Source organism: Wolbachia endosymbiont (group B) of Limnophora tigrina (genome assembly GCF_964263235.1).
Taxonomy (GTDB): domain Bacteria; phylum Pseudomonadota; class Alphaproteobacteria; order Rickettsiales; family Anaplasmataceae; genus Wolbachia.
Genome location: NZ_OZ181655.1, coordinates 173,015 through 403,700 on the forward strand (window position 1 = coordinate 173,015; position 230,686 = coordinate 403,700).

At 35.3% G+C, this 230,686-nt stretch carries 216 protein-coding genes, 8 tRNA genes, 2 rRNA genes and 15 pseudogenes (1 of these 241 only partly in view); 111 read left to right on the forward strand and 130 right to left on the reverse strand.

Annotated elements, in window-relative coordinates; all coding sequences use genetic code 11:
- Together ACE38O_RS00745 and ACE38O_RS00750 are read right to left on the reverse strand one after the other, a co-directional pair.
- Nucleotides 1-753, reverse strand: partial view of a hypothetical protein gene (locus tag ACE38O_RS00745; protein ID WP_374698732.1) — the start only. The gene continues 1,332 nt to the left of window position 1, outside the view; 753 of the gene's 2,085 nt are visible here — the first part of the coding sequence; the start codon lies at nt 751-753; its stop codon lies off the left edge, out of view.
- Nucleotides 754-826: 73 nt separating this feature from the next.
- Nucleotides 827-1,915, reverse strand: a pseudogene (locus ACE38O_RS00750) (IS481 family transposase).
- Nucleotides 1,916-1,961: 46 nt separating this feature from the next.
- Here ACE38O_RS00750 and ACE38O_RS00755 point away from each other — a divergent pair.
- From ACE38O_RS00755 to ACE38O_RS00765, 3 genes are all read left to right on the forward strand, one after another.
- A complete protein-coding gene (locus ACE38O_RS00755; protein ID WP_374698733.1) occupies nt 1,962-2,378 on the forward strand; it encodes a hypothetical protein in 417 nt (138 codons plus the stop codon).
- A 62-nt stretch (nt 2,379-2,440) separates the two neighbouring features.
- The gene (locus ACE38O_RS00760) at nt 2,441-2,755 is read left to right on the forward strand and encodes a hypothetical protein (protein WP_096560623.1); all 315 of its coding nucleotides are present in this window, start codon (nt 2,441-2,443) and stop codon (nt 2,753-2,755) included.
- A gap of 121 nt (nt 2,756-2,876) precedes the next feature.
- Nucleotides 2,877-3,275 (forward strand): hypothetical protein, encoded by a 399-nt coding sequence (locus ACE38O_RS00765; RefSeq protein ID WP_374698734.1) that lies wholly within the window; start codon nt 2,877-2,879, stop codon nt 3,273-3,275.
- A 69-nt stretch (nt 3,276-3,344) separates the two neighbouring features.
- Here ACE38O_RS00765 and ccmE read toward each other — a convergent pair whose 3' ends face one another.
- The 7 genes from ccmE to ACE38O_RS00800 all read right to left on the reverse strand — a co-directional run bounded on the left by ccmE (nt 3,345) and on the right by ACE38O_RS00800 (nt 10,427).
- A complete protein-coding gene (ccmE, locus tag ACE38O_RS00770; RefSeq protein WP_374698735.1) occupies nt 3,345-3,746 on the reverse strand; it encodes a cytochrome c maturation protein CcmE in 402 nt (133 codons plus the stop codon).
- Between the two features lie 117 nt (nt 3,747-3,863).
- Nucleotides 3,864-4,856, reverse strand: a complete 993-nt coding sequence (locus ACE38O_RS00775) for a biotin--[acetyl-CoA-carboxylase] ligase (protein WP_374698736.1) — start codon at nt 4,854-4,856, stop codon at nt 3,864-3,866.
- Nucleotides 4,857-4,860: 4 nt separating this feature from the next.
- Nucleotides 4,861-6,246 (reverse strand): NADH-quinone oxidoreductase subunit N, encoded by a 1,386-nt coding sequence (locus tag ACE38O_RS00780; protein ID WP_374698737.1) that lies wholly within the window; start codon nt 6,244-6,246, stop codon nt 4,861-4,863.
- Nucleotides 6,243-7,685, reverse strand: coding sequence for a NuoM family protein (locus ACE38O_RS00785; RefSeq protein ID WP_374698738.1), 1,443 nt, complete (start codon nt 7,683-7,685; stop codon nt 6,243-6,245). Before ACE38O_RS00785 ends, ACE38O_RS00780 begins: the two co-directional genes overlap by 4 nt.
- 3 nt (nt 7,686-7,688) lie before the next feature.
- Complete coding sequence (nuoL, locus tag ACE38O_RS00790) at nt 7,689-9,536, reverse strand: NADH-quinone oxidoreductase subunit L (protein WP_374698739.1); 1,848 nt, start codon at nt 9,534-9,536, stop codon at nt 7,689-7,691.
- 4 nt (nt 9,537-9,540) lie between these two features.
- Nucleotides 9,541-9,849 carry an NADH-quinone oxidoreductase subunit NuoK gene (gene nuoK, locus ACE38O_RS00795; protein ID WP_019236815.1) on the reverse strand — a complete coding sequence of 103 codons (309 nt, stop codon included), beginning with the start codon at nt 9,847-9,849 and terminating at the stop codon, nt 9,541-9,543.
- Nucleotides 9,840-10,427, reverse strand: a complete 588-nt coding sequence (locus ACE38O_RS00800; RefSeq protein WP_374698740.1) for an NADH-quinone oxidoreductase subunit J — start codon at nt 10,425-10,427, stop codon at nt 9,840-9,842. The genes nuoK and ACE38O_RS00800 overlap by 10 nt, the downstream gene beginning before the upstream one ends.
- A gap of 232 nt (nt 10,428-10,659) precedes the next feature.
- Here ACE38O_RS00800 and ACE38O_RS00805 point away from each other — a divergent pair, with 232 nt between their 5' ends.
- The 10 genes and pseudogenes from ACE38O_RS00805 (at nt 10,660) to ACE38O_RS00850 (ending at nt 22,572) form a co-directional block, all read left to right on the forward strand.
- On the forward strand, nt 10,660-11,088 hold the full coding sequence (locus tag ACE38O_RS00805; protein ID WP_374699108.1) for a hypothetical protein: 429 nt from the start codon (nt 10,660-10,662) through the stop codon (nt 11,086-11,088).
- A 128-nt stretch (nt 11,089-11,216) separates the two neighbouring features.
- Nucleotides 11,217-13,130 (forward strand): ATP-dependent helicase, encoded by a 1,914-nt coding sequence (locus ACE38O_RS00810; protein ID WP_374698741.1) that lies wholly within the window; start codon nt 11,217-11,219, stop codon nt 13,128-13,130.
- Between the two features lie 302 nt (nt 13,131-13,432).
- Nucleotides 13,433-13,678, forward strand: a pseudogene (locus ACE38O_RS00815) (PD-(D/E)XK nuclease family transposase); the annotation flags it as partial.
- A gap of 437 nt (nt 13,679-14,115) precedes the next feature.
- The gene (locus tag ACE38O_RS00820; protein WP_374698303.1) at nt 14,116-14,259 is read left to right on the forward strand and encodes a hypothetical protein; all 144 of its coding nucleotides are present in this window, start codon (nt 14,116-14,118) and stop codon (nt 14,257-14,259) included.
- Between the two features lie 37 nt (nt 14,260-14,296).
- Nucleotides 14,297-14,572 (forward strand): reverse transcriptase N-terminal domain-containing protein, encoded by a 276-nt coding sequence (locus ACE38O_RS00825; RefSeq protein ID WP_374698302.1) that lies wholly within the window; start codon nt 14,297-14,299, stop codon nt 14,570-14,572.
- A 124-nt stretch (nt 14,573-14,696) separates the two neighbouring features.
- Nucleotides 14,697-15,785 (forward strand): annotated as a pseudogene (locus ACE38O_RS00830) (IS481 family transposase).
- Between the two features lie 73 nt (nt 15,786-15,858).
- Complete coding sequence (locus ACE38O_RS00835) at nt 15,859-17,196, forward strand: hypothetical protein (RefSeq protein WP_374698742.1); 1,338 nt, start codon at nt 15,859-15,861, stop codon at nt 17,194-17,196.
- 496 nt (nt 17,197-17,692) lie between these two features.
- On the forward strand, nt 17,693-19,150 hold the full coding sequence (locus ACE38O_RS00840) for a hypothetical protein (RefSeq protein WP_374698743.1): 1,458 nt from the start codon (nt 17,693-17,695) through the stop codon (nt 19,148-19,150).
- Between the two features lie 542 nt (nt 19,151-19,692).
- On the forward strand, nt 19,693-19,887 hold the full coding sequence (locus tag ACE38O_RS00845; RefSeq protein ID WP_374698744.1) for a hypothetical protein: 195 nt from the start codon (nt 19,693-19,695) through the stop codon (nt 19,885-19,887).
- A gap of 33 nt (nt 19,888-19,920) precedes the next feature.
- Nucleotides 19,921-22,572, forward strand: coding sequence for a hypothetical protein (locus ACE38O_RS00850; protein ID WP_374698745.1), 2,652 nt, complete (start codon nt 19,921-19,923; stop codon nt 22,570-22,572).
- A gap of 1 nt (nt 22,573) precedes the next feature.
- Here ACE38O_RS00850 and terL read toward each other — a convergent pair.
- The 21 genes and pseudogenes from terL to ACE38O_RS00955 all read right to left on the reverse strand — a co-directional run.
- Nucleotides 22,574-23,464: pseudogene (terL, locus tag ACE38O_RS00855) on the reverse strand (phage terminase large subunit); the annotation flags it as partial.
- Nucleotides 23,443-23,823, reverse strand: coding sequence for a hypothetical protein (locus ACE38O_RS00860; protein WP_374698746.1), 381 nt, complete (start codon nt 23,821-23,823; stop codon nt 23,443-23,445). The gene ACE38O_RS00860 and the pseudogene terL, both read right to left, overlap by 22 nt.
- Nucleotides 23,748-23,939 (reverse strand): ankyrin repeat domain-containing protein, encoded by a 192-nt coding sequence (locus ACE38O_RS00865; protein WP_374698747.1) that lies wholly within the window; start codon nt 23,937-23,939, stop codon nt 23,748-23,750. Before ACE38O_RS00865 ends, ACE38O_RS00860 begins: the two co-directional genes overlap by 76 nt.
- On the reverse strand, nt 23,893-24,081 hold the full coding sequence (locus ACE38O_RS00870; protein WP_374698748.1) for a hypothetical protein: 189 nt from the start codon (nt 24,079-24,081) through the stop codon (nt 23,893-23,895). The genes ACE38O_RS00865 and ACE38O_RS00870 overlap by 47 nt, the downstream gene beginning before the upstream one ends.
- 250 nt (nt 24,082-24,331) lie before the next feature.
- Nucleotides 24,332-25,312 (reverse strand): hypothetical protein, encoded by a 981-nt coding sequence (locus ACE38O_RS00875; RefSeq protein WP_374698749.1) that lies wholly within the window; start codon nt 25,310-25,312, stop codon nt 24,332-24,334.
- Nucleotides 25,313-25,663: 351 nt separating this feature from the next.
- A pseudogene (locus ACE38O_RS00880) lies at nt 25,664-26,284 on the reverse strand (hypothetical protein); the annotation flags it as partial.
- A 578-nt stretch (nt 26,285-26,862) separates the two neighbouring features.
- Nucleotides 26,863-28,890, reverse strand: coding sequence for an ankyrin repeat domain-containing protein (locus tag ACE38O_RS00885; RefSeq protein WP_374698750.1), 2,028 nt, complete (start codon nt 28,888-28,890; stop codon nt 26,863-26,865).
- 189 nt (nt 28,891-29,079) lie between these two features.
- Nucleotides 29,080-30,993, reverse strand: coding sequence for an excinuclease ABC subunit UvrB (uvrB, locus tag ACE38O_RS00890; RefSeq protein ID WP_374698751.1), 1,914 nt, complete (start codon nt 30,991-30,993; stop codon nt 29,080-29,082).
- Nucleotides 30,994-31,062: 69 nt separating this feature from the next.
- The gene (locus ACE38O_RS00895) at nt 31,063-31,551 is read right to left on the reverse strand and encodes a hypothetical protein (RefSeq protein WP_374698752.1); all 489 of its coding nucleotides are present in this window, start codon (nt 31,549-31,551) and stop codon (nt 31,063-31,065) included.
- Between the two features lie 136 nt (nt 31,552-31,687).
- Nucleotides 31,688-32,958: pseudogene (locus ACE38O_RS00900) on the reverse strand (IS4 family transposase).
- A 94-nt stretch (nt 32,959-33,052) separates the two neighbouring features.
- Nucleotides 33,053-33,193: a hypothetical protein gene (locus tag ACE38O_RS00905; RefSeq protein ID WP_374698753.1), complete on the reverse strand. Its 141-nt coding sequence runs from the start codon at nt 33,191-33,193 to the stop codon at nt 33,053-33,055.
- Between the two features lie 87 nt (nt 33,194-33,280).
- Complete coding sequence (locus tag ACE38O_RS00910) at nt 33,281-33,847, reverse strand: PQQ-binding-like beta-propeller repeat protein (RefSeq protein ID WP_374698754.1); 567 nt, start codon at nt 33,845-33,847, stop codon at nt 33,281-33,283.
- Nucleotides 33,848-33,874: 27 nt separating this feature from the next.
- Nucleotides 33,875-34,459 (reverse strand): PQQ-binding-like beta-propeller repeat protein, encoded by a 585-nt coding sequence (locus ACE38O_RS00915; RefSeq protein WP_374698755.1) that lies wholly within the window; start codon nt 34,457-34,459, stop codon nt 33,875-33,877.
- Nucleotides 34,460-34,558: 99 nt separating this feature from the next.
- Nucleotides 34,559-34,856, reverse strand: a pseudogene (locus ACE38O_RS00920) (hypothetical protein).
- A gap of 102 nt (nt 34,857-34,958) precedes the next feature.
- A pseudogene (locus ACE38O_RS00925) lies at nt 34,959-35,198 on the reverse strand (major capsid protein); the annotation flags it as partial.
- 89 nt (nt 35,199-35,287) lie between these two features.
- Nucleotides 35,288-35,731, reverse strand: coding sequence for a hypothetical protein (locus ACE38O_RS00930; protein ID WP_374698756.1), 444 nt, complete (start codon nt 35,729-35,731; stop codon nt 35,288-35,290).
- Nucleotides 35,732-35,877: 146 nt separating this feature from the next.
- Nucleotides 35,878-36,057 carry a hypothetical protein gene (locus tag ACE38O_RS00935; protein WP_374698757.1) on the reverse strand — a complete coding sequence of 60 codons (180 nt, stop codon included), beginning with the start codon at nt 36,055-36,057 and terminating at the stop codon, nt 35,878-35,880.
- Nucleotides 36,039-36,215 carry a hypothetical protein gene (locus ACE38O_RS00940; RefSeq protein ID WP_374698758.1) on the reverse strand — a complete coding sequence of 59 codons (177 nt, stop codon included), beginning with the start codon at nt 36,213-36,215 and terminating at the stop codon, nt 36,039-36,041. The genes ACE38O_RS00935 and ACE38O_RS00940 overlap by 19 nt, the downstream gene beginning before the upstream one ends.
- Before the next feature lie 567 nt (nt 36,216-36,782).
- Nucleotides 36,783-37,544 carry a cytochrome c1 gene (locus tag ACE38O_RS00945; protein ID WP_374698759.1) on the reverse strand — a complete coding sequence of 254 codons (762 nt, stop codon included), beginning with the start codon at nt 37,542-37,544 and terminating at the stop codon, nt 36,783-36,785.
- A complete protein-coding gene (locus tag ACE38O_RS00950) occupies nt 37,544-38,773 on the reverse strand; it encodes a cytochrome b (protein WP_374698760.1) in 1,230 nt (409 codons plus the stop codon). Before ACE38O_RS00950 ends, ACE38O_RS00945 begins: the two co-directional genes overlap by 1 nt.
- Before the next feature lie 376 nt (nt 38,774-39,149).
- Nucleotides 39,150-39,290, reverse strand: a complete 141-nt coding sequence (locus tag ACE38O_RS00955; protein WP_182365798.1) for a hypothetical protein — start codon at nt 39,288-39,290, stop codon at nt 39,150-39,152.
- Nucleotides 39,291-39,358: 68 nt separating this feature from the next.
- Between ACE38O_RS00955 and ACE38O_RS00960 the strand changes: the two genes are divergently transcribed.
- A complete protein-coding gene (locus ACE38O_RS00960; RefSeq protein WP_374698761.1) occupies nt 39,359-40,888 on the forward strand; it encodes an N-acetylmuramoyl-L-alanine amidase in 1,530 nt (509 codons plus the stop codon).
- Nucleotides 40,889-40,907: 19 nt separating this feature from the next.
- Here the strand turns inward: ACE38O_RS00960 and ACE38O_RS00965 are convergent, their stop codons facing one another.
- Entirely contained in the window at nt 40,908-41,159 is a 252-nt protein-coding gene (locus ACE38O_RS00965; RefSeq protein WP_264719019.1) for a J domain-containing protein, read from the reverse strand.
- A 169-nt stretch (nt 41,160-41,328) separates the two neighbouring features.
- Here ACE38O_RS00965 and ACE38O_RS00970 point away from each other — a divergent pair, with 169 nt between their 5' ends.
- Nucleotides 41,329-41,892: a NifU family protein gene (locus ACE38O_RS00970; protein WP_182319735.1), complete on the forward strand. Its 564-nt coding sequence runs from the start codon at nt 41,329-41,331 to the stop codon at nt 41,890-41,892.
- A complete protein-coding gene (gene hisS / locus ACE38O_RS00975) occupies nt 41,889-43,115 on the forward strand; it encodes a histidine--tRNA ligase (RefSeq protein ID WP_374698762.1) in 1,227 nt (408 codons plus the stop codon). Before ACE38O_RS00970 ends, hisS begins: the two co-directional genes overlap by 4 nt.
- Nucleotides 43,116-43,135: 20 nt before the next feature.
- Here the strand turns inward: hisS and surE are convergent, their stop codons facing one another.
- From surE to rseP, 8 genes are all read right to left on the reverse strand, one after another.
- On the reverse strand, nt 43,136-43,888 hold the full coding sequence (gene surE, locus ACE38O_RS00980; protein WP_374698763.1) for a 5'/3'-nucleotidase SurE: 753 nt from the start codon (nt 43,886-43,888) through the stop codon (nt 43,136-43,138).
- Between the two features lie 407 nt (nt 43,889-44,295).
- The gene (ffh, locus tag ACE38O_RS00985; RefSeq protein ID WP_374698764.1) at nt 44,296-45,639 is read right to left on the reverse strand and encodes a signal recognition particle protein; all 1,344 of its coding nucleotides are present in this window, start codon (nt 45,637-45,639) and stop codon (nt 44,296-44,298) included.
- Entirely contained in the window at nt 45,624-47,183 is a 1,560-nt protein-coding gene (locus ACE38O_RS00990) for a proton-conducting transporter membrane subunit (protein WP_374698765.1), read from the reverse strand. The genes ffh and ACE38O_RS00990 overlap by 16 nt, the downstream gene beginning before the upstream one ends.
- Nucleotides 47,184-47,486: 303 nt before the next feature.
- On the reverse strand, nt 47,487-50,525 hold the full coding sequence (locus ACE38O_RS00995; protein ID WP_374699109.1) for a WPE palindromic element domain-containing protein: 3,039 nt from the start codon (nt 50,523-50,525) through the stop codon (nt 47,487-47,489).
- Between the two features lie 43 nt (nt 50,526-50,568).
- A complete protein-coding gene (fabZ, locus tag ACE38O_RS01000; protein WP_374698766.1) occupies nt 50,569-51,018 on the reverse strand; it encodes a 3-hydroxyacyl-ACP dehydratase FabZ in 450 nt (149 codons plus the stop codon).
- Between the two features lie 4 nt (nt 51,019-51,022).
- Entirely contained in the window at nt 51,023-51,574 is a 552-nt protein-coding gene (locus ACE38O_RS01005; protein ID WP_374698767.1) for an OmpH family outer membrane protein, read from the reverse strand.
- Nucleotides 51,575-53,929, reverse strand: coding sequence for an outer membrane protein assembly factor BamA (bamA, locus tag ACE38O_RS01010; protein WP_374699110.1), 2,355 nt, complete (start codon nt 53,927-53,929; stop codon nt 51,575-51,577).
- Between the two features lie 7 nt (nt 53,930-53,936).
- A complete protein-coding gene (gene rseP, locus ACE38O_RS01015) occupies nt 53,937-55,046 on the reverse strand; it encodes an RIP metalloprotease RseP (RefSeq protein WP_374698768.1) in 1,110 nt (369 codons plus the stop codon).
- Between the two features lie 99 nt (nt 55,047-55,145).
- Here rseP and ACE38O_RS01020 point away from each other — a divergent pair, with 99 nt between their 5' ends.
- Nucleotides 55,146-55,415 carry a succinate dehydrogenase assembly factor 2 gene (locus tag ACE38O_RS01020; RefSeq protein WP_374698769.1) on the forward strand — a complete coding sequence of 90 codons (270 nt, stop codon included), beginning with the start codon at nt 55,146-55,148 and terminating at the stop codon, nt 55,413-55,415.
- On the opposite strand, the gene ACE38O_RS01025 is transcribed toward ACE38O_RS01020, so the two are convergent.
- The 3 genes from ACE38O_RS01025 to ACE38O_RS01035 all read right to left on the reverse strand — a co-directional run bounded on the left by ACE38O_RS01025 (nt 55,390) and on the right by ACE38O_RS01035 (nt 57,749).
- Complete coding sequence (locus ACE38O_RS01025; RefSeq protein WP_374698770.1) at nt 55,390-55,716, reverse strand: cell division protein ZapA; 327 nt, start codon at nt 55,714-55,716, stop codon at nt 55,390-55,392. The two genes, ACE38O_RS01020 and ACE38O_RS01025, sit on opposite strands and share 26 nt — an antisense overlap.
- A gap of 72 nt (nt 55,717-55,788) precedes the next feature.
- A complete protein-coding gene (locus ACE38O_RS01030; protein WP_010963035.1) occupies nt 55,789-56,067 on the reverse strand; it encodes an HU family DNA-binding protein in 279 nt (92 codons plus the stop codon).
- A 29-nt stretch (nt 56,068-56,096) separates the two neighbouring features.
- The gene (locus ACE38O_RS01035) at nt 56,097-57,749 is read right to left on the reverse strand and encodes a 30S ribosomal protein S1 (RefSeq protein WP_374698771.1); all 1,653 of its coding nucleotides are present in this window, start codon (nt 57,747-57,749) and stop codon (nt 56,097-56,099) included.
- A 147-nt stretch (nt 57,750-57,896) separates the two neighbouring features.
- Here ACE38O_RS01035 and trmB point away from each other — a divergent pair, with 147 nt between their 5' ends.
- Entirely contained in the window at nt 57,897-58,562 is a 666-nt protein-coding gene (gene trmB / locus ACE38O_RS01040) for a tRNA (guanosine(46)-N7)-methyltransferase TrmB (RefSeq protein WP_374698772.1), read from the forward strand.
- 80 nt (nt 58,563-58,642) lie between these two features.
- Here trmB and ACE38O_RS01045 read toward each other — a convergent pair whose 3' ends face one another.
- From ACE38O_RS01045 to ACE38O_RS01080, 8 genes are all read right to left on the reverse strand, one after another.
- Nucleotides 58,643-59,407: a putative folate metabolism gamma-glutamate ligase gene (locus ACE38O_RS01045; protein ID WP_374698773.1), complete on the reverse strand. Its 765-nt coding sequence runs from the start codon at nt 59,405-59,407 to the stop codon at nt 58,643-58,645.
- Between the two features lies 1 nt (nt 59,408).
- Nucleotides 59,409-59,879 carry a dihydrofolate reductase gene (locus ACE38O_RS01050; protein WP_374698774.1) on the reverse strand — a complete coding sequence of 157 codons (471 nt, stop codon included), beginning with the start codon at nt 59,877-59,879 and terminating at the stop codon, nt 59,409-59,411.
- Nucleotides 59,876-61,165 carry a dihydropteroate synthase gene (gene folP / locus ACE38O_RS01055; RefSeq protein WP_374698775.1) on the reverse strand — a complete coding sequence of 430 codons (1,290 nt, stop codon included), beginning with the start codon at nt 61,163-61,165 and terminating at the stop codon, nt 59,876-59,878. Before folP ends, ACE38O_RS01050 begins: the two co-directional genes overlap by 4 nt.
- A complete protein-coding gene (locus ACE38O_RS01060) occupies nt 61,162-61,587 on the reverse strand; it encodes a dihydroneopterin aldolase (RefSeq protein ID WP_374698776.1) in 426 nt (141 codons plus the stop codon). Before ACE38O_RS01060 ends, folP begins: the two co-directional genes overlap by 4 nt.
- On the reverse strand, nt 61,578-62,228 hold the full coding sequence (locus ACE38O_RS01065) for a CADD family putative folate metabolism protein (RefSeq protein WP_374698777.1): 651 nt from the start codon (nt 62,226-62,228) through the stop codon (nt 61,578-61,580). Before ACE38O_RS01065 ends, ACE38O_RS01060 begins: the two co-directional genes overlap by 10 nt.
- 70 nt (nt 62,229-62,298) lie before the next feature.
- Nucleotides 62,299-62,375, reverse strand: a tRNA-Ile gene (locus tag ACE38O_RS01070).
- 42 nt (nt 62,376-62,417) lie between these two features.
- Nucleotides 62,418-62,741: a thioredoxin gene (gene trxA, locus ACE38O_RS01075; protein WP_374698778.1), complete on the reverse strand. Its 324-nt coding sequence runs from the start codon at nt 62,739-62,741 to the stop codon at nt 62,418-62,420.
- 113 nt (nt 62,742-62,854) lie between these two features.
- Complete coding sequence (locus ACE38O_RS01080; protein WP_374698779.1) at nt 62,855-63,475, reverse strand: ribonuclease D; 621 nt, start codon at nt 63,473-63,475, stop codon at nt 62,855-62,857.
- Between the two features lie 180 nt (nt 63,476-63,655).
- Between ACE38O_RS01080 and ACE38O_RS01085 the strand changes: the two genes are divergently transcribed.
- Together ACE38O_RS01085 and ACE38O_RS01090 are read left to right on the forward strand one after the other, a co-directional pair.
- Nucleotides 63,656-63,728, forward strand: a tRNA-Gly gene (locus ACE38O_RS01085).
- A gap of 525 nt (nt 63,729-64,253) precedes the next feature.
- Nucleotides 64,254-64,367 (forward strand): annotated as a pseudogene (locus ACE38O_RS01090) (WPE palindromic element domain-containing protein); the annotation flags it as partial.
- A gap of 14 nt (nt 64,368-64,381) precedes the next feature.
- Here ACE38O_RS01090 and ACE38O_RS06085 read toward each other — a convergent pair.
- Nucleotides 64,382-64,507: a hypothetical protein gene (locus tag ACE38O_RS06085; protein ID WP_410542005.1), complete on the reverse strand. Its 126-nt coding sequence runs from the start codon at nt 64,505-64,507 to the stop codon at nt 64,382-64,384.
- Nucleotides 64,508-64,882: 375 nt separating this feature from the next.
- Between ACE38O_RS06085 and era the strand changes: the two genes are divergently transcribed.
- Nucleotides 64,883-65,767 (forward strand): GTPase Era, encoded by an 885-nt coding sequence (era, locus tag ACE38O_RS01100; RefSeq protein WP_374698780.1) that lies wholly within the window; start codon nt 64,883-64,885, stop codon nt 65,765-65,767.
- A complete protein-coding gene (locus tag ACE38O_RS01105; RefSeq protein ID WP_374698781.1) occupies nt 65,760-66,569 on the forward strand; it encodes a 3'-5' exonuclease in 810 nt (269 codons plus the stop codon). The genes era and ACE38O_RS01105 overlap by 8 nt, the downstream gene beginning before the upstream one ends.
- Nucleotides 66,570-66,613: 44 nt before the next feature.
- On the opposite strand, the gene ACE38O_RS01110 is transcribed toward ACE38O_RS01105, so the two are convergent.
- On the reverse strand, nt 66,614-67,957 hold the full coding sequence (locus ACE38O_RS01110) for a lipase family protein (protein ID WP_374698782.1): 1,344 nt from the start codon (nt 67,955-67,957) through the stop codon (nt 66,614-66,616).
- Nucleotides 67,958-68,333: 376 nt separating this feature from the next.
- Between ACE38O_RS01110 and ACE38O_RS01115 the strand changes: the two genes are divergently transcribed.
- The 5 genes from ACE38O_RS01115 to ACE38O_RS01135 all read left to right on the forward strand — a co-directional run bounded on the left by ACE38O_RS01115 (nt 68,334) and on the right by ACE38O_RS01135 (nt 72,049).
- The gene (locus tag ACE38O_RS01115) at nt 68,334-70,313 is read left to right on the forward strand and encodes a porin (RefSeq protein WP_374698783.1); all 1,980 of its coding nucleotides are present in this window, start codon (nt 68,334-68,336) and stop codon (nt 70,311-70,313) included.
- Between the two features lie 113 nt (nt 70,314-70,426).
- Entirely contained in the window at nt 70,427-70,651 is a 225-nt protein-coding gene (locus tag ACE38O_RS01120) for a TA system antitoxin ParD family protein (protein WP_374698784.1), read from the forward strand.
- Nucleotides 70,652-70,683: 32 nt separating this feature from the next.
- The gene (locus ACE38O_RS01125) at nt 70,684-70,926 is read left to right on the forward strand and encodes a type II toxin-antitoxin system RelE/ParE family toxin (protein ID WP_374698785.1); all 243 of its coding nucleotides are present in this window, start codon (nt 70,684-70,686) and stop codon (nt 70,924-70,926) included.
- Nucleotides 70,927-71,124: 198 nt separating this feature from the next.
- Nucleotides 71,125-71,931 (forward strand): DUF2163 domain-containing protein, encoded by an 807-nt coding sequence (locus ACE38O_RS01130; protein WP_374698786.1) that lies wholly within the window; start codon nt 71,125-71,127, stop codon nt 71,929-71,931.
- A 31-nt stretch (nt 71,932-71,962) separates the two neighbouring features.
- Nucleotides 71,963-72,049, forward strand: a tRNA-Ser gene (locus ACE38O_RS01135).
- A gap of 117 nt (nt 72,050-72,166) precedes the next feature.
- Here the strand turns inward: ACE38O_RS01135 and ACE38O_RS01140 are convergent.
- On the reverse strand, nt 72,167-73,366 hold the full coding sequence (locus tag ACE38O_RS01140) for a class I SAM-dependent methyltransferase (RefSeq protein ID WP_374698787.1): 1,200 nt from the start codon (nt 73,364-73,366) through the stop codon (nt 72,167-72,169).
- Nucleotides 73,367-73,467: 101 nt separating this feature from the next.
- Between ACE38O_RS01140 and ACE38O_RS01145 the strand changes: the two genes are divergently transcribed.
- Together ACE38O_RS01145 and ACE38O_RS01150 are read left to right on the forward strand one after the other, a co-directional pair.
- Nucleotides 73,468-73,839: a hypothetical protein gene (locus ACE38O_RS01145; RefSeq protein WP_374698788.1), complete on the forward strand. Its 372-nt coding sequence runs from the start codon at nt 73,468-73,470 to the stop codon at nt 73,837-73,839.
- Complete coding sequence (locus tag ACE38O_RS01150; protein WP_374698789.1) at nt 73,840-74,124, forward strand: DUF2610 domain-containing protein; 285 nt, start codon at nt 73,840-73,842, stop codon at nt 74,122-74,124.
- Between the two features lie 6 nt (nt 74,125-74,130).
- On the opposite strand, the gene dapD is transcribed toward ACE38O_RS01150, so the two are convergent.
- Entirely contained in the window at nt 74,131-74,961 is an 831-nt protein-coding gene (gene dapD / locus ACE38O_RS01155; RefSeq protein WP_374698790.1) for a 2,3,4,5-tetrahydropyridine-2,6-dicarboxylate N-succinyltransferase, read from the reverse strand.
- Nucleotides 74,962-75,036: 75 nt separating this feature from the next.
- On the opposite strand from dapD, the gene ACE38O_RS01160 reads away from it, so the two are divergent.
- Both ACE38O_RS01160 and rpe read left to right on the forward strand, forming a co-directional pair.
- On the forward strand, nt 75,037-75,465 hold the full coding sequence (locus ACE38O_RS01160) for an MJ0042-type zinc finger domain-containing protein (RefSeq protein WP_374698791.1): 429 nt from the start codon (nt 75,037-75,039) through the stop codon (nt 75,463-75,465).
- A 117-nt stretch (nt 75,466-75,582) separates the two neighbouring features.
- Complete coding sequence (gene rpe / locus ACE38O_RS01165) at nt 75,583-76,263, forward strand: ribulose-phosphate 3-epimerase (protein WP_374698792.1); 681 nt, start codon at nt 75,583-75,585, stop codon at nt 76,261-76,263.
- Nucleotides 76,264-76,457: 194 nt separating this feature from the next.
- On the opposite strand, the gene pnp is transcribed toward rpe, so the two are convergent.
- The 3 genes from pnp to truB are packed head-to-tail and all read right to left on the reverse strand — an operon-like array spanning nt 76,458 to nt 80,113.
- Nucleotides 76,458-78,731 (reverse strand): polyribonucleotide nucleotidyltransferase, encoded by a 2,274-nt coding sequence (pnp, locus tag ACE38O_RS01170; RefSeq protein ID WP_374698793.1) that lies wholly within the window; start codon nt 78,729-78,731, stop codon nt 76,458-76,460.
- Between the two features lie 14 nt (nt 78,732-78,745).
- Entirely contained in the window at nt 78,746-79,018 is a 273-nt protein-coding gene (rpsO, locus tag ACE38O_RS01175; protein ID WP_006279944.1) for a 30S ribosomal protein S15, read from the reverse strand.
- 12 nt (nt 79,019-79,030) lie between these two features.
- Nucleotides 79,031-80,113 (reverse strand): tRNA pseudouridine(55) synthase TruB, encoded by a 1,083-nt coding sequence (truB, locus tag ACE38O_RS01180; protein WP_374698794.1) that lies wholly within the window; start codon nt 80,111-80,113, stop codon nt 79,031-79,033.
- 144 nt (nt 80,114-80,257) lie between these two features.
- On the opposite strand from truB, the gene ACE38O_RS01185 reads away from it, so the two are divergent.
- Entirely contained in the window at nt 80,258-81,004 is a 747-nt protein-coding gene (locus ACE38O_RS01185; RefSeq protein ID WP_374698795.1) for a hypothetical protein, read from the forward strand.
- Nucleotides 81,005-81,066: 62 nt separating this feature from the next.
- Here the strand turns inward: ACE38O_RS01185 and ribD are convergent, their stop codons facing one another.
- Nucleotides 81,067-82,323, reverse strand: coding sequence for a bifunctional diaminohydroxyphosphoribosylaminopyrimidine deaminase/5-amino-6-(5-phosphoribosylamino)uracil reductase RibD (ribD, locus tag ACE38O_RS01190; protein ID WP_374698796.1), 1,257 nt, complete (start codon nt 82,321-82,323; stop codon nt 81,067-81,069).
- Nucleotides 82,323-83,522, reverse strand: coding sequence for a deoxyguanosinetriphosphate triphosphohydrolase (locus tag ACE38O_RS01195; protein ID WP_374698797.1), 1,200 nt, complete (start codon nt 83,520-83,522; stop codon nt 82,323-82,325). The genes ribD and ACE38O_RS01195 overlap by 1 nt, the downstream gene beginning before the upstream one ends.
- Nucleotides 83,523-83,569: 47 nt before the next feature.
- On the opposite strand from ACE38O_RS01195, the gene ACE38O_RS01200 reads away from it, so the two are divergent.
- Together ACE38O_RS01200 and ACE38O_RS01205 are read left to right on the forward strand one after the other, a co-directional pair.
- Entirely contained in the window at nt 83,570-84,031 is a 462-nt protein-coding gene (locus ACE38O_RS01200; protein WP_374698798.1) for a HesB/IscA family protein, read from the forward strand.
- A gap of 314 nt (nt 84,032-84,345) precedes the next feature.
- Nucleotides 84,346-85,020: an ABC transporter ATP-binding protein gene (locus tag ACE38O_RS01205; RefSeq protein WP_253309781.1), complete on the forward strand. Its 675-nt coding sequence runs from the start codon at nt 84,346-84,348 to the stop codon at nt 85,018-85,020.
- 246 nt (nt 85,021-85,266) lie between these two features.
- Here ACE38O_RS01205 and ACE38O_RS01210 read toward each other — a convergent pair whose 3' ends face one another.
- Entirely contained in the window at nt 85,267-85,965 is a 699-nt protein-coding gene (locus ACE38O_RS01210; RefSeq protein ID WP_374698799.1) for an alpha/beta hydrolase, read from the reverse strand.
- 155 nt (nt 85,966-86,120) lie between these two features.
- Here ACE38O_RS01210 and ACE38O_RS01215 point away from each other — a divergent pair, with 155 nt between their 5' ends.
- The 4 genes and pseudogenes from ACE38O_RS01215 to ACE38O_RS01230 all read left to right on the forward strand — a co-directional run bounded on the left by ACE38O_RS01215 (nt 86,121) and on the right by ACE38O_RS01230 (nt 90,962).
- Nucleotides 86,121-87,257 carry a cysteine desulfurase family protein gene (locus ACE38O_RS01215; protein ID WP_374698800.1) on the forward strand — a complete coding sequence of 379 codons (1,137 nt, stop codon included), beginning with the start codon at nt 86,121-86,123 and terminating at the stop codon, nt 87,255-87,257.
- 1,068 nt (nt 87,258-88,325) lie between these two features.
- Nucleotides 88,326-89,030, forward strand: a pseudogene (locus tag ACE38O_RS01220) (IS5 family transposase).
- 601 nt (nt 89,031-89,631) lie between these two features.
- On the forward strand, nt 89,632-89,709 hold the full coding sequence (locus tag ACE38O_RS01225; RefSeq protein WP_353278122.1) for a hypothetical protein: 78 nt from the start codon (nt 89,632-89,634) through the stop codon (nt 89,707-89,709).
- Between the two features lie 74 nt (nt 89,710-89,783).
- On the forward strand, nt 89,784-90,962 hold the full coding sequence (locus ACE38O_RS01230) for a ribonuclease D (RefSeq protein WP_374698801.1): 1,179 nt from the start codon (nt 89,784-89,786) through the stop codon (nt 90,960-90,962).
- A 282-nt stretch (nt 90,963-91,244) separates the two neighbouring features.
- Here ACE38O_RS01230 and coaE read toward each other — a convergent pair whose 3' ends face one another.
- Nucleotides 91,245-91,832 carry a dephospho-CoA kinase gene (coaE, locus tag ACE38O_RS01240; RefSeq protein ID WP_374698802.1) on the reverse strand — a complete coding sequence of 196 codons (588 nt, stop codon included), beginning with the start codon at nt 91,830-91,832 and terminating at the stop codon, nt 91,245-91,247.
- A gap of 176 nt (nt 91,833-92,008) precedes the next feature.
- On the opposite strand from coaE, the gene ACE38O_RS01245 reads away from it, so the two are divergent.
- The 7 genes from ACE38O_RS01245 to ACE38O_RS01280 all read left to right on the forward strand — a co-directional run bounded on the left by ACE38O_RS01245 (nt 92,009) and on the right by ACE38O_RS01280 (nt 95,835).
- Complete coding sequence (locus ACE38O_RS01245) at nt 92,009-93,412, forward strand: NAD(P)H-dependent flavin oxidoreductase (RefSeq protein WP_374698803.1); 1,404 nt, start codon at nt 92,009-92,011, stop codon at nt 93,410-93,412.
- Nucleotides 93,413-93,492: 80 nt separating this feature from the next.
- Nucleotides 93,493-93,723, forward strand: coding sequence for a hypothetical protein (locus ACE38O_RS01250; protein ID WP_374698804.1), 231 nt, complete (start codon nt 93,493-93,495; stop codon nt 93,721-93,723).
- 81 nt (nt 93,724-93,804) lie between these two features.
- A complete protein-coding gene (locus ACE38O_RS01255) occupies nt 93,805-94,413 on the forward strand; it encodes a hypothetical protein (protein WP_374698805.1) in 609 nt (202 codons plus the stop codon).
- Nucleotides 94,414-94,497: 84 nt separating this feature from the next.
- Nucleotides 94,498-94,635: a hypothetical protein gene (locus ACE38O_RS01265; RefSeq protein WP_374699116.1), complete on the forward strand. Its 138-nt coding sequence runs from the start codon at nt 94,498-94,500 to the stop codon at nt 94,633-94,635.
- Between the two features lie 235 nt (nt 94,636-94,870).
- Nucleotides 94,871-95,185, forward strand: a complete 315-nt coding sequence (gene cutA / locus ACE38O_RS01270; RefSeq protein WP_374699114.1) for a divalent-cation tolerance protein CutA — start codon at nt 94,871-94,873, stop codon at nt 95,183-95,185.
- A tRNA-Gln gene (locus tag ACE38O_RS01275) sits at nt 95,176-95,250 on the forward strand. Before cutA ends, ACE38O_RS01275 begins: the two co-directional genes overlap by 10 nt.
- Nucleotides 95,251-95,268: 18 nt before the next feature.
- A complete protein-coding gene (locus tag ACE38O_RS01280; protein ID WP_374698806.1) occupies nt 95,269-95,835 on the forward strand; it encodes a hypothetical protein in 567 nt (188 codons plus the stop codon).
- Between the two features lie 7 nt (nt 95,836-95,842).
- On the opposite strand, the gene ACE38O_RS01285 is transcribed toward ACE38O_RS01280, so the two are convergent.
- The gene (locus ACE38O_RS01285) at nt 95,843-96,130 is read right to left on the reverse strand and encodes a hypothetical protein (protein WP_182158640.1); all 288 of its coding nucleotides are present in this window, start codon (nt 96,128-96,130) and stop codon (nt 95,843-95,845) included.
- 765 nt (nt 96,131-96,895) lie between these two features.
- A complete protein-coding gene (locus tag ACE38O_RS01290) occupies nt 96,896-97,543 on the reverse strand; it encodes a heme exporter protein CcmB (protein WP_374698807.1) in 648 nt (215 codons plus the stop codon).
- Between the two features lie 106 nt (nt 97,544-97,649).
- Between ACE38O_RS01290 and ACE38O_RS01295 the strand changes: the two genes are divergently transcribed.
- Nucleotides 97,650-98,042 (forward strand): TraR/DksA family transcriptional regulator, encoded by a 393-nt coding sequence (locus ACE38O_RS01295; RefSeq protein ID WP_374698808.1) that lies wholly within the window; start codon nt 97,650-97,652, stop codon nt 98,040-98,042.
- Between the two features lie 172 nt (nt 98,043-98,214).
- On the opposite strand, the gene ubiB is transcribed toward ACE38O_RS01295, so the two are convergent.
- Entirely contained in the window at nt 98,215-99,645 is a 1,431-nt protein-coding gene (gene ubiB, locus ACE38O_RS01300) for a 2-polyprenylphenol 6-hydroxylase (RefSeq protein ID WP_374698809.1), read from the reverse strand.
- The gene (locus ACE38O_RS01305) at nt 99,642-100,382 is read right to left on the reverse strand and encodes a metal ABC transporter ATP-binding protein (protein ID WP_374698810.1); all 741 of its coding nucleotides are present in this window, start codon (nt 100,380-100,382) and stop codon (nt 99,642-99,644) included. The genes ubiB and ACE38O_RS01305 overlap by 4 nt, the downstream gene beginning before the upstream one ends.
- Here ACE38O_RS01305 and ACE38O_RS01310 point away from each other — a divergent pair.
- Complete coding sequence (locus ACE38O_RS01310) at nt 100,374-101,255, forward strand: zinc ABC transporter substrate-binding protein (RefSeq protein ID WP_374698811.1); 882 nt, start codon at nt 100,374-100,376, stop codon at nt 101,253-101,255. The genes ACE38O_RS01305 and ACE38O_RS01310 overlap by 9 nt on opposite strands.
- A 74-nt stretch (nt 101,256-101,329) precedes the next feature.
- Here ACE38O_RS01310 and ACE38O_RS01315 read toward each other — a convergent pair whose 3' ends face one another.
- Nucleotides 101,330-101,605, reverse strand: a complete 276-nt coding sequence (locus tag ACE38O_RS01315) for a helix-turn-helix domain-containing protein (protein WP_374698812.1) — start codon at nt 101,603-101,605, stop codon at nt 101,330-101,332.
- Between the two features lie 25 nt (nt 101,606-101,630).
- Complete coding sequence (rpmG, locus tag ACE38O_RS01320) at nt 101,631-101,831, reverse strand: 50S ribosomal protein L33 (protein ID WP_064124823.1); 201 nt, start codon at nt 101,829-101,831, stop codon at nt 101,631-101,633.
- Nucleotides 101,832-101,980: 149 nt separating this feature from the next.
- Between rpmG and ACE38O_RS01325 the strand changes: the two genes are divergently transcribed.
- From ACE38O_RS01325 to ACE38O_RS01345, 5 genes are all read left to right on the forward strand, one after another.
- Complete coding sequence (locus tag ACE38O_RS01325) at nt 101,981-103,744, forward strand: ribonuclease E/G (RefSeq protein WP_374698813.1); 1,764 nt, start codon at nt 101,981-101,983, stop codon at nt 103,742-103,744.
- Between the two features lie 87 nt (nt 103,745-103,831).
- Nucleotides 103,832-105,754: a molecular chaperone DnaK gene (gene dnaK, locus ACE38O_RS01330; protein ID WP_374698814.1), complete on the forward strand. Its 1,923-nt coding sequence runs from the start codon at nt 103,832-103,834 to the stop codon at nt 105,752-105,754.
- A 311-nt stretch (nt 105,755-106,065) separates the two neighbouring features.
- Entirely contained in the window at nt 106,066-106,350 is a 285-nt protein-coding gene (locus ACE38O_RS01335) for a BolA family protein (RefSeq protein WP_374698815.1), read from the forward strand.
- A 7-nt stretch (nt 106,351-106,357) separates the two neighbouring features.
- Complete coding sequence (gene metC, locus ACE38O_RS01340; protein WP_374698816.1) at nt 106,358-107,599, forward strand: cystathionine beta-lyase; 1,242 nt, start codon at nt 106,358-106,360, stop codon at nt 107,597-107,599.
- On the forward strand, nt 107,574-109,004 hold the full coding sequence (locus ACE38O_RS01345; protein WP_374698817.1) for a UDP-N-acetylmuramoyl-L-alanyl-D-glutamate--2,6-diaminopimelate ligase: 1,431 nt from the start codon (nt 107,574-107,576) through the stop codon (nt 109,002-109,004). Before metC ends, ACE38O_RS01345 begins: the two co-directional genes overlap by 26 nt.
- A 1-nt stretch (nt 109,005) precedes the next feature.
- Here ACE38O_RS01345 and ACE38O_RS01350 read toward each other — a convergent pair whose 3' ends face one another.
- From ACE38O_RS01350 to ACE38O_RS01370, 5 genes are all read right to left on the reverse strand, one after another.
- The gene (locus ACE38O_RS01350; protein ID WP_374698818.1) at nt 109,006-109,899 is read right to left on the reverse strand and encodes an ankyrin repeat domain-containing protein; all 894 of its coding nucleotides are present in this window, start codon (nt 109,897-109,899) and stop codon (nt 109,006-109,008) included.
- A gap of 64 nt (nt 109,900-109,963) precedes the next feature.
- The gene (locus ACE38O_RS01355) at nt 109,964-110,689 is read right to left on the reverse strand and encodes a double zinc ribbon domain-containing protein (RefSeq protein WP_374698819.1); all 726 of its coding nucleotides are present in this window, start codon (nt 110,687-110,689) and stop codon (nt 109,964-109,966) included.
- A 121-nt stretch (nt 110,690-110,810) separates the two neighbouring features.
- On the reverse strand, nt 110,811-111,452 hold the full coding sequence (locus tag ACE38O_RS01360; protein ID WP_374698820.1) for a hypothetical protein: 642 nt from the start codon (nt 111,450-111,452) through the stop codon (nt 110,811-110,813).
- 42 nt (nt 111,453-111,494) lie between these two features.
- Nucleotides 111,495-114,311 carry an excinuclease ABC subunit UvrA gene (uvrA, locus tag ACE38O_RS01365; RefSeq protein ID WP_374698821.1) on the reverse strand — a complete coding sequence of 939 codons (2,817 nt, stop codon included), beginning with the start codon at nt 114,309-114,311 and terminating at the stop codon, nt 111,495-111,497.
- 308 nt (nt 114,312-114,619) lie between these two features.
- Nucleotides 114,620-115,132 carry a hypothetical protein gene (locus ACE38O_RS01370; protein ID WP_374698822.1) on the reverse strand — a complete coding sequence of 171 codons (513 nt, stop codon included), beginning with the start codon at nt 115,130-115,132 and terminating at the stop codon, nt 114,620-114,622.
- Between the two features lie 219 nt (nt 115,133-115,351).
- Between ACE38O_RS01370 and ACE38O_RS01375 the strand changes: the two genes are divergently transcribed.
- The gene (locus tag ACE38O_RS01375) at nt 115,352-115,510 is read left to right on the forward strand and encodes a hypothetical protein (RefSeq protein ID WP_374698823.1); all 159 of its coding nucleotides are present in this window, start codon (nt 115,352-115,354) and stop codon (nt 115,508-115,510) included.
- A 24-nt stretch (nt 115,511-115,534) separates the two neighbouring features.
- Entirely contained in the window at nt 115,535-115,753 is a 219-nt protein-coding gene (locus tag ACE38O_RS01380; protein WP_374698824.1) for a hypothetical protein, read from the forward strand.
- Between the two features lie 101 nt (nt 115,754-115,854).
- Here the strand turns inward: ACE38O_RS01380 and ACE38O_RS01385 are convergent, their stop codons facing one another.
- Nucleotides 115,855-118,893 (reverse strand): phosphoribosylformylglycinamidine synthase subunit PurL, encoded by a 3,039-nt coding sequence (locus ACE38O_RS01385; protein WP_374698825.1) that lies wholly within the window; start codon nt 118,891-118,893, stop codon nt 115,855-115,857.
- A 99-nt stretch (nt 118,894-118,992) separates the two neighbouring features.
- Here ACE38O_RS01385 and ACE38O_RS01390 point away from each other — a divergent pair, with 99 nt between their 5' ends.
- Nucleotides 118,993-121,806 carry a WPE palindromic element domain-containing protein gene (locus tag ACE38O_RS01390; protein ID WP_374698826.1) on the forward strand — a complete coding sequence of 938 codons (2,814 nt, stop codon included), beginning with the start codon at nt 118,993-118,995 and terminating at the stop codon, nt 121,804-121,806.
- 888 nt (nt 121,807-122,694) lie between these two features.
- On the opposite strand, the gene ACE38O_RS01395 is transcribed toward ACE38O_RS01390, so the two are convergent.
- Both ACE38O_RS01395 and ACE38O_RS01400 read right to left on the reverse strand, forming a co-directional pair.
- Nucleotides 122,695-124,479, reverse strand: coding sequence for a ribonucleoside-diphosphate reductase subunit alpha (locus ACE38O_RS01395; protein ID WP_265033379.1), 1,785 nt, complete (start codon nt 124,477-124,479; stop codon nt 122,695-122,697).
- Between the two features lie 58 nt (nt 124,480-124,537).
- Entirely contained in the window at nt 124,538-125,614 is a 1,077-nt protein-coding gene (locus ACE38O_RS01400) for a methyltransferase domain-containing protein (RefSeq protein WP_374698827.1), read from the reverse strand.
- Nucleotides 125,615-125,949: 335 nt separating this feature from the next.
- On the opposite strand from ACE38O_RS01400, the gene ACE38O_RS01405 reads away from it, so the two are divergent.
- Together ACE38O_RS01405 and rrf are read left to right on the forward strand one after the other, a co-directional pair.
- A 23S ribosomal RNA gene (locus ACE38O_RS01405) occupies nt 125,950-128,715 on the forward strand.
- 66 nt (nt 128,716-128,781) lie between these two features.
- Nucleotides 128,782-128,888: ribosomal RNA gene (gene rrf / locus ACE38O_RS01410) — 5S ribosomal RNA — on the forward strand.
- A gap of 16 nt (nt 128,889-128,904) precedes the next feature.
- Here the strand turns inward: rrf and ACE38O_RS01415 are convergent.
- The 3 genes and pseudogenes from ACE38O_RS01415 to rpmH all read right to left on the reverse strand — a co-directional run bounded on the left by ACE38O_RS01415 (nt 128,905) and on the right by rpmH (nt 129,697).
- Nucleotides 128,905-129,129 carry a hypothetical protein gene (locus ACE38O_RS01415; RefSeq protein ID WP_374698828.1) on the reverse strand — a complete coding sequence of 75 codons (225 nt, stop codon included), beginning with the start codon at nt 129,127-129,129 and terminating at the stop codon, nt 128,905-128,907.
- 90 nt (nt 129,130-129,219) lie between these two features.
- Nucleotides 129,220-129,495, reverse strand: a pseudogene (gene rnpA, locus ACE38O_RS01420) (ribonuclease P protein component); the annotation flags it as partial.
- Nucleotides 129,496-129,562: 67 nt separating this feature from the next.
- Nucleotides 129,563-129,697: a 50S ribosomal protein L34 gene (gene rpmH, locus ACE38O_RS01425; RefSeq protein WP_006279898.1), complete on the reverse strand. Its 135-nt coding sequence runs from the start codon at nt 129,695-129,697 to the stop codon at nt 129,563-129,565.
- A 107-nt stretch (nt 129,698-129,804) separates the two neighbouring features.
- Between rpmH and pstC the strand changes: the two genes are divergently transcribed.
- The 5 genes from pstC to fsa all read left to right on the forward strand — a co-directional run bounded on the left by pstC (nt 129,805) and on the right by fsa (nt 133,898).
- Nucleotides 129,805-130,893 carry a phosphate ABC transporter permease subunit PstC gene (gene pstC / locus ACE38O_RS01430; protein ID WP_374699054.1) on the forward strand — a complete coding sequence of 363 codons (1,089 nt, stop codon included), beginning with the start codon at nt 129,805-129,807 and terminating at the stop codon, nt 130,891-130,893.
- Between the two features lie 101 nt (nt 130,894-130,994).
- Nucleotides 130,995-132,422 (forward strand): F0F1 ATP synthase subunit beta, encoded by a 1,428-nt coding sequence (gene atpD / locus ACE38O_RS01435; RefSeq protein WP_374699055.1) that lies wholly within the window; start codon nt 130,995-130,997, stop codon nt 132,420-132,422.
- 12 nt (nt 132,423-132,434) lie between these two features.
- A complete protein-coding gene (locus ACE38O_RS01440) occupies nt 132,435-132,779 on the forward strand; it encodes a F0F1 ATP synthase subunit epsilon (protein ID WP_374698829.1) in 345 nt (114 codons plus the stop codon).
- Complete coding sequence (locus tag ACE38O_RS01445; RefSeq protein WP_374698830.1) at nt 132,760-133,224, forward strand: hypothetical protein; 465 nt, start codon at nt 132,760-132,762, stop codon at nt 133,222-133,224. Before ACE38O_RS01440 ends, ACE38O_RS01445 begins: the two co-directional genes overlap by 20 nt.
- A gap of 32 nt (nt 133,225-133,256) precedes the next feature.
- Entirely contained in the window at nt 133,257-133,898 is a 642-nt protein-coding gene (gene fsa / locus ACE38O_RS01450) for a fructose-6-phosphate aldolase (RefSeq protein WP_374698831.1), read from the forward strand.
- Nucleotides 133,899-133,908: 10 nt separating this feature from the next.
- Here the strand turns inward: fsa and guaB are convergent, their stop codons facing one another.
- Both guaB and rsmA read right to left on the reverse strand, forming a co-directional pair.
- The gene (gene guaB, locus ACE38O_RS01455) at nt 133,909-135,402 is read right to left on the reverse strand and encodes an IMP dehydrogenase (RefSeq protein WP_374698832.1); all 1,494 of its coding nucleotides are present in this window, start codon (nt 135,400-135,402) and stop codon (nt 133,909-133,911) included.
- A gap of 31 nt (nt 135,403-135,433) precedes the next feature.
- Nucleotides 135,434-136,252 carry a 16S rRNA (adenine(1518)-N(6)/adenine(1519)-N(6))-dimethyltransferase RsmA gene (rsmA, locus tag ACE38O_RS01460; protein WP_374698833.1) on the reverse strand — a complete coding sequence of 273 codons (819 nt, stop codon included), beginning with the start codon at nt 136,250-136,252 and terminating at the stop codon, nt 135,434-135,436.
- A 78-nt stretch (nt 136,253-136,330) separates the two neighbouring features.
- Here rsmA and ACE38O_RS01465 point away from each other — a divergent pair.
- Together ACE38O_RS01465 and ACE38O_RS01470 are read left to right on the forward strand one after the other, a co-directional pair.
- Nucleotides 136,331-136,403 (forward strand) — tRNA-Thr (locus ACE38O_RS01465).
- Nucleotides 136,404-136,427: 24 nt separating this feature from the next.
- Nucleotides 136,428-137,153, forward strand: a complete 726-nt coding sequence (locus tag ACE38O_RS01470) for a triosephosphate isomerase (protein WP_374698834.1) — start codon at nt 136,428-136,430, stop codon at nt 137,151-137,153.
- Between the two features lie 118 nt (nt 137,154-137,271).
- Here ACE38O_RS01470 and ACE38O_RS01475 read toward each other — a convergent pair whose 3' ends face one another.
- Both ACE38O_RS01475 and dprA read right to left on the reverse strand, forming a co-directional pair.
- Complete coding sequence (locus tag ACE38O_RS01475) at nt 137,272-137,454, reverse strand: hypothetical protein (RefSeq protein WP_374698835.1); 183 nt, start codon at nt 137,452-137,454, stop codon at nt 137,272-137,274.
- Nucleotides 137,455-137,496: 42 nt separating this feature from the next.
- Nucleotides 137,497-138,587: pseudogene (dprA, locus tag ACE38O_RS01480) on the reverse strand (DNA-processing protein DprA).
- Between the two features lie 61 nt (nt 138,588-138,648).
- Here dprA and ACE38O_RS01485 point away from each other — a divergent pair.
- From ACE38O_RS01485 to ACE38O_RS01500, 4 genes are all read left to right on the forward strand, one after another.
- Nucleotides 138,649-139,023 carry a ferredoxin family protein gene (locus tag ACE38O_RS01485; protein WP_010082601.1) on the forward strand — a complete coding sequence of 125 codons (375 nt, stop codon included), beginning with the start codon at nt 138,649-138,651 and terminating at the stop codon, nt 139,021-139,023.
- A 114-nt stretch (nt 139,024-139,137) separates the two neighbouring features.
- Complete coding sequence (locus ACE38O_RS01490; protein WP_374698836.1) at nt 139,138-139,266, forward strand: hypothetical protein; 129 nt, start codon at nt 139,138-139,140, stop codon at nt 139,264-139,266.
- A gap of 221 nt (nt 139,267-139,487) precedes the next feature.
- Entirely contained in the window at nt 139,488-140,531 is a 1,044-nt protein-coding gene (locus ACE38O_RS01495) for a D-alanine--D-alanine ligase (RefSeq protein WP_374698837.1), read from the forward strand.
- Complete coding sequence (locus ACE38O_RS01500) at nt 140,512-141,270, forward strand: cell division protein FtsQ/DivIB (RefSeq protein WP_374698838.1); 759 nt, start codon at nt 140,512-140,514, stop codon at nt 141,268-141,270. The genes ACE38O_RS01495 and ACE38O_RS01500 overlap by 20 nt, the downstream gene beginning before the upstream one ends.
- A gap of 725 nt (nt 141,271-141,995) precedes the next feature.
- Here ACE38O_RS01500 and murB read toward each other — a convergent pair.
- The 4 genes and pseudogenes from murB to ACE38O_RS01520 form a co-directional block, all read right to left on the reverse strand.
- Nucleotides 141,996-142,883, reverse strand: coding sequence for a UDP-N-acetylmuramate dehydrogenase (murB, locus tag ACE38O_RS01505; protein ID WP_374698839.1), 888 nt, complete (start codon nt 142,881-142,883; stop codon nt 141,996-141,998).
- On the reverse strand, nt 142,874-143,752 hold the full coding sequence (hemC, locus tag ACE38O_RS01510) for a hydroxymethylbilane synthase (RefSeq protein WP_374698840.1): 879 nt from the start codon (nt 143,750-143,752) through the stop codon (nt 142,874-142,876). Before hemC ends, murB begins: the two co-directional genes overlap by 10 nt.
- A 316-nt stretch (nt 143,753-144,068) precedes the next feature.
- Nucleotides 144,069-144,224, reverse strand: coding sequence for a hypothetical protein (locus ACE38O_RS01515; protein WP_374698841.1), 156 nt, complete (start codon nt 144,222-144,224; stop codon nt 144,069-144,071).
- Nucleotides 144,225-144,402: 178 nt separating this feature from the next.
- Nucleotides 144,403-144,504 (reverse strand): annotated as a pseudogene (locus tag ACE38O_RS01520) (WPE palindromic element domain-containing protein); the annotation flags it as partial.
- Nucleotides 144,505-145,125: 621 nt separating this feature from the next.
- Between ACE38O_RS01520 and secD the strand changes: the two are divergent.
- The gene (secD, locus tag ACE38O_RS01525) at nt 145,126-146,643 is read left to right on the forward strand and encodes a protein translocase subunit SecD (protein ID WP_374698842.1); all 1,518 of its coding nucleotides are present in this window, start codon (nt 145,126-145,128) and stop codon (nt 146,641-146,643) included.
- Here secD and ACE38O_RS01530 read toward each other — a convergent pair.
- The 4 genes from ACE38O_RS01530 to ACE38O_RS01545 all read right to left on the reverse strand — a co-directional run bounded on the left by ACE38O_RS01530 (nt 146,640) and on the right by ACE38O_RS01545 (nt 149,820).
- Nucleotides 146,640-147,425, reverse strand: coding sequence for an enoyl-ACP reductase (locus ACE38O_RS01530; RefSeq protein WP_374698843.1), 786 nt, complete (start codon nt 147,423-147,425; stop codon nt 146,640-146,642). The genes secD and ACE38O_RS01530 overlap by 4 nt on opposite strands.
- Nucleotides 147,426-147,927: 502 nt before the next feature.
- The gene (locus ACE38O_RS01535; protein ID WP_353273681.1) at nt 147,928-148,029 is read right to left on the reverse strand and encodes an IS3 family transposase; all 102 of its coding nucleotides are present in this window, start codon (nt 148,027-148,029) and stop codon (nt 147,928-147,930) included.
- A gap of 29 nt (nt 148,030-148,058) precedes the next feature.
- Nucleotides 148,059-148,292: a DDE-type integrase/transposase/recombinase gene (locus ACE38O_RS01540; RefSeq protein WP_374698462.1), complete on the reverse strand. Its 234-nt coding sequence runs from the start codon at nt 148,290-148,292 to the stop codon at nt 148,059-148,061.
- An 817-nt stretch (nt 148,293-149,109) separates the two neighbouring features.
- Entirely contained in the window at nt 149,110-149,820 is a 711-nt protein-coding gene (locus ACE38O_RS01545; protein WP_374698844.1) for a class II aldolase/adducin family protein, read from the reverse strand.
- A gap of 280 nt (nt 149,821-150,100) precedes the next feature.
- Between ACE38O_RS01545 and ACE38O_RS01550 the strand changes: the two genes are divergently transcribed.
- The gene (locus tag ACE38O_RS01550; protein ID WP_374698845.1) at nt 150,101-150,724 is read left to right on the forward strand and encodes a hypothetical protein; all 624 of its coding nucleotides are present in this window, start codon (nt 150,101-150,103) and stop codon (nt 150,722-150,724) included.
- Here the strand turns inward: ACE38O_RS01550 and tsaB are convergent.
- Entirely contained in the window at nt 150,719-151,321 is a 603-nt protein-coding gene (gene tsaB / locus ACE38O_RS01555; protein WP_374698846.1) for a tRNA (adenosine(37)-N6)-threonylcarbamoyltransferase complex dimerization subunit type 1 TsaB, read from the reverse strand. The two genes, ACE38O_RS01550 and tsaB, sit on opposite strands and share 6 nt — an antisense overlap.
- Entirely contained in the window at nt 151,321-152,451 is a 1,131-nt protein-coding gene (locus tag ACE38O_RS01560) for a cation:dicarboxylate symporter family transporter (protein ID WP_374698847.1), read from the reverse strand. The genes tsaB and ACE38O_RS01560 overlap by 1 nt, the downstream gene beginning before the upstream one ends.
- Nucleotides 152,452-152,496: 45 nt before the next feature.
- On the opposite strand from ACE38O_RS01560, the gene ACE38O_RS01565 reads away from it, so the two are divergent.
- Nucleotides 152,497-152,766: a hypothetical protein gene (locus ACE38O_RS01565; protein ID WP_374698848.1), complete on the forward strand. Its 270-nt coding sequence runs from the start codon at nt 152,497-152,499 to the stop codon at nt 152,764-152,766.
- Here ACE38O_RS01565 and ACE38O_RS01570 read toward each other — a convergent pair.
- The gene (locus ACE38O_RS01570) at nt 152,715-153,704 is read right to left on the reverse strand and encodes a ribonucleotide-diphosphate reductase subunit beta (RefSeq protein WP_374698849.1); all 990 of its coding nucleotides are present in this window, start codon (nt 153,702-153,704) and stop codon (nt 152,715-152,717) included. The genes ACE38O_RS01565 and ACE38O_RS01570 overlap by 52 nt on opposite strands.
- Before the next feature lie 131 nt (nt 153,705-153,835).
- Between ACE38O_RS01570 and ACE38O_RS01575 the strand changes: the two genes are divergently transcribed.
- Nucleotides 153,836-154,174 carry an outer membrane protein assembly factor BamE gene (locus ACE38O_RS01575; protein WP_374698850.1) on the forward strand — a complete coding sequence of 113 codons (339 nt, stop codon included), beginning with the start codon at nt 153,836-153,838 and terminating at the stop codon, nt 154,172-154,174.
- Nucleotides 154,175-154,278: 104 nt separating this feature from the next.
- On the opposite strand, the gene ACE38O_RS01580 is transcribed toward ACE38O_RS01575, so the two are convergent.
- Entirely contained in the window at nt 154,279-154,899 is a 621-nt protein-coding gene (locus ACE38O_RS01580; protein ID WP_374698851.1) for a hypothetical protein, read from the reverse strand.
- Nucleotides 154,900-155,071: 172 nt separating this feature from the next.
- On the opposite strand from ACE38O_RS01580, the pseudogene ACE38O_RS01585 reads away from it, so the two are divergent.
- A pseudogene (locus tag ACE38O_RS01585) lies at nt 155,072-156,102 on the forward strand (PDDEXK nuclease domain-containing protein).
- Nucleotides 156,103-156,309: 207 nt separating this feature from the next.
- On the forward strand, nt 156,310-157,032 hold the full coding sequence (recO, locus tag ACE38O_RS01590; RefSeq protein ID WP_374698852.1) for a DNA repair protein RecO: 723 nt from the start codon (nt 156,310-156,312) through the stop codon (nt 157,030-157,032).
- Nucleotides 157,033-157,168: 136 nt separating this feature from the next.
- On the opposite strand, the gene ACE38O_RS01595 is transcribed toward recO, so the two are convergent.
- The 5 genes and pseudogenes from ACE38O_RS01595 to ACE38O_RS01615 form a co-directional block, all read right to left on the reverse strand.
- Nucleotides 157,169-158,551, reverse strand: a complete 1,383-nt coding sequence (locus ACE38O_RS01595) for a PleD family two-component system response regulator (RefSeq protein ID WP_374698853.1) — start codon at nt 158,549-158,551, stop codon at nt 157,169-157,171.
- Nucleotides 158,523-158,819: a hypothetical protein gene (locus ACE38O_RS01600; RefSeq protein ID WP_374698854.1), complete on the reverse strand. Its 297-nt coding sequence runs from the start codon at nt 158,817-158,819 to the stop codon at nt 158,523-158,525. Before ACE38O_RS01600 ends, ACE38O_RS01595 begins: the two co-directional genes overlap by 29 nt.
- Before the next feature lie 5 nt (nt 158,820-158,824).
- Nucleotides 158,825-163,522 (reverse strand): NAD-glutamate dehydrogenase, encoded by a 4,698-nt coding sequence (locus ACE38O_RS01605; RefSeq protein ID WP_374698855.1) that lies wholly within the window; start codon nt 163,520-163,522, stop codon nt 158,825-158,827.
- A gap of 27 nt (nt 163,523-163,549) precedes the next feature.
- The gene (gene clpB / locus ACE38O_RS01610; protein WP_374699056.1) at nt 163,550-166,213 is read right to left on the reverse strand and encodes an ATP-dependent chaperone ClpB; all 2,664 of its coding nucleotides are present in this window, start codon (nt 166,211-166,213) and stop codon (nt 163,550-163,552) included.
- A 119-nt stretch (nt 166,214-166,332) separates the two neighbouring features.
- Nucleotides 166,333-166,488, reverse strand: a pseudogene (locus ACE38O_RS01615) (transposase); the annotation flags it as partial.
- Nucleotides 166,489-166,691: 203 nt separating this feature from the next.
- Here ACE38O_RS01615 and ACE38O_RS01620 point away from each other — a divergent pair.
- Entirely contained in the window at nt 166,692-166,817 is a 126-nt protein-coding gene (locus ACE38O_RS01620; RefSeq protein WP_374698856.1) for a hypothetical protein, read from the forward strand.
- A gap of 610 nt (nt 166,818-167,427) precedes the next feature.
- A tRNA-Arg gene (locus ACE38O_RS01625) sits at nt 167,428-167,501 on the forward strand.
- An 8-nt stretch (nt 167,502-167,509) separates the two neighbouring features.
- On the opposite strand, the gene ACE38O_RS01630 is transcribed toward ACE38O_RS01625, so the two are convergent.
- Nucleotides 167,510-168,460 carry a complex I NDUFA9 subunit family protein gene (locus ACE38O_RS01630; RefSeq protein ID WP_374698857.1) on the reverse strand — a complete coding sequence of 317 codons (951 nt, stop codon included), beginning with the start codon at nt 168,458-168,460 and terminating at the stop codon, nt 167,510-167,512.
- A 50-nt stretch (nt 168,461-168,510) separates the two neighbouring features.
- A complete protein-coding gene (locus ACE38O_RS01635; RefSeq protein ID WP_374698858.1) occupies nt 168,511-170,040 on the reverse strand; it encodes a Mur ligase family protein in 1,530 nt (509 codons plus the stop codon).
- Nucleotides 170,041-170,219: 179 nt separating this feature from the next.
- Here ACE38O_RS01635 and ACE38O_RS01640 point away from each other — a divergent pair, with 179 nt between their 5' ends.
- The 6 genes from ACE38O_RS01640 to mdh are packed head-to-tail and all read left to right on the forward strand — an operon-like array spanning nt 170,220 to nt 173,961.
- Nucleotides 170,220-171,167, forward strand: a complete 948-nt coding sequence (locus tag ACE38O_RS01640; RefSeq protein ID WP_374698859.1) for a hypothetical protein — start codon at nt 170,220-170,222, stop codon at nt 171,165-171,167.
- Between the two features lie 3 nt (nt 171,168-171,170).
- A complete protein-coding gene (locus ACE38O_RS01645; RefSeq protein ID WP_374698860.1) occupies nt 171,171-171,539 on the forward strand; it encodes an HIT domain-containing protein in 369 nt (122 codons plus the stop codon).
- Between the two features lie 18 nt (nt 171,540-171,557).
- Complete coding sequence (ndhC, locus tag ACE38O_RS01650) at nt 171,558-171,911, forward strand: NADH-quinone oxidoreductase subunit A (RefSeq protein ID WP_374698861.1); 354 nt, start codon at nt 171,558-171,560, stop codon at nt 171,909-171,911.
- A 3-nt stretch (nt 171,912-171,914) separates the two neighbouring features.
- Nucleotides 171,915-172,430, forward strand: coding sequence for a NuoB/complex I 20 kDa subunit family protein (locus ACE38O_RS01655; protein WP_164224545.1), 516 nt, complete (start codon nt 171,915-171,917; stop codon nt 172,428-172,430).
- The gene (locus ACE38O_RS01660; RefSeq protein WP_253307178.1) at nt 172,423-172,995 is read left to right on the forward strand and encodes an NADH-quinone oxidoreductase subunit C; all 573 of its coding nucleotides are present in this window, start codon (nt 172,423-172,425) and stop codon (nt 172,993-172,995) included. The genes ACE38O_RS01655 and ACE38O_RS01660 overlap by 8 nt, the downstream gene beginning before the upstream one ends.
- A 3-nt stretch (nt 172,996-172,998) precedes the next feature.
- Nucleotides 172,999-173,961 (forward strand): malate dehydrogenase, encoded by a 963-nt coding sequence (mdh, locus tag ACE38O_RS01665; protein WP_374698862.1) that lies wholly within the window; start codon nt 172,999-173,001, stop codon nt 173,959-173,961.
- Here mdh and ACE38O_RS01670 read toward each other — a convergent pair.
- The 3 genes from ACE38O_RS01670 to ACE38O_RS01680 are packed head-to-tail and all read right to left on the reverse strand — an operon-like array spanning nt 173,936 to nt 175,857.
- A complete protein-coding gene (locus tag ACE38O_RS01670; RefSeq protein WP_374698863.1) occupies nt 173,936-174,745 on the reverse strand; it encodes a TatD family hydrolase in 810 nt (269 codons plus the stop codon). The two genes, mdh and ACE38O_RS01670, sit on opposite strands and share 26 nt — an antisense overlap.
- A gap of 16 nt (nt 174,746-174,761) precedes the next feature.
- Nucleotides 174,762-175,205 carry an RNA pyrophosphohydrolase gene (locus tag ACE38O_RS01675; RefSeq protein WP_374699057.1) on the reverse strand — a complete coding sequence of 148 codons (444 nt, stop codon included), beginning with the start codon at nt 175,203-175,205 and terminating at the stop codon, nt 174,762-174,764.
- Nucleotides 175,206-175,239: 34 nt separating this feature from the next.
- Nucleotides 175,240-175,857 carry an AAA family ATPase gene (locus tag ACE38O_RS01680; protein WP_374698864.1) on the reverse strand — a complete coding sequence of 206 codons (618 nt, stop codon included), beginning with the start codon at nt 175,855-175,857 and terminating at the stop codon, nt 175,240-175,242.
- 171 nt (nt 175,858-176,028) lie between these two features.
- Here ACE38O_RS01680 and rsfS point away from each other — a divergent pair, with 171 nt between their 5' ends.
- The 5 genes from rsfS to ACE38O_RS01705 all read left to right on the forward strand — a co-directional run bounded on the left by rsfS (nt 176,029) and on the right by ACE38O_RS01705 (nt 179,041).
- The gene (rsfS, locus tag ACE38O_RS01685; RefSeq protein ID WP_374699058.1) at nt 176,029-176,355 is read left to right on the forward strand and encodes a ribosome silencing factor; all 327 of its coding nucleotides are present in this window, start codon (nt 176,029-176,031) and stop codon (nt 176,353-176,355) included.
- A complete protein-coding gene (locus tag ACE38O_RS01690) occupies nt 176,346-176,552 on the forward strand; it encodes a hypothetical protein (protein ID WP_374698865.1) in 207 nt (68 codons plus the stop codon). Before rsfS ends, ACE38O_RS01690 begins: the two co-directional genes overlap by 10 nt.
- Before the next feature lie 36 nt (nt 176,553-176,588).
- Nucleotides 176,589-177,839, forward strand: coding sequence for a tyrosine--tRNA ligase (tyrS, locus tag ACE38O_RS01695; protein WP_374698866.1), 1,251 nt, complete (start codon nt 176,589-176,591; stop codon nt 177,837-177,839).
- Between the two features lie 30 nt (nt 177,840-177,869).
- Nucleotides 177,870-178,478: a hypothetical protein gene (locus ACE38O_RS01700; protein ID WP_374698867.1), complete on the forward strand. Its 609-nt coding sequence runs from the start codon at nt 177,870-177,872 to the stop codon at nt 178,476-178,478.
- Nucleotides 178,479-178,699: 221 nt separating this feature from the next.
- Nucleotides 178,700-179,041, forward strand: coding sequence for an SWIM zinc finger domain-containing protein (locus ACE38O_RS01705; protein WP_374698868.1), 342 nt, complete (start codon nt 178,700-178,702; stop codon nt 179,039-179,041).
- A 1,079-nt stretch (nt 179,042-180,120) separates the two neighbouring features.
- On the opposite strand, the gene ACE38O_RS01710 is transcribed toward ACE38O_RS01705, so the two are convergent.
- Both ACE38O_RS01710 and ACE38O_RS01715 read right to left on the reverse strand, forming a co-directional pair.
- The gene (locus tag ACE38O_RS01710; protein WP_374698869.1) at nt 180,121-180,993 is read right to left on the reverse strand and encodes a hypothetical protein; all 873 of its coding nucleotides are present in this window, start codon (nt 180,991-180,993) and stop codon (nt 180,121-180,123) included.
- A gap of 115 nt (nt 180,994-181,108) precedes the next feature.
- Nucleotides 181,109-181,477, reverse strand: a complete 369-nt coding sequence (locus ACE38O_RS01715; RefSeq protein ID WP_374698870.1) for a glutaredoxin domain-containing protein — start codon at nt 181,475-181,477, stop codon at nt 181,109-181,111.
- A 69-nt stretch (nt 181,478-181,546) separates the two neighbouring features.
- Here ACE38O_RS01715 and ribF point away from each other — a divergent pair, with 69 nt between their 5' ends.
- From ribF to ACE38O_RS01735, 4 genes are read left to right on the forward strand one after another with little or no spacing between them, the layout of a single operon-like run.
- Complete coding sequence (ribF, locus tag ACE38O_RS01720; protein WP_374698871.1) at nt 181,547-182,479, forward strand: riboflavin biosynthesis protein RibF; 933 nt, start codon at nt 181,547-181,549, stop codon at nt 182,477-182,479.
- Complete coding sequence (gene lspA / locus ACE38O_RS01725) at nt 182,476-182,952, forward strand: signal peptidase II (protein WP_374698872.1); 477 nt, start codon at nt 182,476-182,478, stop codon at nt 182,950-182,952. Before ribF ends, lspA begins: the two co-directional genes overlap by 4 nt.
- Nucleotides 182,953-182,981: 29 nt before the next feature.
- The gene (locus tag ACE38O_RS01730) at nt 182,982-184,322 is read left to right on the forward strand and encodes a M16 family metallopeptidase (protein ID WP_374698873.1); all 1,341 of its coding nucleotides are present in this window, start codon (nt 182,982-182,984) and stop codon (nt 184,320-184,322) included.
- Nucleotides 184,309-185,628, forward strand: a complete 1,320-nt coding sequence (locus ACE38O_RS01735) for a M16 family metallopeptidase (RefSeq protein ID WP_374698874.1) — start codon at nt 184,309-184,311, stop codon at nt 185,626-185,628. The genes ACE38O_RS01730 and ACE38O_RS01735 overlap by 14 nt, the downstream gene beginning before the upstream one ends.
- On the opposite strand, the gene purN is transcribed toward ACE38O_RS01735, so the two are convergent.
- A complete protein-coding gene (gene purN, locus ACE38O_RS01740; protein ID WP_374698875.1) occupies nt 185,622-186,188 on the reverse strand; it encodes a phosphoribosylglycinamide formyltransferase in 567 nt (188 codons plus the stop codon). The genes ACE38O_RS01735 and purN overlap by 7 nt on opposite strands.
- A gap of 298 nt (nt 186,189-186,486) precedes the next feature.
- Between purN and ACE38O_RS01745 the strand changes: the two genes are divergently transcribed.
- Entirely contained in the window at nt 186,487-186,903 is a 417-nt protein-coding gene (locus ACE38O_RS01745) for a hypothetical protein (RefSeq protein WP_374698876.1), read from the forward strand.
- Here the strand turns inward: ACE38O_RS01745 and ACE38O_RS01750 are convergent.
- Nucleotides 186,896-187,417: a Na+/H+ antiporter subunit E gene (locus ACE38O_RS01750; RefSeq protein WP_374698877.1), complete on the reverse strand. Its 522-nt coding sequence runs from the start codon at nt 187,415-187,417 to the stop codon at nt 186,896-186,898. The genes ACE38O_RS01745 and ACE38O_RS01750 overlap by 8 nt on opposite strands.
- Before the next feature lie 98 nt (nt 187,418-187,515).
- On the opposite strand from ACE38O_RS01750, the gene smpB reads away from it, so the two are divergent.
- Together smpB and lgt are read left to right on the forward strand one after the other, a co-directional pair.
- On the forward strand, nt 187,516-187,965 hold the full coding sequence (gene smpB / locus ACE38O_RS01755; protein WP_374698878.1) for an SsrA-binding protein SmpB: 450 nt from the start codon (nt 187,516-187,518) through the stop codon (nt 187,963-187,965).
- 6 nt (nt 187,966-187,971) lie between these two features.
- On the forward strand, nt 187,972-188,763 hold the full coding sequence (lgt, locus tag ACE38O_RS01760; RefSeq protein ID WP_374698879.1) for a prolipoprotein diacylglyceryl transferase: 792 nt from the start codon (nt 187,972-187,974) through the stop codon (nt 188,761-188,763).
- A gap of 786 nt (nt 188,764-189,549) precedes the next feature.
- Here lgt and ACE38O_RS06090 read toward each other — a convergent pair.
- Nucleotides 189,550-189,684 carry a hypothetical protein gene (locus ACE38O_RS06090; protein ID WP_410542007.1) on the reverse strand — a complete coding sequence of 45 codons (135 nt, stop codon included), beginning with the start codon at nt 189,682-189,684 and terminating at the stop codon, nt 189,550-189,552.
- A 485-nt stretch (nt 189,685-190,169) separates the two neighbouring features.
- Here ACE38O_RS06090 and ruvA point away from each other — a divergent pair, with 485 nt between their 5' ends.
- The 3 genes from ruvA to ACE38O_RS01780 all read left to right on the forward strand — a co-directional run bounded on the left by ruvA (nt 190,170) and on the right by ACE38O_RS01780 (nt 192,634).
- Complete coding sequence (gene ruvA, locus ACE38O_RS01770) at nt 190,170-190,751, forward strand: Holliday junction branch migration protein RuvA (RefSeq protein ID WP_374698880.1); 582 nt, start codon at nt 190,170-190,172, stop codon at nt 190,749-190,751.
- Complete coding sequence (gene ruvB, locus ACE38O_RS01775) at nt 190,748-191,722, forward strand: Holliday junction branch migration DNA helicase RuvB (RefSeq protein WP_374698881.1); 975 nt, start codon at nt 190,748-190,750, stop codon at nt 191,720-191,722. The genes ruvA and ruvB overlap by 4 nt, the downstream gene beginning before the upstream one ends.
- Nucleotides 191,723-192,124: 402 nt before the next feature.
- Nucleotides 192,125-192,634, forward strand: a complete 510-nt coding sequence (locus tag ACE38O_RS01780) for a DNA-3-methyladenine glycosylase (protein WP_374698882.1) — start codon at nt 192,125-192,127, stop codon at nt 192,632-192,634.
- 19 nt (nt 192,635-192,653) lie between these two features.
- Here ACE38O_RS01780 and purF read toward each other — a convergent pair whose 3' ends face one another.
- From purF to ACE38O_RS01795, 3 genes are read right to left on the reverse strand one after another with little or no spacing between them, the layout of a single operon-like run.
- On the reverse strand, nt 192,654-194,039 hold the full coding sequence (gene purF, locus ACE38O_RS01785; protein ID WP_374698883.1) for an amidophosphoribosyltransferase: 1,386 nt from the start codon (nt 194,037-194,039) through the stop codon (nt 192,654-192,656).
- Nucleotides 194,040-194,064: 25 nt separating this feature from the next.
- Nucleotides 194,065-195,168, reverse strand: coding sequence for a rod shape-determining protein RodA (rodA, locus tag ACE38O_RS01790; RefSeq protein ID WP_374698884.1), 1,104 nt, complete (start codon nt 195,166-195,168; stop codon nt 194,065-194,067).
- Nucleotides 195,169-195,213: 45 nt separating this feature from the next.
- On the reverse strand, nt 195,214-196,680 hold the full coding sequence (locus ACE38O_RS01795) for a proton-conducting transporter membrane subunit (RefSeq protein WP_341822693.1): 1,467 nt from the start codon (nt 196,678-196,680) through the stop codon (nt 195,214-195,216).
- 64 nt (nt 196,681-196,744) lie between these two features.
- Here ACE38O_RS01795 and ACE38O_RS01800 point away from each other — a divergent pair, with 64 nt between their 5' ends.
- The 3 genes from ACE38O_RS01800 (at nt 196,745) to virB9 (ending at nt 198,490) form a co-directional block, all read left to right on the forward strand.
- On the forward strand, nt 196,745-197,059 hold the full coding sequence (locus tag ACE38O_RS01800) for an NADH-ubiquinone oxidoreductase subunit NDUFA12 family protein (RefSeq protein WP_064125427.1): 315 nt from the start codon (nt 196,745-196,747) through the stop codon (nt 197,057-197,059).
- A 2-nt stretch (nt 197,060-197,061) separates the two neighbouring features.
- Nucleotides 197,062-197,517, forward strand: coding sequence for an outer membrane lipid asymmetry maintenance protein MlaD (locus ACE38O_RS01805; protein WP_374698885.1), 456 nt, complete (start codon nt 197,062-197,064; stop codon nt 197,515-197,517).
- A gap of 187 nt (nt 197,518-197,704) precedes the next feature.
- Nucleotides 197,705-198,490, forward strand: coding sequence for a P-type conjugative transfer protein VirB9 (gene virB9 / locus ACE38O_RS01810; RefSeq protein WP_374698886.1), 786 nt, complete (start codon nt 197,705-197,707; stop codon nt 198,488-198,490).
- A gap of 14 nt (nt 198,491-198,504) precedes the next feature.
- On the opposite strand, the gene ACE38O_RS01815 is transcribed toward virB9, so the two are convergent.
- From ACE38O_RS01815 to der, 8 genes are all read right to left on the reverse strand, one after another.
- On the reverse strand, nt 198,505-199,101 hold the full coding sequence (locus ACE38O_RS01815; RefSeq protein WP_010082329.1) for a ribonuclease HII: 597 nt from the start codon (nt 199,099-199,101) through the stop codon (nt 198,505-198,507).
- Between the two features lie 6 nt (nt 199,102-199,107).
- Nucleotides 199,108-200,088 (reverse strand): phospho-N-acetylmuramoyl-pentapeptide-transferase, encoded by a 981-nt coding sequence (gene mraY, locus ACE38O_RS01820; protein ID WP_374698887.1) that lies wholly within the window; start codon nt 200,086-200,088, stop codon nt 199,108-199,110.
- Nucleotides 200,089-200,211: 123 nt separating this feature from the next.
- Nucleotides 200,212-201,513 (reverse strand): hypothetical protein, encoded by a 1,302-nt coding sequence (locus ACE38O_RS01825; RefSeq protein ID WP_374698888.1) that lies wholly within the window; start codon nt 201,511-201,513, stop codon nt 200,212-200,214.
- 4 nt (nt 201,514-201,517) lie between these two features.
- Complete coding sequence (locus ACE38O_RS01830; RefSeq protein WP_374698889.1) at nt 201,518-204,526, reverse strand: hypothetical protein; 3,009 nt, start codon at nt 204,524-204,526, stop codon at nt 201,518-201,520.
- Between the two features lie 447 nt (nt 204,527-204,973).
- Nucleotides 204,974-205,567: a hypothetical protein gene (locus tag ACE38O_RS01835; RefSeq protein ID WP_374698890.1), complete on the reverse strand. Its 594-nt coding sequence runs from the start codon at nt 205,565-205,567 to the stop codon at nt 204,974-204,976.
- A gap of 211 nt (nt 205,568-205,778) precedes the next feature.
- The gene (locus tag ACE38O_RS01840) at nt 205,779-206,321 is read right to left on the reverse strand and encodes a demethoxyubiquinone hydroxylase family protein (RefSeq protein WP_374698891.1); all 543 of its coding nucleotides are present in this window, start codon (nt 206,319-206,321) and stop codon (nt 205,779-205,781) included.
- Complete coding sequence (locus ACE38O_RS01845; RefSeq protein ID WP_374698892.1) at nt 206,296-206,826, reverse strand: disulfide bond formation protein B; 531 nt, start codon at nt 206,824-206,826, stop codon at nt 206,296-206,298. Before ACE38O_RS01845 ends, ACE38O_RS01840 begins: the two co-directional genes overlap by 26 nt.
- Nucleotides 206,823-208,148: a ribosome biogenesis GTPase Der gene (gene der / locus ACE38O_RS01850; protein ID WP_374698893.1), complete on the reverse strand. Its 1,326-nt coding sequence runs from the start codon at nt 208,146-208,148 to the stop codon at nt 206,823-206,825. Before der ends, ACE38O_RS01845 begins: the two co-directional genes overlap by 4 nt.
- 129 nt (nt 208,149-208,277) lie before the next feature.
- On the opposite strand from der, the gene ACE38O_RS01855 reads away from it, so the two are divergent.
- Nucleotides 208,278-209,666: a hypothetical protein gene (locus tag ACE38O_RS01855; RefSeq protein ID WP_374698894.1), complete on the forward strand. Its 1,389-nt coding sequence runs from the start codon at nt 208,278-208,280 to the stop codon at nt 209,664-209,666.
- A 117-nt stretch (nt 209,667-209,783) separates the two neighbouring features.
- Nucleotides 209,784-211,310 (forward strand): acyl-CoA carboxylase subunit beta, encoded by a 1,527-nt coding sequence (locus ACE38O_RS01860; protein WP_374698895.1) that lies wholly within the window; start codon nt 209,784-209,786, stop codon nt 211,308-211,310.
- A gap of 53 nt (nt 211,311-211,363) precedes the next feature.
- Here ACE38O_RS01860 and ACE38O_RS01865 read toward each other — a convergent pair.
- Nucleotides 211,364-211,436, reverse strand: a tRNA-Thr gene (locus ACE38O_RS01865).
- Between the two features lie 19 nt (nt 211,437-211,455).
- Here ACE38O_RS01865 and ACE38O_RS01870 point away from each other — a divergent pair.
- Genes ACE38O_RS01870 through pdxH form a run of 3 tightly spaced genes read left to right on the forward strand, consistent with a single transcriptional unit; the run spans nt 211,456 to nt 213,108 of the window.
- The gene (locus ACE38O_RS01870) at nt 211,456-211,674 is read left to right on the forward strand and encodes a hypothetical protein (protein ID WP_374698896.1); all 219 of its coding nucleotides are present in this window, start codon (nt 211,456-211,458) and stop codon (nt 211,672-211,674) included.
- 17 nt (nt 211,675-211,691) lie between these two features.
- Nucleotides 211,692-212,507, forward strand: coding sequence for a bifunctional DNA-formamidopyrimidine glycosylase/DNA-(apurinic or apyrimidinic site) lyase (gene mutM, locus ACE38O_RS01875; protein WP_374698897.1), 816 nt, complete (start codon nt 211,692-211,694; stop codon nt 212,505-212,507).
- A gap of 16 nt (nt 212,508-212,523) precedes the next feature.
- Nucleotides 212,524-213,108 (forward strand): pyridoxamine 5'-phosphate oxidase, encoded by a 585-nt coding sequence (gene pdxH / locus ACE38O_RS01880; RefSeq protein WP_374698898.1) that lies wholly within the window; start codon nt 212,524-212,526, stop codon nt 213,106-213,108.
- Between the two features lie 393 nt (nt 213,109-213,501).
- Here pdxH and ACE38O_RS01885 read toward each other — a convergent pair whose 3' ends face one another.
- The gene (locus tag ACE38O_RS01885) at nt 213,502-214,221 is read right to left on the reverse strand and encodes a helix-turn-helix domain-containing protein (RefSeq protein WP_374698899.1); all 720 of its coding nucleotides are present in this window, start codon (nt 214,219-214,221) and stop codon (nt 213,502-213,504) included.
- A gap of 55 nt (nt 214,222-214,276) precedes the next feature.
- Between ACE38O_RS01885 and ACE38O_RS01890 the strand changes: the two genes are divergently transcribed.
- Nucleotides 214,277-215,299, forward strand: coding sequence for a DNA-methyltransferase (locus ACE38O_RS01890; protein ID WP_374698900.1), 1,023 nt, complete (start codon nt 214,277-214,279; stop codon nt 215,297-215,299).
- A gap of 632 nt (nt 215,300-215,931) precedes the next feature.
- On the opposite strand, the gene ACE38O_RS01895 is transcribed toward ACE38O_RS01890, so the two are convergent.
- A tRNA-Met gene (locus ACE38O_RS01895) sits at nt 215,932-216,008 on the reverse strand.
- Between the two features lie 59 nt (nt 216,009-216,067).
- On the opposite strand from ACE38O_RS01895, the gene ACE38O_RS01900 reads away from it, so the two are divergent.
- The 3 genes from ACE38O_RS01900 to ACE38O_RS01910 all read left to right on the forward strand — a co-directional run bounded on the left by ACE38O_RS01900 (nt 216,068) and on the right by ACE38O_RS01910 (nt 221,171).
- Nucleotides 216,068-218,260: a ComEC/Rec2 family competence protein gene (locus ACE38O_RS01900; RefSeq protein WP_374698901.1), complete on the forward strand. Its 2,193-nt coding sequence runs from the start codon at nt 216,068-216,070 to the stop codon at nt 218,258-218,260.
- Between the two features lie 35 nt (nt 218,261-218,295).
- Nucleotides 218,296-220,188 carry a hypothetical protein gene (locus ACE38O_RS01905; RefSeq protein ID WP_374698902.1) on the forward strand — a complete coding sequence of 631 codons (1,893 nt, stop codon included), beginning with the start codon at nt 218,296-218,298 and terminating at the stop codon, nt 220,186-220,188.
- Nucleotides 220,189-220,259: 71 nt separating this feature from the next.
- Nucleotides 220,260-221,171, forward strand: a complete 912-nt coding sequence (locus tag ACE38O_RS01910; protein ID WP_374699060.1) for an RluA family pseudouridine synthase — start codon at nt 220,260-220,262, stop codon at nt 221,169-221,171.
- 131 nt (nt 221,172-221,302) lie between these two features.
- Here the strand turns inward: ACE38O_RS01910 and ACE38O_RS01915 are convergent, their stop codons facing one another.
- Both ACE38O_RS01915 and ACE38O_RS01920 read right to left on the reverse strand, forming a co-directional pair.
- Nucleotides 221,303-222,130, reverse strand: a complete 828-nt coding sequence (locus ACE38O_RS01915; protein ID WP_374698903.1) for an EndoU domain-containing protein — start codon at nt 222,128-222,130, stop codon at nt 221,303-221,305.
- Between the two features lie 54 nt (nt 222,131-222,184).
- Entirely contained in the window at nt 222,185-223,384 is a 1,200-nt protein-coding gene (locus ACE38O_RS01920; RefSeq protein ID WP_374698904.1) for a phosphoglycerate kinase, read from the reverse strand.
- A gap of 329 nt (nt 223,385-223,713) precedes the next feature.
- Here ACE38O_RS01920 and lepB point away from each other — a divergent pair, with 329 nt between their 5' ends.
- Complete coding sequence (gene lepB, locus ACE38O_RS01925; protein ID WP_374699061.1) at nt 223,714-224,436, forward strand: signal peptidase I; 723 nt, start codon at nt 223,714-223,716, stop codon at nt 224,434-224,436.
- A gap of 7 nt (nt 224,437-224,443) precedes the next feature.
- Here the strand turns inward: lepB and hscA are convergent, their stop codons facing one another.
- Genes hscA through iscU form a run of 4 tightly spaced genes read right to left on the reverse strand, consistent with a single transcriptional unit; the run spans nt 224,444 to nt 227,437 of the window.
- Nucleotides 224,444-226,201 carry a Fe-S protein assembly chaperone HscA gene (gene hscA / locus ACE38O_RS01930; protein WP_374698905.1) on the reverse strand — a complete coding sequence of 586 codons (1,758 nt, stop codon included), beginning with the start codon at nt 226,199-226,201 and terminating at the stop codon, nt 224,444-224,446.
- Nucleotides 226,179-226,637 (reverse strand): iron-sulfur cluster co-chaperone HscB C-terminal domain-containing protein, encoded by a 459-nt coding sequence (locus ACE38O_RS01935; protein WP_164224977.1) that lies wholly within the window; start codon nt 226,635-226,637, stop codon nt 226,179-226,181. The genes hscA and ACE38O_RS01935 overlap by 23 nt, the downstream gene beginning before the upstream one ends.
- Complete coding sequence (locus ACE38O_RS01940) at nt 226,630-227,034, reverse strand: HesB/IscA family protein (RefSeq protein ID WP_374698906.1); 405 nt, start codon at nt 227,032-227,034, stop codon at nt 226,630-226,632. The genes ACE38O_RS01935 and ACE38O_RS01940 overlap by 8 nt, the downstream gene beginning before the upstream one ends.
- 10 nt (nt 227,035-227,044) lie before the next feature.
- Nucleotides 227,045-227,437, reverse strand: a complete 393-nt coding sequence (gene iscU / locus ACE38O_RS01945; RefSeq protein ID WP_374698907.1) for a Fe-S cluster assembly scaffold IscU — start codon at nt 227,435-227,437, stop codon at nt 227,045-227,047.
- A gap of 203 nt (nt 227,438-227,640) precedes the next feature.
- Here iscU and ftsY point away from each other — a divergent pair, with 203 nt between their 5' ends.
- Nucleotides 227,641-228,552, forward strand: coding sequence for a signal recognition particle-docking protein FtsY (gene ftsY, locus ACE38O_RS01950; protein WP_374698908.1), 912 nt, complete (start codon nt 227,641-227,643; stop codon nt 228,550-228,552).
- Here ftsY and radA read toward each other — a convergent pair.
- Entirely contained in the window at nt 228,539-229,882 is a 1,344-nt protein-coding gene (radA, locus tag ACE38O_RS01955) for a DNA repair protein RadA (RefSeq protein WP_374699062.1), read from the reverse strand. The genes ftsY and radA overlap by 14 nt on opposite strands.
- Nucleotides 229,883-230,686 lie beyond the last annotated feature (804 nt).

A 230,686-nucleotide genomic window follows, 5' to 3' on the forward strand; every position in this document is an offset into this window, starting at 1 on the left:
AGACTCCAATTGTGCCTCACTTAGATATCCATTAGGCACTCTCACTTGCGACTGTGCAACAGAATCCTTAGGTTTCGGAGGTGACCCACCAATACCACTATCTCTGTCTCTTTGGTTGGGCGGTGTTCTTGAAGGCAACAATGCTTGCAAACGAAGCTCAGGGTCAATGGCCAGTTCATGGTCTTTGTTGATTACAGAGTTTTCTATTATTTTGGTTATCACACAGTGAGAAATTTCTTTATTAGAAAAGTCTATGCTATATATTCCATTACTTCCATTTAATGATAATTCTCCCTGAGTTCTACCATAAAGATCATTAAATACAGCATAATTAAATGCATAATTTAGTTCAAGAGCTTCTTCGTTTGTCAATACCCGCTTTCTTCCGCTATCTAATACAAGAGGTATAAGAATTGAGGCTTCTTTTCTATCTAAAGGGGAAGCACATACAAAGCCATATATTGTTACTCCTGTCGATTGACCAATAGATTCTACTATCATATCTTTAAATAACTTCACTCTATGATTAGTGCTACTGTCAACTCCAAGATACATACCTTCAAGCCATGTCTTATACCTTATTACACTATCAATAAAACGAGCGTCATCAAAAACGTCCTTGATATATACACTATTGCCTTCAACCTTCAGAGGCTTCTTAGGAGCATCCTCATATCTTTCTCTCATCTTTAATAAAAACTCACTCTCAAATTTCTTGCGTAATCCTTTATTATCAAATTCACCACGCCACAAATAACCTTTCCTGTCAGATGCACTAATGTTACAAGTTGGTGTAAAAGACAAGATTTAATGTGACAGACAAGAATTAACTGACAGAAGAATTGAGGTAGTCAAAACTAATATCAGGCTCTTGTTTAATGCTACCAATGTTTTTCTGAAAAGCAATATATTTACTATCAAAAAACGTTTGCATAGGTGTTTTGCCATAGCAATACTTACCCGAGTGAGGCCTTGTCTCATTATAAGAACGCAACCAATAATCAACATCAATCTGTAGATCTTCCAAAGAATTGTAGATTTTCTTTCTAAAGATAATATTGTAACACTCATCTTGCATGGTTCTATGAAATCTTTCACATATGCCATTGGTTTGTGGAGAGTTGGCTTTGGTTCTAGAATGATCGATATTTTCGATTCCCAAATATAACTGATAAGCGTGATTTTCTGGCTTGCCACAATACTCTGTACCCCTATCAGTTAGAATGCGTAATAATGGAATTTTCTGCTCATCAAAAAATGGAATAACTCTATCGTTGAGGAGGTCTGCAGCTGTAATAGCTGTTCTGTCCGTGTAAAGTTTAACCATTGCAACTCTCGAATAAGTATCAACAAAAGTCTGCTGATAAATTAGCCCTATACCTTTGATATTGCCCACATAATAGGTATCTTGAGAACCCAAATAACCTGGATGTTGTGTCTCAATTTCACCATGAGCTTCCCTTTGTTCTTTAACTTTTTCTAAAGCTGTAAGTTGTTCTTCAGTTAAAATGATTCCTTCTTAAGCTACTTTTGTCTCTAGCGCTTTAAGTCTCTTTTTGAGAGTTTCAAGGTCATTTCTTAGCCATACAGACCTTACTCCTCCCTGAGAAATTATTATACCTCTTTTTCTCAGTTCATTTGCAGCTCTTTCTTGCCCATATGCTGGAAATTCTGTTGCTATACCAATCACTGCTCTTTCTATATCGTCGGAAACTCTGTTCGCTAATAGCGGTTTTTTCTTACTTATTTCATGTAATGCTTCCTCTCCTCCATTTTCATATAACTCCTTAAACCGATAAAATGTATCTCTTGAGTATCCCATCACTTTGCATGCTTGAGATACATTTCCTAGTTGTTTTGCTAGCTCTAATAACCCTAGCTTTGGTTTTAGTATTTTTGTTTGTATTGTACTCATTTCTAACACTCCTTTCTTTTATTATTTTATAACTTACTTATTTTAAGTGTCAGATCAAGTACTATTTAATACACTAGTTGACAACCCAGAGAAACTTCAAGCTTTTGCTCGCAATATCTCTAATGAGCAGTTTAAAGAACTTTTGGATAATATAGGTGCAGAAGAGCTTAAAGACATCATTCACAAACTGCCTTACGAAAAAGTAACAGCTGTGATTAGTGATCTTGGCAATAAAGATCAGTCTAATGCTGTCATTGAGATGTTGAAAAAGAAATTTGAGGAACAAAATAAGAAACAAGAGGAAATGAAAGAAAAACTTGAAGAACTTAAGGAATTGCTGGAAGGTGATGATATAGTTAACCCCAATCAATTTAGCTATCAACATTCTTCTGTAGTAAATGAAGAGTATTACCTTAACAGTAATGATGCTTATACTGTTCAGGATTACTCCATATCTGTTTAGCAGATTACAGAAGATAATGAATAACATTATTTTTAATATTATTATTTAAGGAGTTAATAAATATGAGTAATTCAACAGAAGATAAAAAATTTAATGTGGAGTTAATTGAGACACCATTAAAAGAGATATCAGGAACTAAAGGGATGGTACAAACTTCAACATTTGTAGGATCAGTCAATTCCATAATAAAACATATCAATAATGTAGTAAGCCAAACCACACAGCACTTATCTACAATAAAGAAGGAAATTGGTGATAAAGATTCAGGTTTAATTGAGAAAATCGATAAATTGAGAGATGAAGTAGATTCATTCACGGATTCTGACATAACAAATCCCAACACCTTTTTTTCTCCAGAGTTAAATCCACTAGGATAGAAAATAGCTAATAATTAGCAAAAATAAGAAAAAGTAATAGTCTCTAGGCTGTTACTTTCTCCACATACCATTTCAATGTAGCTAGTTGATTTTAAAATTTTAATTTTTTATAGGAATTAATATGAGTAATTACAGTATAAAAGAAAGCGAAGACAACTTTGAAGTGACAAGCGGAATGAGCGGTACCAACCGTAGAATAATAAAGGACATAGAGGTTAAAATTAAGCCTAAATCTTTTGAAGGTGATAAACAAAAGAATGCATCGGTCGATTACGTCCACAAAATTCTAGACAAACTAGTCAAAGATTTAAACGACACATTTGTTCTTAATTTGGATAACATATTAATTAAGACTTTTACAAATTATACCGAGAAAATTAGCACAAATAGTCGAGATTATATAACTTTAAAAGAAAACGTTAATAATCTAAGAGAAGAAGTTGAAAAATTAAAAATAGGAACTAGTGGTGGTGATAACATAGATGAATGGGAAGCACCAACTCACTCTGATATATTGTAAAGTGTAAAAAAAGTAACAGCCTGCTAGCAGGCTGTTACTCTTTCCACATACCATTTCAATACAGCTGGGTTAAGGAATCTGTTTTAAAACTTTCGGCATATAGTTCTCATCATGTTTTGCAAACACTGTATCTGCAAGAAAAGTACTATTATCAAACATTTTACCTTGCACAACAACACCACTTTTTTCTGAAAACATTGGTGGAAGTATTCCCTGATATTTCACCATAACGCTCTTATTAAAATCTGTCATTTGAAAAATCACTTCACTTTCGCTCCGTATCACGCTATTTTCAACGACCATTCCACCAACACGGATTGGCTTTTGATGACTTGGCAAAACTATGGCTTCACTTACTGTATAGAAAAATGAGATATTTTCTTTGAGCGTTGTTAAAACAAAAAAGACTATGCAGCTTAAAAAGCAGAAAATTCCTGAAGTTATAAGTAATCGCTTATGTTTCTTCTTCATTATTATCTCTCAGGCTTTCTAAGATTTTTTTACTTTTGATATAGCAAGAAATGGTAAAAATCAGCTCTCCGGTAATCAACGTAAAACTAATAAGGTAAGCAAAAATCACATACGTGTTCATAATATATCATTAATAAATAACTCACCTGCATCAAAATAGATTAAGCTTCCATCTCTTTGCTGCAATACCAATTTACCACTCTCATTTATATTAGCAAAAATTCCCTCATACAATTTGTCAGCTAGCTTTACACTGATTTGCTTGTTCATTTTGAATGCTCTTGTGAGCCACATTTCTCTTATAGCATAAAACCCATCAAATAGCCATTGCTTTCTTAGCTTATTAAAATTTATTATTAATTCCTTTAACAGATCCATGTTAGACACAGATTCACCGTAATTGCTAATGCACGTTGTTCCTGGAAGTGGTGCATGATTGACATTAATTCCAATTCCTATAATGAGCCAATTCGAATTGGACTTTCTTTCAAGCAATATTCCACTGATTTTTTTACTATCAACTAGGACATCATTTGGCCATTTATATTGAAGATTGAGACCGTTTATGAATGGATCTCTTGTCATCCCAGTGCTTTGACACTGGGATCCAGAAGAAAAAGTATGGATTCCAGTGTCACGCACTGGAATGACACCGCAGTGGGTTTGATTATTCAAGAAATTTAACGATAATAAAGTATTCCCTACAGCAAGAGCAGTAACAAAAGTCAATTCTGTTAATTTGCTGATGTCTTTAACTTGACTCGTTAAGCCTACTGTTATCCCAGTATCATCCGATGTCATCCCAGTGCTTGACACTGGGATCCATGCTTCTTGATTCCTAGATTCCAGCATCACACGCTGGAATGACACCGAAAGCGGGCTTTTATCGAGATAATTGTTAAAGAGGTTTACTACCAAACTTGCATAAAAATTATCCTCGGGAGAAATCCAGCTTTTTCCAGTGCGCCCTCTACCCTCTGTTTGTTTATCGGCAATAATAATAGTTTCATTAGATATTCCTTTATCAATTAAATCTAATGCTTCTTTATTAGTGCTTGAAACTTCTTTGTAGTGATGAATATGAAAGCCCTCAAATACTTCAGGGATCACCTTGTCAGCCCTTTAGTTCAATGAGTGAGTAAAGATCTTCTACATACAAGAAAAGAACGAGGTTGATCAGTGAAGCCACTGAAGTGATAATGAATAGACCCTTAGAATAAGCAACCTTATTACCACTAGCTTTATCAAAATACATAACTTTCATGATATTTAAATAATAGTAGCATGATATCACACTCGCTATTACAAGGATCAAAGACAGGCTGATAAAGCCAGAATTTATTAAACTTTTAAATATAAAAAACTTAGCGACAAAACCCGCAAGTGGAGGTATTCCCGACATCGAGAGTAATAGTATAGAAAGATGGAATGCTAAAATTGGTTGCTTTTTTCCTATACCAGATAAATTTGCAATATCACAATCGTCATCGTCAATTTGTACGAGATATGAGAATAGCCCTATGCTTGTGATGATATATATCACCAGATACATTAAGGCACTATCTGTTCCGGCTTGTGTAAAAATAGAAAGTGAAGCAAATATAAAACCAATGTGACCAATTGAACTGTAAGCAAGCAGCCTTTTTAAGTTTTGCTGACGCAAGGCCCCAAAAGCTGAGATAAGCACAGACAATGCTGAAACGTATAAGAAAATAGGCTGAACATAACTTTTTATATTTACTAACTCTTCATTCATCAATCGAATTAAAAATGTTACAAGTGCAGCTTTTGGAGCTGTAGAAAAAAACGCAGTTACTATGGTAGGTGCACCTTGATAGACATCTGGAGCCCACATATGAAAAGGAGCAATAGCAAGCTTAAAACACAAACCAATAAGAATAAAAACTAGTCCAAAAACTATTCCATAAGTTATCTGATGGTTTTGCAGAAATGAACCAAGCTCAGAGAAATTGACTTCTCCTGTATATCCATAAAGCAGCGACATTCCATATAGCATAATGCAGGAAGATAATGCACTGAGTGTAAAATATTTCACTCCTGCTTCACATGAATAAGCTGAATCTTTATTAAAGCTCGCAAGAACATACAAAGATATACTCATCAACTCAAAAGCTAAATAAAAAGAAATCAGACTATTTGCTGAAACCAAAGTTATCATGCCAAATAGCGCAAAAAGAATCAGTATTGAAAATTCATATTTATAGTCATATTTTGATAAATTCAGCATCAAAAGTATTAAAATTCCTGTGCTGAGAATTAACCCTTGGGCTGACCTGATGTATAAATTGAGTTTTAACAACGAATTAAAGAGAAAAATTTCATTGTTTTCTGCCGAAATAATTAAAACAATCAAAGTTACCACTGTGCAGCCAAGTGCTAATAAGTTGATAGTTCGGCGGTTAAATATAATTCCAAGCAGTAGCAACACTAACGAGGAGATAATAGAGAACGTTTCCGGCAATATCTGTATATAATTCATAGCGCATTATATTTGACTAACAAATTTGCCATACATGGCTTCAAATAATTCAGTGCAAGCGTTGGGTAGAATCCAAGCAAAATAACAAACACTGCAAGCAGAATTAAGACAGAAAATTCTATGCTATCCAAGCGATTATTTAATAATTTAGAATAGCTAACCCCCCATATTATTTGCTTACATAAATTCAGCATATAAACTGCGCTTAAAATAGTGCCAAGTGCGATAAATCCTGTAAAAAACCCTATGCTCTTAAACATTCCAACCATAGCCAAAAACTCACCTATGAATCCAGATGTTCCAGGTAGCCCTATTGAAGCCATTGAAAATAAAATGAACATAAAACCAAATTTTGGCATTGTGTTTACTATGCCAAAATACTTTGCAATCTCCAAAGTTCCAGTTCGAGTATATAGCATTCCAACACACAAAAATAAAGCAGCAGAAATAAGGCCATGACTAATCATTTGAAATATGCTACCCAGTACTCCTTCCTCACAAAATGAAAAGAGGCCAGCGGTAACGATCCCCATATGTGCTATTGAAGAATAAGCTATTAATTTCTTTATATCATCTTGAGCAAACGCAACTAGAGAAGCATATATCACCGCAATAATGCTCAGCACAACAACGAAATTTGAAAAATACAAACTTGCCTGAGGAAGCATTGGAATAGAAAACCTTAAAAATCCATATCCCCCCATTTTAATAAGCAAGCCAGCTAAAATCACAGATCCAGAAGTTGGTGATTGCACATGCGCATCAGGAAGCCAAGTGTGAAATGGAAACATTGGAACTTTTATTGCAAAAGAAATAAAAAATGCAATCCACAGCAATGACTGTACTTCAAGATCAAGGCTTGGCACTAATGTAGCTAATTTTTGTATACTAAACGTTCCAAAAACACTATAGATGTATACCAACCCAAGTAGAAATAATAATGAGCCAGTTAATGTATAAAGAAATAACTTAAACGTCGCATATATCCTTTGCTTCCCTCCCCAAATGCCAATAATAAAGAACATTGGTATTAAGACAGCTTCAAAAAACACATAAAAGCTTATAGCATTCAGTGAAACGAAAAAACCGACTACAAAACTCTCAAGCAGTAGAAATAATGCCATATATGGCTTGAGGGTCGTATAACTCATTTTGCAATTATAGAGCATACAAATAACAAACAAGAAGGTCGTAAGTAGAAGGAAAAGCAACGATATTCCATCCACCCCTATTCCAATATCTCTTACTGGATAGCTGACAAACTGAAAGTCCGCATTGTTATAATCAAATTCTATACAAGCTACAATGCTAAGGAAGAATGGAAGTACAGCAAAAAATAGGGCAAGGAATCTTAGGTGTATAGATTGATGATTAATCCTGATCGAGGATAAAATCAACGCTCCTATCAGTGGAAGCAAGAATATACTAAGTAACAACACCTTCTATTTAATTCCAATAATATATAAAGCACCGATTATTAAAGTAACAAACATAATAAATGCATAATCAAATATATAACCAGTTTGTAACTTTATAGAACTTTTTGAACATTCATTAACCAACCTTACAACACCATTTGGTCCAAATGAATCAATAGCCTTAACATCAAACTTCCATAGAAGCCTAGATATAAACCTTATCGGTGCAATTATAACAAACTCATACACCTCATCAAAGTACCATTTATTCTGCAAAAACTTAAGTAAAAATTTACTCTTAATTTGCCTAATTACTTGATATTGGTAAATTAGGTACGCAAGTGCTATTCCACTTAGGCTTGCCAAGGTTGGTAGTAATTTTATAAAGAAATTATGAACTCCATGCTCATCAATCACCATTAAACTTGATTTCCAAAACGCATTACTAGTTATGTTCAAAATATTTGCTCCCCACACTCCAGAAAATACCGATCCAAAAGCAAGTATCAGTAATGGTATAAGCATAATCTTCGGTGCTTCATGTATATTAATTTTACTTTGTTTTTGGCTATGGAACACAAGAAGCAATAACCTCCAAGAGTAAAACGCTGTGAAGAATGCAACAACTAAGCTTATTACAAAAGCAAAGCTATCCGTGCTATAAGCATGTTCAATTATCAAATCTTTTGAGTAAAAACCTGCAAATGGAAATATTCCAGAAAGCGCAAGAGATCCAATCCACATAAGAGCGTAAGTGTAAGGGATTTTCTTCCAGCAATTTCCCATTTTCTGAATATTTTGCTCATGATGCATTGCATGAATCACATTACCTGCACCAAGGAATAATAGAGCCTTAAAAAAAGCGTGGGTCATTAAATGAAAAATAGCAACATTGTAAGCAGAAAGCCCACATGCCATGAACATATAACCAAGTTGGCTGCAGGTTGAATAAGCAATTATTTTTTTTATATCGTTCTGAGTAATCGCAACCGTAGCTGCAAAAAAAGCAGTAAGTGCCCCAACAATAACTATTAATTCTCGTGCCACATTTGATAGCTCAAACAATGGAGAACATTTTGCTACTAAAAATATACCTGCTGTTACCATCGTTGCTGCGTGAATGAGTGCAGAAACAGGGGTTGGCCCTTCCATTGCATCTGGCAACCAAACATGTAAACCAAGCTGTGCAGATTTACCCATACAGCCAATAAAAAGTAATATGCATATTATATGAATTATTTTAAATTCACAGCAGAATGCCTTAATGTTCTGCGTGCCAAGAAGATCGGCTGTATCAAAAACTTCAGTAAATTTCAAAGAGTGAAATGTATAATAAATGAGAAAGATCCCAATCAATAGTGCAAAGTCTCCTACCCTATTCACAACAAATGCTTTAATTGCTGCATTATTTGCAGAATATTTTTGGAACCAAAATCCTATGAGTAAATAAGAACATAGGCCAACCCCTTCCCAGCCAAAAAAAAGCTGCACGAAATTATCGCTTACAACCAGCACAATCATGCAAAACGTAAATAGCGATAGGTAAGAAAAAAACCTCGACTTCCCTTTGTCATGCTCCATATAACCGATAGAATAGAGGTGGACTACTAGTGAAACGGTGGTAATAACAATAAGCATTAAGGATGAGAGAGCATCCACACTAATTGCCCAATTTACTTTTAATACACTTAATGAAAATAGAGGAAATAAACTCAAGTGATAATTTTCAGAGAAGGTGAGAAAAACATACCAAGATAAAACTGCAGATATTCCAATCCCTGCCGTTGTAACTAACTGACTTTTTCTAAAAAGTGCTGCAAATAGCGAACCAAAGAGTGGCAAAAATACTATTAATTTCAGTATATCCATCATACTTTCATTCTTTCATTAAGTTCGCTTGTTCAACATCTATATTGCCACGGCTTCTATAATATACAACCAATATTGCAAGCCCAACTCCTGACTCTGCTGCCGCAACAGTCAACACAAACATCACAAAAATTTGCCCAACTATATCATTCATAAAGGCAGAAAAAGCAACTAGATTGATATTAATTGCCAGCAATAATATTTCTATTGATAACAGTATATTGATTATGCTCTTACGGTTAATGAAAATACCGCACACCCCAATAGTGAACAAAATAGCAGCAACTATCAAAAAATGATTTAATCCTATTTCCATTCTACTCCTTTTCCAAATTTAGCCTTAATCAATTTTACAGATGAAGATTGTGTCAATTGCTTTAATACATTCTGTTTTTTAACTCCTTTTTTCTTGTCCTGCAAAGTAAGAGCAATTGCACCAACAATTGCAACAAGCAGCAGAATACCAGAAAGATGAAAAGCGTACATGTAGTCAGTGTAGAGCAAATTACCAATAGCTTTCACGTTATTGGCATTATAGTTTATAACATTACTTATATTCAGCGTTGAGCTGCGGATTACAAAACTGATAATCAGAAAAAATACAACACATAATATAGCACCAAGAGTGAAATGCTTCGCAAAACCCTGGTGCAACCTTATGTAGTCAATATCAAGCATCATAACTACAAAGAGGAATAACACTGCAACTGCACCGATGTATACTATCAGCACCATCATAGCAATGAATTCAGCTCCAAGGAGAATGAAAAGCACTGCAGAGTTAACGAAGGTGAAAATTAAAAATAACACTGCATGCACAGGATTTCTTACGCTAATCACACAAACAGCAGACAAAATGCTCAAAATCGAAAAAAAATAAAAGAAAAAAGGCATTGATACTTTAACTGCAACAATAGTTACTAATTTAAAGTAACTATCGATATAAAGTCAATATTATATTAAACGTTTGAAAACATTGTACTATAAAACCCTAGCTCCATTTTAAGTTGTTATATAGAGTGTTTCCTAAGCGTTTCATCAATACAATAAACACTTAACTTACTCTTGACTATTTTAATTTATTAACATATAATATATGTATATTAATAGTCAATGGCAGCTCAAAATGTATAACATATTTGGTTATTTTCAAAGCAATAACACTTGTAACACACAAAGTAACAAATTAGATGGAGAAAGTTATCAATACACCACAAGAGACTATATGACAATTTACTTCAATAACACACTAGCCAGTTTAGATAGATCATGGAGAGAATTTAAAGAAAAAGCGTATGGATTTGTGTATGATATCGGAGCTTGGTTGAAAGAAACATATGAAGATCTCACTGAACGACCTGCAACGCATAATCACTATACCCCAAAAGAAAAACCTCTTGTTGAAGTTGAAGAAATAGAGATGAAGGAACTAAACCGTACATATAAGCCATTCCAAACTCCACCTATCCACCCAACAAGCAGAAGTTCTGGTGCCAACACCTCAAATCAAGTTGTTGTTACTCAGCATACACCTGAAACTACTAAAACAAAATAGATGTAAAACCTTACATTTAAATATGTAGTACTTGAGTGAAGTATTCTTTAACTGTTCTATTCAATAAAACCTTTACAATATTTCAATCATAGGTTTAACTTTACAAAGTTATAATCTATAGGGCTGCAATGAACGATTATCTCTCACTGCTAAATCCAGAACAACAATTAGCTGTAACTAACATAGATGGGCCGGTTTTGATATTGGCAGGAGCCGGAACCGGAAAAACAAGAACGATTACTTCAAGAATAGCGCACATAATTAGAAACGGTCATGCTTATTCTGATGAAATATTAGCTGTTACATTCACAAACAAAGCAGCAAATGAGATGGTATCAAGGGTACTTGAGCTAACGGGCACAAACATACCATGGCTTGGCACTTTCCATGCAATTGCAGCGAAAATTTTGCGCCAGCATGCAGAAATTGTAGGATTAAACTCCAATTTTACAATCATTGGTGTGGATGACCAATTACAGGTAATAAAAAATATTATTAACGAAATAAGTCCTGATTACTTATCAGAGAAGTGTAAGACCATTATGAATATTATTCAGCAATGGAAAGAGAAATGCTTGTTGCCATCTGAAGTGGAAGACGTTCAATCATTTAGGTCAGTATACGTAACTGCACTAAAAGTCTATCACCAATATCAGGAAAGGTTGAAATTCCTTAACTCTGTCGATTTCGGTGATTTACTACTATATAATGTACAACTCTTTAATCAAAAAACTGAAATTCTCTCTTATTACCAAAACAAGTTTAAGTATGTCATGGTAGATGAGTATCAAGATACAAATGCAATACAATATCTTTGGCTAAAATACCTTGCAAAAGAGCATTCAAATATTTGCTGTGTGGGAGATGACGATCAATCAATATACAGTTGGCGTGGCGCAGAAGTTGAAAACATTTTAAAGTTTTCTGATGATTTTAAAAATGCAAAAACTGTTAAACTAGAGTGTAACTACAGGTCAACATCCCACATACTTGCAACTGCGTCATATGTTATCAATCACAATAAGACTCGCTTAGAAAAAAAATTGTGGACAACAAACGTTGAAGGGGAAAAGGTAAATCTAATAAAATTATGGGACGGAAAAGCTGAAGCAAGGTTCATAAGCGAACAGATATTAAAGCTCAATAAATACAGATTTAGTGACATTGCAGTGCTGGTAAGGGCCACTTTTCAAACTAGAGTTCTCGAAGAGTATTTTATAAAATATTCAATTCCCTACAAGATTATAAGTGGCGTAAAATTCTACGAACGTCAGGAAGTCAGGGATATAATTGCATATTTAAGACTCGTTACAAACAATAACGATGACTTAGCTTTCGAAAGGATCGTAAATCGGCCAAAAAGAAGCATAGGAGCTACAACTCTAAAGAAAATATACACGACTGCTCAGGATAACAAAATTTCTTTTTTTGAGGCAGCAAAAATATTAGTTAATAGTAATCAAGTAACCGAAAGAATTAAACTCTCACTAAATGATTTTTTAAATAAAATTAAAGCTTGGGAAGAAATAGTAAGCGTAAAACCACTGCATGAATTCGTTAAAATCGTAGCAAACCAATCAGGGTATATTGAAATGCTTGAAAATGAGGAGGTAACAGGCTTAGCACGAATAGAAAATGTCAAGGAGCTCATCTCATCTTTAAAAAATTTCGATAATGCCACAACTTTCTTGGAGCATATAAGTCTGGTGATGGAAGTGGATAATATGAATAACGATGACACCGTATATGTTATGACTCTTCATGCAGCCAAAGGACTTGAATTCCCGTGCGTGTTTCTACCTGGTTGGGAAGAGGGATTATTTCCTCATCAAAGATCTTTTGAAGATAAAAGTGGTAAAGCTTTAGAAGAAGAAAGGAGACTTGCATATGTTGGCATAACCAGGGCAAAGGAAAGGTTAATCATTTCATGTGCAGATAGGAGGGAAATTAACAACCAGTGGCAACCGATGCACACTTCTCGGTTCATTAAAGAATTGCCAAGAGAAAATGTTGAAGTAATCAAGAGTAACGCCTACTGTTGAAGCTATAACTGCAGATAAACATATCTTACAAATCTGAATTACTTCAACTATATGTGTAACCAGACTGCATTCTGTGATTTTTAGCAAAGCACGATCTTTCATTTGAGCTTTCTTCAATTTAAAATAAATACAGAAAATTGCTGCCTATAGCTAAACTGACTTAGATTTACCGACAATTTGAAAAACCGTCATTCCGCTACTAGTTAGCGCCGCGGCGGCATAGCTATAGCTATCTTCAAAAATATGGTTGAATAATTGTTAATAATAGTGTATAGTTATTAATATTTTCAAGCATTTTTGCCATGGCTCTTTCAAAATTTCTCGATCCTCGCAATGATTTGTGTTTCAAAAAAATCTTTGGAACGGAAAAAAATAAGAATATCCTGATCCACTTTTTGAACGATATTTTAGGGTTTACTGAGATAAATGCAATACAAGAAGTTGAGTTTCTTAGCACTATTATGGATCCCGAAGTTGCCTCTGATAAACAAAGTATTGTTGATGTTCTCTGCAAGGATTCTCACGGAAATAGATATATAGCAGAAATGGTGCGACCTGAAAGTCTTCGGTCATATTGTTTAAAAGGAGAGGAATTCATTCAGAAAGAAACTGAAAGGATTCTAAAACTTATTAAACCAGATGTTTTGCCATCTGAGTCTATGCATCAGTGCGAATCGGGTAACCAGTTGGTGCCGAGCGATGCGGACAATGAACCTCCTCTTGAAAAAGAAGATGCGTAATCGTAAGAGGAGCATAAACTACAAGCATCATGTGGTTGGAGGGCTAGGCTAAGTGGTATGGTGAACTTAAGTGAAGCTTCATAAGTATCGTAACGATTAAGGAGCTAAAGATGCTGATAAGCTCCGACCAAAAGGTAATGTGACATTTTTCATTTCTGGATGTACGCAAATAATCGGTATAGAGAAGTCACCTAACCCACTATTGTATGACAGAAGGAACAGGGTAAGCCTGTATTTTCGCCTATATGGCAGGCAAACCGCAAGGAATGCTGATGGATGTGCAGGTAAAGGATAATGGAGAAAGCGAATGCCATTTTGTAACGAAATGGATAGAATTTGTAACATTAATTCGCGTGAAAACGAGCAGACTTCCATTTGGTCCTTCGTGACAAGAAACTTTGTTAACCACTTAAGGTAGGAAAGCAGATGATTACAAGTAAAACTGTAAGTGCACCTACCAACAACTCCGAAGTATGGAACCAGTTATCCTGGAAGAAATGCCAAAAAGTTGTTATGAGGCTACAAAGACGTATTGTTAAGGCTGTCCAACAAGGAAGATGGGGTAAGGTGAAAACTTTACAACATCTTCTCACACGCTCTTTTAGCGGCAAAGCCTTGGCTGTTAAGAGAGTAACTGAAAACCAAGGAAAAACCACAGCAGGTGTGGATGGTCAACTTGCAATGCTAAATTTCAAGGAATAAAGCTGTTAAAACAAAGAGGATATAAACCTTCTCCGCTCAAACGAATTTATATGTATTAAATAGGACTTGATCTGACACTTAAAATAAGTAAGTTATAAAATAATAAAAGAAAGGAGTGTTAGAAATGAGTACAATACAAACAAAAATACTAAAACCAAAGCTAGGGTTATTAGAGCTAGCAAAACAACTAGGAAATGTATCTCAAGCATGCAAAGTGATGGGATACTCAAGAGATACATTTTATCGGTTTAAGGAGTTATATGAAAATGGAGGAGAGGAAGCATTACATGAAATAAGTAAGAAAAAACCGCTATTAGCGAACAGAGTTTCCGACGATATAGAAAGAGCAGTGATTGGTATAGCAACAGAATTTCCAGCATATGGGCAAGAAAGAGCTGCAAATGAACTGAGAAAAAGAGGTATAATAATTTCTCAGGGAGGAGTAAGGTCTGTATGGCTAAGAAATGACCTTGAAACTCTCAAAAAGAGACTTAAAGCGCTAGAGACAAAAGTAGCTTAAGAAGGAATCATTTTAACTGAAGAACAACTTACAGCTTTAGAAAAAGTTAAAGAACAAAGGGAAGCTCATGGTGAAATTGAGACACAACATCCAGGTTATTTGGGTTCTCAAGATACCTATTATGTGGGCAATATCAAAGGTATAGGGCTAATTTATCAGCAGACTTTTGTTGATACTTATTCGAGAGTTGCAATGGTTAAACTTTACACGGACAGAACAGCTATTACAGCTGCAGACCTCCTCAACGATAGAGTTATTCCATTTTTTGATGAGCAGAAAATTCCATTATTACACATTCTAACTGATAGGGGTACAGAGTATTGTGGCAAGCCAGAAAATCACGCTTATCAGTTATATTTGGGAATCGAAAATATCGATCATTCTAGAACCAAAGCCAACTCTCCACAAACCAATGGCATATGTGAAAGATTTCATAGAACCATGCAAGATGAGTGTTACAATATTATCTTTAGAAAGAAAATCTACAATTCTTTGGAAGATCTACAGATTGATGTTGATTATTGGTTGCGTTCTTATAATGAGACAAGGCCTCACTCGGGTAAGTATTGCTATGGCAAAACACCTATGCAAACGTTTTTTGATAGTAAATATATTGCTTTTCAGAAAAACATTAGTAGCATTAAACAAGAGCCTGATATTAGTTTTGACTACCTCAATTCTTCTGTCAGTTAATTCTTGTCTGTCACATTAAATCTTGTCTTTTACACCATTTGAATATGTTACTGAACCTGACTGCCTTCAAGCTTTGAAGGATTTAGGTTATATTTCTAACGATAAAACAACTTGTACTAAATTAAGTGATTCAGAAGAGGATTCGGACTATTATTCAGATGATTCTCGTGAAAATGAAGAGAGTCTGGCAAAGAGCCCTAACAACGAAAACTGGACTTCTACAGATCAACAGACAAGCTCAGAATTGCTAGGAGTTAGTAATTCGTCAGATAGTGAGGACTCAGAAGACAGTTCGGACTGTGATGATATTGATCATTATGATACAAGTTGTGGTACACGCCACAGTCATTTAAGATATGATAAAAACATAAACATAATACGGAAAAAAGATTCTTTTTCTTTAGCTAAAATAAAACTGAATAAAGTAGAAATAGAAAAGTACGAGAGTATTTGGGAAGAAATAGGTGAAATCCATGAAGACTTGAAGGTTTTGGGTAATTATGGTAGTGATGATGATTATGAAAAATGTGACAAGAAACTTGATGAAGTTATAAGACAAGCACTAGAACAAGAAATAATGTTCACTTTTCCATATGAAGACAATAAGTCCTTTATAGATCTTATAATTGATACATTGCAAAAACTATATTTCTCATCTGATACTACTAAAATTTATGAATTCCTAGATAAGACAAAGATATTAAAGATAATTTCAGAAGGCGCAACTTTAAATGAATTCACTCAAGAAAATCATGATGATTTTGTAAATATAATTTGCAAGGATGAAGATATTTTAAACCAAAGGGATAAAAATATTTCAAGGCTTAATAATTTAGCATATGAAAGTATTGTAAACAAAAGTAAGCAAACTCATGAGTATGACTTTAAAGCAGAAATAGATAACCGATGCTCTTGTATAGAATGTCCACAAGATAGTATTATTGAACCTGCAAAAATCTTTAACAAAGCTAAAGCTTTAAAAGATGAAGCTTTAGATTTAAAAGTCGTCATAATTAAAATTGGGGAAAATATAGTGAGAGTTGAAGGTACAAAAGATGGAAAAACAAATTACACAGATATCTTAAAAGGTAGCATTAAAATGTCTTTTACCACTGAGGTAGGAAAGATTATTATTTATCTAAGTCCTAGTAAGAAAGATGGTAATAAAATAGAAGTAGAGATTGATGAGGAAAACAAAGCAAGGCTTAACAAGTTAAAAGCTGAGAAGAAAAGTTTAGGAGAAAACTGTCTTTTGGAAGGAAAAAGTGTTCTGGAAGCTATAGAAGCTAAAGGTTTTAAGAAAAATGGTAATCTACCTACAGAGTCAATCAAGACTATTAAGGATGATCTATCTACTAATCTTACGCAAGTTCATTTGCAGCAGAATAGAGAAGTAGCTTTAGGGGGTTAAGTTATTCAGGTAAGATTTTAAGAAATTAGTTATAGCAGTATGGCTCAATGATTTTGAGTATGAGATTTTAATCTTTCCGGAAGCTCGCCACAGTGCAGTATTTACAATGGATGTGCTTTCAGGGTCAGCTACTTAAGTGGCTAAGGTATATCTAACGTAGCTTTATCTTTGCTTTCTGACAGCCTTTGTTGATACTCGTTTATCAGCCTTTCAGGCTCGTTCAATACACTCTGAATACAATATGTTGCACAATGTTATGCCAAAGAGTATAATAAACAAATACTTTAAAAGTGGTAGTAGAGGCAAAAGTGAACATTAATAAGAAGGAAAGCGCATGCTAGAGCTTGAAAAAGCAGCAAGAATAAAAAATATTATTGAAAGGTTAAAAAGCGTATGATATAATATATATAGCGTAAAGATGTAAATAATTTTATTGACATCTTTACCTTAATACTTCTTAAATGTTTAGTACTGTAGAATTAAATTACTAAGTTTTATGAGTGGAGTAAAAATGGTAGAAAGCTTTTTAGTTCAAAATAAAGACAATAATTTAATTGAGGAGGAAAAAATAATAGAAGATTTTTTAAATAATAACGGAAACGGTAGCTCAATCTTCCAAGGAAAAATCAGAGAGCAAGATTTCTCTGCGGAGCAGAAGCTAAACGAACTAAAAGCAGCCATAGAGGAGCTCAGAAGAACCGAGTGTGAGCGTCAGGCTTCTAGTTGTATCGATGAAATATCATCTCAAGCAGAACTACATATCGAAGATGGTGATGAGGATTACTTCAATGGTGAAAGAGAAAGAGTACTCGGAGATTTCTGGAGTCTCTTTGAACCTCTCTTCAACCTCTTTGAAGTAAATGTAGATGATCCGAAAATCTACCAAATGCTCAAGGAGAAGAAAGAAAAGAACCTGATTGCTGCGATAATGAAGTTCTTGCGTGACAAGCTTAAGGAGTTAATCAAGAAGATCTTCACAAGTAATTTAGATTTGAGTTGGGACAAGAGGTTGGACAAAGAGATAAAAGAATTGCAGGAGAAATTAGGCAGTGGTGAGTTGTCAGAAGAAGAGTTTGCAAGGGTGTTCGAAAGGCTTAGTTTGTTGCAGGATCTTAAACTAAAGTTACAGCTCGCCGTTACCGGATGGATTATTACAATGTTTGCAGAGATGTTTGGAGTTGAGCTAGCAGCTATAGTAGAGGCATCTACAGAAAAAGAAGGTAAAAAAGCAGAAAAAACATCATTAAAGGAAGAAGCAAATAAAGAAGTTCATAAAGACGTAGAAATAAAGGTAAATGAAAGAGAAAAGCCCGCTGTGCCAGTTTCCCTTTTTAAAGTTTCACCCGGATTTGTAAGGCCGGTTGTTCTGAGCAAACCGGAACTTGATCTTTTACCAAAACCTATGAAAGAACTAATGCCTAAAGAGGTTATAAAGGAGGAGATCCGCGAGATAAAAGAAACAAAACCAAAAGTGGAAGAAAAGAAAGAAGCGAAGCCTGAACCGAAGGTGGCTGTGTGTCCACCGAAAGTTCCGGAGAAGAAGCCTGTGGCAAGTGGGATAAAATTTGATTCTGATATATCAGAGTGTGCTAGTTCCCAAGACAGGCGTTCAAATGCTGATGTTAATGGAGGAATCACGCTTAATAATGGGGAGGAAAACAAGTCTGCTATGCCGCCCACTAGCAGACAAGGAAACAAGCTTAATAATGAGAAGAAAAACGGGTCTGCTAATTGCGTAGAAAGCCGTCTGAATGGTAGTGTTAACAAGAAATCTACTAATAAGCAAGATGACTTTGACGCTAAGCTTGCAAAAAAAGTTGCTAATTTTAAAATTGGCGTTTGGAATGGTGCTGAGAATGAAGGTTCTGTGAATGATGCTCAACCACCAAAAGGATTGACTAATGATGTAAAAGTTGAGAAATGTGTAGAAGGTCAGTCAGTAGGGAAGACATAATCATGAAAATACCAGTGTCTGGGCACTGGGATGACACCCATAACCTTGTCATTAAAGTAGCTGACACTGGAATCCAGGATGTACATTAGGTTTGATAAGTGTAGGGTTTTATGTTAGAAGGGAGTGTTTTTGATGGAAAAAAGACTAGATCCCAGTGTCTGGGCACTGGGATGACACCCATAACCTTGTCATTCCAGTGCGTGACACTGGAATCCAGGAGCATATAGATAGATGTCGACAGTTCGTCATTCCGCTACGTGTTAGCGGAATCTATGCTTGAGATACCGCGAATGAATCGCGGTATGACGTAGGGAACTTAGGGTTGCCAATGACTTGTCATTCCAGTGCGTGACACTGGAATCCAGGGGCATATAGATAGATGTCGACAGTTCGTCATTCCGCTACGTGTTAGCAGAATCTAGAAAATTGAATTTTATGAAAAAGAGTGAATAAAATTTATGCTAAAAAATATAAAAAAAGTGCTTGCATTACAATTTATTTTTAGTATATTAGTTACATAATATTTTTACTTAGGGATCAATATGCATGGTAATAACGATAAAGAAAATAGGGGTAATAGGGTGATTCCAAGCAACAGGTTTGAGAAATACACTGGTCCTAATAAGGAAATACGTGAGCAATATAGGAAAGAAATGCAGGAACGTAGCAAGCCTAGCTCGCAATTGGGTAGTAGCAGCACTACTAGTGCTGGCAGTAGTAAAGACAAAAGTAAGTAATGTTGTTTCATCATAATTTTAATGGGGGGAGTTATGGGTAATTCTACAAAAGAGCTGGTTAATGCATTTAATTTAAATAATTATTTTTCTGATAAGATCAATACTAATTTTACTGTAGAAGGTAAAAAGATTGTTGGTTTATTTGCTAGTAGTACTAATACAAAAGAATATCTGCGAGAAATAGGAGAGGAGATAATAAAGCAACAGTATGGTACTAAAGAGGTAGCAAGTAGATATTATAACTTAAACTGTTTCCCATTTGTTCTAGGTGCTAATCCTGATAAAGAGTATGTAAGTAATAGCATAGTGAAAGTGAAGCTTGCAGACTCTACAAATAATGAAGTGATTCGTAACTTGAAGGTTCATTTTGCTAATGAGTTTAAGAGGGCTGTAAAATCCAAAGTGGTTGCACGTCTACAAAAAGCAGGGATAACTAAGGAAGGAGCATCTGAATGGGTAATAGGAACTGTTAAAATAGGAGTAATAGGTAGTCCTTATCTATACTGTATAGCTTTTAGCGATGAATACCTTAAGAGGGAATGTGATTCAGAGACTTTTGAAGTGCTTAAAGGGGTGTATATTCAAGAATTTAACTCAAGGTTAAAAGAGTGTGGTCTTAAGAGCTCGGGCTTTTACGAATATAAAGATGATATGTTATATATTAAAGATGTGAGTGATAAGGTAGTCAAGAGTGTAGCAGAGTATGTTAAAAAAGAAGTAGCATTTGATTTTAGAACTCCAGGCAGCGTAGAGTATAAAGTTGAAAATTGTAAGAATATTCTTAGTGACTTAATTTTAAGATTCGCAGGGAGATTCGTTGATGCCTATGATTATGATACTTTTATAGACGAAAACAAAATAAAGAATGGGCATAGTTTTGCTCTTATACCTTTTATAGAAATGGATGATGGTCAGTTTGAAACTTTAAGTTCTAGGGATGCATCAAAAATTAATAAAGTATTTAATGGTTTTCATTGTATAAGTGATATTAGAGGCAAAACTGCAAATCCACAATTTGCTAATTGTAAAGAGCCAGTTTATGCTTTCTCTAATAAGCAGATTGCTCTTTTACTTCCTATAATCATGCAGTCTTCAATTGCATATAATGAAATAAGCGGAAGTTTTGAATTTGCAATTGATCTTGAGAATTTTAAGAGACGTGGCTCGAGTCGATCCTCCTCAACAGTAACTTCTCCATTCAATTCTCTTACACATGCAGGCCCGAGTGGGCTAGAAACACCGCCCAACCCAAGAAAAGGAAACAGAGATAGTGGTATTGGTGAGTCACCTCTGAAACTCGAGGATTTTGGTGTGCAGTCGCAAGTGAGAGTGCCTAATGGTCCAAGTTCTAGCTTAACTAAATCATTAACGACACAGGAGTTTCCCGCGCGGAGTCAGGGTGAAGAATTAGGAGGGTCTCCCAGGAAAGGGTCAGAAAAAGAAGAGTTGCTGTTCAATCCTGTAAATTTAGCTGGAACGAGTAAAGGATTTTCGCCACGGTCACATCTGAATTCTATTGCAGTTAGTTATGGTGTTTCAGGGCCATCTTCATCATTGCAATCTGTAGGTGCTGCTCAAAATGTGCGAGCAGGGACTAGTGCTTGGGATCAGCCAATAGGCGCTTGGTCATCACCGGCTCCAAGTGCAGAACCCTCGTTATGGCAACCGAGTAGACCTTCATCATGGAAAGGTGCTAATCCAGTAGAGGTTAACCCTTGGGTTCAGCAAACGAACTATTGGTCATTACAAAGCAGTAATTTAAAGGAGGATTGTAAAGAGGCTTATGAAAAAATTGTAAGTGATTCATCACTTTCAAAGGAAGAGCAAGAGTTGTTTGAAGCATTGCTTTATTGGTTTAACTTAAATAATTATGCTTTGGATCCTCCTCATACTAACTTTATTGTAAAAAATGGGAAGATTGCTAGTTTAATTGGTGATAGTGTTGATGTAAAAGAATATTTACAGGAGGTAACAGATAAAACGAAAGAAGAGTATTGTGTCAATAAGAAAGAGGCCTATGATCTCAATGAGTTTCCATTTAAATTTCTTTCTAATTGTGAGAAAAACCAAGAAACAACAGTTGTTGCTAATATAAGTCGTGGTGCCTTACTTAACTTAAAAGAACTTTTTAGTCAGGAGTATGAGGGAAAAGTAGAAATAAAAGATATCGACATTAACATCGTCAAAAAGGCAGTGAAATCTGAAAAGGACGAATGGGTAAATTTTCAGGTGCGAGAACATAGGTTATCCCCTAAAGCAGCAATTAAAACCTGTTGTCCCGACGAAAGCGCATTAGAATATATTTCAATTACAAAAGGCGAAGGTGGACACTGGATTGACCGTGATTATGATGCTTCGGAAGTAAAGTCGTTTTCGAAAGAGCGATGGCCTGCTAAAGGTACGTCAAAAGCTGAAAAGATGAAGTCCGAAGATAATAAAGACAGCGGTTACTCTTCCAGGTTCGTAACTGATGCTGAAAGCGTAAGCTCTAAAGCTGAGGCAACAACAAGTGGATTAAGTGGTTATGAGTCTATGGATTGTGAGAATACTAGAGGAGGATCGCCAAAACGTACTCTAGAGTTGAGTATGGGAATGGAAGAATTGGCAATATCCACAATATCCACAGACCTGGATGCCACTAAGGTCGAGCAGCACTCTTCCATAAAAAAATTTAGAAGAAATTGATCTAATTCACTGCTCTTAGCCACCTAAGCGTTTTATTAGGGTTGGGGCCAAAGCCCCTGACCCTGAAAGCGCTGGTGTTAATTTTTCTCATCCATTGTAAATATTGTACCGTACTATCCACTTGATCATCGTGGCGAGCTTCTGGGAACATTAAAATCTCATACTCAAAATCATTGAGCCATACTGCTTGCTGTGGCAGAAAAACCCTACCAGACTCTATCACCGGAACAATTTGATAAAATCGAGTGAGTTTGTCATTGTGTGGCACAATTTCAATAATTGGTAGATCGCTATTTGCCTTTAGCTCTTGTATTAATTGTTGACCACTCGTTTTTGCTTCAATCAAAATTGCATGTGGTGCCCATCTTGCAGCTAGTGACAGAACTTGCTCTTTAAGCTTTGGATACTCAAGCTTTGCCCGATATACATCAAGTAAATAGAATTTATTATCTATTTTTGCCCAGGTGGTACAGACGCTAAAGTCGCTGGAATCGTTTATTGAAACTGCAGTGTCCCAGCTTTGAGTTACATGTGAGGGATTATCAGGGAAATTTTTATAGCGCTTTAGCCACTCTTGTTTTATTATACCACTTGAAAGCGGCAGGGGGTTTTGTTGATATTGAGCCGCAAAAGCATAACTCCCGAGTTCAACTTTTATCATCTCAACTTCTTCTCTTCCTCCCTCCAGGGGATATAATAACTCATTCTCTTCTCTTGAGTATAAACCCTTTTCTTGTGTCGTAATTGAGTCGATTATCTCCACTTTTTCAGAAATCATTGGCAAACAAATGTGATGCCATATGTTTTTTGGCTTGGATAAGAGGTGCCCAGTTAAGTCCTCCTGGTGTAGCCTGTGCATCACAAGCACAATTACTCCTTTGATGGTATTGTTTTCTCATATTTTATCATACCATCACACTCTGGAACTGTACATCTAAGAACACCTTCTATTTCTTCAAGTATTAATTTTGTTACAGTTTCTTTATCATCTTTTTCATTGTCATTTTTATCATCATTACAAAGATTATCACTTGAACTACAGTTTGAATCTTCTTCTGTGTTACAATCACTCAATTTAACAGACTCTATCTGACTATCATCACCAGAGCTATTTGAACAATCATCTACCGAACCATCAGGTGTCGTCGGATTCCCTTCATTTTCATGAGAATCATCTAAATCATAACCCAAATCCTTAATAGCTTGACGGCACTCACGTTCAGTAACATATTCAAATGGAGTCTTTTCCACTTTGATCTTGCTACATCTTGATTAGCTTTTGCTTTTAAAAGAAGTTCTATAGCTTGAAGGCAGTTATTTTCAGCAGCATAATGTAACGGAGTCTTTCCACTGTGATCTTGGCACATTTGGATCAGCTCCTGCTTTTAGACGCCTCTTTATACGTTTAATAAAATCGGAATCATCTAATAGATTGCTATTGCTTTTTAACTGATCTAAAATCTTAAGTAATTTTTTATTTAATTCCTTGCTTGATACCCCACCATTCATATTGCATAACCATTACTCACTAATTCTTCAGTGATTACCGTAATACATAGGTAAGTCAATAAAAAAATAACCTTTTCCTTCTTCAGTTCTAAAACATTGTTAAAAGTCTCAAAAAGATGAGTTAAAAAGGGTTCTGCTTCCAACTTTTTGCTGTAAATTTTTGCAAAATTTTAAAACTCACATCTACTCTATTGTGGTATTTTTGGCAACCAATTTTATATCGACATTAAAAATAGTGAAGAAGGTTCTACTAAGCAGTTAACCCTTTTGAATCGGAAAAGGGTTTGACGTCAAATTGTTCTATCTTTTTTACTTCTTCAAGCTTGGTACCGGGTTTTAGCACATTATACAATGCAAAACTTATACACGCTAATCCAATAATTCCCCCGACTACCGCTATAGTGTACATTTTCAAGGCATAAGATATAACGCTACTCACTAACAACACTGCACCAACACTACCAGCCATGACTGCTCGTCTTTGTTGCATTGCCTTTGTTAATGGTCCTTCTTTTTCGTTTACAGCGCTTTCTTTTTCAGATTTACTATAAGAACATGATAGTGTTTGATCTTCTATTATAATTTCAATAGAAGGCAAAAGCTCTTGCATAGCAGCTTCTGTTGAAGCAGTGATATTCTTTAAAGCTTCTTTGTTGTTTTTGCATATCAGTTGGTGCTTTTCTATATTATAAAGATCCTCACTGCTTTCATTGATATTCTCACATAATTTAGCATTAGTTGATATAGTTTCAGTATCATCAATTTCAGGGGCAGTGTTTTGATACTCTATAGCTGTTGTATTTAGATTTAGAATTTTTTCACTATTTTCTTCTTCAGCTATAGTAGTTCCAGTATCTATAGCAGTCTCTATTGTGACAGTGGAAGGTAGGGTTTGCTGCTTTATAGGTGGTTGTTTCCATGCTAATTCTGAAAGCTTTTGTTTTTTGGCTTCTTGTAAGATATCATTTACAGCTTGATCATTCTTATACAGTTTTGCATGATCTAGTAGTGTAAACGTCTCATTTCCGTAAGTTATTTTTGTCGCAAGAATTTTCTTTATATTGTAATGAGATTTTCGTAATACTCCATTTTTGAACTTTTCTGCAATACCTTTCCCTTCTTCTATTTTTCTTGCCAGCTTAAGAAGCTTTTCTTTATCTTTACTTGTTAATTCACCATATGCCAGCTCATAAATTATATCCTTTTCATTAGCATTTCTTAATGTTTTCATATAATGTTTCTCCTATGATAGTTATGCAGTAAAAAACTTAAATCTTGTAAAATCTGTGAATATTTTGAAGAATATAAAAATTCTTCCAATTTGATTGGATTGAGGAGCTCGCGATACAACTCTGAAATAAGCGGTGAGTTTTTGGGTTTACGAAAATATCTACAATTGTTGCAATAAAAATAGCTGAGAAATTGGGCCGACTCCTTTTTATGTATAAGATCCGAAAATAAGTTTTTGAGGCTTTTCGTATAGCTTCTAGGTTCAATCTTTCAATTTGTCTTTGAGCACAGAACCCCCTAGAAATCACGCTTTTGAACTCTATATTATTTTTTGTAACATTGTCGTAGGCGTTAGATCTTGCAATGCAGTTAACCTTTCTAACGCCCTTGCAAACTCTTCTTCTGATAACTCACCACTGCCCAATTTCTCCTGCAATTCTTTTATCTCTTTGTCCAACCTCTTGTCCCAACTCAAATCTAAATTACTTGTGAAGATCTTCTTGATTAACTCCTTAAGCTTGTTACTCAAGAACTTCATTATCGCAGCAATCAGGTTCTTTTCTTTCTTCTCCTTGAGCATTTGGTAGATTTTCGGATCATCTACATTTACTTCAAAGAGGTTGAAGAGAGGTTCAAAGAGACTCCAGAAATCTCCGAGTACTCTTTCTCTTTCACCATTGAAGTAATCCTCATCACCATCTTCGATATGTAGTTCTGCTTGAGATGATATTTCATCGACACAACTAGAAGCCTGACGCTCACACTCGAGCCTTCTGAGCAAATCTTGTCTGTCAAGCTTCTCTACGGCTGCTTTCAGTTCATTTAACTTCTGCTCCGCAGAGAAATCTTGCTCCCTGATTTTTCCTTGGAAGATTGAGCTACCGTTTTCGTTATTACCTGAAAAATTTTCCATTATTTTTGTCCCCTCAATAAAATTACTGTCTTTATTGTTACCTGAAAAGCTTTCCACCATTTTTACTCCCTTCACAAAACTCAATAATTTAATTGTACAGTACTAAACATTTAAGAAGTGTTAACGTAAAGGTGTCAATAAAATTATTTACATTTTTACACTATATATATTATATCATACGCTTTTTAACCTTTCAATAATATTTTTTATTCTTGCTGCTTTTTCAAGCTCTAGCATGCGCTTTCCTTCTTATTAATGTTCACTTTTGCCTCTACCACCACTTTTTCTTGTAAAGTATTTGATATAAGTTTTATTATACTCTTTGGCATAACATTGTGCAACATATTGTATTCAGAGTGTATTGAACGAGCCTGAAAGGCTGATAAACGAGTATCAACAAAGACTGTCAGAAAGCAAAGATAAAGCTACGTTAGATATATCTTAGCCACTTAAGTAGGGTTGGGGCCCGACCCTGAAAGCACGCCCATTGTAAATACTGTACTATCTACTGTGGCGAGCTTCCGGAAAGATTAAAATCTCATACTCAAAGCCATACCGCTTGGTGCGGCAAAACAACCCTGTCAAATCGGAACAATTTTGAGTGAGCTTATTATTGTGTGGCACTATTCCAATAATCACTATCTGCTTTTAACACTTGTGTTAATTTGCTGCGAACAAGCTTGCGTAAAATCAGTAAATGGAACATCCTTAGTAATCTCGGTTGGCTCTGTAGGTACATTACCATTTTTCTTAAAACCTTTAGCTTCTATAGCTTCCAGAACACTTTCTCCTCCCAAAAGACAGTTTTCTCCTAAACTTTTCTTCTCAGCTTTTAACTTGTTAAGCCTTGCTTCGCTCTCATCATCAATCTCTACCTCTATTTTATTACCATCTTTCTTACTAGGACTCAGATAAATACTAATCTCTCCTACCTCAGTGGTAAAAGACATTTTAATGCTACCTTTTAAGATATCTTTATAATTTCTTTTTCCTTCTGCGTCTTTTTCAACTTTCACTATACTTTCCCCAATTTGAAGTATGCCGACTTTTAAATTTAACTCTTTAGCTTTTTCATGGTTTAAGATTTTCGCAGGTTCAATAATACTATCTTGTGGATATTCTATACAAAAGTGTCCGTTATCTATTTCTGCTTTAAAGTCATACTCATGAGTTTGCTTATTATTTTTGTCTACAATACTTTCATACGCTAAATTATTAAGTCTTGAAATATTTTTATCCCTTTGGCTTAAAATATCTTCATCCTTGCAAATTATATTTACAAAATCATCATGATTTTCTTGAGTGAATTCATTTAAAGTTGCACCTCCTGATATTATGTGTGACATCTTTGTCCGTTCTATGAATTCAGGAATCCGAGTAGTATCATATGAAGAAAATAGTTTTTGCAATGTACTAATCATAAGGTCCACAAAGGACTTGTCGTTTTTATATTGAAAAGTGAACATTACTCCTTGCTCTAGCGCTTGGCTTATAACTTCATCAAATTCTTCTTCACATTTTTTATAATAATCTTCATCTTTATCGCAAGTTTTATCTAGATCATCATGAATCTTGTATATTTTTTGCCAAACACTTTCATACTTTTCTATTTCTATTGCATTCAGTTTTATTTTAGCTAAAGAAAAAGAATCTTTTTTCCGTATTACGTCTATGTTTCGATCATATCTTAAATGACTGTGGCGTGTACCACAACTTGTATCATAATGATCAATATCATCACAGTCCGAACTGTCTTCTGAGTCCTCACTATCTGACGAATTACTAACTCCTAGCAATTCTGAGCTTGTCTGTTGATCTGTAGGAGTCCAGTTTTCGTTGTTAGGGCTCTTTGCCGGACTCTCTTCATTTTCACGAGAATCATCTGAATGATAGTCCGAATCCTCTTCTGTGTTACAATCACTCAATTTAACAGACTCTATCTGACTATCATCACCAGAGCTATTTGAACAATCATTACTTTCACCTACCGAACCATCAGGTGTTGTCGGATTCCCTTCATTTTCATGAGCATCATCTAAATCATAACCCAAATCCTTCAAAGCTTGAAGGCAGTTACGTTCAGTAACATATTCAAATGGAGTCTTTCCACTTTGATCTTGCACATTTGGATCAGCTTCTGCTTTTAAAAGAAATCCTATACCGCCAATATCGTTACGTTCAGCAACGTAATGTAACAGAGTTTTTCCATCTTGGCCTTTTGTATTTTGATTAGCTCCTGCTTCTAGAAGAAACATTATACATTGAATACGATCAGGATATTCATCTCTCTTCATTGCTAACTCATTTAAAATGTCACGTAATTTTTCATCTAAGTAATATGACAGAGTTTTTCCAGCTTGGCCTTTTGTATTTGGATCAGCTCCTGCTTGTAGAAGAAGCATTATATGTTGAGTACAATTGTGATTACCTAATAGAGCTCTATTGCTTTCTAACTCATTTAAAATGTCAGATAATTTTTCATTTAAGTAATCTGACAGAATTTTTCCAGCTTGGCCTTTTGTATTTGGATTAGCTTCTGCTTGTAGAAGAGACATTATATATTGAGTATAATTGTAATTGCCTAATGCATTGCTATTACTTGCTGACTGATCTAAAATATCATGTAATTGTTCATTTAATCCCTTGTTTGGTACCCCACCATTCATATTCTATAACCATTACTCACTAATTCTTCAGTGATTACCTTAATACATAGGTAAGTCAATAAAAAAATGCACCTTTCCTTCTTCAGTTCTAAAACATTGTCAAAAGTCCTCAAAAAGATGAGCTAAAATAAGAAGGGGAATAGCAGGTTGTTTACACTTTCATACTATGCCCATAGCATCATATATTACTTAACCTTGCAATAATTTTTTTATTCTTGCTGCTTCTTCAAACTCTAAATTTTCAGCATGCTCTATCATTTGCTTTCTCAAGTCATCCTTATTAGTATTTACTTTTGGTTCTGCTATTGCCCTCTCCTGTAAGGTGTTTGATATAGGTTTTATTATAGTCTTCGGGACAATATTGTGCAATATATTATGTTCTTCTTGTTTTTTTCTTCTTCTTTCAGTCTCTCTTAATGCACGATCTAAAGAACCAGTGATTTTATCTGCATACAAAATTACTCTACCTTCAGCATTACGCGCAGCACGACCGATCGTTTGAATGAGCGATGTTTCTGATCGCAAAAATCCTTCTTTATCAGCATCTAAAATTGCAACCAAACCACACTCTGGAATATCAAGACCTTCCCTAAGCAAGTTAACACCTACTAAAACGTCAATTTCTTTAGATCTTAATTTACATATAATTTCTATTCTCTCCAGCGCACCAATATCAGAATGCAAATAACTCACTCTCATATTTAATTCACTCATATATTCAGCTAAATTTTCAGCCATTTTTTTTGTCAGTGTAGTGATTAAAACACAAAATCCCTTTCCTATTGTCACTTGTGCCTCATGAATTACATCATCAATTTGACTCTCTATTGGTTTCACAATGCAGATTGGGTCTGTAAGCCCTGTTGGACGGATAACTTGCTCTATAAATACATTATTGGTCTTTGCCAACTCATACTTTCCAGGAGTAGCTGAAATGTAAATAGTCTGCGGCCTAACTTCCTCCCATTCTTCAAATTTTAATGGACGATTATCAAAAGCGGAAGGGAGCCTGAAGCCATAGTCAATCAATTTCTTTTTACGCGCCTCATTACCACTGTACATTGCACCAATCTGAGGAACGGTTACATGACTCTCATCAACAAATAAAATTACGTCTTTGGGTAAATATTCAAACAAAGTAGGCGGTGGATCCCCAGCTTCCATTCCATAGAGATAACGCGAATAATTTTCAATACCTTTACATATTCCTGTTGTCCTCATCATTTCGATATCAAAATTAGTGCGTTGCTCGAGGCGCTTTGCTTCAACAATCTTGTTTTGCAAGTAGTAATAATCCAAGCATTCATGCAGCTCTTTTTTGATTAGCTCAACTGTCTGCAACAGAGTCTCACGTGATGTAATGTGATAGCTGTTTGGAAAAATGGTGATTGTATTTAGGCTTTTGGTAATATTACTCGTTATAGCATCAATTTCAGAAATTTCTTCTATTTCATCACCAAGCAGCGATAAACGCCAAGCTTTATTTTCATAATAGGCAGGAAATATATCGATAATATCGCCACGCACTCTGAAATATCCTCTCTCAAACCTGGTATCAGAGCGCTTGTATTGGAGATCAGCTAAGTTACTCAAGAAATCATTAACATGAATTTTATCTCCAACACTTAAAGATATAGTCATGCTGCGGTAGCTTTCAGGCGAACCAAGACCGTATATGCAAGAAACACTGGCAACTACGATCGTGTCCCTGCGCTCCAAGAGGGAGCAGACGGCAGAATAACGCAGCATGTCAATTCTGTCGTTGATTGCAGAGTCTTTTTCGATATAAGTATCAGTTTGCGGCAAATAAGCTTCGGGCTGATAGTAATCATAATAAGAAATGAAATATCCAACAGCATTATTGGGAAATAATCCTTTCATTTCCTCATAAAGTTGTGCTGCTAAGGTTTTATTGTGTGCCATGATCAGCGCAGGTCTGTTTGTCCTTGCTATAACATTTGCCATAGTGAAAGTTTTCCCAGAACCAGTAACCCCAAGTAAAACTTGGTCTCTTTTATTGCTATTTAGCCCCGCAATTAAACTATCGATTGCCTGCGGTTGATCTCCAGCGGGTTGAAAATGTGTAGTGATTTGAAATTTCATAGACTTTACTTACTATCTTTGATTCATTGCATAGTGAACACTATATTGCTTTTAAGATAAGTTGTATAGCTATAAACTTTCCGTAAAGCCATAAAACATTAACCAACAATAGACTTCTTGCATAACCATATAACAAACTTTTATTGGGAATAGAAACGAAAAACTTCCTTGACAAACTCCGCCAGCCCCCTTATCATGGTGTGTAGTACAATGATACAAATTAAGAATTCCCCCATCCTGCGCTGGTTCTTCGATATAAAATCCTACTTCTACCTGATCACAACCAATGTTAATTTGTTCTATTAATGCTTTAATAATGCCGCGCTTAGTTTGCCAATCTAGCTGTTTCAGGTTCGATTTTACACTAGAATAAAAATTCTTTATGCTATTTATAATAAGACTTATTCCTTTTTCTACTGCCTTCTGATCAACTACCTTTTTTTTCTCTTCTTCTATCCCTTGTAAGCGTTCTTTCATTTTTCTCATTGTCTGTTTAAATTCTCCCTCGCTTATATATCCTTTCTCTCCTGCATTTTCTTGACTATAATAATCTTCCATTAATTTTTCGATACCTTCTTTATTTGATTTTCTCTTCTTGCAAACTTTTTCTCTGATGATTCATCATTTTTATTTTCTAATACTCTACGTTGGTATTCCTTTTTATGGGAGTGTTAAATAAACCATACGCGTCAAGTTAAGAGATTGTGAGCAAATTTAGGGAAGTTAAGGTAGATACTCTAGTCCTTCTGCACTTGTCTTTTAATGAAAATCGCGACCAAGTTATGGTAAGTTTCTTAAGAAAAGTCTTTAAGCCACTAATTTTATTGTTTAGTGCTAAAAATAACTCTCTAATCCGCCTTTTTAGCTCAATAAATGCCTTTGTTAAGCTAAGCTCTGTATTTTTTTTCAGTTCTGTGCAACCAACTATTCCATGGAATATAAGAATTGCACATAATTTAGCATATAACTCGCATAGTACTCTGTATGGCTTTCCTTTCAGTTTATCAAGCCTTATGTGGCTCTTGTACACTTTAAATAATAATTCAATTTGCCATCTTACCCTGTAAATTGTTAATATTTGTTCAGCACTAATTTGATTTTCTGGAACATTAGTTATGAATATTGACCAGTTCAACAATTCTTGATTTCTTTTAGAGGATCCTGCGATCTTGCTAACCTATTAGCTTTCCTTCTTCTGGCCATATTCAGTTAGTTTCTGACATATAATTCTTACTCTAATTTTTGCTTCTTTTCCTAACAATACCTCGTTTTCTAAAAATAACTTATCCTCTAAACATTCTAATAACTCCATTTTTTGATTTATCATATATGTTGGTATCGACGACTAATAAAATAAGCTCCTATTTCATTAATCTGTTTAAAAGAGCTAGGCACAAAGTAGCCCAAATCAAATATTAGCAAATCATTACCTGATATATTGTTCAAATGTTCCCTATACCCTTCTTATTCCCTCCGTTAAATTAAGTTGGTCTATTATCTGATTCATGTAGTCGAAAACTAATTGTAACTTTATTCCAGACTTAGTATTGCTTTCATAGCCACTGTAGCTAGTACCATAACCTTTATACATCTCTTCCATACTGTTAGGTAGAGTAATATAGCTACTGTCCAATAGTTTAACACTATTAAATTGCTGTAAGATTTTGCAATCAACTTGCAAGATATTTTTAAAGAGAATCACAGATTCATTATACATCCTTTTCATAAATTCTACTGCTTCTTCAGTAAATCCAAACCTTGTTTTGTATCGAGTCCTCGTTTAGTAATTGACACATTGTTTCTACGCTACACCCCTATATTACCCAAGACCATGGCTTTTACGAACGATAGCTTTCTCTTTCTTTTTATAAACCTTGTTGTAATTGAGATTTTATCTGCTTTTTCATTAAAAAATTCTTTGAGCTTTTTTAATAAACAAGTTATTTTATTCATTGGTTCTCTCACTAAAAATATATCTGAGAGAACTTATACCTTATTATTCTATCTCCTTCATACCTTTATTTCCTTAACTTGACGCGTATGGTTTATTTAACACTCCCTATTTGACAGTTTGCGATCTTACCCATAGTGCTGTTTTGTTTAATGCCCTCACCGTCGCTTTTTCCACTTTCGCTTTCTCTGCATCTATGCTTTGCATAACTTTTTTGATGCTACCGCTAACTTCAACGTTAATACGCATTCGACGCTTGAATTTTCCACAATACTCCTGAATTGTCCCTGAGTGGTGCTACCTATGGCACATCTCTTCCTTATTACCTGCAATATTTCATCTGCTGATATTTGGATCAATGCAGCTATACACACCTTTTTTCTCAGTTGTAAAGTAGTAATCCCCAACTGCAAGATCAGTTACAGGCGTATGATACACACCTTCTGGAATGCTGACTATCTCTTCTATCATGCCTGACTTCTCATCTAATAGAAACATGATTCCCTTATTGCCCACAATAAATAATTTCCCATCTAGCATCGGTCTAGCATAATATGCGTCTTTTAGTTTATCATTTAGTTCATCATTCACCACTAAGTTAGTACTCCAAATTATTTGACCATCAGGTATTGCAACTTTCATAACTTCATTCTTTGTGTTTACTACAAAAAATTCGTTACCATTTATATCATCGGGGTACAGCCATGGCATAATCCCACCACCACTGATATTTTTTGCTTCCATGGCCTTTAACCACAAAAGATCTCCTGATCCTATATCAATCGCAACAATGGTAGAATTGTTTGTAGCTATTAATGTGTTATTCTTTACTACTGGAGTAGTTGTGATATCTGTAAGCTGAGTGTCTAAAATATTTGTAGAAGGTAACTTATAAGACCACAACTTTTTCCCATCTTTGTCAAAAGCTACTCACTCTCCATTTGAAAATGGAACTATTAGCTTATCGTGTATAACCACAGGAGATATGTAATTTGATCTTGTCATTTGATTACTACCATTAGACATATGATAGAACCAGCTTGTATTACCATTCTCTATGTTCAGCATGTACAAATAGTTATCCATAGTTAAAATTGCTAGTCTGTCATTAAAAACTGTCGGGTTTCCTTTTACTGGAGACTTTAATTCCTTTTTCCACATAACTGTGGTTCTATTTATTGCATATAGCACATTATCTATTACTAAGTAAATTTCTCTACAATATTTACTGCAAGCAGCACTCATTCTACCAATTGTTTTATGACTATCAGATAAATCTAGTTTTTCCGGGTACATTGCTCTGTAATACAATACCCCACCGCCACCAATGACTAGATCGTAAGCTTCGGATAAGGGAATTGGTTTTATATAACCTTGAGAAAACTCCTTACTTGGGTTATTCCACAGGTGACACCTATATTTATCTTTTATTTTTAAGCTAAGCTCTACCTCATCTTTTGCAATAGCACAACTTGTGCTTAACAAGGAAGCAATTAAAAAGACGACTAATTTCATAAAACTTTTCTAGAAAGATCACTTTATATACACATTAAAGATACAACATATTGAACAATTTCACTATCGTTAGTTTTGATTTTAATACGAAAAACCATTTTACATTCTCACTGCGTTTATTTTCCACAATATTCCTGAATTATCCCTGAGCGGCGGTGAATATACTTTGTATTTACGCTTACCAATAATAAAGATATCTCCTACTACTGGCTGCAATACATCGAATATACTCACCTCAAGAAAAACCATCTCCCCGACAAATTGCCCTTCCGTATAATTTATCTGGCTGTTGCTTTAATATCTCCACCAGGTATGACTTATCCTTTGATTCATACAACGCTTGCTGCCCCAGATGTGTAAAACAATCTTTCAATAATCTTTTTATTTTTCCTTGCATACTTCACCTTTATGCACTAACCTTTACGTGTACGCTAAGAAGGGACATACAGGTAGAGCATTTCCATGCCTCACCACTTTTGTAGTTGCTCTACCTGTATTGTTATGCTGCAACGACTTTGATTAATGTCCCTGGGCGATGGCACATTGGCAGGGGATTTGACTGAGTATGTAAATCGGTCCCTCTATCAAACCTTCTTGGCTCTTGTTTTGCATATAATTGCTGTCCAAGGGTATTCACTGTTTCATTAAAGTCCGCTGGAGCAAAGTATGTCGTAAATGTGCTTGCTGTTCCTAGTGGAAAACAGTGCCCCGTATCTTTTTCTATAAATCTTCTTACTATTTTGTGTTGCTCTACGAATTGTCTCTGTTGTTCTGGCGCACCCATGTAACCATAATTCCTCCCTTGATGGTATTTTTTCTCACATTTTATCATACCATCACACTCTGGAACTGTGCAACTACTCTCATAATGTCATTGTCTCTACGTGATATAGCATCTGTAAGTATTGTATGAGTTTCTTCCCGACCATCTGAATATTTTGTGGTCATTTCTTCATTCAGAACTTCCTTTAATAGTTTTTGCTTTTTGGCTTCTTCCAAAAGATCTTTTACAGCTTGATTATTCTTATGACTTATAGCATAATGTAGTAGTGACAACGTCTCCTCTCTACCCTGATACTTGCGAGTTATTTTTGCTAAAAGAATCGTGCTTGCGTTATAGCTGGACCTTTTGAATATTCTATTTCTGAACCTTCCAGCAATACTTTTCCCTTCCTCTATTTCTCTTGCTAGCTTTTGAATATTCTTTCCATCTTTATTTGTTAACTCATATATATCACATACTAATTCACCAGTCAGTTTTGACGTTTCCATAGTGCTTGTTCCTCCTATTATAGATTTATTGATTTAGTTGTAGTAGTTGCAGTTACTCACCCCATAAATTTGGTGCTCTCTTTCGATCAAAGGTGTCTTGCTGCTTGAAATGTTTTCTTTGTAAAAATTTAGCTTATCTTTTACATCTAAACAGCATTAACACGATTTGGCTTTTTGTAGATGAGTAATTCTCTAGGGATTGTCTTCTTGAATTCTATGGTATTTTGTTTAACATTGAAACAAGATTCCAGTGCCAAGCACTGAAATGACATCCTTTTTTGGTCCTCTAAGTAGCCTTCTTCTCCTGTCATCCGAGTAGCTGACACTGGGATCCAGGAATTTTAATTGTAAGTAATGCATTGGGTTTGGTAAGTATGGGTTTTGCGTTATAAAATGAAGCACTTTTGGTGAATTTGTAAAGAAAACTGGATCCCAGACTGGGATGACATCCTCCTAGTAGAGATCGCTTTTGTAATTGCAACATTCGTGCAATCTTTAGCTATAAATATTTAAGAAATTTACCAAACGAAAAAAAAGGCAAAAGAAGCCCTGGTCATTGTCTATTTTCAGTATTTGGCGTTTTTTAAGTCTTAAACACTGCAATTTAGCTGCTTTTAAGTGCAACTCACCTTAGTTCAAATATTTAAGAAATTTACTAAGCAGAAAAAAAGGCAAAAGAAATCCCGTGTTAGCTAGTTGTCACTCTCTAATCCTGCAAATTGGCGTACTATACTGTCTTAAACGCTTTATAAGCGCGTTTCAGCTTATATAGGTAAAAACCTAGAAATGTTGTGAAGACATAAGGTGCACATAGTGCAAAAAATTAAAAATAAGACGCCAACTACGTTGTTTTCTTGCTGTTTAATCTGCACAGATGAAGATAACTGAATACCTTCAGTTTCATGATAAGGGGGCTGGTGGAGTTTGTCAAGGAAGTTTTTCGTTTCTATGTTGTCAGCTACTTGCATGACACCTCTGGGCACTGCCGTCATAAAGGAACCAGTGTTAGCTACTTGGATGACAACCATTGTATTTGAGGCAAAATTGACTATCACTTCTTTTTATAGAGCTTGCTCCAAATTCTATTGTTAGTTAATACGAAAAACACTGTTAAAATTATAAAATACGCCATTACTTTTAATCCAAATTTATGCCGGCGCTCTAATTCTGGCTCTGCTGCCCATTGTAAAAAATTTATCACATCATACGCCATATTTTCAACTGTGGCTTGTCTTGCACCATCATATTCCACCATTCCTTCAGAAAGTGGTGGCGCCATAGCTAATCTGCCTGTTGGAAAATACGGGTTGAAGTATAAATCATTTTCATCGTGCTCGCCGTTTTGATAGCCTGTCAGCAGTGAATAGACATAATTTGCACCATCATGCCTTGCTTTAATAATTAATGATAAGTCTGGTGGAACTGCACCATTATTGCTTGCTGCAGCTGCTTCTTTTGTATCAAAAGGTGCAATAAAATAATCCGAAGGTACTCCAGGTCTATCGAACATTTCACCCAAATCATTCGGACCATCTTTAACTTGATAAGAAGCTGCAATCTGTTTTATATCTTCTTCAGAAAAACCAACATCTTGCAAATTACGAAATGCTATCCTATTCATTGAATGACAAGCAGCACAGACTTCTTTATACACTTTATAGCCTCGTTGAATTGACTCTCTATCGAAAGATCCGTTAATTCCATCAAATTTCCAGTCCATTTTTTTATTTGGTGATGGTTTAAACTCTTCTGCAGATATAAAATTAGATAGAAGTAATATACAAAATATAGCTAATATATTTCTAACCAGCATTATTTTATCTCCGGCACAGAATCACTCAGAGTTTTTGGTGGTTCTTTTGGCTTTTCATACTTACTAAGAAGCGGTAAAATTATTACAAAATATGCAAAATAATAAAGAGTGGATAGCCTACTCATAGTGATATAAGGCTCTTTCACCTCTTGTCCTCCAAGCCAGGCAAGAAGTGCAAAATTTATTGCAAAAACCCAAAAAAATTTCTTGAATACCGGGCGATAAGCACCACTTTTAACTTTTGATTTATCAAGCCAAGGTAACAAAAACCAAACTAAAATAGACGCAAACATGGTAAGCACACCTGTCAGTTTATCCGGAATTGAACGTAGCATCGCATAAAAAGGTAAAAAATACCATTCTGGTACTATATGTACCGGAGTTACCATAGAATCAGCTTCTATATAATTATCTGGATGACCAAGATAATTGGGAGCATAGAAAACAAATGCAAACAAAACTATAAAAAACAGAACAAAAGTTATGCAATCCTTGACTATATAATAAGGATAGAGAGGAATGGTATCCTTATCTGATTTTACCTCCACTCCACTTGGGTTACTAGAGCCAAACCTATGCAGAGCTATCACATGAAGCATAGCTAAAGCAATAATAACAAAAGGCAGAAGATAATGCAGAGCGAAAAAACGGTTAAGTGTTGGGTTATCCACTGAAAAACCACCCCATAACCATATAACTATTTTATTGCCAATTAAAGGTATAGCAGAAAATAAGTTGGTTATAACTGTTGCACCCCAGAAACTCATTTGTCCCCAGGGAAGAACATATCCCATAAAGGCAGTTGCCATCATTGCAAAAAATATAAATATTCCAATAAACCACACCATCTCTCTCGGTCTTTTATAAGATCCGTAATATAATCCACGCATTATATGAACATAGACTACCATAAAGAAGAGCGATGCTCCAACAGCGTGAGTGTAGCGTATTAACCACCCGTAATTCACATCTCGCATTATGCGCTCTACACTATTAAACGCATAATCAACATGCGGAGTGTAGTGCATAGCAAGAAATATACCTGTTATTATTTGTAAAATCAGCGCTATACCAGCCAAAGAGCCAAAGTTCCAAGCATAATTTAAGTTTTTTGGCACTTGGTAAGAAGCAGTGTGTCTTAGAAAAGAAAATATAGGCAATCTATATTCTATCCATCCTAATATGCCTTTTTCTTCTTTTATTGTTTCTTTTTTGTTATCTTCCTGCATAACTTAAACCTTTCTGAACACATGTCCATTGCTACTTTTATCTTATTTTTTTATTGTAGCAACTTATCCTTTACGCACAAATAAAAACTTTAAAGCAATATTAATTACCTCTTCAGCAACCTATCACGTGCTGCGTTTAATTTCTGTGCAAAATACTCTGAGCCTCCTTATATCTGGGTGAACTAATTTCATTAAATTTTGATATGCTTTATTGACTTCATTTTGACTTGCTTCAGGATTTAATCCACAACTGTACGAACATTCATTCTTGAAGGTAAACTGCACAGCAAATGGTGTCATTCCAGTCTGGAATCCAGCCTTGCCGTAATCTCATCAAGAACATTGTGTTTTAACATAAGATCAGCCACTTTTATGCTTACCAACTTAGTGCCCAATCAAAATTCCTGGATCCCAGTGTCTGGGCACTGGGATGACATCCTTCTGGTAGGCTCAAATTGTAATGTTCGTACAGTTGTGGATTTAATCCCAGTATTTTAAATGCTTTATCTTTGGACATGTTACTATTACTGGACTAGTATGATTTTGTCTTGTAAATTTATTCAACAACACTACTCTAACTATATAATGAAAAGTTATCTACAAAGTGTTTATGAAGATGGTATGAAAATCCAACTATCTAAAATCAACAAATATTTATTAGTTTTACTGATTACTGTCTCAGCATTTCTCATATCTGGGCAAGTATCCAGTTCAAGCAGTATCGAGAATGATTTCCAAGATTTACAAGAAAAATTACCATTATTGAAAGATCAGGATTTGTTATTTTTAGATCCAACTTCAGCTTTAAATTATGGTGATAGAGCCGGTGAAAAAGTGCTAATGGTTATAGTTCACCATACTGAAACATCAACATTAAAAGGTACAAAAGATGCGCTGAATGCTAGAGGATTGTCAGTTCATTTTATTGTCGATAGGGACGGCAGCGTTACCTTAATGGTTCCATTAGAGAAAGAAGCATGGCATGCTGGCATTAGTTATGCAAGAGTTAAGATAGATAACAAGCTTGAAGAGCTACGGAAGCTTAACAACTATTCTGTAGGTATTGAAATTGTAAACACAGGACTTGAGCCTTTTCCGGAAGAGCAAATGAGGTCCGTTAAAGAGCTGATTTTATATCTTATGGAGCGTTTTAAAATTAAAAGGGATATGATATTTAGTCATTCTGAAATAGGAACTATAGTGCATGATCCAGAGCTTGGCTATACAATGCGTAAACCAGATCCACACAAATTGTTTGATTGGGAGTTATTAGAGAAAAATGGAATTGGATTGCACATAAGTGACAGAATAAACCCTAAAGATGCTAAACAGCAAATGGGCGAAATATTGTATAAAGCAGGTGATAGAAATGAAGGTATTTTGAAATTAAAACAAAGGCTGAACAGATTTTTCTATAAGATATTACCTTGGAATGATAAGAAAGGTAATGTAATTTTTTCTGATAATAATGCTGATTACTCAGATGAGTTTGATGAGAATTTTGTATGGGTTATTTATCAGTTTTCAATACATAATTTACCAAGAGAAATTAGAAAAGATTTACCTCTTAAATTAGAACAAGCAGATATATTTCCTGAATTCTTTAGTAAATATAGTCATGGCATTTCTTCTAGTTATCTAACCTTTAGTGAAAAAATTAAATCGACTCTACAACCATGTTTAAGCAAAGTAGATTATGAGAATTTATTATCTTCTCTTGCACAATATGAGAATAACATTTCTCCTGATGCATCTACCACTTTAATGCACAAAATTAAGTTATACTATGATTCTTATTTAAGATATCGCATATGGTCTTCACTCTATGGACCATTTAAGCTTAATGTATTGGAAGAGTTAGACATTTTAAAGAGTGGAGTGTTATCTTTAAAATCACTAGATAGCTCTAAAGCTGCAGAAGTTTCCAGTTTAATTGATAGCTTTAAAGTAGATATTTCTTTAGAATTTCAGGATTTTGAAAAACAGTGGTTTCAGGAGTTTAAGAATGCTTGGAGACAAGAATTTATACCTTCCCTGGAAGAACAGATAACATGGACTGCGCTACATGAAGCAATATTGGAGTATTTAGAAAAAGCAAAGGAAGAAATTTGTTAAACGAAAACTTTTTTTAAGATCATTTTTTCAGCAACCTATCACGTGCTGCGTTTAATTTTTGTGCAAAATATTCCGAGCCTCCCTTATCTGGGTGAACTAATTTCATTAAATTTTGATATGCTTTATTGATTTCATTTTGACTTGCTTCAGGATTCAGCCCCAGTATCTTTAATGCTTCATCTTTGGATATGTTGTCACCAGTGTAATTTTCAGTATAACTTCTACTGCTATTAAATTCGTTCAAAAACTTACTCAATATAGAGTTCATCATGAAACTTATGTTATTTTTTTTTGTCAGGAAAAGAAAAAATACAACAACGCTAGGCAAAATAAATATAATTACTATGAATACTAAAAAAAGAAAAAAGATGAATGACATGTATATTTTTTTATCATTTTATGATTAAATAGTAACAATTATAATTGTCATGGTAAATAACATGTTCATCCAGATTGAAGAAACACCAAATCCAAATACACTGAAATTTCTCCCTGGATTTGCAATTCTAAACGAAGGAGAAACGGCTGATTTTTCAAATGCAGATGAAATAAAAAACTCCAAGTTAGCAGCAAATCTTTTTCAAATAGAACATGTGGTAAGAGTGTTTTTTGGTCATGATTTTATTTCAGTAACAAAATTGGGTGGAATTAATTGGGATACATTAAAAGTAGAAATTTTAACTACAATCATGGATCACTTTACTTCAGGTGGAAAAGCGCTAGATAAAGAAGAAGTGAATGATCCAGATGAAGAATTTTTTGATAAAAATGATATAGAAATTGTAAATAGAATAAAAGAATTGATGGAAAGTCATATCAAACCTGCAGTTGCTCAAGATGGTGGCGATATCAAATTTCGTGGCTATAAAGATGGAATAGTTTATGTTGAGTTGCAAGGAGCTTGCTCTGGATGCCCAAGTGCTGCAATTACTTTAAAGCAAGGAGTGCAGAATATGCTGAGCTATCACATACCAGAGGTTGCGGGTATAGAGACTACGCTATGACTAATCAAACAGTTAGAGGAACGAAAGATCTTCTATTTGATGAATGGTACAAGTTTAAATACATAGAGCAAACAGCAAATAGAATCTCAAGTCTTTACGGCTTTTTGCCCGTTGAAACTCCAATATTTGAATACACAGAAGTCTTCACAAAAACTTTGGGTGATAGCTCAGACATCATCACTAAAGAGATGTATAGTTTCAATGATAAAGGGGGAAAGAGCATAACTTTACGTCCTGAATTCACTGCAGCAATTGTCAGGCTACTTATTGAAAAAAAACTGCAAACACCGATAAAATTATTCTCAACAGGCCCTGTATTTCGCTATGAAAGACCGCAAAAGGGAAGACAAAGGCAATTTCATCAGATAAATTTTGAGGTTTTTGGCATAGAAGATCCAAAAGCTGATATTGAATTGATATCACTCGCTCAGCACTTACTAACTGAATTTGGCATCAATAAAAATGTAAAGCTGGAGATCAACTCTTTAGGTGATGGTGAAACAATAACTAAGTATAGAGAAGCTTTGATCTTATACTTTACAAAGTATCAAAATGATCTATCAGAAGATAGCAAAAATAGGTTGATCAAAAATCCACTCAGAATACTGGATTCCAAGGATGAGAAAGATAAATCAATAATTTCTGATGCGCCTAAAATCAGCAATTATTATACGAAAGAGTCCTCAGATTTCTTTGAACAAATACTAAATGGATTAACAATTCTTGATATACCTTATACCGTAAACAATAAACTAGTTCGAGGTTTGGATTATTATTGCCACACAGTGTTTGAATTTGTTACAGAGGATTTAGGTGCACAAGGGGCAGTTTTTGCCGGTGGAAGATACGATAATCTAGTATCTTCAGTGGGTAGAAAACACACTCCAGCGATAGGATTTGCAGGAGGTATTGAACGCATAATGGAGTTAATCAATTATTCTCCGAAAGAAGAGCGACCTATTTACCTAATTCCGATCGGCAGAGAGGCTGATGAACATGCTCTAACACTTGCGAATGAATTGCGCAGAAATGGTTTATATGTAGTCTACGAATATAGCGGAGCACTTAAAAACCGAATGAAAAAAGCAAATCAAGCAAATGCTAAAGCTGCTTTAATCTTTGGCGATGAAGAATTGAGTAGTAAAACTTTAAAGATTAAAAAAATGGATACAGGTGAAGAAAAAATAATTGCTCGCGATAACACAATAGAAAACATCAATTAGGAGCAATGCAAATGTTTTTCTTAGTCAGCTATAGAAGAAAATTCGTCTGCACAAGAATTTTTCATAGCATTCAATGTATCATAATCTGTAAAATCTAATTTTACTGGTGTGATAGTAATAAATCCTTCTTTTATTTTATTTACACTACCACTGCCTGAGTGCTCTCGAGACCAATTTAAGCTAAAAGAGCCATTCGAATTTTCAGTAAAAGTTAAATCCCCATCAATGTTATATTCACCTTGTTCAGCAAATTCTACTCCTTTTACTTTTTCCGTAGCAGGAAAATTTACACTCATCACTATGTTTTTAGGCCAACCAACCTTAACTAGCTTGGCAATAACCTTTGGTGCAAAAACCTTTGTATTGTGCCAGTCTATTTTATCATGATAAACTTGGCTCAGCGCAATAGAAGGTATAGACCTTGCAGCACCTTCCATTACAGCACCAATTGTTCCTGAATAACAAATATCGTCTCCGACATTTGATCCAACATTTACTCCGGACAATATTAAGTCTGGTTTTTTATTTATAACTTTATTTAGCGCAATAATGACACAATCTGCAGGAGTACCAGACACACTAAATTCCCTTTCACTATGTTGGTTTATTCCAATAGATTGTTTCACTGGATAATCAAGAGATCTTGCAGCCCCGCTTCTATCAGTATCTGGTGCCACTATCCATATTTCTGACGCAAAATTCCGTGCAATCTCTTTGAGTAATTTTATTCCTTCACTTCCAAAGCCATCATCGTTTGTTATCAATATTATCATATACAATACTCAGCTATACAGTTCCAAATTATGTAAATCACTGAGTGTAAATAAACTCATAAGGCTTTAGGTTTCTTTGCATAACTACGGACTGTAACAAAGAACCTGCTGTAAATCAATAAGAAAAGATTAGGAGTGAAAACAGGTTGGAAAGTATATAGCTAAAGTGGCTTAGGTTTACCTACAATTTGAAAAACAACAAATTCGTCATTCCGCTACTCGTTAGCGGAATCTATCCGCGGCGGTATGACATAGGGAAACCTTTTTTGGGTTAGCTATAGTATTTCCTAAAATTAATAATAAATTTCTTGGCTAGCAAGAAGCTGTAAATTTTTTTGCGAGACCTAAGCCACTTTTGATATAGCTAAAGGTTTACTGACAATCGTCTCATTCCACTACCTGCTGACTTACTTTCTGCTTAGCATATCCATCAAATCAGATTCTTTGAGTTTACTATGGTCAACTTTACTGAACTTATTTACCACAGAGCTCATTTGATTATACTGCTTAATCAGAAGATTAACTTCAGTTACACTTGTTCCGGACCCCTTAGAAATTCTAAGTCTTCTTTTGCCATTTAAAATATCTGGATTTTGCCTTTCTTTTTCAGTCATTGAGTTTATGATAGCTATATATTTTTTCACTTTATTGTCATCTGGCACACTGCTACTTAGCTTTTTTGTGAATGAACTAGGAATGAATTTCATTATGTTGCTAATACCATCCATTTTATTGAGAGTTTTTAACATTCCCACTAGGTCGTTTAGGTCGAATTTACCCTTTTTTACTTTCTTTTGTAACTTATCAATTTCTTCCTGACCAACAATCTCAGCAGCTTTTTCAACCAATGAGACAACATCACCCATGCTAAGTATCCTTTTTGCAATCCTATCAGGGTAAAAATCATCGAGGTCACTTAATTTTTCACCACAAGCAATAAATTTAATTGGACAATCGGCGATCATTTTCATAGAAAGAGCAGCACCACCACGTGCATCACCATCAACACGGGTAAGAATAATGCCGGTTACACCTATTGCCTCATTGAATGATTTGGCAATGTTGACCGCATCCTGGCCTATCATTGCGTCGGCTACTAAAATAACTTCTGCAGGTGAAGCTATTTCCTTTACGGCTTTCAACTCATTCATCATATTATTGTCAATATGAAGCCTGCCTGCGGTATCTAGTATTAATACATCACAATTATCGTTCTTTGCTGTTGCCAGTGCCCTTTTTGTAATTGCAATAGGCCCCTCATTTATTACTATAGATAAAGTTTGTACGTCTATTTGTTTACCCAGCACCTCAAGTTGTTTCTGGGCAGCCGGCCTATAAATGTCTAAAGAGGCAAGCATCACTTTTTTCTTTTGCTTTTTTAGCTTTAAAGCAAGCTTTCCTGAGGTAGTTGTTTTACCTGCACCTTGTAAGCCCACCATCATAATCACAGCAGGGGGTTTAACTGCTAGATTTAAGTCACTTTTCTCTGATCCGAGAACTGCAACTAAATTATCCTGCACAATTTTAATTATCATTTGTGCTGGAGAAACACTTTTTATGACTTTTTCCCCAATCACTTTATCTTTAATGTCATTGATGAATTTTTTTGCAACTTCAAGTGAAACGTCAGCTTCAATTAAAGCTATACGTATTTCACGCATGGCAAGATTAAAATCATCTTCAGAAATGATGGACTTTCCTCTCAGTTTACTAAATACAGAATTTAAACTTTCAGTTAACGATTTAAACATAATAGCGTTAGTAGAATACTCATTAAAAAGAGAGAAGAAGCTGAAACAAAACTCACTGAGTTATAATCCAGCACTTCTTTAAGTTTAGTAATATTATTAAAGTATAAACCAGCAAGTGAATTAGTCAAGTTTTGCACTATGCTGGCAAATATTTCTCTAGTTTTAGAGACTAACTGATTGAACAGCAAGACAATATAGGGTATGAAAGCTCTAAAAGTCCAATCAACATCCATTTTAAAATTTATTCTCGGGTAAAATAACTTGCGTAAAGGAATAAACAATAAAGTGGTACATAATAACAAATTAAATTGCGACAAAATATTTTTTGTGTTGTACACAAAATCGAAAATCGAAGATTTATTGTAAATAGGTAAGTAAGGATTGCCAGTGATTACGCATATAAATGCTAAAATGATCATAGTCATTTTGCCCCCTCTCTCTGCTAAAGGTTTTGACTTACTTTTTGCAATAAATAAGTAATAAAGAAACTTTAGCCCCACGCTTAAATGAAGCAGCAAATTTAGAAGCTTATATAAATTTTTATACCCTTTTAAGGCAACAGTGTTCATTTCAATTTCAGCTGTGATATATGATTTACTGATAAATCCAGCGGTTCCAGGAAATGCAGCCATTGTAAGTATTGCGATTATAGCACACATGCCTTCCACTGACATCAGTTTACCTACTCCATTAAAACTAATTGTGTTTGTTCGTGAAATAATCGAATTGCTGACCACAAACAATAATGATTGATAAACAAGAGAGAAGATTATATGCAGTATCAAAATTGGTATTGCTTTTTCCGAAGGACTGAGCAAACTTCCTGCAATAATCAGCAAGCCCATTTGTCCTACAATATTATAGCATAAAAATCTACGAATATTTTGCTCAAGAGAAGCAAATATAATGCTGTAAATTGCAGTGATGGCGCCTACAAGCGCTAGTATTTCAGTACAATCTTGCCATAGGTTATAAGTGTGTAAAAGCATCACTAAAAAAGAGACTTTAGTGGTAAATAAAGAGAGATATGTGGTGCCATGTAGCGATGCAGCAGGATATGCATCAACAACCCAAAATGAAAAAGGAAAACAAGCGCAGTTTATCAATAAACCCAAAATTATCAGGTTAGTGCTTTGAAGTGCCAATCCTGCTATTAATATAACTCCAACGAAAAAGTGTACACAAGCGTACCTTATTGCAGGTTCACTATCTCTACAGCCAGCTGCGATAGTAAAAAATGCACTGACGGTCATTAATTCACAGAATATTATAACCAATATCATATGTTCAGATAAAACTGCATAAAGTGAACTAATAGTGTAAGCAGCAAAAGATAGCATCTCTGAAAAAGTCAAATTTTGTGCTGGTAGAACAGCTAAAAATGCAACTGATAAAAAAGATATTAGTATGGTACGAAAAGATAAATCAAAATCTAGAATTGGGAGAGACCAATTTACTGCAATGCTCAAATTTTCAGGTAATTTTAGGACTATAACTATTAATACAGTCAGTAGAAGTAACAGTGAAGATTTATAAAGTTGCACAATAATTAAAACCAATATGGTTTATGCTATCTCAATATATGAATAAAATCAATTTGCATATTAACCACTAATTAAACTAATTATCATATAATTATATCAGGGTTTAGAGGGTTATAGAGAAACCGGTCAGATTAGGTTTTTAATCTAATCTGACCGATAGCTTTAATAGTGAGGTAAGCTTTAATATAGCACTCCTAATTCATAACGCTACACTCGTGCATAATTCATTTTTAATTTGTGCACGAGCGTTAGTAAATTATTTACTTTTTGAAATAAAATTTGGCATCACTTTAATATTGAGACTTAGTAAACCTCAGTAGGTCTGCCAGTTGGGCCCATAAGAATTATTTGCTCGCCTTCTCTTAAGTGTCTGCATAAATTAGTGGAGCCGCCGATTTCAAGCACAATAGTGGAAATAAATCCTTTTTTTTTGTCTACTTCAGTGCCGGTTACGGCTATACCTTCCATAGCAAGGTTTTTATTATTGGCTTTTCTGCTATTGGTTTCAAAATTTTGCAACCTAAAGAATTGTCCAGGTTTAAAATTCTTTGCCGCAAGTGGTGCTTTGATCACTATTTCCACAACTTTGTCTGTTAAATATTGAACTTTTATAACCTTTGCAGTGAATTGCTCTTTGATTTTATTGAAAAATTCTTTGTTAGCCAGGTGTTCTGATATTATTCCAGCGCGTGACGCTTTAGTGTACAAATGCTGCAATTTGTAGGTAATTCGCATAGCAGGTGGTGTCATGCAAGTAGCTGACACTGGAATCCAGTTCTGACTATACAACCATCTGGTGTACTCATTCAAAATTAAGTTTTCTGGATCCCAGTGTCTGGGCACTGGAATGACATCTTTTTTGGTGAAAGTTACTCTTACATTACAACATTCATACAATTGTGCATATGACTCCGAGATTCTAGCTGGAGTGGCAGAAATGAAGCTATTAACTCTATTCAAAAGCTGAGAAATGATAGGGTAACCATTCTTAGCGCTTGCCATAGCTTTCACGACGCTGCCGCTATACGAAGGATGAAGATCACCAAAAAAGCTAATTGTTTTATTGCCTTGCTTATATACTAATATTCTGTCTTTATTCTGCATCTTAGGAGAAAATATTGGATCTATTTCTTTTCCTGATGAATTCAAATGAGTAAAATACCCATTGCTTAATTTAAAATGCTTTTTATCTTCTGTTGCAATAACTGTATTTGGCTCAGTACCTGCTGCTATAAAAATAGAACGTGCTTTCATGCATTTGATTTCGCCGGATTTTGTGTCTATTAGTTTTATTGATTCAGCATGATTATATTTATCCGTCATAACTTCAACTGGCTCTAAGTTTTCAATAAAGTAAATCCCTTCTGACAGTGCATTTTGTACCTCTTCGCTATTTAATCGATAACTTGGCGCATCTTTTAGCTCTTTTCTATATACAACTTTCACTCCTCCCAAGCTCTGCATTAACTCCAATATTTTTGCTTCTCTATTTTCTTTTTTTGCTAACTCTTGCTTTTCTCGGATCAATTGTGCGTGCAGTATAAACTCATTCGCAATTTCGCGCTCTTCTTCTGTCCAACCTTTTTCAACACAGTCCTTTCCATACTTATCAACTAATATCTCATAACGAAGAAGAAATTTTTCTACTTGAATCGGGTAATATGCTAAAGCTTCAGTAGCGGTATCAATTGCAGTGAGTCCCGCACCTATGACAACTACCGGCATGCGAACTTGTAGGTTCGCTATAGAGTCAAATTTAAGAGCACCAGTCAGTTGTAACGACATAAGAAAGTCAGATGCCATACGCACTCCACGAGCTAGTATATTCTTTATTTTGATCATTCGTGACTTGCCAGAGCCAAGTGCTAGTGCGATGTGATCAAAACCCAAGTTGAAAGCATCATCAACATTAATCGTGCCACCAAAACGAATGCCCCCATAAAGTGCGAAATTCTCACGTCTTTCCAGCAGTAATCTAATAATCTTTAAGTAATTTTTATCCCACCTAGAAGTAATGCCATATTCTGCCACTCCACCAAACCCACCTGCCGTGCGTTCACTCAATTTTTCGTGTTCAAAATCTTTAATTAGCTGGAAATTATCGATTAAAGGTTCAATCTTTAGTCCATCAATGGCGATAACGTTATGCCCATCATTCAACAAATGATGAGCTAAATTAAAACCAGCAGGACCAAGGCCTACAACTAGGACGTTTTTTCCAGTGTTTCTTTTTGGCAATGGACGCTGAAAATTTAAAGGATTCCAACGGCTGAGCAGAGAATATATTTCAAATCCGTACGGTAAACTAAGCACATCATCCAAAATCCTTGTTTCAATCATTGGCACATTCACGGGTTCTTGTTTCTGATATATGCACGAGTTCATGCAGTCATTGCATATTCTGTGCCCAGTAGCCGCACATAATGGGTTATCTATCATCACAATTGCAAGACTTGCTATGCTGTACCCTTCGCTTTTCACCAGATTCATTTCTGATATTTTCTGTTCTAGTGGACAGCCATGCAGCTCAACTTTTAGTGGGGACTGTTTAAAAGTATTGTCGTTATTAATTAGCCCCTTTGAGCAGCTGTCCTTATTTTGCTTATGACAGAATATGCAGTAGTGAGCGTTATCTAATGCTTTGTTCAAACTCACCTTTTTGCTTGTTAGATCAAAACCATATCGTCTTTTTACTTCATTTGAATACAGCACTTCAACTTTGTCCACTTCTTTTTTAGAAAATGGCATGAGGTTTTCGTGGTCGATTTTTTTATGAATACTGAATAATATACTCTGTTTATTTTTTACTCTCCACACTGCATATTGTGCCGCAAGTTCTATTTCTTCTTTGTGATTTTCTTTATCTTCAAACCAATGCATCACCTGCTCGGCAAAATTTTTTTCTGTTGTTGGCAAAGTGAGAAAATGACTTAGTTTGTTAGTAATATCTATATTCGCCACATTAATGTATTTCTTCAATGCGTAGCGTTGGACAAATAACCTTTTGCATTTATATATTACAGCAAAGTCGTTGTGTTTTTTCTTTAGCTCCTCTATTTCTTTTTCAATGTTGAAAAGTTTTGCAATGAACTCGTCAAATAAATATGAGAGGTCTATTATTAGCTGACTATCTGCCATCCAAGGTCCTTCTTGTTTTCCAGATCCCAGTGTCAAGCACTGGGATGACACCGGAGAGGAGACTGTTTTTTCTCTCACCTCAATCAATGAACGAAATAAATTTTCATCTTGGGATTTGACATAATTTAAGAACGTCTCATCTAATTTTATTAATCCATTGCGAGTATATAGATTCGAAAATGAGATGTTAAAATTTAGCTGCATTGCTATATCATACAGCGCATACACTGTTTTTTACAGATGAAAATTACCGAATTTGCGTGTTTTGCAACATAGCTAAAATCGTTGCTTCTGCAACCTTTTCTTCACCAACACACGCAATACACTCAAATTTACATACACTTAAACGTGTGTTTTTAACATTAGCTTGCAGAATCAGTGTGTCCCCTGGAGTGACTGGCTTTCTGAATTTTGCATTTTCAATAGACATAAAGTAAATAGCTTTGTTTTCTATTGTACCTTGACTTTCCTTACCAAGAACACATATAGCAGATGCTTGAGCTAGAGATTCAATTATCAAGACTCCTGGCATTATTGGATGACCAGGGAAATGACCAATAAAAAATGGCTCATTGAAAGTCACATTTTTGATTGCTTTTATACTTTTACCAGGATCACACTCTATAACCCTATCTACTAAGAGAAACGGATAAGAATGTGGTAGTATTTTTATAATATCACTGATATTAAATTGCATAAGCCTACTCGATGCCTTTTAAAGCAAATTCAGGTATTTCCTTGTTTATATTGTTTAATACCATATCCGATAAATCAACTTCATCCATAGAGTATAAAACTTGGTTCTTTTTTGAAATAAATAGTACCAAATCTATGTTGTCTTTTTCTGCCGTTTTTTTAGCAACTTCTTTTATCTTGTTAAAAACACTCTCTACTGCATCTCTATAACTTTCTTCTAAATACAACATTTTTTTAGCGTAATTATCTCTAGCACTTACAGTGTACTTATTAAATTGTTCTGTCTTTTCCTTTTTTGCTTCTTCTGACAAAAGGTCAAATTCCTCTTTTGATGGTTTGAATTTTTCTAACTCACTTTCGAACTCTTGCTGCAGCTTAGAGTTTTGCTCTTTTATTTGTTGCTGTATGTTTTGCAGAGCAAGGGATTCATTGATAATTTTATCGCTGTCGATAATAGCAGCTTTTGTGTTCTGAGGTTGATATTCCATAGACTTATATCCCACAAATAAAGAAATAACTAAGGCTATAACTGATATAAATGATTGTATATATTGCATTCAAATCCCCACTTCAATAGAAAATTTAACATTTGATGATGGTATTATATCATAAGATTCCTTTACTAAAGGAAACCCGAAATCTAATCTAAGCCTACCAAAAGGAGAAGGCATTGAAAATCCAAAACCTGGCGATACTCTTATAAGCTTACTATCGGTGTATTCCCCTTTATACCGCTCACCTATATCATCTAAACCAAAAAGTGTTGCATAGTCAACAAATAACGAACCTTTAATGCCAGCATAATCATATAATTTCGGTAATGGAAAATCCACTTGCTGTGTTAAATTAAAATAAGTTTTGCCTCCTAACGAGCTTTTATTGTTGTCTATTGCTCTTGGTCCGATACCAGAAAGATCAAACCCTCTAATCTCGTTACCGCCTTTAAAAAAGTGCTGGCCAATGTTTAGCTCTTCATCGGTATAAGAAAAAATATGACCTGCTGCTATCTTAAAGCGCAGTGTTATGTCATCGTCAATTTTACTTAATATAGGATGCGCATAAAAAGATAGAAATTCAGATTTTAGGAAATTCACGTTTCCTCCAAGTCCTGAAATATCCTGACTTAAGCGTAATAAATACCCCTCTCTTGGAGCGTATAGATTATCCAATTTATTATATGCCAATGTGTATCCCACTGATGAAATCATCTTTTCACCTTCTTGTGTCCTTATTATAGGAGATATATCCTCATCTTTCTTATACTTCTTACCTTTCTCATCCGTCTCATCTATAGTTATACGATTATACTTATAAGAGTAGCGAAGAGAGTTAGTTAGGTTCTCTATTATTTTATATGATAATTTTACTGAAAATCCCATATTACAACTGTCAAAACTACTATTTGGCTGATATTGAGTTTCATAAAATATGCTTGCACCTAATGATGTATCAGAATCGTTAAAGTTGTTTTCAACAACCTCTACATCAGTAGAAAATGAGTATCGATTTTTCTCAAGGTTAAAAGAAAGCTCTTTACCACTACCAAATAAATTACGATTTGTGAAATCAGTTTTTACAAATGCTCCGCCAGGAAAGGACATACCTCCTGCTAAAGATAATGAGGCAGTTCTTTTTTCTTTAATATTTAAGTCAAGATTTACTGCATTGTCATTAACTGCGTAACTATTTACTTTCACTGTTTCAAAAAAATCACTACTCATTAGTTTTTTACGTGATTTTTGAATCTCAGATATATTGTACGCATCACCTTCTGCTATACTTAGCTTACTTCTGATCACCTTATCTAAAGTGCGATCGTTACCATCAATTGTAATTTGATTTATATAAATCTTTTTACCCGGCAGCACTCTGTAGGTCACATCTACAACATTGTCACGTTGTGCATACTCTGGATTAACTTTTGCAAATATATATCCTTTCTCATTTAAATACTTGTTTATTTTTTCTACTGTATTATTAATTTTAACTCTATTAAATATCTTATCGTTTTCCTCTGTTATAAAGTCCAATATTTCCTCTTTTAGGCTTAAATCCTGAATTTCAGTTTCAATATTAACCTCATTATTTCCAAACAAATATTGCTGTCCTTCGTCAATCAAAAAAGTCAATTCTATCTGATTGTTATTATCAACCTCAACAATCGGTTGAATATTATTTTGAATATATCCCTTAGATGAATAAAAACGATCGAGCAATTCTGTGTTAATCAATAAATATTGTGGTGAATAACGAGTTCCGCCCTTAAACATGGCTCTAAATAACTTACTAAATATGTCATTACTATGCACTTTAATGGCTTGCTCTAGCTCGTTTTCAGAAAAGTTTTTATTGCCTATAAATCTTATATCCTTAATTCTAGAAGTTTTACCTTCTTGTATTTTAAAAATTAGATTGACCCTATTACCATCAAGCCTATTCAGCTCATATTCAACTTTAACACCAATCTTACCGTTATTTCTATAAGTAGTGACTAAATTCATTAAATCGTTTTGCAACTTTATTTCAGTCAAAATAGTTAGTGACTTTGACTGAATTACGTTATTTAGCAGCTCTTTGCTGTTAAATAACTTATTGCCTTTTAACATTACCTTGTTAATCAGTGGATTTTCTTGAATTTTTACTACTAAATTTTTTTTATCATCGATATAAGCGTTAACACTAGCAAACAACTTTGTTTTATATAAACCTTTTATAATCGAATCTATATCATCGTCGTCTACATAGCTACCAGGTTCTAACTTTATATAAAACCCTATTGTTTGATTGCTTACTCGCTCATTGCCAATGCATTTGATATCTTTTATCTGTACTTTTTCCTTATTTTCTAAAGCAACAAGTAGAGCGGGAAAGGAGATAAAAATTACTATTAGTATGTAAAATAGCTTTTTCATATTTATTTTAAAAAAGACTCCTAATATCATTCGAAATTGCAATTGCCATCAGCAAGAACAAAATGAAAGCACCAAAGGTAGCCTCATATTTTTGATATTTCAAACTTAAATCTCTACGTATAACTGCTTCTATAATATAACGAAATAAATGCCCACCATCCAGTAGCGGAATTGGCAGCAAATTGATCGCAGCTAAATTAGCTGAAATAATTGCCATGAAATACAAAACCATAATAAATCCCTTTTTAGCTGATTGCCCTGAATATTTTGCGATTTTTATCGGTCCACCTATTTCATTGACACTCCTTTTACCAACGATAATTTGAAAGATAGCTTTGATTGTTAAACACATAGTATGGTAAGTTTCACTTGCTGATAAGCTCACAGCCCCAAGAAAAGACGACTGCTTTAATGTATCAACTGAAATAATCCCTATAGTTTCTCTTTCTATTGTGTTGCCAAAAACGTCTTTGTCCTTGATTGTTAATGGAGTTAAACTGGTCCTGTGCTTCTCATTATTTCTGCTATACTCAATCTCCATTCTTGTTTTAGGATTCGACATTATCACACGCGAAATATCTTCAAAGTATTTTATTTTATGCTTATTGATTTGTGTAATAGCGTCGCCTGGCAACAAACCGGCTTGCTTAGCTGCACTTCCTTCAATTACATCTCTAATCACCGGTGGAGTGCGATAATAACCTGCTGTGCTAAAAAATATTGCAAAAGTTATAACAGCAAATATCATGTTTGCAAAAGGCCCTGCAAAAACTACTGCTGCTTTTTTATATCGCGGCTTTGTATGAAATGAATACAACTTTTCTTCTTCAGTTAATTCTTGTTGATTAGCTGGGACGCTTGCTGCATTAGTATCCCCTAGCATTTTAACATAACCGCCCAGTGGAACAGCACTTAATTTCCATCTAGTTCCAGACTTATCATTAAAACCAAAAATTTCAGGGCCAAAGCCTATAGAAAAAGATTCAACTTTAACTTTGCATGCTTTGGCAATAATATAATGTCCATATTCATGCACAAACACTATAACAGAAATGATTAAAGAAAATGACAAAAAATAATATATTCCATCACTAAATTGATGAGAAATTAATTCCACCTGTATGTTTAGATCTTAACCAAATGTTAAGTATATTAAAACATGCCTTACTTGACAAGCATTTAATTTGATTTTTAAATTAAAAAAAGTTTAATGACAATGATAGATACTTGCTTTTTAAGAAGAAAATTGATGTATAGAAGCTGGCACAGAGGTTGCAAAGAAACCGATATACTTTTAGGGTATTTCGCATTGAAATATCTTGATAAATTTTCCTTAAGCGAACTAATCGACTATGAAAAAATAGTTGATCTTGATGATTACGAATTATATTGTTACATAACTCGCAAAACAAACCTTCCTCCCAACTTAAATAGTGAGATAGTCAATTTAATTGCTTGCTTTAATCCTTTATGCACTCAAGATTAGTGATAATCTTATTTACCTTACCTAGTACCTCAGTATATTCTATACTTTTCTCGTTTCTATACTTTTCACGCTCTTGATTTACTTCATCCAACTGTTTTGTTAATTCCAAAATTTTATCCTCAAGAATTAGTGCTGCAAGTAAGAAATTTAATGCATCCGAGCCCTTACCTCCAGTTTTTTGAGACACAGAACTAACTAGCTTGTCAAAATTATTAGCAAGACGTAGTAAATGGTTCTTCTTTCCACTTTCGCAAGATATTTTGTATGTGTTATTACGTATAACTATTTCTACTACTTGCATATGGTGCTAAAAATTTCTATCGTACAGTATAAACTCAAACCCCTACTTTCATCTTGTTTATGGTATAAATTTTTATTCATTTATCAAATCAGATAATTTTTTACTGCTACGAAAATATGTTTTAAAGTATTGATTCTTTGTAAACTTCTGTAACATTAAATGGCTTGTTTCTTTCAAGTTATAACTTCTAACTGAAAAAGAACCAAACCCCCTAATTTCAACTCTATTATGATGCTTCAATGTGCTTGAAAGTATCCCAAAAAATCTATCAACTATAGCTGCTATAACAATCTTATCTAAAAAAGGATGTCTTTTTGCTACCCTCGCTATTATATCAGACTTTGTTGCCATTTATATGAAGCCAAAATAAGTAAACCTTATCACTTAGCAGATAATACTATGTTATATTCTTCAACACCCAATACTTCAACTTCTATTTTTTCTGATATAGAGAACTTTTTATTTTCCGGTAAATGCTCTTGATCTATTAGAAGGGTTACATCGTTCTCAACTTCAACGACTAATCCATTATCTTCTCTCTTACCTACAATAACCTGTATTTTATCGCCTACCTTAACTTTCTTTATCAGTTCTTCAAGAGGATCATACTCTATTTGTTTTATTCCAAGATAAATTCTTGCCCGATTCACGTTAGCCCTTATTACTTTTGCTTCTATTTTATCACCTACATTATACTTCTTTACCTCATCTGAGCTATTTTTAGACCAACTTAAATCTTTCACATATATTGTCCCTTCTACGTTCTCATCTATTTCAGAATCATTGAAAGCAACAGATACATATGAGCCGGTATTATTCTTCACTTCACCAGAAACAATAGAACCAGGAGGATATTTATTGATAAATACTTGCCAAGGGTTGTCTACACACCTTTTCATACTTAAACTCATCCTACTCTTAACAATGTCAATACTAAGAATTTTTATATATACTTCTTGTCCCCTTTTTACGAGACTACTAACTGGTAAATTACTCTTAACCCAAGTTATTTCTGACGAGTGCACTAAACCTTCAATTCCAGGTCTAAGCTCAACAAACAATCCATAATCTTCTATGCTTGTTACATAACCCTTATGCACACTATCAACTGGATGTTTTGACTCTGCATCTTGCCAAGGGCTATCTTCTAGCTGCTTCACACCCAAGGAAATTTTAGCATTTTCCTTATCTATTTTTATAATTTTAACTTTTATAGTCTGGCCATAAGCAAAAACTGCAGATGGATGACTCACTCTACTCCAAGAGATATCTGTAATATGTAGCAATCCATCTATAACTCCCACTACATCTGATTCATGAATACCGACAAATACACCGTAATGAGTGATGCTTTTTACTTTTCCTTCTATTATATCGCCTTCATTTAAAGATTCTAAAAATTTAATTTTTTCACCAGCGTGCAATTTTTCTAACACCAGCTTTCTTGATACTACAATATTACCTTGCTTCTTATCCATTTTAAGCACGATGAACTTTTGTTCAGTTTCAATAAGGTGCTTCGCGTCTTTTACTTGCTTCAAATCCACATGACTCAGCGGTAAAAAAGCGCTTATTCCGTCACCAAGATCAACAATAAAACCACATTTAATTGAGCGTTTAATAACTCCGCTTACTTCAGCTCTTGTAACTGTATCTTCTTCCAACTTATTCCATTTCTCGTCTCTAATTGCTTTTTCACGGCTAAGAACAACATTACCATGATAATCTTCAATTCTTTCCACATAAACTCTAATTTTCAAGCCAATAATGATCTCATCATTACAACCGAGTTCCTTGATCAGAATCCTCCCGTCAGACTTTAAACCAATATCAACCACAACGTCGTTAGGGTTTATTCTTGTAATTACACCTTCTACCACATCTCCTTCTTTAATTTTGTTAACAAAAGAATCTTCAAACAAGGCATTATCTTGATCCTCAAATTGGCCTTGACATATCTCTTCTATAAACTTGTTTGATGATAGCTTTCTGATAGTAACCGGTAGATTTACAACTGGATCATTATTATTCATGCAATGTGACCTTTAATTTAAACTTTATTAGAACTCATATATTATATAATATTAATAATTATTGACAAGTAATTTTTCGTTAATTCATTTCGAGAATTGTTTAAGCTATATAAAATATAGTGAGAAAATTATATATGTATCAAGAATATGCTATTTAAGAATAGCAAGTGGATTAGATCGTTCTCCAGAAGGTCTAGGTTAAAATCTGATGTTGATGAAATATTGGAGAAATATTCTATTCAAAATAGCAAGGAATCTATAGAGAAGATCGTAAACTCACAGAAAAGAATATGGGTAGAAATAGGCTTTGGCAACGGTGAAAATATGCTTCATCAGATGCTCAATGAAACTGATCTATTATTTATAGGATGTGAGCCCTATTTAAAGGGGGTTTCTCGCTTGCTAATAAACATAGAAGCATACAACATAAAAAATATTTTGATATGGACAGAGGATGCAAGAGAATTGATTGCCAATTTTCCTGACAACAGTGTTGAAAGATTCTTTATTCTCTTTCCAGATCCATGGCCAAAAAGAAGTCACAATAAAAGACGATTAATTAATACGGAATTTTTAAATTTATTAGCAAAAAAAATACTTATAACAGGGGAAATATTCATTTCAACCGATCATCAGGACTATGCAGAGTGGATAGCATCACATATAAAGCAGTGTAACTCTTTAATCTATAGGGAAGACGATTTCACAAGTTATACTCTTACAAAATACCACAAAAGAGCGCTCAAAGATCAGCGTAAAGTAAGGTTCTTTAAAGTAAGTGTTATTAATAATTTGCAGACTATGGATCAATAGAGTTTTTGCATATCTCTTTTACGTTAACTATAGATTAAAAATAATAAAAAAAGAGGGAGAAATAGAGTAAATTCCTTTAACTACTTCTCCTTATGAAGAAATAGCAAATTTTTTAAGTTTCTCTTTAACCAACGGGCTCCCATGAGGAGAGGAGAGTAAAGATCTTTTTTCATAGATATCTTAACACTTTTTTCTTCTTCTACAGTTGGTGGACGAGTAAGAAAGCGAACCTTTGGTGCATCACTAATTATTGCCATTGGTGTTTGCTCTGCCCCTTCTCCCATAACTAAAACAGCAGATGTTGCCAGTGCATCAAGAAGATTGACTTGTGTTACTTTAAGTGGCTCGCTATAAAGATCTGGTTTGCCTATATAAGAATAAAGTGGCTCAAATCCACACCAACCAAGAGCAATGCCTGTAACCCCACGACGCATAGGTGTTACATTACTATCTGTGATCAAAATACCAAGATGTTTTATGTAGTGTTTTGTCTTGAGATAGTTCCATATTGACAGAGCCGTTTTCTGAACATCCTTTGGGTATAAAATATACATTTCATTACCATTTGATTCATCAATACCAGCAGATGGAATTAAGATATTATCTTTAATCGTTAAACAGATACTGTGAGCCACATCAACAATTGCATCAGCTTCTCTTTTGATTAGCTCTTCTTTAGAACAAGCAGTTTTGCAAACCACTTGTTTTTGACAAATGGAAATGATTTTCGATGTAATAGCAAGAACAACTTCCTCTCTGAGCAACTCTGAAACATAGCAATCAAGAACTTGCTCTAATACTTCTCCACATTCAATGCGGTGGGTATAAATTGCTTCAATATGCATATTAACGTGTTAGCTTGCATATAGTATAGTCTTTTGTTTTGGTAAGAATAGTTTTATTCCATCTATCAAGAAGTGTTAAGTTGAAATATACATCACCTTCATAAGGTCTGTGAATTTCTGTTATGATAAACTCTGAGATTAGATCATACTTCAAAAAAAGGTGCGCTATTTGTGCTCCACCAATCATGAAGACTTTAGAACTACCTTGGATTGACAAAAACTCTTGCATAGAAGAAACAATAGTGCATTCTATGCCTTTATTAAAACAAGGACTTAATTTGTTACGAGAAAAAACAATAGGCTTTAATATGTTTTGGGGTATTATCTCAAATGTTTTTCTTCCCATCACCATAACTTGTTTGTCGGTCACCTGACGAAAATGATCTAACTCACTTGGATAATGCCAGGGCAATCTATTATTTATTCCAATTACTCCCTTGGGATCAACAGCCATAATTCCGATAATCTTCATTCCTGTTGAGCTACAAAAAATCGCATGTGATCACGCACATTATGCACTCGAAGGAAATCAACTTTGTTGTGCAATGCAGACGATAAAGCAATTGTTTCTAAATCTCGGTTAAAGACAAGTTCTGTGGAAAAAGAAGAAATAAATGACTTTCTAGAATGACCCACTAAAACTTTGCAGCCAAAACTTTGTAATGCCTCTATATTGCGTAAAATCCAGATATTCTGATATAGAGATTTTCCAAAACCAATACCAGGATCAATAATTATTGAACTTTCGTTAAAACCCAGGTTTAGTAGTCTATTAATGCTCTTCTCTGTCCAATGATTTATGGTATCGATGAGGTCAGTGTTACCTGGAATAACGTTATCCTTACGTGGTGGTATGGAGAGTGAATGCATAATAACGATACTACACCCACTACCTGCAATTGCCTTTAAGGTATTATTATCTAGAGCTCCCTTCTGATTGTTTACCCAGGCAATGTTGTAGTGTTCCAAAACATTTAAAATAACGTCTGGCCAGAAGCTATCAATGCTGACTTTAATATCACCAACTTTCATATGCTGATTGAGATTGTCAAGCACTGGTTTTAAGCGTGCATATTCTGCTTTTGGAGTTTGTATTAAGGAGCCAGGTCTTGTTGATTGAGCACCAAGATCAACTATACTTGCACCGTCTGATACTAGTTGCAGTGCTTGCTTGGTTGCTTGATCTGCATCATAATAAAGACCACCATCTGAAAATGAATCAGAAGTAATATTGACAATACCCACAAGCTCTGGCGAAAGCGTAAAACTCTTTAAAAAACAATCTTGAACATTAGGGATATCATAAGCAACGGTACCGAACGTTTTGTTGATTATTGGAGTATTATCCATAGGGTTCAGCATTGCCATCAAGTGAAGCAAGAATGGTCTGTTTATCAATTCTGGGTGAGGAATTCTAAGGTAGGGTGTATCGAGCGTTAGATCATCCCATAACAAAATATCCAAATCAATAACGCGAGGTGCCCACTTTTCATAGACCTGTGGACGGCCAATATTACACTCAATTTGTTTTAGACCTTTTAATAGCTCTTCGGGAGAAGAAGAACAACTTCCATAGACAATCATGTTGAGAAATGGCTTATCCCACTCAGGTGGAGCACCGTTTGGTAAAATGGCCTTAGTTTCTAGAATGATCGAAGACTTTAAATCTTTAAAATAGCGTTCCTTTAGTAACTGAGCAGCCCTTTGTAAATGGGAAAAGCGATTTCCTATATTTGAGCCAACAGAGATGTAAATCATTCTTGCAACGCATTACGATAAGTAAAGAAAACACCTCCATGCACACTGGGGACAGGTGGTGCAACTTTGTGAATAGTTACGCCTATAGAAGAAATAATATGCTTTTTTTGCATCACAAGGTTATTAATGGTCCTGTATATATCATGAGTTAAATGCTCGATTAAGTTGAATTGCTTGCTTTGAACGAGAGATTGAACATTTTGTACTACCTCTAGATAGCAGACTGTATCTTCAAGCCGGTCAGTTGTAAGTCCTAAAGGGGGGGATTTAAAGGTAAAATCAATATTAACACTAACTAATTGAGAATGAAACTTCTCTTCTACACTACATCCTAAATGAACCCAAAGCCGCAGGTCAGATATAAGAAGATTACATTGCATTTTAACATCACTGAGTTTAAATCTACTTACAATTAATGACATACACTAGCGTTCATCATCCCGTCAAGAAAACCCCACAAGAGTTTTGCTCCTTTTTTAGCGCCTTGCATGGCTTTCTCTTGCTCTTCTTCGCTTAAGTCTGCAATAAGATTTGCACATTCCTCAGAATGCCATTCATCAGCATGCATATGAACCGTAAAAAATTGAAGAGAACGCTCATCACTTATTGAATAGTGTTTTTTTAAACCTTCAATTTTAGACTTAGAAACCTCTGGAGTTTGACGTTCGTAAGCGTACAAGGCTCCAAGACCTGCTGCAAAACCTGATCGTACAATATCAAAGTAACCATCAACTAACTCCTGTGTCTCTTTAATCTGTGCATCTTCATGGAGATCAACGCCAAGCCCTTCAGCAAAACGTTTCCATAGCTCTGGATGATTTTCATCACCTTGTTCTTCTTCTATTAAATTACCAAGCAAAACTTGCCGCATCTTTAGGTTTGGGCACAAGAAATGTATACCGCTGATATAACGAGGAAATGCTGCAACATGATGATAATATTCTTTAGCATAGGTTTGTAAAGTTTGCAAGCTTAAGCTTCCTGTATTCCATGATTGGTAGAATGGATGATTTAGTAAGTGCAACTCATCTAACTTATTATTCAAAGATTTAGTAAATTCCATTATTTCCTCTATTATATCAACATATAATTCATATACTATAGTTTTCTCATTGTTACGATCATGCTAACAATGGTGGGATTGGCAGGACTCGAACCTACGACCAATTCGTTATGAGCGAACTGCTCTAACCGACTGAGCTACAATCCCTTTTATCAATATTTATAATATACACAAAAGCAAATTTGTCTATCAGCTTATTTCACTATCAACCCAACTTGGCAAATCATTTGTTGCACCAATTTTGCGTGCAATTTCCTTACCATCTTGAAATATGATCAAAGTAGGTATAGATTGAACCCCATACTTACTTGGCACTTCAGTTCCTTCATCTATGTTGAATTTGCAGATCTTAATCTTGCCTTTTCTGTCTTTAGCCAATTGTTCGATACGTGGCATTAGACTTTTACATGGCCCACACCATTCTGCCCAAAAGTCTATCAGAACAAACCCTTTATAGTCAGTGACTTCAGATTTGAAATTTTGATCATTTACCGGTGTAATATCATCACTCATAAAATACCTAAATTTTTGTAAGTATAGCGCATCAATTAGCAGTTAATCAACTAAATTCTTCTGAAAAATTGCCCTAAAGTGTTTTGCACAAACAAAAAACTTCTCACAAATGATTATATTTGATGATTAAAGATATCCACGTTTTCCCAACCCATTAAGTCTAACTCAATACGAGTCGGAAGAAATTCAAAGCACTTTTGGGCCAATTCTTTTCTATTTTCACGTTCCAACATTAAATCTAGCTTTTCCTTTATCTTATGGAGATACAAAACATCAGATGCAGCATAATTTTTTTGTTTGTCTGTCAAATTTTCATTTCCCCAATCAGAAGATTGCTGCTGCTTATTTAGTTTTGTATCAAGCAGCTCTAAGCACAACTCTTTTAAGCTGTGATTATCTGTGTAAGTGCGAACTAACCGTGAAGCTATTTTCGTGCAATAGCACGGAAGTGCCCAAGTTTCCAAGTAATAACGTATTATGCTTACATCAAATCGTGCAAAGTGAAATATTTTAGTTATATTTTTATCCTCTAATATTTTTCTCAAATTTGGCGCTGTGTAATCGTTCTTGAGTTGAACTAAGTGAGCGTTGCCATCATTAAAAGAGAGCTGCACAAGGCATAATCTATCTCTGCTATGAAGTAGCCCCATTGCCTCTGTATCAATAGCTATAGACCTTACATCATCTGGTATTGAACTAGCTGGCAAGTCGTCTTTATATAAAAATATTCCCATAAAATTAATACATTTTTTGGCACAATTAAAAACCTATGATAATCAAAAATGAGCCTTAAGTATACGAAAAGATCATAGAAGGAACCACGCAAATTTATGGGCTCTCACATTTTTCGTGTACACGGGGTTTACAAATCGCTGTATATGCCTATAATTAAGTAAATTTAGGTTAATTTAATTGCGGGAGTAGCTCAGTTGGTAGAGCGCAACCTTGCCAAGGTTGAGGTCGAGGGTTCGAACCCCTTCTCCCGCTCTTTACTTTCAAAATCATTTCGTCAAAAATCACTTGACATCCTCCGCCAGTTCTCTTATCATGATGGTGAAGGTATTCAGTTATCTTCATCTGTGCAGATTAAACAGCAAGAAAACAACTTAGTTGGCGTCTTATTTTTAATTTTTTGCACTATGTGCACTCTATGTCTTCACAACATTTCTAGGTTTTTGCCTATATAAGCTGAAACGCGCTTATAAGTCGTTTAAGACAGTATAGTACGCCAATTTGCAGGATTAGAGGGTGAACACTAATTACCACGGGGTTTCTTTTGCCTTTTTTTCTGCTTAGTAAATTTCTTAACGTTTACAATTTAGGTTAGTTGCATTTAAAAGCGGCTGAATCGTAGCGTTTAGAATAAAAAACGCCAATATTTTGAAGTACATATAAATAACTAGTTAACCATGGGGCTTCTTTTGCCTTTTTTCTTTATTTGGTAAATTTCTTAATGTTTGTAGCTAACATAAACAAACATTGCAGTTTGAGAGTAACCTCCACTAGTAGGGTGTCATCCCAGTGCCCAGACACTGGGATCCAGAAAATTCAACCGCAAATGAGCACATTAGGCAGTTGTATAATAAAGGCTGGATCCCAGTGTCAAGCACTGGGATGACATCGTCATAAAGGAACCAGCGTCAGCTACTTGGATGACACCCTATGGTTATTGAGACTGCGTTTATATACTCTACCTTGTCATGCAAGTAGCTGACACTGGAATCCAGCCTTTCCGCAATCCCATCAAAAACATTATGTTTTAACATAACACTTCTATGCTCACCAACTTAGTAAAATTCCTGGATCCCAGTGTCTGGGCACTGGGATGACATCATAGGGGCGCTGGGATGACACCCTGACAATCGTCATCCCGCTACGTGTTAGCGGGATCTATGCTAAGAGATACCGCGGCGGTATGACGTAGGATTGCTGTCATCCCGCTGCTTGTTAGCGGGATCTATGTGAGATACCGTGAATAAATCACGGTATGAAGGTTCACGGCGGTATGACGTAGGATTGCTGTCATTCCGCTACGTGTTAGCGGGATCTAGAGATACCGTGACGGTATGACGTAGGGGTTGCCAAGAACTTGTCATTCCAGTGCTTGACACTGTCATCCAGTTTTCTTTATAATTTCCTTTGTGAAAGAACAAGAGTGCTTATTTGTAACCATAGCTGGCTTGCCAAATGCTGGGAAGTCTACATTAATTAATAGCATCATAGGCAAGAAAATTGCAATTGTTACCCCTAAAGTGCAAACAACAAGGACGCAGATAAGGGGTATTGCAATATGCAACAATACACAAATTGTCTTTACTGACTCCCCAGGAATTTTCTCAGCAGAAACAAAACTTGAAAAAGCTTTAGTCAAATCTGCATGGTCAGCAATCAAGGGTGATGACATCACTTTGTTACTTGTTGATGTAAGCAATTATTTGAAAAATATAGAAAGAATTAAGACTATATTTGCACGACTGCAGCGCACAAAAGGCAGATGTATTTTGATTATTAATAAGACTGATTTAGTAAAAAGGCCAGAACTCAAGATGGCTCATGAGCATCTGAATTTGCTTTATAAATTTGAAAAGGTGTTTACGATATCAGCATTAAAGAATGATGGACTTTCTGATTTGATGAATTACTTGTCTGAAGTTGCACCGGTGAGCCCTTGGTTTTATGAAGAAGATCAAATAACCGATTCCTCGACAAATTTTTTATCAGCAGAAATTACGAGAGAAAAATTATTCTTGAACTTGCGTGAAGAATTGCCATACTCTACAGCTGTTATAACTGAACAATTTGAGGAAAAAAAAGATAAGAGTTTAGTCATAAAACAGATCATATTCGTGTTGAAAGATAGTCATAAAAAAATAGTGCTAGGGAAAGATGGCAGTAATATTAAAAAAATTAATATCGAAGCACGTGCTGAACTAGAAAAATTATTTGAGTGCAAGGTTCACCTCTTTTTGTTCGTAAAAGTGCGACCTTGGATCGACCGTCCGGAGGAGTATATAGGCAATGCTTAATTCTTTGTTAGTATTTGATATTGAAACTATACCGGATATAAATTCCTGCAAGAATTTGCTGGATATTGATGACAATAGCAGTGTGGAAGAGAAAAGGGATGCATTAACAAAATACCACCTGGAAATAACAAACGGGCAGAACTCTTTTCTGCGTCAGCCCTTCCACCAAATTATAGTTATCAGTTTTTTACTTTGCAATATAAGCCACCAGAGCGGTTACGAGGTGTTCACACTGCAAGAAATTAGATCTGGAGGCACACCAAATTCCAGCGAAAAGGAGCTAGTGAAAGGATTTTTTAACTACATATCAGAGAAAAAGCCAAGATTAGTTTCGTTCAACGGACGCACTTTTGATATACCAGTACTGAAGTATCGTGCTATGGTCCATGGCATTCAAGCAGAATATTTTCATAAAGCTGGCGATAAGTGGAATAGTTACAATCAGAGATATAGTAGTGATTGGCATTGTGACTTACTTGAAACCCTCTCTGATTTTGGAGCCTCTGCAAGAGTAAAAATGAACGAAGTTTGTGCAGCATTTAATCTTCCTGGTAAGATTGGAGTTGATGGGTCACAAGTTATGGGCTTATACGATAGCGGCAAAATACAAGAGATTCGAGATTATTGCGAAACGGATGTAATTAATACTTATTTGATTTACTTAAGGTTCATGCATCATCAGGGAAGGATTACTACTGAAAGCTACAATAAAAGTGTAGAAGAGCTGCTTTTAGAGTGCGAAAAAAAAGAACATCTAAAAAAATTTAAAGAGGAATGGTTGTGGTGGAAACTTTTATATTGAATTTAAATGATAATGGAGCAATATTGACTGCTCCATAACAATAGTTATAAGCCCCTTGCACGTACCTCTCTTTGCATAACTTGTACCTGCTCAATCTGAAAAGAATTTTCAAATTTATCTTCTGATTGTTCAACCTGAGAAGAATTTTTTAATTTATTATCTTGATATTCCTTTTTTACTTCCTCAAAAAAATTTGTTCCACCGAGAATATAACTTCCTAATTTTGCAGCATAATGTTGAGCATTACCTAAAACTGCAGAGTTAATTTGACTTAATGCCCTAACGGGATAGTAAAAGAGAGATACGTTATTATTTGACTTGAAATCACTTTCATCCATTACTTTAACAGCTTCATGATAACCATCTATTTTATGAAAAGAATATCCTTCCGGTGCTGATATTCTTAATTGTGCACCTACATGAGCATAACCAAAAAGACCAGGTGATACTGCTGGCACTGGATCTTGTCTATGTTGAGTTACTCTAATGGTTTTTTCTTGAAGAACGTCATTATAAAATTTACTAGCAGTAAGGTCAAAAACTCTTGGATCACCAAAAGTTGCAACATGAATATCTTCAGCTCTTTCTGTTTTATTAAGACATAAAGCAGCTATCTTAGCAATCGCCCCTCCCATGCTGTGACCTGTAAGATTAATTCTAAAATCTTTGATTTCTGATCCTTGTTTCTCAGCGTGAGATTTTAAAATGCCATAAAGATTAGGCCATGAAACCGTAAATGAGTTATAAAAACCACGATGAATTCTTCCACCTTTAGATAAAAGTTCCGAGGTAGTAAAAGATGCATTTAGATCAGTGATTAGATCATTTAAGCCCCATAAACCATGTTTTAAGCGAGTACCATGGTAAGCTATTGTTATTTCTTTACCTTTTATGAAAACATGACCAGCATCTTTTTCAAAGCTATTACCAAATGGAATGATTTCATAACCTTCTTTAGTAAGTTCAGCTCTAGTTTTATACATTTTTTCAGGTGATGGAATAATTTCATAACCTTCCGTAGTAACTTCAAATCCAGTTTTGTATACTTCTTCAGCTAAGGTGTTGCATCTTTTTTCACTTAACTTATTGTCGTCATCACCATAGCTTATTTTAGAGAAATTACTCATTTCTAATAATTTCTCTTTATTAAACCCTGCAATTTCTGCAATACTTTCATCTATTTGGTAATCAGAAGGTAAAGAATGTAGTTCATTTGGATCAGCAGAATTTATAAATTCATAATCTTCAATGATCTCAAATGCATCGTCTTTTTCTATGTTGTCCCCTATTAAAGAAGAGTTTGATTGTTCAGCATTGTCTAACTTTGAGCTTACATCACCTACACTAGTATTTATAGTAAACCAATTGCGTAAAAAACTAAAATCCATAACTACCTCAATCTATTATCAGCTAAACAATTTATTTAACTATAATGTAGATTGATATTATTGTCAATAGTATTTTTCATAGTTTATTTTTTTAACATAGCTATAGTTTCTTTTCCTTTCAATTACTATTGTTAGAATAAAAAAAATTTACTTCCATAGAATAAATAGTAGAGTTATAATGCACTAGCAGGCAAAAAATATTAACCTCTGTGCTAAATTTTAGTTAATATACACGTTAGGCATATTAAAAAAGTTGTCTTTAAGGTGTTGCATTTTACTTTTGTTTTTGCTATAAGGTTGCTTTAAGTTGAATTTTCAACATTTTTATATATTTACATTTAAGACAATGATTTCGAAATTTTTTGGGGGCACTTCTATGAAAAAATCTATGTATACTAGAACTGCTCTAGTTTCTTTATTAACTTTATGTTCTTTCGGCAGCTTTGCAGCTGACTTTTCTGATGAGAGTATGAAGGAAATAAAAAAGCAAGAGAGCATAAAAACTTCTGGAAAAATGGAAGTTATGAAAACATCAAATAAAAAACTAAAAGAAAAGATGGACAGAATATGTAATGCTGATCCAAGAAAAAAAGCTGAAGAGCTTAAGAAAAAAGAGGAGCTGAAATTAGCAGCCGAGCAGAAGAAAAAAGAGGAGATCAGGCTAGCAAATGAGAAAAAAGCAAAGCTTATAGAGGATTCAAAAGCGAAAGCTCTAAATGCTAAGAATTCCAATATAGAAAAAGGTAAAGTTTCAAAAACTAAGGCTTCTAAAACTAAGAATGCTAAAATTAAAGCTAAAGATGTAAAAGTTGTTAACAAAAATACAGAGGAAAAAGGTAAGGCAAGTCCTGTTGTTTCAGTTGGTGGAGTTGATATTATCGACACTAACCAAGGAAAAGATGGTTTAAGAATAACTTTTGGCGGTGTTGTTGACTCTCAAGGTTATGGTAAGCCTGGAATCATTGGTGATGAGCGTTATAACATTATGCCAGGGAAATCTACAGATTATTTTAACAATGTTCCAAATAACATAAAGAGAGAAAATCCAGTATTTCCTGAAGGAATAGGAAATATTGGTGATTACAGCGAAAGCATGGGCATGATTTCGGATGCAATATTGCACTTAAGAGCTGAAAACAAAAATGAAGATTTAGGACTTCTTTATGGTGCTGATGTGCAATTTCATGTCCCAGTTACTGAAGGTAAGGGAGCATCACAAGGTGTGAATGCTGCAAGGAGCAGAAGTGCACATGTGTTTTTGAATTCAAAATATGGTGACGTGAAGCTTGGTTACCAATTTGGTCCTGAGGCTCTGATGAGACTTGATGCAACAAGAATTGCAACTGTCGATGGTGCTGCAGATAGCGACTGGTTCAGAAAAGTGAATTTGGAAGGAAGTGATGCAAATTTTCCATTTTACGTAACACCACGTCTTTACACTGAAAGCTTCTCGAGCGAGAGTGAAAAACTCTCCTTCCGTATGGCAGGGAAATACAACAAAGATATTATGACTACACTGCCGTTTAAAGTTGCTTACTACTCACCAAATTATATGGGTGCAAGGTTTGGTGTTAGCTATTCACCTCGCTATGATAGTGGTTTATCCGTTGTAAAAGAAATAGCTCCAAATCTTCTCAAAGATTTAAGTGATAAGGTAACGGAGGTAAAACATGAGGAGACGCTAAGACATGTTGGGCCAGACTATGAGCACATAGTAAGCGCTGGTGCATCATATGAATATGACTTTAGTAAACATAACATAAAAGTTAAAACTTCTGTGGTTGGTGAGTATGGTCAAGCAAAAGAACCAAATAAAGGTAAGCATCTTTATAAGGAGTTTGTAGAGTACAATGATCTTATGGGCATTAATTTGGGTGTAAGCGCTGATTATAAGGTCAATGAAGATCAAGGCGTAAAATTTGCTGCCTCTTTTGCATATTTGGGCAAATCTGGTCAACCGAAGGATATTAAAACGTTGATAAAAGGTACTGGTGGTAACCCTGATAAATATGAGTCGCTTCTTGATACTGACGAAAGAATTAAAGGACTGCAAGCTCAATTTGGTAAAGATAGTATAGATACCATGTATTGGACTGTAGGTGCTGGCTATCAATATGAGAATGTCTATACAAGCTTGACATACTTTGGCAGTAGAATGAATGATGGAGATATGCTTCACGATGGTGCACTTGGTGTTCAGTATGATCTGTCTCCTACTTGCAGTAAGAGCAAATTTGTTCCTTATGCAGCTCTCCATTATTTTATGACTAACGAAAAAGGTGCACTGAAAGAGAATCAGGTTATACCTTCTAACCAAGGAGTTCTTCTGCTCACTGGTGTGAAGTTTTCTTTCTAACCAACCAGTACACACCACAATTTAATGTGGTGTGTATTTTTAGATGAAAATTATTTACATTGAAAAATTTTTCAATATATGGTATAATAGCTTAAAGTAAAAATAAAAATATCATGGATATAACAGTGAATTTTGATGGAGAATTTGAAAAAGTAGTACAATCTCGTTCCATGTTACAAAATCGTTCTATGCCGCAGCAAATTGAGCATTGGGCTAAAGTTGGTCAAATTGTTGAGGATAACCCTGAGCTCAGCTATAACATCATTAAAGAAATTCTATCAGGCATTGAGGATGCTAAATCAGGTAATGTTGAAGAGTATAAACCTATAAAACTTTGAAAATTCTTCTTACCAATACTTTTAAGCGGTCAATGAAGAAGCTACATAATAATCAGCTATCTAGACTTGAAGAAGTTATCAAGCAAATTCAAAATAATCCACATGTCGGGGAGCTAAAGTTAGGCGACCTTGCAGGTGTTCGTGTGTATAAATTTTCCATTTTTAATCAACTTACTTTATTGGCTTATTTTTATAATGAGCAAAATAACGAATTAACACTTCTTGCCCTTGCTCCGCATGAGAATTTTTATAGGGATTTGAAGAAGCGAGTATAGACGAGATTTATTAGCGATTATTGTAGCTATAGCTAAAGTGACTTAGGTTTACCGATAATTTGAAAAACAAAAATTCGTCATTCCGCTACTTGTTAGCGGCTGAGATACCGCGAATGAATCGCGGTATGACGTAGGAAAACCTTTCTTGGATTAGCTATACTGCTTATTTTTCTCTACCATTACTTATAGGAGGCAATTATGCAAACCATATTAAAAAATCACTTAGCTGGAGAATTACTTACTATCGCTACGTGCTGGAAATTAAAGCTCGCAGGTGGAGAAGTAATGGGATTCACTGACTATGATGAAGATTTAAATATTAATAATATACTCTATAAATCTTCAAGTGGATTTACAGCCAGTAGTATAATATTAAACAGCGATTTAAAAACTGATAATCTAGAAATTGAAGGGATATTAAATAGTGTTGATATTAAAGAAAAAGATGTTTTATCAGGAAAGTACGACTTTGCAAATATTGAAATATTTCTTGTGAATTATAAAGACTTGACCCAGGGAACAATGAATCTACATTCAGGAACTTTTGGTAAAGTGACATTAAGTAGTGGAAGATTTATTGTTGAAATTAGAGGGCTTGCGACAAAGCTTGAGAGAAGCATAGCAGAATTATACTCTCCTGCATGCAGAGCACAATTTTGCGATGATAAATGTAAAGCCGATACTAAAAAATTTAGTAAAATAAGTACAATCACTAAAGTAATAGATGAAAGAAGATTTGAAGACACGAATTTAACTGAGAGTGATGAATATTATAAGCACGGAGTAGTGAAATTCTTTGGCTCAACAGCGTTTGAAGGTATAGTAAAAGAATATAAAAATAGAGTAGTTACATTGTTTACTTCGCCTTCATACCAAATTTTTGCTGGAGATAAATATTCAATACTCGCAGGTTGCGATAAAACATTTCCAACTTGCAGAAGCAAATTTAACAATACTGTGAATTTTCGTGGTGAACCCTATATACCTGGTTTTTATATTGTTTAGCAGTACAATTTTCAATATTATGAATATGCATGGAAAGGTGGCTGAGTGGTCTAAAGCACACGCTTGGAAAGCGTGCACATATGAAAATATGTCGGGGGTTCGAATCCCCCCTTTTCCGCATATTACTTCTAGAATAGTATAAAACCCGCTATGTCAGCCTCCTTTTACCCCACTTAGGTATGTACCAATATACCTAATTTTGTTACAACATTCCCAATAACATAAATTATTTTAGCTATGCTATCAATAGCATTGCTTTAAAAAGAGTGCCCATATTTTCAGTCAACCTTAAGAATTCACTAAAGATCCTATTCTTTTGTTCATCACTTGCGCTTTTCATTAAAGCCTGGGTTCTTTCTTTTATGCCAAAAAGATATAAAAATTCTCTTTGGGTTAAAATCTCGCAATCTACGTGTTTTAATGAATCTTTTAATGCTTGAAAGTTCACAAGTGCAGTAATATCACTATTACCAACATTCTCAAGAAAATTAGCATACTTATGTTGTTTTATCGATTGCAAAGTGCTCTTATATGCGGGGTATACATAACCGTAATCTATAATCAAAGCAGCTCCTTTATTATTAACTATCTTCTTCTCAAGTTTTTTCAGTATTTCAATTCCAGTTGAACATACTTCCACTACAGCGCCATTAAAACTCTCTGTCATTCCAGCGCGTGGCGCTGGAATCCAGGAATTCTGATTGTAAGTAAGTACACTGAGTTGATAAGCATAAAAGTAAGCTGGCTTTACTTGAAATAAACATTTTTGATAAGACTGCATGGAAAGCTGGATCCCAGTGTCTGGGCACTGGGATGACACCCTCCTTTTTTCTGGATCCAAGTAGTTAGCTACTTGGATGACATCATTCTGTTTTCCTGTCATGCACTGGGATGACACCCCATCATCTTGTTTTGTTACCCTATTTTCATACCACCCCTCATCACGATATACAAACTGATCTATCGGAAGAGCGTCAAAGAACTCATTTGCTAAAAAAATGGTTGGTTGTTCTGGTAGGTTGTCAATATCTTTGTGCCAATTAACACCTAAGCCTTTTAATTTTTCCTTTTGTATCTTCCGTAAAGTAGGGCTTATTTCAACTAAGTGGATCAACATTGAATTAAAAAAGCTGCTGTATTTTTTAGTGACTCTTATTATATCGTGAATGAGTGTTCCTTTGCCTGGCCCAAGTTCAACTAGAGAAAATTTTGATGGCTTTCCTAATTTTTCCCATGTATGCATTATCCAAACTGCAATTACTTCACCAAATAATTGGCTGATCTCAGGTGCAGTAGTAAAATCACCATCCTTACCAAGTGGTAATCTACTCGTATAATAGCCGTATTTTTCATGGTACAAAACGGCATTCATGAAATCACTGATGGATATTGATCCTTGACTTTTGTCAATTAATTCGTGTATATAAGTGAGCATGTTATTAATAAATGTTTAACTATAGCGTACCATAATATAAAATAGTAGAGTATTTATATATATAGTATAAACTTAAGTTTGTGAGTAATAGTGCTTCAGCTATGGACGACAAAAACACCGATTATGTTGCCCTTATACCTCAAGATGATAGTATTGAATACAAATTTGAAGAAGCTGTCAATTTTATAGAAAACAAGGTTATAAATGCTGATGGACTAACTTTAGCGGAAGTGTTTCAAGTGCTAGTTCAAATGCTAGATGGTGATCTAGAATTGGTAAAAAAAGTGCTAGCATATGCTAATATTATGGCAAAGCATGGAATGAAGGTAGCAAAAGAGTCGCAATTAAGCAGAGCTGATGTTCGCCGAGCTTTAGAAGGCAAAGAAAGTGTTATCAATAGGCAAGATTTTATAAAGAAACCACCTCTTCCACCTGCTATAAAATCAACCAAAAAGAAAAGTAGAGGTCTTTAGATGGCTGAATCTATAAAAAAATTTACTGTACAATGTGACTTCAACGGGCAAAGTTCACCTTTTGCAATATACATAGGAAATCCAAAAGGTGATGCTCATCCAATTCATCATCAAGATTCCTGGCTTGTAAAAGAACGTGGAGGGAATATCCCTAATAAAGTAAAAGAAAGTCTGCAGAAATTATATAAATTATCTCAAGAAAATGGAGTCTCTTTCTCAGAGTTATGTGCGTATGCCATTACTGTGGTTAGTAATAATGATAAACAAAGTGACGACAAGCAGTGAGATAGTTTAATCTCTCAATATTTCATTTATAGAGGTTTTCAACCTTGTCTTTTCATCCACTTTTTTTACTATGACTGCACAATAGGTTGAAATGTTATTTTTAGATGGAATAGACCCTGGTACTACTACAGAATAAGGCGGCACTTCGCCATAAAATACCTTGCTAGTTTCTCTATCGATAATCTTTGTTGATGCTCCAATAAACACACCCATGCCAAGGACTGATCCTTCTCTCACTACCACACCCTCGGCTACCTCGCTACGTGCTCCAATAAAGCAATTATCTTCTATAATGACAGGTGAAGCTTGAATAGGCTCAAGGACTCCACCTATTCCCACTCCACCGGAAATATGGCAGTTTTTTCCTATTTGCGCACAGCTACCAATCGTTGACCAGGTATCTATCATTGTTCCTGAATCAACATATGCACCAACGTTGATAAAACTTGGCATTAGAACAACATTTTTACCTATATAAGCAGATCGGCGGACAAAACACCCAGGAACTGCTCTAATTTTTAACTGGCAAAATTTCTCCTCATTCCATTCACTAAATTTGTTACCGATCTTGTCAAACCAGCAATTGGTATTGTCTATTATTTTGTTTTCTTCAGTGAAAAAATGTAATAATATTGCCTGCTTTATCCACTTATGTACTACCCATTCTCCACTTGATAGCTTTTCTGCTACTCTAATTTTGCCACTATCAAGGAGCTCAACTACCTCTTTAATTGCTATTCTTGCTGTTTCCTTTAGGTTACAGTCGTTAAATTTCTCTCTATTTTTCCAAATATTTTCTATCTCACTCTGTATTTTTTTTAGTTGCAAACTTTCCATTTATTATATATATGTTGATATTAAATTTATAGCTTTGTATCGTTTAAGCTTGTTACTATTTTATACGTAAGTGCTATGAAAATACAATGTAATAGTTGTACTAAAACTTACTTAGCATCTTCTGAGCAAATTGGTGCATTTGGAAGAAAGGTAAAGTGTACAAACTGCAATCACACATGGCATGAATATCTAAAAGAAACGTCAAGCAAATTGCACTCTGCTGACATGCAAGAAAAAAAAGTTAGCGGAAGGAATTTTTTACAAAATCTAGCATTTACCACTCTAGCTTTTGCAACAGCTACAGGGTTATGCGTCGTAATTGCTAATGGCATCTTTCCTAGAGAGATGAACAAAGCATACAAAACGATCAGTTCATATAAGGATTCAATAAGCTATAAATTAGGGTACAAAAAAGAACAAACAGAAAATCCAAATGTAAAAAAACTTGTTGTAAATAAGTTTTATCAAGACTACCTTTTTTTATCTAATTTAAGATCTAGTTAAATAGGCATAAACCATCGCCGATATCGGTATCCAGTTCCTATAGCTACTCAGATGATGCAAATAGTATTAGGGTGACAGAGTTTTAAAAATAAGTTATTTTTTAGTAAAAAACAGCTCATGAGTATTAAAATTGCACCTTCTATACTTTCAGCAGACTTTGCAAAATTAGGAGAAGAAGTAAGAAAAATTAGCGATTTAGGTGCAGATTACATACACATAGACGTTATGGATGGGAATTTTGTTCCAAATATTACAATTGGTCCTAGCGTTGTCTCTGCAATACGTAAATATAGCAATCTTCCTTTTGATGTGCATTTAATGGTCAAATCTCCTGGTAACCATATTGAAAGCTTTATAAATGCTGGTGCTGATATTATCACTGTACATGCAGAAGCAGAGATACACCTTGAGAGGTTGATAAGAAAGATAAAGTCATACAAAAATGTAAACGACGCAAAAAAAACGATTCAAGCTGGAGTCTCAATTGTTCCTTCAACTTCCCCAAGTGTGCTTGAATACATAATACATGAGCTAGATATTGTGCTGATTATGACAGTCAACCCTGGCTTTGGAGGGCAGGAATTTATTCATTCACAGTTGAACAAGGTATCTACTATAAAAAAAATGATACAGGAGCGTAATCTTAAAACACAAATTTCAGTAGATGGTGGAATTAACTTTTCTAACGCAGCTGATATAATAAAAGCAGGTGCTGATATTTTAGTTGCGGGATCGGCGATATTCAAGGCTGAAAATATTAAGAAGGCCGTAAATGATCTTAAAAATCCATCGTGGTAATCCTATATAACTAGTGCAGCCCTACGTCATACCGCCACGGTATCTCAGCCGCTAACACGTAGCGGAATGTTGGCAAACCTAAGATCTTTAGCTAGTTAACACAAATTATTTCTATTATCTACCAATTTGAAAAAGCCTCTGGTCCAAGTAGTCAAGCTACTTGGATGACAAGAGGTAACGCAAGAAGTTTACTCTTAATAAAAGCCTGATGATGAATCATTATTACCAAATTTCGGCCTATTTCTGTTGCTGAAACCAGAACGAGGACGAGAAGGCTTCTTATGGTAACTTCCTCCAGGTTTTCTATTAAATGAATTATTGTAATAATTATCCCTGTCATTTGGACCATCTTTCCTTTCCTCGTTGTAAAGCTCACCTTCAAAAAACTCTCCCGTCTCTTGATCAACTCGACGTCTTGACAACTTTGGACATCCACCTTTTTCGAAGTCAATTACTAGTGCTTTGAAAGTATCATCTTGTTTAAGTATGCTCTCTATAGAATCTATGTGTTCATTAGCTACTTCACTTATGTGCATTTTTCCTTTTCTGCCATTAAGAAATTCAAGCTCTACAATAGACTTCTCTATTTTTACAACTTTGACACCAACTATAGAACCTTGTTCTAGTTCTGTTATTGAATCAATCATCATACTCTTTGCAATTTCAGCTTCAGTGCCACTCGTGGCAAAAACAGAAACTTTACCATCATCTCCTATTTCAATTTTTGCATTACTTCTTTCACACACACTGCGTATATTTTTTCCTTTAGCACCAATAGCTGCAGAAATTTTGTCTTTATCTATGTAAAATGATAACATCCTTGGTGCATGATCTTTGACGTCATCACTGTGTTCTGAAATCACTGCATTCATTTTTTCTAAAATATGTAATCTTCCAGCTTTTGCCTGTTCTAAAGATTTTTCAACAATTTCAAAGCTTATACCAGAAATTTTCATGTCCATTTGCAGTGCCGTAATTCCTTCACTAGTTCCTGCTACTTTAAAGTCCATATCACCAAGATAATCTTCATCACCCAATATATCGGAAAGTATTACATACTCGTCTTTATCTTTAATAAGGCCCATAGCAATTCCAGCAACAGGGGCCTTTATTGGTATACCCGTATCCATTAAAGCAAGAGAAGTCCCGCAAACTGTTGCCATAGAAGAAGAACCATCAGATTCCATAATTTCAGATACTACTCTTATTGTATAAGGGAATTCAGATTTATCAGGTAAAACAGGGTGAATTGCTTTCCAAGCAAGTTTACCATGACCGATTTCTCTCCTTCCTGGTGCACGTATAGCAGAAGCCTCTCCAACAGCAAATGGAGGGAAATTATAATGCAGCATGAAATGCTCACGTCTATCTCCTTCAATATCATCCACAATTTGCTCATCTTGAGTAGTACCAAGAGCAGTAACAACCAATGCCTGAGTGTTGCCTCTTGTAAACAGCGCAGAACCGTGAGTTCTGGACAGAATATCAACTTCAACTTCTATCTGGCGTATCTCATCATGCTTACGACCGTCTATCCTTACACTTTTCTTCCTAATTATTTCACGTACTAAAGATCTTTCAAAGTTTTTTACTGCATACGCAATTAACTTTTCGTCTTTTCCAGTTTCTTTAAGAGTATTCAATATATTCTCTCTGATCGCTTCTAGAGCTTGAACTCGTTCTTGTTTTACTGTTTGCGAATATGCTTTTTCAAAATCTTTACTGTGCTTTTCAAGATCTTGCATTATATCTGATACGTCGATAGGAGCAAAGCTCTCAGGTTTATTGCCAATTGTATCAGCAAACTCCTTTATGAGCTTAATGACAGGCTTAAGGTGTTCATGGCCAAATTTTATTGCATTAAAAACATTTTCTTCAGAGAGCTCTTTCACTTCTGACTCAACCATTAAAATCGAATTTTCATCACCAGACAAAAACAGATCCAAGCTGCTTGCTTTTATCTCTTGAACAGAAGGATTGAGTATATAGTTATTATTTTCATCACAACCAACTATCACTCCAGCTATAGTAAAGTGAAAAGGAACACCAGAAATTGCAAGAGCTGCAACAACACCAATCAATGCTGGCACTTCAGGAGGATTGACTGTATCATAAGTTAATAGATTACACACCACACTAATTTCATCATGAAATCCTTCTGGAAAGAGTGGCCTTACACTCCTATCTATTACTCTTGAGATTAAAGTTTCTCTATCAGATGGCTTGCCTTCTCTTTTAAAAAAACCACCAGGGATCTTACCCATGGCATAGCTTTTTGCGATAAACTGCACATTTAAAGGTAGGAAATCAACGCTTTCTTCCTTCTTTTTACGCACAACAGTTACTAAAACAGAAGTATCACCGTAATTTACAACTACTGAACCATGAGCTTGGCGTGCTATTTTTCCTGTTTCTAAAGATAAGGCACGACCACCCCACTCTATAGATTTTTTTATAATTTTAAACATACTAAATTCCTCGATTATTTTCTAATGCCTAACTTCTCTATTAATTCCTGGTAGGCTTCATTACCAAATTTACGCTTTATATAATTTAAGTGCTTGCGTCTCCTACCGATCAATATAAGTAAACCACGCTTAGAGTGATGGTCATGCTTGTGCACTTTAAAATGCTCAGTTAAATTACTGATCCTCTCGGTCAAAATTGCACATTGTACAAAAGATGAACCTGTATCATCTTCTTTAATTGCATATATATTTATCAAACTCTTTTTCTTTTCGGATGTTATCGACATCTAAACCTCATTTTAAATATTAAAAACACGAATAGGTTTCACACAACCATAAATAAAACTGCAGATTGCAATAGGTACACTACCCACTATCGTACAACAAATATCATAATTCTTTAAATTACGCAAGTTATTTAATACAATTTCCTGACCTTTTCTGATTTTCCCCGCATCTTCTGGGGAAATTTCAACTTTGAACATCGATTTTAAAGCCGATTCAATGGGAATGATGAAACTTTTTGCATTACTCTCTGTCACTCCATCATCTTCTGTCACCCCACCCCCCTTTGTCATCCCAGTGCTTGACACTGGGATCCAGCCTATTTCATCACGAACATTGTTTTTGACATATGCTCCTAGAATCTTTTGTCCATTACATGATTTGTAAGTATTTGTATATCTGGATCCCAGTGTCAAGCACTGGGATGACATCGGAGAGTAAGTTATTGTGTTTCTTTCAGCGAGCTGTTCAATTGTCACTGATTCATTTTCTCTAAAATCACCTACCATAGTTCTTCTTAATTTTGTAATGTGTCCAAAACAATTTAATGCAATTCCAAGATCACGAGCAATTGATCTTACATATACACCACTACCGCACATCATAGAAAAATTTGCACTATTATTTATGGTGTCCACAGATATCAATTTCAGCTCATGTATTTTGACTTGTCGGGGCTTTATATTCACCTTTTGCCCACTTCTTGCCAATTTATACGCCCTTGCTCCTTTAATTTTTATTGCTGAAAATTGAGGAGGTGTCTGCTTAATCTTACCAATAAAATTTTTAATTGCACAATTTATTTGACTATATTGAGGTTCTATAGTGCTAGTTCTAATAATATCACCACCCAAATCATCCGTTGTTCTTTGTTCACCCCATTTTACTGTAAAATCGTATGCCTTTAAGTCACAAGATAAATACGGTATAGTTTTTGTTGCTTCGCCAAGAGCAATTGGCAACACACCTGAAGCTAAAGGATCAAGTGTTCCCAGATGACCAGCTTTTTTAATCCCAAAAATCTTTTTAACTTGGGTTACAGCTTGTGCAGAGCTCATTCCTATTGGTTTATTAAGATTCAGCCAGCCGTGTATCATACGTTTAATTATATACAACTGATAACAGTTTAGGAAGTAGCTTGAAATATATACTTTAAATAATAATGTAAAAAATAGCTTGACCAACATGCATCTATTAACACATACTTAATCTTTTATTACCCCTACTTTAAGAGGACTATTATGACTACAGATAAAGGTCAAAGCATATGGAAGTGGGAAAACACTGCACATATAACAAAAATGAGTATTGAAGGTTTAGTTGCAGTTGCATCTTTAGCGGGAGCAATAACAGCAATATTAATTGCCACTAAAGTAATTGCTGGCCCTGCATCTTTAGCACTTGTTGCTAGCCCTGCTGGAATTGCAGTTCTATTTATTGCCGCTGTATATTTTGCCGCAGCAGCTTATGCTTCATATCAGCAAATGAATGCAATGGAGGGAGCTAAGGGTAAAGACGGCGTGAAGGGTAAAGACGGCGCGAATGGTAAAGATGCAGACTTTGCTGCTCTTGTTGGTGATGTGATAAAGAAAGGTGAAATTGTTGAAGAAAATCAGCAATTAAGTCTGAAACTTTCAAAGAGTGATTATGACCCATTAGTATCTAGTAATATGGCTGAAGATGCAGAAATAACTCTAAAGATATTATTAGCAGCAAATAAAGAAACTGAAGTTAAATTTAAACATGTTGCTAACGCTAACGACGGTGGTAATTATAAAGTACAATTAACTAGCGTAGGTGATAAAGATCAGCTTGCTGACATGAAAAGAGCGTTAGATATGACTGTTGATTCTGAATTATTAAAAGTTGCAGTAAGTAATAAAGATATGGGCGCTTTAAAAGCTGACGTAACAAATAACTTAGTAAATGTTGCTGTAGAGAAGGCTATATCCAAAGTTAAAGATGGAGTTGTGTCTCAAGCAGCTTAAAGTTAACAAATAAGGGGTAGATTTTTCTACCTCTTTTCCTTCCATTTCAGCATATAAAGCTACTATAATCTATCCCACAGCTCAACTACATCCTCACTAAACTCTATTATCTCTGTCTTTTTGAATCGGTAGCAGTTGTTGATGGATTGGATTCCTAAATTCCCTACAAAAGGAATGGCATCGTTGCCTAGAATTTTACCACTACGGCAGATTATTAACCTATCGATTAAATTACACTTTAACAATTCTGTAATTAACACTCCTCCACCTTCAACTAATAACCTTGTTATACCAATTTCTGAAACAAGTTTTGATGCCATGTCTTTTAGGCAGATTTTGTTGATAATATCAGGCTCCGGTGTCATTCCAGCGCGTGACGCTGGAATCCAGTCTTCACTACGCAATTGCTTGGTTGCCATTGAGTTTTCTGGATCCCAGTGTCTGGGCACTGGGATGACAGAAGAAGGCGTTGGAATGATGGGAGAGTGTGTTGGAGTGACATCTGGAATAACAGGAGGTTTGTTATTTGAATTAACTATCAAATAATTAATATTTTTTATTTTTTTCCTTACTTTATTGTTTGTGATCACCCAAGTTGTTATTTTGTCTGCAGTCTTTGCAATATTGTGCTCTTCCTTCAATTTTCCTTGGCTATCAATAATTAGCCTTATTGGCGACCTATCTTCGAATCCTGGTAATCTGCAAGTTAAGAGTGGATTATCGTTAATAAGAGTATTGCTGCCAATCATAATTGCATCATATTTTGCTCTAAGCTCATGCACCCAATTTCTTGTATCCTCACTTGTTATCCATTTGCTATCGCCTGTAAATGTTGCGATTTTCCCGTCAAGAGTTGTCGCAATTTTACAAGCTATAAATGGTCTATGTAATTCTTTAGTGGTTAAAAAACCGACATTCAGTTCTTCTGCCTCTTTTTGCATAATACCTTGCTCAACTTCAATTCCTGCTTCTTTCAGAGCTTTAATGCCTCCACCTGAAACTCTACTATCTGGGTCAATAGTTGCAATTACTACCCTTTTTATTCCAGCTCTTATAATTCCTGCGGTGCAAGGTTCTGTAACTCCAAAGTGGCAACATGGCTCAAGAGTGATATATATAGTTGCACCATGAGTTGAATCTTTAGTGTTTTGCAAAGCGACTACCTCTGCATGCGGACGTCCACCGATCCCTGTATATCCCTCACTAATAATTGTACCATCCTTTACAATAACACACCCGACAGCAGGGTTTGGTGCAACATTTCCAAGGTTTTTTTCTGCAAGCTTTAATGCAATTGACATGAAGTGATCATCTGTCATTAGAAAGAAGTCATTTCATAGGAGGTATCAAAAATTCTTCTGTGCTCGTGTATGGCAAATCTATCTGTCATTCCCGAGATATAGTCGCATATTACTATTGAACGCTGGGATTCACAAGCGAGTTTGCTCCACTCTGTGGGAAGTAATCCTGGGTTTTCATAAAAACATTGAAAAAGTTCCTGTATTATGCGTTTTGCTTTGTTCATCGTTCTACTCAGTTTATAGCTTCTGTATATTTTCTCCATGTTGAATCTTTTCATTTCTTTTGTAGCATTCGCAACTTCTGGTGAAAATGTGACTAGCATTTTATTTAGACTTCTTACGTCTTCTACGCTTTTTATTTTGTGATTTTCAATATTTCTTTCAGTCTGAGAAACAACATCACTTATCATAGTTCCTATAGTTCCACTCAGTGATTCATGTATGAGTTTGCTCTGAGGCAATTCTGAATATCCGCTCCTTACATCTTTAAACATTTTTCCAATTAAAGGGACATTCAGCAAAGCTTCGATGGTTACTAAATTTGCCCTGACTGCATCATCAAGATCGTGAACACTGTAAGCAATATCATCGGCAATTGAAGCAACTTGCGCTTCAATGCTTGAAAATTCTTCAAGTTTTAGATCATATTTTTTGTTGTATTCTAATAACAGCTGATTACTTGTAGAAGACTCCGCGTTTTGACCAAGCAAGGGACCGTTATGTTTTGCAACCCCTTCAGTCACCTCCCAACTTAGATTCATACCATCAAAATCAGCATGTTTTTGTTCAAGATAAGTTAAAATCCTTATAGCTTGAACATTATGATCAAACTCATACTTCTCGTTATCAAGATTCAAATCTTGAACTGATTTCTTTAGAGCATCTTCACCTGCATGACCAAATGGAGGATGACCAAGATCATGTGCGAGCGCTATGCATTCAGTGATATCCTCATTTAAGCCAAGTCTACGCGCAATGGACCTTGCAATTTGTGCAACTTCAAGGCTATGAGTAAGCCGAGTGCGATAGTAGTCGTGCTCATAATTGATAAAAACTTGTGTTTTGTACTCCAACTTTCTAAACGCATTAGAGTGAATGATACGGTCCCTATCACGCTGAAAGCAGCTGCGATTCTCATCTTCTGGCTCTTTGAAGTATCTCCCTTTTGTTTTGCTTGGAAAACATGCATAATTTAATAGAAAATTATTGTTTGACATGTAAAATTTCTACTATAATAAGTTATCAATAATAAACGGTGGTTACTATGTCAACAAATTACAACATCAACTTAACTGATAATGCACTAAAAAAAATCCACTTTCTTGCAGAGCAGGAAGGGGATAAGAGTTCCGTTTTGCGGGTTGCAGTTTCAGGCGGTGGATGTTCTGGCTTCAAATACAATTTTCTTATGGATCAAATGAATAAAAATCTATCTTTGGATGATGAAGATGATGATTACGATGATGAGTTTGATGACGAAGACGAAGATGATGACTATGAAGAAAGCGAGGACTATAGAAGCCACTCCAGTTTTAGCGAAAAAGGTAAAGATATAGTAATTAATGATGAAAATGGCAATCCTGTATTAATGGTTGATAATTGTTCAGCAAAATTTTTAAATAACTCAGTTATAGATTATACTGAGGATCTCAGTGGTTCTGGTTTTCAAATAAAGAATGCCTTTGCTAAATCCCAGTGTGGTTGTGGCAACAGCTTCTCAGTTTAGTCAAAAATTTGATGTCATTCCAGTGCGTGACACTGGAATCCAGCCTTTTACGAAATCCCATCACAAACGTTGTGTTTTAACATAGGATTAGCTACTTTTATGCTCACCAACTTAGTGTCCAATCAAAATTCCTGGATCCCAGTGTCGGAGCACTGGGATGACACTCTTCTCTGGTGGAGGGTGCTCTCAAGTCACAACGTTCATATAGTTGTATACTTGACACTGAGGTTTATTCTTCTATTTCTTTTCTACTGGTCATGCACTATCATTTGCTATGCAAGCACAACATTTGTATGGTTATAGGTCTTTTAAACATGGGTGATAATGTAGCTCTAGAACTAACTTCTGTAGATAAAAGCTTCAAGGACAATTCTGCTGTTGTAAAAGACATTAACCTAAGTGTCACAAGAGGGCAAGTAGTAGCGCTGATTGGCAATTCAGGTGCAGGAAAAACAACTATATTGCAAATCGCAGGCTTGTTGGACAAGCCAACTTCAGGTATAGTTACGATAGATGGAATAAATTGCACACAAGCCAATAATAAGCATAAAACCCATGTAAGAAGAAATTTTCTTAGTTTTGTTTATCAATTTCACTATTTGTTACAAGAGTTATCGGTGTTGGAAAATATTATGCTTCCTCAACTCATTGCAGGAAAAAGCAAAGCTGAAGCAAAAAAAAATTCGCAAGCAATGTTGGAAAAATTTGGTCTGGAAAACAAAGCAAGTAGCATGGTATCTGAAGTTTCGGGTGGGGAAAGGCAGAGAGTTGCAATTGCAAGAAGCATTGTAAATTCTCCAAAGCTTTTACTTGCAGATGAGCCAACAGGAAATTTAGATCCAACAAATTCTTTTAACGTGTTTTTACTGCTACATTCATACGTAAAGGAAAATAACAGCTCTATGCTTATAGTAACGCACAATCATCTCCTTGCAGAAAAGGCAGACTGCATTTTCCAATTGAGAGATCGATCATTAGTGAAGTTGTGAATAGGAAAAATAGCACAATTTAAAACTACCTATGCCTTATACTTATCTAACCAATGATCATTAACAGAGTACAACTCGCATGAAACGCTTTCATTGCTTTTTATACACGGACTTTTTAACTTACGCTGTTTACTTAGGGAACACCCCGATAACATAAACACAGCTAAAACAAAAAATAATAGCTTTTTAAACATAACAAAACCTTTTCATTTATATTACTACACTCATTTCTCTTGTTTGTAAAGGTTAGGCATATTCTTTTACCCTTACCTCTTTTTTGACCTTTTGAGAAGAAATAGCTGCACTGTTTAAGCGCAGTTTTATATAACCATCTACGATTTGAGTCACTTCCTCTTCTTTATCCCTTAGAAAGTGATTAGTATCGTCTATTATATGGTATTTCATGTGATCACTTTTTACTGAATTTATTAACCTTTTTGCTAATTCTGTTACATCGCTTTCTTCTGAGATTGTATCGTTACTGCTTTGTATTATAAGCCCAGAAACTGGACAGGGAGAAAGAAAAGAAAAATCGTACTTAGTTACCGGAAGAGAAAGAGCAATAAAACCCACTATCTCAGGGCGACGCATTGTTAGCTGCATAGCCACCCATGCTCCAAAAGAAAAACCAGCGATCCAAATTGGAACGTTGCTAGGATTATGTTCCTGAAGCCAATCAATAGCTACCGCAGCTTCAGTTAATTCTCCTATACCCTTATCAAAAGTTCCGGTAGATTTTCCCACACCACGAAAGTTAATTTTCAATGCAGAAAAATTGTTATCGATAAAAGACGTATATATACCATGTACAATTTTACTACCCATATTACCACCATATTGAGGGTGATGATGTAAAACCAGCACAACCGGCGCGTTGGCATCTTTGCTTTGGTGGTATTCACCTTCTATCTTTCTTGTTGCATTATTCAAAAAAACTTCTACCACGGTAACTCCTAATAAAAACCTGCTTGACAGGTATTGATGACATGAATTATTAATTATGTATTAATTTCGCTGTTTTTGCAATAAATTTTTTATCGTGTTAAAGCTAACGTACATAGTTATGGCTATAGTTGATGGTAAACTTATTTAAGTGACAGATGAGTCCATTCTCTTTAGAAAATAGTGGTTGCGTATATGCTGATTACAATGCAACTGCTCCAATTAGTGAAAATGTAAAAAAAAGTATATTTGAGGTCTTGTTAAAACAAACGCTCAATCCATCATCACTACATAAAAGAGGACAAGAAGCGAGGAAGATTCTTCAGGATGCAAGAGATAACATACGTGATGCTCTTGGTGTTCCAAGTGATAAAGAAATAGTTTTTACGTCTGGTGCGACTGAAGCGAATAACCTTGTTATGAGAGGAATAGCAGGCTATCTGCATGTAATTTCAGCTATAGAGCATCCTTCAATTCTTAATTCTGCATGTAATCCATATATAATACCCGTTAATCTGGAGGGCATTGTTGACTTTTTAGAGCTAGAAAAAATTCTAAGCAAACTTAAAGGAAACAAAGCAATAGTTTCAGTTATGATGGCAAATAACGAAACCGGAGTTATTCAGCCTGTTAAGGAAATAGCTGAAATAGCACACAAATTTGGAGCAATTTGCCACACTGACACTGCTCAAAGTGTTGGGAAAATTAAAGTTAATATGGAAGATTTAGGAGTGGATTTACTCACTTTATCCGCCCATAAATTTGGCGGTGTAGCAGGCAGTGGAGTTTTAATATTCAATAAAGAACTTGCGATAGAACCTATTATAATAGGTGGTGGACAAGAAAAGGGATTTCGTGGTGGTACGGAAAATATTGTTGCGATTGCAGGCCTTTCTGCTGCACTGCAAAATATTCCAGACCTTCTATCAAAAATGGATGAAGTAAAGGAGCTACGTGATCAATTAGAGTGTGAATTATTAAATCTTGCCAGTGATATAAGAATCTTCGGTAAAAACTCTAAGAGGCTGCCAAACACAAGTTTTATTTATATGCCAGGAGTAAAGAGTGATGTGCAGCTCATGCATTTTGACTTGAATCATATTGCAGTTAGTAATGGTTCTGCATGTTCTTCTGGAAAAGTTGAGCCTTCCCATGTTTTGCTTGCAATGGAGGCAACAAAAGAGCAAGCAGAGTGTTCAATTAGAATCAGTATAGGTCCAGAAACTAAACCACAAGACATAAAAAAAATAGTGGATTGTTGGTATAATATCTACAAGAAGAACACCTTGGTATAGATAATACGTGGTATCATGCAGGGAGCTATAAATTAGATGTAAAAACTTACTTGACACCCTTCGCCAGCCCCCTTATCATGAAACTGAAGCTATTTATTTATCTTCGCAATCTCTGCAGTGGATTAATGACAAAAAAACTTAATGTATTTGGCGTAAGTCATGCTTAATTTTTTGTACTATGTACACCTCATGTCTTTATAAAACTTTAGCTATACAAGCCGAAACGCGCTTATAAAGCGTTTAAGACAGTAAAAGACGTCAAATAGACAAGGGAGAATTTGAATACTAGCTACCCTGGGGTTTTTTTGCCTTTTTTTCCGCTCAGTAAATTTCTTAACGTTTATAATTTAGGTTAACTGCATTTAAAAGCAGCTAAATTGTAGTGTTTAAGACTTAAAAAACGCCATACTTGAAAGTATAATGTAAGTAACTAGCCAACCACGGGGTTTCTTTTGCCTTGTTTTTCGTTTGGTAAATTTCTTAATATTTATGGTTAAAGTAATTTAGGCCTACCGACAACCGTCATCCCGCTACTTGTTAGCGGCTAAGAGATACCGCGGATGAATCGCGGTATGACGGTCTGCGGCGGTATGACGGTTCACGGTGGCATGACGGTTAAGTAATTCGTCATCCCGCTGCTTGTTAGCGGGATCTAGAGATACCGCGGCGGTATGACGGTCTGCGGCGGTATGACGATAACCTCGTCATACCGCTACTTGTTAGCAGATGAGATACCGCGAATGAATCGCGGCATGACGGTTCTCGGTGGCATGACGATAACCTCGTCATCCCGCTACTTGTTAGCGGGATCTAGAGATACCGCAGCGGTATGACGTAGGACCGCTGTCATTCCAGTCTGGAATCTAGTTCTTATTGTACATTTACTTGGTATAGAGTTAAGTTTCCTGGATCCCAGTGCTTGACACTGGGCACTTTAGACAATGTTACAAAAAATAATATCATAGAATTCAATAGGATAATTCCTAGGCTCTGTGGACAAAAAATATGAAGAGGGAGAAAAAAAGTGGTAGTTTAACCAAATGAACATAAAAATGGAGAAACTACCGAATGGAATATTATATAAAAGAAAGAAATTGGAAACAAATTTTAGAGTTCATAAAAGGCATAAAAGGAATGCATAGTAAAGACGAAAAACGTTTAAGAATATTCATAGAAGCAGTATGGCGCGAAGTGGTTGCCAATGGCGACTTTTGCCAAAAATCTATGGCAATTACAGAAGTGTACACAAACGATTTAAGAGATGGTGCGAAAGGGGTGTTTGGAAAAATTTATTGGAGTACACAAAACAAGAGCCAGACTTAGAAGCCGTCATAATCAACGGTACGATCATTAGAGCCCATCCATGTTCGGCTGGATATACAAAAGATTCGAAGGATCAAGAGGCTTTAGGGCGAAGTAAAGGTGAACAAAAATACATGCACTTGTTGTTAAATTCACTCTGACTCCTGATCAAAGAAATGAAATTATGCAGGCACAAGTGTTAACCGAAAGTATCTATAACTCTACTGTAGTGGCCGATAAGGGCTACGATAGCAATGCTTTTGTTTGAAGGTAAGGGATGCACAGCCACCAAAACGGAATAGAAAAGTGCAGAGGCATTATGATGAGCATATTTATAAAGAACGTCATTTGATTGAGTGCTTTTTCGGTAAAATTAAAAATTTTAGGTGCATTTTTTCCAGATTTGACAAGACCGCAGAGGTTTTTATGGGATTTCTAAATTTTGTCGGGGCTCTTATATGGCTTCTCTAAGATTTTGTCCACAGAGCCTAGCAGATATTCAAAAAAAGCATCTAAATGCAGATCCCTAAAATTCACGCTGAATTAAAAGCTTTAGGCAAAAATTAAAACAGTATAAAGTGTTATGCAAGAAAATGGCATTAAAGCCAAACTTAGACGAAGGTTCAAAAATAAAAAACAGCAAATAAGCAACCGAGTTGTGGCTCCGAACACATTGGATCAAAAATTCACCACTGATCAGCCAAATAAAGTTTGGTAAACGATATTACTTATATAAAAACTAAGGAAGGTTGTTGGCAGCAATAATTGACCTATATTCACGTATGGTAGTTAATGAGTAGCTCAATAAACAAACAATAGGTTATTGACTCTTTATTGATGGCCGTTAATAAGCGCAAACCCGATAAAATCTGCTGTTACATAGCGATCAAGGGTCACAGTATACCTCTCAAAATTACCAATTTCTATTGAATACAAAAAACATCATTTCCAGCATGAGCCATAAGGGATGTTGTTACGATAACTCTGTTGCAGAAAAGTTCACTCAAAAGGGAGCTGCTTATTGATACTTCTCGCTCAATAAACCAGAACTGCCATATTTGAATACATAGAAATCTTTTATAACAAACAACGTAGGCATTCTACTATTAATTATTGCATTCCTGCACAATTTGATGCATCATTCTCATGACAAAAACGTCTTAACTTTCTCTCCGCTTTTTCTGGGTAAGGTCAGATAGAGTAGAACCACTGAATGAAAAACATATGTTAATTAATACAACGTCGGAGCTGGAGAACATATGTGAGGGGTTGATAGCAAAAAAGCCGAAATTTATAGCAGTTGACACGGAGTTCATTAGAAATAATTTAACCTACTACCCAAAATTATCGTTAATTCAAATTTCTTACGGAGAGAAGAGTTTTATTGTAGACGCATTAGTGCCAGAAATTGATTTATCATTCATTAAGAAAATAATGCTAAATCAGGGGATAACCAAAGTGTTTCATAGCTGCCGGCAGGATATAGAATCCTTACTCACTGTGTTTAAATGTATTCCCACTCCCATTTTTGATACCCAAGTTGCTGCTATGTTTTGCCATTATTATCATGACTTTATTGGTTACTCAAAAGTAGTAGAGCAATATCAAGGAATAGCACTGGATAAAATTAAAGCTCAAAATTCAGACTGGTTAAGAAGACCGTTATCCGAGAATCAATTAGATTATGCAATAAACGACGTGGTACACCTATATGAACTACACCAAATATTGTGCAATAAACTTGAAGAAAATAATAGGATGGGTTGGTTTCAAGAAGAGATGGAATCAATAGTTAATATAAATAAGTATTTACATAGTCCAAAAGATGCATGGAAGAGAATTAAATTTAATTATGAAGCAAATCCAAGATTGGTATTAACTGTTAAAGCAGTTAGTGAATGGCAAGAGACCTTAGCACAGCGCTATAATATGAACCGTAATAAAATAATCAATAATGCTGTAATAGCTGGTTTTATTGAAAAAAATGTAGAGCATGTTGATGAGATTTTAGATGATCTCAAGAGGAATGCAAAAAATATAAAAGATGCAGATTTACTAGAGTTTGTGAATATTTTTAATGAAAATGAAAAAAATTGGATGCAGCAAAACAACATCTTACCGAATAATTATGACAAATCTGTATTCGATATACTCTCAATTATTTTAGATAGTAAATGTAAAGAAAGTAACATATCAAGGAAATTAGTTTCTTCAAAAGATGAGTTAACCGGGTCAATATCTGGACAGACAGATAAATTATTCAAGGGATGGAGATATGATTTTTTTGGCAGGTCAGTTGAATCATTTTTGAACACAAGCTCAAAATTTGAGATTTCAGCAGTGAAATCCGCAAATAATATAACCAAAATTCAGAGTAATTTAGTGGAGAATAACTGTTGCTAAAGTAACTTAGATTTATCGACAATCGTCATCCCGCTACGTGTTAGTGGCTAAGAGATACCGCGGCGGTATGACGGTTAAGTAGGGTGTCATCCCAGTGCTTCGACACTGGGATCCAGGAAAATTGATTGTAAACGAGCAAACATTTTCGATAAAATTACCAAAAAGCTAGATCCCAGTGTCAAGCACTGGGATGACAGGAGAGGGAGGCTACTGGGATGACAGCTACCCTGACAACCGTCATCCCGCTGCTTGTTAGCGGCCAAGTGACGGTATGACGTAAAGCTACGTGTTTAGGTTTAATGAATCCACTATTTTTTTTACTTGAGAAAAAACATACTCTTTGCTTACACTGGTATTGATAATAAAGTCACTCATCTTCCTTTTCTCCTCAATAGATAACTGAACATTGAAGATTAAATTTAGCTTTTCTTTATCTATGTTGCGTTCGTTAAGTCTTTGAGCTTGCACAACGCTATCTGCATAGATAAAAATAATAAGGTCACAGTATGAATGAAATTTTGTTTCTAATAGAAGTGGCACATCTAAAACTAAAAGCTTTCTATCGATCTTTTTTTTCTTGGCAATAAAAAATTCTAATTCACGCAGCACAGCAGAGTGAACCAAAGATTGAAATTGTTTCCAATTTTCATCGTAGGCTAAGAAATATTTAGACAGTACTGTTCTACCTATTTCACCATTTACTACCACTCCAGGAAAATTTTTTTCTGCATAACTTATTATGCTTTTATCCACTTTATAAAGTTGGTGTACAACAGAATCAGCATCAAACACAGCAGCACCAAACTCTTGAAAGCAATTAGCTACAAAGCTCTTTCCTACCCCAATTCCGCCTGTTAGACCTATGATCATATAGCAAAATACATTAGACTTCTTTCGAAACTATATTACAGTAGCTGCTGTGTCTACTCAAAACCCAAATTTGGCTATGCAGAGGCTCTGATGATATCTGATGATATAAGAAAAAATAAACAGCTATTATTTTTTTAGTAATTAAGTAAAATAGAGTGAAAGATTGCGAGGAAGTTTTGAAAAATAAGATAAAAAAGATAGTAATTTCAGGAAAGGAAGTGTGGCCAATCATTGAGGGCGGCAAAGGCATCGCAATCAGTGATGGAAGGTCAAGTGGAGCATTTGCTGCAGCAGATGCTGTGGGTACGTTTTCTGGTGCAAATGCTAAGCTTATTGATGATAATGGTGAGTTAGTGCCGCTGATTTACAAAGGCAAAACAAGAAATGAAAAACACAGTGAATTGATTGAGTATAGTATTAAAGCTGGAATCAGTCAGGCAAAAATAGCGAATGAAATATCAAAAGGTCATGGAAGAATACATATGAATGTGCTTTGGGAGATGGGAGCAGCAGAACGCGTGCTTCATGGCATATTAGAAGGAGCGAAAGGTTTGATTCATGGTATTACCTGCGGTGCTGGTATGCCTTATAGGCTTGGAGAAATTGCAGCTAAATATCAGGTTTATTATTACCCTATTATCTCATCGGTGCGTGCTTTTAAAGCATTATGGAAGCGTGCTTACCAAAGAATATCTTCCTATTTGCTTGGTGGAGTAGTGTATGAAGATCCATGGCTTGCTGGAGGGCACAATGGACTGAGTAACAGTGAAGACCCAGAGCTACCACAGGCTCCATTTGAAAGAGTTGCAGAGCTTAGATCTTTCATGAACGAGATCGGTCTTTCAGAAACACCAATTGTTATGGCAGGAGGAGTGTGGCATTTGAAAGGTTGGGAACATTGGTTTGACAATCTGCAAATTGGACCAATAGCTTTTCAGTTTGGCACTCGTCCACTTTTGACGAAAGAAAGCCCAATTTCTGCAGAGTGGAAAAAGAAGCTACTCACTTTAGAAGAAGGTGATGTATTTTTAAATAAATTCAGTCCAACAGGGTTTTACTCATCTGCAGTAAAAAATAACTTCATACGTGAGTTGCAGAAACGGAATTCACGTCAAATAAAGTTTTCAGAAAATGCCAGCGAAGAATTTAGTAGTGAATTTGCAATGGGTAGCAGAGGTAGGAAGATCTACCTTACTTCAAAAGACAAAGAGCTGGCAAATACATGGACTAAAGCAGGGTATACAGAAGCAATGAAAACTCCAGATATAACTGTTATTTTTGTGACGCCAGGCAAATTTGCAGAGATAAGACAAGATCAAATCAATTGTATGGGATGCTTAAGTCATTGTTTGTTTAGCAATTGGAAGGATCACGGCGACCATTCAACAGGACGAAAGCCAGATCCACGGAGTTTTTGTATACAAAAAACACTGCAAAACATTATACATGACGGCGATATTGAAAATGAACTCATGTTTTCCGGGCACAATGTGTACAAATTTAAGCAAGATCCGTTTTATGAGAATGGCTACGTACCAAAAGTAAAAGAGCTGGTGGAAAGGATATTAACCGGATATTAAGTTATGGTTGATTTGACAAGAAGACGTTACTTTGTTATAATAAATATTTATTAATTTAGTCTTAACTTAAGAGGGTATTTATGGTAGCAAATGATAGTGTTTTAAAAAGGTATGCGTTAGCCTATATAAAGAAATCAGGTGGTAACAGTGATGTTAAAGAGTTTTTGCGGTATTTTAACAATACACGGAATTTAACTTGGGACGAGGATACATTTGCAGAGGCGTATAAAGAGCATACACGTCTAAACTCAACTAATAGACGCAATACAGAAAGCAGAAATAATCAATATAACGCAGGGAATAACAGGTAACCTACAGGCCCTCAGGTTACACACGTACATGTACACAATGATAGAGGTTTAGATTTTTGGGATTATTTACTACTTCGCAGCTTGTTTGGTGGTAATACTACAGTTATAAATAACCCTGGTTTCAGTAGTGGTAGCCATCAAAGCAGAGAAGATAAGAAAAAAGACTCAGAAGACAGTAGAAAGCTATTAGCTTTAGGTATGGTAGCTGCAGTTGTGTGTGTTGCTTTCCATGCTGGTATGTGTTTTTGGTATAACAGCAGCAGAAAAGCGGCTAGAAAAGAAGAAAAAATAGATTATCTCGATAATAAACTTAAAACATTCAGAAATATAGAATTTGCGGTTAGCGCTATTTCTTTAGCAGCTTTGATAGCTTGCGTGTTTTACCCAGTCTTACCAACGTGGGGTTTAGCTGTCCTTGGCGTCAACTCTCTTGTATGTTTTGCTGGTGGTGTGGCTTTTCATATGAAACATGGGAAAGAGTCAGAAAATATTAAGAAAGCTGAAGAAGCAGTAGGTAGCTATCTTGGACAAGGGCGTGGTTGTGGAGATTATGATTCACCACCTCCTTACTCTCCAATTGCTCCTTCTTATCATGACATCGAACCTAGTGGGACGTTTTCTCATTCTAATGCGGGACAACATTCTGGAGGTCATGGATATAGCTATACGAACATTCATTTTGGAAGGTAAATTGCACAGCAAATGGTGTCATTCCAGTGCTTGACACTGGAATCCAGCTTTTTTGTAATTTTATTGAAAATGTTGTATAGTCGTTTGTTTACAATTAATTTTTCTGGATCCCAGTGTCTGGGCACTGGGATGACGGGGGAAGGAGGCACTGGAATGACAGAAGAGAGTGTACATAGACAGCACCCACAGGGTGTCATCCCAGTGCGTGAAACTGGGATCTAAGTTTTTATGCAAAATTATTATATTTATATACTTGCAAATAGGTGCAATTTGGAATGATCTATATTGTGAAATTAAGAAATGAGATCCCAGTGCCCAGACACTGGGATGACAGGGGAAGGAGGCACTGGAATGACAGAAGAGAGTGCTAGAATAACAGAAAAATCTCATCTATTTTCTCTTGATGAATAAACCTAAGTGAAGTATAGTAGCAATGCATTTATGTAGATTCTAATGAATAATTTCGTTTTCAACTTTTTCAAATTTTGAAGAAGCTAAAACTATTTCTGAAGAATTGTTAAGCGAGAAGTTAATTGTATGTGTAACTGAAGTAAATTCTCTGTATTTATGGAAGGGTGAAATTAACAGTGGTTGTGAAATAGTAGCAATTATGAAAAGCAAAAATGATCAAGTTGATAAAATTGTAGAAAAAATCGAAGCAATGCATTCTTATGATCAGCCAGCTATTGCTGTGATGCCCATAGAAAAAGCAAATAAATCTTTTACTAATTGGGCTAATAGTGTTATTGATGTAAGTAGTATTGGGGTGTAGCCAAGTGGTAAGGCAGCGGTTTTTGATACCGCCACGCGAAGGTTCGAATCCTTCCACCCCAGCCATATTGAAGTGGGTGTGAAATGATATCACTTTTCTATAAATTAAGATTATTTAATTATATACTAGGCAGCTTGAAAGATATAGTTGTAAAGCTGTTTCTCTGCACAATGTATCTTTACACATCCAGCATTGTGCTCATGTTTCTCAGCAATGGTTTTTGGTATGCTGTAGAATTTGGCTCTTTCAAAAATGCGTTTTACCATTTATTTCAATATTGCAAGTGGTATTATGAAAATAGGGAAGACCTCGGTTACGGAATTTCTATTCGAATATTAGTAGCATTCCTTACTCCGCATTTTCTCTATAAGTTGTTCCTTAGCACAGGCTGGAAGTCTTTTTTAAAGGAAAAGATAGTGCAGATACTCAGCACAAGAAGAAAAAAGGGTAGTGAGTTCAGTAACAGTAGTAAACCAAGTGGCAGTAGTTATAGTGATAAGAATAATTACAGCAATAACAGTGAGCATCACGCTCAAGATGCAAAGCGGAAAGTAAACATGATAAAGCAGCTATTAATCAAAGATATAGAGGAAACTATAGATAGGAGATTGCATGATATTTTTTTCGGTAAAAGGAGTAAACCTCATTAAAAAGGCTTTATCTAGTAAGGCTTTTTAAAATTGGCTGTATTTTGTTTTTTACGTATACCGGATCACAATCAGCCAATATACATGTGTGCACAAAATCTTGACTAAAGTCTGACAACCAAGAAATCGCCTTACGTTTCTCTACCAAGCTTTCTGTTTTTTTACAGTGACTTGCTGCATCAGTCATTGCCTGCGCTATTACTGATTTCCACAGCAAATAATACCTTTGTATATCATCTGACGTACTGTTTGTTTCATAGTGGTTAAAAAATTCTTTAAAATTGAAGTTGTTTGACATAATGATACCTCTTTGGATTGAAATTTGAAATGATTTGAGTTTATGTCGCCACAGCAGATTCCGCTAACGAGTAGCGGAATGACGAGCTTATCGTCATGCTGCCGCGAACCGTCATACCGCGATTCATTCGCGGTATCTCTAGATCCCGCTAACAAGCAGCAGAATGATGGTTGTCGTTTAGCTACAAACATTTAAGAAATTTACCAAACGAAAAAAAAGGCAAAAGAAGCCCTGGTCATTGTCTATTTTCAGTATTGGCGTTTTTTTATGTTTTAAACGTTTAATAACCGCGACTCAGCTGCTTTTTAATGCAACTAACCTTTAGTCATAAATGTTTAAGAAATTTACTAAGCAGAAAAAAAGGCAAAAGAAATCCCGTGTTAGCTAGTTGTCACTCTCTAATCCTGCAAATTGGCGTACTATACTGTCTTAAACGACTTATAAGCGCGTTTCAGCTTATATAGGTAAAACCCAGAAATGTTGTGAAGACATAAGGTGCACATAGTGCAAAAAATTAAAAATAAGACGCCAACTACGTTGTTTTCTTGCTGTTTAATCTGCACAGATGAAGATAACTGAATACCTTCAGTTTCATGATAAGGGGGCTGGCGGAGTTTGTCAAGTAAGTTTTTCGTTTCTATGTTGTCAGCTACTTGCATGACACCATTTGTTGTAAACTCACTTTTTCTTGATTTTTTGGTTTGTCTTGTCTACCTATTTTGCCACTCTGCTAAACGGATACCTACTGAATAACAGTAAGATTTTTCAATCCTGTTCCACAGCAAATTTTAATGCCATGTGAGTAGTTATAGTGCTGTTAACAATCAAAACGACAAAAATTAACATGGTGATTAGTAGTGTATAAATATTCAAGGACAAATTTTCAAATTGAGTTAGCATTTTAAAATACACAAAGGTTGGCATTATCATTGGCAAAACAAGAATTTGCGATACTCCTGATGCTAAGTTGTTTCGACCAATCATCAATGCATTTCCAGTAGCTGAAATATTAATGATTATCAGCGTATTAAATAATAAAGACACTCCAACTGCTATTGAGTGTTCAATACTATTGCCTAGAACTGCAAAGCTGAATATGGAAGAAACCACTGAAATCGGTAGCCCAAATAATAACCAGTGAGCGAAAATTTTATAAGCAACTATAAGCCTAGAAGAGAGTGGCTGTACAAAGATTTGCTCTAATATTCCATCATGATAATCAGATGTAAACAAATTATTTGTAGAGATCTGCAAAACAAATGTAGCACATATCCATGTTAATGTTAACATAACTTCTTGTTTATTGTTGTTTTCAAGTGTAAATGAAGATAAACTTAACATTATAATAAAAATACATACTATATAGGTAAGATTCTTATTATCTGTTACTAATTTTTTTACTGAGCCAATCATACTAGGCTTTTAAATGTTTATTATAAATTATAGTGTTTACTTTGAGGGTAGTATAATTTTTTGTTCATAAGTTATATAGGTTTTATTATTTTTTGATAATGCAATTATGGAAAGATTACCACAAATAAAGTCACCAGAAGATTACACTCCTTCAGAAGATGAAGAATATATGAGCGTAAAACAACTGGAATACTTCAGCTTAAAGTTACAATCAATACTTGCTGAGTTGGAGAAACAAGAACTAGAAGAGAATAGTATTGATACATACTATTCTGATGGAGATAGTGGAAATGAGGAATTAATCAAGCGCCGAAAAGATAGAAAAGAAAAGATTAAGGAGGCGTTAGAAAAAATAAAATTAGGCACTTATGGTTACTGCGATGGAACAGGAGAAGAAATAGGAGTCGAAAGACTTAAAGCTAATCCGCTTGCTATATATTGTATTGAAGAGCAAGAGAGAGTAGAAAAAGAAAAGAACGTGTACAACATTAACGATTAATTTACACATAAGTGGTGAGCCATTGGGCTTCAAGAGGAGCAAGAGGCGGATCAGGATTGAAGTATGTTATGCTATAAAGAAAGTGGAAAATTGGACATTCTCAACTCGACTCCTGCAGATTAAAAATTAAGTTGAATTAAAAATTGGGTTTGACGCAGTTTTTTCCCATAGTTTAAGAAATTAAAAATTTAACGATTAGAATTATAATTACAAACCACAGTAAAAAATAGACTTTTCCATTTGATTTATTTTTAACTTGGATGTTTTCTAATTTTTTATCAGCTATTAGGTTTAATTTTTCTATAAGGCTAAATATCCCTTGGATTGTTTTTACAGGATAAGAATTTCTAATTTTTTCCCTATACCCTATTTTACTTTCATGTTGACTGCTTATCCACGCTTCAACTACTTTCCACATATTGATTTCTGGGTAGATCTTTCTACATGTCCCTTCCAGTAAAATCATAGTTTTCTGCAGCAATAACAATTGTGTTTGAACTTTCATATCAAAATCACCAGTGATTTTTAATAGCTGAGCAAGTAAACTAGCAAATGAAATCTTCTGTATAGGCTGCCCAATAATGGGTTCACCTATTGCCCTGCAAGCTGTGACAAAATTTCTATGCTGTGATGAAACGTAACCAGCTTTAAAGTGCATTTTTGCAACGTGGTCATAATCCCGATTTAAAAAGCCTTTGAGTATCTCTATAACGTAATAGCATGTCTCACGATCTATTCTACCCATGATTCCACAATCCAGGGCAATAATATTGTTATTACTATCAACCATTAGATTTCCAGGATGCATATCAGCATGAAAAAAACAATCCCTGTATACCTGACTACAAAACGATTCTATAAGATTGATAGCTATTTGCTTACGATTATTCAGTTTTTCAACTTCGTATATTGGTGTTGCTTCTATCCATTCTAATGTTAAAACCTTTTTTGCAGTTCTATTCCAATCTATTTCAGGTACATAAAAACCTCTGTCATTTTTTGTGTTTTCCTTTAGTTCTGAAGAGTGAGCAGCTTCAAAACGTAGATCTAACTCTAATCGGCAAATTTCAGCAAAAGTTTTGACTAATTCAATTGGCCTCAGCCTTTTTGATTGTTCGCTAAATTTTTCTGCAATTTCTGCAAGCCAAGAAAGCGTTTTTATATCCCTTGAGAATGTTTTCTCAATATTTGGCCTTAAAATCTTCACAGCGACTTCTTTACCCTCAGTTGTAACCGCTCTATGCACCTGAGAAATTGATGCTGCTGCTATTGGCTTTTCAGAAAAGCTTGAAAAAATGTCGCTTAATTTACAATTAAACTCACTTTCTATAGTTTTAACTGCTATCTTATATGAAAATGATGGCAATCTATCACATATCAATAACAAGTTATTTGTTATATCCTCATTTAAAACATCAGTACGTGATGAGATAGACTGCCCAAACTTAATGAACACCGGACCTAATTTTTCAAGAGCATGCTTTAGTTTGTGGCCTTGTATTTTATTTATTGATTTCTTTGATGGTGGAAGTAAATAAGGTAATACATTGTAACGTGTCAGCACCGTAGTTATGTGCAGAAGACGCAAAATATTTTGAATCATTTTGCTGCGTAACTGCTAAATATTTCATTTAGGGTTCTATTTTTCATAATCTCGCTAGGCTTGCCTTGGCAATAGATAGTATTATTTATACAAATTATGTAATCTGAGCACGGTACAACAGAGTTAAGATCATGAGAAGTCATAAGAATCGACACTAATCTTTTTTTTGCTATTTTATTTATAATATCATAAAATTTAGCCCGCGCGTTAATATCCATTGCACTGACTGGTTCATCCAAAATGATCAAATCAGGCTCTAAAATTAAACAACGTGCAAGCAGTAGTAGTTGTGTTTGCCCTGCAGAAATTTCTAACACTTGATTCTTCAAAATGTTACCGATACCAACCAACTCTATCGCTTCTGTAATAATGGATTGGTTTTTCTTTAGTCTTTTCAAGGAGCTATTTAAAAGGAAATATTCAACTGTTATTGGCATCAAATTACTAATACTAAAATTTTGCGGCATATAGCCAATTTTTATGTTGTCAGCAAATACGATACTACCGGTACAGCTTTTATTTATGCCAGCAATTGCTTTCACTAAAGAGGTTTTACCTCCACCATTTGGACCAAGTATTGTAATTACGTCTCCTCTTTCCATGAATATATTGATATTATCAAGGACCCTTTTACTATCATATGTGAGAGCAAGATTTTCTATTTTTAGAATACAATTATTGACATTATTTAATTTTTTGACAAAATTTAACTTTTTCTCAACGTTTATATGAGACATTTACTGGCTTTTTTTCTATTACTTTCATTTACACTATACTATAATATTGCCTTTTCATCCAATTTAAAAGTTGTAGCTACAATCAAACCCATCCACTCACTTGTAGCCTCTGTTACAGAAGGGATTTTAGAACCGGAATTGCTTGGCTATGCAACATCTGCGCATAATTATATATTAAAGCCGTCTGATGCGAGTAATTTGGAATCAAGTGATATCATATTTTACATTGACGATAACTTAGAGACGTTCGTTCAAACTTTTGCTAAAAATAATAAAGAACTAGTGCAATTGTCAAAGGCAGTCAACCTACTTCCTGCTCGGCCACATTCATTTTCTAGAAAAATTACCAGTACTCAAGATGAAAAAGACCTACACATTTGGCTGAGTCCCGAAAATGCAAAGAGCATGGTACTTTTTATAAGTGCAACATTGTCTAACATAGATAAAGAAAACTCCCATCGATATAGCTCTAATGCAACAAAAGCTATAAAAAAAATAGACCAAGAAGTAAAAGAGATTATGAAAGAACTGAATGATTTTAAAAATCAAAAATACATCGTTACTCACGATGCTTATCAATATTTTGAAAAATATTTCGGCTTAAGTCATCCAAGTGCCATTCTTTCTATAGAAGAGGATTCGTACATAGGCATGAAGAGTTTAATGAAGCTAAAAAAGATAATGAAGGAAGAAAACGTTAAATGTATATTTGCTCATTCACAAGAAGATAGCATAAAGCCTAATGCTCTTTCTAATGACGCAAAAATGGTAGTTCTTGATCCTATTGGATCAGACATAGAGCCTGGAAAAGATGCATATCTAGCTATAATCAATAGCATTGCACAAAATTTCAAATCTTGTTTTGTTGAGTAACAAGTTCTTTTTAAAATGCCTCTGACTTACTGTTTTATTGTTCTGCATTTAAATCACCATTTGTCCTTTACATATTATACAGGTTTAGAATTATGCTTTATTCTTACGTTTATGTCTTGGTCCAATGCAATCAATAAGTTAAGCAAGTATTCTAAGGAAAACCCTTCGATTTTTGACCTATTGATTTGAGATACTTTAGGTTGATCAATCTTTAGAGCGTTTGCTGCGTTTTTCTGTGTTTTGTACCTCTTACTTATTAATTGTGCAATGACCTTTATTAATTTCAGTTTTGTATCTTTTACATCCCCCAACTCTACTATTATAGGATAACTTAATTGTAAATTTTGCATAATAATAAAATTCCTTATAAAAAAACTACTTTAATTTTTCTTCTTTAAATAATACGTGCCTTCTGACTACTGGGTCATACTTCCTAAACTCCAGTTTTCTGGTGAGCTTTTTTGGATTACGCTTTTTTACATAAAAATAGCCAGTTGATTTTTCTTCACCAGTTTTTGTTATCTTGATTGCAGTGCTGACTAACTTAACGAGCAAAGAAGCATTTTTTTTCGCCATACTTATAATGATATAATAAATTCTATGCGAGTTTATTACGCAAAACACTAAAAGTCAACCGAATAATGCAGATCGTAAAATTCTTGACAATCAACAGTGCATTAAGTAGCATGAAGTTAACTTCAGAATGAAAAGCAAACGGTAAATAAGTGGCAAATAGTGGCAAAAGGTTATTATTGATAGAAAATTCTGCCTGTTCTAATGAGGTAAGAGTTGCCTTATCAGTTAATAATAAGGTTGTAGAATTTGAACAAGAATTCAAGGAAAAAAAACAATTAAGAGGTAATATATACGTTGCTTATGTAAAGCGTATAGAGCCTTCTTTGCAAGCCGTATTTATTGAATATGGAAAAAACAAGCAAGGTTTTTTATCTTTTTCCGAGATATCTCTAGATTACTTCAATATTCCAGAAAAAGAAAAGGAAACTATCTTTGAGGGCTACTCAAATGACGATTGTACAGAAGAAGCTTCAGCAAATGTTTCTTCAGATTCTGCAGCTAGTAAGAATGTCAACGAGTTAGGTAGTGGTTTTGTAAGAGAGGTACCTTTATATAAAAAATACAAATTACAAGATGTTATTTCAGTAAATCAAAAAGTATTGGTCCAGCTAACTAAAGAGGAACGAGGCAATAAAGGAGCTTCATTTACAACATACATAACTTTAGTGGGTAGATACTGTGTTTTCATGCCAAATTCCATGAGTAAAGGTGGAGTGTCTCGCAGAATTGAAGATGCTAATGTCAGAAAGCAGTTAAAGGATATACTGAGTTCAATAAACTTGCCAAAAAGATCAGGTTTAATAGTAAGAACTGTTGGTTCAGGAAAAGATAAGAAAGAAATTGAGCAGGATTACAATTACTTATCCTCATTATGGCAGAGCATTCAAAAAAATGCCTTCTCTGTAAATGCTCCATCATTAATTTACAACGAAGCAGATGTAATTATGAGATCTGTTCGTGATTTTTGTAGCGATGGTATAGAAGTCATAGTATCTGGGAAGGAAGCTTTTGAAGCAGTGAGACAATATACTAAAAATGCATTAAAAGGTAGTAAGTTGCGTTACAGATTGTATAGAGGTTCTATCCCAATCTTTACTTACTATGGAATCGAAGATCAAATTTCTGAGTTATATAGCAATAGGGTAGAGTTGCCATCTGGTGGGTCTTTGGTAATAACTTTAACTGAGGCGTTTGTTTCAATAGACGTAAATTCAGGAAAGATGACAGGAGAAGATAGCATAGAAGAAACAGCTTATAGAACCAATATGGAAGCAGTACCTGAAATATCAAGACAGGTGAATCTTAGGGGCCTATCAGGATTAATAGTAGTCGATTTTATTGACATGTTGAAATATCAGTATTGCAGAGCTGTTGAGTCTGCTATAAAGCAAGCGTTTAAAGACGATAAAGCTAAAGTTCAATTTAGCTACATAAATGACTTTGGTTTAATGGTATTTTCAAGACAAAGAATTAAACCAAACATACAAGAAATTAATACTACAGAGTGTTTACACTGCAAGGGTATTGGAAGAGTAAAATCGAACGAAGTAATTGTTGCATCGATACTAAGGGATTTACAACACATTGCTCATAGGAACCAAAATAAGTCTTTTGATTTAGTAGCGCACAGTGCAGTTATAGCGCACATTTTTAATAACAAACGCAATACAGTTTCTACAATTGAAAAAGAGTTTAATATTACATTGAACGTTAATGTTGATAACAGTTTAGATGTAAATACATTTGTTTTAAAACAAGGAGATGATGTTAATTCAAACGGTTATAAGCCATTACAGAACTCTGGATACCAAATTGAGGATAGCAGCAATGAAGAAGTTGATAATTCAAATAAACTACGAGGCAATTTTTGGCTGACTAAATGGCTTTCGCGCTTTTTAAGTTCTAATAACTAATTAGAAACCCTAAATTAGGCTTGTAATTAATAAGTCCTATACTTATATATTCTTATATCAGATAATATTTACAATGGGGTACTCATTATGGGAAGAGCAATAGGCATAGATCTCGGAACAACAAATTCTTGTGTTGCAATAATGCAGGGCAAGGATACAAAGGTAATAGAAAATAAAGAAGGGGCAAGAACTACTCCATCTATAGTTGCATTTACTTCGTCAGGAGAAAGGTTGATTGGCGCTCCTGCAAAAAGACAAGCAACCACCAATGCAAGTAATACTTTTTTTGCTACTAAGAGATTAATAGGCCGTCAATACGGTGATTATGAAATGAAAAATCTAAACGTGCCGTATAAAGTGTTTGCAGCAAAAAATGGTGATGCATGGGTTAAAACCACTGATAATAAAGAATACTCTCCTAGCCAAATTGGTGCATTTGTACTACAAAACATGAAAGAAGCAGCAGAAGCTTATCTTGGAGAGGAAGTAAAAGATGCTGTGATAACAGTGCCAGCATACTTCAACGACTCTCAACGTCAAGCAACAAAAGATGCAGGAAAAATCGCCGGATTAAATGTGCTCAGAATAGTAAATGAACCGACTGCTGCAGCGCTTGCTTATGGTCTTGATAAGAAACATGGGCACACAATAGTGGTATATGACCTTGGTGGTGGTACATTTGATGTCTCAATACTTGAAATAGGTGAAGGGGTTTTTGAAGTAAAGGCTACAAATGGTGACACTCATCTTGGAGGTGAAGACTTTGATAACGCAATAGTGAGTTATTTACTAGATGAATTCAAGAAAAGTAATGGCATTGATTTGAAAAATGATCCAATGGCTATGCAAAGAATCAAAGAAGCTGCTGAAAAAGCGAAAATTGAATTATCAAGTGCAATGGAAACGGAAATAAATTTACCGTTTATTACAGCTGATGCAAGTGGTCCAAAACACTTAAATATGAAATTAACGAGAGCAAAACTTGAAAGCTTAGTGAATGGTTTAATCGAAAGAACTATGGCTCCTTGTAAAAAAGCTCTTGAGGATGCTGGTTTGTCTGCTAGTCAAATTGGCGAAGTGGTTCTCGTTGGTGGCATGACTCGTATGCCAAAAGTCATAGAGAAAGTTAAAGAATTCTTTGGCAAAGATCCACATAGAGGAGTAAATCCTGATGAAGTTGTAGCAATTGGAGCTGCAATACAGGCGGGAATCATTCAAGGTGATGTAAGAGATGTGTTACTACTTGACGTGACTCCACTTTCTCTTGGTATTGAGACTCTAGGAGGAGTATTCACTCCACTTATTGAACGTAATACTACTATTCCCACTAAAAAATCTCAGGTGTTTTCAACTGCAGAAGATAACCAAACAGCCGTTACAATTAAGGTACATCAAGGTGAAAGAAAATTGGCGGTTGATAACAAGCTACTTGGTCAGTTTAGTTTGGAAGGGATACCTCCTGCTCCTCGTGGAGTTCCTCAGATCGAAGTAACATTTGACATAGATGCAAATGGAATAGCACACGTTTCTGCAAAAGATAAAGCTACTGGAAAAGAGCAAAAAATACGCATTCAATCTTCAGGTGGTCTATCTGATGATGAAATAAATCGCATGGTAAAAGAAGCTGAAGAAAAAGCGCAAGAAGATGAAAAGCGCAAAAAGTTTATTGAAGTGAAGAATCAAGCGGATAGTTTAGTTCATTCTACAGAAAAGTCTCTGACAGAGTATGGTGATAAAGTTTCACCAGAAGATAAATCTGCTATTGAAAATGCAGTTAACGAATTAAAAGAAGTTAGTAAATCTGATAACATTGATGACGCTGATTCAATCCAGCAGAAAGTTACTAATCTTTCTCAATTATCTATGAAACTTGGAGAAGCTATGTATAATGCCTCACAACAAAATAGTGCTGGAAATGGCTTTTCATCAGAAGGGAATCCAAATGATAAAGAAGAAAAAGTAGTAGATTCTGATTATCAAGACATAGATAATAAGGAAGAGAATAAATAAGGGTGTATTTGAGTTATGCCAGCATGTTATACATAATTGCATAGACGTTGTAATTTGAGGACTCTAGGAAGGGTGTCATCCCAGTGCCCCGACACTGGGATCCAGGTTGCCCACAAGCAAATTAGCATAGAAAGTAGTTGTTAAAACACAACGTTTTCGATGAGATTGCAGAAAGGCTGGATTCCAGTGTCAAGCACTGGAATGACCTCTTTGTGTTTTAGGCAAAACCTGCTATAACATTTAGCACACTGCCTTCGCAAACAAATGTTTGTACAGTTATGTGTCAAGTACTGGAGTGACAGAAGCTATATATGGACATTATTAAGGCAATAGAAGAAAAAATACGCAATTCAATAGATGTAATTGACATCAACATTATCGATGAGTCAGCAAAGCATGCTGATCATTATTTTGCTTCATCTTCAACATTACCTTCGCACATTAAATTAATATTAATATCTGACGGCTTTATTGGAATGAGCATTCTAAAAAGACATAAGTTGATTTATGAGTTATTGAAGGGTGAGATAGAGCTAATACATGCAATTTCTCTTCACTTGTATACGCAAAACGAGTACAATTTAAAAAATAAATAATAAAAATGTGAAGGAAGAGTCTATATTAGTTAAAGCAGGAAGAAAATTTAATGACTATAAAGGGTCTATGAACCCGCCAGTTTATCATTCTTCTACCATATTATTTCCTACTTACAAGGACTACTTAAATGCAGCAAATGGAGAAAGTATATACGATGTAATCAACGATGGTGTTGCAAGGGATTATAGCTACAGTAATGTTGGTACTCCTACTGTCCATTATCTTTCAAATGCACTGGCTGAAATTGAAGGGAGTGGACAAGCGCTTATTTATCCTTCCGGACTATTTGCACTTACTTTTGCTATTTTGACTTTCACTAAAGCAGGCTCGCACGTTTTAATTCAAGATAATAGTTATTATAGGCTTAGGAGGTTTGCAGAAAATGAGCTACCAAAAAGAGGAACAGAAGTAACTTTTTATGATCCAACACAGGATATAACTAGTTTAATTCAGAATAACACTTCATTGATAATGATCGAGACTCCTGGTTCTGTAACGTTTGAGATTTCAAATATAGAGCATATAGTAAAAGTTGCTAAGAAACACAGAATCGTAACCGTTTGCGACAATTCATGGGCCACTCCTTTGTTATTTAAGCCGCTTAATTATGAAATTGATGTTGCACTATATGCAGTGACAAAGTATCTAGCCGGTCACTCAGATTTAGTTATGGGAGCTATTATTGCTGAAGGTGAAATTTTTAAATTGCTTTATGAGAGCTATAAAAATTATGGAGTAACCATTCAATCGTACGACTGCTACCTTGCACACAGGGGACTAAGAACACTGCACACACGTATGAAAAGGCACCAAAATACAGCAATGGAAGTGGCAAAGTGGCTAGAAGCACAGCAAAAAGTTAGAAAGGTTTTATATCCAGCACTTCCCTCCCATCCTCAACACGAATTATGGAAAAGTTACTTCAAAGGAGCAAGCGGCACATTCAGTATAGCACTAGATAGAGAATATTCATGTGAAGAACTAAGCTGCATGGTTGATCATATGAAAATTTTTAGTATTGGTGCTTCTTGGGGAGGGTGCGACAGTTTGATATTACCAGTAGATCGTAGATCTATGTCAAGATCTGTAATGAATTCAGATTGTGGTGGAAGTTTTATACGGATATTTTGTGGACTGGAAGATCCTGAAGATTTAATCTTTGACCTTAATGACGCACTAAAAAGGTTACCATGTTTAGACTTTCAAAACGATGAAGTAGGACATGAAACTGAGAGAATTACTGCATGATATTGTTGATGTTAACTTTGACGTTGAAATCAAGGGCGTTACATGTAATCCCAAGAGAGTCAAGGAAGGTTATCTTTTCGTTTGTGTGTCAGAAAGGGATAGGATTTACATAGATCAGATATTATCTTGTGGAGCTAAAGCGATAATTGCAAGTGATTGCATAACAAATGGTGTCATTCCAGTGCGTGACGCTGGAATTCATATTTTCCACCCAAATCCTCAAGAAATATACAGCGAAATAGTCAGCAGGTTTTATCAATTCAAACAGCCCAAATATGTTGCTGCTGTAACGGGCACGAATGGTAAAACTTCAGTAGTAGAATTTTGCCTCCAGATCTGGCAAAACTCTGGCTATAATGCTGCGTCTATTGGAACACTTGGAACATGCATCAATAATGGTAGAAAAGGTAATAGCAACAGTCTTACCACTCCAGATGCAGATGACCTTTACGCAACATTGCGTGATATCAATAGTAGAAATATAGAACATCTAATACTAGAAGCTTCGAGTCATGGGATTGATCAGTACAGAATTCATGGATTAAAGCTGAGCGCTGCAGCCTTTACCAATTTCTCGCAAGATCATTTAGATTACCATAAAAATCTTGGTGAATATTTAGAAACTAAAAAAAGGTTATTTTACGAGGTATTACCAGAAGGAAAAACAGCGATTTTAAATGCGGATATAGATGAATACTACGCGTTGCTTAAGATAGCTGAAAAACGCAGCAACAAAATTATCACCTATGGAAAAACAGGCTCTGATATTACTTTATTGGAGCAAACACCAACCCCTAATGGTCAACACCTTACAATAAAAATTGGTGGTGAAATTTATGATACGTTTTTTCCGGTTCTGGGGCAATTCCAAGCATATAATCTGTTGTGTGCAATGGGTATAGTTACCTCGTCTGGACTGAATTACAGAGAAATATGCGTAGAAAAACTCGTTTCTCCACCAGGAAGAATGGAAAAAGTGAAACCTTTTGCATTTGTGGATTACGCTCATACTCCAAGTGCGCTTAAACAAGCCCTATTGTCTTTAAAATGGCACTTCAATAAAAAAATAATTCTAGTTTTTGGTTGTGGTGGCAATCGTGATCAAACAAAACGCGCAGAAATGGGTAAAGTAGCACAAATATATGCAGACAAAGTGATAATCACGAATGACAATCCGCGTGATGAGAATCCTGCAGAAATTCGTCGTGGTATTTTACTACATTGTCCTAATGCGCTAGAGATAGAAGATAGAAGAGAAGCTATAGAGAAAGGAGTAGATATTGCCTATAACGAGGGTATGATTCTGCTAGTTGCAGGAAAGGGGCACGAAAGATTTCAAATCATAGGGAATCAAACTTTTGAATTTAGTGATGTTGAGGTTATTAAAAGTAAAGTTTTATCTTAACCTATATACTCTGACCAATTTCCTGCACAGAGCTCTCTGTTTCTTCCATTTTAGTGCTAGGTTTTGACATTACGTACGCAATGCAAACAGATACTAATGCAATGGATACAGAGATACCAATAGTTACTAGTATAGGTAATTCAACAATGTATCCAATACCCGCTACTACCAATGCAATTGCAATACCACCTATAGCAATCATTTTTGCTTGCCTTTTTTTCTTACATTCCATTTCTTTCTTATGTTTTTCTTCTTCTGACTTCTTTAAAGCAGCAGTCTCTTCCTGATGTTTTTTCTCCTCTGCCTCCTTTGCAGCATTTTCCTTATGCTTCTCTTCTTCTGCTTTCTCCAAGACAGCAATCACCTCTTTGTCTGTAGCAAACATACTGGGAATGGAATTATTATTATCTAGTGCTAAAGGACTAGCTCCTTTATTTAACAGGCACCTCACTGCATTTATATGATTATTAGTAGCAGCAAAATGCAGCGTTGTTGAGCCAAGTTTAGAACATGAGTGAATATGTGCTCCTTGCTCCAGTAGTAATTCTATTATTTCCGTATTACCGCTGCTAGCGGAACAATGCAGAGCAGTGTGTCCACCACCATCGCGTGTACTAACCTTTGCACCTTTCTCCAGTAGAAGTCTTACTGTTTTTACTAAGCCTTTATGAGCAGCAATGTTTAATGCAGTAGTATAATACCTAGAAGCATGGGTAATCTCTTGCCGTATTTCAAACAAATGATCTATGTGGAAATTAAGCCTTTTCCACTGACTATATATATCTTGGTTACATGCAAGCAGCTTTTGCTTAATTTCTTCAATTATATCACTTTCTTTTGATTCTTGCTCTATTTCCTGAAATATAGCATCAATTTCTTGCTCTTTTATACTCATAAGCTCTCCAACAACTATTTACTATAAATTATTTTATAGATAAAACAAAAACAAGTCAAGATTTTTACGTAATAGTTTCACAATCATTCACCGTTCTTGCAAGTGATAGCACTCTCACTTCTCTTGCACCAGAGTTTAGAATTTCTTGGGAGCAAGACCTTACAGTTGCTCCGGTTGTTACCACATCGTCAACTAATATCACGATTTTATTTTCGATAATTTTCTTGTTGCTTATGCTAAAAGCCTTTTTCAAATTTTTTTCACGCTGTTTAAGTGAAAGACCAGCTTGAGGCGCAGTATGGCGAAGACGTTTTATTGCAAATGGCGTATAGGATAAATTGGACAACTTACTAAGCTCCTTTGCAAGTAATGCTGCTTGATTATATTTACGTTTAAACAAGCGCATCTTATGTAACGGTATAGGAATTATGACCTCTGCGTTCTGAAACGTATCCTGATTAGCTTGGTGTATCCACTTTGCATAGATTTTTACGTAATTCAAATTATCAAAAAATTTGAAATTTATAATCATGTTTTTACTATGTTGATCATAAGCAAAAACTGATCTTAATACTTTAAACGGTGGAGGATTGATGATGCACTTACCACACGTATGAATATTGTCTGAGATTACTACGCCGCAAACATTGCAGTAATGCTTAGTTAGAAAATTGATTTTTTTGTTGCATTCATTGCACAGATCATGATTTTTATCGATTATGCATTCACAACTTACGCATACGTTTGGAAATATGAGATTTGTAGCTTTTTTTAGTAAGAGAAGGTTCACAATTCATTAAATGTATTATAAAATTTATATAGTATAGCTAAAGTAACTTGTGCTTACACTCTTTCACTTTTTATTTCATCTCAATGTAATTCAAACTGAGCCACTGCTGAAAAAGCAGAACTTATAACTCAGTTTGCGGTATACCATTGACTAAAGTAGTCTCCGAATCACTCCAATGAGATAAACGATGATATTTTTCTGGTTCCTGTATTTCACTTAACTTACTTTGCACTTTGTCACAAGCCCACACAAGTGGCGTTATGATTGACGCGGCAGCCCAAATGACAGCAGTGCAAGCATAACTTACAATCTTGTTAAATATTCTAGATACTACATTAGCACAATTTTGTCCCGTTTCTAAAAATATGTTTGAATAATCAACGAGTGATTTTGTATCCATTTTAAAACGATAGTCCCCTATTATTTTTGACAATAACTTGGCTGGGAAGTATGACAAATATGCTAGTATCAAACATAAAGGTTGCAATATTATGCTAGCTGCTAGAAAAGCACCCCGTTTACAAAGTGGAAACACTTCCTCTGCTCTGTAACCTACATACTCACAATTTTTTATATATTGATCATTATAACCGTTCTTACTCTCAACTCCACAAATTACATCTTTTACAGGTCCTAACACACTATCAACATAACTTACAGATTTATAGAAACTATTTTCTGGAACTAGTGTGCAATCTTCTGCTCTCTTAGCAGGTACAACTCCATATTCAACGTACCTTCTAAAGTATCGATATACTGACATTCTTATCTCCAAATCATAAATATGCAACCTAGCCTAATATAATTAAGAAATAGTATATGCTCGATTTGATAAATATGTTTTAAGATACTTGCCTGTAACACTTTCTGGAATTTTTGCCACTTCTTCTGGAGCTCCTGTAGCAATTACTTCTCCGCCTTTTATTCCGCCCTCTGGTCCGATGTCTATTATATAATCTGCAGTTTTTATAACGTGCAAATTGTGCTCGATAACTATAACAGTGTTTCCCAGATCGACTAATCTATGGAGTATTTTTAGTAAGTTATTTATATCTTCAAAGTGTAATCCAGTTGTTGGCTCATCAAGAATATACAATGTTCTTCCGGTAAATCGTTTTGATAGCTCTTTGGACAGCTTTATTCGTTGTGCTTCACCCCCAGACAACGTTGTTGATGACTGTCCGAGTTTTATATAGCCAAGCCCTACTTCCTGCAAAGAAACCAACTTTTCTTTTACCATTGGAAGGGTTTCAAAAAAATCACACGCTTGATCTATCGTCATATCAAGCACATCAGGGATTGATTTTCCTTTATAAGTAACTTCCAATGTTTCACGATTATACCTTCGCCCTTTACACTCCTCACACTTCACATAAACGTCCGGTAGAAAATGCATCTCTATCTTTAAGTGCCCATCACCTTTACAAGCCTCACACCTTCCCCCTCTGGTATTAAATGAAAACCGACCTATATTATATCCCCTTGCTTTTGACTCCGAAAGACCTGCAAACCAATTTCTTATATGAGTAAACATACCGACATATGTTGCTGGATTTGACGCAGGGGTTCTACCAATTGGCGACTGATCAACTTCTATAACTTTATCTATATATTCAAGGCCTTCTATTCTATCACACCGACCATACCGTGCAGACGAATGATGTATCTTATGTGCTGAATATTTATATAACGTTTCTATGACTAAACTTGATTTTCCTCCTCCTGATATTCCAGTAACACAAATAAGATTCCCTATAGGAAATTCAACGTTTACATTTTTTAAATTATTTTCACATGCATTTATTACTTTTATGAACTGAGTTGCTTGCTTTCTTCTCCTTGGAATTAAAATTTTTTTCTCTCCACTCAAATATTGCCCTGTTATGCTCCCTGAATTTCTTTGCACCTGGTCTGGTGTTCCTTCTGCAACAACTTTTCCACCATTTACGCCAGCTCCAGGACCAATATCAATCGCATAATCAGCAGCCATTATTGTATCTTCATCATGCTCAACAACGATTACAGTGTTACCCATGTCTCTCAAGTTTTTCAGTGTAGCAATTAACCGATCATTATCGCATTGATGAAGGCCTATCGAGGGTTCATCAAGCACATACAGCACTCCTGTTAAACCAGAGCCAATTTGCGAAGCAAGTCTGATCCTCTGACTCTCACCGCCAGAGAGAGTGCTAGATTCTCGATCGAGCGTTAGGTAATTCAACCCTACATTCTTTAGAAATGCTAGCCTCTTGATTATTTCATTTAATATTTTACTTGAGATTTGCTTCTGTTGTTCTGTGAGCTTGTCTGGCAAATTTTCAAACCAATTAAGGGATTTATCGATGCTGAGCCCTGATATTTCACCTATATGTCTGCTATCAATTTTCACTGTGAGTGCTTCTTTTCTCAATCTATAGCCAGTACATTCCTTACAATGAATAACAGAGCAGTATCGCTCAACAAGCGTTTCATCATAATCCATCTGGTTCTCCAAGATACTGATCAAACCTTGAAATTTATTAGAGCCAAAGAGTATCATATCTTTTACTTCTTGATCTATGTTCTTCCACGGAACATCAAGGCTAAATTTACAATTTTCAGCCAGTGATAGAATTGCACTTTTTAGAAATCCATAACTTGTGTGCACTTGACGGAACATTGGTCCTACTGGCTTTAAAGCACCCTCAGATATTGAAAGAGTTTCATCTGGTACTATCAGCTTTACATCAACAGCCAGCTTTTTACCAAGCCCATTACACGAACCACATGCACCGTAAGGGCTGTTAAAAGAAAATAATCTTGGTTCTATTTCCTCAAGAGTAAAACCAGACTCGGGGCATGCAAAATTCTCTGAAAAAGTCAGAATTTGACCATTTTTATACTCGGAATTATGGTTGTCAGGTAGGTTTACTACTTCTACATACATTAGACCATGACCAAGTTTTAGTGCGGATTCTATACTACTTGGCAGTCGATTTCCTATATCGCCCGATATTGATATTCTATCTGCAACCACAAAAACGTCGTGTTTCTTGTTCTTATCGAGTTTAGGCAAGTTATCTAGATTGTATACTTCACCATCTATTTTGAACCTTATGTAACCTTGTCTTTTAATTTCCAATATCTCTTTGAGATGTTCTCCCTTTCTACCACGCACAACAGGGGCAAGTATATATATTTTAGTTTCTAAAGGTAATGCAATTATAGTATCTACAATTTGAGATACAGTTTGCTTTGTTATCGGTAATCCAGTTGCAGGTGAATAAGGAACCCCTATTCGTGCATATACTAAGCGCAAGTAATCGTAAATTTCGGTAACAGTTCCAACTGTTGACCTTGGATTTTTTGAGATCGATTTCTGGTTGATAGATATTGCAGGGGAAAGACCTGTAATCGACTCAACATCTGGTTTATCCTGAATGTTGAGAAATTGACGCGCGTAAGCTGATAGGCTTTCAACGTATCGGCGTTGGCCTTCTGCATAAATCGTATCAAATGCGAGACTAGATTTACCAGAACCACTTAGCCCAGTTATAACAACTAGCTTATTTTTCGGTATATTGACATCTATACCTTGCAGATTATGTTCCCTTGCACCCTTAACTCTTATAAAATCGTCCATATTATACTATATAACGTATTTTAACCATTATAGCCTTAAAATACATGAATTTACAGTCATATGTTGATTTTCTATTGATTTTTTCAACTGTTACGGAAAATTAGGCAGCGTTTGATAAATCGTTATTCCGCTACTTGTTAGCGGAATCTATTCTGAGATACCGCGACGGTATGACGTAGGGCTGTACAACTTGTGTTAGAGTCTTAGGGCAAATCTACTACCTATAAATTCTAAACTGTTGTTACGTATTAGGACCACCAAATACATCCCCAGGACCCAAAGTCAGTTTAGCTATATCAGAAAACAGGTTATGTGGAAATCTTAAAATACTTCTTGTTTGCCAAGCAAAATAAATACATTCCTACAAACAAGCAGATGCTTAATACTGACGCATAAGAAAACTTAAAAATTAAATCTCTAATATATATTGATAAGCATTTACCTGCAGAAAATTTGTATAGTAATCCAACACATACAACGGCACTATCAATTACTGATGCCATAATTAAAGTAATGAAATTTGCCATATGAAAATTCAACTTGGACTTCAATTTTTCAAAAACAATTATGCTTGAGAGAAGAGAGACTAAAATTGCAGTATATGAAATCAATATCATCAAATTAAAAATTTGCCATTTAAAAACATAACATAGCGCTGTACACACTATTAAGCTGTACGTAGCTTTGCTTTTGCCATAAAATTCAACCATTGAATTTGTAACTAAAGCAGCTCCCACAAATAAGGCAGCACATATCATCAATTTATTTGAAGTGTTGAGTAAAGAAAGACTGATAAACAGGAGTATCGATAAAATAGACATAATTACCTGCCCAAATTTAATAACATACATTCATTCTAAATAAATATTACATATAGTAAAAGAGTTATTTAGCATAATAAGAAAAATATTTTATATTAGCATGCTACGATAACTATTTTCTCAATCTTTTATCTACTTTTGTAATGTTCTTAATGCTTAAGAAAATTTTTATTATATGCATGTTGAATATTATTTCATTCAAATTACAAAGAGGAATCTATGAACAATAAGATACAGTTAGAAAAAGTAACCGATTACGAAGTTCATGAACATGAAGGTTATAAACACTATAGTATAGCTTCAAAGAAAAATTTAGATCCTGATTCTCATGAAAGAAATTACTATGTAAGCATTAATCCAGAAGTACAGGGAGTGTAGGAAGAGCCTACTGGGCTATATAAGTTGCATATTGCTAAGGATTTTAATGGATCTGGGTATATCGATTATATAGATATTAGACACTTAAATTTAGTACGAGAACCTGAGTATAACGAACAGAGTAGAACTGTAAATGCTGAATTAGAGTTTGCTCAAACAAGCGAACCTACTCAAGTTTTTTCGCATAATTATGGTGGATCCTTTTTAAAGGAATTTATTGATATCTCGATGGATTTAATATAAGCATACGCTTGATATAATAGCCTAAGTTTTTGACCATATCGTAGAAGGTTTGATTATAACTGATTCAGAAATTCTTTAATTTTTGATGCTAATCGAACCTTTTACATGTAAAAACTATAACTATAAGCCAAACTCTCTACTTTCACTTCAATAATATCCTTTATATTTAGCACCTTTTTCTCTGTTACTTCACCAATATATGAATAAACTACGCCTTTAAACAATTCTTCAAACCTCTGCTGATTTTGTGGTGCAATAGTAACCAAAATTCTACTTTGCGATTCAGAAAACATTATTATCTTGTTTATTATGTCTGTATTTTGTGTTTTTCCTATTGGTACTAGTGAAAGATCGATTTCAGCACCAAGGTCTCCTGCAATTAGCGATTTTGCCAGAGCAATAATGAAGCCGCCTAAGTTTGGTGCAATTGCAGAGGCAATTATGCCATCTTTTATTGCCTGGTTGTAACGCTCATACAACTTCCTAGCGCTCTTTGTATCAACTTTTGGCACGTTGTTATTATCTATTCCACTATATAACTGATATTCAGATCTACCAAGCTCATCGTGGGTTGTACCCAGCACATATATCAAGTCCCCCGGCATTTTCACATCAAGCGATACCGCATTTTCAATATTTTCTATAATCCCAATTGCTGAAATGAGTAATGAAGGTGGTGCAGATATCATCACTTTCTCGCCATTTTCGTCATATCCCTTAAAGTCGTTAAACATACTATCTTTTCCGGATATGAATGGTGTTTTAAATGCAGTTGCAAAGTCGTAACAAGCCTCTGCAGCTCTCTTTAGTTGCCACAACCTTTCTGGATTATAAGCATCACACCAACAAAAATTATCGAGCAACGCTAGATGATTTATATTTCCTCCTGCAGCTACGTAGTTGCGTATGGCAGTGTCAATCGCACATGCTGCCATGTGATAAGTGTCAATTTCTCCATAACTTGAGCCAAATCCCTGCGATTTTACAACACCTTTGTTTGAAGAAAGGACTGGCCTTGAGACGATAGCTTCGCTGCACGCTCTTCCCTTCCCTTGCAGTGGTTTCAGTATTGACGACCCCTGAACCTCATGGTCATATTGCACCACTATGAACTCTTTGTTGCGTATGTTTGGTCTGCTTAGCATTTCTTTTAGCTCGACTTCTAAAAAAGACGGATTTCCAGCGCGTGACGCTGGCTGGTCAGCTACTTGGATGAAAGGGGAGGGGGCTTTAGACCATGGCTTTGTCTGTAAATGCACTTTGGGATTACCGTCATGCAGAAATTCAGTTTCGATGTCCATTATTACTTTCCCTTCAGGACATTTAACAACAGCTTTACCACTTTCGTTAAACTCTCCAATCACACAAACCTCCACATCATGTTTTTTCATGATTTGCTTAAACATAGGAAGATTTTCTTCTGGCACTGCTAAGGTCATTCTCTCTTGTGATTCTGATATCCATATTTCCCATGGAGCCATACCATCGTTTTTAAGTAGAACCTTGCTTAAATCAACTTCAAATCCGTCTTTTCCCATTTCACCGATAGACGATGATAGACCACCTGCTCCGTTATCTGTTATTGCATTATAAAGACCGAGATCTCTTGCTTTTATGACGGCATTGGATAGTTTTTTTTGTGTTATGGGGTCACCAATTTGCACAATCGTTGAAGGGCTGTTTCCCGACAAAGCCTCTGAAGAAAACGTTGCACCGTGAATTCCATCTCTTCCAACTCTTCCGCCAATAATTACGATTTTATCGCCATTTTTTGGTCCTTTAATGTGTGAAGGTGCGTTATTTATGTTGCGTGGAATAATTCCAACGCTTCCGACAAAAACTAATGGCTTGCCACAAAATCTATCGTCAAAATATACCGATCCAAGTTGCGTTGGAATACCAGAGCAGTTACCAGCAACATTAACGCCATGAATTACTTCTTTCATTATATATTTTGGCGGTAAAATCTCATCAGTACGCTCCTTGTCCCTATAAAATTTGCCTTTTGCTTCTTTGGCAAAGCAAAAGTAATAGGTATTCATTATAGGCTCCGCGCCTTTCCCGAAACCCACTATATCACGATTAACTCCAAGCACTCCAGTCATTGCTCCACCAAACGGATCAAGAGCTGAAGGGCTATTGTGAGTTTCAACTTTATCGACAATCAAGTAATCGTCATCAAAAATTATTCCTCCTGCGTTGTCGGAGAAAACTGACATGCATATGTCAGAATTTATCTCACGCGTTGCACGCTTAATATAATTAGCATATAGACCGTCTTTTATTTCATCAATAGGGGAGCAAAAAATATTGTGTTTACAATGTTCAGACCAAGTCTGTGCCAGAGACTCAAGTTCAATATCATATGGATTTCTACCAAGTTTTTTAAAGTAATCCTTTATAGCTTTCATTGCTGCCAGCGAGAGCCCTAAAGTGCCATTACCATCGATTCCATCTCTGCTGATTTTTTCAAGCTCTTGGTCATTTACATTGAGATCAACAGATTTAGCCCCATTACTATCTGATGTCATTCCAGCTCTCCCTCCTGTCATTCCAGTGCTCTCTTCTGTCATCCCAGCCTTTTTTTCTGTCATCCCAGTGCTCCGACACTGGGATCCATAGATTCCAGCGTTACACGCTGGAATGACACCAGGTGGGGTATTTTGTTTACTGTAATGCCTCCAACAATAATTGCTGTTTTCTTTATAAACAAGAATGCAATACTCAGTGATAGGGTTGAATTCTTGTTTTATGTCACTTTCAGTTGGTAGATCACCTTGACTTAGAATCAATTTTGAACTTCTTGCCTTGATAGAAACACTTTCGTCAATGTGGCCCTTGCTAATTAAATACTCTCTAACAATCTGTTTTGCTGTATTGCCAATATTATCGGTCATGCCGGGCAGAAAGCTTATCTCCAACCCCCACTGGGCTTGTGGTTCTATGAAATCATATTGAAGGTTTTCATTATAGGAATAATAACGGCAATCTTGTATGATCTTATTATAAAATAGCCCACAAATTTCTTCATGTAATTTTGATGGTAATTCTTTGCTTATGTAAATCAAGTAAACATTAACTACCCTTCTGCGGCCAACTTGTTCACATTTATTTAAAACTTCTATTCTGATGTGTGCCATGTAATATTGTGAAAGACTTTAATATATCATAGCATAAGAAACTGCGAGCACATTTATATTTTGCTGTACAATAAAGCATTGTATTAGTTGTTATTTTTCATGGGAAGAATTTTCACCGTTAATGTAGATGAATCCTTTTTCGATGTGTTGGTTCAGCACATATTTTCTGAATATGAAAGAGAAAAAATTCCCGAGATAAAGATCATACTTCCCTGCAAAAGGGATGTAATAGCGCTGCTGAGTGCGTTCAAGAATTATAACGCTAAAAAATGCATAATTTTGCCAGAGATAGTTTCGCTAGAGAACATCGATGAGGAGGATTTAATATTAAATCTTGATAGAGTTAAAGTTATCAATCCAACAAAGAGGACGCTGCTACTCATTCAATTCATATTGGAGTGGAATAGAAAAAATAATGATAATTTCCCCATTGATTTAGCTTATAGCCTGCCATCATTGCTTGATAAAATTCAATCTACCCAAATAACGGATTGTTATCAATTCGATGAACATTCAAAAAAAATAGAGAATTTCATAAGCTTACTCATTGAGAGTTGGAATAAAATTTTAAAAGATTTAGGAGTAGTAGATATATTAGAACATAAGAGTGATTACATAAACAATATGATAATCTCTTTACAAAAAGACCAACATATAATCTTTGTTGGAATTGGAAAGGATAAGTCGTTAATTAAGGCTATATATGACCTGCCGTTTGGAAAAATAATTTTGCTTAACCTGAATTTGAAAATTAAAGAGAAAGATTGGCAATCACTTGATAAAAAACATTATCAATATTGCCTGAAAGATCTGCTAGGTTATTTAAGTATAGGCAGAGAGGATGTAAGTTTTCTGCCAGAAGCGTGTTCTGATGTCATCCCAGTGCCCAGACACTGGGATCCAGAAAACTTAACTTTAAATGAGCGCACCAGGTGGCTGTACAATAGAAACTGGATTCCAGTGTCAAGCACTGGAATGACACCATCTACTACTCAAATTACCTGCAAATTACAATGTTCGTACACTAAAAATCAGAGGGCTGGGATGACAGGAAGTCCTGAGCTAGATTACATCTTTGATACAACTGCCGATCTAAGCAAAGTGAATGATAGGTGCATTGAAAATATTGAAGTCATCACTTGTGATTCCAGAGAGGAAGAAGCACAAGTGACATCATTAATTATAGAGAATGAAGGTTATGAAAACGTTTCTTTGGTTGTCTTTGATAAATTACTTGCAGCTCGTATAGCATGTTTATCAAGGCAACACAGTGCCATACCGGAAAATTATCCTTATATAACACTCCTACTTTATAGTATCGAAGTTTTGACCTCAAATTGGAGCAGTGTGTCATTACTTTCGCTCCTTAAACATAGGCTAGTGACTTTTGATTACACTCAAGAAGAGTACTCTCAGATTTTATCTGAATTTGAAATAGAGATATTACGCAACTTTAGTACAAATGGCCTTAAAGATATTATAGATGCTATTAATACCTATAAAAAGCTAAAACATAAAGAGGATATATTACTTATTATCAATAGGTTAGAGGCTATGCTTAATCTTTTACTTAACTCTATAAATTGCCCTATTTCTGATGTGGTGGCAACTCATTTGCAGTGTATTAATATGCTATCTAGTATAAATTTTTCAGAGCTAAATAGTGAAATAGGTAATTTTACCTGTAATTTCTTGAATGCATGTGAGGGTATAGAAATTAAGTGCTCCTTAGAGTTATATAGCCAAATTCTGACCTTATTTTTAGAGAAAGAGTTTTTCTCTGTAGCAAATGACTTGAATAAATTCAGCTTATATCACAACAAAGTTGTAATACTCGCTGGATTTAATGAAGCGCCAAGCTTTCAAAATCCGCTTTTGAATGCACTTACGAGAGAAAAATTTAACCTTCCTTCTGCGCAAGAAGAGCAGGGGTATTTTTTTTATACTTTACACAATTTGTTTTGTGCAAGTAAGGTTTATATTACAAGATCGCTAAGCCATAGAAAACCAATTCTATTGCAGCGTTTGGAAATTCTGCTCAAGGAGGGGAAACAGCCGTATCGCGATTGGCTGAGGATATTAAATACGCCTGAATGTACTGTTCCATGTACTCAGCCTATGCCAAAACCTCAAACCGAAGTTAGAAAAGAAAAAATGCAGGTGATGTCTTGCAGTGCAATAGAAAAGCTAATCCGCAACCCTTATTCATTTTACGTTGAATATATACTGGGCCTTAAACAATTAAGAGAGTTGAATTTTAAGCCATCGATATTGGAATTTGGCACTATGGTACACAACATTCTTGCAAGATATTTACGCAACGAAAAGTCGCTGATGAGCATTGCACGAGAAGCATTTTCGACTAGTCAGTTTAATTTTTCAAATATGTGGTGGGTAAGACTGCAAAGGATTTTTGTCGAATTTGATGAGACTCGAAGCAATTATGTTGAGTTGGAAAAGAGTTTTACCTATCCAATATCTCCCGTTTCAGTGCATGACGCTGAAAATATTGGAGTGACAGAAGAAATTTTACTGACAGCAAGATGTGATAGAGTTGAGTATCTACCAAGTGGGCAAGTGGCAATTATAGACTATAAGCTTGGTACACCACCTTCCAATGAAGAAGTGATGTCGGGGTTTTTTCCGCAATTAATTTTACAAGCCTTAGCGGTAGAACATATAACAAAAAGAGAAGTCTCAGAACTTGCTTATTGGAAACTTGATTATGATAAAATAAAAGTTGTTTCTATACAAAATTATAGATACAAAATACAAGAATTAAAAAATGATCTGCCTGGTTTTTTATCTAATTATTTAAGTAATTCCACACCTTTTATTGCCTCTCCATATTTTGATAAATTCCTGAGATTTAACAGCTATAAACAGCTAGAAAGGGTAGGGGAGTGGTTGTAAATGGTGTCATGTAAGTAGCTGACACTGGTTCCTTTATGACGGCAGTGCCACTATGATGTCATTCCAGTCTGTAATCCAGCCTTTCCATCCAAGACGGTGTCATCCGAGTAGCTGACACTGGTTCCTTTGTGACGGCAGTGCCCCTATGATGTCATCCCAGTGCCCAGACACTGGGATCCAGGTTGCTCACAAGCAGACTAGCATAGAAAGTGGTTACAACATTTTCGATGGATTATATGGAAAACTGGATTCCAGACTGGAATGACACCCTACTTAACTGTCATACCGCGATTCATTCGCGGTATCTCTTAGCATAGATCCCGCTAACACGTAGCGGGATGACGGTAACTATAAATATTAAGCAAACGGAAGAAAAGGCAAAAGAAGCCCTAGTCATTGTCTATTTTCAGTATTGGCGTTTTTTAAAGTCTTAAACACTGCAATTTAGCTGCTTTTAAATGCAACTCACCTTAGTTTAAATGTTTAAGAAATTTACTAAGCAGAAAAAAAGGCAAAAGAAATCCCGTGTTAGCTAGTTGTCACTCTCTAATCCTGCAAATCGGCGTTCTATACTGTCTTAAACGCTTTATAAGCGCGTTTCAGCTTATATGGGTAAAAACCCAGAAATGTTGTGAAGACATAAGGTGCGCATAGTGCAAAAAATTAAAAATAAGACGCCAATCACGTAATGCTGTTGTCGTTTAATCTGCACAGATTGAAGATAAATGAATACCTCCAGTACCATGGTAAGGGGGCTGGCGGAGTTTGTCAAGGAAGTTTTTTTGTTTCTATTCCCAAGAAAAGTTCGTTATATGGTTATGCAAGAAGTCTATTATATTTCCTTACCCATTTGCTTAACTTTCTCTCTACTTTTTTTGAATAAGGTCACTATTGGCATGACAAACATTCATCGTAGTCAATATCTGTTTTGTGTTGCAATATTTCACTTTTTTTGAATATGTCATGCGAGACCTTATCAGCTCTCTGCATTGATTGTGATCTGCAGTAATATAAGCTCTTCAATCCTTTTTTCCAGGCAAGCATGTGTATTTTATGCAAGTAACGTTTGTGTATGTTGGCAGGCAAGAACAGATTGACTGATTGAGACTGACAAACATACGGAGTTCTATCACTTGCATGTTCTATAATCCATCTTTGATCAAGCTCGTACGCTGTTTTAAATGTCAATTTTTCATGCTCACTAAGAAAATCTAAATGCTGAACGGAACCCTCGTTTGTCGAAATTGAAGACCATATTTTATCATTGTCTTGATTTTTTTCTGCTAATAGTTTTTGCAAGAATTTATTTCGCACTACAAATGAGCCTGTCAGTGTCTTTTGTATGAATACGTTTGCTGCATATGGCTCTATTCCAGGAGAGGTATTGCCTGCAATAATGGAGATTGAGGCAGTTGGAGCAATAGCGAGCTTGTGTGTAAATCTTTCCATTAGATCGACTTCTTTGGCATCAAGACATGCCCCCTTTTCTTCTGCCAATTTTTTAGAAACTATATCTGCTTGCTCACGTAAATACTTAAATATTTTTTTATTCCATTGTTGTGCTATTACTGATTCAAAAGGAACCATTTTGCTTTGTAAAAATGAATGAAAACCCATCACACCAAAACCAATACTGCGTTCTCTGGCTGCAGAATATTTTGCTCGCTGCATTTCATTCGGTGCTTTATTTATGAAATCTTCCAATACATTATCAAGAAAGCGCATTATATCTTCTATGAAGAGTTTATTGTCTTTCCATTCTTCGTAGTACTCAAGGTTTACGGATGATAGACAACACACAGCAGTGCGTGACTTATTCAGGTGATCATAACCTGTAGTTAAAGTTATTTCACTGCATAGATTTGACATCTTGATGTCTAAGTTGAGCTTTTTGTAAGATTCTGGCTTATTGTTATTTGTTGCATCAAGGAAAATAATGTAAGGTTCTCCAGTTTCAACTCTTGCTGTTAATATTTTGATCCATATATCCCGCGCTTTTACAGTTGAAATAACCTTATTGTTGTGAGGGCTTATTAAATTCCATTCTTGATCATTCTCAACAGCCTGCATAAATTTATCTGTTACTATTACAGCATGATGTATATTTAACGCTTTGCGATTTGGGTCACCGCCTGTTGGCTTGCGCAAATCCAGAAACTCTTCTATCTCCGGATGAGATACAGGAAGATAGACTGCTGAACTTCCTCGCCTTAAGGATCCCTGACTAATTGCGAGCGTTAGAGCATTTTGCACCACAATAAATGGTACAATTCCTGATGTTTTACCACTACCTTTTACACTTTCACCAATTGAACGTAAATTTCCCCAATAACTACCTATGCCTCCTCCACGTGCAGCAAGCCAAACATTTTCATTCCATAAGTCAACTATTCCCTGCAAGCTGTCTTCGGTTTCATTAAGAAAGCAAGAGATAGGCAACCCTCTCTTGGTGCCACCATTGCTGAGTATTGGTGTTGAAGGCATGAACCACAAGTTGCTCATGTAGTCATAAAGACGCTGCGCATGTTCTTTGTTATCAGAATAGTAATTAGCAATACGTGCAAAGAGGTCTTGGTAACTTTCATTTTCTATTAAATACCTGTCTGATAGGACTGCTTTTCCAAAATCGGTTAATTTGCTATCCTTTGCGTAATTAATAGTAATGTTATTCATAAAATTCCTTTTATTCTTTTATTATATATAGATACTTAAAAGCCACTTTGAGCGATTTTTAAGTTAGGTTTTTCGGATTTTCTTGTTGATGCTGTAATGCAAACAAGATACCGTCAACCTGACTGCCATATATTTTACAGTAACTCATATAATTTATCTGCATATTTATTTTTTTTGCAACATGTTGAACATAACTTTCTGAGTGACGAAAATAGTCTCCTTTGTTTACAAAGTCAATACCTTCACCTTCCTTTCTTCTTATTAAACATATAATAACCCCTTTTTTGCTCGTAGATCTTTTTGCTAATTCCAATTCTTCTTGAAAGTCATGTAGATAATGTAGCACTTCAGCAAAGATAATTACATCATACTGCTGGTTTTTCTTTTGTTTAAGAAACTCTTTCATTTCCATATGTATTAATTCATTGTAAACAGGCTTACCTTTTATAAAGCATCCTCTTGCGATATTTAGCATTCTACTTGAAATGTCAATTCCTGTTATGTGGCTTCCAGTACTATTTATTTTCAAGAAATGACCACATATTCCAGTCCCACAACCAAGGTCAAGTATATTGAGCTCAGAAGTGGAGTTGTTGAAGATTTTTGTAATTATCATGTGTACAAGTTCATGCCCTCTATACTGTTTAGCAATCAACCAATGCTCAACAAAATATTCACCTGTGTAATCAAAATATTGTCTTATGAGGTTTTTTGGCAATTCTGTAATAGACGCTGAGTTTGTCATTTTTTTTGTATAGTAAGATGCCTCCTCGTGATCACTATCTAATTTTAGTGTCTGTGTTAAATAATTATAAGCTTTATTAGTATTCCCTACCGCAAAATGACACCTTCCGATGTTATACCAGACTATGGGTAAATGGGGGTAAAATATGCTAATCAACCAAAATCGTAACTTTGCATCTGATATGCTACCTTTATAAAAGTGATATAAACCGATTTCAATGTTGGTATTTAACAGGTTCTTAGATTTTTTAAGAAGCACTGTCATTTCTTTATGAAGAGTATTATATTTATTCACAATGAAGTATTTTACTTTCTTAATATTTAATACACCAATGAGCTTAGACATACAATTTAAAGCAACGTTTTTTATAAAAGAGAGATTACTTTTCATACATGAGAAATACTCCGAATGTTCATTATCATTTTTAGGCAATTGATTTTAACACATTTTATCTTACAAAATATCTTTTTCATTAATTTTTACTGTATATATAAGTTTACCGCATATTTCTCAGATTGTACTGTTTAGGATTGCTAGTATATTGTTGTTGATAATATAAGTAAATGTTTTGTGCAAAAAGGCGTTGACATATTATTTGTTAGGTTATAATATATAAAAGATTAATTTAGTTTTTAGATGTTTGACAAGTTTTATGGTAGAGATTAATTTAATCTCAATTCAATTTTAATAATATTTAACTCTGCATATTCTACATATAGTCGGATAAATAAATTATTAAGAGCACTTGATGGATGCCTTGGCGTTAAGAGGCGATGAAGGACGTGGCAGGCTGCGATAAGCTGTGGGGAATTGTCAACAAATTTTGATCCGCAGATTTCCGAATGGGGAAACCCAACTAGCTTGGCTAGTTATTACATACTAAGTATGTAAAGCAAACTTGGTGAACTGAAATATCTAAGTAGCCAAAGGAAAAGAAATCAACCGAGATTCTGTTAGTAGTGACGAGCGAAAGCGGAAAAGGCTAGTGATTTAAGAATAAGAATTAGAATACTCTGGAAATAGTAACCATAGAAGGTGATAGTCCTGTATAAGTAGAAAGTTTTTAAATCCTTGAGTAGAGCGGGGCACGTGAAATCCTGTTTGAATATGGGGGGACCATCCTCCAAGCCTAAATACTCCTTAACGACCGATAGTGAACAAGTACCGTGAGGGAAAGGTGAAAAGAACCCCGGGAGGGGAGTGAAATAGAATCTGAAATCAAGTGCTTACAAACAGTTGGAGCTCTATATCAATTTATTGATATTTAGAGTGACAGCGTACCTTTTGCATAATGGGTCAGCGAGTTAATCTATGAAGCAAGCTTAAGCCGTTAGGTGTAGGCGTAGCGAAAGCAAGTCTGAATAGGGCGTTTTAGTTTTATGGATTAGACCCGAAACCAAGTGATCTAGTCATGACCAGATTGAAGGTGTGGTAAAACACACTGGAGGATCGAACCAGTTAATGTTGCAACATTATTGGATGAGTTGTGATTAGGGGTGAAAGGCCAATCAAACTTGGAAATAGCTGGTTCTCCGCGAAATCTATTTAGGTAGAGCGTTGTATGTATGTTGTTGGGGGTAGAGCACTGGATAGACTAGGGGGATTCACTGTCTTACCAAATCTAACTAAACTCCGAATACCAACAATTAATTATACAGCAGGCACACTACGGGTGCTAAGTCCGTGGTGGAAAGGGAAACAACCCAGATCACTATCTAAGGTCCCAAAATTACAGCTAAGTGGGGAAGGAAGTAGAAAAACCATTACAGCTAGGAGGTTGGCTTGGAAGCAGCCATCCTTTAAAGAAAGCGTAACAGCTCACTTGTCTAAATAAGTTTTTCTGCGCCGAAAATGTACCGGGGCTAAAGCTGTATACCGAAGATGTGAGTGCTTATTGATTCCGATCAATAGGCGCGGTAGCGGAGCGTTCCGTAAGTCTGTGAAGGTGGTTTGTGAAAACTGCTGGAGATATCGGAAGTGAGAATGCTGACATAAGTAGCGTAAAAGAGTGTGAAAAACACTCTCACCAAAAATCTAAGGGTTCCTACGTTAAGTTAATCTGCGTAGGGTTAGTCGGTTCCTAAGGCGAGTCCGTAAAGGAGTAGTCGATGGCAGTTAGGTTAATATTCCTAAACCTCTTAAGTGTGACGGGTTTCGCATTTGTATAGATCTTATTGGATTGATCTATGCTTAAAAGAAGCTCCAGGAAATAGCACTTATATTTATGAGGCCGTACCGCAAACCGACACTGGTGGATGAGTAGAGTATACTAAGGTGTTGAAAGAATGATGTTGAAGGAACTCGGCAAATTATACCTGTAACTTCGGAAGAAGGGTAACCTGCTTTTAGGCAACTATGAGTAGGTGGCACAAAATAGGGAGTAGCGACTGTTTACTAAAAACACAGGACTCTGCAAACACGTAAGTGGAAGTATAGGGTCTGACGCCTGCCCGGTGCTGGAAGGTTAATAGGAGGGGTGCAAGCTCTAAATTGAAGCCCCAGTAAACGGCGGCCGTAACACTGACGGTCCTAAGGTAGCGAAATTCCTTGTCGGGTAAGTTCCGACCCGCACGAATGGCGTAACGATTTCTCCACTGTCTCCAACATCACTTCAGCGAAATTGAATTCCCCGTGCAGATGCGGGGTACCCGCGGTTAGACGAAGAGACCCCGTGCACCTTTACTATAGCTTTACATTGCTATTAAAAGTGTGATGTGCAGGATAGGTGGGAGACTTTGAAGTTATGGCGCTAGCTATAATGGAGTCAACCTTGAGATACCACCCTTTACACTTTTAATATCTAACTATGTTTCATTATCTGGAACTAGGACATTGTATGGTGGGTAGTTTGACTGGGGCGGTCGCCTCCTAAAAAGTAACGGAGGCGTGCGAAGGTAAGCTAGAGCTGGTCGGAAATCAGCTTGATAGTATAATGGCATAAGCTTGCCTGACTGCGAGGCTGACAAGCCAAGCAGAGACGAAAGTCGGTCATAGTGATCCGGTGATTCTGTATGGAAGGGTCATCGCTCAACGGATAAAAGGTACGCCGGGGATAACAGGCTGATGGTGTTCGAGCGTTCATAGCGACGACACCGTTTGGCACCTCGATGTCGACTCATCACATCCTGGGGCTGAAGAAGGTCCCAAGGGTTCGGCTGTTCGCCGATTAAAGTGATACGTGAGTTGGGTTTAGAACGTCGTGAGACAGTTCGGTTTCTATCTGCCGTGGGTGAAGGAAATTTGAGAAGGTCTGACTCTAGTACGAGAGGACCGAGATGGATATACCTCTGGTGTACCAGCTGTTATGCCAATAGCATCGCTGGGTGGCTATGTATAGATGGGATAATTGCTGAAAGCATATAAGCAAGAAACCCTCTTCAAAAAGATTTCCCAATTAAGGCTGTGGAAGACTACCACGTTGATAGGCTAGATGTGGAAGCATGGTAACATGTGAAGCTAACTAGTACTAATAGCCTGATTGATTTATTTGCTTTCTATATGTGTGTATGCAGTGTTAAATATTAAGTTAAAATTGTTAAGTTAGAAGTTTTTATTGACTTGGTGGCTATAGCAAAAATGAACCACCCGATCTCATCTCGAACTCGGAAGTGAAACTTTTTAGCGCTGATGGTACTTGAAAAGGGAGAGTAGGTCGCCGCCAAGTTTATAAAAATTTCTTTTTATCGCCTTTTAATGATTCTTTTATTACGAGAAGTCGCTTCTATATTCAAATCTAATAATTGTGGTCTAGGCTTATTCTTATTCTGCTCTAAGTATTGACTTTGCTCAAATGCTAATTCCCATTGTGTACGATTACTAGATTCTTTATATTCATAAAAATCTTCTTTAACATTATTTGTATTTATATTGAGATTTTTATCTTGTTCTTTTCTATTCTCTACCATTAAGCACCCACACCCATTAATTTATTTTAAAAATTTTACTTATGTTATCATAAAAAATATAGTTGTAAATACCTTAATTGAGATTTTTTTTTATTTTATCTTTTTTAAGCAAATAGTTAGATCTTTTTGTAAGTTTTTATAACTTGCTTGCATAATATTTCTATGAGTTAGTATTATGTAGTAGTGCCCTATATTGCTTATATTTAAAATGCTAATTTTAGTAAGTATTCGTAATTGCCTTTTTATTTTATTTCTTTTTGCTGCTTTTCCGGCTTTTTTACTGATAGCCAGACCTACTCTAATAGTATGAATGTACTTTTCAGGTTCTCTTTCTTTTATAGCGTACAGTGATATATAAAGCCCACGATAAAAAAGACTGCTGAGTGCTAACTTATTTTTGAAAGCAAAGGAAAAATCTTTTTTTTTATACTTACTATGCGCATAATTTGTTACACCCTAATGAACGGCGCCTATTAAGGATTTTTCTTCCAGCTCTTGTTGCCATACGTGAACGAAATCCATGTCTGCGCTTTCTTATCAAATTTTTTGGTTGAAATGTTCTCTTCATTGTTTTTATATTAATATAATTATTTATTTTAAATTGTTTTATTTTATTGTCAAATGATGGTGAACTTGTATGACATTTTCGTAGAATAAAATTTGATGCATGGGAAAATGAATTTGATGATAGTCATACCTGTCCTACTAATCCTTTTATTTTGTTTTAGTAGGTTTCAAGAAGTAAATAAGGTTAAATCTTATCTATATCTTAGTTGTGTATGGATGCTAACTTGGTTGTTAGTACTCTATAATAATTGTTTTGTAACTTTTATTTCTATAGCGTTACTTTTTTTCATGCTTGCTTTTATCTTTAAAAATAAAAGAAATAAGATAATAAAACTTTCGTTATTTGTGGCTTTGGCCATATCATTTTTTATCACTTTATTTATAATGCTATCTATTTTTATTCAATCCATTAATTTTTTTAATAAAGTAGCTATTTCAGAATTCTTGTTTTGCTTGAAATGGGGCCACAATGTAGTCACTATCAATGAAGAGAAGATAGGATGTTTCGGTATAGCACCGCTTTTAGTAGGTACATTACTTATAACTATTATAGCAATGTTAGTTGTCGTTCCGCTTGGTTTATTTTCTGCAATATATATTAGTGAATATGCGAGTGAGAAAGTGCGTTATATTGTTAATACAACTTTGCAAGTTTTATCTGCTATTCCTACGGTTGTATATGGATATTTTGCGATTGTGTTCTTGTCTTTCTTTATAAAGCAGGTAGCAAATTTTTTTGGTTTAAGTATACACTCAGAAAGTGCCTTAGTTGCCGGTTTATCGATTGGGATAATGATTCTTCCTTTTATTATTTCTTTACTCGAAGATGCCATAAGATCTGTTCCAAAAAGCTTGCGTTATGGCTTCATGGCACTTGGCGCAACTCCAGCGGAAACTATATGGCATATAACAATACCTTATGCAATGCCTACAATTTTAAGTGCAATTTTATTGTCAATTTCAAGAGTGATAGGTGAAACAATGATTGTGCTAATGGCTGTGGGAATCAACGCAAATTTGACTTTTAACCCTCTTAATTCAGTTACTACCATTACCGTGCAGATCGCTACATTACTTACCGGAGATCAGGATTTCAATAGTGTACAAACTCTTGCTGCTTATGCGCTTAGCTTAGTATTGTTTATTATTACTTGGCTATTAAATGCATTTGCATTGTTTGTAATGAAGCGTAACTAGTAAGCGTTTTAATGTTGCAAAATTTCTATTAATAATATAAGATTTATTTTCTTTAGAAGTTCTTTTATGGAATTATAGTGTTGGGTGATAAAAATAAAGAGATGAATATAGGTAGAGCGATTAAGGTAACTCAAGCAGTTGTTGATATAAAATTTGAAAGTGAATTGCCTAAAATATTTAATGCTTTAAAAAGCAAACTAAAATATAAGGATAAGGAGCTGGTTTTAGAAGTTTCGCAGCATATAGGTGACAATATAGTTCGTTGTATTGCTATGGATAGCACAGATGGCATGTCAAGGGGGGATGAATTTGTTGATACAGGCGCACCAATATCAGTTCCGGTTGGGCGTTCAACTTTAGGAAGGATTTTTAATGTTGTGGGAGAGCTTATAGATGAGTGTGGTCCGCTGAAAGGAAAGTATGATTTAGAACCTATACATAGAGCACCTCCAAGTTTTACTGAACAGAGAATACAGGAAGAAGTTTTAGTTACGGGAATAAAAGTTATAGATCTTCTTGCACCTTATCTTAAAGGAGGAAAAATTGGCTTATTTGGTGGAGCCGGTGTTGGTAAAACAGTCCTGATAATGGAATTAATTAATAATATAGCAAAAGCTCATAAAGGATTTTCTGTGTTTGCCGGGGTAGGGGAGAGAACGCGTGAAGGTAACGATCTTTATCACGAGATGATCACTTCAAATGTAATAAATATAAATGAGCATGAAAAATCTCAAGCTGTTTTGGTTTATGGTCAGATGAATGAGCCTCCTGGAGCAAGGGCTAGAGTTGCTTTAACAGCACTTACTATGGCAGAGTATTTTCGTGACCGTGAAAACCAAGATGTTCTATTTTTTGTGGATAATATCTTCCGTTTTACACAAGCTGGTTCTGAAATTTCTGCTTTACTTGGAAGAATACCGTCAGCTGTTGGTTATCAGCCAACCCTTGCAACTGATATGGGTGCAATGCAAGAAAGAATAGCTTCAACAACTTCTGGCTCTATTACTTCTGTGCAAGCTATATATGTTCCTGCGGACGATTTAACTGATCCAGCCCCAGCAACTACATTCTCTCATCTTGATGCCACCACAGTGTTGTCAAGGCAAATAGCTGAAATGGGAATATACCCTGCTGTTGATCCACTTGATTCAACTTCTCAGTCTTTATCTGCTGAAATCATTGGTGAAGAACATTATAAGGTAGCTTCTGAGGTGAAACGTATATTGCAAACTTATAAATCACTGCAAGATATTATCGCAATACTTGGTATGGATGAGCTATCTGATGAAGATAAAATTATTGTTGATAGGGCTCGTAAGATTCAGAAATTTCTTTCTCAACCTTTTCACGTTGCAGAAATATTTACTGGTATGCCTGGTAAATTTGTTTCACTTTCTGATACTGTTTCCAGTTTTAAAGAGATTGTTGAAGGTAAATATGATCACTTACCAGAGGCTGCTTTTTATATGGTGGGGAATATAGATGAAGCAATAAAAAAGGCTGAATTAATACAAGCTGAAGCTAAATAAAAGTTAAAGATTATGAATACTTTTAAAGTGCAATTTTTCTCTCCTGATGATCAAATTTCATTCAGTGGAGTGGTTTTTCTTTCAGTAACTGGGCTCGAAGGGGAGCTTGTGATTTTAGCTCACCATGCTCCTTACTTAATTTATTTATTGCCTGGTATGATTACTGTTAAAATGAGTAACCAAACAGAAAAGAAGGTTGTAATTGATAGTGGCGTATTAGAAGTTGCAAATAATAATTGTAGCATTATAACAAGTCAAATTCAGGTTTTTGATCGTGCAATTCATGATGAGAAATCGTTTAAAAATAAGAGAATTAGTATATATTTAAGTTATCTTGATGAGAAATTTCTTTCTTAGTTATTTTAGGCAAAAGGTCAGTTGTCATTCAAATGGCTGTAAGATTGTTGCTCCAAATGCTCTTTTTTCGTCATCCCAGTGCGTGATATACAACTGTACGGACATTTGTTCCAAAAACAATGTGTTAAATATTATAGCAGGTTTTGCCTCAAACGCAAAGGTGTCATTCCAGTGCTTGACACTGGAATCCAGCCTTCGCGCAATCCCATTAAAAATGTTGTGTTTTAACATAAGATTGGCTACTTTTACACTTACCAACTCAGTGTCCGATCAAAATTACTGGATCCCAGTGTCTGGGCACTGGGATGACATCCTTCTTTTTGGTACAAATTGCTCTTATATCTCAATGTTTGTACAGTTATGCTGGGATGACATCGGCAGGTTGATGTCTCATTCTATTGCAATGCAGGAAGTTCATGCAGTTGTAGGTCAAGCCGTAGGATGACAAGATTTTACAAGTTTTTATAGGAAGTTAATATGGAAATTTTTCTTGATAGCGTTGATTTAAATGAAATTAAAGAACTAAAGGAGTTCATTGACGGCATAACAACTAATCCTTCTTTAATAGCAAAGTCCGGGCGTAAAGATAAATACGAGGATTTAGTGCGTGAAATATGCTCTATTATCAAGGGGTCTGTTAGTGTTGAAGTTGTTGCAAATAACCATGCAGATATGGTTAAAGAAGGCCTTAAGTTAGCGAAAATCGCTGATAATGTTGTGGTAAAATTGCCCCTTACATATGAAGGATTAATTTCTTGTAAAAAGTTGTGGACAGAGCATAAAATACCTGTTAACATCACATTATGTTTTTCTCCTGGACAAGCACTGCTTGCCGCTAAGGCCGGTGCTTGTTTTATTTCTCCCTTTGTTGGTCGCCTTGATGATATAAGCTATGATGGCTTATCGCTAATAGAAGATATATGTACTATATATTCTAATTACGGTTTTGATACTAAAGTTCTTGTTGCATCAGTGAGAAGCCCAGCACATGTGATAGAAGCTGCAAGGCTTGGTGCTGATTCAATTACTGTGCCAGCAAAAGTACTTAGACAATTAATTAATCACCCACTTACTGACCAAGGGCTAGCAATATTTGAAAAAGACTGGGGTGCAAAATAATAAACGGTCACTACTCTGAATCGGTTAACAAATTGGACGCTTGATAAGCGTAATTTGGAGCTTCTTGTGTAATGACTATATCATGAGCATGACTCTCTCTTAATCCTGATGCAGTAATAGTAACAAGTTTACAATTTTTTTTCATCTCTTCTATATTCCTATTACCAGTATACCCCATTGCAGCTTGCAATCCGCCAATCAACTGATGGATTACTCCTGAAGCTGGACCTTTGAATGGAACTCTTCCTTCCACTCCTTGTGGAACTAATTTTAGTTTTGAATCTTTATCTTGAAAATAACGGCTAGCTGAACCTCGTTTCATTGCACTAATAGATCCCATTCCTCGATAGCCTTTATATGCTCTGCCCTTATACATGATAATCTCACCTGGGCTTTCGTCAGTGCCAGCAAAAATCGAACCAATCATCACAGAGTCAGCACCAGCTGCAATAGCTTTTGCAACATCTCCTGAGTATTTTACCCCACCATCAGCAATTAGTCTGACGTTTCTTGCTCTACACGCCTCTGCAACATTCTTGATTGCAGAGAATTGTGGCACACCAACACCTGTAACTATTCTGGTTGTACAGATTGATCCTGGTCCTATTCCGACCTTCACTGCATCAACACCCGCATCAATCAACGCTTCAGCAGCCTCCTTTGTTGCAATGTTTCCGCCAATTAATTGCGTATTAGGATGCATCTTTTTTATTTCCCTAATGGTATTGATAACGTTTTCGGAATGACCGTGAGCAGTATCCACAACAACTACATCAACTTCTTCTCCGATCAAAGCTTCACATCTGTCTATACCATCTTTTTTACCAGTGCCAATTGCAGCGGCAACTCTGAGACGCCCTTTACTGTCTTTACATGAATTTGGGTATCTATTGTATTTTTCAATGTCTTTAACCGTAATTAAACCTATACAACAAGAATTTTCATCTACGACCAAAAGCTTTTCTATTCTATTTTCATGCAACAATTTCATTGCTGAGGCACTATTCACTCCCTGCTCCCGCACTGTCACTAACTTATCTTTTGTCATCACTTCGGAAACTTTTACATTCATGTTCTGGTCTTTAATAAACCTCACATCTCGGTTAGTTAAAATTCCAACTAACTTGCGTTGATCGACTACAGGAATGCCAGAATAATTGTGCTCTCTCATTAATGAAATTGCTTCCGCAACTGTTTTATCCGGTGAAATCGTAATTGGGTTATACACGATCCAACTTTCATATTTTTTCACCCTTCTTACTTCTAAAACTTGTTCATCTATTGATAAATTCTTATGTATGCAACCTATCCCTCCATGTTGGGCAATAGCTATTGCAAAGCCCGATTCAGTAACAGTATCCATTGCAGAGGATATGAGAGGGATATTTAGTTCTATATTATTTGTTAAATAAGTTTTTGTATCTGCATCGCAAGGCAATATATTAGAATAGGCTGGCAAAAGAAGTATATCGTCAAACGAATAACAAGCTTCCATTTTTTTCATAGGCTTTATTTAAAGCTTATACGCCAATTAATTAAATTGCAATAGGGCTTTTGCAAAATGAGCATTCTACATTATTTGCCAGCAAACAAAACTGCTCAATGGTTAAGTTTTCTGGACGTTCGTTTCCACTCAATTTAGCGTTTTCAAGGACAGTTTCAGCGTGGTTCGTTATATTTTGCAAGCTATTTCTCAGCATCTTTCTTCTTTGAGCAAAAACGGCACGTGTTAATCTTGTTAAGGTTTCCAAATTTACTGCAAACTTTGGGGTAGGCAAAGGATTTACTGTAATTACTGAAGAATGTATTTTTGGTCTTGGAAAAAACTCTTTAGGTTCAATATCAAATTCCTTTTTTATATCACATAGTAACTGGCTTAGCACTGATAAGGAACCATAATCTTTAGAATTGGGTCTTGCCGTAATGCGATCTGCTACCTCTTTTTGAAACATTAATGTCAAGTTCGTAAAAAATTTTATATTATTTAACCACTTTAAAAATAATACTACCGAGATATTGTAAGGCAAGTTAGCAATAACTTTGACTGGGCGCTCTATCAGCTCTTCTTCTATAACATGCAGTGCATCCGCTTCTATAATTCTATACTTTCCTTGATGCTCATTTAGCAGTTGGTCATGGTGTTTTACTAAATCTCTATCTTTTTCTATAGAAAGTAGAGACTTTGGATTATGCACCAATATTTCTCTTGTTAATGCACCATATCCAGGACCAATTTCAATGACATTAAAATTTTCCAGACTATCAGCTAAAGCGACGATTTTTTTTGTTATCTCACTCGATAAAATAAAATTTTGCCCTAGACTCTTTTTTGGCTTCAGTAAAAATTTTCTCATATTATTTTCATTATACAGTATTTTAAAAATCAGTTGACTAAAATCCATTGATAATTGTATATTATTAATGTGTTTAACGCCGGCTTAGCTCAATTGGTAGAGCAACTGACTTGTAATCAGTAGGTTGTCAGTTCAAGTCCGACAGCCGGCACTCTCGCCCATATAAGTAAAGTTGATGTCCTTTTTAATAGTAGCAAATTGGAAAATGAATGGAATGCGTTCTTCATTTGTTGACTTTATAGGCAAACTTAACAACAAGAGCAACGAAATTACCTCTAAATTAGTAATTTGCCCTCCTTTTACATCATTTCCAAGCAGTATAGAGTTGAACAATAATATTAATATAGGAGCACAGAATTGCCATCATAAAAAGTTCGGTTCTTACACAGGTGAAATTAGCGCAGAAATGTTAAAAGAACTAGGGTGTACTTACGTAATACTTGGGCATTTTGAAAGGGCCAATGAAAAAGATAGTGAAATAAAACTTAAGTCAGAAATAGCAATAGAATCAGGCTTACATCCAATTATCTGTGTAGGTGAAAATTCAGAAGATTACAAAAGTGGAAAAACAAAAGAAGTAATAGAATATCAATGCAAAAATCGCCTGCCAACACACGGTGAATATACCGTAGCATATGAGCCAATATGGGCAATAGGCACAGGTCATGTGCCAAATAATGATGCAATTGCTGAGGTGATAGAGGTAATAAAATTGTGTGCTGGTAAAAAACACATTATATATGGTGGTTCAGTCAGTTTAGAAAATATAGAAAATTTGTTAAATATTTCAAATTTATCAGGAGTTTTAATTGGCAGTGCAAGCTTAGATTTCGATCACTTTTATAAAATCATACAACAAGTCGAGAAAAAATTTTCTCTTATTAATTCTAAAAGTAGATAAGGGGGAATTACTCAATATAGAAATAGGGCTACCACGGGCGTTTCAGAAGATTCCGCTAACGCGCACTTCCTCATCAAACCGTCACGGTATCCGCTAACACGTAGTGAGGTGACGATTGTCAAGGTGACACTGGTTTCCATACAAAAGTGGTGTTATCTAAGTAGCTGACACTGATTTCCATCCAAGACGGTGTCATTCCAGTGCCCAGACACTGGAATCCAGAAAACTTAATTTCAACTAAGTGATAAAGGCTGGATTCCAGCGTCACGCGCTGGAATGACATCTTTCTTGGTGGATTCAAATCACAATGTTCGTACGGTTGTGGGCTTATATCTAAAGTAATCTAGAAAATTAACGATATTTTATTCCCCGGTGAACGCTCTATTTTGTTTTCCAACTCTAGTTCTAAAAGAGCCATTAGAGCTATGTTGGCAGAAAGTCCGCTTGCTAATATAAGTTCATCTATATCAACAGGTACAGAGTTAATATGATCAACTATAACAGATTTTGCCTGGTGTAATTTTTCTTGTTTTTGGTTAACAGCATAGTGCTCAACATTAAATAGGTTTTTTTGCTGCGGAGGTAAACTAAACCTAATACTCTCTATTATGTCATCAGCAGATTCGATAAGTTTAGCACCGTTCTTAATCAAATAATTGCTACCACTACAGCGTGAATCTAAAGGGAAACCAGAAACTGCAAATACCTCTCTCCCTTGATTTAAAGCAAAATCTGCTGTTATTAGAGAGCCAGAACGTTTCGATGCTTCAACCACTGTAACACCAAGTGATAGACCAGATATAATTCGATTCCTTTGGGGAAAATACTGAGGCTTTGGTTTAGTAGCAAATGGAAGCTCAGTAATTACTAAACCACCATTCTCAGTGATTTTTTTGTATAGATCAAAATTCTCTTTTGGGTACACCACATCAATTCCACTTGCTGTAACAGCAATAGTGGGGTAATTGTTGTATATTACACTGTTTGCTGCAGTGTCGATTCCTCTTGCAAGTCCAGAAACGATAATGAAACCCGCTTCGCTTAAATCAAGTGCTAGTTTACTGGCAAAATTTCTTCCATTCATCGAAGAGTTGCGCCCACCGATTATTGCAATTATCTCACGGCTTAATAATGATATATTACCAAATGCAGTTATTATAGGAGGACAACTAGAGATATTTCTTAAAAGATCAGGGTAATCTGGGTCACATTCGGGTATAATTTTAGCTCCAATTCTTTCTGCATTATTGATTTCTTCTCGTGCATCTTGAATGCCATACACCTTATTATTAGCCACCCTATTGAGATATTTTAGCACCTCATCTAGTGATCCATGTGTTCTTATAGTATACTAAAAAACTTTATTGGTCCTATAGTTCTAGCCAAGCTTAACCATACTTCTAATTCTTTGTTGTTCAATTTATTTATCTTCATAAAAGGCTTGAATTTCTTATCAATTTAGTGTACCCAAGATAATACAAATATACAGTGTTTTATGACGCATTTTGTTACAGATAAATGCATAAAATGTAAATATACGGACTGTGTGGAAGTATGTCCCGTTGACTGCTTCTATGAAGGTAAAAACATGCTCGTGATTAACCCAGATGAATGTATTGATTGCGGAGTGTGCATACCTGAGTGTCCAGTAGATGCAATTGTAACTGATGATTCCATAAAAGATATTTTAGAATTAGATGAAGAATTACTGAGCAGCGAACAAAAAACTTTCAAGTTATTTTACGATATAAATGTAGAATACTCACAAAAATGGCCAAATATCACAGCTAAAAAGCAACCTCTCTATACTGCAGAAGAGTATAAGGAAAAAAAGGATAAAACAGCTTATTTTGATGAAAATCTAGAATAATATTAACAAAAAAAAGATCAGACTTCTTGCATAACCATATGAAAAACTAGCAACTCACTCTTCTTTGTCATTCCAGCGCGTGACGCACAATCGTACAAACATTGCAATTTGCAGGTGGCAGATGATGTCATGCAAGTAGCTGACACTGGTTTCCATCCAAAAGGGCAGTGCCTCTATGATGTCATCCCAGTGCTTGACACTGGGATCCATTTTTCCATCATCATCAGAAACGTTGTATTTTAACATAAAGCAGCTACTTTTATACTTGTAAATTTAACTGGATCCCAGTGTCAAGCACTGGGATGACACCGTTATAAAGGAACCAGTGTCAGCTACTTGCATGACACCACTTGCCGCCTGCAAATTGCAATATCTGTAGCTGTACATAGTATAGAATTTTTCAAAGCGTTTTTTCTATTGAAGATAAGAGCATCTTTTATATATGCTATATAGTAAAACATAGAATGCTTATGGTTCCAACTATAGCAATTTTAAGTGGTGGGTTTTCTTGTGAGAGAGAAGTGTCGCTTATGAGCGGAAAAGCAGTAAAGAAAGCGCTTGATAGCCTTTCATATAATGCAATAGAAATAGATGTTGACAGCAACATTGCTGAAAAGCTTAAAAAGATTAATCCGGGCCTTGCTTTTATAGCTCTGCATGGACCTTGTGGTGAAGATGGCTGCATTCAAGGTTTATTGGAGATTTTAGGTATAAAATATACACACTCAGGAGTTATGGCTTCGGCTGTTGCTATGAATAAAGTGATGTCAAAGCATATATTTCGATCCCTTAGTATCGATACTCCAAAAGGTTATGTAATTAGCCGAGAAGATCTACTAAAAAATAATATTAAAATCGATTATCCGTACGTCTTAAAACCAATTAACGAAGGTTCTAGCATCGGAGTGCATATTGTTTCCTCATATGAAGACCATTTAAAATTTAAAAATGACGCTATCATATTTGATGTCATTCCAGCACGTGACCAGGGAAAAGAAGAATGGATCCCAGTGTCGAAGCACTGGGATGACAAGGAAGGAGCTATTTGGATGACAAGAGATCTGATGATCATAGAAGAATACATACCGGGCATAGAGTTACATACTGCTATATTGTTAGACGAAGCAATTGGCACTATGGAAATACGACCAAAAAATAAATTCTATGATTATGAAGCAAAGTATACAGATGGATTTGCAGAACATATATTTCCTGCTGAAATTCCTGACAATATATATAAAATGACCTTGGAACACGCACTGAAAATTCATCGATTTTTAGGCTGTAAAACTATTTCCCGCTCAGATTTCCGTTATAATCCCAAAAATAACACTTTAAAAATGCTTGAGATTAATACACATCCTGGCTTTACTGAGTTATCGTTAGTGCCAGAAATTGCAAAATTGGCAAAAGGAATCAATTTTAATGAATTAGTTAAGATTATTATTGAAGATAGTTTGCAGCACAAAAATATTAGGGATTTAAGTCATGTTGAGCAGTATTACTAGAAGCCAAAGGAGTTTTTTGCGTAAGTGTGCCTTGGTTATTATCACAGCACTTTTTCTTACGCTAATGCTCTACAGCTCACTTGATAAAATAATAAATCGATTTAATTACTACTTTACTTGGTATAATGACTGCCTATCTAGTTTATTACTTAGTAGTGGATTTTCAATCGACGAAGTAGTCGTGAGCGGCAACAAATTTACAAACAAAAAGGACATTCTAAGTTTGGTAGATAGAACGCAACCTATCATGTATATATCACTTTCAAAACTTGCCGGTAACATACAATCCGTAAGCAGATGGATAAAACACGTAAGAATCCATAGAATTTTGCCCAATACCCTACATATTAATATAGATGAGCATAAACCGTTTGCTCTCTGGAAAGATAATAACAAAACCTCGGTAATTGATTTCGAAGGCAAAGTGATCGTAGATGACTATCCAGTAGATGATCTTGTTGTAATTACAGGACAAAACTCGTTATCAAACCTAGAATTTGTTAGAGATGTGTTAGAGAGTAAAACTCAATTAAGTGACCACATTTCTTCTTTTGCTTATATAGGGAATAGAAGATGGAATATCATACTTGATAACGATTCCACAGTGAAACTGCCTGAAGATAACCCTTCTAGTGCATGGGACTATTTAAACCACTTGCACAATACAACTGATTTTACTTTCAGCGATTGGAGTATTATTGATATGCGTATTACTGATAAAATTTTTGTGAAGAGGTGATCTGCTGTCATCCAAGTAGCGGGATGACGAGCTTATCGTCATGCTGCCGCGAACCGTCATACCGTCACGGTATCTCAGCCGCTAACAAGCAGCGGGATGACGGTTGTCGTTTAGCCATAAATATTTAAGAAATTCACCAAACGAAAAAAAAGGCAAAAGAAGCCCTGGTCATTGTCTATTTTCAGTATTTGGCGTTTTTTAAGCCTTAAACGCTGCAATTTAGCTGCTTTTAAGTACAACTAACCTTAGCTAAAATGTTTAAGAAATTTACTAAGCAGAAAAAAAGGCAAAAGAAACCCCGTGGTAATTAGTGTTCACTCCCTAATCCTGCAAATTGGCGTACTATACTGTCTTAAACGACTTATAAGCGCGTTTCAGCTTATATAGGTAAAAACCTAGAAATATTGTGAAGACATAAGGTGCACATAGTGCAAAAAATTAAAAATAAGACGCCAACTACGTTATTTTCTTGCTGTTTAATCTGCACAGATGAAGATAACTGAATACCTTCATTGTCATAATAAGGGGGCCGGCGAAACTTGTCAAGCAAGTTTTTTCGTTTCTATAAATCTGGATTTCAGCGTTATGCGCTGGAATAACAACGTAAGGTAAATTTTTCAACATCTCAAAATTACAGAATTTAGTCTGTTTAATTAAGTGTGAAAGGTTACGATCATGCTGAGTCATTAGGAAAGATTAGAATATACAGAAGCTATAAAAACTGTCTAATAGCTACCCAAAACCCTTATCTCCCACTCAAGTTCAACATTAAATTTATCCTTCACTGCATCTTTTACTCTGTTGCCAAGGTTTTCCAAGTCAGATGCAGTTGCATTATCGTAATTGAGCAAGAAGTTACAATGTTTCTTAGAGATTCTAGCTCCACCAATATTTAACCCTAGGCAGCCAGATTTATCAATTAACTCCCATGCTCGGTAGTTTTTTGGATTTTTGAATATGCACCCAGCAGTTTTTCCTCTTATTGGCTGGCTTTTATTTTTTTTCTCAACAATTTCTTTTAACCTTTGCAATATAAGCTCATACTCTGAGTTTACTCCTTTAAACTCAGCTTCAACAAAAATCCAATTTCCTTTTAGGCTATTTCCACGGTAAAAATACCCCATTTCTTCGCTGGAGAACTCATATAGGTTTCCATCCTCTAGATTCACTGCTTTTATAGATTGTATAACACCTGCGATATCACTGCCATATGCACCTGCATTCATTTCTATTCCGCCACCAACTGTTCCTGGAATTCCAACTAGAAACTCGAGCCCACTAATTTGTTGCTCTCCTGCAAAGTAAGCAAGGTTCCTAAGCAGCGCAGCACCACCTGCAACAATGGAGTTATTACCCTTACTTTTAATATATGCAAACTCCTTACCTAATTTTACTGTTATTCCTCGAATGCCACTATCTCGCACTATTATGTTGGATGTTGCACCGATAACACTAATTGGCAGTTCAGTATTTTTAATCAAGCATGTTAAATCTTCAATATCACATGGTTTAAATAATACATCAGCTCGCCCACCGACATTTAACCATGTCGTTTTAGACATCAAGACGTCATAACGATAGATTCCACGTACTTTAGGTAAGCTTATAAGCATTTTGATTTCAACTCTAGTCCTGCATCCATACCCATTTTCTCAGCATCTTCTATAAATGAAGTGCGCTCAGTGAAGTATATATTTTTTCCACTTGCTAACATACAACAAAGGTGTAGCATATTTTCGTTCACATATTCAGCCAAAGCTGCAAGTGGTGTAAAACACGAACCATTCACTGTCTTCATAAAACTGCGCTCTGATTTCACTCTTATAAAAGACATATTATTATTAATTTTCTCTACAAGATCGATAATTTTTACATCATTCCTTCTACATTGAATACAAATCGCTCCCTGTCCCACTGCACTTAACATAACTTTTGGTGGCAATACCTCTGTAATTAAGTGATTCTTTTCTAATCTTATGAGTCCTGCTTCAGCTAGAATTATTCCATCAAAACTTTGATTTTGCAATCTAGTTGTCACGTTTCCACGAAGTGGTACTATATTTAAATCCGGTCTAAAATTTAGCAACTGAACTTTTCTTCTTATTGAAGAAGTAGCGATAGTAGCCTGTTGTGGCAAAGATTCAAGGCTATTATGTTTATGAGAAATAAATGCATCACATGGATTTAACCTTTCTAAAATACAAGGAATTGCTAAATCTTTCGAGAAAAATGCAGGCACATCCTTTAGCGAATGAACTGCCATATCTATGTTATTTTCGAGCAATTCAGTCTCAATTTCTTTGATGAATAATCCTTTACCTCCTATTTCAGCAAGATTTGCGTTTGCATACTTATCTCCAGAAGTTTTTATCTTAACAATTTCAATAGATAAGTTAGGAAAAGAGTCCAGCAACTTTTGTTTTGCTTCCAAAGCCTGGGCAACTGCAAGCTTGCTTCCTCTGGTGCCTATTTTGACTAGCATATGTACGACTGTTTGAATACCAAACCTTAACCTAATTAATTATTTAAACACTTTGGTAGCGTGTATCGCATGAATTTTGGTTACCCTCTCTCTGATGTCATTCAAGTACTTGGGTCCAATCATATGAGCCTTTGCATTTATTGTACTTTAACTTAAAACCAAAAGCAACTTTGACTTTACAAAATAATAACCTTTTATATGTAATAAATAAGCTTACTGGATTCCAGACTGGAAGTCTTACGTTATACCGCCGCGTTAGCCACTAACAAGCAGCGGGATGACGGTTGTCGGGGTGTCATCCCAGCACCTTCTCCTGTCATCGAAGTAGCCCTCCTTCTTCTGTCATCCCAGTGCTCCGACACTGGGATCCAGGAAACTTAATTGCAAGTAATGCATTGGGTTTGGTGAATATGGGTTTTGCGTTATAGAATGAAACACTTTTGGTGAATTTGTAAAGAAAACTGGATTCCATCGTCACGCGCTGGAATGACAAGCAGTCTCAACAACCACAGGGTGTCATCCAAGTAGCTGACATACAACTGTACGAACGTTGCGATTTGATGGTAACTCCCACCAAGAATGATGTCATCCCAGTGCCCAGACACTGGGATCCAGGAAAAAGAATGATGTCATGAAAGTAGCCCCTATGATGTCATTCCAGTGCTTGACACTGGAATCCAGCTTTTGATCGAAAGTGTTGTATAGTACATAATCAATTTTTCTGGATCCCAGTGTCTGGGCACTGGGATGACAAAGAAATAGGCACTGGGATGACACCCTACTAGTGGAGGTTACTCTCAAACTGCAATGTTTGTTTATGTTAGCCATAAATATTTAAGAAATTTACCAAATGAAAAAAAAGGCAAAAGAAGCCCCATGGTTGGCTAATTACTTACATTATACTTTCAAATATGGCGTTTTTTTACTCTAAACGCTTAATAACCGCGACTGAGCTGCTTTTAAGCCGCAACTAATCTAAATTATAAACGTTAAGAAATTTACTAAACAGAAAAAAAGGCAAAGAAACCCTAGGGTAGCTAGTTACTCACTATCCATTTTTAATATTGGCGTTTTTTAATGTTTTGAACGCTTTATAAGCGCATTTTAGCTCATATAGGTAAAAACCTAGAAAATTTATAAAGACATGAGGTGCACATAGTGCGAAAAATTAAACATGAGACGCCAGATACGTTAAGTTTTTTTGTCGTTTAATCTGTACAGAGAAGATAAATAAATAGCTTCACTTTCATGATAAGGGGGCTGGCGGAGTTTGTCAAGTAAGTTTCTATGGCTACTTGGGTGACACCATAGGTAATGGAGAATTTTACAAAAATACATTTTTAACTTATACTACAATTTTAAACCTACAACTTATGTACAACAGGCTTATAGTCAAATCTTTTTCAGTATTATGCATCTGTTTACTTGCTTTATACATAACACTGCCAAATTTCTTTGATAATAAGTTTTTTATTTCGAAAAAAAGAATAAACTTAGGCCTTGACCTGAAAGGAGGGGCATCTTTGCTTCTAAACATAGACTTAGACTTCTATTTTAAGGAAAAGCTAAGCATGCTAGCTGATGAGATAAAAGAGACATTGCTAACAAAAAATATTGAATCCAGCGTACAAAATAGCGAACAAGTAATTGTAACTTTAAATAATATTGATGATCATAAAAAAGCATCTGTGTTGATTAATGCAATAAATCCAAATTTAGAGCTAAATAAAAAAGATTCTTCAATTCTCATTTCGTATAAACCCCATTATAAAAATTCTTTGATCAGTGAAGTAGCTGCAGAATCAATAAACAATGTCCAGCGCCGTTTGGACAAACTTGGCACAAAGGAAGTCAGCGTTCAAAAACAAGGGCAGAATAAAATATTAGTGCAGGTGCCTGGAGTAGAAGACACCAAGCAGATAAAATCTCTGCTTGGCAAAACTGCTAAACTAGCTTTTCATTTGGCAAACACTAACATAGCCAAGGTGCAGGATATAGATCACGAAACTACTGTCATGCTCAAGGATTCTTTAGGTAATTCTTATCCAATATTCCGCAAAACTGAAATAGGTGGCGATTCGCTGGTTAACGCATCAGTTAGATTTGGTCACTTAGGTAAACCAACAGTGCATTTTAAATTTGACAGCATAGCGAGTAAAAGATTCGCGAAAATCACTAAAGAAAATGTGGGAAAACCTTTTGCAATTGTTCTGGATAACACAGTCTTAACAGTACCCACAATACGTGAGCCAATTTTAAATGGAGAGGGAGAAATTAGCGGTAATTTCACTGAAAAACAAGCAAGCGAACTTGCAATACTTTTAAAATCTGGAGCACTGCCAGCACCACTTAAAATAATTGAAGAAAAAAACATTGGCCCAAGCCTTGGAGAAGAATCAATAAAGGCAGGGGAAATGGCAGCAACAATCTCTATTATAGCCGTGGCTTTATTTATAATTATCACTTACGGCAAATTAGGTATATTAGCTTCTGTTGCGCTTTTTTCTAATGTAATTCTTATATTATCAATTCTCACTCTGCTTGAAGCAACTCTAACTTTACCTGGAATTGCAGGTATTGCACTCACTGTCGGTATGGCGGTGGATGCAAATGTTTTAATATTTGAGCGAATTCGCGAGGAAATCAAATCTGGCAAGAGAGTGGAACGTGCTATTGAAGAAGGGTTTAAAAACGCTATAAAGACAATACTGGATTCAAATATCACTACATTAATTGCTGCAGGAATAATGTTCATTATTGGCAGCGGAGCAATTAGAGGCTTTTCTGTCACTTTATCAATAGGAATTTTATGTTCGATGTTTTCTGCAATCACAGTCACAAAACTCCTGATAGAGTTGTGTATGAACCCGAAGGAACTAGTGCTTTGTTAGTCAACCACCTTCATTCCCACAACGTTATATCCTGAATCGACGTGCAAAATTTCTCCAGTAGTGCCACTACTTAAGTCGCTTAATAAGTATAACGCTGCCTTGCCAACATCCTCTATTGTAACATTGCGTCTAAGCGGAGAATTATTTCTATTCCATTCTGATATGAAGTGAAAATTGCTTATTCCAGAAGATGCTAAAGTTCTGATTGGACCAGCGGAAATTGCATTTACTCTGATATTTTGTGGCCCGAGATCACATGCTATATATTTTACACTTGCTTCAAGTGCTGCTTTACATAAACCCATAACGTTATAATTTGGCATAACTTTTTCAGCGCCATAATAAGATAAAGTAAGTAAACTACCACCACCTGACATCATTTTTTCAGCTCTTTGCGCTAAAGCAGTGAAAGAATAGCACGATATATGCATTGCATTGAGGAAGTTATTCAGTGAAGTATTGACATATTTACCATCTAACTCATTTTTATCGGAGAATGCTATTGCATGCACCAAAAAGTCAAGAGTACCCCATTTTTTCTCTATTATTTCAAAAGCGTTATCTACGATTTTTTCATTTGAAACGTCACAGTGTAATATTAGCTCCACATTTAATTCATCTGCTATTGGTGATAGTTTTTCTTTTATTATTTCATTCTGGTAGGTGATTGCAAGTTCTGCCCCGTGCTCTGAGAGAGCTTTTGCTATACCGCATGCTATCGATCTCTTATTTATTATTCCAGTTATTAACCCCTTTTTGCCTTGTAATAGACTTGCCATCATAGAACTATCTGTTTTTTTATAATTTGGAGTATTAACTAGATAAAGTCAAGATATCAACTATGTTTTAAAACATTTTTTGCAGTAACTTGAAGTCTAATACCACTGTTAACACAAAGGCAGCGATGAGAGTTTCTATAGCTAACCCAAGAAAGGGTTCCCTACGTCATACCGCCGCGGTATCTCAGCATAGATTCCGCTAACAAGTAGCGGAATAACGAATTTGTTGTTTTTCAAATTGTAGGTAAACCTAAGCCACTTTAGCTATAGCAGCCGTCTATTTTAGATTGCTTCTTATTAAAAAAAACAAAGCCTTATTAATTAAATATTATAGTTAATAATTACACTCTTTTGACAAATAATTAAAATAGTGTTAAACTGCGTGCATAAAATAATTAGTGAGGTTGCAATGTTAAGCAGTATTATAAAAGTAAAATTAGAGAAAAACTGTTGTCCTTTTGAGAAATTAGAAAACTGACCTTACCCAGAAAAAGTAGAGAGAAAGTTAAGACGTTTTTGTCATGAGAATAAATTGTGCAGGAATGCAATAATTAATAGTAGAATGCCTACGTTGTTTGTTATAAAAGATTTCTATGTATTCAAATATGGCAGTTCTGGTTTATTGAGCGAGAAGTATCAATAAGCAGCTCCCTTTTGAGTGAACTTTTCTGCAACAGAGTTATCGTAACAACATCCCTTATGGCTCATGCTGGAAATGATGTTTTTTGTATTCAATAGAAATTGGTAATTTTGAGAGGTATACTGTGGCCCTTGATCGCTATGTAACAGCAGATTTTTATCGGGTTTGCGCTTATTAACGGCCATCAATAAAGAGTCAATAACCAATTGTTTATTTGTTGAGCTACTCATTAACTACCATACGTGAATATAGGTCAATTATTGCTGCCAACAACCTTCCTTAGTTTTTATATAAGTAATCCCAAACTTTATTTGGCTGATCAGTGGTGAATTTTTGATCCAATGTGTTCGGAGCCACAACTCGGTTGCTTATTTGCTGTTTTTTATTTTTGAACCTTCGTCTAAGTTTGGCTTTAATGCCATTTTCTTGCATAACACTTTATACTGTTTTAATTTTTGCCTAAAGCTTTTAATTCAGCGTGAATTTTAGGGATCTGCATTTGGATGCTTTTTTTGAATATCTGCTAGAAGCCCATCTCTTGCTAATTCCTTACTGCTTTTTCCCTTAGCAACCCATACCACCAGCAGATATGTCTAAAACCCTACATAGTTCCTGTATTTTATAGCAATTTCTATATAAAAGAATACTTTACTCTTTTTGTTTGGCCAGGGCTTTTTTTTAAATGTCTCTTTCTCTTGTTACTCTTGCTAGTTCTTTTTTTAGATCAAATCTTTCTTTGTCATAAGGAGCCTTTGCCTGGAAATGCGTATGCTTCTGACATTTTTCCATCATATTTTCTTACCCATTTACTTAACATACTGCCATCTATACCTAGATCTTTTGCTATTTTTGTACTTCTGTTTCTTTAACCAGCTTAACAGCTTCTAATTTGAATCCTGCTGCTTCTATTTGCCATATTTTGAAAAAACGTTTTATTTTACTCCAAAAACGTCTTAACTTTCTCTCTACTTTTTCTGGGTAAGGTCACCTCTTAACTTGACGCGTATGACTCCCTACTTGGATGACAGATAGTAATGCGAAAGCCTCTTACAACTTACTTTTAATTAGTCTAACCCATGCGTGCCAATCCCTCTCACCAAGATTGCTTTCAAAAGATAGGAGATCCTTTACAGCTTTTGAGCAAATTTCTTCACTTGGAATTGATAACTCCCTATTCATTGCTAACGTTAAACATTGAGTTTTGCACGCTCGTTCTAAATGATACGTGTAAAACATTGCTTCTTGTATAGTCCGACCACACGTTATAGATCCATGATTGCGCATTAACATGACAAAATTTTCTTTCAGATCAGCTATTAACCTCTTTCCTTCTGTATTGCTACGTGCTAGGGAATTATAATTATGGTAAGAGATTTTATTGTAAAAGTGCAGTGCCCATTGACTTATTGGAAGTAGTCCATCTTGTAGAGAAGAAACTGCTACAATAGAAGGTGTATGCAGGTGAAAAATTGCTTGAATGTCTTTCCTTGCTTGATAAACAAAACCATGAATTATATAGCCAGTTTTATTATATTGATATTCTGTACCCTCAATCACATTTCCATCTAGTGATACTCTCATCAATGAATTTTCATTCACTTCGTCAAAGCGTATAACAAATGGGTAAATATAAAACGACTTTTGATCTTCAGAACATACCGAGAGGTGAGTATATGTATGATCATCCAGTTTAAGGTAAGACAAAATCTGATAGGCATAGACTAGATCCCTTTTTACTCTGCTCTTTGTTAACAACACAATCCTCTGTTAGAATCTTCTGAAGATTTATACACGAAAAAAGGCTTGTAGTAAACTAATAAGTCTATGCCACTCTGTCTTGCTTTCTGAATACCAAACACTTTTGTGTTGTAGCTTGCTTAAAAATAGTTATCGTTATTATAGAGTTTATATACAGAATTTGTGTTTCTAAATTACATAATATCTTAACTATAAAAATAATTTTCTATATAATATTTCATATGTTTTAAAGCTTTGTTTTTATGTTATTATAAATGTAAGTTTCAAGATTGAAAATAATATGGTAAGTATTAACACAAAAAAACAGCCAGCAGGATTTTTCACATATCTCTCTGGTCTTTCAGGAAGTGGTAAACTTTCCACAGCAATAGAATTGTCCAATATGATAGACGCATTAATTGTAAATAGTAAGTTCTATAACAATGTTCAAGTTTGCTCTATATACAATGGTGTCTTTGAACGTGATCAAATACCTAAAGAAGTTCAAGATAGAGTATATGGCATTATGCAAATTATGCTTCAGGTAATAGAAAATTATCCGATTCACTCAAAAAATTACATATTTATTGATGAGTTGATGGAAAATAATGACCAGAACATGAGGATGTATGATTCAATAGTAAGGCTTAGTAAAAAAATGAACACAGAAATCCTTCCTGTGGTACTTAGGTGTGATCTACCGACATTACAAAAGCGTATTGAATTAAAAAGGCAAAGAAAAAATAGGAAGGTGACTAATGTAAATAGCATGATAGAGCAATTTAGGATTAACAATTTATTTATACCACCGAGTGCCATAGAGATAGAAAATTCAGATATGAGTATAAAAGAAGTAGCTCAAGAGATAGTAAACCAGATGCACAGGCTTAGCCACATTGTATGTACGCGAAAGAATAGTCTATAATGATTTCATATACTGAGGCTCATTTAAATATAGAGCCTCAACTTCATTTAATTTTTGCTTGTTCTTCAGTCTATAATGAACCAATAGTCCTGCATGGCTAGCATTTAAATTGCAATCCATATGTGTAATGTAGTCACTGCTTGTAGCGTGACACTTGGATCCAGGGTCACGTGCTGCAGTTGGACCAGATAGCGGCAATAAATTGAAATCAAATAACTGCGTATAAAACCCTTGAGCATTTTTGATTATAGCTCTGATATTTTTTTTGCTATTCGTACAAAGCAAAGATATTGTGTAAGCTTGAACTTCCAGCGCATTAACTCCGTATAATGGCTTATTTGTAGCAAGATTTATACCTTGTGCTGCTGATATACCAACTCTAATTCCAGTGAAACTTCCTGGTCCAACTACTACCGCTAAATGATCTATTTTATCGTAATTATAATTGTGCTTATCAAATAAAGTATTCAGAATTTGAAAAAATGATTCTACATGATTGTTGCTGGCGGAATTGCGCTCTACAAAACAATTACCATCATAATCAACTATTGCTATTGAACTACCAGTACCTACAGTATCAATCGCTAAAATAGACATTACTTAAGCTTATCATAGAGTTTTGTAAACATCATAGTAAAGGCACCATTACCCATAACATTTGCTGAAGTGATTATTGGATCAAACACTATATACAAGGCTGTGATTAACGAAAGCATTTCTGGAGAAAATTTGAGGTATTTCTCAAGAATAGGTAGCATTACCATAATTCCTCCTGCCGGCACTGCAACGATAGCAAACTTAAATAACAAAAAATAGAGAAGAAAAGTTACATAGTCCGTTGTGGACAATAAATAACCAGAAGTAATTACCATTGATAATATTATAACAAAAAAGCAATCACCTACTAAATGGAAGCTAGCAGTTATTGGTATAACAGACGATGCTATATCAGGTTGCTTTACATTTTTTTTGCTTCCTTCAAGAGTAAGCGGCATAGTTGCATTACTAGACATTGTGCTCATCGCAGTAATAAATGCCGGTATCATATTGCTTATACTAGCTATCCAGCTTGTGATCTTGAATGAATTTGCTGCTCCATATAAGAGGAAAACATAAAGGTAGGTTGCAGATTCTATAATAATGAAAATTATTGAGTAATCCTTAAATATTATAGATAAAACTTGATCATGCTGCATTTTTAAAGCAAGCCCAAGTACAAATATTGGAATAATCGGCGTCAAAAACGTCTTCAAAATAAAGAGAGTTAAATCTAACATTTTGTTCGAAAGCTCTTTGCTTTTCTTAGTTAGCAGTATAGACACTACTATGCTGAACACAAATCCACAAGCAAGAGCATGAAAGTTAGAAAAGAGTAGCGGAAGCCTAAACGACCATAAAGGAACAATTGTTTCTTCATACGTTATATCTTGTATTGAATAAGTGTTTTGTATGATAAAATGCCCAACAGAATAAGCTATTAAACTTGAAGCCAGATTCGATAAGAAGATCATTATAATAAGTAACAATATAAACTTTATAGCTGACTGCTTAAGATTGTTAACACTGCTAAAGATTAACGCAAAAATAATAAAAGGCATTATAAATAGCAAAACCTCTTTTATACTCAGGCTCGTTGAGTACAAGAAGGTTTTTGCTTCCATTGGAACTAAATGACCAAAGAATGCAACTGAAGTGATGACCGTGAGTAAGATTAATAGTTGTAGCACGTTCTTATATACCAGTGTCCTATGGACATATATATGGTAAGTTAGTTGTTAAGTAAAGCAAAACTGCCTATTGCTATGAAACATTATGAAAGACAAGCAGCTTTTGTTACTCCCGCGCGTACTGCACGAATATTATCTATTAGATCCCAGTGCCTTGACTACTTCGATCCAGGAAAATTGATTATGCACTATACAACATTCTCGATCAAAAAACTGATTCCAGTGTCAGCTACTTGCATGACAAAGAAGAGTGAAATTAGCACTCACCTATTATTCGTGTCGTTTTCAGTAAAAGCCTCCTCCCATGTGCCTTGAGTTGCTGCACGACTATACTCTGTTACTCTATTTTCAAAGAAATTCGTATGTTCAACGCCATTTAGTATTTCATCGAGCCATGGAATAGGATTATCATTAACATCATATATGGACTCAAGACCTAATTGCATTAACCGTCTGTTTGCTACGTAGCGTATGTAATTGCGCACTTCTTCTGCGGATAGTCCTTCAACATCTCCGAAATCAAAAGCAAGCTTTATAAACTCATCCTCAAGCTCAACAATAGTGCGACATGCAGAATACAATTCCTCTTTAAACTCGCTGTCCCAAATTTCATTATTCTCTTTAATAAATGTATTAAATAACATGATAATTGAATTGGTGTGCAAAGTTTCATCACGAGCTGACCAAGCGATTATTTGTCCCATACCTTTCATTTTGCCAAAACGTTGGAAATTGAGCAAAATTGCAAATGATGCAAATAATTGCAATCCTTCAGTAAATGCACCAAACACTGCTAGAGTTTTAGCTACATGTTTTTTATCGTGTTTTTTGCTTTCCTCGAATTCTAACATGTATTCATACTTTTTTCTCATAGCATCATACTTTAAAAATGCTTGATATTCACTTTCTGGCATACCAGTTGTGTCTAAAAGATAAGAATAAGCTGCAATGTGTATGGTTTCCATATTGGAAAAGCTTGCAAGCATCATGCATATTTCTGTTGGCTTAAATATATTTGAGTAATGCCTCATGTAGCAGTTATTTACTTCAATATCTGCCTGAGTAAAAAATCTAAAGATCTGGGTTAGTAGATTTTTTTCTACACTTGAAAGTTTAGTTTTCCAATCCTTAACATCATCAGCGAGCGGAACTTCTTCAGGTATCCAATGTATCCTTTGTTGTTGTAGCCACGCATCATAAGCCCAAGGATAGTTAAAAGGTTTGTATATTGGATCTGCTTCTAATAATGACATAAAACACCTATTATTTTCTCAAGTAAATATTATATTAAATGATATTGAGAATCAGTCAATTTAACTTTTTTGAAATTTGACGGCAGGTAATTTATTAGTGTATTATAGCTTCAAGTAATTTATCAACAGAAATGCGAGTATTAATATCTTTTATTTTATTATTTACAGTGAGCTGCACACACACTATTCACAACCACGGAGCTCCTGGCATTAGTGTTGAATTGTGGAGCAAGATAAAAGTAGGTGACGATAAAGAAAAAGTGGTTCACACTTTAGGATCACCAACATTAGTATCAAAGTTCGATGATAACGTTTGGTACTATGTCTCATATAAAATTAAACAAGCTAACTTCTTAGGAAAAAGGAAGTATAGCAGTAAGTCTCTGCAAATTTCATTCGATCAGGACGGTAAAGTTGCAGATACAAAAGAAACTGACATCTTAGAGAGATCTTTGGCTGTTCCTGATTGAAAGTTTGCTCAGATCTTCCTACGTCATACCGCCGCGGTATCTCAGCATAGATTCCGCTAACAAGCAGTGGAATGACGGCTTATTAAATTATAGAATTACTTTAGCTATAGAATAAAGTCTAGTGTTACTTCACGCCAAATGTGGTGGTGCTGAGTAGGCAAGCCAGTCAATGGGCTACATTTATATACTGCACGCATTGCATTATCTGCTATCGACCTGAAAAGTGGATTATTTCGATAGGAATCACTGTCTGCTACATCGGCCATAATTATCTCGCCTTGACTGGATAATAATAAGTTAATTTTTATATTAAAATTTTCTTTGTAAGCTATGCTTTCAGGAATGCTCCAGCATTTTGTAAGTTTGTCTCTTATAGAGTTAATAATTTCTGTTACAACTAATTCATCCTTTTTATTCTCAACGCTTTTTTCGTTTCCTATTTCATTTTTTGCCTCTCTAACATCCCTTCTTAGTTTCTTCCCTACACTTTTTTTTCTTTTTGGAACTGGAATGAATTCTTTACCCTCGTTAATAATGACTTCTTCTTGCATTTCGATAATTTGCCTCGGTTGTGCTACAACAGTGTGCTCAACTGTTTCTTTTTTCCTTTGTGGTATAGGAACAACTGACGTATCATTCGTTTGGGCTTTTGTTGAAGGTAACGAAAAAAGCAGAAAACAACATAAAGATAAAAAAAGAATGTAATTACAATAGAAAAAACGCATATGTTAAGCAGTTTGTTTTACTGGTTTAAAGCTAGTATTGCACATAAAGTCAATATATTTTAGTTGATGGACGAGTTTGAAGTAAATAAGGAATCCCTTCAAAGTTGCAGGCAAGCGAAAGATTGTCTTCTCGACAGACAAAGGAATTGTATAATGGATTAAAAGGAACCGTATGACAAAAATTATAGCAAAAGAATATACAGAATTTTTAGAGCAGTTGAAAGAACATATCGCTACTAGTCGTTATAAAGCAGCACTTGCAGTAAATAGTAAGCTTATTTTCTTTACCACCATATTGGTACAGAGATCCTAAAACGCCAAAAAGAACATGCCTGGGGAGCTAAGGTAATTGATCAATTAAGTAAGGATTTGAGAAGTACATTTCCAGAAATGAAAGGCTTTAGCACGAGAAATCTGAAGTATATGCGTAAGTTTGCCGAAGAATATCTTGATGTTGAATTTGTGCAGGAGCCTCTTGCACAATTAACTTGGTATCACAATATCACTCTTTTGGAAAAAATAGAAAGTCATGAAATAAGATTATTTTATGTAAAAAAAGCTATTGAACATGGCTGGTCACGTAACATTATGGTTATTCAGATAGAGCTTGGACTACATAAACGTCAAGGGAAAGCTATTACTAACTTTAAAGAAAAATTACCATCCTCTCAATCAGATTTAGCACATTATACATTAAAAGATCCGTATATTTTTGATTTTTTAAGTATAGGTAAGGATGCTCATGAAAGAGAAGTAGAAAAAGGACTCGTAGGACATATGGAAAAATTTCTGTTAGAACTCGGTGAAGGATTTGCTTTTGTTGGCAGACAATTTCATTTAGATGTTGGAGATGAAGACTTTTATATTGATTTATTATTCTACCATTTAAAATTACGTTGCTTTATAGTGATTGAGTTGAAAGATAATAAATTCAAACCAGAATACGCTGGAAAAATGAATTTTTATCTTTCTGCAGTGGATAATTTGCTAAAACACTCAACAGACCAGCCATCTATAGGATTAATTTTATGTAAATCAAAAAATAATGTACTGGCCGAATATACACTGCGAGACATGACAAAGCCAATAGGTCTTGCAGAATACCGAATAACTGAAAATCTACCAGAGAACATAAAAACAGCTTTACCGACGATAGAAGAATTAGAAGCTGAATTATCCAAAATTTCAGATGAGGAAAAGTAATGTTACTAAAATCATTCAAACAATTATTTAGCAAACCAAAAACTCAGTATGAAATGCATCAGGCTCAGGAAGAAGAGTGGCAGCCGATAACTTACTCTCTCATAGCCTTGAAACTTTGGAAGCAAATAGTAACAGAGTAAGTGATTTTTATGGATTACAAGCTCTAGGTGTACTATCCTATAATATCATACGGTCAATATACTCTAAATGAGATGGAAAGATGAAGGCATCATTATAGCTGCTAAAAAATACGGCGATAAAAACTTAATTCTTTCTCTGTTTACAAAAAATCATGGAAAGCGCAGGGGATTAATTAAGCTAACAAACAATAGCAATTATAAGTTTCAGATAAGTAATCTATTACATGCAGAATGGAGTGCTAAGTTACCTGAAAATCTAGGTTTTTTAAAGTGCGAATTAATCGAATCTCCATTCCATCATTTCTTTCAAGATAGGTTAAAAAGCATTACTATTGTCTCTTTCTTCTCTATTTTAGAAAAAGTGCTTCCAGAAAGTGAACCCTGTGCCGTGCTGTATGACAATTTTCGATATTTCATCGATGTAGTTAAACACAACAATCAGTCTTGGCAAAGCCATTATCTTAACTTAGAGCTTCTGCTTCTTACGCAATTGGGATTCAAGTTAGACTTATCCAAATGTGCTGTAACAGGTGTTAAGGAAAACTTACAATTTATTTCTCCAAAAACTGGTAGAGCAGTGTCAAAAAAAGCAGGAGATTATTATGCAGATAAACTCCTACCCTTTCCACAAATGTTGCATGATGTATACAATAATAACCTACAAAACAGCTACTCATTCCAAGAGTTTCAGTTAGGACTGAAAGTCACAGGATATTTTTTAAATAAGTATCTATTTTTGCAGTTAAACATGAAATTTCCAGAGCTGAGAAACCTCATGTTGTCGCTTTAACCTTAGTTATCATTTTTTTGAAATCATTTCAGAAATCTATAGCTGACCCAGGCAACACGTCATACCGCCGCGGTATCTCAGCATAGATTACGCTAACGAGTAGCGGAATGACGGTTGTCGGTAAACTTAAGCCACTTTAGCTATAGCCAGTAACCACTCTATTTCTACCACTGTTTTTTGCCTTATATAAATATTTGTCAGCACGTACTATAAATTTTTTAATATCGTCAAGGTCAGATCCTTGCATTTCTGCAATTCCAATGCTCACAGTTATGTTATGGGTTGTATTTTTGTCCGCAAGTATAAAAGGTTCTTTAGCAATAATTTTTCGTATTCTCTCCGCAATAGTATACGCATCTGATACATTGGTATCTGGCATTACAACAACAAACTCCTCACCACCAAACCTAGCTAGTAAATCTGTCACTCTGATATTTTCAGAAATTCTTTTCTGTACTTGCTTTAAAAGTTCATCTCCAGCACTATGCCCAAAACTGTCATTCACCATCTTAAAATAGTCTATATCAAGTATCATAAGAGACAACCTTCTATCCTTTTCCACAGAGTCCTTAACAATGTTTCTTAAGTGTGCATCAAAATATCTTCTATTATAACAGTTAGTTAATGGGTCCTTTATAGACATTTCCGCATTATTAAATAAATTCATTCTCAAGGCATCTTGATATCTTTTGCGTTTTACTTGCGAATTAACCCTTGCTATTAACTCACCCTCATCCAAAGGTACTGTTAAATAATCATTAGCACCTACATCAAGTGCTTTTACTAAATTGCTTTTATCATAATCTTCAGAAAGAATTAGAATTGGTGTATAACGTGTTTCTACTTTACTACGAAACTCAGAACACAAACGCAGGCCGTCAGTTTTTGAAAACTGCATATCAGAAATGATCAGGTCGTAATTATTCTTAATACCAACCTTTAATGCCTCCACTGGATCACTCAGTATTTTAATTGACCTAAAGCGTTGCTTTAGTACATTATATATTTGCTCTGCTTGAAAGACATCTTCATCTACAACAAGTATGTTAGCATCAAAGATCTGATTAGAATAATCCATAATACTGTTTCCTGCTACTCCGCCAATCTCAGCGTTGGTTTCTCCTCTTAAACGCAATTCATCGATAATCATCTTTAAGCGTGTGAGGGACTTAATTCTCGCAGATAAAGCAGTTTCATCTATTGGTTTAGTCAGAAAGTCATCTGCGCCAGCATTAATGCCTTGCACTCTATCGTGAGTGTCATGCAGCGCAGTCACCATAATTATTGGAATATGGGTTGTTAAGGGATCATTCTTTAGCTCCTTACAAACTTGAAAGCCATTCATCTTTGGCATCATGATATCAAGTAATATAATATCTGGCTGCTGTTTTGTTACTAAATCTATGGCTTCTTCACCATCATAAGCTACGGTAACCGTATAGTACTCTGCTTTTAGTCGAGCTTCTAAAAGCTTAACATTACATAGTACATCATCTACTACTAGGATCTTTGCTGTCATTATCTTTAGATGTATTATCTGTATCGTAAGTAGGATAAAGCTTGCCATCTTTACCAATTATGTAATTTACTTTCTCAGTACTACGCTCTTTATATAAGTCTTCAATTCCGTTATCCTTCAACAACCTTTTAGCTTTTGACTTTACAATTATAAAATGCCTATATATAGTCTTAATGAGATTGATAAACATAGGTACCTTATTTCTGTCAAGAACAATTATACTCACTAAAGCGACGACTAAAATTTCTGTAAAACCTATATTGAACATTTTTCCTATGAAGCAAGTACCTTGATCCTTTTGATTATAAATATTAATTTGCTTAAATCAAGTTTAGAAGCAACCATCTCATCCAAAAAACTATTGTAACGTTCTATGTAATCCTTGTCACTACAAGCCCAGATTTGAACCTTATTTTTACGGTTATCAGTGGATTTTATAACTTTAACAGCTAGCTTATAATGATAATTGCTTAAATCGTCCAATAAATCATTAACTAAGCTGCGATCCCAATAAGAAGAGCGGCTTTTCATCTTGATGGCAATTGTTCTAATAAGATCGAATCTTAACAGCGACTTTAACTCAAAGTATATTTTGCCAGCATCAAGAATGGGCAAAGACGTCTGTTCAGCAACAGATATAATATCCAGTGCATAAGTAAGAACGCACAGGTCAGCAATTTTTTTTGCTAGATCTTTATCTATATTAAGTTCCACTAAAGAAGCGTATCCATGATTATAGACCTTTAGCAGGTGTTCATCTAAAACATTATGGCCTAAAGTTTCAATTGCATCTTTAAATTTTGTAACATCATCCAATTCTATAAAGCTAAGATTTTTTACTAACCAAAACGATACTCTGCCAATAAATTTCTGCACATTTCTCACTATTTGCAAGTATGAGTTAATATCAATTTTTCCATCCAATTCATCAATTTTTTGCCACAGGTTATTTAAATCATATAGGTGGTTAACAACGATATATATGTTAACTGCTTCGTGTACCTTAATTCCATTATTCTCAACTAAATTATTAATAAATATACAGCCCATCCTATTTACTACATCATTTGTAATACAAGTGGAGATAATTTCTCTACGAAGTTGGTGTTTTAATATGAAATCCTTAAACTCTGTTACCATCTTTTTAGGAAAATAACCTAGCAAATAGTCATTAGATATAAGATCTTTTTCAGGCAGATCAGAATGTATAATTTCATTTTTTATTGCCGTTCTAGCATAAGACATTAGAATAGAAAGCTGAGGAGAACTGAAACCTTCTGCACCAGTTAACATCCTTGCTACCTCTTCGTCAGCTGGAAGAAATTCTACGCTTCGGTTTAACAGCCCAGATTTTTCTAAACTGAGCAGTAACCTGTGGTGCTGCTCCAATCTCTCTTTAGCTTGCAAACACTCAAGAAGTAATGCTTTTGTTTCAATTCTGTTGTGGTTCTCAAGCACTTTGGATACAACTTCGTCCACCATACTTGCCAGTATTTCATTCCTTTTTTCTAAAGAAACACCCCCTGCTTTCATAGCTGAAACAAATGCAATCTTGATGTTAACTTCAAGGTCCGAACATATCACTCCGGCTGAATTATCAACAAAATCTGCATTGATATATCCACCTCTTTCAGCATATTCTATTCTTCCAAGCTGTGTGCATCCCAAATTTCCGCCTTCTATAAACATAGAAGCTCTAATATCTTTACCATTTACTCTTAACTCATCGTTTGCTTTGTCACCGACCATGCTATGATTTTCACTCTTTGCCTTAACAAACGTGCCAATGCCTCCATTCCATATGAAGTCCACTTCTGCTTTGAGTAGATATCTAATCAAATCACTTGGAGGTAGCATATCTTCTGTTATATCAAAGCGTTTTTTTATTTCTTGAGAAATGTTTATTTGCTTGCTGCTACGCTCAGATACTCCTCCACCCTTAGAAATCAAATCTTTGTTATAATCCATCCAAGTTGAAAATGGTAACTCAAAGAGACGTTTACGCTCTGTGAAACTCTTTTCTGCACTAGGATTTGGATCAATAAAAATATGCATATGGTTAAATGCGCCGATTAAATGTATATTTTTTGAAAGCAGCATACCATTTCCAAATAAGTCGCCAGCCATATCTCCAATTCCAATAACAGTTGCATCCTGGTAAATATCCTTATTCATTTTCCAAAAATGTCTCTGCGCTGCAATCCATGCACCTCTGGCTGTAATACCCATTTTTTTGTGATCATAACCTGCTGATCCACCAGATGCAAATGCATCGCCAAGCCAAAAATTGTATTCAGAGGCTATTTGGTTTGCATAGTCAGAAAAAGAAGCAGTGCCTTTATCTGCTGCAACTACCAAGTATGGATCATCCTCATCATACCTAATCACATTCTCTGGTGGAATTATTTTGCCATTAACTACATTATCAGTAATGTCAAGCATTCCCCTGATAAAACTCTTATAGCATTCAACACCTTTCTCTCTTAAAATATCTTTGTCTTTATAAACTTGCTTAATTACAAACCCACCCTTTGCGCCAACAGGTACAATAACCGCATTTTTTGTCATCTGAGCTTTCATGAGCCCCAAAACTTCAGTGCGAAAATCTTCCGTCCTATCCGACCACCTTAAGCCACCACGGGCCAATTCCCCTCCTCTTAGATGTATTCCCTCAAAAAGATTTGAATAAATATACAATTCACGATATGGACGAGGATCAGGCAAACCATTTATTTTATTTGAGTCAAATTTTGTAGATAAATATGGTTTATCGTCTTGATAATAACTGGTCCTTAAAATAGCCATTATCAAGTTAAATATCGAGCGCAAAACGTAATCATGTGAAACATTGCTGATCTCTTTTAGAAGTTCCTCAATTTTTTCTATGAAAATGTCCGTGGTTTCTGCTCTATCAATGTCTATGCTAGGATCAAATCTTGCATGAAATAGTTGTATCAAATACTTTACTATTTTTGGATACTCTGAGACTACCTTTTGGATATATTCTGGATTGTAGTTAAATGGCGTCTGCTTTAGGTAAGCACTTAACGCTCTAACCAGAAGCACTTCTTTCCACTCCAGTCCAGCAATAATGACCAAACTATTGAAATAATCATTTTTAATTTCCTTTCTAAACACTTTCGCAAGTGTTATTTCAAATTGCTCTTTTAGAGTAATGTTGTCTATTAATTCATCGACTCTTGACAACACAAAATGGTGTATCCATATTCCGCCGTTAATTTCTATGTAATAGCCATTATGAGATAGAATCTTAGCTCCCAAATTCTTAGTAATTCTTAATATCTTCGATAATTCAAGACCTCCATTGCTCGAAGTGTAAACCTTTAATTGATAATTAAGATTGTCACGAGTAAGTCTTAAATCGACCTCGCTAACTCCTTTTTTCCTCACTATCTCCAATTTTTTCATATCGTAATATGCGTCATGAGGTTCGAAACTCTCTTGATAGCTTATCGGAAATGCCTTGCAATAACGGATGAATATATCCTCAACAGTGTTAAAAGTATTATATAAATTGTCTATAAAACGATCTTCCCACTTTTCTGTAATGTTTCTTAATTTGTTTTCGATACGCAAAACTTCATCATCAAGAACGCTAGCATTTTTGGTCTTTAGCACTACATGCAATTTCATCAAATCATATTCATTGATAATGTGATTGTTATAAATATCTGAACTCTCTGCACTTGTCTCATCCTTCAATATATCACGTATCTTGAACATTAGCCTAGCGCTAGCATAACGCATCGGTATCAGCACTATGCAACTAATAAAATCCCCTACTCTTCTTAAAAACAACCTGACCCTTGGTCTAATCGCAAGAGACATGATCGAAATGCAAATTTTAAATAATTCGTCTTCATTTGATTGGAATAATTCATCACAAGAGAATGTTTGTAAAATAGAAATCAAAGCCTTGTTATTGTGACCACCGGTTACAAACCCTGCATTTTTTTCTATAATTTTAACTTTATCTCTTATTATTGGAATAGTTCGAATATCTTGGACTTCCGCTACAGAAGTAAATAAACCAAAAAAACGCCGTTCCCTTACCACATTACCCTGGTCATTAAATTCTTTTACTCCTATACAATTCATGTATGTACGCCGATGGACTATTGAAACTAGATCTGACCTAAATATATACAAAGAACCTAGATCCTCAGATGAGATCGATGCATTTTGATACTCTTTACTTGCTCTCATCAAACCAAGATTTTCCTTGCTAGTAGCAAGGAATTTTCCATCCTGATTTGCGGTGCATTCTTGATAACCTAAAAATACAAAATTATTGTTTTTTAGCCAATCTGAGAAATCCTTTCCCGGTACCACTCCAGCATCCGGCGCTGGCTGCTTGATGACAGAAAGAAGACTTTTCGCTTCATCCAGCTTCTTGAGCATTAAGTGCCAGTCTTTCACAACGCAATTAACTGCTTTCAGCGTTTTTTGTAGAGATTCTTTTAATTTATCAACAAAACTGTCACTTATACCCTTGATAATTACATATATAACTGACTCTTTGATTCCATTACTTTCTTCCAAAGGGTAAATCTCATCTATTAGGCCATCTTTTCTTTGGATATTAATTATGCTATTGCTGTAATAGCATATTGTTAAATTATGCGACTTAATAGTTGCAATAACAGAATCAACCAAAAATGGCATATCATCGTTTGTTATCTTAATCGTGGTAAAATCGCCCTCTACTCCTGGTATATCATCTATATTGCTTACTACTAACTTACTTTCATCTTTCTCTTTTTGAGCAACAAAATTGTAAGCATCGTTTACAATATATAGCAAAAACTTATCATTGGCTTTTAGGTCGCTTTTATAAACAAAACTATAAAAATACTTAATAAATTCTTTAATTTTCTCTTTATCTTGCTGATTTTCTTGATCAACTAACTCAAATAAAGACTCAGTGTCAACATTATGATCTATACACATTTTTTTTAACAAAAATACACAGTGAACTTAAACCTTTTTAACTAAGATTTCATTATCAAGAGCGTACACTATTAGCTCATCATTTTTTACTACTTCCCCTGATAAAACTAATTTAGCTAAATTATTTTGAATACACTCTTGTATAACCCTTTTTAGGGGCCTTGCTCCATATTCAGGGTCATAGCCAGTTTGTGCTATTAGTTCTTTAGCTTCCTGCGACAAACTTATACTCAGTTTACGCTTAGCAAGTGTTTTTTGTAAATAAGAAAATTGAACATCTATAATTTTATAGATGTCATCTCTGGTTAAACTGTGGAATATAATAATTTCATCCAGCCTGTTTAAAAATTCTGGACGAAATGCTGATTTAACTATTTGCATCACTTCGCTTTTTACAGAGTTAGCAACTCCTCCTTCCGATGTCATTCCAGCGCGTGACGCTGGAATCTGCATCTGGATCCCAGTGTCAGCTACTTGGATGACAGGAGGTAGAGTCTCATTTTCTGTAACTCCCTTAAGCATTATCTCTGCACCAAGGTTAGAAGTTAAGATCAGTATGGTGTTGCGAAAATCAACTAATTTGCCATGACTATCAGTGATTCTCCCCTCATCCAAGATTTGCAACAATAGATTAAATACATCTGGATTTGCCTTCTCTATTTCATCAAACAGAATAACCTGATATGGCCTTCTTCTTACTGCTTCGGTTAATCTGCCACCTTGCTCATAGCCAACATACCCTGGAGGAGCGCCAATTAGCTTTGAAACAGAATGTTTTTCCATATATTCTGACATATCAAAACGCAGAAGCGCTGATTGATCATCAAACAGAAATTCAGCAAGGGCTTTTGCCAGTTCTGTTTTTCCAACCCCGGTTGGACCTAAGAATAAAAATGAACCGAAAGGTCGATTAGTATCTTGCACACCAGAGCGAGAGCGCCTAACTGCATTACTTATTGCTTCTATTGCATTTTTTTGCCCTATTACTCTTCTTCCTATTTCATCTTCCATATTAAGGAGTTTTTCCTTTTCACTGTGCATCATATTATCAACTGGAATTCCCGTCCACTTTGAAACAATGTGTGCAATGTCATCTCCAGTCACTTCTTTCTTTAAGAAGCTATCAGTAACCTTTTCCTGATTTTTCAATTCATTCTCAAGCTGAGGAATCACACCATACATCAGCTCTCCTGCTTTTTCTAAATTTCCACTTCGCTGAGCTAATTCCAGCTCTTTTCTAGCGTTATCTAATTTTTCAGCCGTTTCTTGTATTCTAGCTATTTTATTCTTTTCCATCTGCCATTTACTGTTTAAGTCAGCAAATTTACTGTTTAGATTTTCGATCTCTTCATTTATCTTTTTTAAACGCTGTTTAGAATTTTCATCACTTTCTTTTTTTAGAGCTTCTGCTTCAATCTTTAGCTGCATAACCTTTCTCTCAAGTTCATCAATAACTTCAGGCTTGCTATCCATTTCAATTCTCACCCTACTTGCTGCTTCATCAATCAAATCAATTGCTTTATCAGGTAAAAACCTATCTGTTATATATCTATTGGACAACGTTGCAGCAGCAATTATTGCACCATCTGTAATTCTTATACCATGATGCACCTCATATCTTTCCTTCAAACCCCTGAGTATTGAAATAGTATCAGTTTCAGTTGGTTGAGAGATAAACACGGGCTGGAAACGCCTTGCAAGTGCAGGATCTTTTTCTATATGCTGACGATATTCATCCAAAGTTGTGGCCCCTATACAGCGAATTTCTCCACGCGCAAGAGCAGGCTTTAGCAAATTTGAAGCATCCATTGCACCACTTGTTGCCCCTGCTCCAACTAAAGTATGAAGCTCATCTATAAACAAGATAACTTTTCCCTCTGCTTTTGAAATCTCATTAATCACTGCTTTTAACCTTTCTTCAAATTCTCCTCTAAATTTCGTTCCAGAAATTAATGCGCCAAGATCCAAAGCTAAAACTTTTGCATCGCGCAAACCAAGTGGCACGTCATTTGCAACAATTCTATTTGCAAGTCCCTCAACTATTGCAGTTTTTCCAACACCAGGTTCACCTATCAGCACTGGGTTATTTTTTGTCCGCCTCAGTGATACCTGCATAGTTCTTCTGATCTCTTCATCACGACCAATTACAGGATCAAGCTTTCCTTGCATAGCAAGCTCTGTAACATCCTTTGTACATCTCTTAGCAGCGTTTAATTTTTCCTCACTATTTGGCGAGTCTGCGCTGCTACCTTTCCTCATTTCTGCAATAACTGAGTTCAATTTTTGTGGAGTTACACCATTTTCCAATAGGATTTTACCCACAGTATCATCTTTTTGTGCAGTGAGGCCCTGCAGTAAACGCTCAACGGCAACAAATGAATCTTTGTTTCTCCTCGCAATACCAATTGAATCTTCAAAAACTTTTGCTATTTCTCTTGAAAGCTGAAGGCCACCACTTCCTGGACCTTCAACTACTGGCAACTTTTTTATTGCGCTATCCACAGCATCGGAAATACTTTGCACATTTCCACCACAAGCATCTATCAAGTCCTGAACTAAACCTGATTCATCTTCAAGCATCACTTTGAGTAAATGCTCAGGCATAAAAATCTGATGCCCAGCTCCCAACGCTTTCATCTGAGCACTTTGAATTAGACTTTTTGCTTTTTCAGTAAATTTATTTAAGTCCATAACACCAGTTAAATCCTTATTTGCTGATGTATATAACAACTGATTTCATAAATTTAAACCTAAAGTTGTTTATTTTTAGGTATGGTCTGCAAAAATTTAAAACTTTCTTAAGAACCTGTTTAAAATCTTTGTAATAGGAGAGAAATGAAGGAAAGGACAATCATTTGCAAGCTGGTATTGAGTTTACGTTCGCAATTTTTCCACAACTGCCTACACTTTTCCAACCAAGCAAAAGAGCGCTCAACGACCCATCTCTTTGGCAATACAACAAAGGTCACTGGGATCCAGAAAAGTTTGCTTGTTTATAAGCAAACTAGCATGGAAAGTAGCTGATCTTATACTAAATGAATGTTTTTGATGAGGTTGCATAGAAGCTGGATTCCAGTGTCAAGCACTGGAATGACAGCAGTCCTATGTCATACTGCCGCAGACCGTCATACCGCCGCGGTATCTCTAGATCCCGCTAACAAGTAGCGGGATGACGATTGTCAGGGTGTCATTCCAGTGCCCTGACTACTTTGATCCAGAAAACTTAACTTTAAATAAGTGGCTGCATAATAAACCAGCGTCACGCGCTGGAATGACACCATTTTCGGTCTCTTAAATTGCTTTAGCTATAAATATTAAGAAATTTACCAAGTAAAAAAAAAGGCAAAAGAAGCCCTAGTCATTGTCTATTTTCTGTATTGGCGTTTTTTTAAGTCTTAAACACTGCAATTTAGCTGCTTTTAAGTGCAACTCACCTTAGTTCAAATGTTTAAGAAATTTACTAAGCAGAAAAAAAGGCAAAAGAAATCCCATGTTAGCTAGTTGTCACTCTCTAATTCTGCAAATTGGCGTACTATACTGTCTTAAACGACTTATAAGCGCGTTTCAGCTTGTGTAGGTAAAAACCTAGAAATATTGTGAAGACATAAGGTGCACATAGTGCAAAAAATTAAAAATAAGACGCCAACTAAGTTGTTTTCTTGCTGTTTAATCTGCACAGATGAAGATAACTGAATACCTTCAGTTTCATGATAAGGGGGCTGGCGGAGTTTGTCAAGCAACTTTCTATATAATATTTCTAAAATAAATGGACTTCTCGCATCCAATTTCGGTAGCGCGTGACACACAACTGCAATGACAAGGTGTTGTAAGATATTACCACAAACATCATATTCACACGAAATACTTGACTTCATTTGTACTAAGAAGCATTTTATATATATTGTGTGCCCGTAGCTCAGCTGGATAGAGCAACAGCCTTCTAAGCTGTGGGTCGTAGGTTCGAATCCTACCGGGCACACTCTTCTATCAATACTTTCTATAAATCTTCAAGTATTCTGGCACCACATTTTCAATTGCTAATGGTCGAACCTTCATTATTTCAAGGTCAGCTGACTTTTCGATTGAGCTATTCATCATAACTTTCACCTGATCTTGAGTAAGCACAGGGTTCGTATCTCTGGTTATTGGTTTTAGCAGCATAGAAATAATTTTATTTTCTAAAAAGAAAGCTATTAACTTTGCCATTGGAAAAGATACATTGATCAACAAACACTTTCTGTTAGTAACATTCAGAATAAACTTCAATAAGCTTTTGAAAGAGTAAACCTTTGGTCCACCCATGTTATAAATTTTCTTGTCTTGCTTATTAAAACTGATAATACGATATACCACTTCAGCTAAGTCTGTTACACATATTGGCTGAAATTTAGTCGTTCCATTCCCAATTAGTGGTAAGAAAGGAAGAATAGTTGCTAATCTTGCAAATTTATTAAAGAAGTTATCTTCTTTACCAAATACAAGGCTTGGCCTAATTATTATTGCTTCTTGAAATGCTGAAGTTACAGCTTTTTCACCTTCCAATTTACTTTTGGCATATTTTGACAACTTGCTATTTTCTATTCCCATAGCGGAAAAATGTATCATCATAGGTACATTTTTCATTTTTGCAGCTTTTGCTATCCTTTCAGCTATTTTAACGTGAACAGCGTAAAAATCTTGCTTTTTTGCTTCATATAATATTCCCACTAAGTTTATGGCTACATCACATTCTTCCATATCCTCTAGAACTGATTTTTCATCAAAAAAATCGCCTTTAAATATTGATATTTGTCCCAAATTGCCACACAATTTTAAACAAGCAGCTTTTTCCTGATTACGAGTGAATATCTTTATTGAATATCCTTCTGCTGCCAAGCGTCTTACGATGTGTTTCCCTATAAACCCCGTTCCACCAAAAATAATTACACGTTTTGTCACGATTAAAGTTCCTAATAATTTGTTACTGTAAATTAATACAATGATTTTGCTTAATATTCTATTATGAATTCCCGTACAATAAGATCCATTTTCATTCCTCGTGAACCTTTAACTAGAATTGCGTCATTATTCTGAATAATGTCAGCTAAATTACTTTTCAATTGATTAGAATCATTAAAATGCACGCCTTTTACATTATCTGGCAAAAGCTTATCTAATTCTAACATAAATTTACCAACTGTATAAACTTTATCTATATTATTTTCTGTGATGACCTTAACCAGATCTGTATGAAATTTTTTGCTTTCATCACCAAGTTCTAACATATCACCAAGCAAAGCTACTTTTTTTTGATTAGAATATGCACTCAAAGTTTTTATTGCAGCCCTCATCGAAGTAGGGCTGGCGTTATAGGAGTCATCAATTAAATGTATGTATTTTCCATTATATTTGACTTTATGAACATTACCTCTACCTTTCGTTACACTAAAATTCTCAAATGCAAGTGGTAATTTTGACATATCAAGCCTTAGGCTTTGCATAACTGCTGCAACAGCAAGTAGCGAGTAAGCAAAGTGCTCACCCTGTACACGTAAATTACAGTTTATAACTTTATTGTCACTAAGTCTAATTTTTAAGTTTAATCCATTAGCAGCCTGGTTTGATGTCATGCAAGTAGCTGACACTGGAATCCAGTCTTTATTATACAACCGTCTGATGTACTCATTCGTAATTAAATTTTCTGGATCCGGGTAGTCAAGCACTGGGATTACAGAAGATGGCGTTGGGGTGGCAGAGGGTTCATCGTTTCTTGTTAAGTCTAGTAAACAAACTTCAGCATTTTTATCTTTACCAAAACTTATTACATTTCTACCTGCGTGTGATGAGAGATAATTATAATACTTATTATCTCTGCTTAAAACCAAAGTACCATTACTTTTCATGCCATAGAGAATTTCTAATTTCGCTTGTGCAATGTCAAATAGTGATGAAAAATTTTCAGTATGTGCAGGTTCGATGTTGGTAATAACTGCAATATTTGGATTACTAATCTTTGATAATTCTTTTATTTCACCAGCTTTATTCATTCCCATTTCAAGGATTAAGTACTGGCAGTTTTTTGGAGCTTTTAGAATTGTCAAAGGCAATCCTATATTATTATTTAAGTTACCTTCGTTTGCATGGGACACTCCATATTGCGATAAAACAGTGTGCAGCATATCCTTTGTAGTGGTTTTCCCGACACTGCCTGTAATTGCAATAACTTTAGCATCAACAAGAATATTTCTAATATAGTATGATGCCATATCGTGCAAAGCTTTCAAGGTATCTTGTACAATAATGAGAGGGAAATTTTTATATTTACCCTCACTTACTATTGCAGCGGCAGCCCCTTTTAAAAACGCTTCATGCAAAAAATTATGGCCATCAAAATTCTTTCCCTTGAGTGCAATAAATAAATCACCTTTTTTTATGCTTCTTGTGTCCGTTGAAATATTTGAGCTATGTATCCAATTACAACCATTTACGCCTCTTCCGCCAGTTGCATCAATGATATTATTTGTGTTCCATTTAAACATAATTTAGAGAGTACTCTTTAAAGTAAATTGAATAAAGTAGCAAATACCACATGTTTTAGACAATGTATAAATAATGGTTGCAATCCCTATAATTCTATCTTATAATGGATATAGAAGTTTAAATTTTTTCGTCTATAATTAAAATGTATTTAGTTATAGAAAGTACCTTGGAGGCATGTATGGCAGAATCTATTTGGGCTAAGATAGGCGGAGCAGTTAAAACAGGTGTAGAAGCTACACGTCGTGTGCTTACTCTTGTGCCTAAAACACTTATTTACCCTATAAAGAAGCCGTTTGCTTCAATGGGTGAAATGAAACATGATGCTACAGTTTCGTTAAAGGAAGCTGTTGGTATAGATGTACCTAAAGAAGAAAGGGAATATGACCCACCCATAAAAACCACACAAGCTAGTGAGAATCTTGGTGTAGAAATAACAGAGCAAAAGAAAGGGACAGGAAAGGTAGCTTTTTTAGCGTCAAGGACTCTGGCGGGAGATATACCTTATTTGAACGATGAACAATTGGGTAAAATAAAAGTAGGTTTACCGAATGTAACTATTTTTAGAGAAGAAAACAAAATTGTAATTGAAATTAACGTTGAGGAAATAGCTAACACTATTAAAACTAAGCATGATAATAAAGGCAAGAGCGAGAAAGAAATAAAAGAGCTTGTTCTTAAAGGAATTGCTAATAAAGTTGACGAAGACCTTAAGAAGCTGGCAGGAATTACTGGTGGAGAATTTAAAATTCATACAGACTTAAAATTGCTGAATGGTATTGCAGAAAAATTGTATCGAGAATATGATAACCAGAACAAACCATCAGAAACTCTAAGGCCAGCACAAACTGGAAAGTCACCAGGGCAGTCTTCAGAAACTGTTACAAGTACAGATGAATTAGTAAAATCTTTTAACATTACTAATCCTAACGAGTTTCCTTTTGGTAAAAGTAAAGAAGCTATTTCTCCTATAAAAAATATGCAATTATCAGAACGAGATATCAAAAAGCAAGCAGAAGGATTGGGAAGTACTTTTTTGAATTTTGAAGATGCCTCTGGTGAAGTAATAAAACCACTATCTACGCCTGATGTAGAAAGAAATAAAGGAAGAGGGAAAGGTCGCTCTTAAAATATGAGCAATGAAGTTTATGATAGCAATAACATCTTTGCTCAAATATTAAGAGGTGATTTACCTTGTGAGAAGGTACATGAAAATGAAAATGTACTAGCTTTTCATGATAAGTACCCTGACGCACCAGTTCACATTTTAGTTATACCAAAAAATCAATATATTTCATACGATGATTTTATTCTAAAAGCTTCTGAAGAGGAGATAGTAAGTTTTTTCAAAATTGTCAGAGAAATAGCACATAAATATAATTTAGAAAAAACAGGATATAGATTAGTCACTAACTACGGTGAAAATGGAGAGCAGGTTGTACCACACTTTCACGTGCATATTTTAGGTGGTAAAAAGTTAGGAAAGCATGTAAACTCATAGTGTTATATGTTTTGTTAAATGAGCGAATATCTAACCATAGTAATCTTTATCTGCGTATCAATTGTAGTATCTTTTGCTTTAGGTATATTGCCTATGTTTCTTGCTGTAAGTGAACCAGATAGTGAAAAACTTTCTACATATGAATGTGGCTTCAATCCTTTATCAGGCACAAGAAAAAATTTTGATATTAAATTTTACTTAGTTTCAATATTATTTATAATATTTGATCTAGAGATTGCTTTTCTTTTTCCTTGGGCTGTTTCTTTATCTAAGATAAGCTATGGTGGATTTTGGTCTATGATGGTATTTCTTGCAATACTCACTATAGGTTTTATCTATGAATGGTGTAAAGGTGCATTAGAGTGGGAGTAGTTTATGACAAATCAAATTCTATCTAATGATGACTGGGGTCGCTATAAAAAAGAAGGGTTTCTTGTTACTAAATTTGGTGATTTAATAGATTATGTAATGAATTGGGCAAGGTCTGGTTCATTGTGGCCAATGACATTTGGTCTTGCATGTTGCGCAGTTGAGATGATGCATACTGCATCCAGCCGTTATGATCTTGATAGATATGGCATAATGTTTCGTGCAAGCCCACGTCAATCAGATGTGATGATTGTTGCTGGCACACTAACTAATAAAATGGCAGCAGCATTGCGCAAGGTTTATGATCAAATGGCAGACCCGAAGTATGTTATTTCTATGGGAAGTTGTGCAAATGGTGGTGGTTATTACCATTACTCTTATTCAGTAGTCCGAGGCTGTGATAGAATTGTGCCAGTTGACGTGTATGTCCCTGGATGCCCACCAACCGCTGAGGCGTTGCTATATGGGATGCTATGCCTACAAAACAAAATAAAACGAACTCAGAATATAAAGCATGGATAAAACTGCAAGGCATATACAAAAAAAGACCAAGTGTGAGTGCATTCAAAAAGATGATGGCATTATTGTAATATATTCAACTTTAGATGAAATTGAAAAGCACCTATCCTTTCTACGTGATGATGAAAAGTGTAGGTTTGAACTATTAGTTGATATTTTTGGGGTTGACTATCCAGATCGAGAAAAGCGCTTTGAGTTAGTGTACAATTTACTCAGCATTGTGCATAATATTAGAGTACACATAAAACTTCAATTATGTGAGGGCGATATGCCTCCAAGCATAGCAAAGGTATTTAGCACAGCTTCGTGGTTTGAGCGTGAAGTGTTTGATATGTATGGAATAGAATTCTCTGATCACCCTGATTTGCGTAGGATTCTAACAGACTATGGATTCAAAGGTCATCCAATGTTAAAAGATTTCCCTCTCACTGGTTATGAGGAAGTAAGATACGATATAGAGGCAAAAAAGGTTGTATATAATCCTATAGATTTATCGCAAGATTTTCGTATGCTTGATAGCCTATCGCCTTGGGAAGGTAAAACCATAAAAGTAAATACAAAGGAGTAGAAAATGACAGTACAAAGAAAAAAAATATCTTTAATCGGTGCAGGAAATATCGGTGGAACTCTTGCCCATATGATTGCACTAAGGGAACTCGGCAATGTTGTTTTACTTGATATTAGTGATGGAATACCGCAAGGTAAAGCACTCGACATAGCAGAATCATCCCCTATTGATGGATTTAATTCTGGTTTAACTGGAACTAATCAATACAAAGATATAGAAAATTCTGATGCAATCATCATAACAGCAGGCATTGCTAGAAAACCTGGAATGAGCAGGGATGACCTCCTGCAAACCAATGCTAAAGTAATGAAGGAGGTTGGTGAAAATATTAAGAAGTATTCTCCAAATGCGTTTGTAATAGTGGTTACCAACCCTTTGGATGCCATGGTTTCAGTGGTGCATAAATTTTCAAACCTTCCAGCTAATATGGTTGTTGGAATGGCAGGAGTGCTTGATTCTTCCCGTTTCCGTTATTTTCTTGCAAGTGAATTAAATATTTCAGTTGAAGATATATCTGCTTTTGTGCTTGGAGGACATGGTGACACTATGGTACCACTCATTAATTGCACTTCTATCGCTGGCATTCCACTTACCCAAGTTATCGATATGGGTCTCATTACGCAGAAAAAAGTTGATGAAATAGTTGAACGCACTCGCAATGGCGGTAAAGAAATAGTTGATCTGCTTAAGTCTGGATCTGCATACTACGCTCCTGCATCTTCAGCTATATGCATGTTAGAGTCATATTTAAAAGATAAAAGGCGTATATTACCATGTGCTGCTTACCTTAATGGTGAATATGGTGTAAAAGATTTGTTTATTGGTGTTCCTGTAATTATTGGAAAAAATGGAGTTGAAAAGGTCCTAGAAGTTAAGATGGATAATAGTGAACGAGAAATGTTCGATAAATCTGTGAATGCAGTGAAAGAACTATTTAGGTTCATAAGCAAATCAATGGTTTTATAGAATTTCCTTGTAGCTCAAGTTTCGTAAACAGCCTAAAAAAGTTGCTTGTGGTTATTTCTGCTACTTTGTCGGGTGACTCATTCCATAACTCTGCCAAACAATCCACAACATATTTTACCATTGCTGGTTCGTTCTTTTTTCCTCTGTAAGGCTCAGGTGATAGATACGGTGCATCAGTTTCAACCAAAACACGTTCGCGTGGTACACTTTGTGCAATTCCTCTGAGTAAGCTCGCATTTTTAAAAGTAATGATTCCAGAAAATGAAATATATAACCCTAAATCTATAGATTGATAAGCAAGCTCTTTAGAGGAAGCAAAGCAGTGCATTACTCCACCAAAAGTGCCAGTTTTCATTTCTGATTTTAATATATCAATCATCTCATCATCAGCATTTCTAGTGTGAATAACTAAGGGCAACCCAGTTATTCTTGCTGCTTCTATGTGTGATGCAAAACTTTTTTTCTGATTGTCTTTGTTGTCAGATTTATAAAAATCTAACCCGGTTTCACCGATACTAATTACCTTTTGATTCTTAGTAAATTCAACTAATTCATCAGCATGTATACACTCACCGTTTTCTATAGCAGCATCAAGTGGATGTATACCAACAGAGAAGTAGACTTGATCGTAGGATGAAGAAATTTTTAATAATTTAGGGATATCATCAATGCTTACGCATATGTTATGCAAAATTTTTACACCATTTTGCTCTGCCCTTGAAATTACTTTTGGTATTTCATTATCAGAAAAATAAATCAAGTGGCAATGAGAATCTACTATCATGAGCTTATTGTAAATTTTACTCAATAATAGAGGCTTTTATTATAGAAGAAAACTCTTCTATCACTGTTTTATAAACTTCTTTTTTGAACGATATAGCACTGGCTACCAAACCATCCACATTTTGCCAACGCCACTCTTTGAACTCTGGATGATCAGTATAATTAATATCAATATCCTTATCCTCTCCATAAAATTTCATTAAGAACCACCTTTGCTTTTGACCAGAATATTTCCCATTCCAGCACTTTGGTATAACTTCTTCAGGCAAGTTGTAGTATATCCAATCCTTGCTTTTAGTTATAACCTTTACTTTATTAGTACCAACTTCCTCTAGCAACTCACGTAACGCTGCTTGTTCCAGTTCCTCACCATCATCAACTCCTCCTTGTGGCATCTGCCAGTAAGAGTCGCTATCAAAGCGTTTTCCAATGAAGACATGTCCTTGTTTATTAAATAGCATTATGCCAACACAAGGACGATACTTATCTTTCTGCTCAACCACGAGTACGCTCTGTTTTTAAATGATTTGTTACAGAAGTTTTAATTAATTTTCCATTTTTTTCTTCCTTCATCTCTTCAACAATTTTCTTTGCAACTTTCTTTGCACTTAAGTTTGAGTTATCAATTTCAAGTGTACCTTCCGGTATAAATAGCCTTTTCCCTTCAATTCTTTTTATAACAAAATCCGAATCAATAATTTTATTTTTCCGGCATCTCTCCTTTGAGTGAATACGCCTTGCTAGTTCTTTGTCATTACAATGTAACACTACAGGAAGAATTCCCATATCCATTTTTTTACTTAAATTTACCACAGAGTTGTATATTCTCTGATCATAGGGATCACCCTCTATCAATTTATTTGTAAATATATAATGTTTTGATTTTATGTAGTGTTTTTCTAGTATTGCTAATACATTTTCCCTAACTGCAAAAATTTTTTCCCATAGTTCATCTGGAACTTCAGCATCCTGCAATTTAACAATATCAAATATAATATTATTGAATAGATTATTGCTTGCTATTACTGCATCAATGATTTTACACAGTTCCTTTGCAATAGTAAACTTACCACTACCTGGAAAGCCGATTAAGTAGATGAGAGTCTTGACCATAATGAATACTAGTAAAAAGCTATTTCAATTATATACAAAAGTATATACATTGTACATGCTAAAAACATGATGATAAAATAGATGCAGGTAATACCTTTTTAACGGTTGAAAATAGTTCATATTTAGAGATTTTGAGTGTATAATTATAAGTAAATTAAATAATTTAAGATGATGACTAATGTATCCAGTGATACAGAATTAATAAAAAGCATGATTGTAAGTATAATAGATCAAAATAAAGGTCACGATATAGTTACTTTCGATGTGCAGAATAGAACCATTATTGCAAAATATATGATTATTGCATCTGGTGATTCAAGTCGCCATGTGAAAGCGTTAGCTGAACACGTAATAAAAAGTCTCGAGCGACATGATAAAATAGATGTAGAAGGTATGGATGAAGGCAATTGGGTGATTTTGAATTTTCAAGGCATAATGGTTCACATATTCAGGTCAGAAGTAAGGGAGTATTATAAAATAGAAGAGTTATGGAACTGATTGCCTGGATAGCTGGTGCACAACTGCACAAACGTTGTAATTTTGAAGGCAACCCCTGCATAGGTAGTGGTGTCATGAAAGTAGCTGACACTGGAATCCAGTTTTTCATGCAATTTCATCGAAAACGTTGTATAGTGTACTTGTTTATAATTAAGTTTTCTGGATCCCAGTACTGGGATGACATCCTTCTCTATTAGGGTTACTTCGGCATTAATGACAGTGGGGTTTATAAAATGAAACACAAGTCCGAGTTTTTAAATTTTATCCAAGAAAGAGGGTACCTATACCAATGTACAAATATTGAAGGGTTAGATCAGCTATTATCCGAAAATAATCATATAGTAGCATACATTGGGTTTGATTGCACAGCACCAAGTCTTCATATTGGTCACCTAATGCATATTATGATGTTCCGTCACCTGCAAAAATTTGGTTATAAGCCAATAGTCTTACTTGGAGGTGGCACAACAAAAATCGGCGACCCATCCGGTAAGGATAAAGCAAGAAGCTTCTTATCTATCAAGGATATTAGCAAAAATATATCTAGTATAAAGAAAACATTGGAGAAAATGGTATCTTTTGATGATGGAAAGACTGGTGCAGTTATAGTAAATAACGCAGACTGGCTAGATAGTATAAAATATATAGACTTTTTGCGTGATATAGGAATACATTTTTCAGTAAATCGCATGCTAAGTTTTGATAATGTGAAAACTAGGCTGGATAGAGAGCAAACCTTAAGCTTCTTAGAATTTAATTACATGCTATTACAGGCTTATGATTTTGTTGAATTGAATAAAAAGTATGACTGCCGTTTGCAAATTGGAGGATCAGATCAGTGGGGAAATATAGTAAACGGAATTGAACTTGGCAAAAAGTTGAATTTACCCGAGTTGTTTGGTCTTACTACGCCTCTTTTATTAAATGCACAAGGGAAAAAAATGGGCAAAACTGAAAGTGGAGCGATATGGCTCGATGGCAGTATGCTAAAGCCTTACGATTACTGGCAATATTTTCGCAATGTTGATGATCAAGATGTTGGACGTTTCTTGAGATTGTTTACTGGTTTGTCAATTGATGAGATCAAAAAGTTAGAATCCTTAAAAGATCAGGAAATAAATGAAGCAAAAAAAGTTTTAGCAACAGAGGTGACAAAAATATGTCATGGTGACAAAGAAGCGAAACTTGCACTATCTGCTGCAGTCTCTGCTTTTGAGAATGAAGATAGCTCACTACTTCCTGATTACATCATAAAAAAAGCACAAGTTGCAAGCGGCATATCCTTAGTAAACCTACTGCGTGACACCGGTTTGGAATTTTCAAAATGCGCAGCAAAGCGTTTAATACAGGGCAATGGATGCAAAGTTAATGATAGTACTATAAATGATGTTAACTATATAATAAATTTCGAGAGCTTTAAAGGTCAGCCATTCATAAAGCTATCTGCAGGAAAGAAACGTCATGTTAAGGTTGTAATGAGTTAGATTTTGGAGTAAGAAAATAAATTCACACAGATGAGAAACTATAATATGGATGACTTAAGTAAGACATATTTATCTAATCATAAGCCTATATCAAATCTCTTTTTAACTCTAGGTATTACTACATTTCGTGAAGCATTAAAATATGTACATAAACTGCCTTACGGACGTAATAACAATCGTACAGATTATTTATCGGTAATTAGTGAGAAATGTGGTACATGCAGCACAAAGCATGCACTTATATATGAGTTAAGTTTTGAGTGCGAAGTTGCTATGACGTTACACATAGCAGTTTTTATGATGAGTAAAGTAAACACTCCAAAAATCTCTGCAGTTCTAAATGAGTATAACTTGTTGCAAATTCCGGAAATGCACTGCTACCTTCGTTATAAAAATCGAATTATTGATATAACTTTTTCAGAAAATAGTGCCTCACTAGAACTGACAGAGGAAGAGAAAATTGAGCCCGAACATCTTGGAAACTACAAAGTAGAAAAGCATAAACAATTTATTGAGAACTGGTTACCCAAACATACCGTACAACATGGAGCAAATTTTCAAAATTCGAGAATTATGTATAAAGCGATTGGAAAGATAGTAGAAAGCGAAATTCTATTATATATAGTTAAAGTGGCTTAGGTTTACCTACAATTTGAAAAACAACAAATTCGTCATTCCGCTACTCGTTAGCGGAATCTATCCGCGGCGGTATGACGTAGGGAAACCTTTCTTGAGTTAGCTATAGCACTATAAAATTGTCCGCAGGGCCATATAAAAGTCGTGGTGGGTTAATAAATTTTTATGGAAGAAAGGATATATTAGAAAATTGAGGGCTTTATATATGAAATAAGGAGGCAAAAATGAGATTATATTATAAAGATATCAAAAATCTTCTTAAAGAATCTTACCTCTCTAGCGGAAGAGATTATTTCAACAAAGGAAAAGTACGGAACGTATCTATCAACAAATCTCACGCTAAATCAGAGGTAGTTGGATCAAGTGTATATCGGGTAAAACTAGAATACGATGGTCCATTCCTTAGTGGAAAGTGTTCCTGTCCTGCATTTGTGTATTATGGTCCGTGCAAGCATATGGCTGCAACGGGTTTTGCTTTGATTGATCTTGACAGAAAGAAGTATCGATCATCTATGTGCCCGGGATATGTTGATGAACAAACTCTCCTTGAAAGGTTTTTTACTTAAAAAAACAAACAAAGAGCTCATTTCAATAATTGTTCGTCTAGGTGACCAACATCCAGAAATTTTTGAAGAACTAGAGGATGAAGAATATGAGCAATTCACTCAAAGTAAGTTTTCAAAATCCGAGAATTATGTATAAAGTGATTGGAAAGGTGGTGAGATCAGGTAATCTATAGCTGATCCAAGGAAGACATCATACCGCCGCGGCGCTAACGAGTAGCAGAATGACGAGATGCCGCCGCGAACCGTCATACTGCCGCAGACCGTCATACCGCCGCGGCGCTAACACGTAGTGGGATGACGGTTGTCAGGGTAGCTGTCATCCCAGTGTCCTGACTACTTGGATCCAGAAAACTTAACTCTACACTAAGTAAATGTACAATAAGAACTAGATTCCAGACTGGAATGACAGCAGTCCTACGTCATACCGTCGCGGTATCTCTAGATCCCGCTAACAAGCAGCGGGACGACGGTTGTCGGTAGGCCTAAATTACTTTAGCCATAAACATTTAAGAAATTTACCAAACAAAAAAAAGGCAAAAGAAGCCCTGGTCATTATCTATTTTCAGTATTTGGCGTTTTTTAAGTCTTAAACACTGCAATTTAGCTGCTTTTAAGTGCAACTAACCTTAGCTAAAATGTTTAAGAAATTTACTAGGCAGAAAAAAAGGCAAAAGAAACCCCGTGGTAATTAGTGTTCACTCTCTAATCCTGCAAATTGACGTACTATACTGTCTTAAACGACTTATAAGCGCGTTTCAGCTTTTGTAGGTAAAAACCTAGAAATATTGTGAAGACATAAGGTGCACATAGTGCAAAAAATTAAAAATAAGACGCCAACTACGTTGTTTTCTTGCTGTTTAATCTGCACAGATGAAGATAACTGAATACCTTCAGTTTCATGATAAGGGGGCTGGCGGAGTTTGTCAAGGAAGTTTTTTCGTTTCTGCGGGCTACTTTAATAACGGCTACAATGTTTGTACAGCTATGTACATAGTGCTGGAACCCAAAAAAAGAACCAAGTAGCTTGGCTACTTGGATGACAGAAGGTAATACAAGAAGTCTATTGGCTCTCGTATACCTTAATGAAATTTAACAAGTTTATCTATAGTTTTAGTGATGATTCTTGGAGTATCCGGAGAAACTGCTGAGCTCAGCTTATTTAACCGCTCTATAGCAAACTCGCTATTCTCATTTGTTATGAAATCACATAAAATATTTTCTATGTCCTTAGTAATACTTTCATGCTTTCTCAGAGGATGATTATGTGGATACCTACTGATGGTTTTGATACTGGAATACTCAACAAAAGCTTGATCCTTAAAGGCAAGTTGTCTTAATTTCTCTTTGAATTTTCCTTCTTCCTCTTTTGCTAAAAGGCGAGACTTTATCAGTGATTTTATAATCAAATTTATAGCTTGATGTATTTCAGAATGCACTGTAACTTTAATGGTATTTTCTTCCACTATACAATCATAAATATTTTTTTCGCTCTTTAACGACTCTATAAGCGTTCTACTATTTTGTGAATTCAATTCCAAATTCTCTTCACTCATAGGAGTTATTATGAAGGTATTCTTACTCACTCTGATGTTAAATTGTGGAGAGCCTTCAGAAAAGGAAAATGCTACATTCTTAGATTCAAGTGCGTGATTGTATGCAGCAAAAAGGGTGTGTGCTATAACACTGCTGGGCACCTTCATTCCATGTTTACTCAGGTGGTTCAATACATTTTCAACCTCATGATATGTAAAGTCTGTATCTTTTAGCAATTCAATAACTTCTTTGCCGTTGTGCTGTTTATACTCTATTCTCACTTCTTCTGTAAAAAGTGTTTTAGCTGCTATATGTTTATCAAGCACTGTGAAAATCTTGATGAAATTCTCTAAATCTTGTTTGTTAACTAATTCGATACTAATTAAGTTTCTGCTAATAATTGAAATATTTTTTGTCATTTTTTCCCACTAAAAAAACTCACTAAATGAATTGTATTTTTAATTCATTAAGAATTGTTTAAAGTGATCATACTAGTTTTCATTTACGTATTACACGACAAAACAAGATAAAAAGTTACATAAAATCATCATGTAGTACAACGCCTTCTTCATATTCGTCATTGCTACTTGTGTAGGTTGTGACATCAGTGTGATTGTCATTATTATTTAGCATATCATCCAACTTTCCTTCTTTTTCAAGATCCATCAATTTGTCACTTCCTGCAATATGGTAAATATAATTTCCATTGTCATCAGTAATAAAGATCTGTGGAACTGTTCGAACGTTATACTTTGATTTTATGTCGTTAAACAAATCTGAGTTTTTGAGCACATCGATTTCTTCATATTCCACACCTTTTTTATCCAGCAACTCTTTTGCTTTTTTGCAGAATAGGCAGTATTGCTTTACATATATTATAACTTTTCCTTTAGTATTTTTCACAATTTATCTCCGTAGCTTACTAAAATATAGTTATTATATATAAGAAATATGTATAAAACATCAAATTGTATGAAAATTATTTATGATTGTGAGCAAGGAATAAAAAATAATATAGCACTAACCTTCGGAAATTTCGATGGCATTCATTTAGGACATGAATTTACAATTTCCACTCTAAAGAAGGTAGCACAAGAAAGAGGATTACTCTCCGCAGTTTTAACTTTTGAGCCTCACCCATCAACTGTTTTATTTGGTAGAAACAATTTTAGGTTGGTAGACCAAGAACAAAAAAAGAAACTAATCAGCAGCTATGGTATAGATTACTTGTATATTATTAATTTTAGTAGAGGTTTTTCTGAGGTTAGCTGCGATGACTTTATCAGTAAGATTTTGATAGATAGATATAGCACTAAACACATAATTGTTGGAGAAAATTGCACTTTTGGTCATAAACGATTGGGTGATATATTAACTCTAGAGAAATATTCTGAAACATATGGATACTCTTTGACTAAATTAGAGCCATTAATAATTGACGGCAAAATTTGCTCTTCTTCTTCAATAAGGGAGTGTGTACAGAGGGGCGAAATAGAAATTGCTAATAAATTGCTCGGCAGACCTTATCAAGTTTCTGGTGTTGTGACAAAAGGTGCATGTAGAGGTAGAGAAATAGGATTTCCAACCATAAATATTCCTATAGAAGATTGCATGATAAAACCAAAATTTGGTACATATTACGCTAAAGTGATGTTTTCTTATAATAACCCAAACTGGTTATATGGAGTAGTCAATATTGGTATGAGACCTACATTTAAGGATCTGAAAAAGCCCATAGTAGAAATGCACATATTCGATTTTGATGAAGACGTATATAATCATAAAGTTAATATACAACTTTTAAAATTCATAAGGTCAGAAAAAAAATTCCATAGTATTGAGGAGTTAACAAAACAGATAAATTATGATATACTTAAAATTTATATGTTAAAGGCAAATTTATGAAAAAGTTATGCTTAATTGTTATATTAATTATAGTATTGATTGACCAAACGAGCAAATTGTACATAAACTCATTGATTGATGAGGGAGAATCAATTGAGATCGCTAGCTTTATAAAGCTAGTTGAAGTTTGGAATTCAGGCATTAGTTTTGGAATGTGTAGCGCTTTACCGCATGGCGGTTTCTTTTTTTCAGCATTTTCAATACTAATAATTGGTATACTTGCATACTTGATATACAAGTCTGATGATCAGTCAACTTACCTTGGGTTTTCTCTGATGATTGGTGGAGCAATCGGAAACGTAGTTGATAGGATTTATTGGGGAGCTGTATATGATTTCATATATTTTCATATTGATGATTGGTATTGGCCAGCTTTTAATTTAGCGGATTTATCTATAGTTTGTGGAATGTTTACATTGTTATATAAGTGGTATATATACGGTATGTTTATTTCTAAACAAAATGAGGAATAAAATAATTGTTTTTATATTAGGTCGAAATAATGCTTCATAAGTTTTTTAGTTTTCTTATACTACCTGCACTCTTTTTTACTTACCCAATTTCTTTGAAGGCTTTAAGCATAGAGCACGACATAAAACATGCTAAACTCAGTAACGGACTAGATGTCTATGTTGTTCCTAATCATCGGATTCCAGCCGTTTTACATGCAGTAATATACAAAGTTGGGGGAATGGATGATCCAATTGGCAAAGCAGGATTGGCTCACTACTTTGAACATTTAATGTTTGAAACTACAGGGAAATTCACAGATATAGAAGCCACTATGAGTAGCATTGGGGCCCAGTTTAATGCGTTTACTACAAAAGAGTACACCTGTTATTACGAATTGGTTCTCAAAAAAGATTTGTCACTCGCAATGGAAGTTGAAGCAGATAGAATGGGCAATTTCAACGTTACTCAAGACAAAATAGATAGAGAAAAAAACATCGTACTGGAAGAAAGGAAGATGAGATTTGATAATCATCCTAACAACTTGTTATGGGAAGAAATGAATAGTGCATTTTACCGTACTGGCTATGGCAGATCTGTTATTGGCTGGGAGAGTGATATCAAAACTTACAATCAGGATGACATAACGAGGTTTCATGACAATTATTATCACCCCGGCAATGCAATATTACTAATTGTTGGTGATGTGGAATATGATGAAGTAGTGAAATTAGCAGAAGAAAAATATGGCGAAATTAAAGCTAAGCCTATAATTAGGCATTATCCAAATCAGGATCCAGTACATAATGCAGGTTTATCAGTAACTTTAAAAAGCACTGAAGTAAAAGAACCAGTTTTATATTTTCGCTATCGTGTGCCTTTATTTGAGCATATAAATGAAGCTTCTGCTGCTCATTTAGCGGTTGACATTTTAGGTGATGGCAAGTCCAGCAAACTGTATAAAGATTTGGTTTTAGATAAAGATGTGGCAGTATCAGTGTTTGCTTATTATAATAGCCTAGCTTTTAGTGATGGCTACATTGATATTGAAATAATTCCAAAAAGTGGCGTTGATTTAGATATTGTTGAAAGAGAGTTAGATAATGCTATTAATAACTTCATGTCTAAAGGAATAACGGATGAGGAGTTGCAAAGCTCGAAATATAGATACAAAGTAGCACAGTTTGATAATCTATCTGACTTAACTCATATAGCAATGTTTTATGTGCCACGCCTCGCACTTGGTATTCCACTTGATGAAATAGATATTTCATATAGCAAAATCAATGATCTCAATCTAGAGGATGTAAATAATAAAATCCGTGCTATTTTTTCTGCTAATAAATTAGTCGGTCGTTTGCTACCAAAAGGAGGTAATAATGAAGATAAGTAAACTTGTATTTCTACTTTTTTTCTGTCTAGGCTTTAATTTACAAGCAAGTGGTAACTTAAATATAGAGGAGGTCACTACCCGTAAAGGATTTAAGCTTCTATTTGTTGAAAACTATGACTTACCAAAAGTTTCGATAAACATCTCATTCAAAGGTGCAGGTTATGTGTATGAAAATTCGGAAAAACAGGGACTAGGTTGGTTGACTTCTCTTATAATTCAAGAAGGGGCAGGAAAAAATGATGCCAGAGATTTTGCGAAAAAGCTTGAAGATAAAGGGATTAGTTTAAATTTTATTGCTGGTTTAGAAGCATTTAGGGTTTCATTAAATACTTTGTCTGAGAATCTAGAGGATGCAATTTCGTTACTAAGCGACGCTATAATACGTCCTAAAGTTGACTCTGAAGGGTTGAATAGAGTTTTCGAGAAAGCCAAAGTTGATTTTAATAATCTTGAAAAAAATCCTTTTTTTATTGCTGGAGAAGAATTGAATACGTTATTGTTTAAAAAACACCCTTACTCAAAAAGTGTGTACGGTACTCTTGACACTATAATGAGCATTACTAGGGATGATGTTTTAACATACATAAAGCGTAATTTTGCTAAAGATAACATAGTTATCAGTGTTGCTGGTTGTGCAAAAAAAGAAGAAATTATTACGTTGTTAGATAAATATTTATCTAAATTGCCGTCAAAAAGATCAAAAGTTAGAAAAATACCTGTGAAAAATGATTTTGGTTCTGCAGAAAGTAAGAATATTTTTATGGATATACCACAGAGTGTGATACTTTTTGCTCAAAAAGGTATAGCTTATGAAGATCCTAATTATTATAACGCTAGTGTCTTGATTAATGCGCTTGGTGGCATGGGGCTGAATTCAATATTAATGAAAGAACTGAGGCAAAACTTAGGCATTACTTATGGTGTTTATGCAAGTATTATTTCCAATAAACATGGGAACTTTATAATTGGAAGTCTTAGTACTGATAGTTCTACTGCTGGCAAAGCTATATCAGCGGTAAAAGATACATTGAGCAGAATAAAAAAGAAAGGAATTGATGAGCAGTTGTTCAAGGATGCAAAAATTGGTATGGTAAATAATTTTGTCCTTTTCCTGTCCAATAACACAAATACAGCAATGCTGCTTGATGATATGCAAATAAATGATCGTGATGTTAACCGTATAAATAATTATGCGAATATCATTAATGACGTTAAATCAGAGAAAGTAGACGAACTGGCAAGTTCTTTACTGGAACCCGAAAATTTATTTTTTGTTGAAGTTGGAAAAAACACTCAAGGTCAATAATTAATACTTTCTGCTATTGATCTTACTGCTTCTACATAACACTTATGCTCCTCAGCTAGAATGCGTTCTGAGAGGCTTTGAATATCATCATCTGGTAACACTGGCACAGCAACTTGAGCAATTATGGCTCCAGCATCAATTTCAGGAGTGATGTAATGTACAGTACAGCCTGTAATTTTTACACCTGCTTTTAGAGCTTGCTCTTGAGCGGTTAGGCCTTTAAAAGACGGAAGTAAAGAGGGATGAATATTTATCACCTTGTTATGCCATTTACTCAGAAAATCAGCTTTGAGAATTCTCATAAACCCCGCAAGGCAAATTAAATCAACCTTGTGTTGAACAAGTATTTCATGAATTTCATCAGCATCAAGTGGTTTATCCTTAACAATAAACGCTGAAACTCCTGCTTGCTCTGCTGTTTTCAGGCCAGCAGCTTCACTATTATTTGTGATAACACATGCAACTTCTGCGGGAAAATTCTGATCTTGACATGCTTCTATCAAGGCCTGCATATTTGATCCCCTGCCTGAAATTAGTATTCCGAGTTTTATCTTTTTCATTGTAGCACAGTTAATTTAAAATTTAGTTAATACTAACAAAACAGCTCAAAAGGAAAACTTATTTTATAGCAAAGAAGGCAGACTAAACTCTTTTATAAGTGGACCTCTAATTTTGGACCTCACTGGACAACACAAAAATAACGCCCATGTACCCAACTTAAACTAGCTTTAATGCTTAGATATTGTGCTATTTTTGTATAATATGCTACTGTAAGTATATATTTTTGTAATCGCGTTATTATTTATTTAACAAAGTATTAGTATAATTTATTACACTGAATTAAATGGAGAAATTTCAATGAGTAAATTACCGAACAATGCAAAAATAGGTAAATCTCAGGTTACTCAGTGGGAGGTAATAAAAGATTGTGAATATGCTGATAATTGCTTATCAAAAATAGTAACTTTATACGTTATTAGAATAACTCAGCTATCAGATTTTTATACAAATGACGAACCTGAAATTAACACTGTTTTAGCAAGAATAAGCGTGACAAGTGAAAATGTATTTTTAAACAAGGCTACTACTATTGAAGTTATGGAAGGTATTTTTCCGTATAAATTCAACAGCAAGAAGAGAAATAACATACTAAGGTTAGAAGATTTATATAATTATTTATGTTCTATTGTTAACAATAGCCTTTCAAAAGAGATGCTTGAAAGTCTTGTAAGGGAATATAAGGATGCTGTTAACTTATTTAAAGCAATTACTTAACTGAACGTAGTATTTTTAAGATTTTATTTTCTATTTCAGAAATGCCGCTTTCAAGATCTTTATCTATCAGATACATGGTAGAGAAATATGTTTTCTGCTTACTTTCAACATTGATAGTTAAAGTTCCAGGAGTGATTGTAACCGAATTGGCAAATAACGCAATGCTTTCATCATTATGTCCTTTGCATTTTCTTAGGATAACAATTGGCTCAAGTTTAGATTTGAATTGTAGCACCTTTTTTGTTACATAAACACTTGATAGAATAATTTGGTACATTAACCACGGTATATAACTTACGAGCTTATAAAACGACAGTCTATTCGTACCATTTAAAATCTGGCTAAGAGCGCTTTCAGCGTTTATCAACCGTCTAAAGATAAACAATGTGAATATAGAGGAAAACACTCCACAAAAAATAAAAAATGGCTCAAAATAACCAGACAATACAGTCCATAGAGAAAATAAAATTACAAATGATAGAGAAAAAAACTTGATTTTTTGCCTAAGGTTCATGGTTTGCAGTATAACTTAAATGATTTTTTAAGGAAAGATATATTATGAATTAAGTCAAAAACTCTGTAGTATATTGAAGCTTAAAGATATCTTTAGATATGGAAGTTATTGCAGAAAATAGGAAAGCAAGGTTTGAATATTTCATCTTAGAAGAATTTGAAGCGGGTATGGTCTTATTAAGTAGTGAGGTAAAGTCACTAAGGGAAAGGAAAGTAAATATTTCCGACGCTTACGTTATCGAAAAAAACGGTGAAATATGGCTGCACAATATGCACATCGCAGAATATAAAGCTGCGAACAAAAAAAATCATAAGCCAAAAAGGGAACGTAAATTACTTCTGCATAAAAAAGAGATAAATAAATTAATTGGTCAAATCAAAACCGCTGGGATAACTGTTGTGCCGCTTTCGATCTATTTTAATGATAAAGGATTTGCAAAAACTAAAATTGCCATTGTAAAAGGAAAAAAACTTTACGACAAGAGAGCAACCATAAAACAGAGAGAGTGGAATCGTGAGAAAAGTAGATTATCTAAGAATAATTTGTAGCAAAATATGTCTTTAGATCCAGTAATTTTCAGCATCGGTCCTGTTTCTATATATTGGTATTCTTTAGCATATGTTTTGGGAATAGTCTTTGCATATTGGTATTTACATAAGCTGGATGGCCAAAAAATATTTACTAAGAATTTTTACGATTCGTTATTAACAGCTACTATTGTAGGTATTATCCTTGGAGGCAGGCTTGGCTACATATTGATATATGATCCAGTTCTTTATATAAGCAACCCTATCGAGATATTGAAGACCTGGGAAGGAGGGATGTCATTCCATGGTGGTGCTATAGGAGTTTTTCTTGCAGTAATAGTATCATGTAAAAGACATAATATTCCTATATTTTATGCACTGGACCTAGTTTCTTGCGGAGTTCCCATAGGTTTATTTTTAGGTCGCATAGGCAATTTTATAAACGGAGAGTTATTTGGCAGAGTTACAACTATGCCATGGGGTATGGTATTTCCAGAAAGTGGTGATAATTTGCTGCGTCATCCAAGCCAGCTTTATGAGGCACTTTTTGAAGGACTGCTACTTTTTGCAGTTGCAAATTCACTGTTTTTCTTGACTAGAATAAGACTGTATCACGGTGCGTTAACTGGTATTGCAGTTATGTGGTATGGAATAGCACGTTTTTTTGTTGAGTTTTTTCGCGAACCAGACTATCAAATTGGCTATTTGTGGCTTGATTTAACTATGGGGCAGTTGCTTTCTATACCTATGGTTTTGCTAGGAATGCTTGTATATCTAGGCGCATTAAATTTAAAATTTAATACGAAATCTGTTACATAGAGGAAAGGTGAGTTTAATAGAAAAATAATGAATGTGAGATCCGGTGTCATTCCAGCATGTGACGCTAGGCCATAAAACTTCCTTGACAAACTCCGCCAGCCCCCTTACCATGGTACTGGAGGTATTCATTTATCTTCAATCTGTGCAGATTAAACGACAACAGCATTACGTGATTGGCGTCTTATTTTTAATTTTTTGCACTATGCGCACCTTATGTCTTCACAACATTTCTGGGTTTTTACCCATATAAGCTGAAACGCGCTTATAAAGCGTTTAAGACAGTATAGAACGCCGATTTGCAGGATTAGAGAGTGACAACTAGCTAACACGGGATTTCTTTTGCCTTTTTTTCTGCTTAGTAAATTTCTTAAACATTTAAACTAAGGTGAGTTGCATTTAAAAGCAGCTAAATTGCAGTGTTTAAGACTTTAAAAAACGCCAATACTGAAAATAGACAATGACTAGGGCTTCTTTTGCCTTTTCTTCCGTTTGCTTAATATTTATAGTTACCGTCATCCCGCTACGTGTTAGCGGGATCTATGCTAAGAGATACCGCGAATGAATCGCGGTATGACAGTTAAGTAGGGTGTCATTCCAGTCTGGAATCCAGTTTTCCATATAATCCATCGAAAATGTTGTAACCACTTTCTATGCTAGTCTGCTTGTGAGCAACCTGGATCCCAGTGTCTGGGCACTGGGATGACATCATTCTTGGTGGGAGTTACCATCAAATCGCAACGTTCGTACAGTTGTATGTCAGCTACTTAGATGACACCCATAACCTTGTCATGCAAGTAGCTGACACTGGAATCCAGCCTTTATTATACAACTGCCTAATGTGCTCATTTGCGGTTGAATTTCCTGGATCCCAGTGTCGGCTACTTGGATGACAAAAAAAGGTACTAGCCTGACAATCGTCATCCCGCTACTTGTTAGCGGGATCTATGCTAAGATACCGCGGCGGTATGACGGTCTGCGGCGGAATGACGAGGTTATCGTCATTCCGCTACTCGTTAGCGGAATCTGCTGAGATACCGCGGCGGTATGACGCAGAGCCAGCGTTAGCCATAACACAACACTTTTATACTCACCAAACCCAATGCATTACTTGCAATTAAGTTTCCTGGATCCAAGTAGTCAAGCTACTCGGATGACATCTTTCAACATTATATCATGAACTTTCTAAAATTCATTGAACTGTGCTTTCAAACGGTGGTGCCGGGGTGTGAGTATAATGATTATCAGTATATAAAAGTCATAGCAGACAGACTTGAAGCGGCAAATGTTGGCAAAATGTGTCAAGGAAGTTTTTCGTTTCTATGAGCTACTTGGTTCTCTGTTATAATGTTCGTTTGCTTGACCTAAGATCCAGGAGTATTTAAACTGAACCCTATACAGTGCTAAAAATGATAGGAAATCTAAGCGGAATAGTTGATGAAGTGCGCAGTGATCACATAATCCTGAATGTGAATGATGTTGGCTATATGGTGTATCTCTCAGCCAAAACTTTAAATGCATGTTCCATCGGAAGTAGAGTTAAATTACTTATCGAAACCTATGCAAATAACAGAGAAAATGTCGCTCAGCTATATGGTTTCATAAGCAAAGAAGAACAGCAGTGCTTGGGGTTGCTTGTTAAAGTAAGCGGTGTTAGCTATAAAACTGCAATGTCAATTTTGAGTAAATTAACTCCAGAACAGCTGTTTTTGGCAATTATGAATGAAGATAAAGTAGCACTCAAGATGAGTGGACTTGGCTTGAAACTCATAAATCGAATCATCACTGAATTAAGTGGCAAAGTGAGTAAATTAGAAATAAATAACAATAACTTTCATCCAATCAAAGAGGATGCCGTTTCAGCTTTGATCAATCTTGGATATGAAAAAATGAAAGCTTATGATACTATAAAAAGAATACAAGACGAATCACCAAATCTGGACACCAAGGATATTATTCGCATGGCGCTTAAGGAGCTCTCAACATTATGAAATCAATATCGTGCGGTAAAGAATATACTGAAGATGCGCGCAATATCAACATCAGGCCTGAGCAACTTGATGATTTTGTCGGGCAAAAAGACTTAATACAAAATTTAAAAGTGTTTATAAACGCCGCGCGAACGAGGACTGAAGCATTAGATCACGTATTACTCCACGGTCCTCCAGGACTTGGCAAAACAACTTTAGCGCAAATTGTCTCTAAAGAGTTAAGGGTCAGCTTTCGCGCAACTTCTGGTCCTTTACTTAGCAAAGCTGGGGACTTGGCTGCAGTGCTTACCACTTTAAATGCAAAAGACGTCTTATTTATCGATGAAATTCATAGATTAAATCGCAGCATTGAAGAAGTTTTATATACTGCTATGGAAGATTTTTGCTTGGACATATTAGTAGGTGAAGGTCCATCTACTCGCACTTTAAGGATAGATCTACCACCATTTACGTTAATCGGAGCAACTACACGGCTTGGATTACTTTCTGCGCCACTGAGAGATCGTTTTGGCATTCCCTTGCATCTTGAGTTTTATTCTTTTGAAGAACTGGTTAATATTATAAAAAGAGGCGCAAGAGTTCTTTCTGCTGAAATTGAAGAGGATGCCGCACAGGAAATTGCCTGCCGTGCGCGCGGCACTCCAAGAATTGCCTTGAGATTACTAAGGAGAATAAGAGATTTTGTTGAAATGGAAGATGATAAAAAAATCACTTATGAAGTCGCTGATTCTGTATTGCTAAAATTGGGTGTAGATAAAATGGGACTCAATAAACTTGATATGCATTATCTAAGATTTTTATTCAACACCTCAGGACCTGTTGGAATTGACACCATATCTATTGCGCTATCTGAGGATGTTGGCAATATTGAAGAAACAGTAGAACCTTACTTAATCAAAATTGGTTTTGTAAAGCGCACACCAAGAGGGCGTGTTCTAACTGATCAGGCAAAGGAGTACTTGAGCCTTTAATATTAGAGAGCTTTTCTACCATAATTCAATTATATATTGATTAATTGGCATAATATCATATACTGACATTTTTGTGTATGAAAACATATATGTTAAATAGCACTGAAACTGTAGTTCAAATTAAAACTTCTCCATTTCGTACTCGCTAGTTATGCTATTCTAACTAATTAAGCTATGGTTTGTGGTAATAGGAAAAAACTGGATTCCAGCGTCACGCGCTACCCTATGGGTGCTGCTCGCGTATATTCTCTCTTTCACCATCTCAGTGTTTCTTTCTTATTATGCCAGTACCATTTTCTTGTCATCCAAGTAGCTCCCCTTCTTGTCATCCCAGTGCTTGACACTGGGATCCAGAAATTCTTAAACTGAATTCTCTATAGAACCTCAGAACAAAAATAAAAAATGAGCAACACAATACTACCAAGAAATTTCTACGAGCGGCCAACTTTGGTTGTGGCCGGAGAGTTATTGGGAAAAACGCTAAAATTTTCTAACTTTAGTGGAATAATAACTGAAGTTGAAGCCTATATAGGAATGAGCGACCCAGCTTGTCATGCAGCCAAAGGCTATACTAATCGAACCTCAGTAATGTTTGGTATGCCAGGGTTTTCATACGTATATTTTATCTATGGGATGTACTACTGTTTAAATATTGTAACAGAAACAGAAGGGTCCCCAGCAGCAGTGTTAATACGGGGATTGAAACTTATTGAACCGCTTGAAGCAAACTTAGGCGGACCAGGAATATTGTGCAAAAGATTAAACATTACAAAAGAACATAATAAGCAAGACCTTACTATAAGCCACAAATTTTGTGTTTATGAATCTCATCTCAACCCGGATTATGTGTGCACTCCGAGAATCGGAATTAGTAAAGGCCAAGAGAAATTTTGGCGGTTTAAGATTTTCTAAACTTAAGACCTTGCGTAGATTATTTGCCAATAGGATAATCACCAGTGAAACAAGCATCACAATATTGTGGTGTAGCATTGTTACGCACCTCTCCTTTAACAGCCTGATATAGTCCATCAATACTCAAGAAGGCTAGGCTATCTACTCCTATAACTTCCTTAATTTCCTCTACAGATTTATTTGCAGCAATTAAATCTTTGCACTCTGGCGTATCTATTCCATAAAAACAAGAATGCTTAATTGGTGGGCTTGAAATTTTGAGGTGAATCTCTTTTACTCCTGCATCCTTTAGCATAACTATTATATTTGTTAACGTACTACCACGCACTATACTATCATCTATTAAAATTATGTTTTTACCTTTCAAAGTGTGCTTATTAGCATTGAATTTTAATTTTATTCTAACTTTACGTACTTCAGCGGTTGGTTGTATAAAAGTTCTTCCTATGTAATGATTACGAATTATTCCCAGTTCCATAGGTAATCCTGAATGCTTTGCATATCCAATAGCTGCAGGTATTCCAGAATCAGGTATTGGTACAACCATATTTACATTGTTTTTTGGTGGACTTTCCTTCGCAAGTATTCTTCCTATTTCTTTTCTTGTATCGTATATAGACCTATTCTCCATTATGCTGTCTGGTCTCGAAAAGTAAACGTATTCAAAAATACAAAAACTTGATTTTTGCTGTGGGAAAGGAAACATTGAGGCTAGCTTACTATCCGAACTGATGGTAACTAATTCGCCTGGTTCTATTTCTCTAACAAACTCTGCATTTATTATATCAAGAGCACAAGTTTCAGATGTAAGAACGTAAGAACCGTTTAACTTTCCTAAAACAAGAGGCCTGATCCCAGATGGATCACGTACTCCAATAACTACTTCTTGATTGATTGCCACAAAAGAATAAGCACCTTGTATTTGCTTTAATGCATATATAAAACTCTCTAAAAAGCTATCTTTTTCACCGCTTGCTGTCAGATGCACTACTACTTCTGTATCAATATCTGACTGAAAAACGCACTCTTGTTTAATTAATTGTTCGCGTATCGGAGAAATATTAATTAAATTACCATTATGTGCTATGGCAAAATCCCCAAATTTGCCACTTTTGCCAAACATGGGCTGCACTCCAAATTTACTACCACTTGTTGAGTATCGAACATGACCTATTGCACAATCTCCAGGTAAGGATTTCTTTATTTCATCTATATCATCAAATACGCTGCTCACTTGACCTTGAAAGTGATAAGAGTGCAGCTTATCGTTGTTACTGGTTACTACGCCAAAAGACTCTTGACCTCTATGCTGCAAAGCGTGGAGAGCAAGTATAGAGTTAAAAGCAGCACTTTGGTTGCAACTTATGCCAAATACCCCACACTCCTCACGCATTTCATCTAGCATAAAAACTATTAAGTAAAGTTTAATTTTACTTTAGCATAGGTAAAATACAAGCATTTTGTTGTTCATCTGCTTTTATTGCCAGCAATAATCCTATGCATATCAAGCTTGCAGCAGTTGTACTTCCTCCATAGGAAAGAAATGGCAGTGGATCGCCTATCACAGGCAAGAGGCCTATTGACATTCCAATGTTTATAAAAAAATGAGCGCCAAAAAAAGCAAAAATCCCGATAGATACTAACTTAGAAAAATAATTTTTCGACCTATAAGCGATAGAGAAAATTATGCCAAGTAATGAGGTATAAAGCAAAATTAAAGCCATGCTACCTAAAAAGCCCCACTCCTCACTCAGCACTGCAAAAGCAAAATCCGTACGTTTCTCCGGCAAAAATCCAAGTTGAGTTTGACTTCCGTTAACAAAGCCCTTACCAAGCAAACCTCCTGAACCAATAGCTATCTGAGATTGCTGCGCATTATAACCTATTCCAAGTGGATCCACTGATGAATCCAAAAACGACAATATCCTTTGCTTGTGATAAGGACGTAAAAAAGGCCAAATAGCCGGTACTGCAAAAATGCCAAGCGTCCCACAAATTACTAAATGAGCTCTTTTTATTACTGCTGTGAATATAATTGATGCTCCTATAAATAACATTATTATAGCTGTGCCTAAATTAGGTTGCTTTAACACCAAGAACACAGGTAAGAAAATAATTATAAGTGCCTTAAATAGTCTGTGAAATTCCATCATTTTATATACACTTTGCTTATTAAAATAACGAGCAAGCGCAAGTATTAAGCCTACTTTTGCAAATTCTGATGGTTGCAAACTAATTGACCCAATTCTTATCCACCTCGTCGCACCCATTATGTGCGAGCCAAAAAAATTTACTGCTAATAGCGAAATCGCTGCTGCTATATAAAAAAAGTAGGCGTGCTTCAAATAAAAATCTAGCTCTATGAATGACATAGCTATAGCGAGTAGGAAAAAGAAGGAAAATATGACTATTTGGTGAATTGCAAATGGTACCCACTTTCCTCCAGCAGAAGAGTATTGAACAGCAATGCCAACGCAAAACAGCACTATCACGTTAATGACTAATAACCAATGAATCTTCTTCAGCCTATCCACACTTATAACCTTAAAGTATAGTAAAATATGAAACAAAGATAAAAATCAAAAAACCAACTTCTCAACTACTAACCGAATTGGAGTGCTATATATTCCAGTTACTATTGTTAAAGCTGCCATAAACAATAGACAGAAAAGCATAGGAAATGGCACATCATTGATTTTGTCCGGTGTCATTCCAGCGCTTGATGCTGCACTATTTTCAAAATACATTTTCTCTACCATCTTCCACATGTATATTAGTGCAAGAAAAGAACCGGCAGCAAAAGCTATCAGGGAAATCCACGCGCGAGATTCTATAACTGCTTTCATTATATACCATTTGCTTACAAAGCCATTTGTTAGCGGCACACCGACTAATGCTAAACTAAGTAGAGTAAACGCAAGTGCTGTATAAGGCATTGATTTCTTGAGTCCCGATAAATTCTCTATTTTTGTTGTATCAAATTTGTAAGAAATACATCCTGCAGCCATGAATAAAGATGTTTTTATTATGCTGTGGTTTACTATGTGAAGAATTGCTGCAAATACACCTGTTTTTGAGTTAAAACTCAGTGCTAAAATTATATAACCAATTTGGCTGACACTAGAATTAGCAAGCAGTCTTCTTATATCTTTTGCAGTTATTGCAGATATTGACCCAAATATAACAGCGCAAAGTGCGAGGATAATTATCACGTTGCTTAGTGATGGTTTAAATAAGAAGAAATTCTGATGGAAAACAGTATAGAAGATCCTAATGAAAACATATATCATCACTTTTGTCACTGTGCCTGAAAAGAATATGCTAATGAAACTTGGCGCCTCACTATATGCATTAATCAGCCACCTGCTTAATGGAAACAGTGCCATTTTAATTGAGAGACCAACAAAAATGAACAATGTGCCAAGTTTTATGATGTTGTTATCGTATAATGGAACTATTCTTTCAGCCATGTCAGACATATTGAGCGTTCCTGTCATGGAGTACAAAAGCCCAACACCAAACAAGTAAAACGTTGCCCCTATAGTGCCACTAATTAGATATTCAAATGCTGCAACCAAGGCTTTTTTATCCCTTCCCATTGAAACTAATACATAAGAAGAAAGAGATGAAATTTCCAAAAAAACATAAAGATTGAATATGTCGTTTGTTACTAGAATCCCGAGCAGTCCGCTTAAGCACAGTAGAAATAGAGAGTAAAAACCAGTGATTTTGTTTTTGCTAATTTCTTTTTCGTTAATATAAAAGCTATAAAGCACGCTAATCAGCGCTATAAAATTCACCAAAGTTAGAATCAAGGAGTTTAACACGTCGATTCTTAACTCTATTCCATGCGGAGGAGCCCAATTTCCAAGGTGATAAGTTATAATCTCGCCTCTATATGTTTTTATGAGTAGTATTGATGAAATGATAAGAGTGATTGTTGTTGCAATAAAAGAAATAAACCAAGATACCTTGTGTTTCTTGGTAAGAAAGCAAAACATTGATGCAATTATTGGTATAATAACTTGTAAAATTGGTAATTGCATTAAATTGTTGTTAATATATCGTTAAAGTATTAGTATATATAATACTTTTTGTTTTAATACTCTTATGTTATCTAAAATTTGTAACGCAATAAAACGCCTATTACGAAGAGAAGATAAATTTGTAGGAAGAGATGAAAATGGAAATTCTTACTATGAATCAAGTAAAGGGAAAAGGTGGATTATGTATAGCAGTGTTTCTGAGCCTACAACAGTGCCTCCGGAATGGCATATATGGCTTCACTATACTGATAATGTAGTACCAGTTAATAATAAAAAAAGAAAAGTAAAACATACTCCTAATTTAACGGGTACAAAAGATGCATACTATCCAAACCAAAAAGTCAAAAATTACTATAAAAGCTGGAGTCCTGATAACTAAAGATGCGAAGGTCAAATATACTTGAAATAACCGCTGGATTATTTGTATTAGTTTTCACTATTTTTCTGATTTTCTTTGCTATTGATAAGCTATCTTACATAAAGAAAAACTATAAGGATTGCTATAAAATATATGGTCTTTTTGCTAACGCTAACGGTATAGGAGTTAGTGATAGTGTCAAGATCTCTGGTGTGGACGTTGGAAGCATAACTGGTGTGTCACTTGACAAAGCTACCTACATAGCACGAATCGATATGTGCGTAAGCCGAGATATAAAGTTGCCAGTTGATAGCTCAGCTCTGATCACTAGCAGTGGAGTTGTTGGCAGTAAATTTGTTAATATATCACCTGGATCAGATATTAAACTAATCTTGCACGGTGGTAAAATAGAGTATACTCAAGCTGAAGCAAATATGGGTGGAATAATGGACAGAATTCTTGGTATGTTTACGAATTGAAAATGGCAGGATTCCAAGTATATCCGTTCAGGTGAAGCCTCCTGTAGTTCTAAAGTATTTAAGGAGTTTGCCTTATTTCTTGCCTTTTCTACCCCTTGCTAACCTATAATTGGAGTTTATAGTACAGCTTAACAGTTGCAGTGCATGTCTATCAATGATAAAATGAAGATTAATTTATTTTGATATTATGATTGGTTTACTGTTTGCCGTACTGTTGTTTTTTTGTGGTAGTGATGCACTTGCAAAACAGGAGCCACGTTCAATAGCTGGAGATAATCACATAAAGGTAATAAATTATAACCCACAAGCTATACATAAGTATACGGGTTTTTATGGTTATCAATCCAGCATATTGTTTGAACCAGGGGAGGTAATACAAAACCTTTCAATGGGTGATTCAACTGGTTGGCAACTCCTTCCTCAAGGTAACAGATTATTTATTAAGCCTATAGAGGATATTGCCGATACTAACGCAACTATAATTACCAATAAAAGAGTTTATTACTTTGAACTTCATGCTGAAGAAGCAACTGGACTAGATGATCCAAAATTAGCATATGAAGTAAGGTTTCTTTATCCATTATTTAGCAGTGATGAGATTTACACAACAAATAACGGCGATATCTTCGAACAAGCTAGTCATACCATTATTCCTGATATAAACGACATTGAAGTTGTAAAGAAGGGCTTAAATTTCAATTATTCCATCTCGCACGTTAAAGGCAGTCAGTCAATAATACCAATTAAGGTTTTTGATGACGGAAAATTTACATATTTACAATTCAATAAAACAAACTCTGATTTCCCGGCAGTTTTTATGGTTGATTCTGCAGGGTATGAGTCTTTAGTAAACTTCCGTACAGCTGACAACTACCTGATAATCGAAAGGGTGAGTTCAGTGTTTACCTTAAGGAATGGATCAAGTACAGTTTGCCTATTTAATGAAAACATGCCTTTCAGAAAAGGTAAGTGATTACTATCTAAAGGCTATAATGCCCGAGATATGGGTGCAAAGTTTTTTCTATGATGTTCTGTAATTCCATAAAGGCCAATAGCGTTAAGGTGCTCTTTTGTCCCATATCCTTTATTTTTATACCAATTATATTCAGGATGCTTATTGTGCAATTCTTGCATAAGCCGATCTCTCGTAACTTTTGCAACGATTGAAGCGGCTGCAATTGATGTACTCAAATTATCACCATTTACTATGGATTTTACTTGCCATTTCACTTCAGGTGGTTGATTACCATCAACTAGTACATAATCTAATTCTAGGTCCAAGTCTATCAACGCACGTTTCATTGAAAGTTTTGTTGCTTGCAAGATATTGTATGAATTTATTTCTTCTACGCTTGCCATTCCTATACCAAATTTCGCAACGGATGTTATTTTTTCATACAGAACTTGCCTACATTGAGGAGTCAACTTTTTCGAGTCGTTGATTCCATCAATAATTGTATTTCTATCAATAAACACTACGGCTGCGGATATTACTGGACCAGCTAGCGGACCTCTTCCAACTTCATCCACTCCTGCTATCACTCCTGATAATTTATTTTCTAATGTAAAGTCTGGGTATTTCATAGGTTTTTATAATAAGAAAGTTATAGTAAAAACTGAACAGATAATAGAAATTATCCAAAATTTCATAACGATTACATTTTCTGACCACCCCTTCTTCTCAAAGTGATGATGTATTGGTGCCATAAGAAAAACTCTTTTTCCTTCTCCATATTTAAACTTTGTATATTTAAAATATGATATCTGAATAATCACAGATAGAGTCTCTATTACAAAGATTATTCCAATAACGGCAAAAAGCATTTCTCTTTTAATTAGGACACTAGTTAACCCTAAAGCTGCGCCTACCGACAAGCTACCAACATCACCCATAAATATTTTTGCTGGATGTGTGTTAAACCACAAGAAACTTAAAATAGCTCCTATAAATGCAATGCAGAATAAAGTAATATTCATATCTGCTTGAGTTATATATGCAATTAGCCCCAAAAAAGCAAAGGAAGTGATGACTTGAGTTGCAGCAAGGCCATCCAAACCATCTGTGAGATTCACAGCATTAGCAGAGCCGACAATTACAAATGCAGCGAATGGAACATATAGATAGCCAAAGTCGATTATTACTCCTTTAAATAGGGACATTTTTGTAAAACCTTCAGCAGAGTATAGCTTAAGTATAGACATACTAACCAGAGTTACAATAAACTGAATAAGTATTTTGGTTTTTGCACTTAAACCTCGATAGTGATTTGTCTTCAATTTTAAATAATCATCAATAAATCCAAGTAGAGCAAAAAATAGAGTTATCAATATCAGCAGCAAGATTTCTGGTGTTAACTGAGCCCAGAGTAAAATTGGTAATAAAGAAGAAATCAGTATTATTATTCCGCCCATAGGTGGTACATTCTTTTTTGTTATTAAATGACTTTCTGGTCCACATGATCTAATTGGTTGCCCATCTTTACTTATTTTTTTTAGAAGCTTTATAAAATAGGGAAAAAGAATAAACCCAAAAACAAATGAGGTAAAAAATATTTTTGTAGCTAAGATCATCTGCTTATTTAAATTGACTAAGTATCATACCACCTATAGCTAATAAAGCCAACTTCTGTCATCCTATAGCCTGACCATATTATTCCTTTTTCACTTCATTCTTTCCTAATTTGGTGCGTATAATTACAATAACTCTGGAATAGTATGAAGAGTTATATTGTCATCTTCTGCAAAACAAAATTCGCTATTTGCATCTGTCCATGTATACATTTCTTTTAGATTAATCTCAGAAGAATCATAAACACCATACTCTGCTTTTGTATGGTAATCACAATACTGAAACTTACCCTCTTTATTGAAAGAGCCAAATTCATCAATTAATGTGGCCATTTTCCTACCTTTTTTACCACTTATGAATTCGAACACGGCAACTGAATGGTGACCTGGAGAGCCTGGTTCAGGAGATTCTTCTGTAATAAAAAACGATGGCCGATGACTAAATAACTCGCTGAGATTTGGATTGTATTCTTTTTTTACACAATTTAAACTTATGAATTTATATTCATCTGAAACGTTCGAATACTGGGGATCGTATTTTTTGTATTCAAAGAATTCATTACCTAAAAAATTACAAAACGTTAATTTATAATCATCATCATTAAATTTAATAACTTTTAAATAGTGAAAATCTCTTGGGATAACTACCTTCTCTTGTATAACATGATTACGCATAATCAATTGATCATCGAGCATGTAGTAACCTATTTTTGGTAAAGTAGCTATGGGCTTATCATTCAAGACAATATTTGCTTCATAGATATCAGGCAGTAATTCTTTTCCTTTTTGCAAAGTGAATTTCTGCTCGGTCTTAGTTAAGCCTTCTATTACTGTTGATACATCACTTATTGTTAATACATCACATTCACCTTTTGTATATTGATACTTATAGCAGCTACCATCTTTACACACTGGAAGACACTTTCCATCTTTGTCTGATATATAGATCTTGTCATCTTCTATTGTAAAATAAAGTCCACCTTCTTCCTCTTTGATCTTTTTGAGTACTGGATCATTTTCATCATTAAAATTGATGAAGTTTAGTACTCCAATTGGACTAGATCTAGAAATGAACAATTTGATACCAAAATCTGAACTATCTTTTATGTCTTTAAGAGAAATCCCTATCGGGTTTGATTTAAGCGTTCTTATAATATCATCCCTACTTTCACCTATAATAGCTTCTTGTTCTATAATAAAGTCCTCGCCATTTAGTTTCAGAGCTGAGCTTCCTTTATATAAAACTATTCTATTGTTTTCCCACTTTAATTTTACATCATGAATCTTATTCCCTATTTCCACCATACCAAGTTGTGAATGGATAGTATACTTGTTGTTATTAAACTCTAATTTGTAATATGCAGTAGGAAGTTTAATCAGCTTCTTATAGAGCGGATCTTTATTATCTATTTTAAATGTATTTCCCATACTATTACCTTAAACAATTAACAGCCTTCAGATCAATCGCCTTGAAACTACTTGGAGAAGTGACATCACTCATAAAACTCCTTGGCTGCTCGTTATCTGTTGCTGTTTTCTCAATATTAACAAAACCCCTTTGTTGCTCATTGTTTTCTAATGTTCTTTCCATACGATCTTTGAAAGTAGTCAAAAATCTATCAGTTTGTTTGTAATTTGGACATGATTTTTTTGCAGATAAATATAAGAGTTTTAACAGCTCATTACGACTTTCATCATTAAATAATGACCTATCTGGAATGGTTGACTGTAGTTTTACTGGATCAAAATTTAGGCTTTTCTTTGGAATGCCGCATTTTGAAGCTGTTTCTTCTAATACTTTTTCAAATTTTATAGCAATATCTGCTGCATCCATTACTTTTGCCACTTGATTAAGCTCTTGTATTTTATTCTCTATTTTATATTCATCTTGTTTTACAGAAGGATAAAAGAAATTTATTACTTGAGATATAAATGAAGTTGGTCTACTTGCTCCACTTGTCACTGGTGGATTATTTAATTTTTCAATTTCCCTCTTCTTTCTACGTACAGTACAAACTTGATCTGTAGGTTTTGTTTTACAAAATATATCCTTTGCCTTACTATAAAGTGCTTGAGTATTTTGTTCTGATTGAAATGCTTTATCAGCAAAATTGTTAGCCTCTTCTCTAAAGGTTTCAGCTTCTTTTGTTAAATCCACCACTTCAGTGTGCAGTTTTGTAACCTTACCTTCGGCGTCTTGAGCTTCTTTGGCAAAATTTCCAGAAGCACTTTTAGCATCTTCTGCTGCCTTTTTAGCATTCTGAATTTCAATTTTTGTTTGATTCATCTCGCGCAGAAACTGATCAGCATCTGCAGCACATACCCCATCTTCTCCCTTTGGACCTTGAATGCCTATATCTCCTTTACTGCCTTGTGGACCTGGGTCACCTTGAATGCCTTGCGTGCCATTAAAGCCTTGTGGACCTCGTATTCCTTGTTCACCTTTTGGTCCAGGTATACCTAGCAATCCATCTGCTCCTTTAGGACCTGTGTCACCTTTTGAACCTGAAGTTCCTATATCACCTTTATCTCCTTGTACACCTTGCGTACCATTGAAACCCCTTGGACCTACTAAACCCTGTGGACCTGGCGCTCCAATTTCACCTTTATTACCCATGTCACCTTTCTGACCTTCTAGACCTTGAGAACCTACTGGACCTATATCACCTTTATCTCCTTGATCACCCTTCAAGCCTTGAGGACCAAGATCACCTTTCTCACCTTGAATACCTTGTGTACCATTGAAACCCCTTTGGCCTTGATCACCCATATCACCTTTTGGTCCTGAGAAACCTTGAGCTCCGTCTTTACCAGGTGCTCCAGTATTACCTTGAGGCCCTACTGCTCCATTAGGAACAACATCACCTTTGTTACCCTTTAGGCCACGAACTCCATCTACTCCTTTAGGGCCTGCTATGCCTGGCAAACCTGGAAGACCTTGTGTACCATTAAAGCCTTGAAGACCTTGTTCTCCTTTATCACCCTGAGTACCGTTAAAACCTTTCGCTCCAGATGTTCCTGGCAATCCATCTATTCCTGGAGCTCCAATTTCACCTTCATCATCTTTCTGTCCTTGTAAACCTGGCAGACCTTGATCACCCACATCTCCTTGGTGACCTTTAGGACCTACTGAACCTGGCAGACCTTGCGTGCCATTGAAGCCTTGAGGACCTTGTTCTCCTTTATCACCCTGAGTACCGTTAAAACCTTTCGGACCAACTTCTCCTTTTAGTCCGTCCGCACCTGGGACTCCAATTTTGCCTTCATCACCTTTCTGTCCTTGCAAACCTGGCAGACCTTGATCACCCATATCACCTTTCTCACCGCTTAAACCTTGAATTCCAAGCTTACCTTTATCTCCCTTCGCTCCACTTAGACCTTGTTTACCTTGAGGACCAACATTACCTTTCTCCCCTTGGGTACCATTAAAGCCTTGAGGACCTTTCGGACCTACTGGACCTGCATTGCCTTGATCACCTTTTAGTTCAGGCACACCTTGCGTTCCATTTTCTCCTTTTATTTGTCCAGGATTTTTTCTCAACTCTTCTGCTACTCCTTTTTGTAAGGCTGGATCATTCACTAAGATTTTTTTATCTTGATCATCTTTCGCTTCTAGTACTGCTTTCCCTAATTCATCTATTTTGGTGTTAAGGAAGTTATTAACAATACCTTCAACTATTGTCCTTGCTTCATCTACATCACCTTCTAATTTAGTATACTCAATTAAATACCTAGCTAATTTTTCCTTATCTATTTCTTGTTCTACCATACGACGAGCTTTTTCTTGCTCATTCAAATTACTATGTAACAGGAGATACTTAGCAAGTCCCCAATCACTCACTTTATTTTCTACAAGAGTATTGGTATCTGTATTACTTATATTGCTTCTATCAACAAGTAGTTCAGCAAGTTTTTCTGCAAACTTTTCATATTTCTTGAAGGCGCTAGGATCAGGGTTATTTTTTTTTGTAGCATCACTTGTTATCGCATTCACAATATCTTCTACAATTCTTTTCGCTTCCTCTGGAGAAAGTTTATGTACTACTCCTTCAGTGAGTTTTGTTGCATCAACTTTATTCACAAAGTCCTGTGGACTAAGATTAACAACTTCACCAGCAATTTGGGTTACAAGGTTTTTACCACTGCTGTCCTCTGCATCAAGCACTGCTTTTCCTAGCTTAGCTTTTTCACTAGTAACTAATTCAGTTGCAATTTCTGTAGCACTTGGAGTATCTCCTTTATCACCCTTCAAGCCTTGAGGACCTTGTATTCCTTGAATACCTTTAGGACCTGTATCACCTTTTGGTCCTGGGAAACCTTGAGCTCCAGGTGCTCCAGTATTACCTTGAGGCCCTACTGCTCCATTAGGACCAACATCACCTTTGTCACCCTTTGGACCACGAATTCCATCTACTCCTTTAGGGCCTGCTGTGCCTGGCAAACCTTGCGTGCCATTGGAGCCCCTTTGGCCTTGTTCACCTTTATCACCTTTTGAACCTGCATTCCCTTGATTACCTTTAGGGCCAGGAGCTCCATCTGCTCCTTTAGGACCTGTATCACCTTTTTCTCCAGTTATTCCTGGTGATCCAAATTCACCTTTATCTCCTTGATCACCTTTTGGTCCATCTGGACCTTCTGGTCCAAGTTCACCTCTATCTCCTTGATCACCTTTTGGACCTGGAGAACCTGTATGACCTGGTTGGCCCCTTTTACCTTCTGAGCCCCTTTCACCTTTCTGTCCTCGACTGCCTATAGGACCTTCGGGGACTCGATCGCCAATTTTTCCTTTCTCTCCTGGATGACCTTGAAAACCTGGAGGGCCTTGTTGACCTGCTGGACCTTGTAAACCTGGATGACCTCGAAAACCTGTATCACCTTTTGGACCTACTCAACCTGGCTCACCTCTCTCACCCTTTATACTTTTTCTAAAGTCCTCATCCCCTACAATATCCTTCGGCAGGTCTTGCATAATATACTCCACAAGTGTTTTACCTTCTAATGTAGTTACAGGCGTATTAAACAGGACTTCTCTGAATCTTTGTATTTTACTTAATAAAATATCTGCCACATCCTCGGGCTTTGCATCGCTTCCCGGCTCACCTTTTGAACCTGGAAGACCATTTGGACCTGGAAAACCAGGCATTCCTTTTTCACCTGGAATACCTTGATACCCAGAAGGACCTATAAGATCTACCCAACCTCCAGTACCATCTCGACCGTGAACACCATCTTGACCTGGGGCACCTTTTGAACCTGGAAAACCAGGCATTCCTTTTTCACCCTTATCACCATTTTGACCTGGAAAACCAAGCATTCCTTTTTCACCTGGAATACCTTGATACCCAGGAGGTCCTGTCATTTCTCCTACTCTTTTCTGCAGAACCCGCACCACACCTTCTAAATATTGAACTTGTGCTTTTAAGTCTTCAAATTCTTCAAGATTCATATCAACCTCTAAACCATTACTTACTTTAGCAGCCACATGATAACCTGTGACACAGGTCTCCCGTTTCTAATTCAAAACGCACTTTTGCCACCTTTTTGTAACCTATACTCCGAATACAATTAATTTACAAGTATTGATTAATAATGATAATATGTAAATATAGTCGTAAAGTAACTGTTACACTTGAATTTCTTTCTAGTTTCTATTGTTAGAGAAACATTAAAAACACTTTAAGAAAGCTGCTTAGTTAAATTAACTTGGACAAGTAAATAGCAGCTTTGCAGCCTGTTTTTATGAATGAAGATAAGATATTGTAACCAAATGCGCTTTCAGCATTGTGCTGAATTGCAATATCTTTGTGCTCTAACTCCTCGTCGCGAAATTTACTTATAGTTTCTTTTAATTCTCCATCTTCTAAATGTGAAACTTGCTCTTTGTAGTGCTCCCCGATCACTTCTTCAACTGCAGCGGTGCAAGCCATAGCAGCTTTTTTGCCCATAATGGCAGTTGCAACACCAAGTGACACTCCTAAAACACGCCAAACTGGCAACAAAACAGTAGGACGAACTTTTTGCTCTTTGATTTTCTCATTAAAATAGTGAAAATGCTTTTTTTCCTGCTCTTCCATTTCAATTATTTCATTGATTATAGAAGATTTTTTAAGAATAAATTTTTGACCAGAATAAATGCAAATAGCTCCATATTCCCCAGCATGATTTACTCTAATTGCCTGTTGCAAGAACTGATTGTTGCTGTACCTTAAATTATTTAGATTTCTTTCTTTCTCCACAATACACCTTACCTGATACGAACAGAGCTGCTATGAGATAAATTAAATTCCATGTTGCTAAGGAAACACCTAGAACGTAATGAGGCCTGTCGCAAGATGGAGAGTAATTAGGATTTAGTAGATTATTTCTGAGCTCTTCTATACTAACGTTACCACTTGCTTGCTCTGTACAACCTAAAACATCATGAAATAAGTGGAGTTCAAGACCTACATGATAAAAAGATATTACTGCACCTATGAGGTAGCTGCAAAACATTGCATAGATTAGAATTTTGTTGTCTTTAAGCATGCATACTACTGCAAGTAACCCTGCAGCATAGTAAACTACCCGCTCGTATGTACATAACTTGCATGGCAGCATGTTGAAAAAATATTCTAGTACATATGCAAAAATTAGAGCAAAAGCACTTGATAGCAGAAAGATTGTAGGAATTCTGGAGTTATTACACACGACTTTAAGTAAATTATTATAAAGAACCCTAAAAGTATAAAGCAGAATATTCATTTTGCATAGGGATTTTTATTTTTTTTCAAAAGTAATCTGACTGGCACACCATCTACGAAGAAATTTTTTCTAAGATCATTAATTAAATAGCGTTTGTAACTTTCATCAACACTTTCAGGTATGTTACATATCAAAGAAAAAGCTGGAGGTTTAGTACCAATTTGAGCGATATACTTCATTTTAACTGCTTTGCCTTTTACAAGCGGGTGAGAGTGCCTATCTAAAGCATTAATTAGCCACTTATTCAGTTTTGCAGTGCTGACTTTCTTGTTCAAAGATTCACTCACTTCAAGACACTTATCTATCACATCGCCGCAGCGCATGCCTTTCAATGCAGAAATTGTTACAGTTGGCACTTCTAAGAATAACCTGGTTACTTCTTGCTGTTTTACAAATTTTATCAACTTGCTTCTGTCATCCTTACCTATTAAATCCCACTTATTTAAAACAACAATAATCCCTTTCCCTCCCTTAATTGCAGCTTCACCAATTGATAAATCCTGCTGCTCAATACCAACTAGGGAGTCTAGCATTAAAACTACCACATGAGAGCGCTTGATTGATTCTAAGCTTTTTTCAACAAATCTTGATTCTAAGTCATCTATAACATTCGCCTTTCTGCGGATTCCTGCAGTATCAATGAGAGTAATTAGCTCCCCATTATGATCATATACAATATCTACAGAATCACGTGTGGTGCCTGGCTCTGAACTTGTTATTAGTCTGTTTTCTGTAAGTAGGCTGTTTAAAAAAGTTGATTTTCCGACATTTGGGCGACCGATGATTGCAATTCTGAGTTTACTGGACTCACTGCCCAATAGATCAGTGTTTTCGTTCAAATTTTCAATAACACCAGCTAATACATCATAAAGATCAACCATGCCAAGATTATGCTCGGCAGAGATATACACCGGGCCAAGAAAATCAAAAAACTGCAAATAATCAACATTTTCGGATTTATGACTCTCACATTTATTTGCTATGAGGATTACAGGTTTATTCATTTTTCTCTTTAGCCACTTTGCAAATTCTTTGTTTTGCTCATTTTGCACTTTTGCATCAACAAGAAAGAAAATTATATCTGCACTCAACAAAGAAAATTCAATCTGTTCAATAACTTGTAGTGAAAAATTAGTTTGGTCATTCCATCCTCCGGTATCTATAACTTTAAACTCTAAATCGCTAATTCTGCCTATTCCCTCACGTCTATCCCTTGTCACTCCTGGAATGTTACTAACTACTGCTGCTTTCCTTCCCACTAGTCTGTTAAAAAGAGTTGATTTACCAGCATTTGGTAGGCCTATTATAGCGATTTTTAGCATAATTTAAGGGCACCTTCTATATAAAGTAAATTATAACCGAAATTTTTCAATTTAACTATTGACTTCATAGATCACGCGAGCATACTATAACTAGAATTTCTTGTTTTATTATGTCAAGTAGGGGGATATATGGTAGGTCAAGGTATACAAAAGCATAATCCAGGTTCGATAGATGAGGAGTATGATACTCGTGCTTCTACTCCTACTAATCATACTCATCTTGAAGATGATGTGCTTGATACAACTTCATTATCTGAATTGCATATAATAGAAGAGGATAGTGAAGGCAGTTGTTCTACAGAATACAATGAAAATATAGATGAGTCTGAGGGTGAAGGTACATCTGATCACAATGTACCAAATAAAACGCCTATAGATAAACGATGTCCTAGTTTTTATAGGTGTTTTACAAATGAGCCTGAGGATGAATCTGATCGCAATATATTAAATAAAGCTTTTATAGAAGATGATAAAGATACACCTGATCACATATTAAATAAAACGTTTATAATAGAAAATGAAGATGAGCTTGAAGATTTAGAAGTAACGGGCGCGCCTCAACCAGACATAGCAATATATAAACAAGTTGATGAATGTGTACGAAAAAATACCTTAAGTACATTATTGAATACAAGATGTCAAACTAACACCTCACACTTGTATAGCAATGAAACAGTCGCAGAGGGAATAATAAAGAAATCGCTAGAACTCATAGCACTTAGAGAAGATAAAAAGATCCTGTTTGGTATGCCATGTAATGTGTTCTCTGAGAATACATCATTAATAGATTTTTTGGTGCGCAACTTATATACCCTAAAAATGCAAGGGTTGTCCACTTATGAAAAATGCCAATTAGATCTTCTTTCGTCAAAAATATCCGACCTAGTTTTAACAGGCACTTATGTGAGTGAGGAACCTTTGCAATTCTTACCACCAGATTTGATAGAAAAACGTATCAACTATTTATCGAGCCTAAAACAAATTGTATGTGACAGCATTGAAAAAGATGGAGAAGAAAATGTGATAAAAGATGTTATAGTAGAAAGAGATAATAAATTTTATTGTATACAGTGTCCAGAAGCAAGCATTGTGATTCCTACAAAATTTCTGAGTAATCCAGAATTTCAAAATTTAGATGGAGCATTAAAGATTGGGGAAGGAGATGATGTAATACGAATACAAGATGGAAAATATCATGATATAAAGGGCAGGTTCCAAATGACTTTTCCAATAAGCAACAGTGAAAAGATTGTAATGACTCTATCTTCTGAAAAGGCTGACAAACCAGAAAATGCCTCAAGCTTTGGCAAAATAATGGTGCATGTGGATGATAAAAGTTGTGAAATCTTCTCAAAGTACCTAAAAGAGCTAGAAAAAGAACCTCGCATAAGCAAGGTTGTTGAAGCTGCTAAAAGTTTTGTCGAAGAGAAAAACGGAAAACAAAGTGAGCCATTTAGTGTTCTGGAAGAAGTTAGTATATTAAAGTGTTCTCATTATAATCACCAACATCAAGGTTAAAGTTTTAATAATTGTTATACACATACACTATTGCCACATGCAATAGTGTATGTGTATAGTGAGTAGAGTTTGTAAGCTTAATAAGGTTTACAATTAATTTGAAAACTACCTTACTTTATGCAAGACTTTAAAATACTAGAAAACCTACAGACCAAATCACTAGAAGCCGAAAAAGGAGGCGGTTCTGATAGAATCAACAAACAACACGAGAAAGGCAAATTAACTGCTAGAGAAAGACTTAGCATACTGCTCGATGAAAATTCGTTTGAAGAATACGATAAATTCGTGAAGCATCACGCAGATGATTTTGGCATGCAAAATGCTAATTTCCTAGGTGATGGAGTTGTAATTGGTCATGGTACTATTTATGGCAGGAAAGTTTTTGTTTACTCTCAGGATTTTACTGTCTTTGGTGGGTCGCTAGGTGCATCGCACGCAAAAAAAATATGCAAAATTATGGATATGGCGATCAATGCCAGGGTTCCAATTATCGGACTAAATGACTCTGGTGGAGCCAGAATTCAGGAGGGAGTAAATTCTCTTGCTGGTTATGGAGAAATTTTTCAGAGGAATGTAAATGCATCAGGCGTTATACCACAAATTTCTCTAATTATGGGCCCCTGTGCGGGAGGTGCGGTTTATTCTCCAGCATTAACTGATTTTACTTTCATGGTGAAAAATAGTTCATACATGTTTATAACCGGGCCAGATGTAGTAAAAAAGGTTACCTACGAAGATGTAAGTTTCGAAGACCTTGGTGGAGCAAAAATTCATACAAGCAAAACAGGAGTAGCGGATTTTGCATTCAATAATGATGTTGAAATGCTGCTAAAAATGCGTGAATTCTTTACTTTCTTACCAGCAAATAATCAAGAATCACCGAAACCTAAATCAACCTGTGATTCAGTTAATGATATTGATGAATCTTTAAATACTCTGATTCCTAGCAATCCTAATACTCCTTATGATATGTATGAACTTATTGAAAAGGTGTGCGATGAGAAGAAATTCTTTGAACTAAAACCTGATTTTGCTCGTAATATTATAATTGGTTTTAGTAGGATTGGAGGAAATACTGTTGGTATTGTTGCAAATCAACCTATGCACCTTGCAGGATGTTTGGATATTGATTCTTCAAGAAAAGCTGCAAGATTTGTAAGGTTTTGTGACGCATTTAACATTCCGATCATCACACTTATTGATGTTCCAGGATTTCTGCCGGGTACAAATCAAGAATACAATAATATAATACAACACGGAGCGAAACTGCTTTACGCTTACGCTGAAGCGACTGTGCCGAAAATTAGCCTTATCACTAGAAAAGCGTATGGTGGTGCATATATCGTTATGAACTCGAAACATTTAAAAGGTGACATAAATTATGCTTGGCCAACTGCTGAAATAGCTGTAATGGGCCCTGAAAGTGCAGTTGAAATTATATTTAGGCATGAAAAAGACAAGCAAACGTTAATCAAAGAATATAAAGAGAAATTTGCTAATCCATTTTTTGCTGCATCACATGGATACATTGATGACATTATAGTGCCAAGTAAAACAAGGCATCACTTTCACAAAGCATTAGAGCTACTCAAAAACAAGAAAGTAGAAAGGATATGGAAAAAGCATGATAACCTACCTCTGTAACTTTCTTTTAAGCCTTGCTTGCAAGTTATGCAATATTATAAGTATAATCAGTGTGCCGTTACCAAGACTCGAACTTGGGACCTCGTCATTACCAATGACGTACTCTACCACCTGAGCTACAACGGCAAGTTTATATATTATGATAATGAATAATACAAAAAGGAATAAGGAAAAAGAAGAGGAGAAAAAAAGATTAGCGAAAGCTTTAAAGCAAAATATTTTGAAAAGAAAAAAGCAGCAACAGAGTAGACAGAGAACCCTTTCAAAACTCGTTTATGGTGAGGAATTTTTAGGAGAAAGCACCGCAGAATACTCGAATGTATTTGAGGAAGCTTTAATGACAAAATTACCATCAGAAACTTAAGTTTTGAAGGAGGTATCATGCCAGAACTACCGGAAGTGGAAATAATCTCTAACTTCTTGCTTGATAAAATTAAAAACAAGCAAATTAGTAATGTTATAGTTAATAATTGGAATTTACGTGCCCCAATAACAAAAAATATTGATGATATGCTAAAGGGCAGAGTCATAAATGATATCAAACGTAGAGGTAAGTACATAATCTGGAATACAGATAGTAGTATGGCTGTAATCATACATCTTGGCATGAGCGGAAAGCTTATATATGCTGACCATGATCAAGTGCGGAATAAGCACGATCACGTGGTATTTTTATTTTCCGATGATACTTCAATAATCTTTAATGATCCAAGAAGATTTGGATTAGTTATTATTTTAAGCAAAGAACAAGAAATAAATTTTTTTGACGGTTTCGGAATAGAGCCCCTCACGGATGAATTCAGTGGAGACTATTTACAGGAGTTGCTGAAAAACAAAAAAGTGAATATCAAATCAGCATTAATGGACAATAAATTAATAGTTGGCATAGGCAACATATACGCTTCTGAAAGTTTGTTTAGAGCTCGTTTATCACCACTCAGGTCAGCAAAAGACTTGACCTATAGAGAGTGCGAAAAACTTGCTGCTGAAATAAAAAATACTCTGAGTGATGCAATTGCTGCAGGCGGTTCAACACTGAAAGATTATGCACAGCCATCTGGATCTGCTGGATACTTTCAAAATAACTTTTACGTATATGGTAAAGTTCAAAAACCTTGCAAGATCTGCAACAATATCATAACACTTATACGACAAAATGGCCGTAGCACTTATTTTTGCAACGCATGCCAGAATTAAGGTTTTATTTTTGAATATGACATTCTCACCTGAAAAAGATCCGTTTGATTTGTTTTCAAAGTGGTACAAAGCAGTACTTAATTCTTCATCAACTGCAATGACACTAGCAACTTGTAGCAAAGACTGTATTCCATCTGCAAGAGTAGTATTACTAAAGGAATATAGTAAAGAAGGTTTTGTGTTTTTCACTAACGTAAACAGTAAAAAAGGGAAAGAATTGACTGAGAACCCCAAAGCTGCGTTAGTGTTTCATTGGATAGAATTTGCTAGGCAAGTACGAATTGAAGGAGATGTTAAACTTCTAAACGATGAAAGAACTGACAAATACTTCTCTTCTCGAGCGCGCGATAGTCAAATTAGCGCATGGTGCTCAAAACAATCGAGCGTTCTGAAAAATTGGCAAGATTTTGAGCAAGCTATAAAATTGAAGGAGAAAGAATTTTACAATACACAAGTTTCTCGTCCTGACTTTTGGGTGGGATTTTGTGTAATCCCAAAAGTAATTGAATTTTGGCAAGAAGGTGAATATAGGAGACACACCAGATTTAGGTACACCCTTATTGGGAAAAGCAATTGGAAAGTGGAACAATTATATCCCTAACGTTATTGCAGTTGCTTCTTGATTGACCATTGAGAATTGGATGACACCCTACTAATCCGAATTCCGGATTAAGGATAAAAAAGAGCAAATAACTTATAATTTTATAGCTAAAGTGACTTAGGTTTACCGATAATTTGAAAAACCGTCATTCCGCTACTTGTTAGCGCCGCGACGGTATGACGTAGGAAAACCTTTCTTGGGTTAGCTATAGAAGGTTAAGGACTGCAAATTTTTCATTGGACAGGCTTCTTATACTTTTGGTGAGGTTAAATTTTGAAGTGAAAATTTTAATAAACAGCAAATAAACAAGTTTATCAAAAAAAGAGTTAAATGTTAGGATTTTAAATAATACAGCATTCCGGACAATTTAAAATCAACCTGGGATGGAGGAAGTTAGTGGCGGTCACATACTCTTTCATCACAATGATAAAGAAGCTTACCTTTATCTCTGACGTATTTTAAAGGAATTTTGGGATTATTGATGTCTTTACCACCAGTATCATGCCATTTCTTTTCCCATGTAATATAATATGGTTCAAGGTCTTGCGGCGTTAATTTATATATTTCTTTTAGCTCTATTCCTTCATAAATAGCAAATATCCAATCTACCTTTCGGTATTTTGCAATTATTGTAGGATTCATATGATGATGAGTAGAAAAGCTTTTTGTAAGAAGAATATTTACTGATTTAAGCTCATATTCATTACCATACTCATCAATGGCATCATTTCCCTCGCGTGCTGGAAGAATAGTGAGTCCAGTTAGTAATAAGACTTGTAGGATTTTCCCGCCGTTATCCTGAAAGATATCATTTATACCGTACTTAACAGCAAACTCCTGATACTTCTGTATATGAGGAAATATATCTTTCAGACATTTTCTGTCTTGATCCTGATTTAGAAGTGCAGTGGGTTCAACACCAAGGGCATCTGCTATGCGCTCAACATTATCTATAGAGATATTTCTCTCACCACGTTCAACGGAGCCTATATATGTTCTGTGTAATTCACATAAATCAGCAAGAGTTTCTTGGGAAAGCCCTTTTATATTTCTTATCTTTCGTATATTCTGGGAAAGAAGTAACCGCAAAGATTGTTTTTTTATTTTTGTCATCTTTGTAAGATAATAGTTGACAATTATAAGTCTACAGACTATAAGTATCTTTCATATGGCACATATATTGGAAAAATTTAAATTTAATAATAAACCCACATATACTACAGATAGGGGAGCTGCATATTGTGGAGACTCTCTTAACCTATTGCCGCAATTACCAGATAATAGCTTAGATCTCGTAATAACCAGTCCACCGTTTGCTTTGCAAAGAAAAAAAGAATATGGAAATGAATCCCAAGCCGAATATGTTGCATGGCTTAGTCAATTTGCAAAATTAGTACATAGCAAACTCAAAGATACAGGCAGTTTTGTACTTGATCTAGGTGGGGCTTATGAAAAAGGCGTGCCATCCAGAAGTTTATATAATTTTAGAGTGCTTATACATTTCTGTGATGACATAGGCTTCTTCCTTGCAGAAGATTTCTATTGGTATAATCCTTCTAAATTGCCAAGTCCAATTGAATGGGTAAATAAGAGAAAAATCAGAGCAAAAGATTCTGTTAATACAGTATGGTGGTTCAGCAAAACTGAGTGGCCTAAAGCAGATGTCACAAAGGTGCTAGTGGAATACAGTGGCCGCATGAAAAAACTTATCGAGAACCCAAAGGCTTATTATACTCCAAAAGAACGACCATCAGGACATAATATTGGTAGTAGCTTTGGTAAAGATAATGGAGGAGCTATTCCATCAAATCTTTTGCAGATTCCCAATTCAGAATCTAACAGCCAGTATCTTGCTGCATGTAAGGAACTAGGTGTAAAAGAGCATCCAGCTCGATTCCCTGCTAAATTACCTCAATTTTTTATTCGGTTTCTAACACAACCAGGAGATGTTGTTTTAGATATTTTTGCTGGTTCTAACACAACAGGTTTTGTATGTGAGCAAGAAGACCGTTACTGGTTAGCATTTGAAGAAAATAGAGAATATCTTGCTGCATCTGCTTTTAGGTTCTTAAAAAAAGAATGCTCAAAAGAAACTATTTATCAACGCATTGTTCATGGTGAAGAGCAAGTGTTAAAGGCTAAGCAGTCTGTATTGGATCTTAAGTTCACTCAGCAGTCATTAGTAGTTTAGTTATGCTCTTTGTTCATGGTTTTCCCGTTTTTAGCAATAATTTTTTATATAAGCATTTTTGTTGCCTATCCTCAACACTTTCCACATTAGCGTTACTAGCGGAAGTTACTCTTAAATATTTGTTCATGTTAGCCATAAATATTAAGAAATTTACCAAACGAAAAAAAAGGCAAAAGAAGCCCCGACTAATATCTATTTAAAAACATTGGCGTTTTTTTATGTTTTAAACGTCTAATAACCGCGACTTAGCTGCTTTTTAATGCAACTAACCTTTAGTCATAAATGTTTAAGAAATTTACTAAGCAGAAAAAAAGGCAAAAGATATCCCGTGTTAGCTAGTTGTCACTCTCTAATCCTGCAAATTGGCGTTCTATACTGTCTTAAACGCTTTATAAGCGCGTTTCGGCTTATATAGGTAAAAACCTAGAAATTTTTAAAGACATGCGATGCACGTAGTGCGAAAAATTAAACATGAGACGCCAAATACCCTAAGTTTTTTGTCATTAACCTGCACAGATTGCGAAGATAAATAAATAGCTTCAGTTTCATGATAAGGGGGTTGGCGGAATTTGTCAAGTAAGTTTTGGTTTGTATAAGCTGCCTGAAACCACAATATTCGCACAGTTGGAAAATGGTTGCGGGAGTAGGATTTGAACCTACGGCCTTCAGGTTATGAGCCTGACGAGCTACCGAGCTGCTCCATCCCGCGTCGTTGTTTATTTAGCTATTATACTTGCAATTATAGGATATACAAGGATAAAATCCGCTATGGGTCGTATATTAGTATATTTATTAACTTTTTTTGACATAATAGTTAGCTATATACATCATAACCTACGTAATGAAAAATATAACTTGATACTGTGGTTTCCTGTGTGTCAGTGTGTAGGGATTTTAACCTATTTTTCCCTAAGTTTTGAACCAAGCTGCATTTTCACTATATCTACTTTTCTTTTGCTTTCACCTATACTAATTTTGATTGCAATATTGTATAAAAGGTACGCGATATTATGTATCGCTTTAATTGCAGTGCTCATAGGGTTTACAGCCAGTAAATTAAGAACAGCTTTAGTTGATACTCAAATTCTTGATAAAGAGAGGTATGTAAAAAATATCGTTGCCACAGTGAAGGATATTAACGACAGGGGCTCATACAAACAATTCCTGCTTTCTGTTACAAAACCCTCTACTATCTCAAAATCCTTTCCTGTCATCCCAGCACCCCCTTTTGTCATCCCAGTACTTGATACTGGGATCCAGAAAAAAAAGATATGGATTCCAGAGTTACGCGCTGGAATGACACCGGATAGAGCTCTAGATAACATCAGAATATCAGTGAGAACCAAAGTGGAAAAAGGCATTAAAATAGGCGATCAAGTAAAATTATCAGCAAAACTCTTCCCTCTAAAGATTGCGCCTTCGGAGTATGCATACGATTTTGCAAGAATAGCATATTACCAGAAAATAAGCGCTACAGGTTTTGCAACAAGCAAAATAGCCCTGCACAAAAAGGCTGAAGCAAGGAAATTTCAAGAATATATAGAATCTTTCCGTCAATACATTTATGAAAACCTGCAGCAAAATATTAAAAAACCACATGCAGACATAATTTCTGCATTACTAATCGGCAAAAAGGACGGAATAGACCAAAAAACTATGGATGCGATAAGAGATTCAGGTATAGCACATCTGCTTGCTATATCCGGCCTGCATTTATCATTCGTTGCTGGCCTGTTTTTTATAGTGTTTCGTAATTTATTTGCAATATCTGAAACTTTGACTCTTAAGTATAACACCAAGAAAATATCTGCATTCCTTACTATCTTGCCAACCACGTTTTATTTGTTGATTACCGGTATGCAAATTTCTGCTCAGCGTGCCTACATCATGGTGATTTTAGTACTCGTTGCAATAATGATAGAGAGAAAATATCGAGGGTTAATAGCAATTGCGTTTGCTGCTGCAGTGATACTCTCAGTAGAACCAGAAGCAATTTTAAAGCCAGGCTTTCAGATGTCATTTTCTGCGGTTTTGGCACTGGTTGCCAGTTATCAAATTAATGCTAATAAATTGTTCAAAATAAAAATAATGAAATATTTTGTGTCGATAATGATCAGCTCAGTAATAGCAAGTTTAGCAACTGTTCCGTACACGATATACAATTTTAATTATTTTTCAATTAGTGGCATTATCACAAATTTAGTTGCTATACCAATAGTTACATTAATTATTATTCCACTTGGAATAATTTATGTCTTATTGATTCCTTTAGGTATTGAATGGATTATAGCGCCATTTATAGAGCGCCCAATTGTCAGTATTTTGTATATAACAAACGCTATCGCTAGTCTTCAGTATTTGGTTATTCCCATTCGCACTTTTCCTGCATCATCAATTATTATAATAACACTTGGTTTATTGTGGCTGTGCTTGTGGGAAAGAAATTGGCGTTTCTTCGGAATTTTCTTTATTGTACTAGGTATTTGCTTTGGCACCGCATATAAAACCCCCGACATCCTAATAAATGCTGATAATGTTGCTGCAAAGGAGAGTGATAACTTACTATATTCTCTCACCAGAAAAAATAGGAACTTTGTTGTCAAAACATGGGCGAAGCAAAATGGGCAGAACCAAATTTTGAATCATACAAAATATAGCAATCCAGATAAAAGACTAAAGTGCAACGATTATGGCTGTATATATAATAAAGGAAATAATAAATCAGTACTGCTAGCTTATAAAAAAGAAGATATTCTAGAAAATTGTGATAAAGTTGATTTAATAATTCAATTAAGTGAGTTTGACTATTCAGCTTGCAACACTAAAATTATTAAACATGCTGATCTAGAAACTTATGGCACACATTCTGTTTGGTTAACAAATCGTTACGTAAAGATTAATACAGTGCGCTCTAAACGGCCTTGGCATAAGTTAAAAAGCTTGATTTTAAAGTATTATTAATATATAATTAATTAAATTTAAATGTAAGGAAATTTATGGCTGAAAGTACTACAGAAGACTTTTTTAGTTTTAAGATAGATCATGGGGTAACTCAGCTAGACAACGTCATTAGGTGCCCCACTCAATTGTGGCATGCAGCAAAAAAATATTCTGTAAATAATACCCTATCTATGGCAGTTGTGAACGCTTGGCTTCAATTTTCTCTAGCCTATGTTGCTGCAGTTATGGTAACTGATAGTGACGTAAGTTTCATCACAAACATTCTTAATTCACGAATAATGCCAGCCTATGTTTATGCTTCTGTTATTCTTGGGATAATTCTTGTGGTCTCTCTTGCTATAAAACATATGAACAGGCAAGAGATAAAAGATGAGAAATCAAAAGATGGTAATAGCCTAATAGATGAAAAGATTAGAGGTGGATACAGTGATGGAATAAATGAGATCGCTCAAAATGCATTAACAATAGAAATTGTTCCTGATTTGGTCGATAAAAAGCAAGATTTTTCAATAGGTTTACCAATCTCTGAAAAACAGGGAGAAATATTGGAAAACGAAAGACAAGAGAATAGGAATAAAGTTATTTTGCTTACTATGCCATATGTGCTGAGTGGTCTAGTTGTAGTTACCGCATTGGGAAAATTTGGCTTTACCTATGCCCGAGGTTGGGAAGAATGGACTTTTATTGCAGTAGTAAATGTTATCGCTATTGCTGGAATATGTATAGCATTGAGTAAATTAAAAAGTAATGAAGTAAATAACGCATGTAATCTTGTTAAAAAATTCAATAATGTGGATATTCTACTCCCATTCAGAAGTGGTACGATTGTATCGGTAATGGAAAACAAATTTGAAAGTAAAGAGGAGAATGATCCTATATCTCGATTGATAAAATTACTTGATAAGCGCCTAACTCATTTGGTCAATGAAGTTTGTTACCTGTTTGACAACAGTCTTTTAAAGCCTGCAAATATTAACATTGAGAAAACGCTTGATGGCATAAAAAAGGATATTAAGACTTTACTGGATAATTTAGAAGAAAGAATACAACAAAATGTAGACGGAGTAGAAGCAACTGCAAATGAAGCAATAATTCAATGTCTGGAAAATATTGACAAAAGTGTTGATGAGTTATGTAAGGGAGTTGGCAAGGATGTACAAAAAAGATTGGATAAGATAAGTATAAAAGATTTAGTAAATAATCTAAGTAGATTGGCAGAGACTCTTGAAGATAGAATATCTAGACTTAAACCTGGAGCCCATATGGGATTATCCGGAGCGACTTTTGTAGATGAGAGATTACCTAATGCACCTGGAGGAAGAGAAAACGACCAGTTACCTCAAGATGAACAGACAAGTAGTGATGAAGTACCTGATGCACAACGAGTGGATTGGAAAAAAGGAGTAGAAGAGATAGGGCAGCTAAAAAAGAAAATAAATGCATTGGAGAGGGCATTAAAAAAAAAGGAAAATAATCAAAACCAACCTGATAGTGGTAATAGCTCTTCTAGTTCTGAAAGCGTGGATAGTATTACTAATCTACTGGAGGAACAAAGAAATGTATTACGTAAGGAAAATAAAGACTTGAAATTACAACAAGAAATAAAAGACTTGCAAGAAGAGAACGCCAAGTTAAAGAAAGAATCTCCTGAGCAAGAAGAAATAAATAAGTGGCAGAAAAGTATAAATGGCAAGCCAAGTGAATTTTTACATTACATACTAGAATCTATTAAGCTGGAAGAAAAAGATAATAAAGAAAAAAAGGTTGAGGCAACATTACGGGATTTTGATAATAAAGTTACAATCCATTGGAAAGATGGCTCTGAGACAACTTGCCATATTAAAAAACAAGGTGATCTTCCTAGTACAAAAGTTGATTTTGTAGATCAAAATATTCAAGCAGCATTTGCAGTAGCTCGCGCGGGGTAGTTGTTATAGACCACTTAGAAGTAACCTTAAGTGTTAATAATGATAAAGAGAAATTAAGGTTAGACACCTATATAGCTGAAAAATGCAACATATCACGCAGCAAAGCGCAAAGATTGATACAAAATGGGCAGGTGAAATTATTTGGCACACCGATAATTAATAATAATCACATAGTAAAACCAGGTGAAGAGTATATAGTGCATCTTATTTCTAACAACGAATCTACATCAATTGAGCCTAATTATGACATAAAACTTGATATCATCTACGAAGATGAAGACATTATAGTGCTTAATAAACAAAGTGGATTAACAGTGCACCCAGGTGCTGGAACAAACAATGATACGCTTTTGAACGCAGTTATCGCTCACCTTGGTAAAATCCCATACGGCCACGTAAGACCAGGAATCGTTCATAGACTCGATAAAGATACCAGCGGGCTGATGGTAATTGCAAAAAATGAGGAAGCCCATAGTTTTTTGTCTGAATTGTTATCAAATCGTAAAATAAAGCGAGAATATTTAGCAGTAGTTTGGGGAGCATTATCTTCCCAGCAGGGAACTATAAAAACTAACATTGCTCCCAAACGTGGTAATAAAGAAATGATGTGTGTAACAAAAATCACAGGCAAATTAGCAATCACTTACTATTTAGTGCAAAAAGTTATAGGACAAGCAAGCCTGGTTAAATGCACTTTAGAGACAGGTAGAACACACCAAATTCGAGTCCACATGAGCCACATAGGACATTCCATAGTTGGTGATCAAGTTTACGGAAAAAATAGTAGTAAAAGCACAAAATATGCTAAAAACTCTAGTTTTATTCGTAATTTCAATAGGCAAGCACTACATGCTTATACACTTGGCTTATACCACCCAAAAAGTAATAAATACATGGAATTTGTCTCTGATTTACCGCAAGATATAAAAACTTTAATTGGTGAGTTTGAAAATATACCTAAGAAAGGTTTACCTGATTTTTGAAGTATAAACCGACAATTTGAAAAACCGTCATTCCGCTATTAGTTAGCGGATGAGATACCGCGGGTGTTGCTTGGGTCAGCATAAATTGGCTATAACATTTTTATCATTTGTTCACCCTATTGGTTTTGAAATTAAGATTTATTGCAACTACAATTAGTACTCTTATCATCACATTTTGGTGTTAAGCCGGGATAGAACGTGAGTATACCATCATTCTTTCTTACAAACACTGATTGATAATTGTCATCTTCCATTTCATATAGGCACATTCCATCTTTTCCTAATTCCTTAAACGCCTTAGTTGCAGAAATTAAAATATCATCGGCATGAAGGTTGTATGCGTATCCATTTGGGCATTTAACTTTCACTTCCCCATCCTTACCCAAATATTTCATTCCAAATGTATAAACTGGTGGCTTAATATCTGATTTATTGCATAGGGACTTATGATTCCAAATTGCACCTGCCCATTTATCTTCTTGAGCTTCAACATATCTACCTACAAAATGCATACCACCTAATTTATCGTTTGGCTCACCACAAAAAATATGTCCAAACCCTATAGTTTCTTTTTCACTTCCACTATTTGTAAACCAAATGTTAGCCAGTTCATCTTTAAATAACTCCAAATCCGCATCTGGCGTAATCACTTGATGATCAAGCTTATCATATATTCCTTTCACTACTTCTTGATGCTGCGGACAACTAAGTAAAATTTTGAAATCTTCTTTATCTGGATGTGCTCCCCAATCTCCACAAACTTTCAACACTCCTCTATCGAAGTCAGTTAATTCTGGAAACGGTGGTATATAACCTGGTTGTAAACTGAAAAATGGTTCAAAATTGACCTTAACATTTTCTTCTACATAGCCGGTGTGAAAATAATGATCCTTAATATAAAAAATCAATCCTATTATTGGTATTATTAAACATAAAATTAGTTTAACTGTCTTCGACATAATCACGTTCACAAAAAAGCTAGCCTATAAGAAACAATTTAAAAAAGTCTTAATCTAATGTTGAGTGCATTTTTGCAGAGCAGCAACTCCCGGCATTTCATCACCACCCAGCCAACTTAAAAACGCTCCTCCGCCAGTGGAAACACATGTAAAATCCTTATCGGTAAGGCCTGCAGCGCTTACTGCAGATAGACTATCACCTCCCCCTATTATGCTGGTTAACTTTCCTTTGTGCGTTAAGTCACTTACGACTTTCATTACCCCTATTGTACCGCTTGCAAAAGCTGAATGTTCAAAAACACCAATAGGTCCATTCCACAGCAGAGTCTTACTGCTTGCTATTATACTGCTTATTGTACTCAAAGTTTGTGGTCCGATATCCAAAATTATATCACCGTCCAAAATGGACTCAGTTCTTCTTGAAATACTAGTGCTGTAATCAGAGTTTACTGCAACCAGAACGTCTTCTGGCACAACTATTTTGCAATTGTTTTTATTTGCTGTTTCAACAATATTATGTAGAAGGTCGTCAACACCATTTTGAAAGAAAGATTTTCCTATATTTACTTTGCTAAATAACAAAAAATTATTAGCAATTGCACCTCCGAGAACTAGGTAATCAACCTTTTCTGTTAGCTTTATAAGCATTTTTATCTTAGTTGACATTTTGGCTCCCCCAACTATCGCAGTAATAGGTTTAGCTTTAAACGATACAGCTTTTTCAAGATACTTTAGCTCATCTTGTAAGCAAAACCCTGCATAGGAAGGTAAAAATTCTGTAATGCGTGAAATAGAAGCGTGAGCTCTGTGAGAGCAAGAAAATGCATCATTTACATATATATCCGCTAGAGATGCTAGTTGTTTGGCAAAATTTGAGTCACTTTGCTCTTCCTCTTTATAAAATCTTAGATTCTCTAGTAATATTATATCTCTTGCATCCATAGCACTCACTGCTTTTTGCACTTTTTCACCAATGCAATCATCAATGAATTTCACTTTTTTATTTAGTAACTGCGATAAAGTGTCAATTACATTTTTTAGCGACAGATTATTGTCTCTGGTCTTTGGGCGTCCGAAATGCGATATAATAATAATCTTTGCACTTGCATTCACTAAATACTCAATAGTAGGCAATGCTCTCAAAATACGAGTGACGTCACGAATTTCTCCATCTTTTATAGGAACATTGAAGTCAACTCTGAGTAAGACGGTTTTATTGTGAAGATCACAATTTTCTATACTAGGTATATTCATTGTAAAACTAAAGCTATAAAGCCACTATACAGCAGTTTGACCTAAAGTAAAGTTTTAAGTTTACGAACGTTTAAGGAAATTTGCATCCAGATGGTGTCAGCTACTTTCATCTGCCACCTGCAAATTGCAATGTTCGTACAGTTATGTGTCACGCTACTTGGATGACACCGTTGAAAGAAATGAACCGCCTTTTCAAAATTGTTTTGAATAGAGGAATAACATTCACAAGTAAAATTTCATATTACCATTTTTTAATTTATGTATTATAATAAGCTTAATCTATAAGAAGAACAAAGTTGGAAAAGTTGGAAGAACTAAGCAAAAACTGGATGATAAGAACGGGAAGATTTTTATCTTCATTGTTTTTTTTACTGTTGATTGCGCTATCAATACGTAGTTTTTTATTCGAGCCATTTCATATACCTTCTGGTTCAATGAAAAGCACCCTACTTGAAGGGGATTACATTTTTACTAGTAAATATTCATACGGTTACAGTAAACACTCATTTCCATTTTCTCCAAACATTTTTAGCGGCAGGATTTTTTATACCCCTCCAAAGCGTGGCGACATAGTAGTTTTCAAACCCACAAGAAATGACAGCATCAGGTTTGTTAAGCGAGTAATAGGAACACCAGGTGACAAAGTGCAAATGATAGAGGGAGAATTATACCTAAATGATCAGAAAGTAGAGCGAAGGCAAATTGAAAGTTTTTTTGATTATGAGTCAAATCGTAACATACCAAGATATATAGAAACGCTTTTAAGTGGCAAGGAGCATGAGATTTTGGTAGATAACATTTCTAATAAGCTATCATATAACACTCCGGTTTATTATGTACCTAACGATCAATTTTTTGTTATGGGAGACAATAGAAATAATTCTTTGGATAGCAGGTTTCCTGAAGTTGGTTTTGTACCAATGGAAAATATCATTGGGCGTGTGAGCATAGTTGGTTTATCGTTTAAATTGGGGAAGGTCGATTGGTTACCATTTAATTTCAGACTACCTGTTGCTCTGAGATTAAATAGAGTATTGCACAAGGTTGTGTAAGCTTTTTCTACCTATTTGTTAATTCACACAACTCTAAAGAAGAATTTTCTAACTCGGCGATAGCGTTGTTAATTTCATTCAAGTCATTTCCTTGCAAAGCGTTTTTTGCATTTTGTAACAGATTTCTCAGCTTTCTATCAGTGGAGAGGCTATTATTGTTTTCAACCAAGTGTATAAGTTTATTTCCATTAATTTTAGCGCCTGCAAGGGAACGAGCCTTCATATCTTCATCAAAGCTGTTTATTGACTGGTTAACCATATTTTGAACATCAGCTTCACTTAAGCCAAAACTTGAATTTATTTCAACTACCTGCTTGATTCCAGTAGTTTTTTCTCTTGCAGTAACAGTCAAGATCCCGTCAACGTTAACTGTAAATTCTATTTCAATTCTTGCAGAACCTGCAGGCAGTGGCGGTATACCTTTTAGTTCAAACTGCGCTAGAGATTTGTTATCCTCGATCATTTCACGTTCTCCCTGACAAACGCGAATTTTCATTGCCGTTTGCCCATCAAAATAAGTTGTAAACTCTTTTATCTCTGAAACTGGCAGTGGCGTATTTCTTGGTATAATTTTTTCAACTATGCCTCCCATAGTTTCTATGCCAAGTGATAAAGGTAGAACATCAAGGAGAACAGAATGAGCCTGCAAAGCTGCTCCAATGACCACTGCTTTATCTGGATCTGCGTCACTTAGTACTTTATTTCCAAAGAGCTTGACTAGTGAATTTTGAACCAATGGTGTTCTAGTTGCACCACCAACTAAAATTACTCCTTTTATATCATCAATTTTAAGATCTACGTCGCTTATAGTACGAGTGACTATATTGATAGTCTTGTTAACCAAAGAACTGATTGCCTGTTCGAACTTCTCTCTAGTTATTTCACATTCAAATGGCTTGCCGTTAATGTTAAAGCCAAAAGTGCCTGATGCATTTTCACTTAAGTATTCTTTCGCGGTACGGATATTGCAGGTTCCAGCGTTATGTGTTGGAATGACATTAAGGTGTGTTGTCGACTCCTTGTTTAAACTTACTTTTTCTCTATACTTATCAAGTACAATTGAACTTAGTAGGTGATCAAAATCATCACCGCCAAGTTTGGTGTCACCACCAACCGCAAGGACTTGAAACACTCCTTGGTGCAATTTCAATATTGAAATATCAAATGTTCCTCCACCAAGGTCATAAACTGCATATATTCCACTGTTATTGTTCTTTTCAATGGAGTAAGAAAGCGCTGCAGCGGTTGGCTCGTTAACGAGGCGAAGAACTTCTATGCCAGCTAATTTTGCTGCATATTTAGTTGCGTTACGTGCTGAATCGTCAAAGTAAGCTGGTACAGTAATTACTGCTTTTTTCACTTTTATCCCTGTGGATTTTTTTACCCTCTCGCATAAAGCTTTTAATATCTCAGCAGAAATCTCAACAGGAGTAAGATACTTTTCCTCTGAGCATTTTACTCTAATAACTTTTTCGCTTTCATGATCTATTTCAAAATTGAGGCCTTCTTTATTTAATTCTTCAACACTTTTACCCATTAAACGTTTTATTGAGTAAATCGCATCTGAGTCGATATCGTAGCCAGTTTTCAATGTATTATTTTCATACGAAATAACAGAAGGCAGTAGCTCTCTTCCTTGCTCATCTTTAAATATCTCCACGTTGCCAGCTTTATTTACCATGGCAATTAAAGAATTGGTAGTACCAAGATCTATACCAAAAACTACTTCACTTGAATTTGGTTCAGAAATTTGAATTGGTTGCATTCTTTTTCACCTCCTCAAATGACTTATATAAATATTTCAATCTTAAGACTTGTGTAGCAGCTCCATCAAAATTCTTTACAGCAAAAGTGTTAATTAGGTTTTTAACGCAATCTTTTATTTTTTCATCAACCATCCTACTTGCAAATTGTAGATCATCGCAGTCCAGCAAGTATTCTCTTATTTCCATTGATTCATTTAATATTTCAGAATTTGGATGATCCTTTGGGCTTTCCACACCAAAAAGATTCAACAAATGCTTGGCACGTTCTAGTGGTGACTTTAGCACTTGATAAGCTTTGTTAATATTAATTATATTTTTAGATTGTCCTTCGTTTATATCAGTCCTGCTTAGCTCAATATATTTTTTCTCTAACTCATCAAAGCTGATATTGAAAGTTGGTTCAATTTCAAACAATGTAAAATAGCTGCTAGACATGAAAACTCTCTCCACAACCACACTTTCCTTTTTCGTTGGGATTTTTGAAAACAAAACCCGATGAAAATTTTTCTTCTACATAATCCATTTCAGAGCCAAGTATAAACATGACAGATTTTGGATCAATCAACACTTTAACTTTTTGGCCATCACTACAGTTTTCCTCAATCATCGACTCTAAAGGACGAGTATCATACGCATATTCAATATTATATTTTAAACCAGAACATCCTTTTTGTTTAATTAGCACTCTTATTCCTATTGCTTCTTCCGGTTTCTCAAGGTTAGTATGCTTCTTTTGGTCCAATAAATACCTTATCCTTTCTACTGCTTTCGCAGTTATAGTAATAAGTTTTTTGTCTTTCTTTATAGTGTTTACTCCTTGATATTCACTCATGCTTTAGTTCTCAATGGCCACCTTTATTTTGTTTACTTTGATAATCATGAATAGCAGCTTTTATAGCGTCTTCAGCAAGCACCGAGCAGTGTATCTTTACTGGAGGTAAAGATAATTCTTCTACTATTTGAGTGTTCTTTATCTGTGTTACATCCTCAATAGTTCTTCCCTTTATCATCTCTGTTAACAAAGAACTTGAAGCAATGGCAGAACCACAACCAAAAGTTTTAAATTTTGCATCTTCAATAACACCTTTGTCATTGACCTTTATCTGCAATTTCATTACGTCACCGCACGATGGTGCACCAACTAAACCAGTACCAACATTTGGATCATTTTTATCCAGAGAACCAACATTCCTTGGATTTTCGTAATGATCTAAAATTTTCTCATTATAACTCATAAAATTACCTGTAAACCACTACCTTATATTATAACATATTTAGGTTAAAAACTAAAGTAAATAACTCGTTTTACTAGTATCTTACTCTACAAATTCTAGTAAAACGAGTGTTTAACTTTACAAATACACATAATACGTGTATTTCTTTACAACCAGCGTCTCTATGTTGTCATTAAGTTTATAATTTAAAAAGGAGTATTCCCTTGAGTTTGTTTAGTAACCTTTATAAAGGCTTGTTAAAAACTTCTTCTCGCTTTAGCGACGGGGTGAAAAGTATTTTTTCTGGCAAAAAAAAATTAGATCAGTCGCTTTTAGATGAGCTAGAAGAATTGCTAATTAGCATGGATATTGGTCATAAAACTTCTAAGTTGATTATCGATAGGCTCGCAAGCATCAAATTTGACAAGGAAGTTGAGCATAATATCATCACACAGCAGCTAATGAACGAAATAGAAGATATATTAAACCCTGTCGTGCAGCCTTTGGTTTTGAATAAAAAACCCCACATAATAATGGTATGTGGAGTAAACGGTAACGGTAAAACCACGACTATAGGCAAGCTCGCATATAAATATAAGGAGATGGGAAAGTCCGTTATGCTTGTTGCATGCGATACATTTAGAGCTGCTGCTAGTGAACAATTAAACATTTGGGCAGAACGCTCTGGTTGTTCTATCGTTACTGGAGAGTACGGTAGCGACTCTGCAAGTGTGGCATATAGAGCTGTAAGTCAAGCTATGAAAGATAACGTTGATGTTGTTCTAATTGACACAGCAGGAAGGCTGCAAAATAATGTGAACCTTATGGAGGAGTTATCAAAAATATATAGAACGATAAAGAAATTGGAGAACACTGCCCCTCATGACGTTATTTTAGTTCTTGACGCAACTACCGGCCAAAATGCTTATAGCCAATTAGAGGCATTTAGTAAAATGGTTAGTGTGACAGGGTTAATCATAACAAAGCTAGATGGCACTGCTAAGGGCGGAGTAGTAATTGGACTTGCAGAAGCTTATAAGGTAAAGTTACATGCTATAGGAATTGGTGAAAGTATAGAGGACTTAAAGGAGTTTACTAGTAAAGAGTTTGCTGAAGCATTATTTAATTGTAATTAAAAATTTCTCTTAATTCCCTTACGTGACCAAGCTTGATTATCTCAATATCATGAGAAGAGTAATTACCATTTTTAGGCATAATTGCTTTTTTGAATCCTAACTTTTGTGCTTCTTTTAGTCTGAGATCAGCATGCGAGACATTCCTAATTTCTCCTGAAAGTGCAACTTCACCGCAGATTATTGAAGAAGTTGGCAGCGGTAAATTTACTACACTTGAAATAAGGGAAGCAGCAACAGCAAGATCAGCCGATGGTTCCTGTATTTTGAGTCCTCCTGCAATGTTTAGGTATACCTCTTTATCATGCAAAAACATTTTGCAACGAGCATTTAGCACCGCGATGATCATAGCCAATCGATTAATATCCCACCCAACTACTGCCCTTCTTGGGGTTGCCATATTAGTTCCTGCTATTAACGCTTGAACTTCCATTAAAATTGGTCTTGAACCTTCAATTCCTGCAAATACAGCGCTGCCAACTACTTCTCTGTCATGGGCCATCAGAAACAATGATGATGGATTATCAACAGGCACAAGTCCTGCTTCAGACATCTCAAAAACACCAATTTCATTTGCAGGACCAAATCTATTTTTAATAGTGCGTAAAATGCGATATTGATTGCTATTTTCACCTTCAAAATATAACACCGTATCCACCATATGTTCCAAAGTTTTAGGGCCAGCTATTTGTCCATCCTTAGTTATATGACCAACTATTAAGAGAGAAATACCATATTGTTTTGCAAGAATGGTTAATTCGTGCGCGCAAGTACGAACCTGAGTTACAGTGCCTGGTGCTGATGTAATTCTGCTATCATACATTGTTTGTATAGAGTCAATTACTAAAAATTTAATACTTTTATTTTCCTTTATTGTTGCTACTACATCAGTTAAAGACACTGTAGATAAAAGCTTAATTTTAGGTTCATTTATCTTAAGACGCTTTGCTCTGAGACTCACCTGCTCTAAAGATTCCTCGCCAGATACATAAAGACATTCAAAAGAGGAAAGTTGCACAACATTAGCTGCAATTCTAAGCAAAAGGGTAGATTTTCCAATACCAGGTTCGCCACCAATTAAAATGCTGGCACCTTGAACAATACCCCCACCAAAAACTCTATCTAATTCTTCTACTCCTGTTAAAAAACGATCCGGGATAATAATTTCACTACCCGATAACGTCTTTATTAAAATTGGCGCAGATATACTTCTTTTGCCCGTTTTTACTGCTATTTCTTCAACAACTGTATCCCAATTGTCACATGCAATACACTTCCCTACCCACCTACCAGTGCTATGACCACAGGATTGACATACATATACAGTTTTCATCAAAGCCAAAATTATTTTGTTGTAATTGTAATAAAAATTAGCTGAATAGGCGAAGTAAATCTAAACACTGAGTCTCACAAACGTTTTGGTACGAAGATAATTGTCATAAGTTGTGCCATTTAAATTCATGCACAATAATTGCACGAACGCTTCCCTCTAGGATCCAAGTAGCCCCTTCTCCTGTCATTCCAGTGCTCCTTTTTTTGTCATCCGAGTAGCCCCTTTTTTGTCATCCCAGTGCCCAGACACTGGGATCCAGGAAAAAGAATGGTGTCATGCAAGTAGCCTCCTTCTCCTGTCATCCGAGTAGCTGACACTGGGATCTCATTTTACTCTATAATGGCAGTGCTCCTTTCTTGTCATCCCAGTGCCTATTTCTTTGTCATCTCAGTGCCCCTATAATGTCATCCCAGTGCGTGACACTGGGATCTAGTTTTCTATAAAATGGTGCATTTTAACATAACTTTTATACTTAATAAAATTCCTGGATTCCAGCGTCACGCGCTGGAATGACACCTTCCGTATAAACATTAAGAAATTTACCAAATAAAAAAAAGGCAAAAGAAGCCCTGGTCATTGTCCATTTTCAGTATTTGGCGTTTTTTAAGTCTTAAACACTGCAATTTAGCTGCTTTTAAATGCAACTAACCTACGCTGCAAATGTTTAAGAAATTTACTAGGCAGAAAAAAAGGCAAAAGAAACCCCGTGGTAATTAGTGTTCACTCTCTAATCCTGCAAATTGGCGTACTATACTGTCTTAAACGACTTATAAGCGCGTTTCAGCTTGTATAGGCAAAAACCTA

What these genes read in the sequence shown, in the direction of transcription:
- secD (WP_374698842.1), top strand. Translation starts at nt 145,126, where the DNA reads ATGTACAACAGGCTTATAGTCAAATCTTTTTCAGTATTATGCATCTGT.
- ACE38O_RS01825 (WP_374698888.1), bottom strand. Translation starts at nt 201,513, where the DNA reads ATGGGAAATACATTTAAAATAGATAATAAAGATCCGCTCTATAAGAAG.
- ndhC (WP_374698861.1), top strand. Translation starts at nt 171,558, where the DNA reads ATGAGCGAATATCTAACCATAGTAATCTTTATCTGCGTATCAATTGTA.
- ACE38O_RS00805 (WP_374699108.1), top strand. Translation starts at nt 10,660, where the DNA reads ATGTATAACATATTTGGTTATTTTCAAAGCAATAACACTTGTAACACA.
- ACE38O_RS01115 (WP_374698783.1), top strand. Translation starts at nt 68,334, where the DNA reads ATGAAAAAATCTATGTATACTAGAACTGCTCTAGTTTCTTTATTAACT.
- ACE38O_RS01500 (WP_374698838.1), top strand. Translation starts at nt 140,512, where the DNA reads ATGTTGAGCAGTATTACTAGAAGCCAAAGGAGTTTTTTGCGTAAGTGT.
- dnaK (WP_374698814.1), top strand. Translation starts at nt 103,832, where the DNA reads ATGGGAAGAGCAATAGGCATAGATCTCGGAACAACAAATTCTTGTGTT.
- ACE38O_RS01600 (WP_374698854.1), bottom strand. Translation starts at nt 158,819, where the DNA reads ATGTTCAATATAGGTTTTACAGAAATTTTAGTCGTCGCTTTAGTGAGT.
- ACE38O_RS00810 (WP_374698741.1), top strand. Translation starts at nt 11,217, where the DNA reads ATGAACGATTATCTCTCACTGCTAAATCCAGAACAACAATTAGCTGTA.
- ACE38O_RS01395 (WP_265033379.1), bottom strand. Translation starts at nt 124,479, where the DNA reads ATGAATAACATTACTATTAATTACGCAAAGGATAGCAAATTAACCGAT.
- hisS (WP_374698762.1), top strand. Translation starts at nt 41,889, where the DNA reads ATGACTAATCAAACAGTTAGAGGAACGAAAGATCTTCTATTTGATGAA.
- ACE38O_RS01485 (WP_010082601.1), top strand. Translation starts at nt 138,649, where the DNA reads ATGACGCATTTTGTTACAGATAAATGCATAAAATGTAAATATACGGAC.
- ACE38O_RS01140 (WP_374698787.1), bottom strand. Translation starts at nt 73,366, where the DNA reads ATGCTCACTTATATACACGAATTAATTGACAAAAGTCAAGGATCAATA.
- ACE38O_RS00955 (WP_182365798.1), bottom strand. Translation starts at nt 39,290, where the DNA reads ATGTCCAAAGATAAAGCATTTAAAATACTGGGATTAAATCCACAACTG.
- ACE38O_RS01710 (WP_374698869.1), bottom strand. Translation starts at nt 180,993, where the DNA reads ATGACAAAAAATATTTCAATTATTAGCAGAAACTTAATTAGTATCGAA.
- ACE38O_RS01595 (WP_374698853.1), bottom strand. Translation starts at nt 158,551, where the DNA reads ATGACAGCAAAGATCCTAGTAGTAGATGATGTACTATGTAATGTTAAG.
- ACE38O_RS01145 (WP_374698788.1), top strand. Translation starts at nt 73,468, where the DNA reads ATGGACGACAAAAACACCGATTATGTTGCCCTTATACCTCAAGATGAT.
- ACE38O_RS01920 (WP_374698904.1), bottom strand. Translation starts at nt 223,384, where the DNA reads ATGAATATACCTAGTATAGAAAATTGTGATCTTCACAATAAAACCGTC.
- trxA (WP_374698778.1), bottom strand. Translation starts at nt 62,741, where the DNA reads ATGAGTGATGATATTACACCGGTAAATGATCAAAATTTCAAATCTGAA.
- ACE38O_RS01200 (WP_374698798.1), top strand. Translation starts at nt 83,570, where the DNA reads ATGTCAACAAATTACAACATCAACTTAACTGATAATGCACTAAAAAAA.
- ACE38O_RS00995 (WP_374699109.1), bottom strand. Translation starts at nt 50,525, where the DNA reads ATGCAGCTAAATTTTAACATCTCATTTTCGAATCTATATACTCGCAAT.
- ACE38O_RS01935 (WP_164224977.1), bottom strand. Translation starts at nt 226,637, where the DNA reads ATGTCTAGCAGCTATTTTACATTGTTTGAAATTGAACCAACTTTCAAT.
- ACE38O_RS01690 (WP_374698865.1), top strand. Translation starts at nt 176,346, where the DNA reads ATGGAACTGATTGCCTGGATAGCTGGTGCACAACTGCACAAACGTTGT.
- ACE38O_RS01855 (WP_374698894.1), top strand. Translation starts at nt 208,278, where the DNA reads ATGGTAGGTCAAGGTATACAAAAGCATAATCCAGGTTCGATAGATGAG.
- ACE38O_RS01385 (WP_374698825.1), bottom strand. Translation starts at nt 118,893, where the DNA reads ATGGCACACATCAGAATAGAAGTTTTAAATAAATGTGAACAAGTTGGC.
- ACE38O_RS01750 (WP_374698877.1), bottom strand. Translation starts at nt 187,417, where the DNA reads ATGAACCTTAGGCAAAAAATCAAGTTTTTTTCTCTATCATTTGTAATT.
- ACE38O_RS01025 (WP_374698770.1), bottom strand. Translation starts at nt 55,716, where the DNA reads ATGCAAGTAGTAGAAATAGTTATACGTAATAACACATACAAAATATCT.
- ACE38O_RS01780 (WP_374698882.1), top strand. Translation starts at nt 192,125, where the DNA reads ATGAGCAACACAATACTACCAAGAAATTTCTACGAGCGGCCAACTTTG.
- ACE38O_RS01675 (WP_374699057.1), bottom strand. Translation starts at nt 175,205, where the DNA reads ATGCTATTTAATAAACAAGGACATGTCTTCATTGGAAAACGCTTTGAT.
- smpB (WP_374698878.1), top strand. Translation starts at nt 187,516, where the DNA reads ATGGAAGTTATTGCAGAAAATAGGAAAGCAAGGTTTGAATATTTCATC.
- ACE38O_RS01310 (WP_374698811.1), top strand. Translation starts at nt 100,374, where the DNA reads ATGAGACATTTACTGGCTTTTTTTCTATTACTTTCATTTACACTATAC.
- ACE38O_RS01640 (WP_374698859.1), top strand. Translation starts at nt 170,220, where the DNA reads ATGGCAGAATCTATTTGGGCTAAGATAGGCGGAGCAGTTAAAACAGGT.
- ACE38O_RS01670 (WP_374698863.1), bottom strand. Translation starts at nt 174,745, where the DNA reads ATGATAGTAGATTCTCATTGCCACTTGATTTATTTTTCTGATAATGAA.
- ACE38O_RS01035 (WP_374698771.1), bottom strand. Translation starts at nt 57,749, where the DNA reads ATGAATAATAATGATCCAGTTGTAAATCTACCGGTTACTATCAGAAAG.
- ACE38O_RS01605 (WP_374698855.1), bottom strand. Translation starts at nt 163,522, where the DNA reads ATGTGTATAGATCATAATGTTGACACTGAGTCTTTATTTGAGTTAGTT.
- ACE38O_RS00825 (WP_374698302.1), top strand. Translation starts at nt 14,297, where the DNA reads ATGATTACAAGTAAAACTGTAAGTGCACCTACCAACAACTCCGAAGTA.
- ACE38O_RS01415 (WP_374698828.1), bottom strand. Translation starts at nt 129,129, where the DNA reads ATGGTAGAGAATAGAAAAGAACAAGATAAAAATCTCAATATAAATACA.
- ACE38O_RS00765 (WP_374698734.1), top strand. Translation starts at nt 2,877, where the DNA reads ATGAGTAATTACAGTATAAAAGAAAGCGAAGACAACTTTGAAGTGACA.
- ACE38O_RS01335 (WP_374698815.1), top strand. Translation starts at nt 106,066, where the DNA reads ATGGACATTATTAAGGCAATAGAAGAAAAAATACGCAATTCAATAGAT.
- ACE38O_RS01045 (WP_374698773.1), bottom strand. Translation starts at nt 59,407, where the DNA reads ATGCATATTGAAGCAATTTATACCCACCGCATTGAATGTGGAGAAGTA.
- pnp (WP_374698793.1), bottom strand. Translation starts at nt 78,731, where the DNA reads ATGTTTAAAATTATAAAAAAATCTATAGAGTGGGGTGGTCGTGCCTTA.
- ACE38O_RS01735 (WP_374698874.1), top strand. Translation starts at nt 184,309, where the DNA reads ATGAAGATAAGTAAACTTGTATTTCTACTTTTTTTCTGTCTAGGCTTT.
- mraY (WP_374698887.1), bottom strand. Translation starts at nt 200,088, where the DNA reads ATGATCTTAGCTACAAAAATATTTTTTACCTCATTTGTTTTTGGGTTT.
- ACE38O_RS01860 (WP_374698895.1), top strand. Translation starts at nt 209,784, where the DNA reads ATGCAAGACTTTAAAATACTAGAAAACCTACAGACCAAATCACTAGAA.
- ACE38O_RS01580 (WP_374698851.1), bottom strand. Translation starts at nt 154,899, where the DNA reads ATGCGTTTTTTCTATTGTAATTACATTCTTTTTTTATCTTTATGTTGT.
- ACE38O_RS00850 (WP_374698745.1), top strand. Translation starts at nt 19,921, where the DNA reads ATGGGTAATTCTACAAAAGAGCTGGTTAATGCATTTAATTTAAATAAT.
- fsa (WP_374698831.1), top strand. Translation starts at nt 133,257, where the DNA reads ATGGAAATTTTTCTTGATAGCGTTGATTTAAATGAAATTAAAGAACTA.
- ubiB (WP_374698809.1), bottom strand. Translation starts at nt 99,645, where the DNA reads ATGATTCAAAATATTTTGCGTCTTCTGCACATAACTACGGTGCTGACA.
- ffh (WP_374698764.1), bottom strand. Translation starts at nt 45,639, where the DNA reads ATGTTTAAATCGTTAACTGAAAGTTTAAATTCTGTATTTAGTAAACTG.
- ACE38O_RS01065 (WP_374698777.1), bottom strand. Translation starts at nt 62,228, where the DNA reads ATGGAATTTACTAAATCTTTGAATAATAAGTTAGATGAGTTGCACTTA.
- ACE38O_RS01445 (WP_374698830.1), top strand. Translation starts at nt 132,760, where the DNA reads ATGAGAAATTTCTTTCTTAGTTATTTTAGGCAAAAGGTCAGTTGTCAT.
- ACE38O_RS06090 (WP_410542007.1), bottom strand. Translation starts at nt 189,684, where the DNA reads ATGACGATTGTCAGGCTAGTACCTTTTTTTGTCATCCAAGTAGCCGAC.
- ACE38O_RS01295 (WP_374698808.1), top strand. Translation starts at nt 97,650, where the DNA reads ATGGAAAGATTACCACAAATAAAGTCACCAGAAGATTACACTCCTTCA.
- ACE38O_RS01645 (WP_374698860.1), top strand. Translation starts at nt 171,171, where the DNA reads ATGAGCAATGAAGTTTATGATAGCAATAACATCTTTGCTCAAATATTA.
- ACE38O_RS01160 (WP_374698791.1), top strand. Translation starts at nt 75,037, where the DNA reads ATGAAAATACAATGTAATAGTTGTACTAAAACTTACTTAGCATCTTCT.
- guaB (WP_374698832.1), bottom strand. Translation starts at nt 135,402, where the DNA reads ATGAAAAAAATGGAAGCTTGTTATTCGTTTGACGATATACTTCTTTTG.
- purF (WP_374698883.1), bottom strand. Translation starts at nt 194,039, where the DNA reads ATGCTAGATGAAATGCGTGAGGAGTGTGGGGTATTTGGCATAAGTTGC.
- ACE38O_RS01815 (WP_010082329.1), bottom strand. Translation starts at nt 199,101, where the DNA reads ATGAAATACCCAGACTTTACATTAGAAAATAAATTATCAGGAGTGATA.
- hscA (WP_374698905.1), bottom strand. Translation starts at nt 226,201, where the DNA reads ATGCAACCAATTCAAATTTCTGAACCAAATTCAAGTGAAGTAGTTTTT.
- ACE38O_RS01400 (WP_374698827.1), bottom strand. Translation starts at nt 125,614, where the DNA reads ATGAAAAGTAATCTCTCTTTTATAAAAAACGTTGCTTTAAATTGTATG.
- ACE38O_RS01795 (WP_341822693.1), bottom strand. Translation starts at nt 196,680, where the DNA reads ATGCAATTACCAATTTTACAAGTTATTATACCAATAATTGCATCAATG.
- ACE38O_RS00865 (WP_374698747.1), bottom strand. Translation starts at nt 23,939, where the DNA reads ATGTGCCAAGATCACAGTGGAAAGACTCCGTTACATTATGCTGCTGAA.
- ACE38O_RS01020 (WP_374698769.1), top strand. Translation starts at nt 55,146, where the DNA reads ATGATAGATACTTGCTTTTTAAGAAGAAAATTGATGTATAGAAGCTGG.
- ACE38O_RS01570 (WP_374698849.1), bottom strand. Translation starts at nt 153,704, where the DNA reads ATGTCATTATTAGAAGCAGATCCAATATACAAACCTTTTAACTATCCT.
- ACE38O_RS01540 (WP_374698462.1), bottom strand. Translation starts at nt 148,292, where the DNA reads ATGAGTAGCTCAACAAATAAACAATTGGTTATTGACTCTTTATTGATG.
- ACE38O_RS01655 (WP_164224545.1), top strand. Translation starts at nt 171,915, where the DNA reads ATGACAAATCAAATTCTATCTAATGATGACTGGGGTCGCTATAAAAAA.
- rpmH (WP_006279898.1), bottom strand. Translation starts at nt 129,697, where the DNA reads ATGAAGAGAACATTTCAACCAAAAAATTTGATAAGAAAGCGCAGACAT.
- ACE38O_RS01205 (WP_253309781.1), top strand. Translation starts at nt 84,346, where the DNA reads ATGGGTGATAATGTAGCTCTAGAACTAACTTCTGTAGATAAAAGCTTC.
- ACE38O_RS01470 (WP_374698834.1), top strand. Translation starts at nt 136,428, where the DNA reads ATGTCCTTTTTAATAGTAGCAAATTGGAAAATGAATGGAATGCGTTCT.
- ACE38O_RS01370 (WP_374698822.1), bottom strand. Translation starts at nt 115,132, where the DNA reads ATGTCTATTTTATCGATACTCCTGTTTATCAGTCTTTCTTTACTCAAC.
- ACE38O_RS01915 (WP_374698903.1), bottom strand. Translation starts at nt 222,130, where the DNA reads ATGTCGAAGACAGTTAAACTAATTTTATGTTTAATAATACCAATAATA.
- recO (WP_374698852.1), top strand. Translation starts at nt 156,310, where the DNA reads ATGAGATGGAAAGATGAAGGCATCATTATAGCTGCTAAAAAATACGGC.
- ACE38O_RS00760 (WP_096560623.1), top strand. Translation starts at nt 2,441, where the DNA reads ATGAGTAATTCAACAGAAGATAAAAAATTTAATGTGGAGTTAATTGAG.
- ACE38O_RS01680 (WP_374698864.1), bottom strand. Translation starts at nt 175,857, where the DNA reads ATGGTCAAGACTCTCATCTACTTAATCGGCTTTCCAGGTAGTGGTAAG.
- uvrA (WP_374698821.1), bottom strand. Translation starts at nt 114,311, where the DNA reads ATGGACGATTTTATAAGAGTTAAGGGTGCAAGGGAACATAATCTGCAA.
- ruvA (WP_374698880.1), top strand. Translation starts at nt 190,170, where the DNA reads ATGATAGGAAATCTAAGCGGAATAGTTGATGAAGTGCGCAGTGATCAC.
- ACE38O_RS00950 (WP_374698760.1), bottom strand. Translation starts at nt 38,773, where the DNA reads ATGCAGGAAGATAACAAAAAAGAAACAATAAAAGAAGAAAAAGGCATA.
- ACE38O_RS01390 (WP_374698826.1), top strand. Translation starts at nt 118,993, where the DNA reads ATGGGAAGAATTTTCACCGTTAATGTAGATGAATCCTTTTTCGATGTG.
- ACE38O_RS01730 (WP_374698873.1), top strand. Translation starts at nt 182,982, where the DNA reads ATGCTTCATAAGTTTTTTAGTTTTCTTATACTACCTGCACTCTTTTTT.
- ACE38O_RS00960 (WP_374698761.1), top strand. Translation starts at nt 39,359, where the DNA reads ATGAAAAGTTATCTACAAAGTGTTTATGAAGATGGTATGAAAATCCAA.
- tyrS (WP_374698866.1), top strand. Translation starts at nt 176,589, where the DNA reads ATGAAACACAAGTCCGAGTTTTTAAATTTTATCCAAGAAAGAGGGTAC.
- ACE38O_RS01305 (WP_374698810.1), bottom strand. Translation starts at nt 100,382, where the DNA reads ATGTCTCATATAAACGTTGAGAAAAAGTTAAATTTTGTCAAAAAATTA.
- ACE38O_RS00965 (WP_264719019.1), bottom strand. Translation starts at nt 41,159, where the DNA reads ATGATGAACTCTATATTGAGTAAGTTTTTGAACGAATTTAATAGCAGT.
- ACE38O_RS01050 (WP_374698774.1), bottom strand. Translation starts at nt 59,879, where the DNA reads ATGAAGATTATCGGAATTATGGCTGTTGATCCCAAGGGAGTAATTGGA.
- ACE38O_RS01885 (WP_374698899.1), bottom strand. Translation starts at nt 214,221, where the DNA reads ATGACAAAAATAAAAAAACAATCTTTGCGGTTACTTCTTTCCCAGAAT.
- virB9 (WP_374698886.1), top strand. Translation starts at nt 197,705, where the DNA reads ATGATTGGTTTACTGTTTGCCGTACTGTTGTTTTTTTGTGGTAGTGAT.
- ACE38O_RS00875 (WP_374698749.1), bottom strand. Translation starts at nt 25,312, where the DNA reads ATGAAAACATTAAGAAATGCTAATGAAAAGGATATAATTTATGAGCTG.
- ACE38O_RS01105 (WP_374698781.1), top strand. Translation starts at nt 65,760, where the DNA reads ATGCTTAATTCTTTGTTAGTATTTGATATTGAAACTATACCGGATATA.
- bamA (WP_374699110.1), bottom strand. Translation starts at nt 53,929, where the DNA reads ATGAAAAAGCTATTTTACATACTAATAGTAATTTTTATCTCCTTTCCC.
- ACE38O_RS01940 (WP_374698906.1), bottom strand. Translation starts at nt 227,034, where the DNA reads ATGAGTGAATATCAAGGAGTAAACACTATAAAGAAAGACAAAAAACTT.
- lepB (WP_374699061.1), top strand. Translation starts at nt 223,714, where the DNA reads ATGATAAGAACGGGAAGATTTTTATCTTCATTGTTTTTTTTACTGTTG.
- uvrB (WP_374698751.1), bottom strand. Translation starts at nt 30,993, where the DNA reads ATGAAATTTCAAATCACTACACATTTTCAACCCGCTGGAGATCAACCG.
- clpB (WP_374699056.1), bottom strand. Translation starts at nt 166,213, where the DNA reads ATGGACTTAAATAAATTTACTGAAAAAGCAAAAAGTCTAATTCAAAGT.
- ACE38O_RS01800 (WP_064125427.1), top strand. Translation starts at nt 196,745, where the DNA reads ATGTTATCTAAAATTTGTAACGCAATAAAACGCCTATTACGAAGAGAA.
- ACE38O_RS01515 (WP_374698841.1), bottom strand. Translation starts at nt 144,224, where the DNA reads ATGGAATCCAGTTTTCTTTACAAATTCACCAAAAGTGTTTCATTCTAT.
- ACE38O_RS01575 (WP_374698850.1), top strand. Translation starts at nt 153,836, where the DNA reads ATGCGAGTATTAATATCTTTTATTTTATTATTTACAGTGAGCTGCACA.
- ACE38O_RS01350 (WP_374698818.1), bottom strand. Translation starts at nt 109,899, where the DNA reads ATGAGTATAAAAGAGCAAGAAATTGATGCTATATTTCAGGAAATAGAG.
- ACE38O_RS00895 (WP_374698752.1), bottom strand. Translation starts at nt 31,551, where the DNA reads ATGGAAGATTATTATAGTCAAGAAAATGCAGGAGAGAAAGGATATATA.
- ACE38O_RS01360 (WP_374698820.1), bottom strand. Translation starts at nt 111,452, where the DNA reads ATGTCAGTATATCGATACTTTAGAAGGTACGTTGAATATGGAGTTGTA.
- ACE38O_RS01805 (WP_374698885.1), top strand. Translation starts at nt 197,062, where the DNA reads ATGCGAAGGTCAAATATACTTGAAATAACCGCTGGATTATTTGTATTA.
- ACE38O_RS00930 (WP_374698756.1), bottom strand. Translation starts at nt 35,731, where the DNA reads ATGGAAACGTCAAAACTGACTGGTGAATTAGTATGTGATATATATGAG.
- ACE38O_RS01315 (WP_374698812.1), bottom strand. Translation starts at nt 101,605, where the DNA reads ATGCAAAATTTACAATTAAGTTATCCTATAATAGTAGAGTTGGGGGAT.
- ACE38O_RS01110 (WP_374698782.1), bottom strand. Translation starts at nt 67,957, where the DNA reads ATGGATTTTAGTTTTTTACGCAATTGGTTTACTATAAATACTAGTGTA.
- ACE38O_RS00915 (WP_374698755.1), bottom strand. Translation starts at nt 34,459, where the DNA reads ATGAAATTAGTCGTCTTTTTAATTGCTTCCTTGTTAAGCACAAGTTGT.
- ACE38O_RS01700 (WP_374698867.1), top strand. Translation starts at nt 177,870, where the DNA reads ATGAGAAACTATAATATGGATGACTTAAGTAAGACATATTTATCTAAT.
- ACE38O_RS01215 (WP_374698800.1), top strand. Translation starts at nt 86,121, where the DNA reads ATGAGTCCATTCTCTTTAGAAAATAGTGGTTGCGTATATGCTGATTAC.
- ACE38O_RS00870 (WP_374698748.1), bottom strand. Translation starts at nt 24,081, where the DNA reads ATGAATGGTGGGGTATCAAGCAAGGAATTAAATAAAAAATTACTTAAG.
- ACE38O_RS01060 (WP_374698776.1), bottom strand. Translation starts at nt 61,587, where the DNA reads ATGTCATTAATTGTAAGTAGATTTAAACTCAGTGATGTTAAAATGCAA.
- rpe (WP_374698792.1), top strand. Translation starts at nt 75,583, where the DNA reads ATGAGTATTAAAATTGCACCTTCTATACTTTCAGCAGACTTTGCAAAA.
- ACE38O_RS01495 (WP_374698837.1), top strand. Translation starts at nt 139,488, where the DNA reads ATGCTTATGGTTCCAACTATAGCAATTTTAAGTGGTGGGTTTTCTTGT.
- der (WP_374698893.1), bottom strand. Translation starts at nt 208,148, where the DNA reads ATGCTAAAAATCGCTATAATAGGCCTACCAAATGCTGGTAAATCAACT.
- radA (WP_374699062.1), bottom strand. Translation starts at nt 229,882, where the DNA reads ATGAAAACTGTATATGTATGTCAATCCTGTGGTCATAGCACTGGTAGG.
- ACE38O_RS01125 (WP_374698785.1), top strand. Translation starts at nt 70,684, where the DNA reads ATGAAGAAGCTACATAATAATCAGCTATCTAGACTTGAAGAAGTTATC.
- mutM (WP_374698897.1), top strand. Translation starts at nt 211,692, where the DNA reads ATGCCAGAACTACCGGAAGTGGAAATAATCTCTAACTTCTTGCTTGAT.
- fabZ (WP_374698766.1), bottom strand. Translation starts at nt 51,018, where the DNA reads ATGCAATTTAATATCAGTGATATTATAAAAATACTACCACATTCTTAT.
- ACE38O_RS01150 (WP_374698789.1), top strand. Translation starts at nt 73,840, where the DNA reads ATGGCTGAATCTATAAAAAAATTTACTGTACAATGTGACTTCAACGGG.
- ACE38O_RS00940 (WP_374698758.1), bottom strand. Translation starts at nt 36,215, where the DNA reads ATGTTGCAATTACAAAAGCGATCTCTACTAGGAGGATGTCATCCCAGT.
- folP (WP_374698775.1), bottom strand. Translation starts at nt 61,165, where the DNA reads ATGATTTACATCTCTGTTGGCTCAAATATAGGAAATCGCTTTTCCCAT.
- ACE38O_RS01620 (WP_374698856.1), top strand. Translation starts at nt 166,692, where the DNA reads ATGACGATTGTCAGGGTGTCATTCCAGTGCCCTGACTACTTTGATCCA.
- ACE38O_RS01745 (WP_374698876.1), top strand. Translation starts at nt 186,487, where the DNA reads ATGAGTAAATTACCGAACAATGCAAAAATAGGTAAATCTCAGGTTACT.
- truB (WP_374698794.1), bottom strand. Translation starts at nt 80,113, where the DNA reads ATGATACACGGCTGGCTGAATCTTAATAAACCAATAGGAATGAGCTCT.
- murB (WP_374698839.1), bottom strand. Translation starts at nt 142,883, where the DNA reads ATGCTTATAAGCTTACCTAAAGTACGTGGAATCTATCGTTATGACGTC.
- ACE38O_RS01870 (WP_374698896.1), top strand. Translation starts at nt 211,456, where the DNA reads ATGAATAATACAAAAAGGAATAAGGAAAAAGAAGAGGAGAAAAAAAGA.
- ACE38O_RS00820 (WP_374698303.1), top strand. Translation starts at nt 14,116, where the DNA reads ATGGCAGGCAAACCGCAAGGAATGCTGATGGATGTGCAGGTAAAGGAT.
- ACE38O_RS01250 (WP_374698804.1), top strand. Translation starts at nt 93,493, where the DNA reads ATGGTAGCAAATGATAGTGTTTTAAAAAGGTATGCGTTAGCCTATATA.
- ACE38O_RS01285 (WP_182158640.1), bottom strand. Translation starts at nt 96,130, where the DNA reads ATGTCAAACAACTTCAATTTTAAAGAATTTTTTAACCACTATGAAACA.
- ACE38O_RS01290 (WP_374698807.1), bottom strand. Translation starts at nt 97,543, where the DNA reads ATGATTGGCTCAGTAAAAAAATTAGTAACAGATAATAAGAATCTTACC.
- ACE38O_RS00845 (WP_374698744.1), top strand. Translation starts at nt 19,693, where the DNA reads ATGCATGGTAATAACGATAAAGAAAATAGGGGTAATAGGGTGATTCCA.
- ruvB (WP_374698881.1), top strand. Translation starts at nt 190,748, where the DNA reads ATGAAATCAATATCGTGCGGTAAAGAATATACTGAAGATGCGCGCAAT.
- nuoK (WP_019236815.1), bottom strand. Translation starts at nt 9,849, where the DNA reads ATGGAAATAGGATTAAATCATTTTTTGATAGTTGCTGCTATTTTGTTC.
- ACE38O_RS00885 (WP_374698750.1), bottom strand. Translation starts at nt 28,890, where the DNA reads ATGAATGGTGGGGTACCAAACAAGGGATTAAATGAACAATTACATGAT.
- ACE38O_RS01440 (WP_374698829.1), top strand. Translation starts at nt 132,435, where the DNA reads ATGAATACTTTTAAAGTGCAATTTTTCTCTCCTGATGATCAAATTTCA.
- nuoL (WP_374698739.1), bottom strand. Translation starts at nt 9,536, where the DNA reads ATGATGGATATACTGAAATTAATAGTATTTTTGCCACTCTTTGGTTCG.
- ACE38O_RS01890 (WP_374698900.1), top strand. Translation starts at nt 214,277, where the DNA reads ATGGCACATATATTGGAAAAATTTAAATTTAATAATAAACCCACATAT.
- rpmG (WP_064124823.1), bottom strand. Translation starts at nt 101,831, where the DNA reads ATGGCGAAAAAAAATGCTTCTTTGCTCGTTAAGTTAGTCAGCACTGCA.
- rpsO (WP_006279944.1), bottom strand. Translation starts at nt 79,018, where the DNA reads ATGTCGATAACATCCGAAAAGAAAAAGAGTTTGATAAATATATATGCA.
- ACE38O_RS01345 (WP_374698817.1), top strand. Translation starts at nt 107,574, where the DNA reads ATGAAACTGAGAGAATTACTGCATGATATTGTTGATGTTAACTTTGAC.
- ccmE (WP_374698735.1), bottom strand. Translation starts at nt 3,746, where the DNA reads ATGAAGAAGAAACATAAGCGATTACTTATAACTTCAGGAATTTTCTGC.
- pstC (WP_374699054.1), top strand. Translation starts at nt 129,805, where the DNA reads ATGAATTTGATGATAGTCATACCTGTCCTACTAATCCTTTTATTTTGT.
- ACE38O_RS00800 (WP_374698740.1), bottom strand. Translation starts at nt 10,427, where the DNA reads ATGCCTTTTTTCTTTTATTTTTTTTCGATTTTGAGCATTTTGTCTGCT.
- ACE38O_RS00905 (WP_374698753.1), bottom strand. Translation starts at nt 33,193, where the DNA reads ATGCGTATTAACGTTGAAGTTAGCGGTAGCATCAAAAAAGTTATGCAA.
- ACE38O_RS00945 (WP_374698759.1), bottom strand. Translation starts at nt 37,544, where the DNA reads ATGCTGGTTAGAAATATATTAGCTATATTTTGTATATTACTTCTATCT.
- ACE38O_RS01030 (WP_010963035.1), bottom strand. Translation starts at nt 56,067, where the DNA reads ATGGCAACAAAGTCTGATATAATAGCGAGGGTAGCAAAAAGACATCCT.
- ACE38O_RS01130 (WP_374698786.1), top strand. Translation starts at nt 71,125, where the DNA reads ATGCAAACCATATTAAAAAATCACTTAGCTGGAGAATTACTTACTATC.
- ACE38O_RS01705 (WP_374698868.1), top strand. Translation starts at nt 178,700, where the DNA reads ATGAGATTATATTATAAAGATATCAAAAATCTTCTTAAAGAATCTTAC.
- ACE38O_RS01375 (WP_374698823.1), top strand. Translation starts at nt 115,352, where the DNA reads ATGAACAATAAGATACAGTTAGAAAAAGTAACCGATTACGAAGTTCAT.
- ACE38O_RS00840 (WP_374698743.1), top strand. Translation starts at nt 17,693, where the DNA reads ATGAGTGGAGTAAAAATGGTAGAAAGCTTTTTAGTTCAAAATAAAGAC.
- hemC (WP_374698840.1), bottom strand. Translation starts at nt 143,752, where the DNA reads ATGCTAGTCAAAATAGGCACCAGAGGAAGCAAGCTTGCAGTTGCCCAG.
- tsaB (WP_374698846.1), bottom strand. Translation starts at nt 151,321, where the DNA reads ATGTCTATTTTAGCGATTGATACTGTAGGTACTGGTAGTTCAATAGCA.
- coaE (WP_374698802.1), bottom strand. Translation starts at nt 91,832, where the DNA reads ATGATCATAGGTCTAACAGGCGGAATTGGGGTAGGAAAGAGCTTTGTA.
- ACE38O_RS00780 (WP_374698737.1), bottom strand. Translation starts at nt 6,246, where the DNA reads ATGAATTATATACAGATATTGCCGGAAACGTTCTCTATTATCTCCTCG.
- ribF (WP_374698871.1), top strand. Translation starts at nt 181,547, where the DNA reads ATGAAAATTATTTATGATTGTGAGCAAGGAATAAAAAATAATATAGCA.
- iscU (WP_374698907.1), bottom strand. Translation starts at nt 227,437, where the DNA reads ATGAGTTATAATGAGAAAATTTTAGATCATTACGAAAATCCAAGGAAT.
- ACE38O_RS01120 (WP_374698784.1), top strand. Translation starts at nt 70,427, where the DNA reads ATGGATATAACAGTGAATTTTGATGGAGAATTTGAAAAAGTAGTACAA.
- dapD (WP_374698790.1), bottom strand. Translation starts at nt 74,961, where the DNA reads ATGGAAAGTTTGCAACTAAAAAAAATACAGAGTGAGATAGAAAATATT.
- lspA (WP_374698872.1), top strand. Translation starts at nt 182,476, where the DNA reads ATGAAAAAGTTATGCTTAATTGTTATATTAATTATAGTATTGATTGAC.
- ACE38O_RS01080 (WP_374698779.1), bottom strand. Translation starts at nt 63,475, where the DNA reads ATGGGAATATTTTTATATAAAGACGACTTGCCAGCTAGTTCAATACCA.
- ACE38O_RS01905 (WP_374698902.1), top strand. Translation starts at nt 218,296, where the DNA reads ATGGCTGAAAGTACTACAGAAGACTTTTTTAGTTTTAAGATAGATCAT.
- ACE38O_RS01530 (WP_374698843.1), bottom strand. Translation starts at nt 147,425, where the DNA reads ATGATGGCAAGTCTATTACAAGGCAAAAAGGGGTTAATAACTGGAATA.
- ACE38O_RS01550 (WP_374698845.1), top strand. Translation starts at nt 150,101, where the DNA reads ATGGTAAGTATTAACACAAAAAAACAGCCAGCAGGATTTTTCACATAT.
- purN (WP_374698875.1), bottom strand. Translation starts at nt 186,188, where the DNA reads ATGAAAAAGATAAAACTCGGAATACTAATTTCAGGCAGGGGATCAAAT.
- trmB (WP_374698772.1), top strand. Translation starts at nt 57,897, where the DNA reads ATGCTATTTAAGAATAGCAAGTGGATTAGATCGTTCTCCAGAAGGTCT.
- ACE38O_RS01845 (WP_374698892.1), bottom strand. Translation starts at nt 206,826, where the DNA reads ATGAATATTCTGCTTTATACTTTTAGGGTTCTTTATAATAATTTACTT.
- ACE38O_RS00970 (WP_182319735.1), top strand. Translation starts at nt 41,329, where the DNA reads ATGTTCATCCAGATTGAAGAAACACCAAATCCAAATACACTGAAATTT.
- ACE38O_RS01900 (WP_374698901.1), top strand. Translation starts at nt 216,068, where the DNA reads ATGGGTCGTATATTAGTATATTTATTAACTTTTTTTGACATAATAGTT.
- rsfS (WP_374699058.1), top strand. Translation starts at nt 176,029, where the DNA reads ATGACTAATGTATCCAGTGATACAGAATTAATAAAAAGCATGATTGTA.
- ACE38O_RS01635 (WP_374698858.1), bottom strand. Translation starts at nt 170,040, where the DNA reads ATGTTTAAATGGAACACAAATAATATCATTGATGCAACTGGCGGAAGA.
- lgt (WP_374698879.1), top strand. Translation starts at nt 187,972, where the DNA reads ATGTCTTTAGATCCAGTAATTTTCAGCATCGGTCCTGTTTCTATATAT.
- ACE38O_RS01185 (WP_374698795.1), top strand. Translation starts at nt 80,258, where the DNA reads ATGACTACAGATAAAGGTCAAAGCATATGGAAGTGGGAAAACACTGCA.
- pdxH (WP_374698898.1), top strand. Translation starts at nt 212,524, where the DNA reads ATGACATTCTCACCTGAAAAAGATCCGTTTGATTTGTTTTCAAAGTGG.
- ribD (WP_374698796.1), bottom strand. Translation starts at nt 82,323, where the DNA reads ATGACAGATGATCACTTCATGTCAATTGCATTAAAGCTTGCAGAAAAA.
- surE (WP_374698763.1), bottom strand. Translation starts at nt 43,888, where the DNA reads ATGATAATATTGATAACAAACGATGATGGCTTTGGAAGTGAAGGAATA.
- ACE38O_RS01280 (WP_374698806.1), top strand. Translation starts at nt 95,269, where the DNA reads ATGATATCACTTTTCTATAAATTAAGATTATTTAATTATATACTAGGC.
- ACE38O_RS01195 (WP_374698797.1), bottom strand. Translation starts at nt 83,522, where the DNA reads ATGTCAAACAATAATTTTCTATTAAATTATGCATGTTTTCCAAGCAAA.
- rsmA (WP_374698833.1), bottom strand. Translation starts at nt 136,252, where the DNA reads ATGAGAAAATTTTTACTGAAGCCAAAAAAGAGTCTAGGGCAAAATTTT.
- ACE38O_RS01005 (WP_374698767.1), bottom strand. Translation starts at nt 51,574, where the DNA reads ATGCAATATATACAATCATTTATATCAGTTATAGCCTTAGTTATTTCT.
- ACE38O_RS01230 (WP_374698801.1), top strand. Translation starts at nt 89,784, where the DNA reads ATGTTAATTAATACAACGTCGGAGCTGGAGAACATATGTGAGGGGTTG.
- ACE38O_RS06085 (WP_410542005.1), bottom strand. Translation starts at nt 64,507, where the DNA reads ATGTTAAAACATAATGTTTTTGATGGGATTGCGGAAAGGCTGGATTCC.
- mdh (WP_374698862.1), top strand. Translation starts at nt 172,999, where the DNA reads ATGACAGTACAAAGAAAAAAAATATCTTTAATCGGTGCAGGAAATATC.
- ACE38O_RS01660 (WP_253307178.1), top strand. Translation starts at nt 172,423, where the DNA reads ATGGATAAAACTGCAAGGCATATACAAAAAAAGACCAAGTGTGAGTGC.
- atpD (WP_374699055.1), top strand. Translation starts at nt 130,995, where the DNA reads ATGAATATAGGTAGAGCGATTAAGGTAACTCAAGCAGTTGTTGATATA.